The sequence below is a fragment of the Pantoea sp. Ft-CA_14 genome (genome assembly GCF_024520875.1).
GTDB lineage: Bacteria > Pseudomonadota > Gammaproteobacteria > Enterobacterales > Enterobacteriaceae > Pantoea > Pantoea agglomerans.
Genome location: NZ_JALNPM010000012.1, coordinates 1 through 172,568 on the forward strand (window position 1 = coordinate 1; position 172,568 = coordinate 172,568).

Here is a 172,568-nt window from a genome sequence, read left to right on the forward strand (position 1 = left end):
ATATCCTGCTCCGGCGTCCAGCTCCACTTGCCGTCCGCGTCCACCGCTGCGCTGCCGACGAGCTCGCCGTTGTCATAAATGTTGACGTGATCGATGTCGGCGGTTGCGTCGCCGGAAAGGGTCGGCCGCGCGTCGTCAGTGACCGAGCCGCTGGCAATCTCGCCGGTGATCGCACCGACGTCGTCCGTCAGGGTGACTGAGTCACTGACAATGCCGGAGTTGATGTTATCTGGAGGAGTTATGTCCGGTCGGGCACCGTTGGACGGCGGAGAGACATTACCCGCAGGATCGACAACCACGATAGTTACGTCGGTATCCCCTTCATGGACAGGGTTAGGCTGGATACTCCAGTCACCATTTTCATCAACTACAACCGTGGTGGTTTCACCGGTACTGCCATCGGAAATAACCACAGTTGAACCAGGTTCTGCTTTACCTGAGATTTGTTCATCATCATTGCTATTTATAACCGCCGCTTCTGGCGAAGAGGTGTCAGTAAACTCTTCAGTCAGGCTACCGCTATTGCCCGCACTATCAGTTACCGTAACAGTGACGGTGCCATTTGGTTGTGAAGTCGGTGCTTCCACATACCAGTTACCTTCACTGTCCGTCTGGGTCGTGATCTGGGTGCCATCAGGCAGTTGAATGACAACCTGTGAGTCAGGGCTATTCGATGTTCCGGAAAACTCTGGACGACCATCATTATCACTGTCCGCAACAGGATCAAGTGTCACCGATACACTCTTAGCGGAAGAGTCATGGCCACTGCTACCACGCCCGGACGCACCAATAGCAACGCCGCCTGCCGCGCCGCCCAGCAGCATAAAAGGCAACCAACCAAAATTGTTGTGACTGGCAGTCAGCGGATCGGCACTGGCATATCCTTCACCACCTAATACCTGTTCACCGCTCTGACCTTCAGTTAAAGCTGGCGGGTATTCAGCCACATCGCCGGAAGTCGGCACATATTCATAAAATTGACCGTTTTCGCCCAGCCCAATCAGATGAACGTTTTCATTATCATAATAATCTTCCAGTACAATATCAGGATGCTGAGAATCATCCTGGCTAAAGAAAAGCTGCAGATTATTGCCAACGCGCCTGGTTACAACCATTTGCGGAGCATGTCCTGTAGCGCTATCGATCAGTTCTATATTTAATGCACCCTGATGCGGAACTTTGATCGTTGTAGGATTTTCAGATTTTGTATCAACAGTGTATGAAGAGATAATACCCTTCACACCACGCAAGTTCACTTTCAACATAACAACCTTCTTAATTAACGAGGATTGATTAAATTCAATAGAAATAAGGCTTTCACAAACCCTTAATCTCTATATTCATATACTTCGAATAACCGTGATTTTATGACGAGATAATCTGCAATCCTGACATTGCTTCCAGCACAACTCTTGATTCTGGAGTCAGTGAACGGCATTATCAGAACTGATTAATAAAAAATATGGTGCCAGATTGCATCAATGCAGTGAGTATGCAGCGCCCTGAGCTTTACTGCTTTTATCAGCTATCTTCATAGCATTGCTCTGAGCATGACTACTGTCAGAATTTAATAGTGAAGAAGCCACCGGGTGATTCAATAGTTTTGACTCGCCCGCTTCAGAACAAGAACGTTCATTCAATACACGCGATAACGTACGTGATTGTGCTTTGAGACTGGTTAAAACAGATTCAGCTTCCTTTGCAGGCACCAGACGCGCCGTGATTTTCTGCTGATCATTTACCGCTAACTGATAGTAATAGCGCTCACCTGATTTCAGCTCTGGTGTGGGTACTTCAATTTTTGCTGGCTGGACAAAATCATGCTGGCTGAACATAACGTCCAGTTTTTTCTGGCCAGGACACACACTAATTTCAGTCCCTCTATCACCTGACATTACGCTAGTATAGTATTGATTATTAACAAATACGTTAACGACGCGTTTTGATGCGGCAGGATTTTTTTCATCAATACGGTAGACAATAATGTGCGCACGCGGGTCGTGTATCTGCTCCGGCGCCTTGTCATTTTTGACTTCTTTAAACAACGATGGCGCAGGAGCGTTCTGCAATGGCGCCGCCTCAACATAATTGCAGTACAGGTAGCCTGTAAGTAATAAAACCATACTCAGCATTACTCCCTGCATAAATTTAAAGGGACTATTCGATGCTTTGCATGTTAAACGTGAATTATTTTCCATATAACTCTCCTTAAGGTGCTTAATCACTATATTTAAAACACCTTATATCCGATGTTGAACAGGAGTTGACAACTCCTTAAAAAATAAAAAATGGGAAATTTAAACAGCGCAGAAGGGTGAGCCTACGCCTCTGGATAACGTTAAATCTCATTTACATTGATAACTCCTTTGTAAAGTTCAAGCAACGAGACATCATTGATAAATGCATTAAATTCTTTGTCTCCTTTCAGAGCGAACTTTCTCATCACATTATATTTATGTGCATAGATTGTTTTAACTGACAAATCTAACCTTTTTGCTGTCTGGATTACACTGTATCCTTTCTTCAAAAAACTAAGCACCTGAAGTTGCACCACGGTGATACGTGCAAATTCGCACCGTAAACAGTCTGAAGGCAGATATCCCATAACTCTTCCCTGAGTGTTTAACCAGGCCTTGGTTATTTTCTCAGTGATTAAACGTACCGAATCCCTTTTTGACACTTCAAGCAAAGATTGATAACAAAATGGTAACGGTTTTTTAATTTTCTCTCCGAAATCATCGGTAAATACCAATATGATACTGCCAGGCTTTCGCTCGCGATAAGCGGGTTGACACATATAAAGACGCCATTGCGAAACATTGATCAGGATGAAGTCAGCCTGCCGCAGGTTATGACTATCAAAACCTGATAAAAATTTTACTTCTGCATCAGATAGCAGTGCCTCCTCAATTACCTTTGATATGCCCAGTCTGAAGAAGTAATTGTCATCCGTACAAACCACATTAACATCCATTTTTTCCCTTCAGCATCACAAAATTCACGATGACAAATATTATATTCAGGTGAACTTACCGTTAATCAGTACCAATTCGCCTTTCTCTTTTAGTTCCTTGAGCACTCTGCAAATGGAACTTTTTGATAAATGAGAACTATTTTCAATAAGATATAGTGCTGAAAATCGTTTCTTTAAATGAGTCGGCAGTTTTTTCCATCTTTCAATCAAAGAAATAACTTCATCATATGAGTTACTTTTTGGTAACTGAATGTAATTCATCAGATCAGAATACTGTCCTGATAAAATAGACATTGCGTCATTAAAAAGATCTTTCTCAAAAACCAATCGCCAGAACACGTCATAGTCAATGAAACTGACTTTTCCATAATCGACTCGTTCCAGATAGACTGGCGGCTCGTCTAAAGCTGGAGTGACGCCGACAACAAACGGAGCGGATAAGATATTCAAAACCTTATTCTCGCCTTTAAGTTTAAGTAAAAAATCGCCGTCAAGAATGAACATAACGCGACGTACATGATCTTTAGTCAAATGATAACGGCGCTTGCCTCTTGAAATTTCATCTGGATTAGCAATCTGCGTAAATCCTGCTAATGCATCGATGATCCGTTCATGATTTTCAGTCACTCTATACATATTAATTAACTCAATCTAACTGACGCATTGGTCAGTGATTAGCAACAATTCGTAAAATCAGTTTTTTATAGTCTCTTTCTCTTTCGCCTGGTGTACTCGCTTACCTGAGCTCGCCTCCATAACTCGGGCAGTTAAAAATAGTCTTTATCGGTTCCACTATAATAAAACCGTCCCAACAAAATTCAAAACCGCAAATACAAATAAATAAAGACATTCAGGCTAATAAAAGAAACAATAACCAGATCTTACACCATTCAAACGCTGTTTAGTTAGCACATAAATCTACTTTGTAGCACCTTACGGGCAGTGTTATAACTTTTTTCCTAAAAAAAGAATTTCCCATTACCATTTGAAAGATGATGTTATGAGCATGCTATTTTAAAAGCACGCATTTAAACACCTCTCTCAATTTTCCAGCATGGCTGAAAAGAAACAAATCAAATTGGCATCAATGTTAATGCTCCTTACTAAAGTTACGCTGTCAGGCAGCATTGCATGGAAGGAATTAAACCACGGCACCCATCGAACAGATACTTAAATTGATTATCTTTAAATATTTAGTTTTTTATCCTGACATATATGATTTAATTAGCTTAAATCACCAGAAACTGGCAAATGGGATTTTTCCCTTTTTAATTCCACTTCTCAAATGACATCACATTCAGGCAAGTGAAATCATTAACTCATGACTTTATGCACAAGCTTATTCATAGATAAATCAGTTTCACTGAACCGCGTTCATGGCATGCGCTTCCCGGATGCCAGATAATTTTAAGCATCAGGCATAAGCAGTGCTGTTAATGGTTAAATCACGCATAAGAATAATGTACGCTCAAAAAATTCCAGAATACCAACAGCAGTTAATATTATGTAAAAATATAATAGCCATATCCTTGCTTACGATAACAAAAGAAGAATTATGGATGTTTTACTATTTCATTTTTTATGACCACCCATTCTAATAGCGCCGTTCGCTAGAAGCGGCATAAATAATAATATTGAAAAAATGATACATGGAGATATCGATGAGAGAGTTAACATCTTTTGAAATGCAAAACGTTTCAGGAGCAGGTTTTTTTGACTTTATTGGCGCTGTAGTTGTCGGTGCCGTTACGGGTATTAGTTCTTTTGGTCTTAAATGGGGAATGAGTGGCGGAAGCACCGGTGGCGTGTTAGGCGTTGGTATTGTCTCTGCCGGTGTAGGTCTGATTGTCGGCGCAGTCCTTGGTCTTGTTGATGGTGCTTTATATGGTGCTATGAATGGCTGGGATAGCACGGCAGGCTGGTTTAACGCGGTCGTTGAAAACCAGTTTGATCCTAATGCATCTGTAATTACAGCTTAAGGAAACAACATGCGTGAATTGAACAATAAAGAAATCGAAGGCGTTAGCGGTGGTTCATTAACTTCGGTGATCCTGGATTTCTTTAAGCAGCTAGGCGCAAGCTCAGAAGAGAAAACTGAATGGACGCGCCCAGACTCAATTCCAGCAGCGAACCCGGTTAGTGGGTCTGCCTTTGGCATGGGTATTGTTGGTGTCGCAGCAGCAGTCGTATTTGGATTGCTGATTTTCTAATTCTCTTGTGAGGAATGAATCCTCCAGGGAAGTGAATGATTATTAAATCGTTCATTAATTGATGTTATTAATTATTTTATACAAAGGAAAGTATATGAAAAAGTTATCTATGGTTGCTCTTGGTCTGATGCTGGCTGCTGCTCACGTTAATGCTGCTGAAGCTTCAGATGGCACCATTAACTTCACAGGAAATATTGCGTCTCAGACTTGTACTGTAAGCGTAAACGGCGGCGGCAGCACTGCAACCGTTACACTGCCTAAAGTAGCAAGTAGCATTTTAAGCACATCTGGTCAGACTGCAGGTAACACTCGCTTCACTATGGCGCTGAGCAATTGCTCAGCTACGACTGGTGACGTGTACGCTTACTTTGAACAAGGTGCCAACGTCAATGCTGATGGTCGCTTGACCAATACTGGTACTGCAACGAATGTTGACCTGCAGCTGCTTAACGGAAATGACGTGTTGAACGCGGGTAGCACTGAGCAGACCACCTCTCCAAAAACTGTCGCTCTGACTGCTGGTGCAGGTACTCTGACCTATTCTGCTCAGTACTATGCAACTGGTGCAGCTACTGCTGGTACCGTCTTATCAGCTGTGAACTATTCAATCAATTACCTGTAATTGATTATGGTGGGAGCATCTGTTCCCACCTCTCTTCCTCTATCATCATTTCTGTCAAAATCATGAAAAAAAAAAGTTTTAAATTTTTGATCTCCTGTCTGCTGGCTTTTACGGTGACTACATCGGCTTTTGCCAGCGTGACGATTATCGGCACCCGGGTAATCTACCCCTCAACAGAAAAAGAAGTCACAGTCCGCTTAGATAACCATGGCAATCAACCTGCGCTGGTACAGGCCTGGATTGATAATGGAAATCCTGATGAAGCACTGGATAAAATAAACGTACCGTTTGTCTTGCTACCGCCTGTTTTCCGTATGGAGGCTAACAAAGGACAGACATTACGTATCGTTTATACTGGTTCAAACCTGCCCAAAGATAAAGAGTCGGTATTCTGGCTTAACGTACTCGACATCCCTCCTCGCGATAAAAGCCTTGCGAATCAAAATCAGTTGCAAATGGCTATTCGTAGTCGCATCAAAATTTTCTTTCGCCCAGCCCGGTTCGATGCGATGCAAGCCACAGAAGCAGCGTCGGGTCTTATCTGGCATCAAGGGGAGAAAGCGAATCAGCTGACAGCAACCAATAACTCTTCGTTTTACGTCAACGTTTCACAGATCAATGCCGAGGATAACGCGGGGCGAAAAGTAGTCAGTGAAAAGGGAGAAATGCTTGCACCAGGCGAAACAAAAAGCTTCTCCCTAAAAGGATTGAACGCAAATCAAATAAAAACAAACTTTCATTATCAATATCTGGATGATTATGGCGCTGCACGCAATGTAGACGCCAAAATTAGTCAGTAACTTTGGTAACTCATCAGGGGTAATAATGATGGCAAGGATGATTAAAAATAATAAACCAACGGGAAAAATATTTTACCGATCTTTTCTGGCGCTTTTTTTAACTGCATCAACAGGCGCCGCATTTGCAGAAAATTCGTATGATTTTGACGAATCATTTGTGAAGAATCTACCGGGCGTTAAAGTTGATGTGGCCCGCTATGCAACCGGTAACCCTATTGATCCTGGTACTTATACGCTGGATATTTTCCTGAATGGTCGTCAGATTGGTCGGGAAAATGTTCAGGTCATTCGTGAAGGGGCGGGAACCAAAGCGTGCCTTTCCTATGATCTGGTCAAAAGCTTGTCACTTAAGGACACAGTTTTTAGCCCGGGACAAGCTGAAGATTTGCGCTCTGGTAAACAGTGTATGGCGCTGGAGGAGGTAGTTAAAGAGAGTCATGCAGCTATCAATTCTGCCGATATGCAGATGGATATCTCAATTCCGCAAATTTATCTGTTGCGATCTGCGCGCGGCTACGTTGCGCCAGAATTCTGGGATAAGGGTGAAACAGCACTCACGCTAACCTATAACACCAACTATTATCGCTCTGTAAATCACGGTCAGGCATATGACTCATTTTATGGCCGTGCGCTGGCGGGCTTTAACCTTGGCGGATGGATGTTCCGTCACGATGGTTCTCTCAGCTGGCAACGTCAAAAAAACAACGAGTATCATCATTACGATGCAATTAACACCTATGTCCAGCGTGATATTCCGCAAATAAAATCACGGCTGTTATTAGGTGAAGGCAATACCAGTGGCGAAATTTTCGATACGCTTTCTTTTCGTGGTGCGCAAATATCTACAGTTGACCAGATGTGGCCAGACTCTCAGCGAGGCTATGCACCAGAAATCCGCGGCGTAGCCCGAACCAACGCTCAGGTAACTGTATCGCAAAATGGCAACAAAATTTATGAAACGACGGTTTCACCAGGCCCTTTTAATATCACCGATCTTTATCCTACAGGCTACGGTGGTGATTTAGACGTGACCGTGAAAGAAGCTGACGGCGGTGAGACCCGTTTCTCAGTTCCTTACGCAGCGATGACGCGTCTGAAACGTCCGGGCATGACTTTTTATAGTCTGACCGGTGGTGTATCCCGAAAAGACAATATGGTTTATACACCTTCGGTCTATCAGGGCACTATTCAGCATGGTTTTAGCAATAGTCTGACCGGTTACTCAGGTATTCTGGGATCAGATAACTACACCTCTGTGCTGTTGGGAGGTGCATTTGGTTTACCTGTTGGTGCGATCTCACTGGATATTACTGGGGCTCAGACAAAATATGGTGATGAGAAAAAGCAAGGTGTAAGTTATCGGGCAACTTATAGTAAGAAGGTTTCTCAGACTAACACGAATTTTACTCTGGCGGCTTACCGCTTCTCATCATCCGGTTATTACAGTTTTGATAACGCATTACAAATCAATAACTATTATAAAAAAAATCATAAAAACAGTTCGTCAAATTATCTTTCGCGCCCCAAACAACGTTTTTCTATGACGGCAAGCCAAAATTTTGGGGAGTCATATGGGAATATCTATCTTACTGGTTTCGTTCAGAATTACTGGGATTCTGCCGGAACAAATACGCAATTTCAGCTGGGTTACAATAATACAATTGGTCGGGTCTCCTATACTTTATCAGCAAACCGATTATTATATTCAACCGGCGGGCATGACACTCAACTGTCACTCGACTTCTCGGTGCCAATTGGTAGCGATAGTCAAAGTTATGTAACCGGAAGTGCGACACATAATAAACAGGGTGTGAATGCACAAACAGCAGTTAATGGTGTTCTGGGTGAACATGACCAATATAACTATAACGTTGGAATAGCGCGCGATACTGATAATGAGAAGTCCGGTTCAGTTAGTGGGCAATACCGTTCGCCCTACAGTATGCTGACGGCGTCTTATACTAAAGGGGAAAACTATTATTCTGCCTCGGGTGGTATCAGCGGTGCGGTAGTCGCTTTACCTGATAGCATTAATTTCAGCGCTTATCAGTCTACGACTTATGCTGTTGTTACCGCAGAAGATGCAGAGGGCGCGCGTGTACTTGGCTATCCCAATATTGTGTTAAACGGCAGCGGCAAAGCTATTGTGCCAAACCTTAACCCGTACCGGATAAACGAACTGGCCATCGACCCAAAAGGAATTCCACTGGATGTTGAGCTTGAATCAACTCAGCAGCGCGTTATTCCTGTTGAGGGTGCAGTCGTCAGACTTGATTATAAAACCAGCAAAGGAAAGCCACTGTTAATTCGGGCTAATCAGCCGAACGGAAACGCCTTGCCATTTGGTGCAACGGTTAATGATGAAGACGGTAACCTTATCACCACTGTTTCACAGGGTGGTCAGATTTATGTGAGGTTAAATAAAGATGTCAGCCGCCTGCATATTTCCTGGGGTAAAGCAGCCAGTGATAAGTGTCTGGTTAACCTGGAGTCTGGTGTTGTTAATTCCAGTGAAAACAACACACTTGCAAGGCTCACAACAACATGCAGCAGCGATCAATCAAAACCTGTTCGCTACGTGTCTAACGGCGAAATGAACAAAGATAATCAGGGTTAATCGGGTGACATTATGATGTTTATTAACTTTAGAAGGACACTGACCAGAATAGTCAGCATCATGATTATGGTATCTGGTTTCGTCATGCTAGCACCAATTAATGCGAACGCGGCAGATGATGTCACACTGACGTGCAAAAAATCTCTTTCTGATGCGGTATTAGATTTCCGCTCACTGGGGATAAATATTTCGGCAGCTGTTCCGGTGGGCACGGTCGTTTATAGTGGCAATTTAACAGTCACGTTCAAATGTGCCCTGGATAATCTGCAACAGTTTTTTGATGGTTTAACGGGAGAAGTGTACTTAAAGCGTAAAACAATAGCTGAAGATGCACTCGGTTATGGCTTAACCATTTATACCGGTTACGGTGGTGAAATGTCCACCGACGCTGCCAATATTCCTACCGGCAACAAGATCGCTACTTACGCGTTAACCAGTGGCGGTACAGTCGGTGCTTATACTGATGTCACATTGAATGTGCCTTTTCAGATTGTGCGGACGTCAAACTCGATGGCTGGCCCCAATTTGCTTCCGGACTATGTCAACGTATTTGATGTAGGCTCATTGGTACCAGGGAATGACCTGAAACTTTATGTCAGATATATTAAAAGCGGCATCACTGTGAGGGATCAAACCTGCTCAGCAGCAGGTGATGTTAACCCGAAGGTGTCATTAGGGAGTTACACAGCGAATACCAGCAGTGGGTTGGGTTCCGGTATTGGACAAACCAGCCCATCTACCGCTTTTAATCTTCAGCTTAACTGTGAGGCACTTCTTTCAGGTACCTTTGACGTTATGATGCAGTTAGATGGGGATGCGGCTGATGGGCTATCGGATGTCGGCGTAGTTTCTCTGAATTCGACCTCAACTGCCAGCGGAGTGGGTGTTCAGATTCTGAATGAAAGTCAGCAACCTGTTGCACTGGCAGCACCATACAGAGTTGCAGCTTATCCACTGTCGTCTGCATTGATAACAGTGCCCTTATATGCACGTTATTACCAGACTGCAGCCACAATAACTCCTGGTAGTGCTAACGCAGTTGCTACCTATACCATTAGTTATCAGTAACCATATGGGCTCTTCGGAGCCCTTTACCAGACTTTATAAACTGAGAAAGGATTTTATCAGTGGATAGGCCATTAAAAGGAAGGAGGTTTAAAGTTGGTGTCTCTGATGAGAGTCCTTTTATTTTTTATTCAATACAAAAAATACTCTCAACCGGATTTCACAACCTGGACATTGCAGCATACCCGGTAGAAGCAGAAAATCTTTTCGTAAAACTGAATAGCGATCCTCCTGATATATTAATTACTGATTTTTGCTTTAACTTTGAACGTAATGATTTGAACGGCGTTAGAAAGCTAGAAGAAATTTACAACCATAATGCTAACCTTAAAATCATTATCTTTACGGCACAGAATAGCCCGGCCATTTTGAAAAGAATATTGCAAATTCCGGTAAATGCAATAGTAAGCAAACGTGATGATATACGGGATCTGGTAGAAGCCTTGCACTGGCTTTGCTCATCTAATTCTGAAATATTTTATTCAGAAAAGATGAAAGATCTGGCGCAATCTGCTTCAGATGAGCCCGCACAGACTCTTTTATCACCCGCAGAAGTTGAAGTAATCAGACTTTTTGCTATCGGGTACAGTTTAATGGAGATATCTAAAGCACGTAAACGTAGTATCAGTACGGTTGCAACGCAGAAATATAACGCCATGCGTAAACTTCAGCTGCAGTCTAATACTGATTTGATTAAATATGTCTTTGCCCAGCAACTCATTTAATTTCGGGCTTAATTTTTAAGAAACAGCGAGCATCATGAAATTTTATAATTTTAAAATTGCATTTATTGTACTGTCCTGCGTGCCATTTGGATCTTATGCAACCAGCTTACAGCAGGCTGCCCGAGCCGCATTAACCTATGACTCTGCATTGCAATCCAGCCAGATGACCAGTGAAGCCGATCAGCAAAAATACTGGCAGGGTATGGCCGGAATGTTGCCCACATTGACGCTCGAAGGAAACTGGGATCGTCAGGAACAGCCGGATAAAAAATATCAAAGTGGTGTAACAAATCACAGTTACGATCTCAGTGTCAGACAACCCCTGTTTGATATGAGTAAATATGCTGGCTGGCGTAAAGGCGTTGCTATTGCCAATACCGCTGAAGCCCAGTCAAAAAAAGCTGAAGAAAAGTTATTAAATGCGATCAGTAATGCCTACTTTTCGGTGCTCTATCAGCAGGAAGTTTTACAGGCTGCGAAAGCTGCCAGTCACAACTTCAAACAACAGCAGCAAAAACTGCAGGCCGGTATTCTGAATGGACAAAACACCCGTACAGAGCTGGATGAAGCTAAGGCCAATTACGCTCTTGCTCAGGCCAAAGAAATAGAGGCGAGCAATCAGTTATTGCTGGCTGGAGAAGCATTTCGTCGCTTATCAGGTGTCAGCCCGGACACTGTCGAGCCGGTAAACTTTCAGTGCCTTAACGCTTCGCCCTACGCTTCTTTAACTGATGCGATTAATGCCAGCCAGCAACGTAACACTGAAATCAAAATTGCCCTGTTTCAGAATGATCAGGCCGATGCTGATGTATTGGCTGCAGATGGCGCACATATGCCTGTCGTGTCACTTTACGCCAGATATGGCAAAAACTGGAGCCGTAACGATAACGACGATAATTTACTTTATGATGCTATTTTTGGCACTAACTCTAAAAGTAATAATCTGCAGTATGGCGTTAACGTTTCTATTCCATTATTCGCGGGTGGCAGCCAGATTTCACAATCTTATGAAGCAGCCTATCGCCGTCAGGCAGCGAAATATTCCATCATGGAAGCACAACGCAAAGCGGCTACAGATACACGTTCAGCATGGCTTAGTCTTACGAATGGAAAAGCGTTAATCAACGCGCAGAAAAATGCCGTCGAGTCTTCACGCGAAAAAGTGGTGTCTGTTCAATATGGCCGGGAAATGGGTTTCCGTACGGTAAATGATGAGCTTGATGCTCAGCAAAAATATTTTAGTGCGCTTAAAGATCAGGCTGAAGCTCGCTTCAATTACCTGAACGCCCTCATTAATCTGGCACAAAGTACCGGATCACTATCAATCGACATGCTGAATTTTTTTCAGTGCCGTTAATCCCTTACTCATGATGATTATATAAATGGAACAGTCACTATTCCGTCAGGAGGCACTTGATGCAGCCAACCGTGGAAACCTGGGCATTGTGGCACTCTATTGCCCACCTTATCGCTGGTTAGTTATTTCCGTTGTAGTGCTGGTCACTGCCGCGACAGCGCTGTTTTTTATATTTGGCAGCTATACAAAATATGAATCATCTACCGGAGAACTGCTGCCTAAAAATGGCATGCTGATCATTCCGCCCCCCGTAAGCGCTACGGTGGTCGATATTCCGGTAAAAGAGGGCCAGCATGTTGAAAAAGACGATGTGCTGATGGTGTTGTCATCAGAGGTTTCAACACAGTTAGGTCAGACTCGTCAGGTTATTGCCGAGAATCTGAAAGGCCAGCGTGAAAGGCTTCAGCAGGATCTGGTGACGCTTGAAAAGCTTCACCAGGTTGAAATGAAGGGCCTGACCGACGCTATCGCCAGTCTGAAACTGCAGCAGGAGCAGTTGAAGCTGCAACTGACACACCGTCGGAAACAGGTTTCCCTGGCGAAAATGCAGTTGGACAAGCTGGAAGCCATGCACAACGAAGGGTATGCCTCAAGCCGTCAGATGGAAGAGCAGGAGTCTAATCTGCTCGATAGCCAGGCGCGCTACCAGGAATATCAACGTCAGCTGTTGGACATCTCGCAAAAAATTGTTCAGACCGAGCAACAGCTGCATGAAAAACCGCTGGATGACGAGAAAAAGCGTAACGATATCGAGCGCCAACTGGCTGATAACCGTCAGTCGATGGCTGAAAATGAAGCGCGCCGCTCGTTTGAATTACGTGCGCCTAAAAGCGGGTATGTCGGCATGATTATGGTCAAAAATGGACAGATGCTCACCGCCGGTCAGTCAGCCATAGCAGTTTTGCCAAGCAATACTGAACTGGTCGCCCGCATCATGGTAAACACGCAGTCCATTGGTTTTATCCAACCGGGACAGCGGGTGGTGCTGCGCTATAAAGCGTTTCCTTATCAAAAGTTTGGTCAACAGTATGGAAAAGTTATCGAGGTTTCACGCACCGCTCTGTCTCCTCAGGAAGTCACTACGTTAACCGGCAAAAACAATATTCAGGAACAGCAGTACCGCGTGCTGGTCTCCCTGGACAAACAATCAATTACTGCTTATGCGCAGAATGAAAAACTCAAGCCGGGTATGGCGCTGGATGCTGATTTTATCGTCGACAAACGTCGTCTTTATGAATGGGTGCTGGAGCCAATTTTTGCGCTTGGACACAAAATCTCTCTCTGATTAAAAGGTCTGTTCTGTGTTGTTATTAGAGAAACTCAATTTTAAATGGTTTAACCGCCTGCCGATGATTCGTCAGTCACAGGCGACGGAATGTGGTCTTGCTTGTCTGGGGATGATTGCCAATTATCACGGTCATGAAATCGACATGATCACCCTGCGTCGCAGGTTCGCAACGTCGCTTAAGGGTGCAACCCTTAGTGATGTCATTGCCATGGCACAACAACTCAATATGAGTTCCCGTGCGTTACGCGTTGATATGGAAGAGCTGTCTAAATTACGCATGCCCTGCATTCTGCACTGGGAATTGAACCATTTCGTTGTGCTAAAAAAAGTGCGCGGCAATAAGATCACGCTTCACGATCCTGCACGCGGCATTCGGGAACTGACATTTAAAGAAGCATCACCGGCGTTCACCGGCGTTGCACTGGAGCTGGTTCCTTCCTCCACTTTTGAGGTCAAAAAAGAAAAAGAAAGCATCTCGATGATGAAGCTGGTGGGCAGTGTGACAGGGGTGAAATCTGCCTTTGCCCAGGTGCTTATCCTGTCCATCGCTCTGGAGCTTTTCGGCGTACTCTCCCCCTTCTTTATGCAGTGGGTGATGGATATGGTGCTGGTCTCCGCAGATTACTCACTACTCTCCTTGCTCGGGATCGGCTTTATCATGATTGCGTTGTTTCAGACCATGATTACAGCGCTGCGCTCATGGGTGATGAGCTGGTTCTCAAGCCAGCTCAGCGTGCAGTGGACGGTCAATGTCTGTCACCATATGTTAAAGCTGCCACTTGAATGGTTCGAATCCCGTCACGTTGGTGACATTCTGTCCCGCTATGGCTCGCTGAACACCATCCAAAGTACGCTGACCAGCCGCTTCATTAGTACTGTGCTGGATGGGGTAATGTCGATCGTGACAGTAGTGATGCTGTTTATCTATAACGCTAAGCTTGCCTGGCTGGTAATTGGCCTTTTTGTCGCCTATGCACTGTTACGCTTCATGGCTTATGATCCTGTTCGCCGCGCCAACGAAGAGCAAATCATCAGTTCAGCCCGCACGCAATCTTCATTACTGGAAACGCTTCGCGGTATCCAGGCGGTAAAAACCAATAACAAGCAGGTGCCTCGTCTCTCCGCCTACATGAATTTCCTGGTGGATACGACCAACAAAGGCATTGTGATTCAGAAGCTTAACATTTTGTTTGGTTCCGCCCAGGGATTGCTCACTTCTGTAGGCAGGGTCGTACTGGTCTGGCTGGCTGCGCTGCAAGTACTGGATGGCAACTTCTCTGCAGGTATGCTTACCGCCTTTATTAGCTTCTCCGATCAGTTTATGAGCCGCGGTGCAGGTCTGATCAACGCCGTAATCGACTTCAGAATGCTGCGTATGCATGGTGAACGACTGGCCGATATCGTGTTGTCAGAAACTGAAGTCAGCTCAGAAGCCAGTCCGGTACTGGTGAGTAAAGATACGCATGATGAGACAGAAACGCCGCAGGATATCAAACTAACGAATATCCGCTTCCGCTATGCACCTACCGAACCCTGGGTAGTAAATGGTGCCAGTCTGGAAATTAAGGCTGGCGAAAGCGTTGCGATTGTCGGCCCTTCAGGTCAGGGAAAGACCACCATGGCCAAAATCATTCTGGGTCTGCTGCACCCGGAAGGTGGAACAATCACCGTGGGCGGAATGGACATTACCCAGACAGGACTTGAACACCATCGTAACCGTATCGGCTGTGTTATGCAGGATGACATCCTGTTCTCAGGCTCGATCAGTGAAAATATTAGCTTCTTTGATAATAATCCTGACCACGCAAAAATTACCCGTGTAGCACGCCTGGCGCAAATTCACGGCGATATCATGAAAATGCCGATGAACTATCAAAGCCTTGTCGGTGATATGGGATCGTTTCTCTCTGGCGGGCAGCTGCAGCGTATTCTGCTAGCTCGCGCCCTCTACCGCGAACCAAAAATACTGGTACTGGACGAAGCAACCAGTCATCTGGATATCTATAACGAAGCGCAGATCAACAATGCAATAAAGCAAATGAAAATCACCCGAATCATGATTGCACATCGCCCGGAAACCATAAGAAGTGCAGATAAAATCGTCCTGTTAAATAACGGTACGCTCAGTGAAGTAACCGCAGAGCAGTTATTTGGCCAGACAGAAAAAACTAAAGAAATGGAGATTACACATGGATAAAAATATTTGTCGGTTTAGCGAAGGTATGATTACTTTACCGGAAGGCTACTGCGAGCGAACCCTGAACACGCTGGCGGATCCCCGTTCAGCGATGCCACCCGTCACTATTTCTCGTGATAAACTGGCCAATCACAACAATCCAGAAGAATATATCAGCAGTCAGCTTGCTATTCTGCAGAGACAAATGAAAGACTGGCAGCAGCAGGCAAATCAACCCGTGGTGTTGGGCGATAATCTGAGCACAGGCATCATGATTACTTATGATTTTCTGCGCCCGGATAATATCCGGCTTTATCAAAAGCAGGCGATTTTCACCTTAAACCTGGAGGATGCATTAATTTTCTCTTTGTCAAAGGCTGCCCCCCTGACCGATGAAGAAATTCAGCTGTTTAATAATATCCTGAAGAGTTTCCAGAGCTGGCCCTGATACTTTTCCTCAGCAAAGCCTGACGACATAACGTTAAAAGAAAAACCGGGCAGGATAAACCCTTCCCGGTTTCATGCATTCTGAACACCGCTAAATTAGCCGTTTACAGAGCTTAGTAACGCTGGCAGGTAAAGAGATAGGAGATCGGCCCACCGATAATATAGGTATTTTTATCAATCTTATCGACATCCAACTGCAGATGCGTTGGATCCAGCGTGATCTCTGCTAACAACTTATTAAAGATGACATCAGGGGTAGTATCAGTATTCGAAGTGACAACTTTGCTGATCTGATACCGGTAAGTATCATCGGAAATTTTAGCGCCATTGATTAATGCAACCCTTCTGTTAAGAATAGTAACACCGTCATTGCTCGTTGCCTGCCCATTCAGCAACAGATAGCCTGAATCCTTTTTATCAAAACGTAAATCCTGGGCAACAGCGAACTCAATTCGTTTATCATCATTACGACTGAGATCGTAACGGCTAAACGCTGAGCAGCGAAAAGGAAAATCTTTGGCCTGATGTGTTAAGTAATAAACCCCTGCAAAAGTCACCATTAATAGCGCAGCCAGCATGAAGATAATATTAACACCAATGCTCCGCTTCATCCCATTCTCCAGTCAAGATAATAAAAATTGTCGCATGAGATGATATGACCATCGCTATTAATTTTACACGATGAAAGAATTGTTCTTCCGAAATTCTTAGTAGTAAAAGAGGTGTTTTTATCAAAAATAATCCGGTGACCCGCATCGCAGGTTTGATTATTTTCCCTTAGAATTTGCACTATTTGCTTACCCAATGCCTGTCGTTCAACCTCATCCAGACCCTGCAATAATACTGCTTCGCAGCCACCTTCAAGTTTAATGGCACTCATTGGAATAATTTGCTCGTCAGGACGAGATACCGTGAAATACCAGAGCACCATGCCCAGCAATATCAGAGCAACAGAAGCAAACCAATATCGCCGGGTGACGTTAACGGACGTAGCTGGCAGCTGATTACCGGGCGGAGTGGCAGGCAGGACAACGTTTTCAGCAGACCCTTCAGTTATACTTCCTTCCGATATGTCATCAGTTAAAACTTCCGTCACCCCCATGACCGGGGCTGATTGACGTTCAATTTTAATATCGGTATTCAGGCGTATACCAATTTTCGGGATGGTGATAATCAGATTTTCACAGCCATAAGCCGCGAGTGCCCTGCGCACAATACTCAGATATTGATTCAGATTACTATTCGATCCACGCAGGCCATATTTATCCCAGACCTCGGTCAGCAACGTATCACGCGCCAGTATTTCTCCCCCGGAATTCAGTAACTGCTCAAAAAGCCGACCTGAAGAAATACTGAGGCTCAGCGACTCCTGAGTAGGAATGTGGCTAAGCGTGCAGTCATCAGAATTGTAAGAAACCTGATCATCGATTATGTAAATCATTAAGAAATCACTGAATTTCCGCTCATTTATCGACAGTATAATTCAGCTTATATGAAGAAGCACTACAGACGCGTTAATCAGGCGATTAAGGAAATTTTTACAGATTAGCCAGCAGAACGGGCCGGGCAGAGTGCGTCCCTGCCCGGCAGCTGGTTAATTATTTAAGAAACGACAAAGAATCATAAGGTTAGCGGCGATTTTTATGGCTGATTAGCGGCAGCAAACTCCGCATAATTACTTTGAGTAATGGTTTTATAGGGGATCCAGTTCAGTGATTCGACTTTCTGTTTATCCAGTAACGCTTTCACGACTTTCACAGCGCCCGTCGCCTGCCCTTTCGCATCCTGGAAAATAGTCAGCGTCATCTTTCCATTTTTGACGAACTGCTGACCATCAGGCGTGCCATCGATCCCGGCAACCAGAATGTGGCTGTTTTTCGCCTGATTCAGCGCCATAATCGCCCCGATAGCCATTTCATCATTATTGGCGGCGATTGCATCGATCGGTCGCTGATTAAGCAGCCAGCCCGAAACTACGTCTACCGCTTCATTACGCTGCCAGCGTGCAGTCTGTTTTTCGATTACCGCCATCTGCTTATATTTAGCGATCACCGCTTCAACGGCACGCGTCCGTTCCCGCGCTTCTTCATTTGATAATGCGCCCATTAAAATGGCGACATTGCCCCGATAGTTCATCTGTTTTGCCAGCGCTTCCATCTGCATCTCACCCCCCAGGGCAGAGTCAGAACCGACATAGGCCATACTGGACGGTAATTTCACTTCCGGTTTACGGTTAACAAACACCAGCGGAATGCCCGCCGCTTCTGCCGCTTTCACCATCGGCAGTACGCCCTGTGTATCGACCGGGTTGAGAATAATGGCATCCACGCCCTGATTGATAAAATCTTCAACCTGCTGTACCTGAAGAGCTACATCCCCTTTGGCATCGACGAACTGCCCATCCATTTTCAGCGCTTTTATCTCACCCACCATCTGCGTCCGCAGAATCGATACGAAGTTAAGATCGAAATTAGCCAGTGCGACACCGATTTTAGGTGTTTTAGCCCAGGCGGTAACGCTGATCATCAGGCTGAGCAGCAGTGCTAACATTTTGGTTTTCATCGCGTAATCCTGTAGGGTTTATTATTGATAGAACCGCCGGGCAACAGGCAAATACCCGGCGGCAGAGCTCACAACGTAAAGTGATCGCGGAACTGTGCCAGGGCTGTTTCGCTGTCGCCTTCGGCCCAGCCCTCCAGCGCAACGACGCCGCAATAGCCGACCTGCTCCAGCGCACGGGCAATGGCGCGATAGTTAATTTCCCCGGTGCCAGGCTGCATGCGCCCCGGCACATCAGCCACCTGGATTTCACCGATAGCGGGGCCGCAGCGTCGTATCAGCTCTATCAGGTTGCCCTCTCCAATCTGGGCGTGATAGAGGTCCAGATTCATCTTCAGTGCCGGGCTGTTGACCGCTTCGACCAGCGCCAGCGTATCGGCAGCCCGTGCGAACGGTGTACCCGGATGATCAACTGCCAGATTCAGGTTTTCGAGAGTAAATACCCGCCCGGCCTGCTCGCCGAGCGCAGCGACACGCCGCAGGGTGTCGGCCGCTTTAAGCCACATCTCACCGGTAACCACCTCAACCGGACGAACCGCCTGGCCGTGAGCATCCAGCCCGGTGCCATGCAGATTCAGGCTCGGGCAGTTCAGACGATCTGCAATCGCCAGTGAGGTTTCTGCGCTATGCAGCAACTCTGCAATCTCATCATCATCAGTCAGGTTACCGTTGAGGTAGCCGGTCATGGAGGTAAAACGCGCACCTGTCGCCACCAACGCGTCGATATCTTTGTTGACCCAGTTCCAGATCTCCACGCCAAATCCCAGCGCATGAACCCGCTCAACACGCGCGATAAAAGGCAGTTCGAGAAACACCATCTCCGCACAGACTGAAAGCTGATAACCGGCCATTAGCGTTCTCCCAACAGAATGGGTTTGCGTTGCTGCACCGATTCAATACAGGCCAGCGCAATTTCCAGCGCGTTACGCGCATCAGTGCCAGTAGCGCGCGGCGTGTCACCGTGCAGAATCGCGCGGGCGAATTCTGCCATTTCAGCAACATAGGCCTCACGCAGCAGATCGGTATCCATTCGAGACGTTGCGATGGCAATACCCTCGGCGTGATAGCGCACACAGTTGTCCTGATTGATGTTGCCCGCCTGCAGCATACCTTTACTGCCAAAGACCTCACCGCGAACGTCATAACCGTAAACTGCCTGGAAGTTGGCTTCCGCAGTGGCAATGGCACCGTTATCAAAGCGGATGGTCACCACCGCGGTATCAAGTAATCCCTTATCTTTAAAATCGGGACGCACCAGCGCATCAGCCAGCGCATAGACCTCAACCGGCCGGGAACCCGGATTGAAGTGCAGCAGGGTGTCGAAGTCATGGATTAAGGTTTCAAGGAAGATGGTCCACTGCGGGATCGGGGCCGGATCGCGCAGGCCAGGGTCGCGTGTCACCGAACGGCTTAGCTGGGTGGTGCCATTGGTGCCTGCTCTGACAGCTTCAATAGCTGCGGCGAAGCCTGCACTGAATCGACGATTGAAGCCGACCTGCAACACAACGCCCGCGTCCTGTGCGGCGGCAATAGCCCGATCTGCCTCATCCAGCGTTACCGCCATCGGTTTTTCGCAAAACACGTGCTTGCCAGCCCGGGCTGCAGCGATCACCAGTTCGGCGTGAGTGCGAGCCGGCGTAGCAATAGCAACGGCATCGATTTCGCTGTCATTGAGTAACGCCTGGATATCGGTATAGGCTTTCTCCACCCCAAGCCGGTCTGCCAGTTGCTGCGCTGCGCCGGGTTGCAGGTCGGCGACCGCTGTCAGCCGTGCCCCTGGCACCCGCTGCGCCAGATTCTCTGCATGAAAACTGCCCATGCGGCCAGCACCGATCAATCCCACTCGTACTGTATTAAGGTTCATAACTGCTCCTGTTTTTTGTTGTCAGCCCAGTCAGGCTGAATAGGGTGTCCGGATGTCGCCTGCGCTTTGGCGGCAAAACGACGGGATTTTGAAAGCATCAGCGGCTCGATGTGCTCCAGTGAGATGCCTCGGGTTTCAGGCAGAAAACGTTTTACAAACCAGAAGGCTACCAGGCAGCCAGCGGCGCAGAGCATCAGTGGAAAAGCACCATGGAAGTGATCCATCAGCAAACGGCTACGGTTCATCATCGGGAAAGTCTGAGTAACGATGAAATTGGCGAGATACATCGAAGAAAAGGCGTAGCCCATCGCGACGGCACGAATCTGGTTGGGAAATATTTCAGAGATCAGTAGCCAGGCACCCAGACTCCATGACATACCAAAAATCAGTACGAACGCCACCAGGCCCACAACCGGCAGCAGGCCACCGATCTGCGCTATAAAGGCCCAGGCGGTAATCACCAGGCTGACAGCGCAACCCAGCGCTCCCCAGCGCAGCAGACGCGTCCGTCCCCAGCGATCCACTGCGTTCAGACAAAACGCTACTCCAACCAGCAGCGCCAGTCCGAGGAAAATGCTGTGATAGAGGGAGGTCTGTGTATCCGGTGAGATGTTCTGCAGCAGCGACGGTGCGTAATACAGCAGGATGTTGATGCCCGAAACCTGCTGCAGAATCGCAATCGCGCAGCCGATCAGCAGGATGTAACGCATTCTGGCGTCGCGGAGCAGACGGGTTCCCTGCTGACGGGTAACAGAATCCGCGTCCGGCGCACTGATTTCTGCCAGCAAACGCCGCGCATGTTCAGGCGTCGAAAGCCGGGTCAGCACTGCCAGCGCGCGTTCACGCTTGCCGTTTAACGCCAGCCAGCGTGGTGATTCCGGCATAAAGGGCACCAGTGCCAGAAACAGCAGGCAAGGCACCACACCCGACGCCAGCATCCAGCGCCAGCCTTCACTGACTATCCAGGCATGGGGCATACCGCGTGCAATCAGGTAGTTCACCACATAGACCGTGACCTGACCGCCAACCATCAGCATCTGCTGCAGCCCAAGCATGCGCCCTCGCCAGTCCTTAGGTGAGACCTCTGCGATATAGAGCGGCGTAATTGCCGACGCCATCCCGACCGCCAGGCCACCCACCAGTCGGTAAATCACAAAACCGGTTAGGGAATCTGCCAGCGCAGAACCCACCGCAGACACGGCAAATAACAGCGCGGTGATCACCAGTGTAGGTTTACGCCCGATCCGATCTGAGATCGCGCCGACACAGCCAGCGCCGACGATACAGCCGAGGATGACATTTGAAACAGCCCATCCACTTTGCCACGGCGTTAGCGCAAGGTGTTCCGTTAATGGCTCAATAACGCCGGAAATCACTGAGGCGTCATAACCGAGGATCACCCCGCTCAAGGAGGCGATGGAACAGATGAACAGCAATAACTTCAGATTATGTTTACGCATAACACCTTAACTTTCCCATTGTTTTTGACAGGTGAGAGTTAGTGTCAGCGTTGCAAAGTGGATGCCAGTTTTAAAGCGGGCTTTTATGTGAACGCGCTCGCAGATGGCACATCAGAATTGAAAATAAAATTTACATGTCAACTTAACATGTCATTAAAATGGACATTCCATCGACCACGAGAGAGTGAAATGCAATCTTTGCATGATTTGCTGCCTAATAAAGAAGAGAGCGATGCCATATTCAGCCTGCCGGAAGGCGGTGATGCGGCACAGTGGGAAGCTCGGTTTGCCCGGGGCTGGCAGGCATTTAGCCAGGGTGAACAGCCGCGCTGGATCCGCCGCAGTATTTTGCAGTCATGGAACCGCTCGCACGAACATGGCATCAATCCGGTATCTTTTGAGTACAGTGCCTCCGATCCAACGGAGCTGGCCGCCGTTCTGCGTCATAACAGTGAGCTGATTACTGTGGCGCATAGCGTGATGGAGAACCTGCTGGCTTACAATCCCGATGGTCATATCAATCTCACAGATGCGCAAGGCATCGTACTGAGTTTTTGCGGCAGCGACCTGACTCCGGTCGGCAGCATCCTGCGTGAGGAGGTGCTCGGCACCAACTGCACCGCGCGCTGCCTGCGCGAGCAGCGGCTGGTCTATGTACTCAGCGGAGAAAACTGGAAAATCGCGCTGCGTGAACGTAACCGGCAGTGCGCTGCAGCTCCTATCCGTGATGCCAGCGGTCGTATGACCGGCGTACTGACGCTGACCGCCACGCCTGACAATTTCAGTGCCCATACGCTGGGCACCGTGCAGGCTGCCGCAGAGGCAATTGGCCAGCAACTCACCTTACGCCGTCTGCTGGCCGAGCAGCAGTCGATACTGGAGACCCTGAATGAGGGCGTTTTGGTCTGCGACCGCGACGGGCGCATCAAAACCCTGAACCGCTACGCTCGTCAGATCTTTGCCGGTATTGATACCGACAACGCCCTGATCGATCAGGTGCTGCAGCCCCAGTCCGGTTCATTGCTCACACTGCCCTGCTGTAATGACCGCGAGATGGTGTTCCGCCCCGATGGCAGACCCAGTGTTTCATGCCTGGTCTCGCTGATGCCGGCACCGGACGGCGGTCGCATCCTGTCGCTGCGGGAAAATCAGCGCATCCGTGCCATTACCCGTCGTGTGCTCGGCGTCAGCGCCAGCTATACCTTTGAGATGATTCGTGGTCAGGCACCCACGCTGCAGAAGGCTCTTCAGGATGCCCGCGCCAGCAGTCGCAGTGACAGTACCGTTCTGCTGACCGGTGAAAGCGGAACCGGTAAAGAGCTGTTTGCTCAGGCGATCCACAATGCCAGCAGCCGGGCGCATGAGTCCTTTGTCGCGGTTAACTGCGGCGCACTGCCGCGTGACCTGGTGCAGAGTGAGCTATTCGGCTACGTCGATGGCGCGTTCACCGGCTCACGGCGCGGCGGTTCGGCAGGTAAATTTGAGCTGGCCGACGGTGGCACGCTGTTTCTGGATGAGATTGGCGAGATGCCACTGGAGGCACAGACCAGCCTGCTGCGCGTGCTGCAGGAGAGTGAGGTGCTGCGCATCGGAGCGGCGCATCCGCTGAAAGTGGATGTCCGCATCGTGGCGGCAACCCATTGCGATCTGCTCAGTGCAGTGGAACAGGGTGCTTTCCGCCGTGACCTGTTCTATCGCCTCAATGTTATCTCCCTGGCCATCCCTGCCCTGCGTGAACGCCAGAGCGACATTCCTGATCTGGTGAATACCTTCATTCACGCCCTGTGTCAGCGGCTGAATAAAACGCCTCCGCAGGTGAGCATTGAAGCAATGAACGCCCTGCAGGCATGGCACTGGCCCGGCAACGTGCGCGAGCTGGAAAATCTGGTCGAGCGGATCGTTAATCTTTGCCAGAGCAGCATCATCGACCTTGCCGATTTGCCGCCAGCGATGGTGACGCGCGCAGCCGAAAACAGACCAGCGGCCAGCAGCCTGTTGCAGGATAATGAACGAGCCTGCATCCTGCAGACCCTTCGCGCGCAGGGGGGTAATCTGCGGCAGTCCGCTAAGCTGCTGGGCATTTCTCGCACGGCGCTCTATAACAAGCTCAATCAGTGGAATATCTCTATAGATACGCTGCGCCAATAACCTGCTGGTGGCACTCAGCAACACCAGCATACATTCAGCCCGTTCAAAATATGGCTTTTGATCGCAACAGGGCCTAAAATGTGACCACCCCTAACAGTGGTCACTGAATTTTTTCACCCACCTTTGATCTGCCAGGTTCTGACAATGACTCAATCCGTAACGGAAAATGGCACACGCGGCCCGGCCGGGCACAATGTGCGTGACCAGATTGTCGATGCTGCCATGCAGCACTTCGCGCATTATGGTTACGAAAAAACCACCGTCTCCGATCTCGCCCGTGCTATCGGCTTTTCCAAAGCGTATATCTACAAGTTTTTTGAATCAAAACAGGCGATTGGCGAAGTGATCTGCTCCACCCGGCTTGCGATGATTATGCAGCACGTCGAAGTCGCTATCGCCGATGCGCCTGGAGCATCGGAACAACTGCGGCGACTGTTCCGCACGCTTTCCGTCACCGGCACTGAACTCTTTTTTCACGAACGTAAACTCTATGATATTGCTGCCGTCGCGTCGCGTGACCGCTGGCCATCGGCGATGGCGCATGAAGAACGACTGCTCAGCCTGATTCAGCAGATCCTGCGACGGGGTCGTGAATCCGGTGAGTTTGAGCGTAAAACCCCGGCTGACGAAGCGGCGGAGGCAATCTATCGGGTGATCAAACCCTACGCCAGTCCGGTACTGCTGCAGTACAGCCTTGATGACGCTGAAGAAGCCTCTGCACAACTGGCAGCGCTGGTGTTACGTAGCCTTGCGCCCTGAACATTGCGCATTATGTGACTATTGACTTATTTAGTCACAAGAGCAACGATAGCACTCTGTCTGGTTATCGCTCAGGATTCTGATGCTGCTAAGCTTATCTCTCTCTGCTCTATTCCATCCCTGCGTTCGTCCATCGCACTATTCTACGCAGGGTCTCACCTTCCGCGCTCAAGGCGTGTATCCATTGTCTGCGGCAGCAATTCAATCACTGTCCGGACTCTCTACGGGAGCAAAATTATGAGTCACTTAGCCTCATCACAACGCATTGTCATTACCGGCGCGGGCATCGTCTCGCCACTGGGTTGTGGCGTTGAGACAGTCTGGCGGCGATTAACGGCAGGAGAATCAGGTATACGTACCCTTCCCGATACGCTTACTGCTGGCACCGGTATTTCAGTAGGTGGCAGCGTGCCGGGCATCGATGAAGATCCGCTGGCAGGTTACGACCCCGAGGCGTTCATTGCGCCGAAAGAGCGTAAAAAGATGTCGCGCTTTATAGAATTCGCGCTGCTGGCAGCAGAAGAAGCGCTGAATCAGGCGGCCTGGCATCCTGAGAATGAGGCAGCGCGTGAACGTACTGCGACGATTATTGCTTCAGGCGTCGGCGGCTTTGGTGCCATAGCCGACGCGGTGCGCACCACCGATGCACGCGGCCCGCGCAGGCTCTCACCCTTTACAGCACCTTCGTTTCTGGCCAACATGGCCGCGGGTCATGTCTCGATCAAACACGGCTTCACCGGCCCGCTGGGTGCGCCCGTTACCGCCTGTGCGGCGGGAGTTCAGGCAATTGGTGATGCAGCCAGGCTGATCAGAAGCGGTGAAGCGGACATTGCTATTTGTGGCGGTACAGAAGCGGCGCTGGATCGCGTCACGCTGGGCTGTTTTGCGGCTGCACGTGCGCTATGTGTGGGCTATGAAGATCAGCCGCACCATGCCTCACGTCCGTTTGATCGTGACAGAAACGGCTTTGTGATGGCCGAAGGTGCAGGCCTGCTGGTGATTGAGTCACTGGCCCATGCCGAAGCACGCGGCGCGACACCGCTGGCGGAGATTGTCGGCTATGGCACCAGCGCCGATGCATACCATTTAACCGCGGGTCCGGAGGATGGCAGCGGGGCTGCGCGGGCGATGAGAACCGCCCTGCGTCAGGCGGGCATCAGCCCGGAAGACGTCCAGCATATCAACGCACACGCAACCTCAACTCAGGTTGGCGATCACGGTGAGCTGGCGGCTATTCGTGCAGTGTTTGGCGATGATTCGCAGGTCGCGATTGCCTCAACTAAATCCGCCACCGGCCATCTGCTGGGTGCGGCAGGCGGCGTTGAGGCGATATTCACCCTGATGGCGTTGCGGCAGCAGCTTATTCCGCCGACGCTGAACCTCCATCATCCCGATGAAGCCGCAGGCAATCTGGACCTGGTGGCGCTCAATGCACGTCCCACGGCGCTGACTTATGCCATGTCGAACGGTTTTGGTTTTGGCGGCGTCAACGCCAGTCTCCTGTTGCGTAAGTGGCAATGACTGCAGTGTGACGATTAAGCCCGCGCTGCCAGACACCCTCTTAGCGCGGGTAATACATCGGACGTCCTTAAAAATCATGCACAGCTGTTCCCTGTGTGCCGGGGTTTATCAAAACACCCTCTGTACAACACTCGCTTTATAAATCTGTACCTTTCCTGACAAAATTGCCTCCGTCAGACCTCCTGCCCTTTTTCTTTCAGCACTACAATTAATCGGATGAAAACAACCTCAGAGAACGTTAATGAAGATTGCAGCTTTCGATATTGGTGGTACCTCTTTAAAAATGGGCGTGATTGATGAGCAGGGAAATATTCTGACCAGTGAGAGTGCTGATATTTCCCATAATTCACGCGACAAAATACTTGATGAGATCCTGGCCTGGCTGGAGAAAAATCCCGGCTGTGCTGGCATCGCCGTCAGCACGCCCGGTTATATTGATGCAGAAGCCGGATATATCGCCATGGGCGGCACCATTCGGGACTTCGACCAGTTTCATCTGAGCCAGTGGCTGACGGAAAAAACCTCACTGCCTGCCACGGTCGAAAATGACGCCCATTGCGCCTTACTGGCTGAACAGTGGCTGGGCAAAGCAAAAAAGCTCAGTGATTTTCTGATGTTAACTATCGGCACAGGATTAGGCGGAGCGGCCTTCTGCAACGGCGCGCTGATCCGGGGCGGTCGTAACCGCGCGGGCGAGTTTGGCTGTCTGCTGACTTCGCGCCCCACCAGCAGCAATATTGAACGCCACACAATGAGCCAGAGCTGTACCATGACGGCGCTTCGAGAGAATTACAGCCAGCTCATCGAAAAATCTTCCGACGACGTCACGGGTAAAGATGTCTTTGACGCATACGATCGCAAAGAAGAAGCCGCGCAGCAGGTGGTGAATAAATTCTACCAGGATCTTGCAGCCTGCTTATATAACCTCTTCAGCGTGTTCGATCCGCAGATGATATTTATCGGTGGTGGAATTACCGAGCGGGAACCGTTCCTCGAGGAACTGGCAGAGCAGCTGGCAAAATATGATCTTGATATCCGCATTGATACCGCGACCTACGGCAACGACTCCGGCATGTTGGGCGCAACCTGGAATTTCCTGCAGCGTCAGCCAGACAAATAATGGCTTGTAGTTCAGGACGTATGCAGGTTACACCTTTCTGATAATTATGATGATTTATCTGGTGCGGTATTCAAAACGATAACCCGGTCATGACCGGGTTTACTCTTGTTTATATTAGTGTCGTATTTGCGCCAGATCGTCTGACGTCAGGCCGGTCATTTCTATGACAGTTTTACGATCAAGGCCGTTTTGTAGCATAGTGCGCGCAATTTTCAGGGTAGCTTCACGCTGTCCTTCAGTACGACCTTTCTCAATACCACGCCGTTCACCAAGCTCGATACCTTCTGCGCGACCTTTTTCGATCCCTTTTTGTTCAAGCTGCTGTGCGATGGTCATCAGTGCGTCTCCGTGTTGTGGCACCCGCTGTGCCAGTTCGCGAACGAAAGCTTCGTAGTCAGCTGACTCACCAGCCTGCAGTAAATAGTGTATCAGCGTCATCACCTGGGGTGAAGAAAGATAATCGGCCATGAGTAGCGTGACTAGATGGTCAGTCAGGCTTGCAATGTCGCGTTGATGAATATGTTTCTGCAAAAGCGTCAGGGCGGCCATACTGCGATGAGTCATGATCTCATCATCCGGGATGACCGTAATGTCCACCAGCGGGAAGGCGCCTCTATAAAGGCTTTCCGCCACTACCGGATCATCAAATTCGTCGAACCAGCGGGTCGACCACGGATAGGGAGTGCGCTTACCGGTATAGAACAGTACAGGTATGACTAAAGGCAGCTTTTTATGGCCAGCTTCAAGGTGGCGCTGCATAGCGGCTACCGCATAACGTATCAGGCGGAATGCCATATGCCTGTCAGGGGTGGATTGGTGTTCAATCAGAACATGAATATATCCGTCACCGGTTGAGGTTCTGAGACTATACAAAACGTCACTGAAGTATTGACGCAAATCGTCTTCAACAAATGATCCGGACTCAAGCTTCAGTGTGGTGAGATCGCAGATTTTAAGCAATTTCTCCGGAAGGTGGATCTGCATAAAATCTCTGGCAACATCCGGATGCGTAAGAAACTGTCGAAAAGTAGCATCATGAGGTGTAGCACTTTTTTTATTTTTCATCAGTTCAGCCCCTGTAAATTCCATGCGCTGCTACCACAGCGAAGAGGCTATCTTAATGGATCAGATTTTAATTTATAATATTTAAACCTTGCCCAGTCTATATAGATTAACCACACCCATAGTCTTTTAAAAAATTTATTAGCAAGATGGATTACGACGCGTTCTAAATTAACCACCTTAATCAATTTATATAGCGATAATTAAAACCTCCGGATGTACCCGAAACTTCTAACGCTGACCATTAATGTCTGAACCGCTTTACGAAAAGTTAATTTTCTATTTAAGTCACGGCATAACCAGCCCGATCACGCTGTTTATACCGCTCGCTCCCTATCCCCGTCCCGGCGCATCCAACAGGCTAAGCGCCACGCCTGTCAGGGTATAGACCACTACATACAACAGAATCAGTGCCGCAAGCAAAAGACGGTGGCTGCGCATCTCACTTTTCTTCATGGTGCCATTCAGAAGGTGTAGCTCAATGCCAGGGTGGCCGATGCGCCGTTGTGCCGTGCAACGATGGGGCTATCTGAAGCATGCTTATCCAGCCAGCTGTAGTCACCGATCACACTGGCCGCCCAGGCGGGTGTGAACTGATGGCTCCAGGTCAGGCTGGTGTCGGTGCCATAAAATCCACCCGCGGCGTCATAGCGTTCAAAACCACTGCGCGCACTTTGCTTGCGGTTAACGCCATACCAGGTATTCATATAACGCCCGTCGCCAAACAGTCCCGCCACCTGCAGTGCCACGGTATCGTCACTGGTCTGCCAGGGGATCAGGGTTACGGAAGTCCGGTACTGCACACCCTGACTATCACTTAATGGCAGCGTCGCTTTGCCCTCCAGCACCAGCCACGGCGTTACCGACCATCCCAGCGCCAGCGCGGTGTTCATCGTTGCGTCGATGTTCCCCATGCCTCTGAGCCGGTCATCCCCATCTCGCCAGGATGAATTCTGGTCAGAACGGCCCAGCCCGTAGCCCAGCGTATGTTCCAGATACAGTCCATTATCTGCCTGCAGGTCATAGCCAATGCCTTTCTGTGAGTCTAAAAAGAAGGCCCCGTCGCGTGCCTGGATCACCGGCATCAGCTGCCAGTGCTGCTTATCGGCGCCGCTATAGCGTGGTGCATTGATACCTGCAATGCCCAGCGTGACGCTTGGCGGCGGCGTAGTCTCATCAGCCATGGCAGTCGCGGCACTGAATCCCAGCGAAAAACAGACCATGTGCAGCGTTATTTTTCCGGTTATCATCACGTTTCCTCATTATCACATCAGGTGCGGAGCTGAGGGGTTCAGAGCCGCGTCAATGGCCGGAGTATGCGAGGCGAGTGTCAATTAACGACCAGGGATTTATGAAGAAACAGTCAAGGTGATCCGAAAATGCAGTCAAAACGTGTACTGATTATTGAAGATGATGCTGATGCGGCGGGCGTACTTGAGGCCTACCTGAAACGTGAAAATTATGAGGTCATGATTGCCGGTGATGGGCCAGGCGGGCTGGATGCCGCCAGACGCTGGCAGCCCGATCTGATCCTGCTGGATATCATGCTGCCCGGCATGAACGGCACTGAAGTGCTGGCAGCGCTGCGACGTCGTGACGATACCCCGGTGATCATGGTAACCGCGATGGGTGATGCGCCGGACCGCATCGGCGCACTGCGCTATGGCGCGGATGACTACGTGGTCAAACCCTATCATCCGGGCGAAGTGGTGGCGCGCGTTCAGGCAGTACTGCGCCGTAGCCAGCAGAGTCAGGTACCCGCTGCAGAAACCCTGCGCTGGGCGGGTTTAGTGGTGGACCCGGTGGCGCTCACCGCAGTGGTCGATAGCGACAGTGCTTCACCGCGCCGCCTCGATCTGACACCGACCGAATTTTCCCTGTTGGTCACCCTGATGCGCGCTCCGACGCGTCCGTTTACCCGCCTGTTTCTGCTGGAGCACTGTCTGCCGGAAAGCGATGCGCTTGAGCGGGTGGTCGATACCCACGTCTATAACCTGCGTCGCAAACTGGAAGCCGCGGGCATCTCTGATGTCTTACCGGCAGTGCGCAGCGTCGGTTACCGGTTCAGACAGCCATGAAGAACGATACGCATACTTCATTGTGGCGCTGGATCTGCATCCGGGTGCTGTTTCTGGCGATTGGCAGCGTGGTGCTCATTGCCATCTGTATGTGGCTGCGCTTCGCAGTGCAAGCGTACTGGGTCTATTACCGGATGCCGCCCGCGCTGCTGGATGAGTTCACCCGGTTGCGCCACCACCCTGCCAGCGATCCTGTGCGCTTTCATCAGATTATGGACCAGTGGTGGGGCATCAACTTCTCCGATCCGTCGCTGGCCTCGTCGGACTGGCTTACCGTGATCGTGCTGGTCGTGGTAACGATTCCGTTTATGGTGCTGATGGCGCTGCGTTTCGCCCGTCCGCTGTCGGCGCAGTTCAGCCAGCTGGCTACCGCGGCGCGAGCGGTTTCAAAAGGCGAATTTGGCCGATCGGCGGTAATCGTAAAAGAAGCCCCACAGGAGCTGGTACGTTTTACTGAAGATTTTAATCAGATGACGCAGCAGCTGGCGCGTTACGAGCGTGAGCTGCGCACCTCGCATGTGGCGATGGCGCATGAACTTCGCTCGCCACTTACGGCGGCGATGGGCCGCCTGCAGGGGATTCTGGATGGCGTCTTTCCTGCCGAACCGCAACAGCTGGCAATGATCATGAAGCAACTGACGCAGCTCAGTCGCCTGACAGACGAACTGCATCTCTTGTCGCTGGCGGATGCCGGGCAGCTTACCCTGAACCGCGAGTGGTTTAATCTCAGCGAGTTACTGCGCGAGCGCTCCGGCTGGCTTCTGCCGCAGGCAGAACAGGCGGGGATTGCCATCAGCGTGACATCACCCAACGATCTGCGGCTGTATGCCGATACCTTCCGGCTGGGCCAGGTAGTGACCATCATCTGTGAGAATGCAATGCGCTACGCTGCCGACGGTGGCGCGTTGCTGATCACGGCCAGCCAGAACGATCAGGCGATCATAATGACCTTCCGCGATTATGGTCAGGGTGTGGAGCCGGACTTCCTGCCGCAATTGTTTGACCGCTTTACCCGCGCTGACTCCTCACGCGCCCGCCACTCCGGCGGCAGCGGTCTGGGACTGTCGATTGCCAAAGCGATTGTCGAGGCGCACAGCGGGTCGCTTCACGCCACACTGCCCGCCGACGGCGGTCTGCTGATCGGGATAACGCTGCCGACGAGATAAATTGTTCTGGCTTGACCATTTCTTGATGGTTCATGGAACGTTTCTGGACACATGCCGGGTTCAATGAGCACAACTCATTAAAGGAACCCGGTTATGACAGACTTCTTATCGGATGCTGCCCGCCAGGTGTGGCGTCATCTCTTCGGTATTCACATCTTTGCGCCGATCATCTTCGTGCTGCTCGGGGTATTCATCATGACCGGTTGCCGGGACAATAGTTCTGCTCCGCCTGCCGCCCCGCTCCGCCCGGTTAAATCGGTGATTGCTCCACCGCTCAGCAGTGATGCATCGCTGGTGCTGACTGGCGAAATCCGCGCTCATGAAGAGGTCGCGCTAGCCTTCAGACTGGATGGCCGGGTGGTGAGCCGTGCGGTTGAGCTGGGCGATCGCGTCAGCGCCGGGCAATCGCTGGCAGCGCTGGAAAATGATCAGTCACGCAATCAGCTAAGCAGCGCACGGGCCGATCTCGACAGCGCACGCGCCGCCGAACGGGTCGCCGCGCTTAACCTGCATCGGATGCGGCTGCTGATGCCCGGAGGGGCCATCGCCCGCAGCCAGCTGGACAGCGCCCAGGCGGACTGGCAGAGCGCACAGTCCCGCCGTCTCAGCAGCGAAGCGGCTCTGAAAAATGCCCAGGATAACCTCAGCTGGACTCAGCTGACTGCGCCTGCAGCAGGCCGGATCACCGCCATCACGGTTCAGCCAGGTCAGGTGGTCAGCGCCGGACAAAATGTGATGACGCTGGCAGCAGGGGATGCACGCGATGCGGTGTTTGACCTGACAACGCCTGCGCTGCTGCATCCTGATGATCGGACACCGCTGAAAGTGACGCTGCTCGCCGATCCCGGCGTGCAGGCCAGTGGCACAGTGCGTGACATCAGCCCGCAGGCCGATCCACAGACCCGCACATGGCGGCTGCGCATCTCACTGAATCAGCCGCCTGAGGCGATGGCACCCGGTGCCACAGTCATTGTCACCCTTCCCGATGCGCAGCCGCCGGTCATCGCCCTGCCCGCCAGCGCCCTGACCCGCTCCGCAGACAAACCCGCGCTGCTGGTCGTTGATGCGGCGTCACGCCTGCAGCTTCGTCCGGTAGTGCTGGCCCGCTTTAACGCGCAGCAAATCTTCGTCACTGCCGGGATCAAGCCAGGAGAGCGCGTCGTCACCGCCGGAGTCAGCACCCTGCAACCTGGCGAAAAAGTGGCGCTTTCGCAGGAGGCTCCATGAAAAAAACGTCTGGCTTTAACCTCTCCGGCTGGGCGCTGGCGCATCAGCAACTGGTGATCTTTTTCATGCTGCTGGTCATGGCGGCGGGTGTGCTGAGCTATGAACATCTGTCACGCAATGAAGACCCGGCGTTTACTATCAAAACCGCCGTAATATCAGCCCAATGGCCAGGCGCTGATGTGAACACCACGGTGCAACTGCTCACTGACGTACTGGAACAGAAAGTGCAGGAGATTCCGTCGCTGGATGCGGTTGAGAGCGAAACCCGCGCCGGACAAACCGTCATCTATGTCAACCTGCGCGATGACACGCCGCCCTCTCAGGTGGCCGGCATCTGGTACCAGCTGCGTAAAAAGATGCAGGATGTTGCCCCTTCACTGCCGCAGGGCGTGCAAGGTCCGGCCGTTAACGACGAATTTGATGACACCTTCGGCACCATTTATGGCTTCACGGCGGAGGGTTTTACCGCCAGAGAGCTACGCGACCGGGTCGATAACCTGCGTCGCAATCTGGCCAGTCTGCCCGACATCGGTAAAACCAGCCTGTTAGGTGTACAGGAGCAGCAGGTGGTTATCGCCTTTTCGCCGCGCAAGCTGAACGGCATGGGGCTCGATTTACAGCAGGTCAGCGACGCCATTAAAGCTCAGAACGATGTCGTCCCGGCGGGCAGCCTGCGTACCGACCGCGAGAATATTGCGCTGCGGGTCAGCGGCACCCTGACTTCGGTTGAAAATCTGCGGGCGATTACCCTGCATATCGGTGAGCGTTTTATTCCGCTGACCGATCTGGCCACCATCAGCCTGCAACCTGCCGAACCACCAGTCCCGACGTTTCGGGTTAACGGCGTTCCGGCTATCGGGCTGGCGATCTCCATGGCCGGCAGCGGCAACATGCTCGATTTCGGTCAGCAACTCAGTCAGCGCATGCAGATGCTGGCCAGTCAGTTACCGCACGGTATTACTATGACCCGCGTGGCCGACCAGTCTTCCGTGGTGAAAAACGCGGTCAGCGGCTTCGTCCGGATACTGGGCGAAGCGATCGTCATCGTGTTAGCCGTCTCCTTTGTCTCGCTGGGACTGCGTGCCGGTCTGGTCGTTGCGGCGGCGATCCCGCTGGTACTGGCAATGACCTTTACCGGCATGTTAATGGCAGGCATCGGACTCCAGCGCATCTCGCTTGGCGCGCTAATCATCGCGCTGGGGCTGCTGGTGGATGATGCCATGATCACTGTCGAGGCAATGGTGGCGCGACTGGAAGCGGGCGACAGCAAGTGGCAGGCCGCCACCTATGCGTTTAAAACCACCGCCTTTCCGATGCTGACCGGTACGCTGGTAATGATCGCCGGGTTCATTCCGGTCGGGTTCGCCGCCTCCAGTGCCGGAGAGTATTGCTACTCATTGTTTGTGGTGATTACCCTGGCGCTGCTCTGCTCGTGGGTCGTCGCGGTCATCTTCTCTCCGCTCACCGGCTGCTGGCTGCTGTCGGCCAGGCACATCAAGGCCGATAAGCCGCCGGGCGTGCTGACGCGCAGCTATCACCGGCTACTGGAGGTGATTCTGCGTCACCGGCTGGTGACGATTGGCACAGCGATGGCGGTGCTGCTGGTCAGCCTTTACGCCACCACTTTTATGCAGGGTGAATTTTTCCCTGCGTCGGATCGCCCCGAGCTGCTGGTCAGCCTGACGCTTCCCGCCAGTGCAGCCCAGGCTGAAACCACCCGCCGAACCGCACAACTGGAACAGATGCTGCGCAACGATCGGGATGTGGCGAACTACACCAGCTACGTTGGCTCGGGCGCGATACGCTTTTATCTGCCGATGGATGTGCTGCTGGATAATGAAAACATCGCGCAGCTGGTGGTGGTGGCGAAAGATCTGGCGGCACGCGATCGGCTGCGCAGCAGGCTGGAGCAGAAGCTGGCGGTGGATTTCAGTGATATCACTACCCGGGTATCGCCGCTGGAGCTGGGGCCACCGGTCGGCTGGCCGCTGAAATATCGCATCACCGGCCCGGATAATGCCAGGGTGCGTCAGGCGGCCGATCGGCTGGCGGCGCTGATCGCCCGCTCATCGCTGACACGCGAGGTCAATCTTACCGCCGGAGAGCCAGAACGGGTCATGACGCTGGCGGTGAACCAGACCGCAGCCCGCGCAGCCGGACTCTCTTCCGAAACAATAGCCACCTCGCTGAATACTCTGATGTCCGGCAGCGTGGTGACCACCCTGCGCGATCGTAACCGCCTGATCGACGTCGTGCTGCGCAGCAATGACCCGGAGCGGCAGGACACTGACACACTGGCAGGATTGATGATCACCAATGCCAGCGGACAGAAAATCCCGCTGCGACAGGTGGCAACCCTGAACTGGGGAGTGGATGACCCGGTGATATGGCGACGTCAGCGGCTGGCTTACATCACCGTACAGACCGATATTGCGCCCGGTCAGCGGGCTGAACAGGTCTCGCAGCAGCTCGCACCAGCCGTCGCCGCCCTGCGCGCCTCGCTGCCGGCCGGATACGGTATTGAAGAAGGTGGCGTGGCGGCCGAATCGGACAAAGGCAACGGTTCAGTGTTTGCTCTGCTGCCGGTAACAATCTGCGTCATGCTGGTCTTGCTGATGATTCAGCTGCAACGCTTCTCCGGTATGCTGCTGGCGCTGAGCATGGCACCGTTTGGCCTGCCCGGCATCGTATCCGCGATGCTGCCGGCTGGCACACCGCTGGGGTTCGTGGCGCTGCTGGGGATTATTGCCCTGGCGGGGATCATCATCCGCAACGCGGTGATCATGATCAGTGAAGTCGATGCGAATAGCCGGGCCGGCCTGACCGCGGGTGAGGCAATCCGGCAGGCTGCCCATCACCGTGCGCGTCCCATTCTGCTGACCGCCTGTGCGGCAATACTCGGGATGATCCCCATCGCCCATCAGGTTTTCTGGGGGCCAATGGCACTGGCGATTATTGGCGGTCTGGTCAGCGGTACGCTGGTGACGCTCACGGTGCTGCCCGCCGCGTTAAGTCTGTTGATGCAGCGCGGTTCACGTTAAAACAACATCCGGCGATCCCGTGCTGAGAACGGCGGGATCGCCGGAAAGGATCAGTTCATCACCTCGACCAGAATCAGCGGGCACTTTCTGACTTTGCAGGCCTGACTGTAGGCCAGCGAGCAGACCGAGCAGAGATCGCGCACGTCAGACTGGTACTCATACTCCATGAAATAGCGGAACTGGCCGCCCGCCGAATCTGTTCTCCAGAATCGCTGCGGCTCCAGAATTTCATCCAGTTGCCTGAATGTCAGGGCTGACGGGTTGTGAAACCCGACTCTTACGCGGTATGTAGTCATGCACCGATTATTGGCATCCCGGCCCCGTGCCGCCAGTTGATTATTGTTTTCAGTTCAATAGCTGGCGCTTATCAACCCGCTTCGCCTGGTGCCGCAGGCTGCTCTGCCAGCAGCGCCAGCAGATGCAGTACTGCTTTTGACGGATGAAGCCGACGCCAGGCAAAGGCAACGTCGGTAAATAGCGTGTTGTTTTCGATATCGCAGAAGCTGACCCCGGGGTTATCGACGCAGCGCATCGACTCCGGCACCAGCGCAATCCCGCAGCCCGCCGCCACCATGCCCAGCGACGTAGTGATCTGCGGAGCCTGCTGAAAAGTGTGGCGCGAAAAGCCCGCCCGCAGACAGGCAGTGACAATCAACTCATACAGGCTGGGCGAGACGTCGCGCGGGAAGATCACCAGGGTTTCTCCCGCCAGCGCGGATAGTGCCACGGTGGGTGTGCCGCTGAGGGGATGGCAGCGCGGCAGCGCAATCAGCATCTTTTCGGTGGAGATGACACGCAGATTAAACGCCTTGCTGCTTTCACACGGCAGCCGGATAAAAGCGGCATCCAGCAATCCTTCCTGTAAATCCTGCATCAGCAAAGACATATTCTCTTCGCGGGTCAGCAGCTCCATCGCCGGATAACGTTCTTTAAACTGGCGGATCAGGGTGAATATGCGTGGATTAAACGCCACCGAGCTGGCAAAGCCCAGCGACAGCTGACCACTGATCCCGCGCGCAATACCGCGTGCGTTCTCCAGCGCCTGATCGGCCAGTTGCACAATCTGCCGGGCATCCGCCAGAAACGCTTCGCCCGCTTCGGTGAGTTCCACTCCGCGCGTCAGGCGCTTCAGCAACGGTGTGCCAATTTCCTGCTCCAGCCGCAGTATCTGCTGACTCAGCGGCGGCTGCGATATGCCCAGTATCTCGGCGGCACGAGTGAAGTGAAGCGTCTCGGCTACGGCAACAAAATAACGCAGATGGCGAAGTTCCATATCAAAAACGTCTCAAAGTTAACAGGTTTCGCTATTGGACCCACCGACTGAATCGGTTCACCATTAGGTTAACACGGCTTAACGGTTAATCGATGAGGCATCAAATGAGCAATTGTGTAACTGATTGTTCCTGTGAGGATCAACTAAAACATACTGTCCTGACGCTTTCACAGGATGCACCAGAAAGCGTTATCTATCAGACCTCTTTAATGAGTGCGCTGCTGAGCGGCGTTTACGACGGCAATGTCCGTATTGCCGACCTGCTGCGTAAAGGGGATTTCGGCCTGGGTACCTTTAACCGGCTGGATGGCGAGATGATCGCGTTTGACAGCAAGGTCTATCAGCTGCACGCCGACGGCAGTGCGCACCCGGCCGATCCGGCGCAGAAAACTCCGTTCGCCGTGATGACCTTTTTTAAACCGCAGCATATGTATGAATTTGACCGGCCGATGTCGCGTGAGGCGATCCATCAGGTGATCGACAACGAAATCACCTCCGATAACCAGTTCTGCGCGCTGCGCATCAGCGGTCGTTTCAGTCGCGTCGAGACCCGCACCGTGCCATGCCAGTGTCGTCCCTATCGCTCAATGCCGGAAGTGCTGGGCGATCAGCCGACCTTTGCCTTCAGCCAGCGCGCGGGCGAACTGATCGGATTCCGTACACCGCAATATATGCAGGGCATTAACGTTGCGGGCTATCACGAACATTTTATTACCGACGACCGCGAAGGCGGCGGCCACATTCTCGACTATGCGCTGGAACAGGGCACCCTGACCTTTGGTGCCATCAGCAAGCTGATCGTGGATTTGCCGCAGGACAGCGATTTTCTCAATGCCGACCTGAACCCCGCCAATCTTGACGCCGCGATTCGTGCGGTAGAAAGCTAATCAGAGGAATGACGATGAAAACTCCAACCGATACCACACTCTGGACCTGTGGCGCTGACCTGGTGGTGGCGCAACTTGAGGCACAGGGCGTCCGCCACGTTTTTGGCATTCCTGGCGCAAAAATTGATAAAGTCTTCGACTCACTGCTGGATTCCTCCATCCAGACCATCCCGGTTCGCCACGAAGCTAACGCTGCATTTATGGCCGCCGCAGTGGGCCGCCTTACCGGCAATGCGGGCGTGGCGCTGGTCACCTCCGGGCCGGGCTGCTCCAACCTGATCACCGGCATGGCCACCGCCACCAGCGAAGGCGATCCGGTGGTGGCTATCGGCGGTCAGGTGAAGCGCTCCGACAGCGCCAAGCAGGTTCATCAGAGCATGGACACGGTTTCAATGTTTCGCCCAATCACTAAATATGCGGTTGAGGTCACCGACCCCGCTGCACTTTCTGAATGCCTGTCGAATGCGTTTCGCCACGCCGAACATGGCCGGGGCGGCGGTGCCTTTATCAGCCTGCCACAGGATATTGTCGATCAGCCGGTTACCGGCAAAGCGTTGAGCAGCAAAGGCCGCCCTGTACTGGGCGCCGCACCTGACTCAATGATCGACGCCGTCAGCGAGGCCATCGCCGGGGCTAAAAATCCGGTCATCCTGCTGGGATTAATGGCGAGCCAGACAGAGAACAGCGAAGCGATTCATGAGCTGCTGACACGCAGTCACATTCCGGTTACCAGCACCTATCAGGCAGCAGGAGCGGTCAGACAGGATCACTTCTCACGCTTCGCCGGGCGCGTCGGGCTGTTTAACAACCAGGCGGGCGACCGACTGCTGCAACAGGCTGACCTGATCGTCACCATCGGCTACAGCCCGGTGGAATATGAACCGGCGATGTGGAACAGCGGTAACGCTACCCTGATTCATATCGACGTGATACCCGCTGAGACCGACAACCGCTATCTGCCGGATGCAGAACTGGTGGGTGATATCGCCGCCACGGTGCGTAAACTCGCCGCGCGCATCACTGCCCCACTCCAGCTGACCCCGGAAGCCGCCACCATCCTTGAGGATCGGCAGCAGCAGCGCAAATTGCTGGCGATGCAGGGTGCCAGCCTCAATCAGTTTGCTCTGCATCCGCTGCGCATTGTGCGCGCCATGCAGGACATCATTAACAGTGACGTCAGCCTTACCGTCGATATGGGCAGCTTCCACATCTGGATCGCCCGCTATCTCTACAGCTTCCGCGCCCGTCAGATCATGATCTCCAACGGTCAGCAGACGATGGGTGTGGCCCTGCCGTGGGCGATTGGTGCCTGGCTGGTCGAGCCGCAGCGCAAAGTGGTTTCAGTTTCCGGCGATGGTGGTTTCCTGCAATCCAGCATGGAGCTGGAAACTGCTGTCCGCTTAAAAGCCAACATTCTGCACATCGTCTGGGTCGATAACGCCTACAACATGGTGGCGATGCAGGAAGAGAAAAAATATCACCGCGTTTCGGGCGTCAATTTTGGGCCGGTCGATTTCAAAGCCTATGCCGAAGCGTTTGGGGCAGCGGGCTTTGCGGTGACCAGTGCGGCAGAGCTGGAGCCGACGCTGCGTAAAGCGATGGATGTTCAGGGACCCGCCGTGGTCGCGGTGCCGGTCGATTACACCGACAACCCGCTGCTCATGGGTCAGCTGCATCTGAGCCAGCTTCTTTAATTTCTCAAAAAGGAAATCATGATGAAAAACAGAGTGGCATTTGTGACCGGCGCAGGCCAGGGCATTGGTGAAGCGATCGCCCTGCGTCTGGCGAAAGATGGACTGGCGGTTGCAGTAGCCGATTTTAATCAGGAGACCGCACGCCAGGTCGCGGAGAAGATCAACCAGCAGGGTGGCAAAGCGATTGCGCTGAAAGTCGATGTCTCGCAGCGTGATCAGGTGATGGAAGCGGTAGAAGAGGCGCGCCGCACGCTGGGCGGCTTTGACGTCATCGTCAATAATGCCGGTATTGCGCCCTCCACGCCGATTGCTGAGATCACCGAAGCGGTGGTCGACAAGGTCTACAACGTCAATGTCAAAGGGGTGATCTGGGGCATGCAGGCCGCGATTAAAGCGTTTGCTGCAGAAGGTCACGGCGGCAAAATCATCAACGCCTGTTCTCAAGCGGGTCATGTCGGTAATCCGGAGCTGGCGGTTTACAGCTCCAGTAAGTTTGCCGTGCGCGGGCTGACGCAGACCGCTGCGCGCGATCTGGCACCTGCTGGCATCACGGTTAATGCCTTCTGCCCTGGCATTGTCAGAACACCGATGTGGGAAGAGATTGACCGGCAGATCTCTGAAGCAGCCGGCAAACCCGCCGGCTACGGCACCGAGGAATTTGCGAAACGCATTACGCTGGGACGTCTTTCTGAACCGGAAGATGTGGCTGCCTGCGTCGCCTACCTGGCCAGTCCTGACTCCGATTACATGACCGGTCAGTCGCTGTTGATTGATGGCGGCATGGTGTTTAACTGATCTTCGTTCGCCTGCTGCGTCATCGCGTGGCAGGCGTTTTTCCTGACCGGGTTGAACCGTTAATTTTTTTTATCTGAAAAGCGGTTAACCATCAGCCTCTTGCCCGTCTGCCCCCGTATTTCCTGCCTTTTTGTCGCCACAGAGATTAAAGCTGCTTATCACCCTGCCGATAAAACAGAGACTCCTCTCCCTGTTCGAAGCGACCATGTTAACGATCAACCATAACGAAACTGCCGCGATTACGAACAAAACGCGGTACAGCACTGACTCTGTTCTGGGACGAACGGTTGAACGGTTATCATCAGGGATGAGAATTAACAGTGCCAAAGATGACGCGGCAGGTCAGGCGATTGCCAACCGCATGACGGCCAATATCAATGCCGATGCAGTGGTAGCGCGTGGCCTCAATGACGCCATCAGCTATTCCCAGACCGCCAGTGGCGGCCTTGGCAGCATCGTCGATCTGCTGATCCAGGCGCGCACCCTGTCGGTCCAGGCCGCTAACGGCACGCTGTCGGACGCCGATCGACAGAGCATCAACGGCCAGTATCAGCAGATTATGGCAGGCATCAATGAAGTGGCAGACCACACTGAGATTTTTGGCCGCTATCCGCTGGCGACGAATAATCCCGATCTTCCCCCTGCGAAACTGGGTAACGTTGACCCTATCAACACGAAGTTTCCGGTGCCCGGCAAGAATTACTCCTTTACCTCTGGCGTGATCCCGCTGGCCTATATCCCGGCAGGCTCGACGGCGATAAGCATCACGATTGATTCGCTGGGTATGGATGACGATCTCCAGCTCTTTACCCGCGACGGTAAGCACCTGGTCGGTACACCACTGGACGGCAGTGCGCCTGATTACACCTGGGCCAGCAAAAGCATCACTAATGCGGCTACCGCTGATAGTCGCCTGCTGACCAGCAGTAACGGATTTGCCAGCGGTGCGGCTTATGACAGCTCGCAGTTACTGGAGGGCGGCCCGAGCTGGACGCTGGCGGGCAGTAACAGCAGCACCTACAACGGCATGAACATCACTTACAGCGGTGACGGCGATCGCTATGAGGATGTCGCCAGCGGCGATTTCAACAACGGCACCATCACCAGTAACCGGCTTGAGCGCATCACGCTGGATACCGTCAGCGAGGATTTGATTGTGGTGGTGGTGGGCAATGGTTCCTTCACCGGTAATCTGACCTGGGGAAATCTGCCGGAACCCAAAAGCCTGCCTGCAACGCCGCCGAAGAAGAGCGAACCTATGGAGGTGGTCACCAGCGCCGATTACGGTCAGCCGATCCAGTCGGATACTATTCCGGCAACGCCATCGGATACCAAAACGCTGGGGCTGAACAACACAACGCTGCTTACAGAGGGCGATATCTCAACCACCATGAAGGCACTGGATAGCGCGCTCGAGAAGATCAGCGGTTATCAGTCGATCTATGGCGCAAAGATCAACCGTTACGAGTCCAACCGTAATGTGTTATCGCAGCAGGGTGTGGATACCTCAGCGGCTCGCAGCCGCATACAGGATGCGGACTATGCTGAAGAAGCAAGCCAGCTGGCACGCAGCCAGATTATTCAGCAGGGTCAGACTGCCGTCAGCAAAATGGCGAATAAAACCCCTGAAATGATTATTCAGCTGTTAGGCAGCTAATAACGTTAACCGGCTGAGCATCAAGGCTCAGCCGGTTACCCTGTTTCTCCACCACTCTACTACCCGCCTGATTCAGCCCCCAGCTGGCCCGAAACCCCGGTTACACTTCGACACCCTTTGATCTCAGTCACACAATCTCGTTTAAGAACCGTTTAAAGATGATCATGATCACCCTTCTTTGTTAAAGAAATGCTAAATACTGACAACTATTTATTATCATCTTTGAATGCAGGGTTAATTAAAACAACAGGTTAATCATTACCACGCTAAGTAATTACCTGAATTTTCCTGCCGGTATGTAACTTTTTCATTACTTTTCCGCCATTGCGAGGGCTGTTAATTTGCTGACGATACTGGGTTTTTCCATGGTTGTTTGCTTCATGTATCTGATCATGACCAAACGCATGTCAGCCTTGATTGCGCTGATCCTGATACCAACCATATTTGCGCTGATTGGCGGTTTTTACGCAGGTCTGGGTGCCATGATGCTGGACGGCGTCAAAAAGCTGGCCCCTACCGGCGTGATGCTGACCTTCTCCATTCTCTATTTCGGTCTGATGATCGATGCCGGATTGTTTGACCCACTGGTGCGCTTTATTCTTCGGATGGTGCGCGGTGACCCCCTGAAAGTGCTGGTCGGAACGGCGGTACTAACACTACTGGTTTCTCTGGATGGTGACAGCTCAACCACTTACATGATTGCCATTGCCGCATTCCTGCCACTCTATCACCGGCTGGGCATGAACGTGCTGATGATGACCTGTCTGGTGAACCTCGCCAGCGGCATCATGAACCTCTCACCCTGGGGCGGTCCGACAGCCCGTGCCGCGGCGGCACTGCGCATTGATGCCCTTGATATCTTTATTCCGATGCTGCCAGCCATGCTGCTGGCCTGTGCCAGCCTGGTGGCGATGGCGGTGCTGTTTGGCCTGCGTGAGCGTAAGCGCCTTGGCGTGATGACCATGAAAGATCATCATCTCGACAACATTGAGCTGGGGCTGGGCGATGCCGAAGAGTGCGCAGCCAATCGCCGTCCGAAAATGTTCTGGCCTAACTTCATCCTGACCACCGTGCTGCTGGTGCTGCTGGTGATTGGTTTAATGCCGATTCAGATCCTGTTTATGCTGGCGTTTGCGATTGCGGTGATGCTCAACTATCCCACGCTGGAGGAGCAGAAAGCCCGCATCAGCTCTCATGCCGGTAACGTGCTGGCGGTGACCGCATTAATTTTTGCCGCCGGTATTTTCACCGGCATCCTCTCCGGCACCGGCATGGTTGACGCCATGGCGAAGAGCCTGCTGGCTGTGATCCCGCCCAGCTTCGGACCTTACCTGGCGGTGTTCACCGCGCTGGTCAGTCTGCCGTTTACCTTCTTTATGTCGAATGATGCCTTTTACTTCGGCATTCTGCCGGTTATCGCCCAGACGGCGGCCAGCTACGGCATTACCGCAGAAGAGATTGCCCGCGCTTCTATTGTCGGCCAGCCATTCCACCTGCTGAGTCCGCTGGTGCCGTCAGTCTACCTGCTGGTGGGTCTGGCGAAAGTCGACATCGGCGACCACCAGCGCTTTGCAATTAAGTGGGGGATTCTGGTCAGTCTGGTGCTGATGGCAGGCGGTCTGCTGACCGGTGCTTTCCCGCTGTTCCACACCTGATAATCCTCTGCTTTCTGGCGGATAACCGGCAATTTTGCCCGGTTATCCGCTTCACCGCTCCGCCTACTGCGTCATCCCTCTCTACACTCTATAGCCAGGCTGATGTGCTACGCGCCGGACAGGCCGTAGCCTCTCAGAGATATCCCCATTGCCCCTATGGAGGCCCGATGAAAATTCACCACCTTAACTGTGGCTGTATGTGTCCGCTGGGCGGCGCGTTCTATGATGGATTCAGTAAAGGCCTGAAAGCACATCTGGTCTGTCACTGTCTGTTGATTGAGACGGATCGCGGCGGGCTGGTGCTGGTGGATACCGGCTTTGGTCGTCAGGATATCCATGCGCCCGGCAGCCGCCTGTCCGGCTTTTTCCGCGCATTAAACAATATTCAGCGCCGCGATAATCTCACCGCACTGTCACAGGTTACGTCGCTGGGTTTCCGGGCTGAGGATGTGCGGCATATTATTCTGACCCATCTCGACTTCGATCATGCTGGCGGACTGACCGATTTTCCGCAGGCGCGAATCCATCTGTTGCAGCAGGAGGTTGATACCGCGCATCAGCGTCATAGCTGGCTGTCACGGGAACGTTACCGGCCCGGACAATGGGGTGGGATCAGCAACTGGGATACCTATCAGCCGCAGGGAGAAAAGTGGTTTGGTTTTGAGGCGGTTAATCGCCTGCGTGACTTACCGCCGGAGATTTTGCTGGTGCCGCTGGCGGGCCATACGCCGGGTCATGCGGGTATCGCGATTCAGCAACCCGATGGCTGGCTGCTGCACGGTGGCGATGCCTGGTTTTACCGCGGCGAAATGCGGCAGCAGACGCGACACTGCACGCCGGGACTGCGCTTTTACCAGTGGATGATGGGCATGGATAACGTAGCCAGACGGCACAATCAGCAGCGACTGCGTGAGCTCTCCTGCCAGCGCGGCGGCGAAATCACCTTTTTTTGCAGTCATGATGCCCGTGAGCTGGATGCGTTACAGGTTAATGCGCCGCTGCGCTGATGAGATAAAAGGTTTGTTTTGGCGATGAGGAAAGCCGCTTCGGGGCGAGAACTATACCGTCTCGTCCCGCAATAATGATGCTACGATCCCTGGATGCAGAGGAACGCCGGAAACATCTGTAGTTTCTCGCGCCTTATGCAGATCACATGCGGCCTGCATGGATAACCAGAGCCGTGCCGCATACCCAGGCCCGCCTCCAGCCGTACAGCCATTTCCGGGCTGACGGAGGCTTTACCGCTAGCCACTTTGCTAAGCGAAGCTGCGGAAACGCCCAGCTGTTTAGCCAGACTGCGCAGGCTGATGTCGTTATCTTCGAGATATTCCGCTATCAGGCCACCAGGGTGTGGCGGATTAAACATTGCCATCAGTGATAATCCTCAAGGTTGAGATTTGACGGGCTTTGAAGCCAGCCCCTGAGCCCTCAGACTACATCACCTTTAGCGGAAGATATCTCTACCGCCCGATTACTCCGGATCGCCCGCCCTCTTTTTCAGCTGTGCGGAAAGCCAGGGCGCAGTCAGACTCTCTGCAGATGCGCTGACCTCTTCCGGTGAGCCGGAGGAGACAACCCTTCCTCCTTTAAGACCCGAGCCGGGACCCAGATCAATCACCCAGTCCGCCTCTGCCACTATGCGCATGTTGTGTTCCGCCATAATTACGGTATGACCACGCTTTACCAGTTCATCCAGCACTACCAGCAGCTTATCCATGTCAGACGGGTGCAATCCTGTTGAAGGTTCATCAAGCAGATAAAGCGTGGGCGTACGCTGGACCCGCTGCAGCTCCCAGGCAAGCTTGATACGCTGGCACTCGCCGCCAGAGAGTTCAGTGGCGGGCTGACCCAGGGTCAGATATCCCAGCCCCAGCGACGTCAGTGCCTTAAGCGAACGCTGGATCCCGTCATGTCCATGAAACACCTTAGTGGCGTCGTCCACGGTCAGATCAAGCACATCCGCTATCGTCAGGTTGTTCCATTTCACCTCCAGCGTTTCGGGGTTATAACGGCTTCCCGCGCAGACGGAACAGGTTGCGGTAGCGCTCGGCATGAAGAGCAGCTCAATCGAAATCTGTCCCTGCCCTTCACAGGCAGGACAGCGTCCGGCTGGCAGATTGAATGAAAACCGGCTGGCGCTGAAGCCTTTGGCTTTCGCCGCGTCGGTGTCTGCAAACAGCCTGCGGACGATATCGAAAAATCCGGTGTAAGTGGCCAGATTTGAGCGTGGTGTCCGGCCAATAGGACGCTGATCGATTCTGACCAATCGGCCGATGGCGTCACTTCCGCTGACAACCTGACCCTTAACGTCCGGCACCAGATCCTCTTCCTCGCCCTCCTCGATGTCAGGCGTTTTGTCAAAACGTCCGAGCATTTCCGGAAGCACGCGATTCAGCAACGTCGATTTTCCGGAGCCGGACACGCCGGTGACGGCCGTCATTCTCCCCAGAGGGATGGCGATATCCACTCCGGCAATATTGTTGCAATAGACCTGTTCAAAGCAGAGCCAGCTCTCTGCGGGCCGGCGCTGGCGCAGCCCGGTATAGCTTCGTGAGAAAAGATAGGCCGAGGTGGGTGACGCACTGACTTCTTCAAGTCCTGCTGGTTCGCCGTTATAGACGATCTCGCCGCCATGCGTTCCCGGACCGGGGCCGACCTCAATGAGCCAGTCTGCCTCGCCGATGAGGTCAATATTATGTTCGACGACCACCAGCGAATTACCGGCACGCACCAGGTTCTTCAGGGATGCGAGCAGCGATTTGACATCATCGGGATGCAGCCCGGCTGACGGCTCATCCAGCACATAAAGCACGCCAAACAGCCGCGATATCAGCTGAGTGGCCAGACGCACGCGCTGCAGCTCGCCGGATGAGAGTACGGTGGTACGGCGTCCCGGCGCCAGATGACCCAGACCCAGCGTTTCCAGCTGCTCAAGCCGCATACAGATATCCGACGCCATCCGGATGACCGCCTCACGCAGTGCCGCCTCTGCCGGCAGGTCCGGCGATGCGCCACGTGCATAAGGCTTCAGCAGTTCAGCAAGCTCTGAGACCGACAGCTCACTCAGGCTGGCAATGTCATGACCGGCAAAGGTCACGGACAGCGCATCCCGGTTTAGCCTTTTACCGTGGCATTCAGAACAGGGAGTGACCGTCACAAAGCGCGCCAGCCGTTTCTTCGTCGTCTCGCTGCCACCCGAATAACTCTGCAGCACGATTTTTGCTGCACTGGTGTACGTGCCGGTATAAGCCGGCTCTTCGCCCGCCGCCAGCGCGTTTTCGCGCTGCTCAGCATTCAGACCGACAAAAATCGGCACCGATGGCTGTTCGTCAGTCAGCAGTATCCACTGCTGGTCGCGGGCTGAAAGCGTATTCCAGGGCGCATCGACATCGTAGCCGAGCGTCTCAAGGATGCTGCGCAGATTTTTGTTATGCCAGCCTCTGGGCCAGGAAGCGATAGCCCCCTGGCGGATGCTCAGTGAGCTATCCGGCACCATCGACTCGGTTTTAACGGTGTGCACTCTTCCCAGTCCCTGGCAATGCGGACAGGCACCTTCAGGATTGTTAGGCGAGAAAAAATCGGCGGTCATAAAGGGAACGCCTTCAGGCCTTACGCCCGCACGGGAAAACAGCAGACGCAGCGTGACAGAAATTCGGGTGAGGCTGCCCACCGTTGAACGCTCCTGCGCGCCAGCCCGGCTCTGCTGAAGCGCCACCGCGGGTGGAAGTCCGTCAATATTATCCACATCCGGCGCAGCAGCCTGATCGATCAGACGACGGGCATGTGGCGACACCGACTCGATAAACCGGCGCTGGGCTTCCGCATAGAGGGTATCAAAGGCGAGGGACGATTTACCGGAGCCTGAAACCCCGGTGAACACCACCATGGCGTTGCGGGGAAATCGCAGCGAAACATCTTTGAGATTATGTGTTCTTGCACCCTGTACCGAGATATAAGGATCAATGTGCTCATCAGCGCGGTAATGATCGGCGTTGCGTTGTTCTGTCATGATTTCCCTGATTGATAATGCACGGCAGATTCACGATCGCCTGCCGTTAATGACTAAAAATTGCAGATGCTAATCCGGCGTTCAGGCTATCCGGCCCGTTTGGGGATAGAAACAACAGCAAGGGTAGTCAGGGATCGCGGTCTGCACAACGCGAGGGGGGTTCATCGCTTCGTGGCAGCACAGACTGGTAAGCAGCATGTACAGGAAGCCTTCTTATCTCTTAAGAAAACCCTGGAGCAAACTTAAATAAGGCAAAGCCGTCACTAGCAAATCGCTTATGTGACTCTAATGTAGATTCCTGTGGTATCGATAAATGCAGGTCTATGTAAGGTATGGATATAGACAATGGGAAATGTTTAATACCCCAGGAACCTTTCTATAACCTTTATCTCTCTATGGCCAGGTATGCACCCCAGAGTGCCTGATGACGCCCCGCTCCCGTTATTCAGCGCGCTGACGGCATAAAAAATCATTTAAGACATAAGGATAGCGAAACCATGCCCATTTCTGAAATGATGCCGCGAGTGCCTGTAGGGAGATGAGGTGAAATTACCGTTTTTTATTATCCTGTCCCAGACCGTCAGGTTGTCAAGCATGAACGCGCGAGGTATTGTTTAAAAAGCATCAGGATGATGAATGAAGTGAACTTGTGGGAGCTGGCAGTGGATACGACTGAAGAACTCAATAACACCTATTTCTACGCAGGTAGACCGAACCTCACCGCTGGTGAGCTCTTTTTCATGATTTTCTGTGAAGAAGTCGCTGAACAGCTGGGCATTGATGACTTCGGAGCGATCGTGGCCATCCTGTCTGGACGTAATGTCCTGACTACCCGCACCAAACCGCGCGATGCTCTCAAAGGTACCTCCTATGCCTCACGGGCAGCACGCAGAGTATTCCCTAACGCCAAGTTTCCTTTCGGCATACAGCTCCCCACCATCGTAGGGGGATACCCGCCCCGGACCGCGCGTATCCTTTTTACGCATAAGCTCAGCACCTTTGTTGGTCGGGCGATACCCGTCGTGGGCTGGGTGATTCTGGCAAGAGACGTTGCCGATATCAGTTTCAATTCGGTCAGACTGTACAATGCCATCGCTCGCGGGGAGGATAAGTTATGGTAGATGACACACAGGCACGCGTAATGGCACTCATTGAGCCGTGGAACGGCCGATCGCTGCTTACGTTCCGGAAAAAAACACTCACGCCAGAGATGTCGCTTAATCAGGACATGAAGCTTGACCCGGAGGACGCTGCGGAATGCCTTCAGAACGTCTTCGATGCGTTTGGAATGGATTCTGATCTGGTGACTTTCAGCCTCTACTATCCAAAAAACCCGCGCGAGGCCATCCCTCTTACTATCGGGATGGTAATCGAGTCAGCCCGTGCCAAGCGATGGTGCTATGACTGATATGACCTGCTCCCCGTTGATTAGTACACCCCGATGTTAGTAATGTCTTCATAAGCCACATGAGGGCATCCCCATGAAGAAGCGTTTTCCTACGAACAGATCATCAGTATCCTCCGCGAGGCCGAAGCCGGGGTTTCTGCACGGGAACTCTGCCGTAAGTATGCTATTTCAGACGCTACTTTCTACACCTGGCGCAAGAAGTTTGGCGGCATGGAAGTCCCTGAGGTAAAGCGGCTTAAGTTACTTGAAGAGGAGAACGTCCGCCTTAAGAAGCTGCTCGCCGAAGCCATGCTGGATAAGGAGGCGCTTCAGGTGGCTTTGGGTCGAAAGTTCTGACGACAGACCAGAAGCGGGAAGCCGTGGAAGTCATATGTGATGCAACGGGTCTGTCGCAACGTCGTGCCTGCAGGCTGGCAGGTCTGTCTCTTTCAACCTGCCGTTATTCAGCTCAGCGTCCGGCTGCTGACGCGCAGCTATCTCTACACATCACAGAGCTGGCACCTGAACGCCGTCGCTTTGGTTACCGGCGGATCTGGCAGTTATTGCGTCGTGAGGGCCTTCACGTCAACCACAAGCGGGTATACCGCATTTATCACCTTAACGGCCTGAGTGTGAAGCGCAGACGACGTCGTAAGGGTCTGGCGACTGAGCGGCTTCCGCTGCTTCGCCCGGATGCGCCCAATCTGACCTGGTCAATGGATTTCGTCATGGATGAACTGGCCACCGGTCGCAGGATCAAGTGCCTTAACTGCGTCGATGACTTCACAAAGGAATGCCTGACTGTCACTGTTGCCTTTGGGATTTCAGGCGTGCAGGTCACGCATATTCTGGACAGTATTGCGCTGTTTCGCGGATATCCGGCTACGATAAGAACTGACCAGGGGCCGGAGTTTAACTGTAGAGCACTTGACCAGTGGGCCTTTGAGCATTGCGTGGAGCTGCGGCTTATTCAGCCCGGTAAACCGACACAGAACGGATTTATTGAGAGTTTTAACGGACGCTTTCGCGATGAATGCCTGAATGAACACTGGTTCAGCGATATTGTTCATGCCCGGAAAATCATTAATGACTGGCGGCAGGACTATAACGAGTCCAGACCTCATTCATCGCTGAATTACCAGACGCCGTCTGAATTTGCAGCAGGCTGGAGAAATGGAAAATCAGAAGGTGAACAAACCGACATTACTAACTGATCGTTGTATCTAATACTAGGGGCAGGTCACGAATAACGTACACACACTTAAGACGAGAGCTCTATACAACTTTCAATGTGGCCATTCTCCGTCAACGGGTGTCAGGTCTAAGTGATGCCATTAAATTGCCTACAGAATTTCAGTGTGATTTATGAAAAAAACCCGTCTGCGACGGGTTTTCAGGCATAGAAGGCGACAATCACCGATCCGGCATTACGGCTTTTTAAACTTGTCTTCGACTTTCTCTTTCGCTTCCGCGATTTTATCACCGGCCTTTTCCGCGAAACCCTCTTTATGCGCTGGCTCGCTGCCTGGCGTTACCGGACGGGTGTCGTGGTCAGCGCGGGCCTGACGCGTGCTTTCAAGCAACGGATCGGCCACAGTACGATTCCCGGTCAGCCGATCTGCGCCGAGAGGATCTGTACTGGCATGGTCAATATCCACTTCCTGACGGCGTACCGAATCGTTGATAGTTTCAACCCGATCGCTTGTCTCTTTGCGTAACACCACCTCTTCAATGATCTCCGCGGTCTTATTAATTACGGGCTGCTCATGCGTCTCTTCCACTTCGACAGTTTTTTCAGACCAGTCAACATGAGTGGGTGAACCTGATTCATTCACCGGACGACGGAAGATTGCGGCGTGCTGCTCATGCAGCGAGACATTTTCTGAGACCTGATCGGTGACAGTGTAGCGACGAACGCGGGTTGAACCTTCACTGACCAGACGTTTACCCACTTCCAGTCGCTCCTCGGCCAGACGCAGTACATCCTCGTCACTTTCGTCACCGGTCAGGGCGGTACGGGCAGCGCCACGATGGGCAGGATCGTTAGAGAGCGGATCGACGGCGGCATTATCCTGAAGCGTTCCACTGGCAGGTGCAGTCAGACCATCACTGGTCGCGTAACCGGGCGCGTAATCATCGGGCAGCGCCGCACTGCGCTCGGTAAGTTCTTCATGTGCATCAAGGATGCCCAGGGCGCGAGGTAACTCATCTTCATCGGCCCGCAGCGAAAGCACTACTCCGCCGGTTCGCATCGCGTCTTCATACACTTCGGCCTGATCCTCCTCCAGCGTATTGCCGAACAGGCGTTGCCAGAAGCCAGGGTGACGGGCCTCCTGACCTTCGGTACGCAAACGATCACCGGAGATGATATCAATGTCATCATCCAGGAACCCGGCTTTGATCAGGTTACGCTTTGCACCCTCTGCCAGTGAAATATTGCTGAACATTGTTACGATTGTTTCACGCGCCATGTTGTGTTCCTCGGTGATGGATTCGGACGGCTCTGAATAGGGTGTACGGGTCAGGTGAGCGTGCTGTTTGCGCAGGGAGACGACCTGTTCTGTCGCTTCCTCACTGACAACTTTGCGGATATGCCACTCCTCTTTCAGCACCAGATGACGAACGATCTCGATTTCCTCTTCAACGACAGGAATGATCAGAACGCCATTTTCTTCACGGATCTCCGGCATCTCAGCCAGCCGTTCCGATTTAGGAATGCGTTCTATTTCCGCCGTCTGGTGCCGGAGCATCAGCGCAATCTTCTGCTGATGCTCAGTGACCTGTCGGGTAACCCTGACATGACCGTCGATGACCCGCTGTTTCGAGACCTCAACGGTTTCCTCCGCCAGGCTTAGCACCTGGTCGCTACCCTCTGACCCTGGTTTTTCAGGAGGTTGATTGTTCATGTTTAACCTGCCTGTAATACAGAGCGATCATTTGTACTTTTCTTTACCTTGAGCATAAGTCACTGCTTTTCGGTTAGTTAAAGCCTGGCACAAACAATGACAAAAGATAGGAAAAAGCAGAAAAACGCCATTATATGAAGATAACGTGGTGCTAAAATCGATTAAGCGGCGCGGCAGATAAAAAAACAGCTAACGAAGCGGCAGACAGTGAAATCTCTTTTATCGCGTGCGGAAAGAGGATCAATCAGGCGTTAACCCGACCCGAAGTGAATCAGGCATATCGGGTCAGGGGTTAAGCCATTCGCTTTCCTGCAGTTCGCCATTAGCCGAATAGCGAAACAGGGCGCGCTGATTTTCGTTTCGCTGAAGCTGATAGGCGTCCAGCACACTGGCCTGCAAAATCACCACGCCAAAGCGGGATTCCCCGGTTTCCGTTGCTGCCGCGTCAGGCGTCTCATCAGCCGTTGCCCGTGCTTCCCCCGGAGGTCCGCCGGTGTAAGTCTGCCGCGTGTGCTGCGGTAACGCACGCCAGGCTGCCCGGGCAACATCACTTCCCGCCGCATAACACGCAACCCGCCCTGCCAGCCGTAACTGCAGGCGACGCTGATGGCAATATCCCAGCACGGTGACCTGCGGATTCGCCGCCATCTCCTGCCACTTCGGGCTGCGAACATCCGTATGAAATGTCAGCATCCTGCGGTCGTCGGCACACTGGCGCAGAACCACGGTGCGCGCCTGAGGTTGTAGCAGAGCATCGACCGTACAGAGCATCAGATAACGAAATCCACCCTGTGGATCGGTTGCAGATTCCTGCAGCGCAGCCCAGGCTCCAGTTTCAAACGTTTTCAATTCCATGGGGATTACTCTCATCAGGATCAATTTTCAGCCATCTGGCTAAAAGCGTAGCAATGAAGTGGGCAGAAGGCCTGACAGCGCAGCGATAAGAGCAGATGTGGCAAGCGGGAGCTGGACAATGCACGAGAGCAGGAGCTGTTGAGATAGCGTCGGGATTGCGGGATACCTCGCAGAGCGGCAAAAGCGCGTCCCGCCAGTCAGCCACTCTGTGTTATTTTTGCGCCATCGCCACAGAGATCCGATCCGCAGGGAGTTGCACGATGACAACTGAAGAGTCTGCTAAAGTACCGGCTGAAATACCGCTGAAAGTCACCTCGCCGCGCCTGACTTATCGGCCACTTCGGCAGGAAGACTGGCCCTTCTATCTGGCAGTCAGTCAGGATAGATCGGTGATGCAGTACATCAGCGATCCGCGCAGCGCTGAAGAGATCAGAACCCACTCATTTGATGTCCGCCTGCCCGCCTGGTACAAGGGCTGCAGGCACTGGCTCTGTCTGGTTATCGGAGAAAAAACATCCGGTGCTCCGGCTGGCTTTTGCGGGTTTATCGATCGTGGAGAGGGTATTGCGGAGTTTGGCTTTATTCTGGCCGCAGATGCGCAGGGCAAAGGCTACGGCAGCGAGTCTCTGCATGCCATTATCACGTTCTGCTTTGAGCAACAGGAATACCGCAAACTGATCGCGACGGTGACAGCAGGCAATGCGGCCTCACGCCGGACCCTGATTTCAGCGGGCTTTGTGCAGGAGGGGACGTTGCGGCAGAACTTCTTCCTCAACGGCCAGTGGCAGGATGACTGGATCTTCGGCTTGCTGAAACAGGAATACCAGCCCGCACACTCACCCTGAGGCGCAGACTATCAGCGTCGGGCATCCTCCGCTACGCTCGCCACAATCAGACCGATTAGCGTGGCGTAACGTCATAACCGCTGGCGATAGCGATAGCGGGCGCACAGTGCTCCTCTCCGCACAGCATCGCCTCAAAGTCCGCCGGCGTCAGTGGCTGGCACAGGCCATTGCCCTGCATAATGTCGCATCCGGCGGCCGTAACAAAAGCGATCTGCTCTTTGTCTTCCACCCCTTCGGCGGCCACCCGGATACCCAGGCTTTTGCCGAGCGCGGTAATGGCCCGGAACATCATACGCACCCGCATGCTGGAACCCAGCTCGTGCGTCATCGACTTATCGATTTTAAAACCCGTCACAACGCTATAGCGCAGCAGGTTAATCGCCCCTAGCGTACGCCCGTAATGATCGATAACGAACGAGGCTCCCGTTCGGCGTACGGCGTCAACCTGAACCGGCATATCCTGCATCAGCACGGCCAGCAGTGGCTCATCCACTTCCAGCTCAACAAAACCGGCATCGCCTCCGGCACTCTCACGTATTACCGTCTCCAGGCTGTTCCCTGCCAGCTGGCGCGGAAACAGGTTAATGCTGACGCGAAGCTGAGGAGAGCGAACCTGCCACTGCCGGACCTGTGCCAGAGCACTGCGGATGATCCATTCACCCAGCGTGACTGAAAGCGGACTTTTAACCAGCATGCCGATAAATTCAGCCGGCAACAGCAGCCCGCGCGTCGGATGCTGCCAGCGCACCAGCGTCTCGCAGCCAATAAGCTTTCCGCTTTCAACGTCGTAGCGGGGCTGATAGTAAAGAGTGAACTGCTGCTGCCGCACCGCCGTTTCCAGTTCGCGCTCAAAACGGCGCCGCTGCTGCTCCGCTTCACGAAACGCGGGCATAAACAGCATGCTGCAGCCTTTACCCGACGCTTTGGCGCGATAGAGCGCCAGATCAGCGGCGGACATCACCGAAGAGGGATCCCTGCCGTGCTCCGGATAGGAGGCGATGCCGGTGCTGGCACCGACCACCACCGGTGAGTCGTGATAGCGGAACGGCGTCTGAACGGCCGCAATCAGTTTCTCCGCCGTGATCGCCGCCTCTGCGCTGCCGCCTGCTAACAGGATCACAAATTCATCACCACCCAGGCGCGCAGCCGTCACGGCACTGGCGCAGACCGCACGAATCTGTTCGGCAACGTGACACAACAACGCATCGCCTGCAGCATGCCCCAGCGTATCGTTAACCTCTTTAAAACCATCGAGATCGGTCATCAGTAACGTATAGGGGACGCCCGCCCTGGTCAGCTGGCCGACCTGATCCATAAACGCGCTGCGGCTGGCGAGACGTGTCAGCATATCCAGTGAGGCCAGCTCACAGAGCCGCGCCTCACTCTCATAGCGGGCCGTGACATCGCGGATGATCATGCCCACCAGCCGTTCGCCCTCTTCACGCCAGCCCGAAAAAGAGACCTCTGCCGGAAATTCACGACCTTCACGCGTGACACCCCATATCTGCAAAGAGCGTGGGTGCGAGATAGCTGCTTCGTCAGAGGTAATCCGGACCAGTTCATTACGGTAGTCAGTCTGACAGCGAGCAGGGATCAGCTCGCTGATATACTGGCCGCGCATCTCCTCTGCGCTGTAGCCGAACAGCGCGGTGGCGGCCGGGTTCCAGAAGGTTATGCCACGCCGAAGGTCAGTGCAGACAATGGCGTCAGGCGAAGTGGATGAGATCGCCTCGAGTCGCTGCTGGCTGGTGTAGCGCAATAACTCCAGACGATGCATCTCCATGCGATCCATCACCAGGGCAGCAATATCGTTCAGATGCTTTCGATCCTCTGCAGTTAACGGCTCACGAGGATGGCTGTCGGTCAGGCAGACCGTGCCAATATGATGCCCATCCGGGGTCGAGAGCGGGATTCCCGCGTAAAAGCGGATAAAGGGGTAGCCGTGAACCAGCGGACTGTCGCGGAAGCGCGGATCTTTCAGCGTATCGGGCACGCAGAGGATATCGCCCTGCGCCAGCGTATGGTGGCAGAAGGCGACGTTGCGTGCCGTACCTGAAATATTTAAACCGTACCGGGAGGCGAAGAACTGCCGCTTTTCGTCGATAAGCGAGACAAAAGCGACCGGCACCCGAAACAGCCGCGCGGCAAGCGTAGTGAGGCGATCCAGCGCATCGGTCGGCGGTGAATCCATCAGATGATACTGCTTAAGTGCGTCGAGGCGAGCCGCCTCGGCATCATGATAAACTGGACGTTTCAGCGTAACTCTCCTCTGGTGTTATCTGCTGTGGCTGGCCTGACACAGCATAAAGAGGACACGTTCAATCAGACAGAACGCGCAGAGTTCGCTGCCGATCCGTTGCCGGAAGAAAGGCCCGTCAGTAAACCCGGCAGCAACAGGTTGCCGCGCTGAGTCCGATAAAGCTGACACCGCAGACAGCGAGGCATCAGTTAACACGTTATGCCTGCCAGAGAGAGTACGGCGGACCGCCCAGGATTATCTGGCCAGAGCATATCAGACAGGCGGTAATGCGCCTCGCTTAGCTCTCTATATCGGCCCGACATGACTTTACTTAAGAGAAAACAGAGGATGAACGCCTTACTTTTTCAGCTTTGGTACCAGTTGATAGTGCGGATGCTCTCCGGCGAGCAACATCAGCAGTTCATATTCTCCCTGACTGAGCAGCGCAGGATTTTTCGATGCTTCTTTAGTCTGCCAGACACGCTGGCTAAGATCGAAACGCTCGGCTGCAATCTCCTGAGAGAGACCGGCCGCAAGGCGCAGCTCACGCACGTTGTGCTGGACGGCGACAGGCCGCTGTAAAATCTGATTTCCCATATAAACGCTCCGCATACGGTGCCCCGGCGAGATGGCCGGGCGGAAGTACACGCCTGCGGCCAAAACATAAATTTGAGTTAAGTTTTAACAGCCCGGCGTTTTACACTTATCAGGAAAGCGTAACGCACCAGTAAAAACAGAGAAAATAACCTGAATTATATTTAAATCGCTGCCCGGATAATTTTTGCACCGCTGAGAATAGTAATTGCCATTCTGAATGGTGGCGTTGATCGAATGATGATCAACGTCAATCACAGTCACAAAAAATGACCGTTTCATCCCTCTTTTAAAAAGAGTGAATATTAATCGTTATTCCGTGCCGGACAGACATTATCTACAGTTCAGAAAATATACGTTCAGGCTATGCCCGCGCAAACGTTGCCCAGCCGCCTTTTTCAGCAGGCATGACGCGTTTAGGCTCTACGGCAAGAGGGCGATGCGGCAGGGTAAAGCGCGTAATCACGCTGCCCAGCTTTTCAGTCTGTCCACTGAGACTGCCTGCCGTCGCCGAAACCTGCTGAACCAGCGTCGCATTCTGCTGCGTTACGCGGTCAAGTTCTGCAACGGCGACCGTGACCTGGGCAATCCCTTTGCTCTGTTCATCCGAAGCCAGCGCAATCTGTCCGATCAGTTCATTCACGCCGCCGACGCCGCGCAGCACGGCCTCCATGGTGGTTCCTGCGCTCTCAGCCGCCCGCCGGCCATCGTCAACGCGTGCCACGGTATCGGCAATCAGCTCTTCGATCTCTTTAGAGGCAGCAGCACTTCGCTGTGCCAGTGAGCGTACCTCACTGGCGACTACCGCGAAGCCGCGGCCCTGTTCACCCGCACGGGCGGCTTCTACAGCGGCGTTTAACGCCAGAATGTTGGTCTGAAACGCAATACCATTAATAGTGGTGGTGAACTGCCGGATTTTTTCTGATCCCTGAGCGATGCTGGTGATGGCTGCCGATACCAACTGAACCAGTTCCACGCCCTGCTGAGTCGTATCCGTGGTGCTGGCAGCCAGTTCACGTGCCTCACGGGCATTCTCTGCATTGTGACGCACGGTGACGGTAATCTCCTCCATACTGGCTGCGGTCTGCTCCAGCGCAGCAGCCTGAGTGGATGTCCGGTCGGAGAGATCGGCGTTACCCGCTGCGATGTCCCCCGCTTCACGATGAAGAATGGCTGCGTTGTCTCGGATAGCGCTGACCGTCTGCAACAGACTGTGCTGCATCTGTTTGACCAGCGGCACCAGTTGCCCGACACAGTTGCGCCCCAGATCTTCCGGCTCGCGCGTCAGATCGCCATCGGCAATAATTTTTAAATGACCGCGAATTTTACCTACCGGACGCACCAGATGGACGACCAGATAGCGGTCGCAAAACAGCAGCAACGCCACTGCCGCCAGCAGTGCTGCCAGCAAAACGCCCTCAAGCCGATGCCGGTCAGCCTTCAGGGGTGCCTGATTCCGGGCCAGCTGCTGCGTCACCTTGTCCAGCTGCGCACGGGCAACCTTTGCGTATTCTGAGGGGGTTGTCGTAAGTGCCGCGCGGACGTTATCCCAGTCAGCATCGGCCGGGGTTGAGGCGACGAGCGCGTTTTTATCGGCTGGCGTACCGCTCTGCATGACGATAGCGCTGTGCGCCAGAAAGCTCAGCTGCTGCGTCAGAACGGCTGAACGATCGGTTTGACGAAAGATATCGCGCACGACCTGGCTGCTGTAGCCACCGGCCAGCACGACGATGCCCAGTGAGACGATCATCATCCACAGCACAACGCGGCGGATAGTGAAATGCCTGAGTGAATTCATGAGGTTTCCCCGATGTTGTCATTGGTGTAGTTAAAATTAAACAAAAATAAATTATGTCATCTACTTTAGTGCATTATTATATAGTGCACTATGTTTATACTCTGTATACTGGCAGGATATTTAAGAAATTAAAAGTTTTTAACGACAAAATAATAGAATCGTGATTACTAAAATATTTCGTTAAAGAAAAGTGATTTGCTATTCTGACCAGCAATGCCGTGCAGTGTGATAAAAAATAAATGGTCATGACTCTTTCTTTTTGCAGAATTTGCCTGTAGTCATGACATCATACCCTTCAATTTTTCTGTTTAATTTCGCGCCGTAATCAGCCGGTGCGGAGGAATCCATGCTTATGAGTCTCAGCGACGGCGACGATTGCCGTACGCGAACCCTGCACGCGCTGCGCAGTAACGACGAAAGTCGTGACGATGTGTTGCGACAGTTCGTCCGACTGGCCAGCCAGGCACTCGGTATACCCGGCAGCTTTATCTCCGTACTGGATGATGAGATGCAGCATGTTAAGGCTGCGCAAAATTTCACACTCACTCAATCCTCCCGGCAGGACTCGCTCTGCCGGCATGCAGTGGACAGTGACAGCACCGTGGTAGTACCCGATACGTTGCTGGATACCCGCTTTGCTGAGCATCCGCTCATTGTTGGCGCGCCTTTTATCCGCTTTTATGCCGGCGTACCGCTTAAAAGCAGCACAGGTCTGATACTGGGTACGCTGTGCGTGACTGACACCGCGCCTCATCCCTTTAATGCGGATCAGGTCGCCATGCTGAAGATGCTGGCGGCACTGGTGATGTCATTTCTTGAGGCCTGGTACTCGGCTGGCTTTGCCGACCCGGTAACCGGTCTGCCCAACCGCCAGCGTCTGATTCGCGACCTGCAGTTTCTTGCCGCCTCCGGTGACACCACGCCACGGCGGCTGGTGCTGATTGACTGTATCGATATGCCGCGCGCCTACGAGCTTGCGCGCTCAATGGGCATGGGACCGGTTGAAAGCCTGTTGAAAGATGTGGCGACACTGCTGCCGCTGCGCCTGAGGCCTGCGCCAGGAGAGATGCTCTACACCGTAGCCACCGGGCGCTTTGCCCTGCTGACACGTCAGGAGAGCAGACTCACTGCCAACTGGGTGGCAAACAAGCTGGCCGGGATCAGCGCGGATCTCGGCGATGGGCTGTCGGTTGCACTGATGACCCACACCGGTGAGGCGAGTTTCAATACCGGGGAGATGCCTGCCCAGGAGATCCTGCGGCGTGCGGTCAGCGCGCTGCACGAGGCCATCACACGCGACGTCGCCTCGATGCCTTTCAGCGAGGCCACTGATACGCGCCATACGCAGGACTTCACCCTGATGCATGACCTGGCCATCGCGATACGCCAGGATAAGGGGTTATGGCTGGCGTATCAGCCTAAAATCTGTCTGCACAGCGGCAAGCCAATTGGCCTTGAGGCCCTGATCCGCTGGCAGCATCCGCAGCGCGGCGAACTGTCTCCTGCACAGTTTTTACCCTTTGCCGTGCAAACCGAGCTGCTCAGCGAACTGACCACCTGGGTGACAGAGCACGCCATCGCCCGGCTCTCCCGGCTGCGCAACAGCTATATTCAGCTGCCCATCACCATTAACGTCAGCAGCAGCGATTTTTCACGTGACGGTTTTGCCGACGAGCTGGAAGAGCAGATGATCAGAGCGAAGCTCCCGGTTTCGCTGCTGGGCATTGAGTGTCTGGAGACGGAACGGATTCTGGAGAGCGCGACCGCAATGCGGGGGCTTGAGATGCTGAAACTTCGTGGATTCGGTATTTCACTGGATGACTTTGGTACCGGCTACAGCAACATCAGTTATCTGCGGCGCATTCCGCTGGATGTGATCAAGCTGGACCGTTCACTGATCAGCGAAATTTCATCTGACACCGCATCGCGCGTCATCGCCCGCAGTATTATTGCGATGCTTAAAGATCTCGATTATATGGTGCTGGCTGAGGGCGTGGAGAATGCGGAAACCGTTACGGCGCTGACCGAGTTCGGCTGCGACCAGGCGCAGGGCTTTTTCTACTCCAGGCCGCTGCCGGAAGCGGCACTGGATGAGTGGCTCGGCTGGCGATTACGCAGTAAGTGCTGAGCCTGTCCCACCCACCCCGGAATCTTACCCGGCCGACCCAGACACGCTGGACCCCTCAGCTCCGGCAATGATGACGTTATTACGTCCGGCGGCTTTTGCTTCGTAAAGCGCTTCATCGGCACGCCGCAGCAGAGAGTCGCGATCGCTATCCTGATCGCTCCGTGAAGCCACCCCGGCTGATATCGTCATCGTTCCGGCAAACGGGAAGGTGGTGGCGCTGACGGTCTCACGGATGCGTTCCGCGGTGCGGACGGCATCAGCCAGCGTGGTATGCGGCAGCAGCAGAATAAACTCCTCGCCACCAAACCGGCTGACGATATCGCCGGTGCGACAGGCCTGACGCAGCAACGCTGCCAGGCTCACCAGAACCGCATCGCCCGCGTCATGCCCGTACCAGTCGTTTATCTTCTTAAAATGGTCAATATCAATGGCGATGGCACACTGTTCATGCTCACTGTCTGACTGCGCCGCCAGCGCCGAAAATCCGCGTCGGTTGCAGAGCCCGGTCAGCGGATCGGTCATCGCTTCATCGTTTAGCGCGGCAAGATGACCCGCAACGGCGTGCCGATGCGCCTGCACGGCTTCTTTGAGCCGATCAGCCTCGTAATACCAGGTTTTGACCGTGGCGAGAGATTCCGCCTGGGCTTCGCTGCCGCCATCGCGCACTCTGTCCGCCAGCTTTTCCAGTGGAGAGGCGATCCGACCGGCCATAAAGGCAATAATGGCCGCTGTTACGGCAATAATGCCCAGAACGAACCAGACGGCGCTTTCTGCCGTGCGCATCAGAATATGCCTGACCGTTTCAGAGGTGCCGGTAATAAAAACGTTCCAGCCGGTTTTATGCAGTGTGCCATAGCCGGTCAGATAGTGCTGTCCCTCACTCTCCAGCGTGAAATGCCCGCTTTCTGTCGTGGCGAGCCGTTTCTGCAGTGCCAGACTCAGCAGCATCTTTGTTCCGACGCGCGCCGCGTCATGACTGAAAATAATCAGCCCTTCATTGCTGACCACGCTGACCGTTGAACCATTGGAATAGAAATGCTGGCTCAGGATTTCGCTCAGCATGCTCTGTTTCTTGAGATAAATAGTCCCGCCAATGTAGCCCAGATAGCGGCCATCTTCGCTGAACAGAGGTTGTGATAAAAACACCACATAGTTACCGGCCGCAGAGGTAAAAGGAGCAGAGATAAAAGGCTTCTGGGTCGCTATGGCCTGCAGGCTGGCCGCCGAATGCAGCTTCACGCCAATAAGATTCAGACTATCGGGTGAGGTTGCTGCAATAATGGCATCATGATTTACCACCACCACCGAGTTGAAAAAGCCCGACTGCATTCGCAGGCGATCGCTCTCTCCTTCCAGTCGTTTAATATCACTAAGCCCCTTGATCTGCGACGCACTCCAGGCCAGTTCACGTTGCGCTGTCGCCAGGTAACGATCGGTGGTATCAGCCAGCTTGCGGGCATAGGCAATGTTCCCTTCAAGCAGACTGTCTTCGATGTTGGCCTTCTGAAAGAGCAGCAGCGCACTCAGCAGCAGACCGGAGGTCAGAATGACGCCCCCGATGGAAAGCAAAGTCAGCAGCGAGCGAAGGCGCATTTTTTCATGGGGCATTGCAGTCGGGATCCGGATTAAGTGTCATCTGAGTGTAACAGTAGACGTTTCACGTCAAGGGCCGAACAGAAGATGATTTACACAGGATCACGGCGCATTGCCGGCGCAGCACACAACCGTCCAGCCCTGCATAAAGGATTGTTTAGCGTTTCGATAGCCCTGATAAGCAACAGCAGAAAATGATTAAGCGGTAATAATGATACTGAGCAGGCCGGTATCTGTGCAGATGACGCATTATTATTACTGTTGACCGTGATAACAACGCCATATGGTCGCTGAAAATAACGGGGCAGGCTCTGCCCCGTTTATCATTACGTTAAAAATATGCGTAGAACAGTTAAATAAAACCTGCATCAATAATAAGTAATTGTGCATCAGCCTTATCTTTTAAGCGAATTTAACGCCAGAACGATTTAATATAAGAGCGGCTGCTGAGCCTTTTAATAAAATGATGCGGACAGGTATAGCGGCGCCCTTCCCACTCCAGATTAAACCACTGAAATTCATCATTTTTAATTTTTTCCAGCAGGGTCATTGCCTGCATCGGCGTCTGAAAAGCATAAGCTTTCATCACGCCCTCCTGGGTGCATAAATCAATATGAACCATGTAACCCCCGGGTGTTAAAAAGATCGGACATTTTATAATTATTGAAAAGCCTCTTTATCATAATCCATTTATCGGCTGCCGATTATCTGATTCCGTATTATTTACGTAAAAATTTCGCATCTATTTCCCATTTAAATTTTTGGGCAACCCTGCCTTATTTCATCAATTAATTTGACCATGTATACGAAATCCAGCCAGACCCGAATAGATCGTAACCCATGTTTAATGCAGCTCAGAGGGTGGCGACGATAAGCGATCACAGAAGATGACGTATACCTGCTCACATTGTCAGCATTGCACCGTCTGGCAGGTCCAGAGCCGTCATGCAGAGGGGATGTAATGGTGCTGGCTGAGAGGTTGAGATGGTCATAAACAGAGCACATCGTTTACACTCTCATCAGCCTCATCTGCAATCCGGCAAAGGTACAGATGTATCGTGGAGAGAGGCAGGAGATCACTGACGGCGGGCAATAAGGAATCTTATGCTGGATTATATGGTGTCGCTCTACCGTACTGTTCCTGTCTCATCTGAACGTCTCAGCGACTGGCTTGCCAGCTGGCTGGCGCAGCAGCAGACACGATGCCACGATCACCATTTTTCTGCCGCCTTTCCATGGCGTGAAACCGGTCTGCCCCAGCACGCCTTTTTGCAGCGAGAACTGACGATAAACGGCCAGCGTTATCTCACCGGGCCGCGCTATCTGGGTGGCGATCCTGCACAGCCCTTTATTGAGGTTGTTGCGCGTGACGGCATCATCGATTACAGGGTCGCTAGCGCCATTATGCAGGCATGGCAGCCGCTGAAACCTCTGAAGCTGCGCATCCTGTTGCCTGCGACTTATCCTGACATCGGTATAACCGATCAACTGCTTTTCCTCAGCGACCTGGCTTCACTCTCTGTTCCTGTCGACGAAGATATTTCACTGGTGACAGCCCGCCGGAAGGATTATCCCGCCTGTATCACGGCGATTAACCGCGCCTATCGTGCCAGCTGGCACACGCTGCCGCATCTGCGCGATCAGCTACTGGCAACCAGCAGGCAGGAATTACGGGAGGATATCGCCGCGGGACATGTGTTTCTGATTATCTGGCAGGGCATAGTGGCAGGGCTGATGATTTGTGTCCCCCGGCGACTGACCTTTATTGAGGGGTTTCAGATTATGGATGAGGTGATTATGCCCGCTTATCAGGGCCGTGGACTCGCCGCGCGCGCTCAGCAGCGTTTGCTGCAGCAGCTTCATCATCATTATGGTGAGAAGGCACTGCTGACCGGTACCATTCTGCCCGGTAATACCCCTTCACTGCGCAGCGCGCAAAATGCCGGGCGACGCTGCGTGCTGAAATATCAGTTTTTTACCCCTGCCGATTTACGTGCGGGCCGACGGGCAATTTAAATCACCATAAAGCCAGCTCAATCAACTTATCCTGCACACTGTAAACGCGCTGCTTAAGGCTCAGGCTCTCGTCTGCGCTGATCCATTTTGCAGCAAACGCACCATTAATTTTTTCCAGTGCGATTTTGGTGCTGCTTTTCAGACCTTCGTGCCAGTTCGCGTCTGAACGTTTTGCCGCCTGTTTTTCCAGGCTCTCAACTAACGCCGCGACACTTTTACCACCGGTAGTAGCTTCGGATACAGACATACCTACCTCGTTTTGCTGCTAAAAAACGGCCACACTCGCGGAACATATTATACCTGAACCCTGATCGGCATGGCGCTTTCCTGTGCGCACTACCCGGCATGCCTCGTAAAATCATTCTGGCATCACAGAGATGACGTAAATGGCGCAACGCCATCTGCATCAGGAGGAATCCATTCAGACGTCATATCCAATCAACCCGCCAGCATTGCAAATTAATGTGAAGTTTTAATGACCATAAAGATAAAAAATAACTTTAAAATTAATGACCTGTTCTCATTTTACTGACCCGCCTTGTGATTCACATTTTGAAAACAAAATAATCACATTTAGTTATTTTTTCATGCCTAAATTAGTGCCAGTTTTCATTTATGGGGCAGGCAAATGACTCACTTTATGGCAATTTTTTTCTCTTCAATGTTTATGTGCAGTAACGTTTTCGCAGGTACAGTCTCATCCGTCTCTCTTGGGGCGCTTTCTACCTCGCTCAACGAACGGATGCAGGTGATGAAAGCGGTGGCGGGTTATAAAGCACTGCATCATTTACCTATTGAGGATCTGCCTCGGGAGCAGGTGGTGCTGGATCATATGCTGCAAAACGCACAACAGGCCGGGCTTGAACCCCACTCCGTGGAGCCGTTTGTTCACGCTTTGATGAACGCCAGCAAGGCGATCCAGTATCGCTATCGGGCTGACTGGCTCTCATCACCAGACAGCGCTGTTCCTGTCAGGGATCTGACCGAGACCAGACAGCAGATACAACAGCTGGATACCCAGCTCCTGACGGCGATCAGCCAGCGCCTGATGACTGGCGCCTTCTCGCAGGAGGACAAAGAATTTCTGATGTCACACCTCACGGCACCTCACCTCAGTGAAAGTGATAAAAACAGCCTGTTCGCTTCCCTCTCCCGCATTCAGCGCCAGCACTAATCCTCTATCAGCGGAGAACGCTATGCAGCTTCATGAACTCATGGACCCCGACTACTCTGACAATCCCTTTCCCCTTTATCGAAAACTGCATCAGCAGGGACCGCTTATCCCTGCCGGAGATAAGATCATCATCAGCGGCAGTCACGCGGTGGTGGACGCCCTGCTGAACGACCGGCGGGTCGGTAAAAATTATATGGAAAGTGTCAGAGTAAGATTTGGTGATGATGCAGCCGGACTGCCGCTGTTTCAGGGTATCAGCAGAATGTTTCTGGTGCTGAACCCACCCGATCATAACCGGTTAAGAGGACTGGTTATGAAGGCGTTCCGCGGCCGGGAGATTAAATCCCTCCGGGAGATGGCGTTGACGATAGCCAATGAACTGGTTGATGAACTGGAAGGGCGTCGTGCCTGCGATCTGGCTCAGGCATTCGCTTTTCCGCTACCGGTGCGCATTATCTGCCGGATGCTGGATGTCTCAGAATCTGATGCACCAGAACTGGGTCGCCTTACCTCTGCGCTGGTCAGGGTTTTCGATCCTCAAATCAGTCAGCCAGATTTGCTGAAAGCCGCTGAAGCTTTTGCTGTGCTGGAAAATTACTTCAGTGCCGTGATCGTCTCCCGTCGTGACAGCACCGCCAGCGACCTGGTGTCACTTTTTCTGCGCAGCGACAGTGACGGCGACCGGCTGGATCACGATGAGATCATCGCCAATGTGATACTGCTGTTTCTTGCCGGTCATGAAACTACGTCAAACATGCTGTGCAACACCATTCTGGCCCTGCATGCTCATCCGCAGGAACTTGCGAGCCTGAAGGAGAATCATGCGCTGATACCCGATGCCATAGAGGAATGTCTGCGCTACGACAGTTCGGTCCAGATGCTTTACCGCACGACTCTGGAAGAGATTGAGCTGGCAGGAGAGCTCATCCCGCCCGGAACCCGCTTCTTCCTTAGCCTTGGTGCAGCCAATCACGACCCGCTGGTATTTACCTCTCCGGAACGGCTGAATATCCGGCGGCATGAGGGGCGCTGTCTGGCATTCGGTGGCGGTATACATCACTGTATGGGCTACCGGCTGGCACTGGCAGAAATGGAGGTGGCGCTGGAAGTATTACTGACGCGATTGCCAGAGATGCGGCCCGTGGCCGCTGGCGTTCGCCGCAACCACAGAGCTAATCTGCGCGGCGTCAGCGCCCTGCCGGTCGAATGGTAAAGCACTGCCCTGAAGCGCCCGGCAGTTAACCGCGCAGCCGCAGCGTGGCGGGCAGGATAAGCTGACTGTCAGCGGGATCCTCACCAGCGATCATCATGGTCAGCATAGAAAAGCAGGCCTGCGCCAGTGCCGGGACATTCTGCTCAACCGTGTCGATCGGAACGGAGAGTGAATCATAGAGATAGTGATCGTCGAAACTGGCAATGCGGATGTCGCTGGTCAGCAGGTTATGCTCGCTCATGTAGCGCAGTACTCCCTCCAGCAGACCGCAGGCGGCGGTGAACATCGCTTTAGGTGGGCGTCCCAGCCGGCGACAGAGCGCGGCAAACATCTCATAGCCACTGCCGGGATGATAGTTACCCTGAATTATCCACTCCGGCCGCAGCGTCACACCCGCCCGCATCAGTCCCTCTTTGAATCCCGTCAGACGATCCTGGGTCGGGGAGAGGTCAGACTGTCCGCCAAGAAAATAGATCTCCTCCGGACAGGTGCGCGCCAGCTTTTCGACCAGCTCAGCGGTGGGCGTCACAGAGTCGGTGATGACCCAGGGCAGCCTGGTATTGTTCATGTGGCGGTCAAACAGCAGCACCGGCAGCTGTTCGCTGAGGCTGACATAGTCGCTGTCGCTCAGCATACTGGAGGCGACAATCAGCCCGTCGACCTGACGCGCCACCAGGTTATTGACCACGGCCATCTCCTGACCAGCATTTTCATCGGTGCAGGAGATCAACAGTTGCAGACCGGCCGCGCGACAGAGATTTTCCAGCGCATGGGAAAAGGCCGCAAAGCCGTGGTTGGTGATTTCCGGCACCACCAGCCCCAGCGTATGACTGCGGGCGTCATGCAGCATACGGGCGTGTATGCTGGGCTGATAATGGTGTTCCCGGGCCAGTGTCAGAACCCGCTCACGCGTCTCCTTCGCCACCCGTAACTCTTCGCCACGGCCGTTGAGCACCAGGCTGGCAGTGGCTTTAGAAACCCCAGCCAGTCCGGCGATGTCACTGATGGTAACGCGTTTTGTTTTTCTCACGGCAAGGCATCGGTTAGTGAAACAAGGACTTATTCTACCATGCAGCGACGTAACGACCAGTAGCGGGCCTGCAGTTCTGCGCGACCGCGCAGGATTAGCATCGCCGGGTGGTCCGGAAAATAACGGCTGCTCATCACCCCTTCCCCGTCGTTGATAAAGATCTCAACGCTGGAGTGGTCACACAGGATCTGCAACCGGCGCGCAGCCCCTGTCCAGTAACGATAGGTCCATTGACCCGATACCAGGCTGCGACGGGCAAGCCGCAATTCATTCTGCTGCCACGTCAGGATTAGCGTATCGGCGAAATTGAGTTCTATATCGCCCAGGCTCTCCAGCTCAACCTCCAGCCGCTGCGCGGCGATCGGCGGCGCGTCATCGGCGCGGCCCTGATAATGCAGCTCCCTCTCCCGCAGCGCCTGCAGTTCTGCAATCGGCTGCTGACAGAGCCGGCCGTTGCGGGAGCTCAGCTCGCGCAGACAGGTCATCTGATGGATCCAGTGATGCGCCACGGTTGGCTGGGCCATCTCTTCACCGTCTGGCGTTCCCATCCAGCCCACCAGCAGACGCCGGCCGTCAGCGGTCAGCGTGGTTTGTGGTGCATAGAATTCAAACCCGGCATCCATTTCGTTCAGCGGGCCATGCAGGTAGGCAGCCTGCTGATAATCCAGCGAGCCATTGAGCCAGGCGCAGGCGTGACTGTTCAGGTAGCGTTTCTCTTCAGGCATAACACCCTGCGGACAGCAGATCAGATAGGTGCTGTCGCCGAGCGTGAACATATCCGGGCATTCCCACATGTAGCCAGCGGCGTCCAGCCCGCCCAGTTTGCTGCCCGCAATCTCGCCGAGGTTCTGCCACTCGCGCAGATTATCAGAACGCAAAAGCAGTACCCTGCCCTGCAGCTGGGTATTCTGGGCGGCCAGCACCATGTACCAGTGATCTTCATGACGCCACACTTTGGGATCGCGAACGTGGCCGGTGTAACCCTCCGGCACGGCGATAACCGGACCGAGTTTGTCAAAACCGCCCGCGCTGTTCTGCTGCGCCAGACACTGCCACGCGGTGCGCGAACCATCATCAAACTTCACATTACCGGTGTAGATCAGCGTCAGTACACCGTTATCCTCTACCGCACTGCCCGAGTAACAACCGCCGCGGTCATACTCCTCGTCCGGCATCAGGGCGATGGGCTGATGCTGCCAGTGCAGCAGATCGGCTGAGCGCCAGTGTCCCCAGCATTTTTGCTGATGCGCGCACTCCAGGGCGTTCCACTGATAGAAGAGATGATATTCACCGTCGAAATGGATAAAGCCATTGGGATCGTTTAGCAGGCCGGTTACCGGTGCCAGATGCCAGCCAGGGTAGTGGCTGTCGCTGAGCGCCTTTGGCATACCCTGCATCACCGCCTGCAGAATGGCGGCAAGACGTGTTGATGAGGCCATTATTCAGAATCCGTTTTGTATTTAAGCAGGTAAGAGATCACAAACGCAGTGGTAAACGCGATTGCGATGCCGATGACATAGTTGAGCAGAGAGCCCGCCTGGACAATCGCCATGCCCGGCAAACCGGTCAGCCCGACCGCAGTCATATAAACATGGACCGACACCACCCAGGCACCACCCAGCGCACCACCCACCAGACCCGCTATAAAGGGTTTCATAAAGCGCAGGTTAATACCAAAGATAGCCGCCTCGGTAATCCCCAGCAGCGCGGAAAACGCTGAAGGCAGCGAAATCGCTTTGATCTTCGCATCGCGGGTTTTAAACCATACGGCCAGACAGGCACCGCCCTGAGCCACGTTCGCCATCGCCCAGATAGGCAGCAGGAAGTTCACGCCGATGGAAGGATTGCCCAGCAGTCCGGCTTCGATAGCGTGAAAGCTGTGATGGACGCCGGTAATCACAATCACCGAATAGAGTCCACCAAACACCAGTCCTGCCAGCCAGCCGGCGTGCGCAATCAGCGTACTGAGAATAAAGGAGATGCCATCACCAAGCATACGACCCGCCGGACCGATAATCAGCAGCGCAATAAAGCCGGAGATAATTACCGTCAGGAACGGGGTCAGGATCAGATCCAGCGCATCCGGGATAACCCGGCGCAGCTGCTTTTCCAGCATGCTCATAAACCAGACCGCCAGCAGCACCGGGAACACCGTGCCCTGATAGCCAATCATCGCCACTTCAATGCCGAAGAAGTTCATGGTGTGGAAACCGGCGGCGACGCCCCAGGCGTTGGTCAGCGCCGGATGAGTGAGAATGCCGCCCAGCGTCGCACCAAGAAACGGGTTACCACCAAACTCGCGGGCAGCCGTAAAGCCAATCAGGATCGGCAGGATAATAAAGGCCGCCGAGCTGCACATATCCAGCATGATGTAGAGCGCATTTTCCGGATTGACCCAGCCGTAAGTTTTGACCATCCCCAGCAGGCCCATCAGCAGACCTGATGCCACAATCGCCGGAATGATCGGCACAAAGATGTTCGACAACAGGCGAGCGATGCGCTGGAAAGGGTTGAGCTTACGTGCGGCTATATCAGCGGCCTCAGATTTGCTCGATTCACTGATGCCCGCCTCGGCGATAAAGGCAGCGTAGACCTTGTTCACCACGCCGGTGCCGAAGATAACCTGAAGCTGGCCCGCATTGCGGAAGCAGCCTTTAACGCCCTCAATCCGGCCAATCGCGGTGGTATCCGCTTTTTCATCATCGGCCAGCACCAGCCGCAGCCGGGTGGCACAGTGAGCAGCGCTGGCGATGTTCTCTTTACCACCCAGCAGGGGCAGCAATGCCCGCGATATTTTTACATAGTCCATACACACCTCAATCTTGTTAGGTTTTTATCCATCCTGATCTCTGGCCCCGGCATCCGGGGCCGCCCGGTCAGAACCAGGTTTCCATCTGTACGCCGAAGTTCCATTCGCCACCGGCATCGAATCCTTTACTGCCGAAGGCGTCGTCACTGGCATAGTTATCCAGCCGGTGATCCCAGTTCATCCAGGTTGCAAAGAGACGAATTTCCGGACGTTTGAGGAAGTCACCGACATCACCGGCTTTCAGGGTTGGCGCAACGGTGAGTTTGGTAAAGCTGCCGCTGACCGCATTACGGTTGTTGTAGCCTTCGGGACGCAGATCCATGTACTGATAAGAGCCTTCATACTGCATCTCAAAGTTCTGGGTGATTTCCTGAATCAGCCGCAGGTTGACTGTCGCCCAGTCATAGCTGTCACCTTTGACGTAACGATCGTCACTACGCTGAGCCAGTAAAGCAGGTGCAATGTGCCAGCCACCGCCCAGCGGGGTAATACCGTAACTCGCCAGACGCCAGGTGTCCGCTTCCGGCAACAGTGCGCCATCAGAACCAATCGACTTCACCTCTGCGCCCAGTCCATGACCATAGAGCAGTGCAGTTCTCGACGTGCCTTCTCTCAGCCCATAAAAGCTGTCGTTATGCAGGCCAAGCAGCGCATGTACGCCGGTTTCTGCCGCATCGCTTTTGACTCTGAGGCCGTCGATGTCACGGCGATCGTCGTTATCCTTTGCCCGCATACCGCTGACCATCAGCTGTACCGGCCCGACAAAGTTATTCAGCGACAGGATGTAGTTCTGCGCAGTGTTTTCATTGTTTTCAATGTCGCCAAAGGTACGACCATAAAGGGAAATGTTACTGCGCGCCTGATCGCTCCATTTCATGTCGTAAATACCGGCACCGGTACCGGCAAGGAACACCACATCGGAGTCGATCCAGTGAATATCAAAGTTATCGCGATCAAAACGCTTACCGGCCCAGACCGTGGCGTTATCGAATGCGCCGCTGAAGGTGGGAAGCTGCCCGAGCTCGACAAACGCCTGACGCAGGTTGAGATCGCTGCTGGCGGCTGTCCAGTCGTTGTAGGTGCGCTGTCCATCGGCCAGCATCGCTTTGAAACGGGTGGTCGCGCCGTTGTCCAGCGTCTGTTTATGTTCAAGGTTGAGCTCAACGTAGGTATCCGGTTCATTACCAAGGCGACCAACGTGACCGCCGGTTTCCCCGGCAGGCGTAACGGTCGGGCCACCCTGAGTTTTGGCGGCCGAGCTGTTCATCAGCAATCCTGAACGGGCATAACCGTGGAACTCGAAGCCACCTTCATCGGCTGATTTTTGTTCCAGTTTCGCGGTGCGCTGCGCGACCTCAGCGGTGGAGTTTTGGGTCTGTTGTTGCACGGCAGCCAGCTGCTGTGCCTGCTTCTCAGCCATCTGTGCCTGTTTCTCCGCGACCTGTGCGCGGGTTTCCGCTGCATTCGCTCGCTGCTCGGCTGCCTGCAGTCGCTGCTCCATGGCCGCAAGGCGTGCTTCAATGCTGCTCATACTGGAGTCGGCCCAGACTGATGTGGAAAGTAATATCGTTGAGAGACTCACTGCTAACGTGCTTTTTTTCATTTTTTTATGTCCCTGAAGAGAGGCTATCATCACCGGATTTTTTGCTAAACCGGTTTAGGCGCAAATCATAGCCACGGGTAATTTCCCTGCGCAATGAAAATTGCTAAACCGGTTTAGTGATTGTGAGATAGCTCCCAAAACAGGGGCAATAAGATAATCAGCCTGGCAGGTCGTCCAGCTGGTGGAGCCGCGGAAGTGCTGTCATGGCCCCTTTAGCCGTGGTTGCCAGTGCACCGCAGCGTTGTGCACTGGTAAGGCAGATGGCCAGCTGCGATTCATCGGCAGGAAGACCCGACTTAGCCAGCCCCCAGAGTAATCCGGCCACGAAGGCATCACCTGCGCCCGTGGTGTCGATGCTGGCCACGGGCGAAGTAGCATAGTGGTATAGCTGGCCCTGATAGCAGGCGATCACACCTTCCCTGCCCCGCGTGACCAGCAATAATTTTATGCTGAATCGCACTGCCAGCTGCGGCATGGTGATAGCCGGTTCCTGATCCGGACAGAGAAAATTGAGTTCCTCGTCGGACAGTTTAACCACGTCCGCATGGCTCAGCGCCTCGTTCACCACCGCATGCAGCAGTTCCGGATCGGGCCAGAGGTCATGACGCAGATTTAAATCGAAACAGACATGCCCGCCTGCTGCCCGGATCTGCTCCATGGCAGTCAGGGTCGCCGTGCGTGAAGGTTCAGCTGATAAGGCAATCGAACAGCAGTGCAGCCACTCCCCGTGCCGGAATACGGGCAGGTCTTGCACCTCAAGAAACAGGTCAGCACTCGGCCTCACCATAAAGGTAAAGGAACGTTCGCCATGGTCATCCAATCCGACCACCACGGTTGAAGTGCGGTGCTGCGTATCAGCGATCATGTAGCGGGTATCAACCTTCTCTTCAATGAGCGTTTGCCGCATAAACTCACCAAAGGGATCATCCCCTACCCGCCCGATAAAAGCGCTGTTTCCCTGCAGACGGACAACTCCAACGGCGACATTGGCGGGCGCCCCACCCGGACACTGCATCAGGCGACCCGGCATTTCGGGAAGCAAATCAACCACGGCATCCCCGAGGCACCATACGCGTACAGACATAAAAAACTCCTCTGATTAAACCTGATAGCTAAACCGTTTTAGCTATAGCGATAAACCGTGCTGAGTTCAAGCATTACCCTGCGGAAATGATGCGTAATTAACAGAAGTCGTTATCAGGCGAAGAGATAAGATGCGGATTGCACTGTCGGGAGGCCGGTGGAGGAAAGAATTAAAAAACCGGCACAGAGGCCGGTTCTGGTATCAAAAACGTAAAGAGGATTATTTTAATGTGGAGAGTATCTGTCTGATTGACGCGTCGATCTGTTCAGCAATCTCTTTTGGCAGACGGCTGAATTCATACTGCACAGTCCGCTTCTCATCATTAGTTTTACGACGCGCATAGGTATTAGCTGTGGTAAAGGTAGCCAGCTTTTCCGTCACCGTCTTGCTGACGGGTGCAGGTTTTTTTAACTGACGACGGGCGCTTTTAAAGCCGTTAAGAATCGCGCTCTTCTTCTCATCCGCATTGGCGCTTAGCAGGGAATCATCAGCTTTAAGCGTTTGCTTAATATCGCTGACCAGCGCGGTGACATCAACCGCTTCCGCTTTCGCCTCTTCCCAGACATCGAGCAGTAGCTGGTAATCCTGAAGTGTCAGCTCTGATACGACCGGAAAGAGTTCAATAAATTCAGCGGGTACGGCTGCGGCCTGGAACGCACGTGAGACCTTTGCGTTTGAGATGCCTTCTGCTTTAGCAATCTCTGTTTTGCTCATGCCATTTTCGTTCATCAGCATAAAGCGCAGGCCTAATTCACGCAGGTTATGCTCTTTTGCTGTCTGAATGTCCGCAGCCAGCTGACGCGCATCACTAAGGCTCAGTTCATCAGCGGTGACCAGTACTTCCAGACTGGCACCGGAAAGAATGCATGCGGCGCGGCGGCGCGAACCATCCATGATTTCAATCCGGTCACCGTTGACACGACCAATAGCCGGAAAAAATTGCTGCAGCGTAATAGTACGGGTGATCTCCTGAAGCGATTCCGGCGTCAGCGTGCTCTGGTCACGTCCGTTGATTTTTGGGTCAACGCTGGTTCTGGTTTCAATATCATCATGCAGGATTAGCTGGCGCACAAAGGTGGCCTTCGCGCCCGACTTCAGCGTAAATGTGCGCGACTGGCTGCTGCTGTCGATCATGTTTGCGATAGCAGAATCACCAAACTTGCGCCCGATGCGCTGTATAGGTTTGCTCACAGGGTACTCCTGATATATTCAATGCGGTCAAACACAGCCCTTGAGAACTGCTCGGCTTCATATTTAGCTTTGCGCAGAGCGTCCGCACTGCCCGGATAAGAGGAGGGATTGGCACTGATCACCGTATCAAAGGATTCACCGCAGCGCTCAAATCCATCCAGCCGCGGCAGGCTGCAGTCCAGCATCGATTTGGTAAACACTTCCCGGGCATAGCTTTGCGAAGTCAGATGATCGTGTTTAGAGGTCATTTTGGACATAAAGCCGATATTGGCTTTAAGCCGTGGCTCAATGCCTTCGGACTCAATACGCTCCAGCATTTCCGGCAGACGCGTCAGATACTTCATGGTGGAGTGGAAATCGACCTGTGCCGGAGGTGTCGGCGTCAGCAATACATCACTGGCCGCAATTGCATTCAGCATGAATGAATCAAGGTGAGGTCCGGTATCAAGGAAGATAAAATCGTAGTCACCCGCCAGACGATCAATCACGTTGCGCCGTAATACTTCCGAAGGCGCAACGCCTGGCAGATGCTCAGCAACCAGCTCTTCCCAGTCGCTTGCAACAAAACCATCGTCGATAGAAGCTGGGATCACATCAACGCCGGGCATGACAGTAGGTTTAATGAATTGCTTACGAAGCTGGTCTGCATCCAGATCGTTCAGCATCGCCTGCGCTGCCGTCTCCAGAACTGAACCGACACTGTTGGTATGGCTCAGGAACATCGTGCTTGATGCCTGTGGATCCAGGTCGATAACCAGAATACGCAGGTCATTATGTAACATAGAAGGATGTGCACGCATACCGTGGGCCAGCGTGACTGTGCTCACTGTTTTTGAGACACCACCTTTAAGGCTGACAACGAATACGACAAAGGGGCCATCGTGCCGATCACGATATTTCGGAACTTTACGATGCTGATATATGTCGACCACATTCTGGATAGTCAGGGCATATTGTGAGGTGCTGCCGGTCTGTTTTTTTCCAAACTGATAACCTGCTGCTTCCATATCACCAATTGCGGCGACAACAGCATGCTTACTCAGCAATGGCATGTTGGCGACAGCATTCCGGGAGAAGGTCTGGTAAAAACCGGTCTGGTTAAATTCCTGACGCTGCTGCTCAATATGGTTACTCAGTCCATGTAACATGGAATTGGCACGTGTGGCCATTTCCAGCACTCCACCATAATCACGCTTCATAAGCCCCTCTGCGTTAATGTTTTTTGCATACTACACAAAAAGCACATATCTGCCAATTTTTTAGAAAAATGCCAAAAACCTGGATTTTTTCTCCGCGATGGTGAGATGCAAGCAGCATTACTTTTGTGAATCACTGGAAAGTGAATCGCTCTGCTTTTTTGTCTTACAGGCTGGTTGAGACAGATAACTTAAAATGGCGACATTAAACTAATATTTTAAGGACTAATGATTCGGAGCGGTGCATTCCGATTCTGATAAATCATCTGCCAGTCTGCAGGTTGCTCGTTAAATTGTTTTCGTGTTTTCAATGGTGTTTTCAGCATGAAAATTCAATAAAAGTTATTATAAATCATTTAATTACTTGTGAAATGCCCTGGTGAAAAATTTCCAGGATTAATGCATTTTCACTCAACATTTACTGCTGACGTAGAGTTTTACTCAGAAGCTATTACAGTGCTTTTGAACCTGAAGGAGTAGGCATAACGGTAAAGTACGCAAGTAATCGTTACCGCTATCATTGCTAAATTAAGATCACTGCTTCCAAATCTATACCTTTTATGCCTTGTCATTATGTAGCGTTCATAATCTGCGTTGCTGCCTGTCAACATAATGTCAGGCGTTTTTCCGCATAGGGTTTTTATTGCAAGGCTTAATCCAGAAAAGATAGGGATTTAATTCCCTTCATCATTATGTGATGTCACGAATCAAAATCATGGAAGAGTTAAGACTACCGATTTAAGAGCATGAGTAGGAGTAGAGAACAGGCTTAATGCGGCAAGGCTTAGAGCAATATTAATTGGGGCAAGTCACCATAATGTAGCTATGCCGGACAGTCAGAATTAACGCTCTGCTGTGCTTGATTCAGATCCGGATACTATCTCTTCATCTTCATGTCATTCTTACATTCCTGAAATTACTTCATTCATGCTAAGCCTATTTATTAGTTTAAGTTATTATGCCGAACGCATTTTTTCACACAGTTGTTCTTCCTGTTGTTCCTTCACTGGCGCCTTATTAATTTCTTCCGGGAACGTTATTTTAAGTGCTTTTTTAGTATGTCTGACAGATTCTGAGTACTGACAAAACAAAGATATTACGTTAAGTAAAAATCGCATGGTGTTTTCACCATGAAAATAAAAAACAATTCATTATTTATCAAAGAGATAGGCGATTAATGTCATGGTGAGTTTTCTGTATTTTCACTGACCGATTTTCTGAGGCCTGATTTAAACTTATAACCTTAAAGATTTAATGGTTATAGGTGTATGCAACATTCCAGTCTTACCTATGCTCAGCGTTAGATCGTTTTAGCAGTAAAAGACCTTCTCAGTCGTGCTTCTGATAAACCGCACATTCAGAACTGAAGGTGAAAATCACTTCTGACCGGGACTCTCAACTAATTCTTTGTTTTGTGTGTTTTATCCCCGTTATCCACAGGCCAGATCCAATTGGTCGATCCTCAATAGATCAAATTGAGATCCTTAACAGATCCCTGCAGCGTCTGAAGCCTTGTGACACAAGGCCTGGAAGGGGGTCAGTAACCACTGTAGCGAGAAGAATAACCACTATAACGAGTATAACAACCACTATAGCGAGAAAAGCAACCGCGCTGGCGAGAACTCAACAACCACTATAGCGAGTAATTGGCCTGAATCGGTGTGCATAACCCTGATTATGCGTAGATGACGGCTTCTTCCAGGGTGCTTGCGCTGAAAGAGTGAGATCCAGTAAAGGGGGAGGGCGGTGGCTCGACTCTTTTTCAGTTAGTTTTCTCAGGTTATCCACTGAATAGATCCAATAACAGATCCATTTAAGATCCTTATTAAGTTCCTTAAAGATCCCAGCACCGCCTCAGGCCACGGTATGACTACGTTAAAGCCGGGTCGCTAACCACTATAACGAGTAAAACAACCACTATATCGAGAGAAATAACCACTATGGTAAGTAGATTAACCGCTGTAGTGAGTGATAGTATCCACTGTATCGAGTAACAGCGGCTCTCGCCTGTTCACATCACGGATCTTCCTAATGCCAAGAAAAGAACCAGATATCCTGAACATAGCTGATGCGTTTAGCGAAACAGATAAACGTACAGGTGAAGTTGTTACTCTTACCCCCAACAGTAACAACACCGTCCAGCCGGTAGCATTGATGCGACTCGGTTTATTTGTTCCGACGTTAAAATCCACAGCGCGCAGTCAGAAAAACCAGATGAACGCCATGGATGTGACCCAGGATCTTAAACAGTTATCCCTGGTCAGGTCAGAAGGCTATGACAACATTAAGATTCTGGGTGCCCGCCTGGATATGGATAATGATTTCAAAACCTGGGTCGGGATCATTCGTGCATTCGCTACGCATGAGTGTCTGGGAGACACGGTAACGCTCTCTTTCGTTGAATTTGCCAAACTATGCGGCATACCCTCAGTGCGTCTCTCCTCGAAGCTCAGGAGCCGTCTGGATGCTTCGCTGACGCGTATTGCCTCTAACACCCTGACTTTTACCAGCAAGGGCGGAGAGAACTACACGACGCACCTGGTGCAGTCTGCGAAATACAGCATTAAGAAGGACACGGTAACGCTGCAGGCCGATCCCAAGATCTTTGAGCTGTATCAGTTCGACAGAAAGGTTCTGCTGCAGCTTAAAGCCATCAATGAGCTGGCACGCAAAGAGTCTGCTCAGGCGCTCTACACCTTCATTGAAAGCCTTCCGCCGAAGCCTGCGCCGATATCTATGGCGCGTCTGCGCGCAAGACTTAACCTGACATCGCGTGTGATTACCCAGAATGCCACCGTCAGAAAGGCCATGGAGCAGTTAAAAGAGATCGGCTATCTCGACTACACCGAAACCCGACGTGGCTCATCAGTCTACTTCTGGGTTCATTATCGTCATCCTAAGCTGCGCCCGGCCGAACTGCCGCTCAGTAAGTCAGGCCTGATCGATGATGAGATGGATGAGTTTGACGATCTTGATATCGATTCCGACGTAATTGACGTCAGCCTGCCTGAACCGGTGATTGAAGAGGATAGCAGTGAGCTGGTGATGGTCTCGCGTGAAGAAAAAGAGCTACTGAACAAAATCAGGAAGCAGAAGAAGCAATGACACGCTTTCTGCTAGCATGCTACTCCGCTTTCAATCTCTTATCGGGAACGCCGGGCTGAAAGACAATAACCACTGTAGCGAGTAACGTTACTCACTTTAGTGGTTACCAGCACGACAGCAACATACGTAACGCCTGTCTGAACAGGGCTAATCGCGCTATTCATCACTCTCCATCGGCAGGACCTGAATTGAGCCCGGTGCTGTGTTTACTCTCTATAGTGGTTAGTCTTTCCCGGAAGAGCGGTCTCAAAAAGCGTAATAGCCAGAATGAGACCCAATGTTCACTCGCTATAGTGGTTACTCACCTGATCACAGCACAGAAAGTACGCCCGTCATGAAGTATTCAAGCAGGCTGTGCAGGGGAATCTGTGTCATTACTCTACTCGCTATAGTGGTTATCTCCTCCGCTACCGCGCTTTTTCATCTCCCTTTTGTCCATCCAGGGTGGGCAAACTACTCGCTACAGTGGTTATCAGGTTGTTTTATCGCTAAAGCGTTCAGTTAATGATCAGATATTGGCGCTGATGAATGAGATATTCTCGCTACAGTGGTTGTTAATTGGGAGCAGAAATGAGGAGCTTACTCGCTATAGTGGTTGTTATTGTCACTGGCCTATGCTCGATATAGTGGTTACCTTAAATAGAGTAAGCACTCACTATCATTTATTGCACTGTCAGTAAAAGACTTCCTGTTAAATTGCCAAATTCCCACACCTAAAAATGGTTACTCGCCACAGCCGTTAAACGGTGTGCCGTGCTTCAGATTTTTGCAGTTAAAGAGCTTAGCTGCATTCATAAAAGCACCTTTGCGAGGACCCACACAGGGCGGATTCTGCAATCAAGGGTCAAAATTCATTGTTGAGAGGGAGATCGGTTTTTTACTCGCTATAGTGGTTATGACTGAATGAAACCGTACCTGGCGTACCTGAAACAAAGGGTAATGCGCCTTCGCGCTGCAATTTAGAAGGACGGATGACGATTTACTTGCTCTGCTTACTCGCTACAGTGGTTTCCGAACCCTGAATATCGTTACTTTACTCGCTACAGTGGATAGGCGATGAAGTTCGATCCTAAAAAGGATCCGCCACTGATTTGCTTACTGGAAGAGTTAAACAGGTAACTTTACTCGCTACAGTGGTTATCAAATAGAACTAAGCCAGAATGAGTACAGAGATTGAGGCATGGCCGGAACCATCAGGAAGGCGCTGCCGTTATCCCTGTCACAAGAACGGGTCCGATGGGGGCGCGGGGGAGGGGAGGTGTTTAGCGGGGCCGATGCGGCTTTGATACTGCTCTGCAGGACATCGGTGAAGAAAGCGGACTCGCGCTGACGTACCGCTTTATCACCGTTGGGACAGAGAGTGTTACATCGCCTCCCGGTATTCCGGCCAGGCAACGGATTGTGCTTCATAACGCCCTGCGGCTGCGAACAGCGTGCCCTGGAAGTTGATCACACCTGCAGCCTCCAGCCACATCCACTCTTCTGCCTGTACGATCCCTGCCGCGATGACGGTAATTTCCAGCGCGGAACAGCATTTAATAATCGCCTGAACCACCGCCTGCTTTGGCCCACTGCGATGAACATCGCGGGTGATACCGGCATCAATACGAATGCGGTCGGGCTGAATGTGAGTCAGCAAGGACAATCCCGCGGAGCCGTCACCAAAATTGTCGATCGACAGACTGATTCCGACCGCTTTTAGTGCGCGTACGGCTTCAGAGAACGCTTCCAGCTGCGAGATCACTGCGGTTTCGCTTACGCCAACTACAACCTGCTCAGGAACCAGTCCCGCCTGCTGAATAGCGGCCACAATATGATCGACGGCATTGGGTATCACCACCAGCGTCATAGGCAGCAGGCTGACGTACAGTGTCATACCGTCCGGGCAGACCAGGCCAGCATGGGCAAACGTCTTTTTCACGGTTTCCAGATCGTTAACATAAAGCTGATCGCCTGAGGTGTCGTCGGCGGGAGCAGGTCGCAGAGTGGTCGCCTCAATCGCTGTGACCTGACGAGCGAGGGGATCCACCACCGGGCGAAAGCTGACGCCTTCTGTCTCCGGACGGGAGTCCGGCACATCATTGTGCTCAGAAATAAACTCCCAGTAACCCGGCGGGAGGACCTCGTAATAGTTCTCTTTCTCACGAGACTCTACAAACGTGCGCAGGAATTGCAGTGCCCGATCATCATAGGTCAGACGATATTTTGACGTCCCTTTATCCAGCACGGCCTGCAGGAGCGATGAGCGATCGTGTTCACGCAGGTCAAAGAGTGCCATGCCCGCATTACCAAAGCGGCGGTAAGGCGCATAGTCGCGCATCAGCTCCACCACATTGTGGTGCCGTCGATCTGCACAAATCCTCTGATAGACTGCCTGAATGCCCGCTTCCGGACCCTCAAGCAATTGAAAAAAATGGGTACCGTTAAATAATAAGATGCCGGTCACGTCGTGAGCCGCATTTATTTTGCTGGCGTTGTCGACCATCGCGGGCAGGGTTCTGATGGGAAAGTCATCTGAAATATGGCTGCGGTATATTATGGTAGTCAGCATGTGCAGCTCCGTTTTATAAGATTGTTGCGCACACGCTAGCATTGTTCAAAAAATGTTTCATCTCTCCTTATTCACTGTCGCACAGACTGCACCACGGCAGGTGGCAGTAAGCGAAACGGCAAATTACGGGGCACGGTTCCAACAATCGTAATGGGATCAGAGACGCTGAACCTGAGCAGACTAACTTATGCTTACTGAATAATAAAAAAGGCCGCCGTAATGGCAGCCTCATCGTATTGAAGGGGTAAATGTTATTTGATCAGTTCAGCAGAGACATAAGCACGATTATCAACGCGTGCGCCGGTAATTTTATAGGATGCACCTGCATCTTTGGCCTGTGCGGCGACTTTCGCTTCAGCAGCATCCAGGGTAGAAGCAGTAGCGGTAATAGTCTGGGCAAAACTACCGAATGAAATCAGAGAAAGTGCAGTAACAGCAACGAAAGTTTTGATGGATTTCATGGTCAATTCCTTAGCGTATTTCAGTCAGGGAGAGGCGTTTTGCCTCGATGGAATAAATGATAGGCGCGATCTCGCCAGACTGATATAGCTAACTTTTGCTGATATTGATCAAATATTTTGAATTATTACCATGGGGGATATCAGAGCTCGATCTGATAGCTGAAAATGCAATCTGATATCAGATTGCGCCAGCTCCAGATTAATGACACTCGCCACGCAGCTTCCAGTGCAGCCAGTGATCCAATGCTTCTTCGTTCAACGGCTTCGAATAGAAATAGCCCTGAGCCTGATCGCAGCCATACTCGGTCAGGGATGTTACTGCATCCGGACACTCAACCCCTTCTGCCACCACGGTATAGTCCAGCTCTTTAAGCATGGCGATGATGCTGCGTGCAATGATGCGTGAAGCCGTGTCAGAGGAAAGCTCACTGATCAGGGAACGATCCAGTTTAATCACATCAAGCGGCATGCGACGCAGATAACTGATATTGCTGTAGCCGGAACCGAAATCATCGAGTGAAATAGTGAATCCTCGTGCTCTGAGCATCTCCAGCCCGCGCAGGGCGGTCGGGCTTTCAAGGATACGTTCGGTTTCCAGACATTCAATTCCCAGCAGAGAGGTCGGGAGCTTAGATTTGACCATCTTACTTTCCAGCGCTGAAGCGAACCCCTCGCGCGCAAAGTCACGTACGCTGACGTTTATCGTTAGCGGCAGCTGGATGCAGTTATTCCTCAGCCGGCTAAGGCGCTCAACCGCCCGATCGATAATCCAGGCTGTCAGCACAGAGAGCAGATCGGTCTGCTCAGCCAGCGGGATAAAGGCGGCAGGTGAAAGCTCGCCCCGGCTGGGATGTTGCCAGCGGATAAGCGCTTCCAGACCGACAGGTTTACCACTTTGCAGGCAAATTTTCGGCTGATAGACCATATATAGCCCGGTGTTCTCGCGTAATGCCGTTTTAAGATCGGTCATCAACAGGAAATCTTCCGAACGCTGCGTTTCAGCCTCAGCGTCAAAGCGCTGAGAGGGCAGGCCGCGGCCGACCGCTTCATGCAGCGCACTGACCGCACGGCCTAATATTTCAGATGCTGGCATGCTGCCAGCGACAAAGTCAGCCTCACCGGTATGGGGAGTCAGCGCGACTGACAGACCTTCATCCATGTCCGCACTGATACCTTCCAGACGACCGGCTACCCACGCGGCACTGAGTCGGCTATCCGCTCGGGTCAGGATAGCAAAGCGGCCGGTGGCCACCGTATAGATCATCTCCCCAACCGCCGGACGCAGGCGTAGCGGCAGCAGAGTGGCCATATCTTTCAGCAGGCTCTCAACCGGGCTCATTCCCATGGTGCGGGCCAGTTCATAAGCGCGCGACATATCGATGCAATCAATCAGAACCAGACGGCGTGGCGTGGTATCGCCGGCAACGGCAAGATATTGCAAATCACGTATCAGGCGCTGACGGTTAGGCAGCCCGGTCACCGGATCGGTAAAACCCGCCGAGTGCCAGGCTTCAAGAAAGGACATTACCAGCGTAGAGAGCAGCGTTAAGGTCGTCACCTGGTCACTGGGAAACGCATGCGGCTCGGTGTCGGTCACACATAGTGTGCCCAGAATAATGCCATCGCGTGTTTTCAGTGGCACACCGACATAAAAGCGGATAAAGGGTGAGCCAGTGATCAGGGGATGCGTGACAAAACGCGCATCGTAATAAGTATCAGGGACGATCACCGCACTGTCGCTATCAACCACGTGGCGACAAAGTGAATCCGCACGCGTTGAGCGTTGCAGTTCAAAATTGTGTGATGCCCGAACGGTCTGGAACTCGTCATCCAGCACCGATATAAAGCTGCCCGGGATACCCAGGGCCTGACTGGCTAACCGGACAAACTTCCGGAGAACTTCATCGCGGCTTTCATCAGGGTCGCGCAACGCCTGTAAGGCGCGGCTGCGGCGCTCATTGTCGCCGTTTAAATTGTTTAACATGTGTGTAGAACCCCCGCACCGGCTGATTACGGAGCGAAAAAAGAAAACTGTCCGGAGCGAAATGTGATTCGGGCGGCAGGAAATATGGCGTGATTTTTTATTTTCAACTGGATAATAAGGGACTATGCAGCGGGTGTCTCTTAATATTTTCTTTAACGCATTAAAGGGGTTGTTACGATTCGAAAATTTAATCGAAGATGCGCCTGATTATTTACATTTGTACATTTTATATAGCCAGGAGAGGGTTTTTACGGTTGTTAATGTTTATGTTCCATCAGGAGATGAATAAGCATTCAGGGTGGTTAATGTTATTTCTAAGTCAGTTTTACAATTAAACAGGTCTGCAGCCAGAGACGGATCGCTATCCGCTGGTTGATCAGGAAGATAACCTATTAAAAATACAGGTAAAAGCCTGTAAAGATGAAGACCGGCAGATATGACCTGTCAGTGTACTCCTGACTGCTATAGGTCAATCCACCGCAAGACTGCCAGTAACGCGTCGCTTCAGAAAGTAATCAATTTAACCTTTCATGCCGTGTGTGAATTGTGTCGGACGACGTGGCGGCGGGTTTTGCTCCAGCCAGTCACGAACCTGTTCGGTCCGCGGCCCTCGCTCGCGGATCGCGCGTGTCAGCCTTTCCTGTGTTGTCCTCAGTTCCTGGGTCCAGTAGGTGATTTGCCACTGTTCACGAATTTCCACCTGCGACAGATCGTCGGGCGAGCGACGCTGGATAGGATTTTTCATTCATTATCCTCCTCTTTTTCAATGATGCTGCCTGAACATGACCCTCAGGCTATACCTCTATCCTGATGAAGAAAGGGCGCTTGAGGTAGCGGATTAATCCCTGAATGGCCCTTAAGGCAAATAACAGGATAATTCCTGGCAGGAGGAATAAAGCACTCTATGGAAATAGAAAAGTCTCCGTCAGGGCGAAATATGCCGCTTCGCTTATAAAAAAGCATGCATGATTTTTAAACCTGAAATTTGACATTTATTTAAAATAGTCAATTATTCTGTGGTCTTTTCGTTATGGCCGCTCTCAGGTTGCTTCGCTTTTATTGATGGCGAAGCGCTGTGCCTTTGCGGTTTAATCATGTTGAAGGAGTCTTTGTTTGGTGAATCGTCCCCCCAGGCCGCCTGTGGTCGTCCAGAGTAATGTGCGTGAACTTCGTCTTGCCGCCGGGCTCTCACAGCAGAGCGCTGCTGAGCGTTTTGACCTTAGCCTGCGCGTCTGGCAAACCAAAGAAGCCGCAGGTAACCCGACACTATTAAGTCAGGGAGAATATGAGTTGCTGTTATTACTGGCTGGCTGTCATCCCCATTTTGCTCTTGCACCTCAGAGCAAAAAGTAACGGCTGCGTTAATACCCTGAAATTTATTTCTGTGGTAACCGGCTGTCTGATAACGGTAAAAAAATTATATTTACCAACTTGAAAACTGACTACTGATCCCTATTTATAGAGATGATCGGAAATATGATACCGATCAGATGAACTTTTGGATGAACCTGTTCAGGAGATTATCACCATGTCAGTACAACAATTTTCAGTGTTCCCTTCGCTGTCTGATTCAGTCTTTTCAGACCGCTTTAACCGCATCGATAAATTGTTCAGTCAGCTTACTGGCGACAGCCCGGTAACGTCGGTTCCCGCTTACGATCTGCAACGGGTAGAGGATAATCGCTATGCGTTGACCGTCAGTGTACCTGGCTGGAAAGAGCATGAACTGGAGATCGAGTTACGAGGCGGACGGCTTTCAGTGGCCGGTCACAGAGAGAAACCGTCACAGGAAGCGTCTGGCGAGGCCCGGGAAGAGAACACCAGCTGGATCCACCGCGGCATTTCCCGACACGATTTCCAGCTGAGCTTTTCCATTCCAGAGCACATGAAGGTCACCGGAGCCAGCCTGGCGGAGGGTCTGCTTAGCATTGATCTGATCCAGGAAATACCGGAGAGCGAGAAACCGCGCCGTATCCCGATTGCGATCGGCGGTCAGCGTACTCTTGAACATCAGTAACATGAACAGGGCGGAAACGGCACAGGCTGTTTCCGCCTTTTTATTCACTGGCAGGTAAGAAAGTCAAAAGAGTTCAGGCGCTGGCTGCCATAAGGCTGATTTGCGACGGTAAGCCGGTATTCGTTCCGGTCAGCATGATCGGTTCACCCGCCTCAAGACTGGAGTGAAATGCAGCCTTCATCGATGCACTGATACCATCACCACACCACATCAGATGATGCTCAAAGCGGCGTTGCGCCACGGCGGGGATACCTGACGCATCTGCTGCAACTTCAACCCGAAAGCCCTGTCCGTTAAGCCGTATCGCTTCCATCCAGATCTCGGTTTCATCTGTGACGCTGACTGCTTCAAGAAACAGCGGTACGGTGCTGCGTCGTTGTGAGGCCAGCGCCAGGCGCTCCCACTGACTGACTACCGCTGAATGAAAGCGCTGCTGGCGCCGCGCCGCACCTTCGCTGAGGTCAGTGCGCAGCCAGAGGTTGAGCGGCCGCAGGTAGCGATTAACATAATCATCACCACAATAGTCGGTATTCATCATCTGTAGTTCGCGATCAACATCTGCGTCCGTATTATGCGCCAGCAGATGCAACATATCCTCTTCCCGGCAGGCCCAGCCGCCAGGCAGCGCAACGCTGGGCCAGTTAAATGCAGTATGGATATCAAAGAGCGTATGGCCCCCAGAGGTCATTTCACGCACACAGAGCGCACGCGTAAGCTGATTATCTGAGTAACCAGCAGGGCCAGGCGGCGTTATCAGCCCGGCACGGCGCCAGCGGCGCAGAGTTTCAGGAAGAACACCGACGAGACCACATACGGTGTCGGTAGAGTGCTGAGGCATAATTGATATCCGGAAGGCATTGAGATCCCATGAACAGGGAAGATGACGCAGTATGCGCGTCAGGAATAAATAAAGAAACAATCATTTCCATAATCTGCCGGTGTATCGGGTGCAGAGATGGCAGTGGGTGAGGGGGGATTAAACAGGGCTACAGAGCAGGTGCCGGACGCAGAGACGCCCGGCGATTAAGAACGCATTACCAGTGGTACTTGTTGGAATCTTCCCACTCTTTCACTTCTTTTTCGGCACGATCTTTCTCGTAGCCGTAGCGTTCCTGAATTTTACCGACCAGCTGATCGCGCTTCCCTTCTACAACGGTCATATCGTCATCCGTAAGATCACCCCATTTTTCCTTAACTTTACCTTTAAACTGCTTCCAGTTACCGCCAATGCGATCTTCGTTCATGGTGACTCTCCCATTTCCGGTTGTTATCCAGTGACCTGATGAATATCTGTGTTGCCTGAAGGCTGTCAGATGAATCAAGCATGGCACAGCTTTTGCCTTTTGCAGCGAAGCGGTGTGAGCCGCATCAAATTATGGGCAAAAGGGAAGGAAAGGGGATTATCACGGCGGGGTCTATTCCGGGCGTCGTGCTGGCCAGCTTACTGCAGGCAGGGCATTGAGGGCTGGACGGGCAAACAGAAAGCCCTGGTAATAGCGTACCCCGGCACCTTCCAGCCAGAGCCACTCTTCAATTTTTTCAACCCCTTCCGCAATAACCGTAATTTCCAGCGCCTGACAGCATTTAATGATGGCCATCACTATCGCCTGACGCGGTCCACTGCGGTGGATATCGGTGATCAGCTTGCGATCGATTTTAACTTTGTCGGGTTGGAAATCGGCTAACAGCGACAGGCCGGCGAAACCGGCGCCAAAATCGTCGAGCGCCAGGCTGATCCCGGCCGCTTTCAGCTGCTGGACAGCAAATTGGAATGCGTCGAAGCGCGAGATGATCTCATCTTCGGTCACCTCAACCACCACCTGCTCTGGTCGCAATCCCTGCTGCCTGATCTGCTGGATAAGATGTTCAACAGCATCATCGATTACCACCAGCGACATGGGCAGCAGATTGACGGAGAGCGTTTGCTCGCGCAACCCCAGATGCCTGGCCAGCTGGAAAGCGTAGGTTTTAGAGTGCAGATCGCCCTGATAGCGCTCGCTTTCTGGCAATTGCGAAAAGTAATCAGCGGGCGATGCGCCGTGCTGGCCACGTATCAAGGCTTCACAAGAGACAATCCGGCGATTCGCTGTATCCACAATAGGCTGTAGCGCAAATTCACAACGCTGACCCGGTGCCGGTTGCCAGGCTGGCTGAGATTCGGAGGTGACGGGTGTTGTCAGCGTCCACTGACTGGCAGGATCAATTTTGATAAACGTCTCTTTATCCCGCCCCTCGACGAAAGAACGCAGGAACTTCACCACCCGGTCATCTCTGATCCGTTCATCACTCAGGGTAACCCGCTTAAGCAGGGCATCCACTACGGTGTGTTTCTGATAATCACGTAAATCAAATAAGGCCATACCGGCATGACCGAAGCGACGCGCAGGGGCGTAATCCCGCATCAGCTCAATCAGGTTAAAATGCCGCTCATCCTGACTGATACGCTGGAAAACCGTGTGAACGTTGTCGACGCTACCCTCCAGCACCTGAAAAAAGTGCTGTCCGTCATAGAGCAGTATCCCGGTGACTTCAGCCTCAGCATTTTTGATACTGGCGCGCTCCACCAGCGCTTTCAATCTCTCTGGCGAGACAGAACCCGCAAGCTGGCTACGGTAAATAAGGGTGGAGAGCATAATCAGACTCACGTGGCAGAAAGTTACTGATTAAACATATCACAGAAATATTGCTGGTTAAGGGCACAACTACGACCATTATGCCGTTATATTTGCAGCATTAATTTAATCGTAGATTCAGGTAGTACTAAAGGATTCGACAATCAGGACATCAGATCGCAGTGCGGCAATAACCGGGCATAGAAATGAAGGGAAAAGAAAAACCCCCATAAAATCGGGGGCGAACAGCAGATATAGCGCATTATTATAACGTTACAGCTTCCCTGGTGAGGCGCTGGTCAATCTGATATTGCCAGATTATTACGCACTTTTTATTCTCCTTACCACGTCATTCTGGCGAGGCTTTTAAGCGGGTAAAAATCCGTTTATTTGCTATTTCGGAAAATTGTTTTGAGATTCAATCCACTGTTTCAGGCTTCAGGCGATGTCAGCACAACCAATGAATTATCAGGTTACAAATCAACCACTTTTCCAGACACTCCCTTAACGTCATCAGCACAGTAGTCAGCAACGCATGAACGTTGTCGGTCTGCAGAGACAATCAGATGTTGATATCTGCCTTATCTGAAAAAAGTGCCCCCTGTAAAAGGGGGCAAGGGTAGGAGTCAGATCGCTCTGTAAAAGAAGTGGATTTCATTACAGAGCCATTCAAAGATAGGGCAAAAACGATGTTTATGCCGCTACGGTTAACTCTTTTTTTAATTAGATATCAAACAATTAATAAACTAACAATATTTAATGGCTATTTAAATCAATAGTTTAATCAGATATGAAAACGATTTCTAAGATTAGGATTAAAGTCCTGTTTCGGCTGCTGCTTCTGCTATAAATGGCCACAATTAAGCCATTGCTTAGCGATCTGAGAGTGGTACACAGAGCAGGCTTGACCGTTTAAAAGAATAATTGTACTGTTCATGCATACAGTATTTTGTCGGTTGAGAGCCGGTGTGGGGTAGAGATGTCACAGGATGATGAGGTCTGGTCAGCATTCAGAGAGGCGATGAGGCGGGATGATACCGGTCAGTGCACAGTGAGTACCCGGGATTTTGTGGCTGAACTGGAACAACGCAACTCACCTCACACGCTTCGGGCCGCGAATACGTGGATAGAGATGCATATCACGACTTTCAGTGATATCTCAATTGAGCCCGGGGAATGTCGGCTGTTCCAGGTGCCTGCGGCGCGTGATTAAAACGTGCCGCAGCGCAGACAGGATAATAAAGCGTTTCAGCCTGCCCGCTGTAACAGGTTCAGGCTGAAGCAGGCATCAGAGCCTGGATGTGTTCCGACGCATGTCAGACCGATCCTGGAATTTAGGATTCGCGGGGTAGCTCTTCTCGCACGCCATGCGCGCCAGATTCAATGCGACTTTGCGTTTTTTAAGCTTTAACTTCGGCAACCACTCTTTGAACTGTGCCGTTAGCGACGCTGCCTGCTGCTCGTTGGTGACACGACAGATAAATAGCTTGCTCTTGGTCTGACGACTGACATCAATGGCATAGATCTCTACACCTGCGCTGCACACTTCATATTCAACATCCGTAAACTGCATGTGTGGCCAAAGACCGGTTCTGGTTTCAAATGTGGCTAAATCCATGACGACTACCTTTTTTTATTTTAAGCGTTATTGCTACCCAACAGACTAAAGCCTGGTCGGGCCAGTGAGCATAGACCAGATTCAGCATTCCGCCAGCGATTTCACTGATTTAATCTGGCCCTGACACAAAAGGCTAAAATCTCCCACCGTCGCCTGTTATCTGACAGGTAGCCAGTCATCCTCTTATCAGAAAATCTGATGCCATACTGTCATGCTGGTTTTTCACCCCTTCAGCTCTTCAGCTTTACAAGCCCTGCCTTTGCTGCGTCTGCGACGGTATCCCACGAATTTAAATCGCCTTCTCCTTAACAATTATCGTCAGCATCGCTGTTGAATTAGCGGGCTAATTATCAGATCCAAATGAATGGCTGCTTCCGCTTCATTGTGACCATCCGGCAGTGGAAATCTTCTGACAGGAGATGTGGCAAATTTATCTCAGATGATGAGATGTAAAAAGGTGTGTCAAAATAAAAATGAATAAATGGCAGAGTAGTGTTCTGGCTAGTTCACTCTGTACCATTCGCAAGGAAAAATAAAAAAATATATTCGCCATGCTTAATTAAAGCCCTGCAGACAAGAGCCGATAAGAACGATCCAACTTTAAATTATGTCCAGATTATTCTTTTTTTGCCGGGGGCAAGTATGACTATTACACAACGTCTGGTATTGATTTTCTCACTGCTTGCAATGTCACTGATTGCGCTGGTGATTATCTCTTTATCAGTAATTTCGGGCTTTCAATCCCGCTTTGAATATGTACAGATGAACGCAATACCCAGCATTCGCGATCTCAATAAATCGATCAGCGTGACCAATCAGTTGGGTATTGCGCTTTATCGCCACCACAGCACCAGCGATGCGGCAAAATTCCCTGCTGCGGAAGAGCGCATTGAGAATCTGCTTACGCAGATTAAGTCGCTCAATGATTACTACATGGCTAACGACATCTCGAACGATGAAGACAAAGCGATGACGGAACAGGCCTATAAAAATCTGGATGCGGTCCGCAGCGCATTGCCGGCATTTCTTGCCGCGTCACGCGCCCATAATGATGCGGTCACGCTGCCGTTATTGCAGAGTGAGGGCGGTATTGGTGCCGCATCCCGTAAGATGGAAGCGGATTTCACTCGTCAGATTCAGCTGAATATCGATATTGGCGAACAGCTCAGGGCGGAGAACAAGCGCGTTTATAGCCAGACCCTGTGGGCGATGTCTGGCGGATCGCTGCTGCTTATTCTGATACTGGCCGGTTTCTCCACTAAGGTGATTCTCGGCATCAAAAAGAGCCTCTCAGGCATGGTCAATACCATGACGCAGGTGAGTCATACCCTCGACCTGACTCATACCGCGGAGGTCCGCAGTAAGGATGAGATCGGCAAAACGGCGATGGCATTTAATCAGCTGCTGGCACGCGTCTCCGGCACGTTGCTTTCCGTCAGTCACGCCGCGCAATCGGTGAGTACCGGATCAACGCAGATAGCGGCGGGCAACGAAGATCTCTCTGCACGCACGGAAGAACAGGCGGCTTCTCTGGAGCAAACCTCAGCCAGCATGGCGACACTGAGCGAAACGGTGCGACAGAACTCAGAAGGTGCGCAACAGGCCAGCAGCCTGGCAAATAACGCGAATCACATGTCAATCCAGAATGGGACGGCGGTGAAGCAGATGCTCAGCACCATGGATGAAATCCGCGCCAGCTCTGCCAAAATCTCTGAAATTACCGGACTGATTGAAGGCATCGCGTTTCAGACCAATATTCTGGCGCTGAATGCGGCAGTCGAGGCAGCGCGTGCAGGCGAGCATGGTCGCGGCTTCGCCGTTGTTGCCTCTGAAGTGCGCAATCTGGCGCAGCGCTCCTCTTCTGCCGCCCGTGAAATTAAGGATCTTATCTCAACATCGGTTTCACAGGTCGAGCACGGTTTAGAGCAGGCCAGCGGCGTTGGATCTAACAGTGAAAATGTCCGTCAGGCGATTCAGCAGGTGGCCGATCTGGTCAATGAGATTGCGGCGGCTACCTCTGAGCAGAGTAAAGGCATTGAACAGGTTCATCAGGCCATTGGCCAGATGGATGAAGTGACGCAACAGAACGCCTCGCTGGTGGAAGAGGCCTCATCCGCCTCTAAGTCGCTGCAGGAGCAGGCAGAAACGCTGTCGGGGCTGGTGGCGACCTTTAAGCTGGAAAGCAACCACCGTGCAGTACAGTCGCAGCAGACCGCTGCAGTACGGCGTCCGGTATTACACACAAAGCAGCCTGAGCACCAGACCATCGACCTGACTAAGGCGAACTGGGAAAGTTTTTAATAGTTGAGCAGTAACTTAAGGGCCTCCACAATGTGGGGGCTTTTTTTTATCTTAAATCAAAATAAATAAAGCGGCTTTTCCTGAAATAAATATAATATGAAATCGATTTCATTTTAAAATCGCAAATAACTCTTTAGGGTTATAAGGTTTAAATTGAAATTGGCCGGGCGTAGATATTTGTTTTGACAGTCTGGTGATAATGAGTCAGATACAGGCAGGGTGTCAGTTATCGGCTATTCATGACGCAACTTGAATTTCTTTATCTTCAAAACAATAACGCTGAAGTCAGGCTTGTGGCTTAATGATTTTTGCCAGGTGTTTTTATTTCAATTTTATGATTTTTAAGGGTATTTTTCAAGTTTGGCTTAGGTGAATATTGAAGTAAATATTGTCATTTTATTCACTGTAAAATAACGCAGCGCAATCTATACTCCCTTCCGTGTTATATGTACTTCTGATTTTTTTACGAAACTCCTTTCTTCATAGCGACATTGTGCTGCATGAGGCATCTCTGGCTATGTCAAAGAAACGGTAAAAATAATATTACGAAAGCTATTTCGTGCGCTACACACCTGCACGTCTCACACATCAGAGCGGAAAAGAATGAAAAAAATACTCGACCGGATTAATTTGCCAGCGAAATTCCTGTTACTCGGATCCTTTGCGCTGGTGCTGTTTATTTTACCCACCTTTCTGTTTATTCAGACGGGCAACCAGCTTATCGATACAAAGAAAGTTGAGCTCACCGGGATTCCGGTTGAGAAAAAAGTTCTTCAGTTACTTAACCTGCTACAGCGTCATCGGGCTGAAAGCGCAATCGCAATTGGCCAGAATAAACCAGATAACCCGCCGCGTATGGCATTAGTGACCCAGATTAATAGTCTGTCTGAGAGCATTGCTGCCGATTTGCGCCAAAGCGATGAGCAGGCGCAGCCATTAAAGCGCCTTGAGCAGGTTAATCAGGAGTGGCGTCAGTTACAGGAGGACCTCAATGGCGGCCGACTGACGCTGGCGAGCAGCCTGACGAATCATACTCATCTGATTCAGGTGCTGCTGGACACCAATCAGGATGTGCTGGATTTTTATCAACTTTCACTGGATGCCGATTTAAATACCTACCAGCTTATTGTCAGTATCTTTAGTCGCCTGCCGCTGCTCACTGAAACGCTGGGACAGATTCGCGGCAATGGTGCCTCGCTGATTGCCAGCGGTAAAGTATCTGATGCCGAGCGTAGTCGTCTGGCTTTTCAGCTTGATAATGGCAAAACGGCACTGTCGCAATTCAGCAGCAATATGGAAAAGGTGTTTATGATCGAACCTGATCTTAAAGCGACCTTTGGTGATCTGGCGCAGAATGCGAAACAGCAGGCCCTGAGTGCATTGCAACTGGCTGAAGGCGCTATCGTAACCGGACAGGTCAGCATTACGCCGGTTGAATACGTGCGGGTCTTAACTGAGGCGATTAACCGCTACGGCATGCTGGGTAATCAGAGCAGCGATCGACTGCAGGGATTACTGCTATCGCAAATTGATGAGCGTCGTCAGGGACAGTATCTGTTACTGGCAGGTCTGTTTGCTGTCGCGCTGCTGGCCATTCTGCTGGCCGTCATGATTACCCGTTCAGTGACCCGTCCGGTTAAAGAAGCGGTCGAAGTTGCCAGCCGCGTCGCGGCGGGCGATCTGACGGCACAGCTGAACGTTTCCGGCAGCAATGAGATGGCTGAGCTGCTGAATGCACTGATGCGGATGCAGCAGCGTCTTGCTCAGCTGGTGTCGGATATCAAAGGTAACGCGGCTACCATCGCCAACTCCTCAGAAGAGATTGCCCGTGGCAATGGCGATCTGTCGTCGCGCACCGAGCAACAGGCGGCTTCACTGGCTGAAACGGCTGCCAGCATGGAGCAGCTGGCGGCAATCATTCAGCAGAACGCGGATAACACGCGCTTTGCCTCTGCCCGTGCAGAATCTGCCACGCAGGCTGCACTCTCCAGTGGTGCAGCGATGGATTCGGTGATGGAGACCATGCACAAAATTCGTGGCAGCTCAGGTAAAATTGAAGAGATTACCTCGGTGATCGACAGTATCGCCTTCCAGACCAACATTCTGGCACTGAATGCGGCCGTGGAAGCAGCACGCGCCGGTGAGCAGGGTAAAGGTTTTGCGGTTGTTGCATCGGAAGTGCGGGCACTGGCACAACGTTCAGCCAGTGCAGCTAAAGAGATCAAAGGTCTGATTGAGCAGTCGGTCGGCCACGCGCAGGAAGGGATCGCCATGGCGCAGAACGCTGGCGATAAGGTGAAACAGAGCGTCAGCGCCATTGAACAGACCTCTCAGCTGATGCGCGACATCACTTCTTCATCCGAAGAGCAGAGCAGTGGCATCTCGCAGGTCAATATTGCGGTGAACCAGATGGATCAGGTGACGCAGCAGAACGCCGTGCTGGTAGAAGAGTCGGCCTCCTCAGCTGATGAACTCGCCGCGCGCGCAGGGCAGTTACGTACGATGGTTGCGGTGTTCCAGACCGCATAATGGTGTTAAACAGCCGCCTGTGGGCGGCTGTTCTCTTCTCAGCGTTTATTCCGCGCTACGCCTGATGATCCTGCAGACAGGCCAGATACTTCTCTCCCGACCGCATCACCTTCTCTTTTGCCTGCTGATGGATATCCTGCCCTTCAAACGCGCCATACAGTTGCCCGAATGTCACGCCGGAGAGCCTATGCAGTATGTCGCCTACCGTAGCGGCTGACAGCGGCAGCATATTCGGGTAGCTCCACATAAACGACACGCCATGCGCACCCGGCGTGACCTGGATAATATCACCCGCCAGAATCACCCCTTCTCCTTCGTCCCAGTGCAGCACGCTGCCGCCGGGAAAATGGCCGCCCAGCCGTAACAGCGTCACAGAGGGCATCAGCGTCAGCGACTCGCCCTGCCATAACTGGATATGCGGACTCTTCCGCACAATCCATTGGCGATCGCGGGCGTGCAGATGAATGGGCGCATTAAACGCTTCAGCCCACTCCTGCATGGTGGTGTAGTAGTGCGGATGTGAAATCGCGATAGCATCAATGCCGCCCAGCGCCGCGATCAGCGTGTAGGTAGCATCATCAAGATTGGCAATGCAGTCCCACAGTACGTTGCCATGCGGCGTGCGCAGCAGAAAAGCGCGCTGATTGATGGCAAACTCAGGCACGGTTTTAAGACTTAACAGCGCATCGCTGTGAGCCGTCCACTTATTGGCGTGGCTGGCGCGCAGTTCATCAAACGCGAGCCAGCGCTGACCGGCGGCTGGAACGTACTGGCGTTCATCATCACAGATTTTACAGTGCTGATGAGTGGAATGAGCGGGATAAGCCGTTCCGCAGGCGGTACATAACATCGTCATGGTGATCTCCTTTGTCTCACTCAATCTTATGCACACCTGCGAAAACCGCACTTTCCTGAGGCTATTTCTTCACACGATTACGGCTGGCGGCGAAGGGTAATCCGGGTGAGTTCTGAGGGACGACCCAGCCTCACCGCCATGCCTGGCCAGAGTGCCGTGCCGTTATTCACATAGAGCTGCATTCCGCCGACCTGATAAAGCCCGGAAACAAACCCGGCGTTAGGTTTAGCAAACAGCCTGTCCAGCCCGATAATCAGGCCGCCATGTGTATGTCCTGAGAGCTGCACATCCACGCCCTGCGCTGCGTTCTGGCGTGCATTGCGTGGCTGGTGATCCAGCAGGATTACCGGCGCGTTTTCAGGTGCCTGTTCCAGCGCGTGGGCCAGATCCGGGCCGACCGCGTTTCTGCCGGGTGCGGAGGCGTCCGGCAGGCCGGCAATCACCAGCTTTGCAGTTCCGCGCTGGATCACGGTATGGCTGTTGAGCAGAGGTTGCAGACCCAGTGAGGCCAGATGCGCCGTCCAGATTGCCTGATGGAAGAAATATTCGTGGTTGCCGGTAATAGCCCATACGCCGTCAGGCGCTGCCAGCCCGCGCAGCGGCGCAACGTCCTGTCGTCGATGCGCCAGGCTGCCATCGATCACATCGCCCGTGACCACAATCAGATCGGCTTTGAGAGACATTGCCCGTTCAACCATTGCGGCGGTCCAGGCCGCATTAAACAACCGGGTAATATGCAGGTCGGTCAGCTGCAGCAGCTGATAGCCATCGAACTCAGCGGGCAGGTTGGGCAGCGCAAGGGTCACCTCTTTGACTGGCGGCACCCGTATCGCCTGCTGAACGCCAAAGGCAGCCAGCCCCATCGCCAGCACTACGGCCAGATAGCGAACACCGGGAACCAGCTCCAGCGGATGACGCAACAGCAGGGCAATCAGCATGAACGCATCCATCAGCATCTGAAGCAGCGCCAGCAGCAGCACGGTGCTGTACGCCCAGTTAAACAGAATGATGATGATGCGGGGCATTTCAGCGGAGAAGATCCCGCCCGAGGTAAAACGGCTCACCAGAAGATATTGTGACGCCAGCAGCACCAGAGCGGAGAGCAGGATCTTTACAACAAGTGGCAGGGACAAAGGAATAATGACGCGCGCAATTACATACCAGCTGGGTAAGCTGAAAATCAGGTGAAACATGGCATTTTTCCGGTAGGGCGCTGAACATCTGCGCAGGCAAAAAAGAGTCGATCGTTTATAGAGCCGTTTTCAGGACTGTAGTGTATATGATGTTACCGTCAGGCTTGCTTCACGTCGGGTGCTTTACAGGCGGTAAAGCAGGCAGAGAGGATCGATAAAACTTCAGGGCGCAATAATGAAAACAGCGTGACCGGAGCACCGGCCACGCTGGCAACATTCACGTATTGAGCCGCCTGACTAGCGTAAAACGCCTGAGGTCGTCCGGGTCTCGTCAGTTACACGAGTCATGGATATCGGAATGCTTTTATAGGCGGGAATGCCGCTTTTGGTATCGTGGCTGTCAAGCGGAACCATCACATTGGCCTCCGGATAGTAAGCGCCGACCGAACCTGGGGCCATATCAATAATCACGATGGTCAGGTTTTTCATCTGGCGCGAAGTGGGATTGCCATCCGGGTCCAGCGCCATCAGATCGACACGGTCACCGACCCGTAACTGTCGCTTCTCCGCCTCTTCTGCATTGATAAACAGCACATCGCGGCGGCCTGTCACGCCACGATAGCGGTCATTCAGCCCGTAAAGCGTGGTGTTGTACTGATCGTGACTGCGCAGGGTAGTGAGCACCAGATCATGGCACTTCAGTGACCGGGGATCTTCATTGATGCCCTGCATTACTTTAAACTGCGCACGGCCAGATGGCGTCAGCCAGACGCGCTCTGATGCGGCGTTATAGAGCCGGAATCCACCCGGATGCTTAATCCTCTCATTGAAGTTTTCAAACGCTGGGAACACCGCTTCAATGGCATCGCGGATGCGGCTGTAATCGGCTGCCATGGCTGACCAGTCAACCACGCTGTCCGGCAGCGTTGCCTTCGCCAGTGAGGCGACCAGCGCCGGTTCAGACTTAAGATGGGGTGAGGCGGGATCCAGCGAACCGCGTGAGGCATGCACCATCGACATCGAATCTTCCACGGTGACGCTCTGCGCGCCGGTTGCCTGAACATCGGTCTCTGTTCGGCCCAGCACCGGCAGCAAATAATTATGTTTACCCAGTAACAGGTGCGAGCGGTTCAGTTTGGTCGCCATATGCACCACCAGATCAAGATTGCGCATCGCCGGGAATGTGACCTGGGGATCGGAAATCGCTTCCGCCAGGTTGCCGCCCAGACAAAGCAACGCTTTGGCTTTGCCGTCGCGCATCGCCTTTATTGCCTCAATGGCGCCGTGACCATGCTTCTGCGGCGGGCGGAAACCAAACACCCTCTCTATGCCATTCAGCAGCGACTGCGGCGGGATCTCTGTTATGCCCACTGTGCGATCGCCCTGCACATTTGAGTGACCGCGTAACGGACAAATACCTGCACCCGGCTTGCCGATATTGCCGCGCATCAGCAGCAGGTTAGCGATTTGCTGCACGTTCTGAGTGCCGTACTGGTGCTGGGTAATTCCCATGCCATAACAGATGATGGTACGTTCAGCGCTGGCGTACAGCCGGGCGATATGCTGGATTTCCTCACGCGCCATGCCCGAGACTTTCAGGATATGCTCCCAGTCTGTGCTTTCCAGGTCGGCTTTCAGGGCGTCAAAGCCTTCAGTGTGCTCAGTAATAAATGCTTCATCAATGACGCCGGGTTCGCCTTTGCTCAGCGCCTCCTCGTGCATAGTGAGCAGGATCTTCATCACCCCTTTCAACATCGCTGCGTCACCGCCCACCCTGACCTTGTAGTAGGTCGATGCCAGCTCAGTGGAGCTCATTGACAGCATCTCAATCGGGCTCTGCGGCGAAGTAAAGCGCTCCAGGCCACGTTCACGCAGCGGGTTGATCGCCACAATAGTGGCACCGCGTTTCGACACTTCCCGTAGCGTGCCCAGCATGCGCGGATGGTTGGTACCTGGATTGTGACCGATACAAAGCACCAGGTCGCAGTGATCAAAATCTTCCAGCTCTACCGTCCCTTTGCCGACGCCAATTGACTCCGGCAGCCCGACACTGGTCGGTTCATGGCACATGTTTGAGCAGTCAGGGAAGTTATTGGTGCCATATTCGCGTGCGAAAAGTTGCCACAGAAACGCCGCTTCATTCGAGGCGCGTCCCGAGGTATAAAACTCTACGCTGTCCGGATCGTCGTAGCTGCGCAGATGCTCTCCAATCTCCCGGAACGCCGTCTCCCATTCGATGGGCTGATAGGTATCCGTAGCGGCATCGTACTTCATCGGATGGGTCAGGCGGCCTTCGCCCTCCAGATGCAGTGCGCTGCGTTCCCACAGTTCAGTCACGGTATGAGCGGCAAAAAATTCCGGTGTAGTGCGTTTGCTGGTGGCTTCCCAGGAGACGGCTTTTGCGCCGTTTTCGCAGAACTCAAAGGATGAGGCATGTTGCGGGTCGGGCCAGGCGCAGCCCGGACAGTCAAAGCCCTGCGGCTGGTTGACTTTAAACAGGGCGATCACATCCTGTTTCACAGACATCTGGCCGCGGATAGCATCGGCAACCGCCTTCAATGCGCCCCAGCCTCCGGCGGCACCCCCATAAGGAGCGATGCCATTTGTGCGATTTTGCTCTTTCATAATGCTCCACATTGTCTCTGTTGTTATTTGTTAAGCCTGGTACAGAAATAGTTGCAACAACGTGGAAACCGGCTGTTATTCAGGGAAAATATTTCTCAAAATGTTTCGACAGTCCGAAACGTAAGCCGCAAATCAGTTCAGCACATCAGATGAAGCGCAGCGCATCCAGGCTGTTGCAGAATAAGCGGTGCGCGAGTTCCGCCGACAGGAGGATGATGCAGGGAAAGGGTGAAGGATAAATCTTTACCATCAGATAACGGCGGGTAAGTGAGCCAGTTTATTCAGGGCTGGACGGCGATCGCAGTAACGCACTCCATGTCTGAACAGATGCACCATAATCCGAAGAGCAACCTTATGAAAAGAGCCTTACTTTTTCTGGTCTTACTTTCCACCTATAGTCTGATACCCGCTAAAGCCAGTGGCCCGGTTCGGGCAGGAGAGCTGCGTCCCATGAAGATTATTATGACGATCAACCATCAGTCGTATGAGATTGCGCTGGCGGATAACGCCACCGCGAAAGCATTTGTACAGCAACTCCCGCTGACCATGACGATGGAGGAGCTGAACGGCAATGAGAAGTTTGCAGACCTGCCTGCTGCTCTTAATAGCGATCCGCATAAACCCGGCACGATCCAGCAGGGCGATGTGATGCTGTATGGCAATAAGACGCTGGTTCTTTTTTACGAGACATTCCAGAGCTCCTATAGCTACACGCCAATAGGAAAGGTACTGTCGACAGATAGCCTCAAAAAGCGTGTCGGTGAGGGGGGGATTGACGTACGGTTCTCCCGGCCATGACTGATATCAAAATCTGAAATAACCGGCTGGTAAAAGATTCATATCGCGCTGAGTCTGGCCAGGGTGGCATCTGGCACGACGGACTACACTGCGTTCTGGCCGCGGCCAGACGTTGTGATCCTCTTCGGGAAGCGAGACTGCCAGGCCGGTCGGCCAGCCTGACAGTTCAGTCATTACTTCTTCTTATTCAGCATCGACTTCAGGTCAGCAAAGGGATTGTAGGTAGCTTCACCGACATCTTTTTGTGCGTCCTCACCAGCCACTACACGGGTGCCATACTGGTCAGCCTCGGTGTACTTTGAGTGCTCGTGGTCATGACAATAGAGACACAACAACTCCCAGTTACTGCCATCTTCCGGGTTGTTGGTGTGGTCGTGATCGATATGGTGAACCGTCAGTTCGCGCAGGTTTGAATAAACAAACTCGCGTGAGCAACGTCCACACACCCACGGATAGATTTTAAGTGCTTTCTCACGGTAGCCGCTTTCCAGCCGCGTGTAGTTTTTAGGGATCAAAGCCATTGCCGGGATAACCTGTTATGCAGAGAAAATTTCACGATAGTGATGCCAATATATCCCATAACAGAACAGAAGAAGAAATCATCGTGTTCCGCGGGACGGGAGGCTTTAAAATCCAGAGGGTTAGCTGAAAATCCGCGTAGCCGCCTTATATGATTTTTCCAGCACGTCTCGCAATCCTGAATAACTGCCGGGCCTGTGAGAAGGCACAAAATCCTGTCGCTGTGATGAAAACTCAAAAATGATATATCTCTAAGCTCCCGCTCACGCTAACCCAATTAATCAGCAGGATAGCGCCCAAAACATCCCTGTTTACCGCTTTGCTTAAAAAATGACATCAAATGTAATGCATGACACCATAAACGGCCCAGAAAATGGCGTTAGCACCCAGATAAGTCCAGCATCCCCAGTAGGCTATGGGTTCACGACGGGTGCGGAGTTTAGGCAGGAAGGCCAGTAAATAGAGGGCAGAGGCGATGAGCGAAACGAAGTAGAAAAATTTCATGGTTTTCTCCTGATCAATATCCTTTATTTGAGAATAGTCAGGGCTCACCATTTTGCTTAATGCATCAGCAGATTCGTTATGGATCGGCTTTCTCTTTGATGCCCACATCGGATGTCAGCACAGTTAAATCCGCGATAAATCGAAAATGCAGCGTCACGGTACGATCAGCCAGCCTTAAGAAAAGATCACGTCAGGATGTTCAGCCTGAGGTTACACCCTATAATCAACGCTGTTTGTTAGCCTGCAGGAATGCAGGTTTTGCACCTGCCCAAAAGGAAGAGATCCCGCTGATGTTTTCTCGTTTTTTTATTTATCGTCCCGTTTTTGCATGGGTTGTTGCCATTTTAATCATGCTGCTTGGCGCGCTCTCTATTACCCTGTTGCCGGTTGAACAATATCCCGATGTTGCACCGCCTTCGGTGAATATCAGCGCAACGTACACCGGTGCTTCTGCAGAGACGCTGGAGAACAGCGTCACGCAGGTGATCGAGCAGCAGCTTACCGGGCTGGATAATCTGCTCTATTTTACCTCCAGCAGCAGTTCACAGGGGAATGTGTCGGTTACCGTCACCTTCAGTCAGGGCACCGATCCGGACACGGCTCAGGTGCAGGTGCAGAACAAGGTGCAGCAGGCGCTCTCCCGTCTGCCCAGCGAAGTGCAGCAGCTTGGTGTTACCGTGACCAAATCGCAGTCAAACTTCCTGCTGGTGATGGGGTTGTATGACACCACGGGCAAAAGTAACAGCACGGATATCGGTGACTGGCTGGTCAGTAATATGCAGGAGCCGCTGGCCAGGACCGAAGGGGTCGGTGACATCCAGGTGTTCGGCGGTCAGTACGCGATGCGCATCTGGCTCGATCCCTTCAAACTAAACTCCTTTGCGTTGCAGCCCTCCGATGTGTCGGCGGCAATACGCTCGCAGAACATTCAGGTTTCAGCCGGTAAAATCGGCGGCCTGCCATCGCCTGATAATCAGCAGCTCACCGCCACGGTCAGAGCGCAGTCGCGACTGCAGACGCCAGAGCAGTTCCGAAACATCATCGTCAAAAGCGACAAAAGCGGTGCCATCGTACGCGTGGGTGATGTGGCGCGGGTGGAGCTGGGCGGCGAATCCTATGACATGACCACCCGACTCAACGGGCATCCTGCGGCAGGGGTCGGAGTGATGCTGGCGCCGGGCGCGAATGCGCTGGCAACCGCGACGCTGGTGAAAAACAAAGTTGAAGAGTATCGCCACTCAATGCCGGAAGGTTATGAGGTGGCCTATGCGCTCGACAGCACTGACTTCATCAAAATCTCCGTTGAGGATGTGGTGATCACCCTGATCGAAGCGATCGCGCTGGTAGTGGTGGTGATGTACCTGTTCCTGCAGAATATCCGTGCGACGCTGATCCCGGCGCTGGCGGTGCCGGTGGTACTGCTCGGCACCTTTGGCGTACTGGCGCTGTGCGGCTACACCATCAATACCCTGACGCTGTTTGCTATGGTGCTGGCCATCGGGCTGCTGGTGGATGATGCCATCGTGGTCGTCGAAAACGTCGAACGCATTATGCATGACGAAGGTCTGCCGGCGCGTGAGGCAACGGAAAAGTCGATGAAAGAGATCTCCGGCGCGCTGGTGGCTATCGCGCTGGTGCTATCCGCGGTATTTCTGCCCATGGCCTTTTTCGCCGGGTCGACCGGTGTGATTTACCGGCAGTTCTCCATCACCATCATCGCCGCCATGACCTTCTCCGTGGTGGTGGCACTGACCCTGACGCCTGCACTGTGTGGCATGTTGCTGCGGCCGACCTCACCCCATCGTAAAGGCTTCTTTGGCGGTTTTAACCGCTTTTATGCCGCCACCGAGCGCCAGTATCGTCACAAAGTGGTGAGCACTCTGCGCCGTCCGCTGATCATGGTATCGCTTTATGCGGCAATGGGCGTTGTGCTGTTTGTGATGTTTACCCGCTTGCCGGGTAGCTTCCTGCCGACTGAAGATCAGGGCAGCATCATGCTTCAGGCGACATTGCCAGCGGGTGCCACGGCCAGTCGCACTGAGGCAGTCAATCAGCAGATTGTTGACTGGTTCCTGACTGAAGAGAAACAGAATATTGATGTGGTCTTCACCATCAACGGTTTTAACTTCAGCGGTGCTGCGCAGAATGCCGGTATGGCGTTTATTAAGCTTAAGAACTGGGATCAGCGACCGGGTAGTGAAAACTCTGCCGAAGCGATTGCCGGGCGCGCCACCTACGCGCTGGCGTCGATTCGGGATGCGCAGATCTTTGCGCTGACGCCGCCGTCGGTGCCGGGTCTGGGACAGAACAACGGTTTTACTTATGAGCTGCTGGCCAGTGGTGGCACCACGCGTGAGCAACTGGGCAACCTGCGCGATCAGCTGCTACAAAGCGCAGCGCAAAGCCCGGAACTGCTTGGCGTGCGGGCCAATATCCTGCCGCAAACGCCGCAGTTGCAGGTCGATATTGATACCAGCAAAGCGGTGGCACTGGGACTGCAGCTGGATGACGTGACCGATACGCTGACCAGCGCCTGGGGCGGTGCCTATATCAATGACTTCATCGACCGGGGTCGGGTAAAGCGGGTCTATGTGCAGGGCGACGGTCAGTATCGTTCATCACCTTCTGATCTGGATAAATGGTACATCCGTAACAGTGAGGGCACCATGACGCCATTCTCGGCGTTTGCCTCGACCCGATGGACCATGGGACCCGAAAGCCTTAACCGCTACAACGGCTCTGCCTCCTACGAAATACAGGGGCAGAACGCCGAAGGGTTCAGCTCCGGCGATGCTATGAACACCATTGAGCGACTGGCCAATGAACTCCCGGCAGGGACCACAGGGGCATGGAGCGGTCTTTCGCTGCAGGAGAAGCAGGCGGGCGGGCAGTCAACCACGCTGTATGCGATCTCGATTCTGGTGGTGTTCCTCTGTCTTGCTGCGCTGTATGAGAGCTGGTCGGTGCCTTTCTCCGTGCTGTTAGCGGTGCCGCTCGGCGTGCTGGGTACCGTGCTGGCGGTGGCACTGCGCGGATTAAGCAACGATATCTACTTCCAGGTGGCGTTGCTGACCACGGTCGGACTCACCTCCAAAAACGCGATACTGATCATCGAATTTGCGGAGGATGCGGTTCGTCGGGGAAGTTCGCTGAGCGCGGCTGCGTTGCAGGCAGCGCGAACCCGTCTGCGGCCGATTATGATGACGTCGCTGGCCTTTATCGCCGGGGTGATCCCGCTGGCGGTGGCGACGGGCGCCGGTGCTAACAGCCGCATCGCCATCGGCACCGGTATCATCGGCGGTACGCTGGCAGGCACGGTACTGGCGCTGTTCTTTGTTCCGCTCTTCTTTGTGCTGGTGAAGCACTACCTGACCCGCCATCGCAAAGGCCAATAACGCAGAAAGCCCGTCTGCAGGCGGCTGCAGACGGGCTGGAGTCAATGATCAGCGGAAGATTACAAATGCTGTTTAAAGAAGGCGGTCAGCTTCGCAAACGGGATCAGGTCAGTGCGGTCATAAAGGTCCACATGGCCTGCATCAGGCACGATATAGAGCTCTTTGGGCTTTGCCGCACGCTGGAACGCATCTTCGCTGAACTCGCGTGAATGCGCTTTATCACCCGTGATGAAGAGCATCGGGCGGGGTGAGATGGTCTCAATGTCATTAAACGGATAGAAGTTCATGAATTTCACGTTGCTGGTGAGCGTCGGGTGCGTGGTCAGCGCAGCTGAACTGTTTTTCGGTGTAAACTCACCGCGAGGCGTCCGGTAAAAATCATAGAACTCTTTGGCTATCGGAGGCGAATCAGCATCGATTTTATGTGGTGTACCACTGGTGTACTCAGTTTTACCCCCGGTGAACTCTACATAGCGTTGCTGTGCCGCCGCTTCAATGATTTGCTTGCGCTGCGCCAGTGTCTGGCTTTTATTCAGCGCATTACGGTTGGCTGACCCCATGTCATACATGCTGACGGTAGCAATGGCTTTCATGCGGGGATCAATCTTCGCTGCGCTGATGACAAAACTGCCACTGCCACAGATACCCAGCACACCAATCCTGTCGCGATCGACAAATTCGCGGGTACCCAGGTAATCCACGGCTGCGCTGAAGTCTTCGGCATAGATATCCGGAGAGACCGCGTTGCGTGGCTGACCTTCACTTTCGCCCCAGAATGAAAGATCAATTGCCAGGGTAACAAATCCCTGCTCAGCCATTTTCTGCGCATAGAGGCTGGCGCTCTGCTCTTTGACTGCGCCCATCGGATGACCTACCACAATCGCCGGAAGGCGCGCCGTTTTACCGGCCTCTTTTGGTCTGTACAGCGTGCCGGTCACACCCATCTGATACTGGTTTTTAAAGGTGACTTTCTCGCGGGTGACTTTCTCGCTTTGATAAAAGTTATCGGCGCCGCGTGACATATCGGCAGCGCTGGCCGCAAATGAACTGATCAACAGTCCAAACATCAGGGTTAATGCTCTCATAAGAAGATCCTTATCGGGGTTGACGACATGAGGGCAACGGGTTGCCCGGTTAAACAACACATCTGCTATCAGGCAGCGCTTTCCTTACGGGCGGTGATCATCGCCAGTCCGGCGGCAGTGACCAGTAATGTGGCGCTGATGGCAAAGGTGGTCTGCCAGCCTGCATGGTCAAAGGCCAGGCCACCCAGCGTCGACCCCAAAGCAATCGACAGCTGTACGATGGCCACCATTAATCCGCCACCGGTCTCGGCATTATCCGGAAAGGTTCTGGCGATCCAGGCCCACCATCCGGTTGGTGCCGCTGTTGCCACCAGTCCCCAGATGCCAAGCAGTGGCGCCACCAGCCACAGGTGATGACCAAACACCATGAGCAGCACCGCAACCAGCGCCATAATCAACGGGATGATCATCAGGGTCAGATAGAATCCGCGCTGCAAAACAGCACTGATAATCAGCGTGCCGATAAAGCCGGCGACGCCAATGGTCAGCAGCACCAGCGACAGCGCAGAAACGTCAACCTGTGTCACGGTTTCCAGAAACGGGCGGAGATAGGTAAACAGGGTGAACTGGCCCATAAAGAGCAGGCCGCAGGCGGTCAGACCCACCGTAACCAGCGGCGAACGCAGCAGCTGCAGAATTTTTCCGCTGCGCTGCCGGGCCGAATCGACTGGCATTGATGGCAGCGTGAGCGCCTGCCAGAGCAGGGCGATCAAGGCTACCGGCACCAGGCTGAAAAAAGCCCCGCGCCAGCCAATGACAGAACCGAGATAGCTGCCCAGCGGTGCAGCGATAACCGTCGCCAGCGCATTCCCGCCATTGAAAATGGCCAGCGCGCGCGGCACCTGCCCGGTGGGGACCAGCCGGATAGCGACCGCCGCTGACATCGACCAGAAACCGCCAATCACCACGCCAATCAATGCCCGGCCAGTCATGTAAGTCAGATAGTTGGGTGCCATCGCCACCATCAATCCGGATAGTGCCATTACCAGCGTGAGCGCCAGCAACAGAATTTTGCGGTCGAGGTTCCCTGCGATGCGGGTTGTTGAGAGGCTGGTGATCACTGCCAGTGCGCCGGAGATAGCGATGCCCTGTCCGACCAGACCTTCGCTGACCGCCAGATCTTGTGATAACGGCGATAACAGGCTGACCGGCATGAATTCAGAGGCGATGAGCGCGAATACACACAGCGTCATTGCCCATACACCACCCCAGTGCGCTTCTTTATGCCGGGGGGAACAGTCAGTTGTTTCCGTAGAAGTCATGTTGTGTCCTGTTTCATTGTTTGCGGTGCTGATGAACTCAGGAAATTTTACTGTTTCGCTTTATATTGACTAGCTAATGAATCCTTAATGGGGTTATAACCAGAACTTATAAATCTATCGGCGGGAGTGCAGTATGAAGCGCAACATGAATGACCTGCAGGCTTTTATTACCGTGGCGCGTGAGGGCAGCTTTACCCGCGCGGCAGCGCTGCTGGGCGTGACGCAGCCTGCATTGAGTCAGACCATTACCGCGCTGGAAAACCGGATGGAGATTCGGCTGCTTACCCGCACGACCCGTAACGTCTCACCGACCGCGGCGGGTGAACGGCTAATCCAGGCGATTGGCAACCGATTCGATGAAATTGAGGCGGAACTGGATATGCTGACCGCGATGCGGGACAAGCCAGCCGGCACGGTACGGATCACCTGCGGGCCGCATATTCTGAGCTCACTCCTGATGCCAAAGCTGACGCCATTGCTGGCGGCTTATCCTGATATCCGGCTTGAGTTCGATGCTAATCATGGCTTACGCAATATCGTGGCCGATCGATTTGATGCAGGGGTCAGGATGGGAGACACCATTGATAAAGACATGGTGGCGATGCCGATAAGCCCGCCATTACGGATGGCTGCGGTGGCCACGCCCGACTACTTTCGTCGTCATGCTGCGCCGCAGGTTCCGCAGGATCTGCTGCATCACAACTGCATTAATATGCGGCAGGCGACAGCGGGTGGGTTGTACGTCTGGGAGTTTGACGGTGAAGAGGGGCCGTTAAATGTGCGGGTAGATGGACAACTGACGTTCAACACTTCGGCACACATTGCAGAAGCGGCTCTCGCCGGGCTGGGGATCGCTTTCCTGCCTGAGCAGGAAGTCGCAGAAGGGCTGGAGCAGGGCACCTTGATCCGCGTGCTGGAGCGCTGGTGCGAGCCGTTTCCCGGCTATTACCTCTACTATCCCAGCCGCAAGCAACATTCACCCGCTTTTACCCTGGTCAGAGAGGCATTAAGGCTAAAAGAGGGGGCATGATGAAACTTATTGGAATAGATGCCATTCCATGGCGTAATACGTCCTAAAGCGCTTTATTCAGAATTACTTAGAAGGACGGCGACTAATTTTGCCTCCTTTCCGACCGGCTTCCCTGGCTTTTTCAGGATCGTTTTTGAAATTGCCCCCACTGGCCTTGCCTCCTGCACTGCCAGCTTCACTCGCCCGTTCTGGATCGTTGGCAAAATTGCCGGCACCACCTCTGTATTTCTGTTGTGTCATAGGAAGACCTCATATCAATGTTCCATTAGATAAAAAGGACTAGCTAGTCACATCTGCAAGCATAGTCGTCCGCTTCGTTTATGCAAATGCACAGACTTAAATTATTGATAAGACTAATTTTAATTTTTCGCAGGGGGATAGTGTCGGCAGGGCCCTAGGTGATGAACTACGCTTACAGACCTGACGAAAAAGGAGAGTGCTATGAGTAATGCGACCTTAATCGATACGCTTGAGCTGGGCTCTGACGAGCAGAAGCAGAAATATGAGATTTACGGCGATGATGCACAGACGCCCACTTTTGCTGTCATCTACCGGCAGCAGGGCGATAGCTGGCAGCAGCTGGATGAGAAAATCACGTTCGCCGCGCAGGATGAACAGCAGGAAGCGAGGGGATCAATGGGCTACGGTTCCGGCGACACGCTGCCAGACTTACGTGACCTGCCTGCCGAAGCTCGGGAGCTCTGCGAACAGCACTGGAACCAGCAGAGTGACAGGTAAACAGGAATAGCGCCGCTTTGTTTGTTAGCGGTGAAGTCGCCTGTTTAAGAGAGACGCCTGGAAGCGGCAGAATAAACCTCTGAGCGCTCTCTTTTCCCGACAGCCACCACAAAAACCACCACCCGGTCATCAATAACCTGGTATACAAGTCGATAACCGGATGACTTTAGCTTGATCTTATAGCAGTCAGGTATCCCGCTGAGTTTGTTCGCCTCAATTCTGGGTGACTCAAGACACTCAGCCAGCTTCTTTTTAAGCTGTTGACGTACTGTCGGGCCCAGCTTGCGCCACTCTTTCAGTGCCCTCTGATCGAACTCAAGTTGCCAGGTCATTAGAGGTCATCCAGTGTGACCCGGACAGGCTCAGGGTTTCGCAGGCGTTCTTTAACTATGTCTACTAACGCCGCATCTTCGTCACTGAGTAACGTTTGCTTAAAGGGAAGACGTTCATTATCTGCAATATATTCAAGCATCAGGCGCAGCGCATCAGAAGGAGTCACACCCATTTTTTCGAGCGCAGCATAGGATCGTGTCTTCAGGTCATCATCGATTCGAATGTTAATTGTGCCCATAGCGAGTTCCTTTGTATTTACACTTGACATTACAATTGTCGCACTGATGAGTCTGTATCGCAAACAGTAAACATCAGTCACCCGCACAGCCTTATATCTTCCCGGTAAAATCACGCTAAAGCTTATTTTATGCTACGAAAATATAACATCTTCATCCATTAAACCAACTGCAGCAATCGTTAAAGGTTTTCCCGCTACTGGCGATAACCAACAGGCGTTGAGCGCGCCGATCATTGATGAACCCGGCACTCCGCGACGAGTTCTGAACGCGAACGGACCTGCTTTTAGCCCTCCTTTTATACACACCAGAAAGCGCTAATTTAAGCGCAAATTACTCAAATAAAAGCGAAAATAATAATATGTCGATCATTAAGACGATCAAAAGACACCTGCCTGTTGCCCGTCTTAGGCGTAGCAGTCAGCCTGCCAATGGCACCTACGATTGTCGTGCGTTGCCAGATTCACTGGCCTCCGTGGGTTTAAGCTCGCGGGCGGGCGGCATCCTGATGACCTTCGTTCCGCCTGAAGCCGATTTTCAGCGGGTCAGTAAGGCCTGGCAGCGATTCAATTCCGCCGACCTGACGGTGTTGACGCTCTCTTCCAACGGCGCGCTGAGCAGCAGCAGATCGCAAAGCACCTACTGTGATGGCAATGGCCCGGAGGGAAGCTACCTCTGGCTGCCGGACACACTGATCGCACGCCATGAGACGCATATTGTTGATCTGCATGTCGCCGACACGCAGACGGCCAGCCAGCGCATCACCGCCATCCAGCAGGAGCTGGCGCGCTTGAAGGTGCGGATGCCGCTCTCGGCCGATCGTACTTTCGCCATGATTTACTGTGACGGATTGTCGGCATCCGAAGGCTTTCTGATGCAGGCCTGGTATAACAGCGGGCGCTTTCCCTGCCTGGCGATTGGCGGTTCTGCCGGGGGTAAAATCACCTTTGATGGCACCTGGATTGGTACAGGTGGCAGGGTGTTGCAGGGCAAGGCTGTGATTGTGTTCTGCCAGATGGCGCCAGGAAAATCATTTGCTCCTTTTAAAAGCCAGAACTTTACGCCACGCGATCAGAGCTGGCTGATTGCTGAAGCCGATCCGGTTGCGCGTACTGTAACGTCAGTATTTAACCGCCAGGGGCAGCAGCAATCGTTTGTTGCGGCGCTATGTGAACATCTTAACTGCAGCGAAGCGCAACTCAGCGAACGGCTAAAGGGACTCACTTTCGGCGTTAAAGTTGGCGGCGAGTACTTTATTCGCTCGATCGCCAAAATTGAATCGGGCGGCGTACACTTTTTCTGCGATCTTGAGTTTGGCGATCGACTGTTCCTGATGGAAGAGAAAGACTTTAAACAGACGACGCAGCAGGAGTGGCAGGCTTTTACCGCTCAGCATGGCAAACCCGCGGCGATCCTGATGAACGACTGTATTCTGCGCCGTGTCGGCAATGCCGATAAGCTGCATAATGCCCATTTCTTCAAAGGCATTGCCGCCGCCGGTTTTTCCAGCTTCGGCGAAATCCTGGGTGTGCCCATCAATCAGACGCTCTCCGCGCTGGTGTTCTTTAATCATGACGTCAAAGCGATGAGCCAGTTCCCGGTAGAGTACGCCGGCTACGCGGCACACTACGCGCAGCGAGCGTTGCGCCGCTGGGAAGCGCTGAACAGCATCCAGACGCGGGTGCTGGATCGGGTTATCACTTATCAGCAGGCGCTGACGCCGCTGATGGAGGCGCTGCCGGTGCTGGAAACAGCCACTCAGAGCCAGGGAGAAACCCTGAGCCTGGCAGAGAGCAGTATCCGTAACATCAGTAACATCGCCACCGAGAGTCAGCAGGCGCAGGGCCGGCTGGATGATGGTCTGGACGATCTGGAGAAAATTTCCAACGGCATCAATGAGATTACGCATGGCATCAGCAATATTGCTTTCCAGACCAACATCCTGGCGCTGAATGCCGCAGTAGAAGCGGCTCGTGCAGGCGAGGCTGGGCGGGGATTTGCTGTGGTCGCGGGCGAAGTTCGTCGTCTGGCGCACTCCTCAAAAGAGCAGGCTGAAGCTACGGCCAGTAACATCGGTGAGGCAGTCAGCACCATCTCACGTATCCGGCTGGTGGCCAGTGATTCGGCGCAGACCGCCGCCCAGATGGCAGAGCGCAGTATCAGTGCAGCCGATACGCTGGCGGCCATGAATCAACAGACGCGACATGAGCGCGCTGACATTGCGAAGCATCTCGGCAGCCTGCGTGAACTGACGCAGGGGATGGATGCGATGCAGGAAGCCGTCGCGCAGCTCAAGGTGTTACAAACTCTTTCCGGTGCGCAGGTTAAGGGCTGATTTATCAGCATAAAAGACAAAAAAGTGCGGTGTAAGCGTAACGACCAGGCAGGGCGGGCTTTCAGTTGTTACACTTGTCGGTGATTAACCACGCAGAGGTATGAATGAAAATTAAAAGTTATGCAGCCATGCAGGCTGGCCAGGCCCTTGAACTCTATGAGTACGATGCCGCCGAACTGGCAGCCGAAGAAGTCGAAGTCCAGGTCGAATATTGTGGCGTCTGCCACTCAGATCTGTCGATGATCGACAACGAGTGGGGCATCTCTCAGTTCCCGGTGATTGCAGGACATGAAGTGATTGGCCGGGTTTCAGCCCTGGGCGAAGCGGCTAAGAACAAAGGTCTTTCAGTCGGCCAGCGTGTAGGAATCGGCTGGACAGCAAAAAGCTGTCAGCACTGCGATGCCTGTATTAACGGCGAGCAGGTTAACTGTCAGCAGGGCAGCATCCCGACCATCATGAACAAAGGTGGTTTTGCCGAGAAGCTGCGTGCTGACTGGCAATGGGTTATTCCGCTGCCAGAAAAACTGGATGTGGCGAGCGCCGGTCCGCTGCTGTGTGGCGGTATCACCGTGTTTAAACCGCTGCTGATGAGCAACATCACGGCAACCAGCCGTGTGGGTGTGATTGGTATCGGCGGACTGGGCCATATCGCAATCAAGATCCTGCACGCGATGGGTGCCGAAGTGGTGGCATTCAGCTCAACGCCAGATAAGAAGCAGTCGATCCTGGATATGGGCGCGGATGAAGTGGTTAACAGCCGTGATCCAGAAGCTCTGAAAAAGCAGGCAGGCCGTTTTGACCTGATCCTGAGTACTGTGGCGGTCGACCTGGACTGGAAACCTTATTTCGCTGCGCTGGCACCTCAGGGTAAATTCCACACCGTGGGTGCCGTGATGAAGCCGATTGAAGTGAGTGCTTTTGATCTGATCCTGGGCGACAAAGCGGTGACCGGTTCATCAACCGGCTCACCAGGCCAGCTGCGTTCGCTGCTGCGACTCGCCTCGCGTGCGGATATTGCGCCACAGGTTGAGTTCTTCCCGATGTCTGACATCAATAAAGCGCTGGATCACGTTCGCGCCGGTAAAGCCAATTACCGTGTGGTTCTGAAAGCCGATTTCTGATGCGAATCTGAAATGACATGCCGCAGCCTGCTGCGGCATTTTTTTATCCTCAATTTGTCAGCAATCCCTTAGCCAGCCCCGCGGCAATCACCTCATCGGCTGTCACGCTGAACCATTTCTCTGTAGCGCATTCCGCGTTATCACGTCGCCATGCGGCAACCATCTGGTAGCCCAACGTATAGCCATACCATCGGCGAAAGTCACCCGTGCCGAAGAACCAGGCAGAATGATCATAATGAGGACTTTGCAGCGTGGTCAGCGGCACTGGATTAGCCTGCAACTCGCTTAGCTCTATGGCTTGCTCCCAGGGCTCTGCTGCCGTTTTAAGCAGCCAGCAGACGAACTGACCCGCCAGACCTTCGCTGACCAGCGCTTCACCCAGCGTCCAGCCATATCCCGGCCCGCGCATTCGCAAACAGTGATGGACTTCATGCACGATATGCCGCACCAGCGTGCCATTTTCCAGCATCCCGGGCAGATTCGGATTTGCCGGGTCAATGGCCAGGCCGAACAGGGTGGGCCCGTAAGCCCGGCCTGCAAAACCGGTTTCAGGTATTACTGCCTCCGGCATGCACTGAACCAGAATATCCAGACGAGGGACACGTGTCACGGAGGAGAGGTGCTCGCAGGCGAGCTCAGCGGCCCTGACTATTGACGATTTATAAGGCCCAACATCACCCGATGCCTCCAGCCAGTGCAATTTCCATAAGTCGTTCACAGACTCTCCTGTCAAAGTTTGATAATCAGAACACAGGTCCGGGACCCGCCAGAGCTACTAATACCTTAACCGGCAATGCTTTAAACAGACACCGGAAGAAAGCGTTATCGTTGTCGGTAAAGAGTTAAAAGCAACTTCCGGAACGCCTGCCATTCCTGAACATTCAGGGCTGTCTCGTCGTGACGCCAGATCCGATAGATACCCTGCTACAAGGAAATATTGCAGTTTGGCCCGATTCCATCGAACACTGTCCTTTGAGCCTGTTACGCGCAGGTAAACAGTGCCGTAAATTAACCTCATGGTAGCCAGTAAGCCTGGCTGATTTCACTGAGACTGTTCATGGAGCCAAAATGAAGCTGACCCAGATTCGTAATGCCACCCTGCTACTGGACTATGCAGGCAAAAAATTCCTGATCGACCCGATGCTGGCCGAAAAAGAGGCCTGGCCCGGGTTTGCCGGAAATGCCCGTCCGCATCTTAGAAATCCGATGGTTGAGCTGCCTGTTCCGGTCGCTGCACTGCTGGCAGTCGATGCGGTGATTATCACTCACACGCATATGGATCACTGGGATGAGGCTGCGCAGCAGCTAGTGCCGAAGACGATGATGATCTACAGCCAGAACGAAACAGATGCAGCACTGATTCGTTCGCAGGGGTTTGAAAATGTTCGCGTGCTGCAGGATGAGAATCCGTTTGTTGATGGCCTGACGATTTATAAAACCGATGGTCAGCACGGCAGCAATGCGTTATATGCCGACAAAGTGATGGGCGATATTCTGGGTGACGCCTGTGGCCTGGTCTTTACCCATCCGGCAGAAAAAACCCTCTATATAGCTGGCGATACCGTATGGGTCAAACCCTATGTCAGAGCGCTGCAACGTTTTCAGCCGCAGGTGGTGGTAATGAATATCGGCAATGCAACCAACGATCTCTATGGCCCGATTATCATGGGAAAAGAGGATACCCAGCGCACGCTGAATATCCTGCCTGAGGCAACGCTGGTTGCCTCACACATGGAGGCGATAAACCACTGTTTGCTGACGCGCGCAGAGCTACGTGCATGGACTACCGAACAGGGTATTGCTGACCAGGTGCTGATCCCGGAAGATGGTGACACAATGACGTTCTGAGCGTCGTGGCACTAAACCGGCACAATTGTGCCGTGAGTTCTCAACACTACGCTGTCACACAATAAGGGGGAGAGGATGGCTGCTCTGAAAGTCGCGGTGCTGGCAACGGCCGGTTTTAGTCCGTTTCATTTTTCAGTTCCCTGTATTCTGTTCGGCTCAGCCCTGCCGCAGCCGGATCTGTTTCATGTCGATATCTGCGCACTGAAACCAGGCCCGGTCATCTCAGAGATGGGGTTGTCAATTACGGTGGAACAGGGTCTTGACCCGCTTGATCAGGCGGACATTATTATCGTGCCCTACTGGCATAATCCGGCTGAAAAACCTGCGCAGGCGCTGCTTGATAAGCTGGTGGCAGCCTGGCAGCGCGGCGCAGAGATCGTTGGACTATGTCTGGGCACTTACGTACTGGCTTATGCAGGTTTGCTCGATAAGCATCGTGCTGCCACTCACTGGGAATTTGAGCGTGACTTCAGCGAGCGCTTTCCACAGGTTCACCTCGACAGTAATGCTCTTTATACCCGGGACACTCGTCTGATCACTTCTGCCGGCACCGCGGCGGGCATCGACTGCTGTCTGGATATCATCCGTCACCACTATGGCAGCGCCATGGCTAATCGGGTAGCCAGACGCATGGTGGTGCCGCCTTACCGTGAAGGCGGTCAGGCGCAGTTCATTGAGCGACCGGTTCCGGAAACAACGCGTGACAGTAAGATCAACGCGTTGCTGGCGTCCCTGCGACAGAATCTGGATCAGCCACAGGATCTTGACTCACTTTCGCGGACGCTTGGCATGAGCAGGCGAACGCTGACGCGTCATTTTCACAAGGCGACAGGCATGTCCCTGGGAGAGTGGCTGACAGCAGAGCGTCTGCAACGCAGCCAGCTATTACTCGAAACCACAGGCATCAGCATTGAATGTGTGGCAGAAAAGGCGGGTTTTGATTCGCCCGTGTCATTTCGTCAGCGTTTTAAATCCCGGTTTGGCGTCTCTCCCAGTGAGTGGCGCCGGACATTTCGGGGGCCGCATCCGGTGATGAGTGATGAGACATTACGACAGGACGATGAGTGACCAGGCCCGGATGAATTTCTGCGCCTGTGACTTTGCCTGCCGGAATATTCCCGCGTAATGACGGTCACTATTCCGGCAGAAATAAATGCGACTACAGCAGGAAATCATCCAGCGACTGGCCGTTTTCAATGGCCGCCTTAATTACGGAGGGCGTTCGGCCCTGACCCGTCCAGTAACGAACCTGACCATTTTCGTCATTGTAACGGTATTTCGCCGGACGCTTTGCGCGTTTCTTTTTGCCGGTTACCGAGGGGGATGCGCTATTCACCAGCTCCGCCGGGTTAATCCCTTCTTCCATTAACAGCTCCTGGTAGAACGCCAGTTTTTCTGCTTTCTCACGGGCTTCCGCTGCCCGCGCGTTTTCCTCTTCACGACGTTCATTTACCACGGTCTCTAATTTCTGGCGTAACTCTTCCAGCATATCTAAAGCCATATTGCGCGCCTCTGCACGAAGCGTGCGGATATTGTTCAGGCTGCTCAGGTTCTTACTCATAACAAATCCTCAAATACTCAACTTAATCAATGAAGTGCAAATTATTCAGCTGGCAAGGGTAACATTTACCCACGTGATATTTGAAGCGCTAGTGTAGCCTTATTCGCTATTAATGCTCTATTAAAGGTGCTGGTTGAACCAATAAAGAAGAAATTTTAAGCGAAATCTGCTGGTTAATTGCGGATTATCATTGTTGAAACAGGATTGTGGGATTTGCATTTTTGCTTTTGATTAACTGTGCTTAAATCAGTCAACAGGGTTTATTAAGGACAGGCATGAAGTTTCGCCAAAAAAATGAGGGTTCAGCGCCAAAAATCTCGCCGCTGCTAAGAAGTATTATCCTTTCAGGCGTATTGCTCAGCGTGGCGGTGATTGGCTTAAATGTGTGGACGCTGCGGGAAGACTGGAATGAAACCGTCGATAAAGCTGAAGATACGGCGGTTAATCTGTCACTGTCACAGGCGCGCCAGGCGGACGATACATTTTTGCAGACCGAGCTCTCTTTGCGCGAGGTGCAACGCGAGCTCGAAAAGCAGATTGCCACAACCGGTGTAGATGGCGAGGCGCTGAGCCAGACGATGCGCCTGTTGCAGAGCCACCTGCCACAACTACACGGTTTGTTCTACTATGATGCGCAGGGGAAATGGATAGCCACTTCTATGAGCCGGATACCGCCTGACATCAATAATTCCGATCGTGAATATTTCGATTATCACCGCACCAGCCCGCGCGATACCCTGCACGTCGGCCCGGTGCTTCGCAGCCGCACCACTCACGAGCTGGTGATCCCGGTTACGCTGCGTGTGAACGATGCCTTTAACGGCTTTCGGGGCGTCTTACTCGCCACCGTCAAAGTGGACTATTTCCGCCGTTTCTACAGCTATTATGAACTTAGCGAAGGCGATGTACTGGTACTGATGCTGGCAGACAGTACCGTGCTTTACGCCCGTCCGATGCCGGATAGCTACATCGGCAAAAACCTCTCAGTGAGTCCGCTTTTCCTCAGGATGCTGGCCCATGCGGATAAAGGCAGCGGTCAGTGGACCGCTGCGCTTGATGGTAAAAAACGCATCTTTGGCTTTGTCCGCTCACAGCGATACCCGCTGGTGGTGGCCGCGGGATATGACAAGCGCGCGCTGTTTAACCACTGGCTCAAGAGCTGGGTACATGATCTGATTCTGAGCCTGGCGCTGCTGATTGTTATTCTTTTACTGGGTGCATTTGTACTGCGTCAGGCACGGCATACGCTGCGTTATCAGCTTGAGCTGACCCGATTACGCGATGATCTGACCGCGGCTAATCGCGCACTGGAAAATCTGGCACAGAGTGACGGGCTGACGGGTGTTGCCAACCGGCGCCATTTTGATCACATGCTGACTGAATGCCTGCAGAACGCGGAGCGCAGTGGCCAGCCGGTGTCATTAATCCTGCTCGATATCGATTATTTTAAACGTTTCAACGATACCTACGGCCATGTGGCGGGTGACGACTGCCTGAAAAAAGTGGCTACTGTTCTGAAAAACGCCGCCCGCCGCAAAAACGAACTTACGGCCCGATATGGCGGCGAAGAGTTTGCCATTATTCTGCCCGGACAGCCGTTGTCAGCCGCCTTGAACTTCGCTGAATTGATCATCGACGCCGTTAACAGGCTCGATATTCCGCATCTCACCACGGAACTGCCGCAAAAGCACGTCACCCTGAGTGCAGGCTGCGCCGTCTATCTTGCTTCAGACTCACAACAGGAAAAAGAATCGCTGATAGCGCGCGCGGATGAGGCTTTGTATCACGCGAAACGGGCAGGGCGTAACCAGGCCATGTGTGAAGAACGTAGCGGCTGAGCATCCGTGATCAAATCCTGAATCCTGCCTGTGGCATGGTGACAGCTCAACTTAAACAGGGAGCGGCCATGTCAAACGATACCGGTTTCACTCATCTTGCTTTACAGGTACGGGATTTAGAGAAGAGCGTAGATTTTTATCAGCGTTATGCCGGGATGCAGGTGATACATCAGCGTAAACCTGGCATTCCTGAAGCACAGAAAGTGGCATGGCTGTCGGATTTAACCCGACCTTTTGCGCTGGTGCTGGTGCAATCTGACAACAATGAAGATACGCCGCTGGGTCCATTTGGTCATATAGGCGTGGCCTGTAGCAGTCGTGAAGAGATAGATGAAAAAGTGGCACTCGCTCGGCTCGAAGGTGTGTTGCGACGCGACGCGCAGCAATCTGGTGTGCCAGTCGGATACTGGGCATTTTTTGCCGATCCTGATGGCAATACGCTTGAGCTCTCTTATGGTCAGCAGATCGGACTGGAAATTATCACAGCCCGCAACACGCAATCGCTGAATAAATAAAGCGGTTGAGAGAACAGAATGAATCCCATTACTTGTTGCGTGACTGCGTAAAGCTTTTCAGTTATTGAGTTCAGGGTAACGCCTGAGCAGGATTATGGATGGAGAGACAATAACAAGATGAGAAAGGAAAGGGTACAGCCTGGCCGGTAATTGAGATGCCTGAGTCTGACGATTTATGGTGAAAAAACCGCCTGCCTGATGCAGGCGGTGTTTCATTATGCATACTGGATTAAATCAGGAAATCATCCAGCGATTTACCTGCATCAATGGCAGATTTAATAGCAGATGGGGTACGGCCCTGGCCAGTCCACTGCTTAACCTCACCATTTTCGTCGGTGTACTGATATTTAGCCGGACGAGGCGCGCGTTTTTTCTTCACGGCTGGTGCAGTCGGCATACCATTTAACAGTTCGTTAGGATCGATACCTTCCTGCAACAGTAATTCACGGTATTTTGCCAGTTTCTCAGCTTTTTCACGATTAGCTGCTTCAGAAGCCTGTGCTTCTTCACGTCGCTCACTCACCACAACCGACAGTTTTTCCAGCATTTCTTCCAGGGCAGCAAGGTCAAGCTCGCGAGCGTTTGCGCGAAGGGTACGGATATTATTCAAGCTGTTGAGAGTGTCACTCATCAAAGTCACCATAGTCATGTTCAGATAATAAAATACAGAGCGGGTTCACGCTGATGCTTTTCGTCAGACCTGCTTTTTTAAGATGCTTGCCTTCGAAGAATCAAAATACAGAACCGATAGTTCAACGCCAACATATTAATCGCTTTCTCAAAGAGTTTAAACTGTAATTAACGTAAGACCCTTAAACAAAAGTAAAGTTACTCTTTTTTTTACACTCTTCGCTCAAAATGTCAAAAAGGTGCCTCATCTGATGATGTTCAATAATTTAGTTACGTTATGGATAAACCGGGCTTTCACGTCGCTTTTCCAGCGGAATCGCTTCGCTAATCACGGAGCTGCTTTGTTCCGAAAGGCAGTCACCGTGCATACTTCTCCAGATAAAGCTGGATATGTCCATGATGCCACCATAATAGGGTTGTAAAGGACGCATAGCAAAATTACTAAAAAATAACCATCAGGCGGCTGATTTATTCAGACTATATGTAAGGTCATGAAATCAGATTAATTTATCACTTAATTAACGTTCTGGTTAAGGCGATCATCACCAGACGGGTTATGGCTTTGTTTTAAAAGCCTGGAGAGACAAACCCCAGTAAAGGGGGATAAAACAGTCAGAATCACGCGTGACCTGTATGACCCTGGATTGATTATTTACGGGCGTAATGACTTTTTAGCCGCCGTATGGGGCCAGAGAGGCTGTCCGCTAATCAAGGAAACCTGAGCCACATCATCCGGGTACCATATTGCCTTATGCGCCGATGAAGCGGTAAACAGTGCGATCTCAATTGCCCCCAATACTTACTCACAAGCAAGCTAAACTGTATAAGAGACGCTATTGTCAGCGTTATAAGGGGTTCTCAGGAGAGACTGGCGTGTTCAAAGGCAATAAAAAGTCATTACCGGTTCGCTACTGTAAAACGTGTAATAAACCGATGTCATGGCGAAAAAAGTGGGAACGATGCTGGGACGAGGTGTTGTATTGCTCGGAACGGTGCCGGCGGCAGCGTACTGATCGGCAAGAGGATGATACAGAAATAAAACCTGAACCTGACCTCTGACGCTGACTAGAGCTGGCCAGGGATTAACCTGGCCTCAGTCAGGGGAATGGGGCTATTGCTGTACCTCGATCTGTTGCCAGCCTCTTTTAAACATACAATCTTTAACCAGTATCTCTCGCTGGCTTTCATTGGCGTCGCTGGTGGAGTAATCGGTGTCAGTGGTTTTATATTTACTGTCTTTTGAGGTGTATTTACCGCTAACGACATTGTCAGGGGGTAAATCCCGCAGTGCCTGGGCCCGACAGGCTGTTTCCGTTATTGTTTCCTGCTGTTCAGATGCATCTGGCTTGACCCATTTATACTGCACACATCCGGTCAGACAGAGAGTAAATAACATCAGCATAAGAGGTTTCATAATCTGTTTCTCAGTGCTCCCCGCCTGAGTTGAGACGAGTGATTGAGTAAGGAAACCGATCGGCAGGGTTTCCTCACCACAAAAAAAGGGAAGAGTCATCCGACGTTAAAATGTCAGGCCGCCACCGATATAGGGACCATCGATCAGGGTATGACCCGGACGTCCATCTTTGCCATCAACACCCGCATAGCGATAGCCCACTTTTAACACCAGTGGATCCACAGGTGACCAGCTGACACCGCCATTGGCCTCAACGAAATTCTTAACGCTGTTGGTCAGCTGTTCCGGGGCGGAATAACCTTCTCCATACAACGCAAAATTAGCGGGCAGATTGATTTTCACACCGCCGCCAACAGGAAACGCAACGCCGTTATCTCCTTTTTTGCCGCCGATGTAAGCGGCTTTAACGCCAGCCGTCAGCATCACAGGTCCAATTTCAAGGTTATAACCGGTACCCGCCTGACCAATCTGAACACCATCCGCCGTATTTTTGATCCACTGACCATCAACATAAAGCCCGCCGGATGAACGGCCGATTTCTGCGTCCAGTACCGAGGTGTTTTTACTTTGTTCGGCATTCAGGCCAATGGCCATGGCTGAGGAGGATGCACACAATAATAAGCCAAAGCCAATTACAGAAATTTTCATTGCTCAGTTTTTCTACAGAATCAGATTTTCAGGATAATGATTAAGATTGCTATTAAAGCAGGATTACTTTTGCACAATCTCTTTAACATCGTGCTGTTGTAACTGATGCATGTTTCCATCCGTGTCTTTATAAGAGATCATGCCTGTTTCTTTATCTTTTGCGGGTTTGCCATGAGTCGTAATCATGTGCCCATCGTTGGTGGAGATCACATAATTGCTTGAGCAGGCGGAAAGGGACATAACAGAAGTTATCATCGCAATAGCAAAAGCGAATTTCTTGCCAGAATTAAAAGATGTCATTTTACTTTCCTGTCGTTTCTTTTTAAGAAGATGCGGCATTATTCGCTGTGATTGTTAAACGACATGCTAACAATCCGGCAGTTTGCCTCTTTATCAGGATGAGAATGATCTGGATCAATATCATGGGTTGCTCAGGAGTAAGCAACCATGGCGGGTATTGATTGTTTTGCGACCAGTACTTGCGGAAGCGAAGGCAGAAGTTTGTACTGAGAGAATCAGGAAGAAAACCAGCAAGGTAGAGGAAAAGAAACTTAAGCTCGAATCCCAAAAATGAATCTGTAAGAAGCATAGGCTGATGCTCAAAGACTGAACTAAACGCATTTATTCGGAGGCTCACGCTGGCGAATCTCCGAACTTCGGTAAATTCCGCATGATCCTTTATCTCTTGTCAGTTTGGGTGGGCATCAGGCTATCACCACTCTCCTCTTCTGTTTATGCATTTTCAGACAGTATCAGGCAACATTCTTCCCCTTTTAATGCCAGAAAGGGCTGCATTCCGAATGGAATCCGTTGTCGATACACTGCATACGCAGCGTTACTGGGTTCTGTTACTATCATCGGGAACCAGGCATAGAAAAAAACCACTCAGTTGAGTGGTTGTAAAAAGAAAAAAATAGTTAATGAGCAAAACTGCGATACATAATGTTTTAATACTGGGATATATCTATGCCAGGAAATAATATCTGTTAACAGACATGTTAGCTATGGGATTTATAAGAAATGATGCAAAGTGAAAGCGTAACAATGACCATAATACAGTGAATGTTAAAAGTTCAGCTCTCACGTAACTGTTTATCTATCAATTTATTTTTTTAACAACATGGATTAAACTTTGATTGTTTTTCTGATGCGGATTTATCGTGCGCATCATGCTCATTACATTTTTAAAACACATGGAGGTAATCACTTTTCTTAAGATCCCGTTAAGATCTGCATCGTAAATTAGCCCGACAATTTTAACGGAGATAAATATGAAAAAGTTTCTTTTAGCAGCATTGTTTGCCGGTATGAGTTTTGGAGTTTCTGCACAGGAAGGTTTTGTTAATCCAGCAGGGCAGGGGTATTCTCAGGGCGGATTTAAAGGTCCGACACCCGGCGTCTCTTCTGTCGCTCAGGTTAAGACGCTGCGTGATGACGCATGGGTCGTTCTGGAAGGTAACATCATCAGACAAGTCGGGCATGAACTTTATGAGTTCAAAGATGCTACCGGAACGATTAATGTCGATATTGATGACAAGCGCTGGATGGGACAATCGTTATCACCGAGTGATAAAGTCCGTCTTGAAGGTGAAGTTGATAAAGACTGGAATAGTGTTGAGATTGATGTAAAAACGGTTCGGGTTCTTAAGTAATCCTTATTCGCTCATCACCTGGTGGTGGCCTGAAAATCAGGGCACTGCCATTGTGAAAATGATCCTTCCAGGACGCCTTTCTTTCATTACAGCAGCCGCCAATTAGTTACAACACCCTATTTGAGCAGATTACGTTACCGGCGATATCCTGCCAGATTGGTTTTTTTGATTAAACCTGAACGGAGCCGTTCTGTGAATCCGAGTGCTCATTGACTAGCCGCCCCGCACGGCCCGAAGGGCCGTAATAGTTACTTACGGTATACTGAATGATGTAACTAAATGTAGAGTGCGGGAATGATTCAACATTCTCCACATCCGCCTTTAACTGTTGAACCCGCGCCTGGAAGAACCCCCATTTAATGCGCTGTTGACCTGCCGTTGACCCTGACGGCAGTTTTCTTCTGCCTGCCCGATGCCAGATCAAAAACCGAAACGAGTATCATTTATAGAATGAGTGCTTCTTACTTTTAGGCAGGGCGTGATATGGCAATGAATATGGGCAGCACCTACCGGATCCTTGGCTATCAGCCATCGGTAAATTCCGCCTGGCGCCAGAAATTACTGACAATGGGCATGCTTCCCGGCGCAGTTATTGAGGTCATTCGCGTGGCGCCAATGGGCGATCCGGTGCAGATCTCTACCCGCCGTGTCAGCCTGGCGGTGCGGCAGCGTGACCTGGATGACATCATCCTGGAGGAAATCGTCTGATGAAGAAGATAACCATCGGGCTGATTGGTAACCCTAATACCGGCAAAACCACGCTGTTTAACCAGCTCACCGGTGCCCGACAGCGGGTCGGGAACTGGGCTGGCGTCACAGTTGAGCGCAAAGAGGGTCAATTTTTTACCGCGCAGTCAGATGTCAGGCTTATTGATCTGCCAGGCACCCGATCGCTGACAACGCTATCTGCTGAAAGCTCGATAGATGAGAGCATCGCCTGCCAGTATCTCTATCAGGATCACGCCGATGTGGTGATTAACGTCGTCGATGCCTCCAGTCTGGAAAGTAATCTGTTCCTGACCTTTCAGCTGCTGGAACTGGGCGTACCCTGCATTGTCGCCCTGAACATGCAGGATATTGCCGCCAGCCAGAACATCACTATTGATGTCGCAGCACTGTCAGCTCATCTCGGATGTCCGGTCGTTTCACTGACCTCAACCAAAGGTGATGGCATTGCCCAGCTCAAAGCGCTGATTGACCAGCCCCATATTTACAGAGCACCGGAACGGGTACGTTATCCGGCCGCGATTGAAACGGCCATTGAGCAGCTCTGCCAACAGATGCCCGCCGCCATAGCCCCACAAAAACGCTACTGGCTGGCCTTGCAACTGCTGGAAGGGGATATCAACAGTCAGAAACTTTGTCCGACGCTGGTTCCGCATTTGCCCGAGATTATGCAGCAGGCCGGTGGAGAGACCGGCGTACAGATTGCCGATTACCGCTATCGCACCATCAATACCCTTTGCGCGGCAGTGAGTAACATTCATCAGGCTATGCCCGCCGGTCTGACCCGCAGGATCGATAAAATTGTGCTGAACCGCTGGCTGGGCATTCCGATATTCCTGGCGGTGATGTATGTAATGTTCGTGCTTTCAATTAACATCGGTGCTGCGCTACAGCCACTGTTCGACAGCAGTTCGGTGGCGATATTCATTCATGGTGCGCAATGGCTGGGCTATGTCTGCCACTTCCCTGACTGGCTGACGGTTTTCCTGGCGCAGGGTATCGGTGCCGGTATCAATACCGTGCTGCCGATCATTCCGCAGATTGGCCTGATGTTCCTGTTCCTCGCTTTCCTTGAAGACTCCGGCTACATGGCGCGCGCCGCTTTTGTGATGGATCGTCTGATGCAGTCACTGGGCCTGCCGGGAAAATCCTTTGTGCCGCTGATTGTCGGCTTTGGCTGTAATGTCCCGTCGGTCATGGGGACACGGACGCTGGATACACCGCGTGAGCGTCTGCTGACGGTGTTGATTGCGCCTTTTATGTCATGTGGCGCACGGCTGGCGATTTTTGCGGTTTTCGCGGCGGCATTCTTTAACACCCACAGTTCCAGCCTGGTTTTCTCCCTCTATCTGCTGGGCATTGTGGTGGCCATCGCGACCGGGCTGGTGCTTAAGCATACCCTGCTGGGCGGAGAAGCCTCGCCGTTTATCATGGAATTGCCGGTCTATCACCGGCCTCACCTCAAAAGCCTGCTGTTGCAGACCTGGCAACGGCTGAAAATGTTTGTGGTGCGAGCCGGACAGGTGATTATCCTGGTGAGCATGCTGATTGGCGTACTGAGCAGTTTTGCCTTTAATGGCCAGATGGTTAATGACATTAACCACTCTGCGCTGGCGGCGACCAGCAAAGCGATCACCCCCGTGCTGTTGCCGATTGGGGTCACTCAGGATAACTGGCAGGCAACAGTGGGGCTGGTGAGCGGCATCATGGCGAAAGAGGTCGTGGTCGGCACGCTCAACAGCCTTTACACCACAGAGGCAATCCAGAGCAGTCCATTTGATCCGCAGGCTTTTGACCTGCCTGGTGAGCTTAAAGAGGCGCTGACAGAGACCTGGGCGGGGTTAACGGCTGCCTTCAGAATTGATGCGCTGGCCCATCCCATCGATGCCAGTAAAGGCGATGGTGAGATGGCGACTGGTTCGATGGGCGTGATGTCAGCCAAATTTGGCAGTGGCTTTGCCGCTTACAGTTACTTAATTTTTGTCCTGCTTTATGTTCCCTGCGTCTCGGTCATGGGGGCTATTGCGCGGGAAGCCGGTAAAAAATGGATGATGTTCTCATTCTTCTGGGGACTCAACATCGCCTACACCACGGCCACGCTGTTTTACCAGACCGTCACTTTTGCCGACCATCCTGCATTCAGTGCGACCTGCCTGATAAGCGTGCTGGTGCTGAACGGAATCATCCTGCTGGCATTGCGAAAAGCGGGAAGCCGGGTGCAGTCAATACCGGTCATGCTCAGGGAGGAAAAGGGGAGTTGCAGCGGCTGCCACGGCGGCTGTGATAAGCAGAAAGGCTTTGCCCGGTAAAAATAAGTACTGATGACATTCACTCTTTCCGCTGCCGGCGATTTCTGGCCGCAGCGGACAGGTGAGGATTGTCCTGTTGATTGTTCTTACGAATTTGAAGCCAGAATGGTGGGATGATTAGCGTATGAGCAGTGACAAAGGCTGCATGACAATTAACCCGGCCAGAAGCATTATCCTTCCCTCTGAAGGCAGATGTTTACCAAAGCAGGTCTGACCATGCACTGCAGCATGCCCTTATTATGGATAGCGGCTCCTGTTTTGCAGACAGATTCGCAGCATGCGGTATGGCAGTAAGGATAAATCAATTAAATCAGCCGGATGAACGCTGTGGATGCTCGACGCAGCGTTTATCCGTACCGGCTTACACACAGGCTGTCCACTTTTTCTGTGGATAACTTCAGCCTGAAAAAGGGGCTTTATTCTCTTTTCAGGAGCCATCAGCCAGGATAATCAGGGTAACTATATTGCTCCATAAACTCCACCATGGCACCTTTGTGTGCATCCACATGGCGGATATAGCGCATCAGTGTTTCTGGTTTTTTCCACGTGCCTTCCTGCATGATCCTGGCAATCGGATAGCCTTTATCTGCCATATCCTGCGCAGCTCCTACCCTGGCGCTGTGGCCACTCCAGCCGGTGTAGCGATTTTTGTTGGCCTTTACTGCGCCCTCTTTTCCGGCAGTGCGCCATGCCCGGCTAAAAATCTGTTCCAGTGCCCTTGTGCTCATCGGCTTTTCGGCAATCAGTGGCCGGCCAGACCGATGTACTGCAGTAAACAGCCAGGCATCAGGCTGGCTGGATAGCCCGGACGCTTCAATCCACTCTTCCAGTCGCTGAGTTGAACGGGCGCTGAGCGCCTTAATCAATCCGCCGGTCTGCACAATAGTTTTTGTCCATGCCACATCCAGAATGATTCGACCATCGCCGGCACGCATCACATCCCGCACCCGCAAACGCGACAGTTCACTGATACGCAGTAGTGTTGCATAAGCCACATGTAAAAAAGCCAGATCGCGAAGCGCCTGAAGGTTATCAGAACCTGACCATTCTTCATCCAGCGCCAGCAGGTCACTCAGCCTGAAGGGCACGGCCTGGCCTGCCCGCTCACCGTTGATCACCGCCACACGATTTATCTTCTTCATCGTCCGGAAAACCAGCGGAGAGACATTGGGCACCGGCAGCCCGGCGTTACGGTGTAACATCGAAATTAACGCCGCGTGTGAAGTGACGGTTGAGGAGGCCCGGCCGCTTTCAGCCAGAAAAGAGAGATAGTCACGCAAATCGTCTGCACTCATCGGCAGGAAGCTGCGCTGGTTATCTTCCGACCAGCGATTGCAGATTCGCATTACGCTAAGCAGCTGTCGCCAGGTGTTAGGTGAGAAAGCCTCTTTATCCTGAACGAACTGCCGGAGCCGCTCGGTGATATCGCTATTCCGGTCAACCGTCAGAGGGGTTAACGGCAGTAACTCACTCATATTTGCTCACTTATCAACCAAAGACGCCGATGATCGCGCTACGTTAATTCTGAGAACTAAGCAGGGGGATAACCGGTCAGAATTTACGTAGCGTTGTCATTTTCAGGGCGAACTTTACTGCTATCCATCTTAACCCGGCACCATCCCTATGTCATGACTTCGTATAAGAACAATTATACGAAGTTAGTATATCGTAACTGATCCCGTCTGGCTTTTAACGGATTGACGCTCATCGCAGTCAGTCAGTCAGGGCAGGTACAGGTCACACGCTTTATCAATAGCTGAACGTAACTCACTGCGAGTTGTTCAAGTGAAACCACGACGCAAAAAAATGTCTCAAACTAAGGCGCGTTTAAACCAGGGTATGAACGGTTTAATCATTATTTAATTAAATCAGCACATCACGATGCTTTATTTTCCCAGCGCAATAATGAGCAGGAGCATCAAAATAGAGATGTTGAAAAATGGCAGACTACGTTAATTAGTTAGTCAGTTAAATTAATAACTCATAAAAAGGTTCCATATAACACTGCTCACAGGCAATATCCTTTTAAAATTTTTATAGAGTACATAAATTAAACACAACTTCCCGATATTACGTTCATAGTTCTGAACAGGCGACATGTCATTTACGCTACCAAAAGAGACCCAGGCATTAACCCTCAGAACAAAAAACTAAATACCAGCTTATCGCCGATTTAAATACCAGACAGCACTTCCTTTCATCTATCTTGTTCCCCTGCATATCAAAAGCGTCGATAAGTATATGCATCAGCTTTTTAATCGAATAAAGCGGCTAATGTATTTGTCGCAGCAGTCTTATTCTGGCTGATCAGCCGGATTAAAACGTATTAACGAGTTATACACATTTTATGGCGGCGTCTGGAAGAACGCACAGAACGTCGGCTTCACCCAGGGTAAATATGAGGATGTTTTCATGAAAAAAACGTTATTATCGCTGTGCCTTTTAGGTCTTTCCTGCGCCCCTGTTGTTACGCAGGCACAACAGTCTGTGACCTGTGTCAGAGCCTCAGAGCAGGATGTGGCCAACCTTTTTGACGCCTGGAATGACTCTCTGGCAACCGGTGATGCAACAAAAGTCTCTGAATTATATGTCAGCGATGCCGTTTTGCTGCCGACCATTTCAAATCAGGTACGTCTGACCGATCAGGAACGTATCGATTATTTTAAAGATTTCCTGAAAAAAGGGCCGAGCGGTAAAATTGATTCCCGGACTATCAGAATCGGTTGTAATAAAGCGATTGATACCGGCGTTTATACATTTACTTTTAAAGATAACACGCACGTCACAGCACGTTACACCTTCACTTATGTCTGGGATGGTAAGGGCTGGAAAATCTCAACCCATCACTCTTCAGCTATGCCAGAGCCTGTAAGCAAGCCTTAACAGACGCGCTGATGAAAAAAGAGCCAGCGTCATGATGTGATGCTGGCTCTTTTCCCTTTACGCAAAAATAAACGTTCGGGCTTGAAGATAATAATGCCTGACTCATACTTAATAAATGGCAATTAATATCCTTTGCATTTAGCGTGTCTGTTTCCTGTATCACGGACAGTATAAGTGTTATTAAATGGCCAGCGTCAGTTTCTCATCCGAATAAACTGAAATCTGTCGATTTGGTGCTTCCATTGCAGGCTGATCAATTCCCAAACGCAAATATCTGCCCATGAAACAGCGGTTTTATACGCCATTTCCATTGCCTATCTGCCAGATAAAGGTCGGATCGGTACCGTTCACCTCCCAGTCCCCCACGTTACGTAGCTTGTAGATCACCGGATTGTGCGACGACACCGTTCGTGCATTACGCCAGTGCCGGTCGAGTGCCTTGCTGACTCGGGTATCAGATGCACCCAGCGCATTGAAGAATTCTGTTGCCGCACGCGTCACCAGCTCAACGGCCACCACCTGTGCCTGAGCGGACTCTACTTCGGCCAGCACGTTTGCCGCATGAAGCTGTGCCTCATCTGCGCCACTCAGTTGCAGCTCAAATGCCCGCTGCAACGAGTGGGTCGCCCGGTCGACGGCGGCTTCGGCTGCCCATGCCCAGCTACTTATCTGACCAATCACCTGCAACACCTGCACATCCTGCTTCACCTGCGGCGCATTACCGTGGCTGTAAATACGCTTACGCTGCGCCACGCCCTGAGCAGCATCGCGCACCACCGCCCGCCCGATGCCCGCCAGCGTGGCCAGTAAGACATGCTGATAGAATGCCGTCTGATAGCGGAAACGCTCACTGAAATCATAGACATGGGGCAGTTCAACCCGGGCCTGATGAAAGCGCGTCGTACCACTGCCGGTCAGTCGCTGCCCGAAGCCATCCCAGTCATCATCGCGCTCCACCTCATTCTGGTGGGTGTTCACCAGGGCAATCACGTCACGACCGTTATCCGCGCGCTGAGCATAGACATCAATCCAGTCTGCATAGAGCGTGCCGGTGCTATAGAACTTCTCACCGCTGATCCGCCATCCCCCCTCATCGGGAGAAACCTGAGTATTGACTTCACCCAGCTTCACCGCGCCGATCTCGCTCCAGCCGCTGCCCACCAGCTCACCGTCCACAAAGCGGCGGAACCAGCGACGCCGATCCTCACTGGCTGGCTGGTTCAGGCGATCCTCAATAAATGCGAAGTGCGCACGCAGCGCCTGTGGCAGGTTCGAATCTGCCTCAGCCAGTTCGGTCAGCAGAGCAAATAACTGCGGCAGCGAAACCCCAAAGCCGCCTTCTTCTTTAGGGATACGCAGGGTGCCGAAGCGCGCCGCTTTCAGCCAGCTGATCGGCTCATGCAACAGTGTGCGTTCGGTTTCACGGGCACATGCCCCCTCAGCGATGCGGGCGAACAGCGGCCTGAAATGCTGAACCAGTTCGGCAAATTCGGTACGATTTAATTCAGACATGATCCTCTCCTGAGTCGGGTTGTTCATCGATGTCCTGTCGGGTCGGTTCAAAACGAATGATTAACAGGAAAATAATCGGGATAAGGGCGGCCAGCGAGACAATCCAGAACATATTGGTGCCGTAACGCGCCTGCAAAATTGGCAGAATAAACAGCGCCAGCGCGCTGCCCACACCGGAGAGCGAACGACTAAAGCCGACACCGGTGGCGCGTATGTGGGTCGGGTAGGAGAGCGCCGGATAGATCATCAACTGCGCGCCGGGTCCGAATCCCTCTGCAAAGAGCCACAAACCCAGCATCAGCACCGCAAACACCACGCCAGCTGTCGCCTGGGGATGACCAATCAATGCCAGCGAAATCAGCGCGATAAACTGCAGCGCAAATCCGGCGATTGCGACATGCCGTGAGGGAAATTTCCACGCCAGTCGCATCCCCAACAGCCCGCCGGTAAAGGCGAACAACGCATTCAGTCCCAGCGAGGCAGAGATAGTTTCAAATACGCCCGCGCCGAGAAATTGCGCCAGGATAGAGGGCAGGAAGAAAGCGATGGCGGTGTATTCAAATGAAATACAGACGTTCATCACCGCACTGACGACCGTGCGCTCCAGATAAGGCTTCTGAAACAGTACGCGGAAACGCACTTTCGGCTTCGCTTTCACCGCATCGGTTTTCGCGGGCGGCTCCTCATGCGCAACAATGCCGTAAGAGTCACGCAGAATACGCACCGCACCGCTCAGGTCGCCCTGATTCGCCGCCCACAGCGGTGACTCATTCATAAACTTACTGCGCACCGCAATAATCAGTAGCGCCGGTACGGCGCCAAACAGCAGCGAGGCGCGCCACAGCCAGTCGATATGTTCGGCGGGCAGCAGGAAATAGAGTGCAAAAATAATAAAGAAGCAGGCAGACGAAGCGGCATACCACATCGGGCACCAGGCTGCGAGGCGCGATGCTTTATTGCCCTTGCCGGAGAACTTAGAGAATTCTGCCAGATAGGCCATGGCAACCGGCAGATCGATCCCGACGCCGATGCCCATCAGAAAACGGGCACCAATCAACACCCAGACGTTGGGGGCCAGACCTGCCGCAATGGCGGAGACGACAAAAAACAGCATGTCCGCCATAAACACTGAGTAACGGCCATATTTATCGGTCAGCCAGCCGCCGACCAGATTACCCACAATGGTGCCGATCATGATTGACGACGTCACCAGGCCCGTGAGTACCGGGGTTAAACCAAACTCCTTCACCACATCATCAATGCCGTAGGAGAGGGTAGTGAGATCGTAGGCATCAAGAAACACGCCGCCCAGCGCCAGGAAAACAATCCAGCGCGCATAGCTGTTTTTTTCGGTGTTACTGTTGATCAGCCGGGCCACATCACTCACCGATCGAACCGGTTGAGAGTGAGGCGGTGGCGCAGTTAAGGTGTTGTCAATTTCTAATGTACTCATCGTATCCTCGTTATTATATTCAGCAGGTAACGAGGGTTTTATATGAATTACTGGCATAGTTAACAACCAACAAAATCAGATAACTATTATAATTAATTCAATAAGATAGATTTATATTTCGCCCACACCAGACCCCGCATGAAATATAAAATTCATCCGGTAGCGTTCAGCGAAATGTTGTTTTTATACTGCTGAAACGGATGAGGTTTCAGCAGCACATGGCAGACCGGTTCAGCAACGGTTAACAGCAATGACCGGTCCGGTAATGCCTGTCCATCTACCGGCGACAAGACGTACTCTTGTTTCTTTGCACTTTGCTATGCGCCGGTTATTCATGCCGGGCAGCCAGCCGTCTCTGTTATGAAACTTCCACCCTTGCTGCTGGCTGTTCCACATGCGCACTCCGGCGATAACCGGCACCCGGATGCGGCAACGCCAGCCGCGGCCCCTGGCCAAATAACTTTTCACGCAGCGTGCCGGGCTGATACTCCTGCTTGTAGACGCCACGCTTTTGCAGTTCCGGCACCAGCAGTTCCACCACGTCAGTAAAGGTTTCGTGCGTTACGGCGTAGGCGAGGTTAAAACCATCGACGTCTGTCTCTTCGACCCAGCTTTGCAGCTCATCGGCCACCGTTTCGGCGCTGCCCACCAGCAGCGGACCAAATCCGCCAATGCCCACCCAGTCTGCCAGGCCCTGCACCGTCCATTGGCGGTTGGGATCGGCAGTGGAGAATGTCTCAATTGCCGACTGAATCGCATTGGTGTGCAGATGTTTCAGTACCTGATCCGGCTGATACTGCCCGAAATCAATGCCGGTCCAGCCTGAGATCAGCGCCAGCGCGCCTTCGTAACTGACATAGCGTTTGTACTCCTGCCATTTGGCCTGCGCCGCCAGGTCGGTTTCACCCACAATGACTGTCTGCAGGTTGAAGATCAGTATGGAGCGGGGATCGCGTCCCGCTTCAGCGGCTCTCCGGCGAATATCCGTCACGGTTTTCTTCAGCAGAACTTTCGAAGGTGCCGCCACGAACACGCATTCGGCATGCTCCGCCGCAAACGCTTTACCGCGGCTGGAGGCGCCCGCCTGATATAGTACCGGCGTGCGCTGCGGCGAAGGTTCACACAGATGGATGCCGGGCACCTGGAAGAATTTACCCTGATGATTAATCGGATGGATTTTATTCGGGTCGCTGAAAATATGGCGTTCACGATCGCGCAGGACCGCGCCATCTTCCCAGCTTCCCTCCAGCAGCTTATAGATAACCTGCAGATATTCATCGGCATAGTCGTAGCGCGCATCGTGGTCGGTCTGGGCCTGATGTCCGATATTACGCGCACCGCTTTCCAGATAGGAGGTCACAATATTCCAGCCAATGCGGCCTTTGGTCAGATGATCCAGCGTCGAGATCCGTCGCGCAAACGGGTAGGGGTGTTCAAACGACAGTGAGGCGGTCAGGCCAAAGCCCAGATGTTCCGTCACCAGCGCCATTGGCGTGATTAACGCCAGCGGATCGTTTACCGGCACCTGCGTGGCGTGCCGAATCGCGGCCTGGTTATTACCGTTGAGCACGTCGTAGACCCCAAGCACGTCAGCAATAAACAGTCCATCAAACCTGCCACGCTCCAGCAGGCGTGCTAAGTCGGTCCAGTACTCCAGATCTTTGTACTGCCAGGAACGATCCCGGGGATGCGCCCATAAGCCGGGCGATTGATGACCGACACAGTTCATATCGAAAGCATTCAGGCGAATTTCACGTTGCGATGACATAGCGACTCCTGGGCGGATGCGGCAATCGCTTGCCGCCCACCTTTTAGTGATTGTTCCGGTAGGGTGATTCAGTAGATGAGTGAGCCGGGACATCGCTCGCTGATGGGCAGCGGCGTGGTGGAGAGTAGCTGCCGTGCTACGGACTCAGCGTGTTCTGCAACCTGCGGTAATCCCATGAGTTCGCCAAAGCGACCACGCGCGGCAGGCCCGGCCACATAGAGATGAGGATTGGCATCACCCTGCGCATTCAGCGTCTGTGACAGCGCGTTAACCTGGATGCCCAGCGCCAGCGGGTCGGGCTGAATCACGCCGTCGCCGTGGAGCTGGCGCAGCAGCGCGTTGCTTTTAAGCAGTGCGTTGTGCGCTGGCCCGGTGGTGACAATCACTTTATCCACCTCCCGGATTTCTGATTGCGCTCCACGCAGGCGCAGCGTCAGCTGAAGATTGTTTCCCATCGCTTCCGCGCCCATCAGCCGCGCCGCCAGCAGTGACAACTGACCGCTCGCCTGCTGCTGGTTGAGAATCTGGCTTACCTGCGGGGCAATCCGGTAGCGGTGAACATCCCACCAGGGGCGAAGATGGTGCAGAAAACGCTGCTGCTCATGCAGTGAAAGGCTCTGCCAGATACGCTGGCCGTTACGGCGGATATCATCCAGCACCAGCTGCCAGGGCAGATTTAACGCGGCTGCCTGTTTTACCTCCTGACGCACCCGATGTAACCAGCCACGTGCGCTGGCGGGCTGCGGCTGACTGTAATCCAGGGTGTAGCTCTCATCGCTGCCGCTCAGGTTGGCTCGCGGCAGCTGTCCACGGCGTGAGAAGGCGGTAATCTCTCCGCGATGCTGCTGGCGATGCAGCGATGCCACCACATCGGACATGGTCAGGCCTGAACCGATAATCGCTACCCGATCATCAGGTGCGATCTGTGACAACGCGCCATTCTGCCAGGGATTGGCAATCAACCCGCGATGCCCCTGTAAGGGCTTCAGCAGTGCGGGCAGGTCCGGCGGTGGATGGCTGATGGCCAGCGCCACCTGATCGGCCCGGATCTTCTGCCCTGAGGCTGTGGTCACTACACCATCCTGCAGCGCAACCGCGCTATCACGCAGATGACTAAGTTTTACCGGCGAATGCTGCTGCTGATGCACAAACTGCGCATTGACCCAGCGACCAAACTCCCCGCGTTGCGGGTAGACATTGCCGTCACGCCACAACGCGTCCGGGTCGGCCTGAAAGGCGGGCGATGCGCGATAGTCGCGGTCAAATATGCCCTCCTCATCCCCAGCGAGCTGCATTCTGGCCGCTGGCACATTGATGCGGTGGGCCGGATCGGTAGTGCCGTATGCCACACCCTGAGCAAGCTGCGCTCGTGGTTCAATCACCGTCACGTGCAACCCTGCCTGGCCAGCCCGGGCCAGATGGATCGCCAGCGCGGTGCCGGTAAAACCACCGCCGATAATGACTATCTGCTGCTGTGACATAAGCGAACCTTCTCTTCTGTTAACTGGCGCTGGCCTGTTTATCAGGACGACGGTCGCCGCCAATGGTTTCACCAAAAGGACCGGTGTTCACGCTGCGCTGTTTCTTTTCGGCGTTGGCAGCCAGCGGTAACAGCGGCATCACCAGTTCAGCGAAACGGTGCGCCTCTTCAAGGTGCGGATAGCCGGAGAAAATAAAGTTCTCGATCCCCAGCGCCTGATACTCCCGGATGCGATCGGCTACCTGCTGCGGACTCCCCACCAGCGCAGTACCCGCACCGCCGCGCACCAGGCCGACGCCTGCCCAGAGATTGGGGCCAATGCGCAGGCTGTCTCGCGAGCCCTGATGCAGCGCGCTCATCCGCGCCTGTCCGGCTGAGTCCATGCGGGCAAAGATCTTCTGCGCGGCGGCAATGGTCTCTTCATCCAGATGAGAAATCAGCCGATCGGCCGCCGCCCAGGCTTCCTCTTCGGTTTCACGGACAATGACATGCAGCCGGATGCCGTAGGAGAGGCTACGGCCACTCTCCTGCGCCCGCTGACGAACCACCGCCAGTTTTTCCGCTACCTGTTCAACCGGCTCACCCCACGTCAGATAAGTGTCGATCTGATTCGCCGCAACGTCGATAGCGGCATCAGACGAGCCACCAAAATAGAGCGGTGGGCCATTTTCCTGCACCGGCGGAAAGAGAATCTCAGCGCCTTCCACGCGGATATGCTCGCCCGAAAAATCGACCTTCTCGCCTTTCAGCAGGCGGGAGTAGACCTCAAGAAACTCTCTGGTCACCTGATAGCGCTCTTCATGACTCAGAAAGATGCCGTCACCTTTGTTCTCCACCGGATCGCCACCCGTGACCACGTTAATCAATAAACGTCCGCCAGAAAGCCGATCCAGCGTAGCCGCCATACGCGCCGCCAGGCTTGGCGGTTGCAGGCCAGGACGTACGGCTACTAAATAGCGCAGCTTTTTGGTGATCGGTGCCAGTGCAGAGGCGACCAGCCAGGAATCCTCGCAGCTCTTACCGGTCGGGATTAATACACCGTAGTAGCCCAGATTATCTGCCGCCAGCGCAACCTGCTGTAAATAGGGTAAATCGACTGCTCTGCCGCCTTCGGTGGTGCCAAGATAGCGCCCATCGCCATGGGTGGGCAGAAACCAGAAAAGGTTGAGGTTTTCCTGTGTCGCATGACTCATTAGCAGATTCCTTTATAACGATATTTGAATTTAATACATAGGCATAAATTCTTTAGTTATATAGCTTTTAGCAGGATGCGTGCCAGTCTGCTACTTAATATTTATCTCATTAATTCAACGATATATTCATAATTTCGCTTGATGCATATTGCTGCATTTGCGACAGGTAAAGTTACAGCCTGCTGCATTGGCAACAATCCGGTCCGGTTAGCCTCTCGTTTCCGCGTTAGCCACGCGGTATGGTCATGGCTTTCCAGTTAACCCGGTAAATGAGATGCAAATTACCAGCCCTGAGTTGATTGACCCCGCATCGCGCGCCTTTAAAAGCGTGCTGGATCAGCTTGCGCCTACCGACGCGACGGTGCTGATCATTGGTGAAACCGGCACCGGCAAAGAGGTGATGGCGCGCTATCTGCATCATCACAGCGCCCGCAGCAGACAGCCATTTCTGGCGGTCAACTGCGGTGCCCTCACTGAGAGTCTGGCGGAGTCGGAGCTCTTTGGTCATGAGAAAGGGGCATTTACCGGCGCACAGGATCGGCATCGCGGCTGGTTTGAGGCGGCAGAGGGCGGGACGCTGCTGCTGGATGAAGTCGGTGAACTGAGCGCGTCGCTGCAGGTAAAGCTGCTGCGCGTGCTGCAGGAACGCGAGATTACCCGTGTGGGTTCCTCCCGGGCTGTAAAGGTCAATGTGCGGGTCATTGCGGCCACCAACCGCGACCTGGCGGTGGCGATTCGTGAACGGCGCTTCCGGGAAGACCTTTACTACCGGCTGAATGTGGCCAGCGTCACGCTGCCGCCGCTGCGCCAGCGATGCGAAGATATCCCGGTGCTGGCCACTCACTTCCTGCAGCTCTATGCGCGCCGTCTGGGCCGACCTCAGTTACGTCTCAGTGAAGATGCTGTCGCCACGCTGATGGACTACAGCTGGCCGGGCAACATTCGCGAGCTGGAGAACACCCTGCATAATGCCGTCCTGCTCAGCAAAACCTCGCTGGTCACGCCGCAGCAGCTCCGGCTGAATAACCTCACGGGTAGCGAGTTACCACCGGGAGAGGAGGCGCTGGATCAGTTTTTACGGCAGCAGATGCAGCAGAGCGAAACACCGCTCTATCCCCGGGTGATTGAGGCGCTGATAAAGAATGCGCTGGAACTCACTCAGGGCAATCAACTGCAGGCCGCCGCGCTGCTTGGCATCAGTCGTCATACGCTGCGCACCCAACTGGGCCATCTGGGGGTGATTAAACCGCGCCGCACTTCACTGCGTCAGCGCGACACTTCTCTGAATCAGCAGCCCGAACGGGAGCGGGAACTACGCATCGGTTATCAGAAATTTGGCAACCTCGGCATCCTGAAAGCGCGCCAGTCACTGGAACAGCAGCTGGCCGATAGAGGCGTCAGCGTGCTGTGGAGTGAGTTTCCTGCGGGTCCGCAGCTTCTGCATGCGCTGAGCCAACAGGAGATCGATTTCGGCACGACCGGTGAAGTTCCCCCCTTGTTTGCGCAGGCCAGCAACAGCCCGATGGTTTATGTTGCCTGGGAACCCGCTGCGCCGCAGAGCGTGGCACTGCTGGTACCGAACAGCAGCCCGGTTCAGCAGATTGGCGATCTCAGAGGAAAACGCATCGCCGTAAATCGTGGTTCCAACGTTCACTATCTGCTGCTGCAGATTCTGGATGAAGCGGGTTTAGGGCTGGATGATGTGCGCATCGTCTATGCACCGCCCAAATATCCGCTGACGCCCAGCGATCTCAACGCAGTGGATGCCTGGATGATGTGGGATCCGCTGCTCAGCGATGCAGAGAACAGCGGACAGTTCAGGGTGATCGCTGATGGCACCGGCCGGGTCAATAATCATCAGTTTTACCTTGCCGAACGCGGGTTCGCCGCGCAGTCGGGCGATCTGCTGCAGGTTCTGCTCACCGCGCTGGAGCAGACTGGCCGCTACATCGATGCACACCGTGCTGAAGCCGCTGCGTTGCTCTCAACCGAACTCGGGATATCAGCGCCTTCACTGATGCATGCCTTAGCGCGGCGCAGCCACCAGACCCAGCGCATGAACTTAGCCATCATTCGGGAACAGCAGACCATCGCTGACCGCTTCTATGCACTGGGGCTATTGAGTCGCGCCATTCGGGTACGTGAGTCGGTCTGGCATCCATAGCGTTTTTTTCGCTAAGCATCGAACATTTGATCGCTAAGCGCTTCAACCTGCGTTTGTTATGTTGCGCTGACAACAACCAGACTCAGGAATGAGAGATGAAAAGAGTTTTGCTTAGCGCATTGATTATTGCCGCCCAGGCGGGATTAGCGTTCAACACCCAGGCAGCAGCAGAGAAACCCGAAACAGTTAACATTGGTTTTCAGAAAGCCAATATCTTTGCCCTGTTGAAATATCGCGGCACGCTGGATCAGGAATTTAAAAAACAGGGGATTGCGGTTCACTGGATTGAGTTCCCGGCCGGGCCGCAGATGCTGGAAGGCCTGAACATCGGCAGTATCGATCTGGCCGCAACCGGCGACGCGCCACCGACTTTTGCTCAGGCCGCACAGGCCGATCTGGTTTATCTGGCACATTCTCCCGCCAACCCCAAAACTGAGGCGATTGTGGTGCCCGCCGACTCCCCCATTAAAAGCGTGGCGGATCTCAAAGGCAAACGCGTGGCGCTGAATAAAGGCTCTGACGTTAACTATCTGCTGGTCACTGCGCTGGAACAGGCGGGGCTGAGCTATAAAGACATTACACCGGTCTATCTGCCACCCGCGGATGCGCGTGCCGCTTTCCAGCGCGGTGCAGTGGATGCCTGGGTAATCTGGGATCCTTACTACGCAGAAGTTGAAACCAACGCCCACGCGCGGCTGATTAAAAATGCCGAAGGCCTGGTGCCACACTACACCTTCTATCTTGCCAGCCGTAAGTTTGCGGAAACCTGGCCGCAAATCGCCAGCCAGGTGGTGGATGAGCTTGGGTCGCTAAGTACCTGGGCCAATCAACATCAGGAAGAGGCGGCAAAAATCATGTCCACCTCAACCGGTCTGCCGCAGCCGATCTGGCAACGGGCGCTGGCAAGGATGCCGTTCGGGGCTGAGCGGATGACACCTGAAGTCTTCACGCAGCAGCAGGCTCTGGCCGATAAGTTTACCCAGATTGGTCTGTTACCAGTGAAGGTCGATATCCGCAGTGCAACCTGGTCGCTGGATAAGAAATAGGGGGAGGCGGGCGGCGGCTGATTAGCGGAACCTTCGCCTGACGGCTGATAACGTCATCGCCTGGAGTTAATCAAGTGCAGGCGGATTAGCGTGACGTGTTATCCGCGCTTCAGCCTGGGCAGATAAGGTCCTGTCACCGACGTTCAGCTCATCCTCGCTGAAAACGGTTTAAAGTCCTGATGGTGCTGTAAGAAAGATGCCCTTCACGTTAGTAAAGGGCATCGATTAACCTGTATTAAGAACATATTTCCTGAGGCTCCGAAAAAAATCATCTATTTCAGTCTGTATTTCAGACAGATAGCTTCGTTACTTCGCTATTTTTTCTTGTATACATCAGCGGTACCTTTAATTTTGTTATTCGTATTGGCTGAGGTCAGCACGAACACATCGCCGCCTTTTTTATCGGCCATTTCTGATAGCTCCGCTTTTGCATCTGAAGGGCTGGTCTCACCTGATGTTGAGATATCGCCTATCTTTTCATACTGATCCTTCACTTTCATAAAATCATTCTTTGACATCATTTCGGCAGCAAATGAGCCAAACGATAAAGAGCAAATAACCACACCAAAAATTAATTTTTTCATATGCGTATCCTCGGAATGTTATAAAAGACGATTAGAATTCGTAACTACATTTAAAACATAGCATATTCAATGCAAACAGCTATTTCAAAAGCTTATTTACGATCCTGTTTTGTGATAACCGATCAGTAATTTAATTAACCACCCATCGTGTTTTCAGGGTGATTTCAAATCAGGGCTTATTACAAAGTCAGGCCGCTCATAACTGTTCTGATTAACTTCTTCTGAAAGGGGGCAAACGGTTAATCGATGGAAAGTTAAGGATATATTTATCATCATCAGTGATCCAGGTAGAGGTAATGCACCCAGCTGGTCATTCTCAGCAAAATTTTACGCATGACCGAAACATGCGTGAAGTGGTCAGAATAGACCGCAACCTGCGCAAATATGCCGTCTGGCAATGCATCAACGTCCTGATTTGGGTTTAATTCAATTATAGCTAATACGCCGTCAGAACCTGAAGCAAGGCTCAGTGATTGCACCGTTCCCTGTGCCTGATAAGCTCCGCCTGGAACCACTGGCAAAACTCTGAGCAGTTTTCCTGAGAATACCTGTCCCGGAAGGGCATTAAAAACGACCTCTGCTTCATCTCCCGCCGTGAGGCGAAGCAGGGAATTTTGTCTGAACTGAGCAATGATCTGACGTTTTTGTACAGGAATGAATATCATGACCGGGCGCAGCGGCAGGGCGGCTGCGTAGCTTCCGGGACGGATTAAGACCTGAGTGACATAACCATCACTGGGTGCGCGAACAACCGTCTGATCCAGGTTATACCGGGCTTCTGCTAATTGCGCGCGCAGACTGGCTATCTGGGATTGTTCTCCTCCCGATACACTGTTCAACTGGCTTCTGAGCTGCTCCTGTTCCGCCAGAGAACCTTTTACCAGGGCATCCTGCGCCAGAAATACCTGTCTGGCATTATCAATATCACGTTCGGAGAATGGATTGACTTTTGCCTTACTGCCTTTGAGATAGCGTTGATAGTCCAGAAATAATCTATCCCGCTCAGCAGATACATGGGTTGTGTAGGCAACGGCTTCGCTTAATTGTCCTTTCATCGCTTCAATATTGTTAATAGCGGTGCTCAGGTCGGCTTGTAATCTTTCGACGCGGACCTTATAACGTGTCTGATCCAGGGTGAAGAGCATTTCTCCCTTTTTAATAAGCACTTCTTTTTTATCAGTAACTTCATTTACGACGCCGGTCACTTGTGGGGTAACAGGAATCGCGACAACCGCTTTTTGTGCCAGTGACGTATAGGGATGGTTATAATTCATTAGCAGAATTAGCGCGCTGACCAGAAAAACGCCACCGAGGGCCGCTGTTGGCACTGTCCATTTATTGACGGGTATGCGAAATATTTTAAAAACAGCCCAGGCTATCGCAACGTAGCTTAAAATAATGAGCAGATCCATATCATCGCTCCGGTCGCAGCGGTTTCGAATCAGCCTGTAAACGCTCCAGTTCTGCTACGCGCTGCTGCAGTTCCAGTAATGAAGTGTATTGACTCTGCATCCCCCAGCCGCGCTCAGGACGATAAAGAGTGGCCCAGATCCACAGGAAAGGCCATATGACATGCAGTGTAAACAAACTTACCCAACCTGCGACGTGAATGGCATCGGCATGAGGATGATTACGGGACTTTGCGATTAAATAGGGAATATCATGAAGAACGATAATTCCATAAAAAATAATTATGAAAACGAAGATCAGCATACCCAAAGCAAAATAGTTAAGGAACATAGGTGCCTCTGCTAAATTGGAATGCGAAGTAAAAATTGATCGGCTGCAAGAATATTTCAATTCGTAAAAGAGTTAACCTGACACACCTTGTTGACAGACGCAATACCAGAAAATCATGCTGTGCTCAGGGATTTGAGGCACTCCAGCAATGACGGGGATAAACAATCCTGTTCATTAGTGATGATTTTAGTGGATTTATTACACTTTAAACGCAGGATCATTCCACTTTATTTTGAGTCGCTAACCTCCATGATGTTGGTAACTGATTGATTTGATTTTATTAAAATAACATGACACATTGATCACAGATTTGTATTTTTTAAGCTTTATTTAAAAAAATATCTTTATACTTATTAACCCTCCTGTTCCGAAGTTATTACATACTATCCGATCCATTATTTACTGGAAAATAATGGATCTCCGTTTGATAGTAGATTTTATGATCCTGACTTATCGAAATTTAACGCTTAATGATGAGATTAACTATCATGGCCTCAGGAAAGACGAGCGAATACATAGCTCTGGGATCGAATCCTTCTTCAACAGAACGCCCTGAAAAGTTCAGGTTACTCTGTTCTTACACGAGTCCATACTTTGTCGGATAAGCCGGATAGTGCTCATGTAAACCCCAACAAAAGATGGTCTTCTGTCTGGATCATTCCCTTTGTCACGCTGCTCATCGGTGCCTTTTTATTGTATTACCATAAAAGCCAGCAGGGACCTCTGGTGATTCTGATGACCGAAAACGCACAGGAGATTAAGGCAGGTAAAACCGTAATAAAAAACCGCAACATTGATGTGGGTGTCGTTGAAAGTACCGAGCTTACTGACGATCTTAAGCACGTCGAGATCAAGGTTCGCATGCACACTGGTATGCAAAAACTATTGAACGGCAATAGCGCTTTTTGGGTGGTCAGGCCTGAAATTGGATTCGAGGGGATAACGGGCTTAAGTACCTTGTTCTCAGGCGCCTATATAGCCTTACAGCCAGGTTCTCCGGGGCCAGCGCCGGAACGCTATCGGCTGTCAGATGCGCCTCCCCAGGCCTCACCGAATGCAAACGGGATCAGAATCACGCTTAATAGTCGTGAAGCGGGGCAACTCATGCCGGGCTACCCGGTTCTGTTTCGCGGCCTGCGTGTCGGGTCAGTCGAGAACAGCCGGTTTGATATGGAAAAAAGGATGATGCGTTATCAGGTTTTTATCGCTTCGCCCTTTGATCAGCTTGTCACCTCAAACGTTCGTTTCTGGAAGAATAGTGGGATTGCTGTAGATTTATCCTCATCCGGGATGCGCGTGGAGATGGGGTCCATCACCACATTATTAAGTGGCGGGGTCAGTTTTGACCTGCCTGAAGGCGTGGCCCTGGGCCAGCCGGTTAAGGGCGTAGCAACTTATACTCTTTATGACGATCTGCGAAGCATCGCGAATTCTCGTTATACCGAACACCTCGACTTCGTGATGTTCTTTTCCGATTCTGTTCGCGGACTTCAGGCAGGCGCGCCTGTCGAGTTTCGTGGAATACGCCTGGGGACGGTTGCTCAGGTTCCTTTTAACTCGCCAGAGATAACCCAGAATTTTCGCAGCCATTATGAGGTTCCCGTACTGATTCACATTGAACCCCAGAGATTCATGAGCGGTATGAGGGAAGACTTTGACCTGGAGAAAAAGCTACAGCTGGGTAAAAAACAGGGGTTAAGAGGCTCCCTGAAAACAGGCAGTCTGCTTTCCGGTTCGCTGTTTATCGACTTAGACTATTATGCAAATGTTGCACCCGACAAAGGACCGGATATCGTCGCGGGTTACAAAGTCATCCCCACAACGCCTGGTGGTTTAAACCAGATACAGCAAAAGATTGTGGCTATAGTGGATAAGATGAACAGCCTTCCGCTTCGGCCACTGATTTCAGTTGCGACCGGTACGCTAAAACAAAGTCAGCGCACCATGACAGAAATACAAAAATCGCTCAGGCATATTGATGGATTTATCAGCAGCCCTGCAATGAAAACACTGTCTGAGGATATGCAGCAAAGCCTGCAACAGCTCAGCCGCAGCATAAAAGGTATTCAGCCTGGATCGCCCGTATATCAAAAATTGACGGGGGATATGCAGCGTCTGGACCTTGTGCTCAGAGAATTGCAGCCGCTTCTCAAGACCTTAGATAATAAAAGCAACGCGCTAATTATTCAGGATACTGCAACTGACGATCCTGTTCCTGTCGGCGCGAAAAAGAGAAATGAAAAATAACCCCATCTTCCGGCATTTCAAATGGCTCATTCAGCCTTTGCAGTTCATCAAACATAGCCATTTGTATCTACCGAAAGAGACTGGTTATCAGGTCTTGAGGCTGCTACTATAAAGACCTGTTAAGCAGTCCTGGAGGCTCTATGCCAAACATTATTTTAAGCGATACCAGCGCCAGCGTAAGCGAACTGAAGAAAAACCCGATGGCCACGGTTAATGCAGGTGACGGTTATCCTGTCGCCATTCTTAACCGCAACCAGCCTGCATTCTATTGCGTCCCGGCTGAGCTTTATGAACAGATGCTTGATGCCCTTGACGATCAGGAACTGGTTAAGCTGGTCAGTGAACGCAGCGGCCAGCGTCTGCTTGATGTCGATTTGGATGCGCTTTTGTGAGTTATACCGTCAAATTCAGGGAAGAGGCATTTAAAGAATGGCAGAAGCTGGACAAATCTCTCCAGCAGCAGTTTGCCAAAAAACTGAAGAAATGTTGTGACAATCCCCATATTCCTTCTGCCAGACTACGTGGGATTAAAGACTGCTATAAAATCAAACTCAGAGCGTCCGGGTTTCGCCTGGTTTATCAGGTAATAGACGACCAGCTGGTGATTGCCGTTGTTGCTGTGGGTAAACGCGAGCGCAGCGATGTTTATCATCTTGCCAGTGAAAGGATGCGGTAGGGAGGGAGGGCTGTGTCCGATGAGTATTGACGTAATTCAAGCGATATTGATAATCAGACATCTTATTTAACATAATTAGTATTATGCGCACTTCTGCAGATGGCCAATTTGGTAGTGTCACTTGATAGCAGAGACGTCAAGCTATCAGCGTCAGATGGGAAGGGATGAAGACGGTCAGGTGAAAGGGTATAGCCGGTGCATCAGCACCGGGTTTATCCTGCCCCGAAGGGGCTACCGTCCTGGCAGTTCGCGCGATGCAAAAAGGCAGCTCAAGCTTCCTCTGGTTCGCTTATCTCAATACTGGTTATGTGCAGTCCGGCATGTGACATCATGCTGACCAGCTTATCAATTGAAAAGCAGTTGATCCGACCTCCTGCCAGCTCGGACACTCTGGGCTGTGAAACGCCCAGCGCAGCAGCAGCAGTGGCCTGATTCAGGCCATTACGTTTAATCCAGCTATTCAGGCGGCCTACTAACTCGGCGCGGAGTTTCATATTTTCCGCCTGCTCTGGCGTTTCGCTAAGAGCGTCCCACACATTATCAAAAGTCTGAATATTCATTTTTTACGCTCCTCAACCAATCGGCGATAACGATTTCGGGCAAGTTCTACGTCACTCTGGCTGGTCTTTTGTGTCTTTTTCTGGAAACAGTGCAGCACATACACGGCTTCTTCAAATTTGGCGACATACATGATCCGGAAAATGCCGTCATTACCCCGGATTCGGATTTCACGTGCTCCCTGACCTACCGTAGCAAAATGCTTCCAGTCGTCCGGCTCCAGTCCCTGCTGGATCAGGTCAAACTGATACCCTGATGCGGTCCGGGCCTCTTCCGGGAAAGCCCGTAGATCCTCAAGACTGCTGTCAATAAAACTGATTTTCTTACGCATCATCACCTCATTATACGAAATTTCGTATATTGTGCAATTTCTGCATTACTCATGCACCCCATACAAACCCGTAACCACTGCTTCCCTACCATGTAGTTTCCTGCTGTTTTGTCCATGGCCTACATTGCTCTGATAAAATCCAGCATCGCCTTGATCCGGCGCTGGCTTTTGAGACGTTCTTCAAAATCGTTGAGATAGTAAGCCGGTGTATAGCGCACCCGGTTAAACTCCAGCGTCAGCGTATTACCGGTGACAACCTCGGCTGCAATGCCCAGCAGGGAAAGCTGTATAAACGCCATATCCACCGTGACAGGATCAATATCAAATCAACTGACGGACATCTGAACTGATGGATTAAATCCGGCTTCAATCAGGCAATCTGCATAAGGTAGCATCGGTCATGTGGGTGTAATTAAGCAGGCGGAAGTAACGCACACCGATACAGGCATAAATGTCCGTTATCCCGCCGCAGTACATTTCTGCAAACATGAACGTTTCACAGTCCCCGTTCTCATTGCATGCCTGTTTCAGCGGATAGAGTCTCTCCAGCGCATCAGTAAGCGATGAAGGAGATGGGCAAGCCCGTCTCAGAGTGCATGATGGTGGCTGCGCATGGCTGGGATGTGGGTGGAGCAAAACGTGCAGGCATGAAAACTGCATTTGTTACCCGCAAAGGGCAGGCACTGTATCCGCTGGCGCCTGTGCCTGATCTGATCGTCAGCGATATTGGCGAGCTGGCTGCAAAGATAAAACCGCTTTGCTGACCCGCCGTTTACCGCAAATACTTTAATGCCGCGAGAGTTACTCGCTGCCCAAAAACGCTAATAAAAGGCGTAGTTGATGCGAAAACACTAACAATATTCTTAAATCAGGGCTTAACCACGATACACAGCAGGCCGATGACAATAATCACTACGCCCGCCAGGCTGTGCCAGCTGAACGCCTCATGGAATACTGGCAGACAGACAGCCACCAGCCACACCAGCACATAACTGAGGCTGAGCAGCGGATAGACCCGGTTCAGCGGAAAATAGCGCAGCGCCCGAATCCAGCAGAGCATGGAGACACCATAAGCGCCCAGCCCGGCCAATAGCAGCAAGGCGGGCAACAGGGCAACAGCAGGCAGCGACGTTATGCTGCTGACATCGGGCAGTCGCGGCATCGCCCAGCGCATCATCAGCTGTGCCGCTGAGACCAGCAGCACGCTGCATGCGACCCATCCATACCCTTTCATAGCTGGCTCGCCATCAGCGCCACACCCGTCACCACCAGTAGCGTGCCGGCGATCTGGCGCAGCGTCAGGCGCTCGCGCCATAGGATGCGTCCTGCCAGCGCAACGAAAATGAAGTTAAGGCTCAGCATCGGATAGGCCTGGCTGACAGGCACCCGCTGCAGCACCAGCAGCCAGAGAAGCATCGCGACACCCAGCAACAGCACGCTCACCCCAATCCAGCTTAAGCGGACCCGGCGCGATGCCGCGTGGGTCGCCTGTTTCTGGCACAGTTGCGCGCTGCAACTGAGCAGACTGACCAGTACAATCAGCAGCAGCATCACTTCATCTGACTGTAATAGAGGCAGACCAGCCTGCCCTGGCGATAGACGGCGTCCGGCACCGGAACATCCTCGCCGATATCACTGTGTACTGAATCAACCAGCAACAGCAGTGATACGCTTCCCGTACGGCGATGATCGGCAAGCCAGCCGCCGAAGTCCGCCTGAGAGACAAAGCGGGATTGCGCATCAGGGTAGCCCAGCCCATATTCCAGCTCGCCTTTGGTGTCATAGAAGCCGATATCGCTACGTTGCAGATGCCAGGCTGCGGCAGATGCCACGCCGGGATTGTCCGCCAGGATAAAGTGACTTGAGGCCAGACGCTGGCTAATCGTCGAGACAAAGCGCTGCGGCTGTTTGGCGTCGCGGATTTTATCCGGGATTGCCGTGCCAATAAACAGGGCGACGCCCAGCGGGCAAAGCGCGGCCGCCAGCCAGCGGCGCTGTGCAGAGCGGCAGCTATATGCGCCCACCAGCCCCCAGATGAGAAATGCCAGTGCCCCCAGCGCAAGCTTCAGCATCTCGTGCGTGGCGAACAGCGGATGATGCGTCACACTCCAGGGAGCGAGCACCAGCACGACCGTTGCCAGGGTAATGATGCCGAAAATCAGGTTGAGCCAGCCATTGACTGTTAATGCGCGCCCTGCCCGCTGTGCGGCGTTCAGGCCATAGTGCGCCATCAGCAGCGACAGCGGCACAAAACAGGGGAGGATATAGGTTGGCAGCTTGCCTTTTGCCAGGCTGAAAAACAGCAGCGGCATCACCGTCCAGCTCAGCAGATAGAACGCGCCGGGATGCTGCTGACGCTCGCGCCAGCCGGTCATCAATGCGCCCGGTAACAGCGCCAGCCACGGCAACGTTCCCAGCAGCAGAACCGGCAGGTAATACCAGAAAGGCGCTTTGTGCTGGGCATTGTCCTCGGCAAAGCGCTGAATATGCTCAACCCAGAAGAAGTAGTGCCAGAAATCCGGTGCCTGATGATAGATCGCCAGCGCCCAGGGTGCGCTGATCGCCGCGGCTGAGAGCAGCGCCAGCGGACCGAAGCAGAGCAGTTCGCGCAGTCGCTGCCGCCAGATCGTCCAAGGCAGAATCGCCAGCACAGGCACTGCCAGCGCCAGAAAGCCTTTGGTCATAAACCCCATGCCGCAGGCGAGACCCAGCAGCAGATAGCCGCCCGCCCGCCCGTCGCGTCCGCTGGCCTCCGTCGCCAGCCAGAAGCTGCACATCGCGGCCGCCAGCCAGAGCATCAGCATCGGATCGAGCACCGCATAGGTGCCAACGCCATAGACCAGCAGCGAACTGAGGAAAATAATCGTGCCGACGGCAGCCGTGCGTGCCGAACCAAACAGCCGCCTGCCGAGCCAGTAGATCAGCACGGCGGTCATCGCCGTGGAGAATATCGATCCCGCCCGCACGCCAAAGTTGTTGTGGCCAAACAGCCACTGACCCAGCGAGTTGACCCAGTAACCCGCAATCGGTTTTTCAAAATAGCGCAGACCGAAGAAGTGTGGCGTCACCCAGTTACCGGTTGCCAGCATCTCCCGGCTGATCTCCGCATAACGGGTCTCATCCGGCTGCCAGAGATCGCGGAACATCGGCGGAAGCAGGTAATAGAGAATAAAAAAGCTGAAAAAAAGTAGCCACTTCGTGTTGTTACGTATCCGCACTAGTTCGCCTCTTCAGTCAGTTTCTGGCAGCCCAGCCACCCTTCCCGTCCGGGGATTTCGCCTCTGACCACCCTGCCCACCGGCAAGGTACTTAGATCGTCGGGCAGCAGCTCGCTTAACGGACAGAACTGAATGCCGTGACGGGCCGCAGCAGCCAGCAGCTGGTCAAAGTCCGGGTAGCCGATAATCCCTTCGACTTCGGCATGCACGGTGTAGACCGCCCCATCATCAGAAGAGAGCATTTTCGCCAGAATGTAGTCGTTATAGCCTTCTGCGCTGACCTCGCGGCCAACCACTTCATCCCATGTGGGCAACGTCACCGGAATCTGTACGGTACCGATCTGTCCATCCGGCAGCATGGGCCGGAACGGGCCGCTGCCGCGACAGTCGCTGTTGTAGTGAAAGCCAAAGTCCTGTTTGGCGGCGATCACCCGGCCATCGGCTCGCCAGCCCGCGGCGGCCGAACAGCTGACAGGATGACCGAGTATCTCACTCAGCGTTTCGGTGCCGCGTGCTATCTGCTCAACCAGCTTATCCTGCGGCCAGACGCCGGCCCAGGTCTGCCAGGCAAAGTGGTCCCAGGCGTGCAGACCGACTTCGTGCTGACGAGTGGCGTCCTGCATGATGTGCCGCAATCTCCGTCCCATCTGCTTTCCCGGCCAGGCCGTTCCGGCGAGCAGGATGTCCCAGCCATAGAGCGACGCGGCACGGGAGCGCAGCATCTTCATAAGAAACGCCGGTTTCACCAGCCGCCAGAGATGGCGGCCCATGTTGTCTGGTCCCACGCTGAAGAAAAAGCTGCCCCGCACCGCATGACGCCGGAACAGCTCAAGCAGCGCCGGCACGCCCTGCTTCGTGCCGCGCCAGGTATCTACGTCAATCCGCAGACCGATCTTCTTCATCACTTATCAGCCTGTGGCTCAACGGTGCGCAGGAAGAAGTCGAGCGTGTTGTCGATAGTGACATCCATCGTCACGGTCGGTGTCCAGCCGAGCAGGCGACGCGCATTGCGGATAGCCGGTTTACGGTGTTCCACATCCTGATAGCCTTTGCCGTAGTAGCTGCTGCTTTCTACTTCGCGGAAACCGGCAAACGGCGGGAACTGACTGCGCAGCGGATGACTTTCAAAGCTGGCCAGCAGCTGCTCGGCCAGCTCTTTGATACTGGCTTCGTTGTCCGGATTACCGATATTGATGATCTGACCATCACAATTCAGCTGTTTGTTTTCGATAATGCGGAATAGCGCCTCAACGCCATCCTGAATATCGGTAAAGCAGCGCTTCTGTTTGCCGCCGTCAATCAGCTTAATGGGCGAGCCTTCTACCAGGTTAAGAATGAGCTGGGTTATCGCGCGGGAACTGCCGATGCGCGCTGCATTAAGGTTATCCAGACGCGGTCCCATCCAGTTGAACGGACGGAACAGGGTAAAACGCAGCCCCTCTTTTTCGCCGTAGGCCCAGATAACGCGGTCCAGCAGCTGTTTGGATACCGAGTAGATCCAGCGCTGTTTGTTGATCGGCCCGACGACCAGATTAGAGCAATCCTCATCGAAGCTGGCATCGGTACACATGCCGTAAACTTCTGAAGTGGATGGGAAAATGATGCGCTTCTGATACTTCACACAGTCGCGAATGATTTTCAGGTTCTCTTCGAAATCGAGTTCAAACACGCGCAGTGGATTGCGGGTGTACTCAATTGGCGTGGCGATGGCAACCAGCGGCAGGATGACGTCGCATTTTTTGATGTGATACTCAATCCATTCGGAATGGATGGCGATATCCCCTTCGACGAAATGGAAGCGCGGATGATCCAGGAAGCGGCTGATCGCGTCTGAACTGATATCCAGGCCATAGACCTCGAAATGCTCATCCTGTAACAAACGCTCAGTGAGATGATTACCGATAAAGCCGTTAACGCCAAGGATCAGCACGCGGGTACGACGTTGCAGCGCCGACTGCGGTTTTGAATAGAGCAGTGCGCCAGGGACGATGCCCAGACTCTGCGCCAGCTGGCTGCCATTCATGTAAACGCCATGCTCGGACTGGCCGGTCTGGATTTCCAGCGCGCCTTCGCCACAGGCGATCAGGAAGGGCTGCTTAGAGAGTACCGTCCCTGGCTTTGCCTGATGCTGCTGCGGATGAACCCGGCTCTTCCAGACGATAAATTTAACCGAACCGGCAAAGGCGAATGCGCCAGGCCAGGGATCGGTAACCGCTCTGACCAGATTGTGAATCGTCTGAGCAGGCTGATTCCAGTCAATGCGGCCATCCTCAGCCGTGCGGCGGTCAACCCGGGTCGCCTGACGCTCATCCTGTGGCCATTCACTCACCTCACCCTCGCGCAGACGAGGTAAAACGTCGCCGAGCAACTGCTCTGCAGCCTGGGTCAGTTTACGATGCAGCGTCAGCGCGTTGTCCTGATCCTCAATAGCGACCTTCTGCTGCGCCAGAATATTACCGGCATCCGCGCGCTTCACCATGCGATGTAGCGTAACGCCCGTTTCAGTTTCGCCGTTGACCAGCGCCCAGTTCAGCGGTGCCCGGCCGCGATATTTTGGCAGCAGCGAGCCGTGCAGGTTAAAAGCACCCTTTTGAGCGCATTGCAGGATCTCATCGCTCAGCAGATGGCGATAGTAGAAAGAGAAGATCATCTCTGGTGCCATGGTGCGGATGCGGTCAAGCCAGATCGGGTGATTCGCCTCGTCAGGTGCATAGACCGGAATGCCATGCTCTGCCGCCAGACGGGCGACTGAGCCGAAAAAGTGGTTTTCGGTCGCCACATCGTTGTGAGTAAAAATGGCGGTGATCTCATAGCCTGTACTCAGCAGCGCATTGATGCCGACACAGCCCATGTCGTGATAGGCGAAAACAACGGTCTTCATGATTGAATATCCTGTACTGAAGGCTCTTCTGGAGCGTGAACAATGCGTTGAACGAAATAGCGCGGACGCGCCCGAACGTCGTTGTAAATGCGCCCGATGTACTCCCCGAGCAGTCCCATACCCACAAACTGGGCGCCGATAAACATGAACAGCACGGCGAACAACACGAAGACGCCGTCACCCGCCCAGGCCGCACCAAAAAAGAGTCGCAACACGATCAACACCAAAGAGAAGGCGAAGCCGGAGAGCGCAATCAGGCTGCCGACAACGCTGAGCAATCGCAGCGGCGTGGTGGTCAGACAGGTCACCAGGTCATACATGAGGTTAATCAGGCGCATAAAGCTGTATTTCGAATCGCCAAAAGCGCGCTCGGCATGGATCACCGGCAGCTCAATGGTGTGTCGGGCAAAGGTGTTGGCCAGGATCGGAATAAAAGTGCTGCGTTCGTGGCAGTTGAGCATCGCCTCGACGATGTGGCGACGATAGGCGCGCAGCATGCAGCCGTAATCGCCCATCGCCTTACCGGTGACCCGCTGAATCAGCCGGTTGAGCGTGCGCGAGGCTTTACGACGGAACCAGCTGTCCTGGCGCTGCTGACGGACGGTACCCACTACGTCATAACCCTGACGTGCGGCGTCTACCAGCCGCGGGATCTCTTCCGGCGGGTTCTGCAGATCGGCATCCAGCGTAATAATCAGATCGCCACGAACCTGGCTGAATCCGGCCATGATGGCGGAATGCTGACCGTAGTTGCGGTTGAGCAGCACGCCGGTTATCCGGCTGCCGGGAACGGTGGCGGCCTGTTCAATCAGTTCGGCAGAACGATCGCTGCTGCCGTCATCCACCAGCAGAATTTCATACTCAATCTTAATTGAGTCACAGGCGGCGCAGGTGCGCTGAAGCAGCTCCGGCAGACTCTCCTGCTCGTTATAGACCGGGATGACCACGGAGAGCATGTTGATCGGTTTGATATCGCGCATCTCAGGCTCCGGCAATGTCATGTAAAGCCTGAATCACACGTTCGACATCCTGATCCGTCATTGACGGAAACAGTGGAATCGAACACATCTGCTGGCTGTTAAGTTCACTGGCGGGAAGACGTAAATCGGGATAGTGCTCGCGATAATATTTATGGGTATGCGCCGCACGGAAATGCAATCCGCTGCCGATATCCCGCGTCTTCAGTGCCTGCATAAAGGCATCGCGCGACAGACCGCAGCGCTGTTCATCAATGCGAATAATAAACAGGTGCCACGCATGCTGATGTGGCCAGTCGGGCAGTGACAGCGGCGTGAACGGCAGCGTGCGCAGCGCTTCAAGATAGCGTTCAGCAATCTCACGGCGGCGGGCAATAAAGCCCGGCAGTTTCTGTAACTGCACCAGCGCAATCGCCGCGCTGATATCGGGCAGATTGTATTTAAAGCCCGGCATCATGACTTCCGCCTGCGGCAGACGCCCCTGGGTCTGACGATCAAACGCATCTACTGCCAGGCCATGAAACTTCAGGCTGCGTATACGATCGGCGAGAGTGGCGTCATCGGTCACCACCAGGCCCCCTTCCGCGCAGGTGATATTCTTGATGGCGTGGAAAGAGAAAATCGCCGTGCCGCGATGCCCGACCGGTTTTTGGCAATAAGTGGTGCCCACCGCGTGAGCCGCATCTTCAATGATGGCGATGCCATTCTGTTGAGCCAGTTGATAGATTGGCGCGAGATCGGCAGGTGCACCAGCGTAATGCACCGGAATAATGGCGCGGGTGCGGGACGTAATCGCCTGCGCTATCCGGTCCGGCGTGACCATCAGGTTGTCGGGATCCACATCAATCATCACCGGCGTGGCACCCAGAAGCGTGATCAGGTTCAGGGTAGAGACCCAGGTCATGGACGGCGTGATCACCTCATCGCCAGGCCCGATCCCCATCGCCATCAGCGTGACATGCATTCCGGCAGTGGCAGAGCTTACTGCAATGGCGTGCTGGTTGCCGGTCATCTGAACAAAGGTCTGCTCCAGTTCGGCGCATTTTGCCCCGGTCGTTATCCAGCCAGAGTCAAATACCGCTTTAACAGCAGCCAGCTCTTCATCACCGAATGAAGGCCGGGAAAATGGCAAAAAATCCATGCTAAAACTCCTGCAGATCAAACCCATAAGCTGTCGCGCGTTGTTAATCAGGCACAACGCCGGAAAATAATTGAAATAGCGAATGACTCACAGTCGGCCAGGGTGTTATCGACACCACGCTTTCCCGTTCTGGAATTAAGGTTACCGGACTGCTAATACAAACTACCGTATGAAAGTTAACTGAACATTAAATGAAGAGTGTGAATTGAAATAAAATAAAGGGAGAGCAAGTTAAGGATTTCAGAAAAAGTTCACTATTAAATGGCTAATAATAGGCCTGGCCTCAACTCTTTTTGATTTATTGATATTTTGTTTAAAAACAGCAGGCTCTGTCAGTCACCAGAGCAGGGTTCAGCTCATCCTGATGAAGTCACTTCTGGAGAGAAAAATTAACACGCTGATATTGCTGGGCTAAATTCAGCCTGCTACTCACAGTATCACATCGAAAAAAATAGCGATCCGCTCATATCAGGAGAATCACAGATTAATAAAGCCGTCTTAATGTATTCTTAATATTTTTCGTTATTAATTTTCTGCCCTTGCAATAATCATTACACTTTGGTGATTCTCAGGTGACAGTCAGTTAATATCTGTCAGATTATCTGTGCCTGTAAGGTAAAAACAGTGCTAAAAAAAGTGAATAGGATCGCGGTTTCAGGCGTTAACGTTGGGTCTGCCTAAAAAAGAGAAAATAGTGATGATGCGTGCCGCCTGTTTATGCACTCTGTTAGCCCTGCTCAGCCCGGTGCTTTACGCCGCGCCGGTAACCTATGCCATTACCCCCGATAAAACGTCGATAGGCCTTTCATGGCGCGCCTTTGGTCACCAATTTTCGCAGGCCAGACTGCAGGGTGTGAGCGGCACGGTGACACTCAACCCTGATGAAGACCGTGACGATCGTATTGAAGTGACTATTCCGGTAGGGACGCTGGTGGCCTCGAACAGTCTGTTAACCTGGCAACTGAAAAGTAACCTGTTTTTTGATGCAGAGCGTTACCCAAATATTCACTTTGTCAGCAGTCGCGTGGCCTCACTGGGTGGCGGCAATTACCGTATTTTTGGTGTGCTGACGGTTAAAAATGTCAGCCGGCCAGTCGTGATGCTGGCCTCGCTGGACAGCGGAAAGACAATTGATCCGGCTTCAGGTTCGCTGGCGCTGCATGCCTCCACCGCCATCTCTCGCTCAGCCTTCGGGATGGATCGGCTGGTCGGGGTGGTTGATGATCGCGTCAACATTGCGCTGGCCATTGCCGCGCAGGGCAGAAAGCCGCTGTAGCGGTAACCGCTGAAGGGTCCGATTAACTGAGTGCTGTCTGCAATGTTTCCGCTGTGGCAGCCAGTTGAGCCGGTGGGTTGCGGCCAATCAGCACATATTGATAGCCGTCACGCTTCCACCAGGCCAGCTGCATGCCATGGCGCTTTTCATGGGCGATCGGATTCGCGCTGTCCGGCTCAGGCGAGATACAGAGCGCCATCGGGCCATAATCAGCATGCAGCCAGGCGATCTGCGCTATTGACGTTCTTTCATAGCGCAGGATCCGCACCATTTTCAGTTCAGCCCCTGGCAGGCTGAGTTGCTGTTGATGCAGCTGCAATCCTAAATCGAGTCGGGTACGGTCCAGCCCCCTTTGCAGCATGGCGGCGTCATCAGGCGTATCGGCCAGCGTTTCAGCACTGTAGAGCGACATATAACGCGCCTCCAGATCGCGGATATTCTGGCTTTCATCTTTCTCTTCATCTTCCGGTCTTGCCAGGAAACCGATGCCGCTGCCCACCAGCAAAAAGCTGACAGACGCAGCAATCAGAGCCCGACGGCTGTAGCCTTTGGCTGGCATTGACTCTGGTGCCGTGATGGCTGCCAGTTGCTGTGCCATTCTGGCCTGCGGTGCCTGTTCCAGCAGCGGCGCAAAAGCCTGTTCAAAATCGAGATTACTTTGCTGTAAATGCTCAACCCGTGCCGCCAGTTCGGGATCCCCTGCCATCGACTGCTCAAACTGCACGGCTTCCTGTGGCGTCATCTCACCATCCAGCCAGGCAACGATTGCCTCATCGCGCCACGGTGGCGTAAAAGTTTCCCTGTTCATCTCCGTTTCTCCTGCGGTGCGGGCGAGGTCGCCGGCTGTCTGGCAAGCGTGGCACGTGCGGCGGCCAGACGGCTCATAATAGTGCCAATCGGAACCGAGAGCGTCTCTGCCGCCTCCTGATAGGTCAGACCTTCGACATACACCAGAAACAGTGCATTACGCTGCGCCTCGGGTAAGGCGTTAACCTGTAGCATAATGCGCTGGAAATGGCGGTGGTCGTCGCTGGTGGCGTGGTTATCTGCGGCCAGCAGCGCATCGGGATCCACGAATCCCTGTCCCTGCCGGACCTTTCGCGCCCGTAAATCACTGGCCCAGATGGAGTGAAGGATCGAAAAAAGCCATCGATCAATGCGTGTGCCCGGCGTGAACTGCGCGCTGCGTTCCAGCGCGCGTACGCAGGTTGACTGTACCAGCTCTTCTGCCATGTCACGGTTGTGTGACAGCACATAGCCGTAACGCCAGAGCCGCGTCAGATGTTCCGCAAGGTGCTGACGGATGTCACTGTGAGTGATTTTTCGCTCCTCCCTTCCGCATCAGACCTCGGGGTGGCCATTGATCGCGGCCTGCAGATCGCGATATTCCTCGCAGTCTGTGCCACAAATCCCGGCAATGGTTTTTAACTGTTCGCGCGCCAGATCCGGACGCCCTTTGATCATCCAGGCTTCGCCCAGATATTCACGCACTTTAGCGTAACGGGGATCAAGTGCAATGGCGCGCTGATAATAGCCAATGCCCTCGTCCGTGCGGCCCAGTTTACGGGTAGCGTAACCACGATAGTTCCAGGCTTCGCGGGTATCCTGATTTTTCAGCGTATCCAGCAGGTTCAGCGCCGCCTGATATTCGCCCTTTTTCGCCAGATGCCAGGCATAGCGGGTTTTATCGTCGTCACTCAGCTTGCTGGTCTTCTCAGGCACACAACTTTTAGTGTGACTGTCATAGACCTGACCTTTGGGGCAGTCAGGCGTCTTTTTATCACTGTCATTGTCGCCCATCGCCATACTCAGCGGAGAGTGCAGCATCAGCAGCAGTGCCGGAACGGCAAGCAGAGAAAAACCAGAACGCGTTGTCATAATTTATCCTTATCGGGTCTGTGAGACAGGCGATAAAGCCCGCCGGATGCAGTCCGCTAGCGCGGCGCTGTACGGTAAACAGCTCAGCGCCGGTTTCTATTCGATAAAAATAAAATTATTTTTTGCCAGGGTGCCACGCTGAATCAGAACGGTAGTTTTTCCACCGCACAGAAACGCCGTTCCGCCAGGGAGATCACCGCAGCTTCCGCAATCGCCTGGGCTTTCAGTCCATCCTCAAGGCCAGGAAGATCGTCAACCTGCTCACCGTTCAGCGATCGGATAAACGCATCCAGATGAGCATAGTAAGTTGGCTGCACCCGGCTGAACCAGTCGGGAAACAAGCCTGGCTGCTGAATCTGCGCACCCTGATAGCAGCTGACGCCGCGCTGTGGCTGAGAGGCTGATTCCAGCATCCCGTGCGGTCCCATCACACTGATGCGTTCATCGTAGCCATAGCCGGTGCGGCGGACATTATCGAGCTGTGCCAGCGCCCCGCCCTGCAGCCGCAATAGCAACGTGCTGGTGTCCACGTCGTCAAATTCGCTGATCGAGGGCAGAGCCAGCGCTGCACCCATCGCTGCCACCTCGGTCACCTCCTCTTCAGTCAGCCAGCGCAAGAGGTCAAAAAAGTGGATAGCCTGATCGCGCATCTGCCCGCCGGACGCCTGAAGATAGGCCAGCGGCGGCATGGCTGAGGAGCGGCAGACCATCTGAATCAGTTCCGCCGGGCCGATCCGCCCCTGGCGGAGTTGTTGCTTCAGCTGCTGATGGCTGACATCAAAACGCCGATTAAACCCTACTGTGACCGGCACGTTGTAGGGGAGAACATTAGCCACGGCAGAGCGGGCCCGCTCAAGAGAGAGATCGACCGGTTTTTCACAGTAGATGGCTTTACCGGCGCGGGCTGCGGCTTCCAGTAAGTCAGCATGGGTCGGCGTCGCGCTGGCGATCAGCACCATATCAATCTGCTCATCATTTATCGCCTCGGTGACAGACGCGGCCCGGGCACCAAAGCGGGTCGCAAAGGCGGCGGCGCGCGCGGGTTCTGCATCCGCGACCCATACCAACTCAACTCCGGGGTGCGCCTGAAGATTCGCGGCATGAACTTCACCAATAAAGCCACACCCCAGCAGGGCAACACGTTGCTTTTTATTCATTTTTTGAACTCCATCATAGTCCGGCAGAAAGACGCATCTGCAGGATAACGCTGCGTTTTACACTGGCGGCACGGTGTTTTGAGGTGTTTACCTCAGAGGAGATCGGCATGTCGCTGAAAGAGGTCGCCCGACGGGCAGGTGTGGGACTGGCAACCGTGGATCGGGTGCTCAATGAACGTGGCGGCGTCGCGCCGGAGACGGTTCACAGGGTGCTGCAGGCAGCACGTGAAGTCGGGCTGAAGCGGATCCTGCCGGAGGAGCATCGTCATCCTTGGCAGATAGAACTGCTGCTGAGCAGCAACGATTCGTTTTTCTTTAAGCAGCTGGCACAGGATTTTACTGAGGTTGCCTCGCATCTGGGCTATCGCCGGTTAACGCTGCGCCGCACTTTTGTCCCCGAGGCTCAGCCAGAACGACTGGCAAAGCTTATCAGGCAGGGCGGTGAGACGCGGGATGGTTTGATCGTTTTTGCCCATGAACATCCGGCAATCTATGAGGCGCTGGACCATTGCCACGCGCGTGGCGTACCGGTGATCTCGCTGGTCACCGATTTACCCGGTGCCGCCCGGCTCTGTCATGTGGGGATCAATCAGTTGCAGGCCGGACGTACAGCCGCTCAGCTGATGGGCAAAATGCTGCATCAACCCGGTGAGGTGTTGATGGTCAGTGGGCACCGGGATTACAGCGCGCATCGTCAGCGTATTGAAGGGTTTCGTGACCTGATAACCAGTCGGTTTCCCCATCTTCAGTTACGTGAAGTTCTGGCCGCCCAGGAAAATCGCGACACCCTCAGTAAGTTGCTGGAGAAGCAGCTGGTTCAGAGCGGTCATCTGCAGGGCATTTATAACACCGGGCTGGGGAATACCGAGATCGGGCAGGCGCTGGCACGACATCGTCGGCTGAATCAGTGCATCTGGATCACTCATGAGCTTTACGCCACCACCCGCACGCTGATGGCGCAGCAGAGCGTTGCGCTGACACTGGATCAAAACACCCGGCAGCATGCCCAGCTCGCGCTGCAGCTGATGCTGAATTATCTGGAGCAGGGAGAGAAACCCGATATCTACATTAACGGAAAAGTGGATTTCATCATTTATACGGCAGAAAACTGTCTGTAAAGATTGCCCGTTGTGTCATATCCACCGGTAAAGAAATATGCTTTACCTGCCGTCGATCATTGCATTCAGCACTATTTCCCGCGCGAAGCAGTGCCCGGGAAAGTGGCTCACTGGCTCAGAAGTGCATAGAAAATAGCCTGCCACAGATAATCTGATCGCAGTGACAAGCTGAAACCGCCCCTTTATGTCAGATAAAAAATCTAACTATTATCTAAATATTAAAATATAAATCTATATATGCATTTTTTATGGTTTTAATATTCAGATGCAGAGTAATGACGTTAATATCGTATCCGACTGAACAAACAGCGAAGTGAATCGGGTGAATTAATGTGCGACAGATGTGCGGAAACAGAGCAGGAATAACACTCGCAGTCCTGAACGGTTAGCCATTAAAAGCGTACTTTGCAGAATTGATAAATATCAAAACTTAATGGGTTTTTATCGTCATATTCCTATTGGGTTTCACTTTCTGCCAGGTTGATGCTAAGTTCTCGTCGGTTTAAAACAGGGCAGTATGAAGAACCGTTTCACTGATATTACGGTCACCCTGAATTTTTCCTGCGCCAGTACGGTGCCTGACTAATTAATGAGCGTCTGATTTGGAAAATTGTTTATATCCGGTGCGTACCAGAACTGAGAGAGTGCTGCACGCGGTGGTATTCGAAGTTGTCGCTAATGTGCTGGTTTTCTTTATCCTGATTATTTTTACCTCCGCAGCACCATCGCAGTCGTTGTTGCTTACATTGGTCTCATCGACTCTGGCTATGGGATGGAACTACCTGTTCAACCTGATGTTTGACAGTGTTCAGCTAAGAACAGGATTTAAAAAGAACTTGCGAATGAGATGCCTCCATGCCGTTCTGTTTGAAGCGGGTCTGTTATTAGTGTTAATCCCCTTTGCAGCATGGTGGCTGGATATTACGCTATTCTCAGCGTTGAGACTTGAATCCGGACTGGTGCTATTTTTTCTGACCTATGCTTTTCTGTTCAATTTGTTATGGGATTGGGGAAGATCAGCAAAATCAATGAAGATATTAAATTAATGTATCATGCCATTAAAATTTACTTTCAGAAATTAACCTTTCGCTTAGCCGGCTAATGGAACTTCGCGTGCGAGTGATCGCGCCCGAATGTATCCGATGCGTAAGGAAACAAGTATATCTGGTGTCAGGAGCCGCTTACTCTCGCCTGGCAGCATTGATATAACGGCGCGTCTGCATAAATTAAGTTCAGACTGCGTATAAGCTCATTTCACAGGTTAAATCAGCAAGAATATTATGGACAAAGTCTACTATCTGAATAAGTTAAGGAACTGCCCGTCAACCGATATTCTGGATATCGTAACAAGCTATATGCGGAAAAAACTTCCTGGTGACGACCTCTCTTCATTTGAAGGCGCTTACGATCATCGTAAAGCCGAACTAATAATGAATGAAACCTACAGTGAAGTTCCTTCAGAAGTATGGAGACTGGTGTGCTGAGGCGAAAAAAGGAGGGCAGGATCACTCATAACCCATTATCTGCTGAGGGCTGATCACCCTGCAGATCATCAATTCCTGATAATCCTGGCGCGATGCATTTTGATCTCCGTCGGGCAGAATCGGTGAACAGATAAATCAGAGCATCACCTTTAGTGCTGTGATGCTCTGTCATTCTCAACAAACGCACGACATACAGCGATGTAAGAAATAGTAAGACAAACCTACCAGGCCACTGTAAACCGTTTTAAATATGACGCCAAAACTGGCTTCGTCTGTCATATTCAGAGAAAGCTCGTACTAATAATGCCTTCCGGACTCACACGACTACGATAATGATTATCTGTTCAGGCGATATGCTGCCAATTTAACTCATGCTCCACCAGCACCGATCCCGGAACGGCAAATCGTGTCAGGGTGATAAAAAAGCTGCTCAGTCGTTAAGCAAGGGTGTATTAAGCTGATTCAGATGATGCAATACCATTACTTTTAAATGTTGTTCGCCCGAACAGGGAGCATGCAGGCGAACAAAACGGGAATTCATTTCAGATGGTCACGATGATACAGAGCCCACTGCTCAATCCTTTCTCCAGAGGGTAGCAGGCAATAGGTTGTTATACCTGCCGAAGATTTTTCCTGGACCTGCTGACCACCGCGATTAACGCAATATTCACTGGCTGGATTACGCATTGTTAAACGCTGCGGTTCCTTGCTGTGCGGTGTGCAGGCGATAAGTAGTGAAGCCAGTAACATCAGTGAAACTCCTGCTAACCTGTTTGTGACGAACATAAAACCTCTCTTAACCTTATTTTTGTGAATTAAGCATTTACTCTCCAGTGGTGTAATTAAATCTGATAGCACAACAACGACTTTATCAGGAATCCTCCTTTCTTCGGCCACATGTTAACCTCAGGGGTGACAATCATCATGTTTCCATTCTGCACTCACCACTATGGGTATCGATGCATAATTATAGCGTGCTGCCACTAAACCCTCGCTTAACAACCTCACGCGACACATAAGCAGATAGACCTTTAATGCAGTGATTAAAAAATGAATAAAGCCAAAATTAGAATGCATGTGAAGATAATTAACAAAAACCCCATTATTACAATCGATGCATTATCTTAATTTTTAATGGAAATTCCTCGCGAATAGGGCATCGCCTTTAACGTTTACTTAAAACAGGCACACTTGCGATGCCTTTACATAAATCCTTTTCCCGCTGCATAATCCCGCAACATTTGTATGCGCACTGCCATTAATGGGATCAATAAAACCTACAACTTATTGGTATCGCTTAAATATCGCTGCTGCTTAACACCTGAATAACAACTCATGATTCAGGTGCCATTTAACGATCACACTATCAATAAATTCTTAAGGAAGAGTGACTGAGATGAATAATAAATTCCCGCGAAATAAAATCGCAAAAGCATTAATGCTGGCAAGTGGGATGGGGGTTGTGCCTCTGATTAGCTATGCTGCAGTCATCGGAAGCCAGACAGGCAATGAGATCATCTTAACTGATGGCACCACGCTGATTGCCGACCAGTCATCTGGCGACGGTTATTATGGCATCCTGGTTAATGGCGCTACCGCCGCAACGGTTACCATCGGCAGCGGCAGCACAGTTCGCGTGACAGATGCTGAACGTTATGCAAAAGGGATTTTTATTGAAGCGGCAAACAGTGAATTTACTGCAGATAAGTTAACCCTCACCGTTTCCGGTAAAACAGCGGTCGGCATTGAGTTCGGCGGAAAAAATGTAACCGCCAGTTTAGGATCAGGTTCCTCGGTCACCACGGTAGCATCAGGTGATTCTTTCGCCGAGGGCGTCGTTGTCAGCAATAGTTCCTCGCTGCAGGCAAATAACCTGCAAATAAGCACCCAGGGCACTGGCGGAACGGCTCTGCGCGTCAGTGGTTACGGAAGTCACGCCAGTCTGGGCGACGACAGTAATTTACAGACGAATGGTCTTAACAGTAATGCCGTTCAGGTTGATAACCTGACCGGTGAGTCGATTAATGGCGTGGCCACGTTGAAAGCAAATGCATTGACGATCAACACCCTTGGCAATAATTCGCAGGGTATTAATATCCAGGATAATGGTTCGATTGATCTGGGCAGCAACTCGACCATTATTACCACTGGGGATCTTTCTGCTGGCATCTGGAGCTGGGGTGAGCTGAAGGCCGATCATCTGACAATCAGTACTGCGGGTGAGACCTCTGCAGGTCTGTCAGGCCGTGACAACAGCCTCTCAAACATTGGTGCTGGTAGCGTGATCTCCTCTGATCAGACTGGCGGCATTGTGGCTATGGGCGACAATGCCATCGTTAACTTCATTGGCAGTGAAGAAGAACGCAATACGGTCTATTCAGCAGGTTTTTATGGCGTATCCGCACAGTCAACCGGCGCAACCATTAATCTGCAGAACACCGATATTATGATGAAAAATGTGGATACCATGACCCTGGGTATTTGGTCCACAAGCGGTGGCACAGTTAACGGTGATGCAGTGACCATTACCGGCCCGGAGAATGCTACAGGTGTCTACGCCATGGCTGGTGGTAAAGCGAATCTTACGGGTGATTTGACCATTGATATGGGCTCCCCGGATGGGATAGCCATGGCTACGCAATATGATGATGGTTATGCAGCAGGTGTCATTACCACCGACGGAAAAGCGCAGATCGTTGGTAGCGTTTTATCCCGGGCCGGACTCATCGACCTCAATCTGACATCGGGTTCACTCTGGTCTGGCAGCGCCAGCAGCGATAACGTCAATAATGGCCATCTGAACGTTAATCTGACCGACAGCACCTGGAATGTATCGCGAACATCCAATGTCGATAATCTGACATTGAGTAACTCGCTGGTTGACCTCTCTGCAGCCTCGGATGACGCAACCTATTCAACATTGACTATCGCCAACCTCAGCGGCAGCGGCGACTTCGCCTTGCGCACCAATCTGGCAGGCGATGGTGCTGGCGTGAATAACATTGGCGATAAAGTTGTGGTGACAGAGAGTAGTTCCGGTGATTACGGTCTGACCATACAGAACCGCGGCAGTGCCGTCACCACTGGCAACGAAGTACTGACTGTGGTTGAAACGACTGATGGCATCGCCACCTTTAAAGGCAACGCCGACGTGGAACTTGGTGGCTATGTTTACTCGGTCAATAAGCAAGGCAACAACTGGGTACTCTCCTCACCTAAAGCACCAGAAACCCCTGAAGCAGATGATCCGGCCGTTATCCCTGCGGATGAGCCTGCCGCGACTCCTGCTAATGAACCTGCCGCGACTCCTGCTAATGAGCCTGCCGCGACTCCAGCCGATAACGGTGGCACGGCGCCTGCCGGGCAAGACAACGCAACTTCCCCCATTACCAGCACGGCCAACGCAGGGGCTAACTTCCTCAACACTGGCTATCTGATGAACTATGCCGAAATGCAGACGCTGATGCAGCGTATGGGTGATGTTCGTCAGGGGAAGACAGCCGGAAATGTCTGGCTGCGCGCTATAGATGGACGGTTCAGCGGCTTTGATAATGGCAAGCTGAGCCGTTTCAGCCTGAACTACACCGGTTATCAGTTTGGGGTCGATAAACGTTTGTCCGATGAAATTCCGATCTATCTGGGCCTGTTCATGGGGGTAACTGAAGGATCGCCTCATTACCAAAATGGTAACGGCAACATCCGTTCTGAGCATTATGGCTTCTACACCACCTGGGTAAATGATGCCGGTTTCTATGTTGATGGCGTTGTGAAAGTCAACCGGCTAAGGAATCAGTTCAATGTTCACGATACACAGAATAACCAGGTATCCGGTAACGGTGTCTCTTCAGGTCTGAGCGGATCGCTTGAGGCGGGCAAAAAGTTCAGCTTCTCTGATCGGCTGGCAGGTTTTTATCTTGAACCACAACTACAGCTGACAGCAGGTCATCAGGATGGTGCTTCCGTAGGTGCGTCTAATGGTCTCAATATCACACTTTCAAGCTACAAATCACTGATGAGCCGGGCAAGCGTGCTGGCAGGGTATGAAATCAATCAGAGCAATTACAAACTCAACACCTATGTAAAAACGGGTGTAATGCGCGAGTATGCCGGGGATGCTGCTTATGCTCTGAACGGATCAAATGAACGTCTTTCCTTTAAAGGAAATGGCTGGAATAACGGCGTCGGCCTGAGTGCCCAAATCAGCAGCCATACGCTCTTCCTGGAGGCCGATATGGTAGACGGAAAACGTTTTAACCAACGTCAGGTTAATGCTGGCTACCGTTTTAGTTTTTAGAATCAACGTGCAGCAAGCGCTCGTATAACAGGAGGTGTTAATGAAAAAAACATTATGGATGCTGCTGGCCTTGATCTGCTCAGGATCCGCTTTCGCACGGCAGGAGTCCACCATCGCAGAAGCAAAAAACATGCGAGACGAACGTCATGTTACCCTTACCGGTACGATTAGTGGACGGGCTGACGATGACCACTACTGGTTACAGGACTCAACGGGTCGTATCCGTATTGATGTCGACGAGGATGACGAAGACGACAACGGCTTCCTTATTGGTAAAAAGGTACGGATAACGGGTGAGGTAGATCGCGATGACGGCCATAGCGAAATCGATGTTGATCGGCTCTTCATTCTGAAATAATTCCGGACTTCTGTGTAAAAAAGCCAGCTATAGCGCTGGCTTTTTTACATTCAGGGCAGGTTTTACTTTTCGCGAAACGCTTCCTGTACGCGCAACAGAGGACGCAACAGATATTGCAGCAGGCTCTTCTCGCCCGTACGAATATCAACGGTGGCCGTCATACCGGGAATCACCCGTAGTTCCTGACTGCCGCTTTTCGTCAGCGTATTATTTTCCGTTAATACCATCACCCGGTAATAAGTATCATCGACGCCTGGCCTGCGGGCAGCTTTACTCTCCTCATCTTTTAGCGCGCCCGAACTGATACTTTGAACATGTCCGGTCAGGCCGCCATAAATCGAATAGTCATAGGCAGAAATTTTTACCACAGCTTCCTGACCGGGCGCCAGAAAAGCCACATCAGAGGGCCGGATACGGGTTTCCACCAGCAGCTGGTCATCCAATGGTGTCACCTCCATTATTGCGGCACCAGGCTGGATCACACCGCCAAGCGTATTGATTTTAATACTGTTAACAATGCCTCGTACTGGCGTGCGGACTTCAGTACGCTCAAGCGTATCATGGCGGCCATGGGCAGTTTCCTGCAGGCTTGTCATCTCAACATCGACTTTGGACAGTTCATCGTTAGCCTCGTTACGGTAGCGGTTTTTTCGCTCGGTAATTTGCAATTCGGCATCATTCATCTGACGCTCAAGTTTCAGAACCTCAGTTTTTGACAGCAGCGATCTGGCTGAGAGCTGTCGCGCCATTTCAAGCTCTTTCTGCAGCAATGTTTTTGACTTCAGATAGCCTTCAATTGACTCATTTACCGCCCTTTTGCGTAGTTTCCAGGCATCGGTTTCACGGGTAACCAGTTCAGGTACTTTCATGACCTCTGGCGGGAACACAAGCTCGCTGCCGGTCGCTTCTGCTTCAAGACGCGCGGCCTGGGCTTTCAGTGCCAGCAGGCGGTTAGCGCTTTCGCGGAAGGAGGCTTCGGCGCGCGTGGGATCGATTTTGGCCACAACCTGACCTTTTTCAACCGTATCGCCTTCATGCACCATTAACTCCTGCAAAATACCGCCCTCAAGGCTTTGCAAAACCTGTTCGCGGGAACTGGGAACAATTTTGGCTGACCCGGTTGTCACCTCTTCGATGTTGAAATTGGCGGCCCAGACGATTACCAGCACCATTAACGCCACGCTGCCCCAGGCAATAAATAGCCAGCCTTCCCAGCGATCCTGACGGGCGGCCCTCACCATGTCACTGGCTGTATGTTCGGTCAGGCGCTTTTGATCAACGTTTTTATCAGGGGACAGGCTGCTCATACTGTTACCTCGCCAGATTGTGGCTGACGCTCTGTGCTTATCTCAACGCCAGCATGTTTCGCTGCGTTACGCAGCACCGATGCGGCCGGGATCTTCCCGCTGTTTAATAAACCGATAATCTCTTCACGCGGCCCATCAGCTACTTTGATGCCTTCATCCATCACAATCACCCGATCAACATATTTCAGCACTGCAGGACGGTGGGTCACGATAATCACGGTTCGGCCTTCCATTGCCGGGATGAGCGCCTGCAGGATAGTGCGTTCCGACCCCATATCCATCCCCGATGTAGGTTCGTCCAGTAGCAGAACATCCGGATTCGACAGAATGGCGCGAGCCAGGGCTATCGCCTGCTTTTGTCCGCCGGAAAAGTTTTCACCACGCTCACTGACAGGCATACCAAAGCCCATGGGATGGGCCGCGACAATATCACTCACCCCGGTCATTTTTGCAGCGGCCATCAGTTCTTCGTCGCTGGCATAGGGTGCTCCCATCATCAGGTTGTCACGCAGCGAACCATACATAAAACGTGGTTCCTGATTGACCAGCGCGATACGCGTCCGTAATTCCACCGGCTCGACCTGGCCTATATCTACGCCAGCAATGGTGATCGTGCCTGTTGTGGGTGGATATAGCCCAACCAGCATGCGCAGCAGCGAAGATTTACCGCTGCCCATTTTGCCCAGTATGGCAACCCGCTCGCCCTGACAGAACCGGACATCTAGCTGCTCAACGATGGCAGGTAAATCGTCTTTATAACGTAATGAAACGCCCTGACAGACAATCCCGGTCTGGCTGCCCTGGGGAAGCTGCACATAAACCTTCTCATTATCGCGTTCAGCAGGGGCCTGCATCACTTTATTGAGGATGGCCAGCGAGGTTTTTGCCTGCTGAATACGCAATCCCAGCGCGGCAAGCGTTGCTATGGGCATTATGGCGCGCCCCATCAGGGTCATAGTGGCAATGATGCCTCCCATTGAGATATCACCATCACCGACCAGATAAGCACCCCAGACCAGCAGAATAACGGTACCAAACTGCTGGGTCGTCTGAATGACGCTTGAGCCCATAGTGGCAAGGAACCGCGATTTCATATTCACTGCAGAGAGTTTTACGCTGGCAACATCGTGTTTAGAGGCGACCAGGTTTTCAGCACGCAGAACTTTGATGGTCTCAAGATTATCCAGTGATTCAATAACCAGACCGTAACGGTTACTGCCTATTTTCATTGACTCTTCAGCGTGGCGTTTCAAAGGGATCTGCATCAGCAGCACCATCGCCACGATGACCACTAATATCAGGATCACACACCAGACCAGTGGCCCGGCAACCAGATGGATTACAACCAGGAAGAGTAAAACAAAGGGTAAGTCAGCAACCGTCGTTAAAGCGGCTGACGTAGTAAGCTCGCGGACGCTGTCAAAGCTTTGCATGACATTGCCAAATGCACCGCTGGATTGGGCTCGACCCGACATTTTGCCGTTCAGCACGTGACGAAAAAGTTGTGCGCCCAACACCAGATCGATCTTTTTACCGGCGCGATCGGTAATCCAGGCCCGACCCAGCCGTGCAGCCAGTTCAAACAACAACGCCAGACTCACGCCGATAGCCATCGTCCAGAGTGTTACGTAGGTCTGGTTAGGCAGTACCCGGTTATAAACCGTCATGGTGAATACGGACATCGCCAGAACGAGCAGGTTAATAACGACTGACAATGCGGCGGCTTCAAAGATATAACGTTTGAATCCCCACAAAGTATTCCAGAACCAGTGCCCTTTACCGACATGGACAATGTCATCGGCACGATGATCAAGATAAGACTTAGGTCGCAGCAGCAGCAACTCGCCGCTATAGTGCTGAGCCAGGCGAGCGAAATCGACCTCAACAGGCTGGCTGCCCAGTGCGGGATCGATAATGGCGCACTTCTTTTCGCTACACTGTGTCAGCACGCAGTAGCCCGTTTCCAGACGCATGATGGCGGGGAGAACAAAGCTTTTCACATCCGTCAGGTCAATCTTCTGCCAGGCAGCACTCATGCCGCGGCTCAGCAGCGTGCGCAATGCCCAGTCATTCTGGGCGCTGATATCAGCGTCTGGTGGAAATGCAGGCATACCCACACGTAAAGCATTTAGCGTAAGCCGGACGTCAAACAGGCGCAGTGCGCTTTGCAGTGCAACCAGCAAAGTCTCCTGCGTATCTGATGGCGATCTGGATAACACTCTGTTTTCAGCATTCAGTTCAGAGCCAGCAGGCTCAAATTGTATATCAGTCACAATGGCGTCCCCTGGACAACTAATTCATTCTGGTCTGGCGGCAAAGCATGACAGCGGCCAGAAATACTCGTTTTTTACGTCAGCGTGATTAGTGCACCGCTTCGATGGTATTCGCTGGTAAAGCGTTAACCTTCTGCACCAGTTGGCTGGTTTTACCCAGTGCCGCAACGATGTTCCATTGCGCAGCCAGGTACTGCATCTGCTGCTCCTGATAACTTGCGAGACTGGTGTAATAGTCGGTAGCAAACGAGATTAAATCCGTTAACGGACGCTGCCCCGCGAAGAACTGTACTTCCCCCGCTTTCCAGGTTTTTAACGCGGTTTCTGACTGTCTCTGTAATGCATTGAGCTGGCGTTCACGAAGCGGTAAGGAGACCCACAGCTGATCCAGTTGCTGTTTCAATGTCCGGAGTGTTGCATCCTGATCCGCCTCTGCGGCAATGAGTCGCTGAGTTTCAGCTTTGGCATTTGCCCTGCCAGCCCCACCATCCCAAAGATTGATATCGCTGCTCACCTGTAACGTCACCGCTTTAAACGGTTCCATTTCACCGTTGCGCTTTGGACTGTCCATACTCAGTTGCACACTCCATTTCGGCCTGTTCCACTTAGAGGCCAGATCCACTGCGGCTCTCGCCTCCTCTTTACGCTCGCGTGAGACCGCCCAGTTGGGATTTTCTTTCAGTACCTGTTGTGCCTGTGCCAGTGACGCGGGCAACAGACCCGCTTTTTTCAGATCGGGCAGGCCTCTGGTGATAACAATCTCGTGGTTCAGCAGCGAGCTGAGTTGCTGCTGCGCTTGTATATAGGTGGTGTAGCTCATTTCACGACTGGCAATCACCGAATTGAGGCGAGTCGCAACCTGATTGATCTCAGAAGCTCTGCCGCTATCAATACTGGCAATATTCTTTACCCGATTAAGCAGATCCTGCAGTGCGTTAATTTCTTTATCCAGCACAGCGACAACTGTGGCATTAGTGGCTGCAGAGGTAAAAAGAGAAAGCACCTGCTCGTTGAGATTTTCGCGCGTGACATTTACCTGAGCCTGCTGCATGGAATAAGCTGCCTGCTTTCCGGCAACGCTCGCATCAGTACGTCCGTGATCGTAAAGTAATTTACTTACAGTGATATGCGGGGAGACCGGGTTATTCTCATAACCGGGTTGACCTGAATATCCTGATGCGCTGATACCCGTGCTGACCTGAAAACCATCAGCGGCTTTTGCCTGATCGATATCATACATAGCACCGGTGCTGTTTGATAAAGCAGACTTTACCGATGGATGGTCGGCTGTCATACGAATCATTTCAATAAAGTCCGTTGCATGGGCATTTAACAGGGGATTAAAAAATAGCAATCCCGCAATTAAACCATGCAGCGAACATCTGGATTTTGTAGTAAACAAGTTTTTTTTCATAGTTAACTCAAAATAACAAATAAAGTGGGATGGCTAATTTCCTCTGTCGCTAATTCAATCCTGCGACCGGAACTGTTTTAACCGCCCGACATGTCATATGGCAACGTTAATTCTGCTAAAAAGAAATATTTAGGTTTTACATGCTGCTCACATGTCTTTATTTATTTTTTTCATCTGTGCAATCAGATCTGGGGCTCACCTGATGGGCCTGCCTTAAACAGGCCCATCAGGTGAGTTTGATGTGAAAAAAAGCTGGCGATGACCGAAGTCATCGCCAGTTCTATCAGATAACGTTTAAGCCATGCTGGATTAACAGCTTGACAGTGGTGTCATCATTATTGGTATAGACGTCATAATTAACGCCATTTTCAGTTTGTGCGGCTGAAGCCGTCCATTCTGATTTTCCAATATTAACGGTATCAGTTGCATTACTATTGTTTGAACTTCCCACATCTCCCGTAATATGTAATGTGTTCGCTTCACTACCATTATCTTTAGTAATTTCGAGCACATCGCTGGCGCTGATAAATAATGTTTGCGCCGTGTTATTACCCAGATGGATAGCTTCAATTCCACTAATTTTGCCTGATACCGTTCCGAGTTCTAAATCGTTATTAGAATCCCAGACCAGCGTATCGTGACCTTCTCCTCCTTTCACACTGCTAAAATGAGTACTGTTAATGACGATAGTATCATCGCCCTCTTTTGCATCGACGGAATTCGCGCCGCGTGCATCCAGTACATCATTACCTGAAGTGCCATTAAGATCGTACTGAGCAGGTTGATACTCAATATGCGTCGATCCCGTTTCAGACGTCAGTCCCAGTGTCTCGTTCAGATCAACTAAGCGGCCTTTTATTGCTGAGCCATCGCCGTCGCCCACGCCCTGATCGGTCCAGGTCACGTAGAGCTGACCGCCCGCCAGGAAGGTCGCATCGACTTCAACCTGCTCACCATAGGTCAGCTGGTTGATCTGGATCTGCTGACCCACTTTATTACCCGCAGCATCAAAGTACTGTGCGTAGATACCGCTGGTACCTGCACCCGGCGCGATGTCGGTTGTTGACAGGAAAACGGCAATAAAGCTGCCGTCAGCCTGACTGACCACCCTCGCCATGTGCTGATCGCCAGCCGTCGTGGTGTTGATCAGGAACTCGCTGGTCAGCGCCGTACCGTCTGCCGCGTAGATGCGGCCCCAGACGCTGTAACCATTCTGATCCGGTCCGCTGGTATCGTTAGAGTCCCAGGTCACCACGTAGTTACCGTTTTGCAGCGCACTGACTGCGGATGACGCCTGATTGTTAGTCAGGGTCTGGTTCGCTACGAAGCTGCCTGTTACAGCATGCGTTGACGGATCATAAACTGACACACCAACATCATATCCGGTGGCTTTAATCGCATAAGTAATCGCAACCTGGCCATTTTCCAGCGTTGTAACAGATGGCAACGGCTCCCATTCAGGAATGATGGCATTTGCGTTCAGGGTCGTGGTTGCCAGCACGGTCTCCGCCGTGACCGGCGTGCCGTTTGCGTCATACTGACGGCCATAAACCGTCCAGTTGCCGTTCAGGCTCGCTTCCCAAACCACCAGATAACCGCCGTCTTCCAGCGAAGTGATCACCGGAACGCGCATTTTGCTGGCGGCGGTGCTGGAGTCCACATTGTACTCTGCGCCATTAGTCACGACGCCGTTCACGTTACCCGCACCGTCGTAGCTGTAGGTATAGCCCTGACCCTTGATATGCGCACCGGAATCCGTGCTCCACACCACCTGGAAAGTGCCATCTGACAGCACGGTAACCTGCGGCGTGATCTGGTCGCCCGCTGTGGTGGTGTTCACCGTGAACTCCGCCCCGACCGGCTGGCCTTTCGCATCCAGCAGCTGACCCTTGACGCAGCTGCCGGAGCCGTCTCCGCTCGCCGACTGCCACACCACGATGGCGCCGCCGTC

148 protein-coding genes and 3 pseudogenes are annotated in these 172,568 nt (G+C 52.6%); 66 read left to right on the plus strand and 85 right to left on the minus strand.

The annotated features are described in order from the left end of the window. From NR195_RS16890 to NR195_RS16905, 4 genes are all read right to left on the minus strand, one after another. Positions 1-1,265, minus strand: a 1,265-nt coding sequence (locus tag NR195_RS16890; protein ID WP_256844735.1) for an Ig-like domain-containing protein, incomplete at its 3' end; no start/stop codon positions are given. A 213-nt stretch (positions 1,266-1,478) separates the two neighbouring features. After that, complete coding sequence (locus tag NR195_RS16895) at positions 1,479-2,198, minus strand: hypothetical protein (protein ID WP_256844736.1); 720 nt, start codon at positions 2,196-2,198, stop codon at positions 1,479-1,481. Between the two features lie 140 nt (positions 2,199-2,338). Then, positions 2,339-2,974: a LuxR family transcriptional regulator gene (locus NR195_RS16900; protein WP_256844737.1), complete on the minus strand. Its 636-nt coding sequence runs from the start codon at positions 2,972-2,974 to the stop codon at positions 2,339-2,341. 45 nt (positions 2,975-3,019) lie between these two features. After that, positions 3,020-3,610, minus strand: coding sequence for a helix-turn-helix domain-containing protein (locus NR195_RS16905; protein ID WP_061703032.1), 591 nt, complete (start codon positions 3,608-3,610; stop codon positions 3,020-3,022). A 1,025-nt stretch (positions 3,611-4,635) separates the two neighbouring features. On the opposite strand from NR195_RS16905, the gene NR195_RS16910 reads away from it, so the two are divergent. The 11 genes from NR195_RS16910 (at position 4,636) to NR195_RS16960 (ending at position 16,282) form a co-directional block, all read left to right on the plus strand. Next, positions 4,636-4,953 (plus strand): hypothetical protein, encoded by a 318-nt coding sequence (locus tag NR195_RS16910; RefSeq protein WP_010256762.1) that lies wholly within the window; start codon positions 4,636-4,638, stop codon positions 4,951-4,953. 9 nt (positions 4,954-4,962) lie between these two features. Then, positions 4,963-5,184, plus strand: a complete 222-nt coding sequence (locus tag NR195_RS16915; protein WP_010256766.1) for a hypothetical protein — start codon at positions 4,963-4,965, stop codon at positions 5,182-5,184. Positions 5,185-5,278: 94 nt separating this feature from the next. Then, complete coding sequence (locus tag NR195_RS16920) at positions 5,279-5,806, plus strand: fimbrial protein (RefSeq protein ID WP_060678767.1); 528 nt, start codon at positions 5,279-5,281, stop codon at positions 5,804-5,806. Positions 5,807-5,868: 62 nt separating this feature from the next. After that, entirely contained in the window at positions 5,869-6,606 is a 738-nt protein-coding gene (locus NR195_RS16925) for a molecular chaperone (protein ID WP_187496578.1), read from the plus strand. A 25-nt stretch (positions 6,607-6,631) separates the two neighbouring features. Continuing rightward, on the plus strand, positions 6,632-9,223 hold the full coding sequence (locus NR195_RS16930) for a fimbria/pilus outer membrane usher protein (protein WP_245115372.1): 2,592 nt from the start codon (positions 6,632-6,634) through the stop codon (positions 9,221-9,223). Positions 9,224-9,235: 12 nt separating this feature from the next. Then, complete coding sequence (locus NR195_RS16935) at positions 9,236-10,291, plus strand: fimbrial protein (RefSeq protein ID WP_062759546.1); 1,056 nt, start codon at positions 9,236-9,238, stop codon at positions 10,289-10,291. A gap of 59 nt (positions 10,292-10,350) precedes the next feature. Continuing rightward, a complete protein-coding gene (locus tag NR195_RS22990) occupies positions 10,351-11,013 on the plus strand; it encodes a response regulator transcription factor (RefSeq protein WP_256844738.1) in 663 nt (220 codons plus the stop codon). 34 nt (positions 11,014-11,047) lie between these two features. Beyond that, positions 11,048-12,370: a TolC family outer membrane protein gene (locus tag NR195_RS16945; protein WP_172608081.1), complete on the plus strand. Its 1,323-nt coding sequence runs from the start codon at positions 11,048-11,050 to the stop codon at positions 12,368-12,370. 88 nt (positions 12,371-12,458) lie between these two features. Then, a complete protein-coding gene (locus NR195_RS16950) occupies positions 12,459-13,655 on the plus strand; it encodes an HlyD family efflux transporter periplasmic adaptor subunit (RefSeq protein ID WP_256844739.1) in 1,197 nt (398 codons plus the stop codon). A gap of 16 nt (positions 13,656-13,671) precedes the next feature. After that, complete coding sequence (locus tag NR195_RS16955; protein WP_256844740.1) at positions 13,672-15,855, plus strand: peptidase domain-containing ABC transporter; 2,184 nt, start codon at positions 13,672-13,674, stop codon at positions 15,853-15,855. Continuing rightward, a complete protein-coding gene (locus NR195_RS16960) occupies positions 15,848-16,282 on the plus strand; it encodes a DcrB-related protein (RefSeq protein WP_256844741.1) in 435 nt (144 codons plus the stop codon). Before NR195_RS16955 ends, NR195_RS16960 begins: the two co-directional genes overlap by 8 nt. 112 nt (positions 16,283-16,394) lie before the next feature. Here NR195_RS16960 and NR195_RS16965 read toward each other — a convergent pair whose 3' ends face one another. The 6 genes from NR195_RS16965 to NR195_RS16990 form a co-directional block, all read right to left on the minus strand. Continuing rightward, positions 16,395-16,892, minus strand: coding sequence for a FidL-like protein (locus NR195_RS16965; RefSeq protein ID WP_033774010.1), 498 nt, complete (start codon positions 16,890-16,892; stop codon positions 16,395-16,397). Further along, the gene (locus NR195_RS16970; protein ID WP_022624197.1) at positions 16,889-17,722 is read right to left on the minus strand and encodes a winged helix-turn-helix domain-containing protein; all 834 of its coding nucleotides are present in this window, start codon (positions 17,720-17,722) and stop codon (positions 16,889-16,891) included. Before NR195_RS16970 ends, NR195_RS16965 begins: the two co-directional genes overlap by 4 nt. A gap of 200 nt (positions 17,723-17,922) precedes the next feature. Then, the gene (locus NR195_RS16975; RefSeq protein WP_033759854.1) at positions 17,923-18,843 is read right to left on the minus strand and encodes a substrate-binding domain-containing protein; all 921 of its coding nucleotides are present in this window, start codon (positions 18,841-18,843) and stop codon (positions 17,923-17,925) included. Positions 18,844-18,911: 68 nt separating this feature from the next. Continuing rightward, positions 18,912-19,691, minus strand: a complete 780-nt coding sequence (locus NR195_RS16980) for a TIM barrel protein (RefSeq protein WP_256844742.1) — start codon at positions 19,689-19,691, stop codon at positions 18,912-18,914. After that, positions 19,691-20,704 (minus strand): Gfo/Idh/MocA family oxidoreductase, encoded by a 1,014-nt coding sequence (locus NR195_RS16985; RefSeq protein WP_182505135.1) that lies wholly within the window; start codon positions 20,702-20,704, stop codon positions 19,691-19,693. Before NR195_RS16985 ends, NR195_RS16980 begins: the two co-directional genes overlap by 1 nt. Further along, positions 20,701-22,164, minus strand: coding sequence for a sugar porter family MFS transporter (locus NR195_RS16990; RefSeq protein ID WP_256844743.1), 1,464 nt, complete (start codon positions 22,162-22,164; stop codon positions 20,701-20,703). Before NR195_RS16990 ends, NR195_RS16985 begins: the two co-directional genes overlap by 4 nt. Before the next feature lie 189 nt (positions 22,165-22,353). On the opposite strand from NR195_RS16990, the gene NR195_RS16995 reads away from it, so the two are divergent. The 4 genes from NR195_RS16995 (at position 22,354) to NR195_RS17010 (ending at position 27,712) form a co-directional block, all read left to right on the plus strand. Further along, positions 22,354-24,312, plus strand: coding sequence for a sigma-54-dependent Fis family transcriptional regulator (locus NR195_RS16995; RefSeq protein WP_256844744.1), 1,959 nt, complete (start codon positions 22,354-22,356; stop codon positions 24,310-24,312). 144 nt (positions 24,313-24,456) lie between these two features. Next, complete coding sequence (locus NR195_RS17000; RefSeq protein WP_010256825.1) at positions 24,457-25,071, plus strand: TetR/AcrR family transcriptional regulator; 615 nt, start codon at positions 24,457-24,459, stop codon at positions 25,069-25,071. Positions 25,072-25,308: 237 nt separating this feature from the next. Next, on the plus strand, positions 25,309-26,592 hold the full coding sequence (gene fabF / locus NR195_RS17005; protein ID WP_033786418.1) for a beta-ketoacyl-ACP synthase II: 1,284 nt from the start codon (positions 25,309-25,311) through the stop codon (positions 26,590-26,592). A 241-nt stretch (positions 26,593-26,833) separates the two neighbouring features. Further along, positions 26,834-27,712 (plus strand): ROK family protein, encoded by an 879-nt coding sequence (locus NR195_RS17010; protein ID WP_010256830.1) that lies wholly within the window; start codon positions 26,834-26,836, stop codon positions 27,710-27,712. Positions 27,713-27,826: 114 nt separating this feature from the next. Here the strand turns inward: NR195_RS17010 and NR195_RS17015 are convergent, their stop codons facing one another. The 3 genes from NR195_RS17015 to NR195_RS17025 all read right to left on the minus strand — a co-directional run bounded on the left by NR195_RS17015 (position 27,827) and on the right by NR195_RS17025 (position 30,024). Further along, entirely contained in the window at positions 27,827-28,777 is a 951-nt protein-coding gene (locus tag NR195_RS17015) for an Rpn family recombination-promoting nuclease/putative transposase (RefSeq protein WP_010671988.1), read from the minus strand. Between the two features lie 330 nt (positions 28,778-29,107). Further along, positions 29,108-29,230: a hypothetical protein gene (locus NR195_RS17020; protein ID WP_254920079.1), complete on the minus strand. Its 123-nt coding sequence runs from the start codon at positions 29,228-29,230 to the stop codon at positions 29,108-29,110. An 8-nt stretch (positions 29,231-29,238) separates the two neighbouring features. Next, positions 29,239-30,024 carry a MipA/OmpV family protein gene (locus NR195_RS17025; protein ID WP_111534836.1) on the minus strand — a complete coding sequence of 262 codons (786 nt, stop codon included), beginning with the start codon at positions 30,022-30,024 and terminating at the stop codon, positions 29,239-29,241. 129 nt (positions 30,025-30,153) lie between these two features. Between NR195_RS17025 and NR195_RS17030 the strand changes: the two genes are divergently transcribed. From NR195_RS17030 to NR195_RS17045, 4 genes are all read left to right on the plus strand, one after another. Next, positions 30,154-30,852, plus strand: coding sequence for a response regulator (locus tag NR195_RS17030; protein WP_010256840.1), 699 nt, complete (start codon positions 30,154-30,156; stop codon positions 30,850-30,852). Then, complete coding sequence (locus NR195_RS17035) at positions 30,849-32,018, plus strand: cell wall metabolism sensor histidine kinase WalK (RefSeq protein WP_256844745.1); 1,170 nt, start codon at positions 30,849-30,851, stop codon at positions 32,016-32,018. Before NR195_RS17030 ends, NR195_RS17035 begins: the two co-directional genes overlap by 4 nt. A 93-nt stretch (positions 32,019-32,111) precedes the next feature. Beyond that, on the plus strand, positions 32,112-33,245 hold the full coding sequence (locus NR195_RS17040) for an efflux RND transporter periplasmic adaptor subunit (protein ID WP_010256842.1): 1,134 nt from the start codon (positions 32,112-32,114) through the stop codon (positions 33,243-33,245). Further along, positions 33,242-36,286, plus strand: a complete 3,045-nt coding sequence (locus tag NR195_RS17045) for an efflux RND transporter permease subunit (protein ID WP_256844746.1) — start codon at positions 33,242-33,244, stop codon at positions 36,284-36,286. The genes NR195_RS17040 and NR195_RS17045 overlap by 4 nt, the downstream gene beginning before the upstream one ends. A 50-nt stretch (positions 36,287-36,336) precedes the next feature. Here the strand turns inward: NR195_RS17045 and NR195_RS17050 are convergent, their stop codons facing one another. Together NR195_RS17050 and NR195_RS17055 are read right to left on the minus strand one after the other, a co-directional pair. After that, positions 36,337-36,582 carry a hypothetical protein gene (locus NR195_RS17050; RefSeq protein WP_010256845.1) on the minus strand — a complete coding sequence of 82 codons (246 nt, stop codon included), beginning with the start codon at positions 36,580-36,582 and terminating at the stop codon, positions 36,337-36,339. 71 nt (positions 36,583-36,653) lie between these two features. After that, a complete protein-coding gene (locus tag NR195_RS17055) occupies positions 36,654-37,559 on the minus strand; it encodes a LysR family transcriptional regulator (protein WP_022624205.1) in 906 nt (301 codons plus the stop codon). Between the two features lie 104 nt (positions 37,560-37,663). Between NR195_RS17055 and budA the strand changes: the two genes are divergently transcribed. The 6 genes from budA to NR195_RS17085 all read left to right on the plus strand — a co-directional run bounded on the left by budA (position 37,664) and on the right by NR195_RS17085 (position 45,254). Beyond that, positions 37,664-38,446, plus strand: coding sequence for an acetolactate decarboxylase (budA, locus tag NR195_RS17060; protein WP_256844747.1), 783 nt, complete (start codon positions 37,664-37,666; stop codon positions 38,444-38,446). A 14-nt stretch (positions 38,447-38,460) separates the two neighbouring features. Further along, positions 38,461-40,140: an acetolactate synthase AlsS gene (gene alsS, locus NR195_RS17065; protein ID WP_010256852.1), complete on the plus strand. Its 1,680-nt coding sequence runs from the start codon at positions 38,461-38,463 to the stop codon at positions 40,138-40,140. 21 nt (positions 40,141-40,161) lie between these two features. Beyond that, positions 40,162-40,935 (plus strand): (S)-acetoin forming diacetyl reductase, encoded by a 774-nt coding sequence (locus tag NR195_RS17070; protein ID WP_010256854.1) that lies wholly within the window; start codon positions 40,162-40,164, stop codon positions 40,933-40,935. A 205-nt stretch (positions 40,936-41,140) separates the two neighbouring features. Further along, positions 41,141-42,592 (plus strand): flagellin, encoded by a 1,452-nt coding sequence (locus NR195_RS17075; protein ID WP_029519684.1) that lies wholly within the window; start codon positions 41,141-41,143, stop codon positions 42,590-42,592. A 341-nt stretch (positions 42,593-42,933) separates the two neighbouring features. After that, entirely contained in the window at positions 42,934-44,247 is a 1,314-nt protein-coding gene (locus NR195_RS17080) for a CitMHS family transporter (RefSeq protein ID WP_010256858.1), read from the plus strand. Positions 44,248-44,414: 167 nt separating this feature from the next. Next, entirely contained in the window at positions 44,415-45,254 is an 840-nt protein-coding gene (locus NR195_RS17085; RefSeq protein WP_256844748.1) for an MBL fold metallo-hydrolase, read from the plus strand. A 51-nt stretch (positions 45,255-45,305) separates the two neighbouring features. Here the strand turns inward: NR195_RS17085 and NR195_RS17090 are convergent. Together NR195_RS17090 and NR195_RS17095 are read right to left on the minus strand one after the other, a co-directional pair. Beyond that, positions 45,306-45,619 (minus strand): annotated as a pseudogene (locus NR195_RS17090) (HigA family addiction module antitoxin). Positions 45,620-45,718: 99 nt separating this feature from the next. Then, on the minus strand, positions 45,719-48,256 hold the full coding sequence (locus tag NR195_RS17095) for an excinuclease ABC subunit UvrA (protein ID WP_256844749.1): 2,538 nt from the start codon (positions 48,254-48,256) through the stop codon (positions 45,719-45,721). A 662-nt stretch (positions 48,257-48,918) separates the two neighbouring features. Here NR195_RS17095 and NR195_RS17100 point away from each other — a divergent pair. The 3 genes from NR195_RS17100 to NR195_RS17110 all read left to right on the plus strand — a co-directional run bounded on the left by NR195_RS17100 (position 48,919) and on the right by NR195_RS17110 (position 50,857). Continuing rightward, positions 48,919-49,377, plus strand: a complete 459-nt coding sequence (locus tag NR195_RS17100) for an STM2901 family protein (RefSeq protein WP_031292265.1) — start codon at positions 48,919-48,921, stop codon at positions 49,375-49,377. Then, positions 49,371-49,664, plus strand: a complete 294-nt coding sequence (locus tag NR195_RS17105; protein WP_256844750.1) for a DUF1493 family protein — start codon at positions 49,371-49,373, stop codon at positions 49,662-49,664. Before NR195_RS17100 ends, NR195_RS17105 begins: the two co-directional genes overlap by 7 nt. Positions 49,665-49,763: 99 nt before the next feature. After that, a protein-coding gene (locus tag NR195_RS17110) for an IS3 family transposase (protein WP_256844778.1) occupies positions 49,764-50,857 on the plus strand; the annotation gives its coding sequence in 2 pieces (ribosomal slippage) (positions 49,764-49,995 and positions 49,995-50,857; 1,095 coding nt in all). Positions 50,858-51,070: 213 nt separating this feature from the next. Here the strand turns inward: NR195_RS17110 and NR195_RS17115 are convergent. Continuing rightward, positions 51,071-52,549: a YsnF/AvaK domain-containing protein gene (locus NR195_RS17115; protein ID WP_061902429.1), complete on the minus strand. Its 1,479-nt coding sequence runs from the start codon at positions 52,547-52,549 to the stop codon at positions 51,071-51,073. A gap of 285 nt (positions 52,550-52,834) precedes the next feature. Next, positions 52,835-53,404, minus strand: a complete 570-nt coding sequence (locus NR195_RS17120; protein ID WP_154210805.1) for a pyridoxamine 5'-phosphate oxidase family protein — start codon at positions 53,402-53,404, stop codon at positions 52,835-52,837. Positions 53,405-53,664: 260 nt separating this feature from the next. Here NR195_RS17120 and NR195_RS17125 point away from each other — a divergent pair, with 260 nt between their 5' ends. Then, positions 53,665-54,249, plus strand: a complete 585-nt coding sequence (locus tag NR195_RS17125) for a GNAT family N-acetyltransferase (protein WP_010671972.1) — start codon at positions 53,665-53,667, stop codon at positions 54,247-54,249. 55 nt (positions 54,250-54,304) lie between these two features. On the opposite strand, the gene NR195_RS17130 is transcribed toward NR195_RS17125, so the two are convergent. The 3 genes from NR195_RS17130 to NR195_RS17140 all read right to left on the minus strand — a co-directional run bounded on the left by NR195_RS17130 (position 54,305) and on the right by NR195_RS17140 (position 58,880). Next, complete coding sequence (locus NR195_RS17130) at positions 54,305-56,440, minus strand: bifunctional diguanylate cyclase/phosphodiesterase (RefSeq protein WP_010671971.1); 2,136 nt, start codon at positions 56,438-56,440, stop codon at positions 54,305-54,307. A 405-nt stretch (positions 56,441-56,845) separates the two neighbouring features. Next, the gene (locus tag NR195_RS17135) at positions 56,846-57,085 is read right to left on the minus strand and encodes a hypothetical protein (protein ID WP_010256895.1); all 240 of its coding nucleotides are present in this window, start codon (positions 57,083-57,085) and stop codon (positions 56,846-56,848) included. Positions 57,086-57,446: 361 nt separating this feature from the next. Next, positions 57,447-58,880, minus strand: a complete 1,434-nt coding sequence (locus NR195_RS17140; protein WP_256844751.1) for a methyl-accepting chemotaxis protein — start codon at positions 58,878-58,880, stop codon at positions 57,447-57,449. A gap of 346 nt (positions 58,881-59,226) precedes the next feature. Between NR195_RS17140 and NR195_RS17145 the strand changes: the two genes are divergently transcribed. Next, a complete protein-coding gene (locus tag NR195_RS17145) occupies positions 59,227-61,008 on the plus strand; it encodes a GGDEF and EAL domain-containing protein (protein WP_029519685.1) in 1,782 nt (593 codons plus the stop codon). A gap of 24 nt (positions 61,009-61,032) precedes the next feature. Here the strand turns inward: NR195_RS17145 and NR195_RS17150 are convergent, their stop codons facing one another. Both NR195_RS17150 and NR195_RS17155 read right to left on the minus strand, forming a co-directional pair. Next, complete coding sequence (locus NR195_RS17150; protein ID WP_201500463.1) at positions 61,033-62,616, minus strand: diguanylate cyclase; 1,584 nt, start codon at positions 62,614-62,616, stop codon at positions 61,033-61,035. 397 nt (positions 62,617-63,013) lie between these two features. Then, positions 63,014-63,187 (minus strand): hypothetical protein, encoded by a 174-nt coding sequence (locus NR195_RS17155; protein WP_010256913.1) that lies wholly within the window; start codon positions 63,185-63,187, stop codon positions 63,014-63,016. 518 nt (positions 63,188-63,705) lie between these two features. Between NR195_RS17155 and NR195_RS17160 the strand changes: the two genes are divergently transcribed. Then, complete coding sequence (locus NR195_RS17160) at positions 63,706-64,617, plus strand: GNAT family N-acetyltransferase (protein WP_154210802.1); 912 nt, start codon at positions 63,706-63,708, stop codon at positions 64,615-64,617. A gap of 1 nt (position 64,618) precedes the next feature. Here the strand turns inward: NR195_RS17160 and NR195_RS17165 are convergent, their stop codons facing one another. After that, positions 64,619-64,864 carry a hypothetical protein gene (locus NR195_RS17165; RefSeq protein ID WP_010256916.1) on the minus strand — a complete coding sequence of 82 codons (246 nt, stop codon included), beginning with the start codon at positions 64,862-64,864 and terminating at the stop codon, positions 64,619-64,621. A 381-nt stretch (positions 64,865-65,245) separates the two neighbouring features. Here NR195_RS17165 and NR195_RS17170 point away from each other — a divergent pair, with 381 nt between their 5' ends. Both NR195_RS17170 and NR195_RS17175 read left to right on the plus strand, forming a co-directional pair. Then, the gene (locus tag NR195_RS17170; protein WP_033774049.1) at positions 65,246-65,791 is read left to right on the plus strand and encodes a chorismate mutase; all 546 of its coding nucleotides are present in this window, start codon (positions 65,246-65,248) and stop codon (positions 65,789-65,791) included. Positions 65,792-65,813: 22 nt separating this feature from the next. Next, positions 65,814-67,004 (plus strand): cytochrome P450, encoded by a 1,191-nt coding sequence (locus NR195_RS17175; RefSeq protein WP_256844752.1) that lies wholly within the window; start codon positions 65,814-65,816, stop codon positions 67,002-67,004. Positions 67,005-67,029: 25 nt separating this feature from the next. Here the strand turns inward: NR195_RS17175 and NR195_RS17180 are convergent, their stop codons facing one another. The 7 genes from NR195_RS17180 to NR195_RS17210 form a co-directional block, all read right to left on the minus strand. Beyond that, entirely contained in the window at positions 67,030-68,034 is a 1,005-nt protein-coding gene (locus NR195_RS17180; RefSeq protein WP_256844753.1) for a substrate-binding domain-containing protein, read from the minus strand. 29 nt (positions 68,035-68,063) lie between these two features. Then, positions 68,064-69,473 (minus strand): sucrose-6-phosphate hydrolase, encoded by a 1,410-nt coding sequence (locus tag NR195_RS17185; protein ID WP_256844754.1) that lies wholly within the window; start codon positions 69,471-69,473, stop codon positions 68,064-68,066. After that, on the minus strand, positions 69,473-70,843 hold the full coding sequence (locus NR195_RS17190; protein WP_010256928.1) for a sucrose-specific PTS transporter subunit IIBC: 1,371 nt from the start codon (positions 70,841-70,843) through the stop codon (positions 69,473-69,475). The genes NR195_RS17185 and NR195_RS17190 overlap by 1 nt, the downstream gene beginning before the upstream one ends. A 67-nt stretch (positions 70,844-70,910) precedes the next feature. Further along, the gene (locus NR195_RS17195) at positions 70,911-72,446 is read right to left on the minus strand and encodes a carbohydrate porin (protein ID WP_256844755.1); all 1,536 of its coding nucleotides are present in this window, start codon (positions 72,444-72,446) and stop codon (positions 70,911-70,913) included. 157 nt (positions 72,447-72,603) lie between these two features. Beyond that, entirely contained in the window at positions 72,604-73,530 is a 927-nt protein-coding gene (locus NR195_RS17200) for an aminoimidazole riboside kinase (protein WP_256844756.1), read from the minus strand. A 219-nt stretch (positions 73,531-73,749) separates the two neighbouring features. After that, positions 73,750-74,721, minus strand: a complete 972-nt coding sequence (locus NR195_RS17205; protein ID WP_010671957.1) for a ParB family protein — start codon at positions 74,719-74,721, stop codon at positions 73,750-73,752. Continuing rightward, positions 74,718-75,920, minus strand: coding sequence for an AAA family ATPase (locus NR195_RS17210; protein WP_010256940.1), 1,203 nt, complete (start codon positions 75,918-75,920; stop codon positions 74,718-74,720). The genes NR195_RS17205 and NR195_RS17210 overlap by 4 nt, the downstream gene beginning before the upstream one ends. A gap of 2,028 nt (positions 75,921-77,948) precedes the next feature. Here NR195_RS17210 and NR195_RS17215 point away from each other — a divergent pair. Beyond that, complete coding sequence (locus tag NR195_RS17215) at positions 77,949-79,022, plus strand: RepB family plasmid replication initiator protein (protein ID WP_010256943.1); 1,074 nt, start codon at positions 77,949-77,951, stop codon at positions 79,020-79,022. A 1,363-nt stretch (positions 79,023-80,385) separates the two neighbouring features. Here the strand turns inward: NR195_RS17215 and NR195_RS17220 are convergent. The 4 genes from NR195_RS17220 to NR195_RS17235 form a co-directional block, all read right to left on the minus strand. After that, the gene (locus tag NR195_RS17220; protein ID WP_187505994.1) at positions 80,386-81,573 is read right to left on the minus strand and encodes a diguanylate phosphodiesterase; all 1,188 of its coding nucleotides are present in this window, start codon (positions 81,571-81,573) and stop codon (positions 80,386-80,388) included. Positions 81,574-81,824: 251 nt separating this feature from the next. After that, positions 81,825-82,034 (minus strand): YdgH/BhsA/McbA-like domain containing protein, encoded by a 210-nt coding sequence (locus tag NR195_RS17225; RefSeq protein WP_010256949.1) that lies wholly within the window; start codon positions 82,032-82,034, stop codon positions 81,825-81,827. A gap of 199 nt (positions 82,035-82,233) precedes the next feature. Continuing rightward, positions 82,234-84,018 carry a GGDEF and EAL domain-containing protein gene (locus NR195_RS17230; protein ID WP_010256951.1) on the minus strand — a complete coding sequence of 595 codons (1,785 nt, stop codon included), beginning with the start codon at positions 84,016-84,018 and terminating at the stop codon, positions 82,234-82,236. A 520-nt stretch (positions 84,019-84,538) separates the two neighbouring features. After that, the gene (locus NR195_RS17235) at positions 84,539-84,763 is read right to left on the minus strand and encodes a DUF3606 domain-containing protein (protein ID WP_010256955.1); all 225 of its coding nucleotides are present in this window, start codon (positions 84,761-84,763) and stop codon (positions 84,539-84,541) included. A gap of 368 nt (positions 84,764-85,131) precedes the next feature. Between NR195_RS17235 and NR195_RS17240 the strand changes: the two genes are divergently transcribed. Next, positions 85,132-85,371 carry a hypothetical protein gene (locus NR195_RS17240; protein ID WP_022624236.1) on the plus strand — a complete coding sequence of 80 codons (240 nt, stop codon included), beginning with the start codon at positions 85,132-85,134 and terminating at the stop codon, positions 85,369-85,371. A gap of 175 nt (positions 85,372-85,546) precedes the next feature. Next, a complete protein-coding gene (locus NR195_RS17245; RefSeq protein WP_010256958.1) occupies positions 85,547-86,035 on the plus strand; it encodes an Hsp20 family protein in 489 nt (162 codons plus the stop codon). A gap of 73 nt (positions 86,036-86,108) precedes the next feature. On the opposite strand, the gene NR195_RS17250 is transcribed toward NR195_RS17245, so the two are convergent. From NR195_RS17250 to NR195_RS17260, 3 genes are all read right to left on the minus strand, one after another. Further along, positions 86,109-86,873 carry a MerR family transcriptional regulator gene (locus NR195_RS17250; RefSeq protein ID WP_010256962.1) on the minus strand — a complete coding sequence of 255 codons (765 nt, stop codon included), beginning with the start codon at positions 86,871-86,873 and terminating at the stop codon, positions 86,109-86,111. 196 nt (positions 86,874-87,069) lie between these two features. Next, positions 87,070-87,279, minus strand: a complete 210-nt coding sequence (locus tag NR195_RS17255) for a CsbD family protein (RefSeq protein ID WP_010256969.1) — start codon at positions 87,277-87,279, stop codon at positions 87,070-87,072. A 171-nt stretch (positions 87,280-87,450) separates the two neighbouring features. Continuing rightward, on the minus strand, positions 87,451-88,668 hold the full coding sequence (locus NR195_RS17260; RefSeq protein ID WP_010256973.1) for a diguanylate phosphodiesterase: 1,218 nt from the start codon (positions 88,666-88,668) through the stop codon (positions 87,451-87,453). 958 nt (positions 88,669-89,626) lie between these two features. On the opposite strand from NR195_RS17260, the gene NR195_RS17265 reads away from it, so the two are divergent. Further along, positions 89,627-89,860: a hypothetical protein gene (locus tag NR195_RS17265; RefSeq protein ID WP_060678836.1), complete on the plus strand. Its 234-nt coding sequence runs from the start codon at positions 89,627-89,629 to the stop codon at positions 89,858-89,860. Between the two features lie 75 nt (positions 89,861-89,935). On the opposite strand, the gene NR195_RS17270 is transcribed toward NR195_RS17265, so the two are convergent. Beyond that, positions 89,936-90,265, minus strand: a complete 330-nt coding sequence (locus tag NR195_RS17270; RefSeq protein ID WP_031593089.1) for a hypothetical protein — start codon at positions 90,263-90,265, stop codon at positions 89,936-89,938. A gap of 642 nt (positions 90,266-90,907) precedes the next feature. On the opposite strand from NR195_RS17270, the gene NR195_RS17275 reads away from it, so the two are divergent. Further along, the gene (locus NR195_RS17275; RefSeq protein WP_191924821.1) at positions 90,908-92,566 is read left to right on the plus strand and encodes a methyl-accepting chemotaxis protein; all 1,659 of its coding nucleotides are present in this window, start codon (positions 90,908-90,910) and stop codon (positions 92,564-92,566) included. Between the two features lie 603 nt (positions 92,567-93,169). Continuing rightward, a complete protein-coding gene (locus NR195_RS17280) occupies positions 93,170-95,095 on the plus strand; it encodes a methyl-accepting chemotaxis protein (RefSeq protein ID WP_256844757.1) in 1,926 nt (641 codons plus the stop codon). Positions 95,096-95,150: 55 nt separating this feature from the next. Here the strand turns inward: NR195_RS17280 and NR195_RS17285 are convergent, their stop codons facing one another. The 3 genes from NR195_RS17285 to NR195_RS17295 all read right to left on the minus strand — a co-directional run bounded on the left by NR195_RS17285 (position 95,151) and on the right by NR195_RS17295 (position 99,709). Further along, on the minus strand, positions 95,151-95,951 hold the full coding sequence (locus tag NR195_RS17285) for an MBL fold metallo-hydrolase (protein ID WP_256844758.1): 801 nt from the start codon (positions 95,949-95,951) through the stop codon (positions 95,151-95,153). Positions 95,952-96,028: 77 nt separating this feature from the next. Beyond that, positions 96,029-97,144, minus strand: coding sequence for a metallophosphoesterase (locus NR195_RS17290; RefSeq protein WP_154210793.1), 1,116 nt, complete (start codon positions 97,142-97,144; stop codon positions 96,029-96,031). A 237-nt stretch (positions 97,145-97,381) separates the two neighbouring features. Further along, the gene (locus NR195_RS17295) at positions 97,382-99,709 is read right to left on the minus strand and encodes an FdhF/YdeP family oxidoreductase (RefSeq protein WP_256844759.1); all 2,328 of its coding nucleotides are present in this window, start codon (positions 99,707-99,709) and stop codon (positions 97,382-97,384) included. 267 nt (positions 99,710-99,976) lie between these two features. Between NR195_RS17295 and NR195_RS17300 the strand changes: the two genes are divergently transcribed. After that, positions 99,977-100,507, plus strand: coding sequence for a cyclophilin-like fold protein (locus NR195_RS17300; RefSeq protein WP_254920081.1), 531 nt, complete (start codon positions 99,977-99,979; stop codon positions 100,505-100,507). A gap of 173 nt (positions 100,508-100,680) precedes the next feature. Here NR195_RS17300 and yajD read toward each other — a convergent pair whose 3' ends face one another. Then, the gene (gene yajD / locus NR195_RS17305; protein WP_003850685.1) at positions 100,681-101,028 is read right to left on the minus strand and encodes an HNH nuclease YajD; all 348 of its coding nucleotides are present in this window, start codon (positions 101,026-101,028) and stop codon (positions 100,681-100,683) included. Positions 101,029-101,362: 334 nt separating this feature from the next. Beyond that, the gene (locus tag NR195_RS17310; protein ID WP_009093121.1) at positions 101,363-101,530 is read right to left on the minus strand and encodes a hypothetical protein; all 168 of its coding nucleotides are present in this window, start codon (positions 101,528-101,530) and stop codon (positions 101,363-101,365) included. 290 nt (positions 101,531-101,820) lie between these two features. Here NR195_RS17310 and NR195_RS17315 point away from each other — a divergent pair, with 290 nt between their 5' ends. Beyond that, the gene (locus NR195_RS17315; RefSeq protein ID WP_045139847.1) at positions 101,821-104,925 is read left to right on the plus strand and encodes an efflux RND transporter permease subunit; all 3,105 of its coding nucleotides are present in this window, start codon (positions 101,821-101,823) and stop codon (positions 104,923-104,925) included. A gap of 59 nt (positions 104,926-104,984) precedes the next feature. Here NR195_RS17315 and NR195_RS17320 read toward each other — a convergent pair whose 3' ends face one another. Continuing rightward, positions 104,985-106,010: an alpha/beta hydrolase gene (locus NR195_RS17320; protein ID WP_256844760.1), complete on the minus strand. Its 1,026-nt coding sequence runs from the start codon at positions 106,008-106,010 to the stop codon at positions 104,985-104,987. Positions 106,011-106,078: 68 nt separating this feature from the next. After that, positions 106,079-107,203, minus strand: a complete 1,125-nt coding sequence (locus tag NR195_RS17325; protein WP_256844779.1) for an MFS transporter — start codon at positions 107,201-107,203, stop codon at positions 106,079-106,081. Positions 107,204-107,405: 202 nt separating this feature from the next. On the opposite strand from NR195_RS17325, the gene NR195_RS17330 reads away from it, so the two are divergent. After that, positions 107,406-108,302: a LysR family transcriptional regulator gene (locus NR195_RS17330; protein WP_010257019.1), complete on the plus strand. Its 897-nt coding sequence runs from the start codon at positions 107,406-107,408 to the stop codon at positions 108,300-108,302. Between the two features lie 63 nt (positions 108,303-108,365). Here the strand turns inward: NR195_RS17330 and NR195_RS17335 are convergent, their stop codons facing one another. Continuing rightward, positions 108,366-108,542: a general stress protein gene (locus tag NR195_RS17335; protein ID WP_010257023.1), complete on the minus strand. Its 177-nt coding sequence runs from the start codon at positions 108,540-108,542 to the stop codon at positions 108,366-108,368. A 201-nt stretch (positions 108,543-108,743) separates the two neighbouring features. Here NR195_RS17335 and NR195_RS17340 point away from each other — a divergent pair, with 201 nt between their 5' ends. After that, positions 108,744-109,040 carry a hypothetical protein gene (locus NR195_RS17340; RefSeq protein WP_256844761.1) on the plus strand — a complete coding sequence of 99 codons (297 nt, stop codon included), beginning with the start codon at positions 108,744-108,746 and terminating at the stop codon, positions 109,038-109,040. A 44-nt stretch (positions 109,041-109,084) separates the two neighbouring features. On the opposite strand, the gene NR195_RS17345 is transcribed toward NR195_RS17340, so the two are convergent. Then, a complete protein-coding gene (locus NR195_RS17345; RefSeq protein WP_256844762.1) occupies positions 109,085-109,372 on the minus strand; it encodes a type II toxin-antitoxin system RelE/ParE family toxin in 288 nt (95 codons plus the stop codon). Continuing rightward, positions 109,372-109,611, minus strand: coding sequence for a type II toxin-antitoxin system RelB/DinJ family antitoxin (locus NR195_RS17350; RefSeq protein WP_010257033.1), 240 nt, complete (start codon positions 109,609-109,611; stop codon positions 109,372-109,374). The genes NR195_RS17345 and NR195_RS17350 overlap by 1 nt, the downstream gene beginning before the upstream one ends. Before the next feature lie 359 nt (positions 109,612-109,970). Here NR195_RS17350 and NR195_RS17355 point away from each other — a divergent pair, with 359 nt between their 5' ends. Beyond that, positions 109,971-111,944, plus strand: coding sequence for a methyl-accepting chemotaxis protein (locus tag NR195_RS17355; protein ID WP_256844763.1), 1,974 nt, complete (start codon positions 109,971-109,973; stop codon positions 111,942-111,944). 104 nt (positions 111,945-112,048) lie between these two features. Then, entirely contained in the window at positions 112,049-113,065 is a 1,017-nt protein-coding gene (locus NR195_RS17360) for an NAD(P)-dependent alcohol dehydrogenase (RefSeq protein WP_010257039.1), read from the plus strand. A gap of 49 nt (positions 113,066-113,114) precedes the next feature. On the opposite strand, the gene NR195_RS17365 is transcribed toward NR195_RS17360, so the two are convergent. Next, the gene (locus tag NR195_RS17365) at positions 113,115-113,783 is read right to left on the minus strand and encodes a DUF2268 domain-containing putative Zn-dependent protease (protein ID WP_031292291.1); all 669 of its coding nucleotides are present in this window, start codon (positions 113,781-113,783) and stop codon (positions 113,115-113,117) included. Between the two features lie 350 nt (positions 113,784-114,133). On the opposite strand from NR195_RS17365, the gene NR195_RS17370 reads away from it, so the two are divergent. Both NR195_RS17370 and NR195_RS17375 read left to right on the plus strand, forming a co-directional pair. Continuing rightward, entirely contained in the window at positions 114,134-114,913 is a 780-nt protein-coding gene (locus NR195_RS17370) for an MBL fold metallo-hydrolase (protein ID WP_256844764.1), read from the plus strand. Positions 114,914-114,988: 75 nt separating this feature from the next. Beyond that, complete coding sequence (locus NR195_RS17375; protein WP_256844765.1) at positions 114,989-115,981, plus strand: GlxA family transcriptional regulator; 993 nt, start codon at positions 114,989-114,991, stop codon at positions 115,979-115,981. Between the two features lie 91 nt (positions 115,982-116,072). Here NR195_RS17375 and NR195_RS17380 read toward each other — a convergent pair whose 3' ends face one another. Next, entirely contained in the window at positions 116,073-116,474 is a 402-nt protein-coding gene (locus NR195_RS17380) for an H-NS family nucleoid-associated regulatory protein (protein ID WP_010257048.1), read from the minus strand. Positions 116,475-116,749: 275 nt separating this feature from the next. Here NR195_RS17380 and NR195_RS17385 point away from each other — a divergent pair, with 275 nt between their 5' ends. Continuing rightward, complete coding sequence (locus tag NR195_RS17385) at positions 116,750-118,312, plus strand: sensor domain-containing diguanylate cyclase (RefSeq protein ID WP_158132458.1); 1,563 nt, start codon at positions 116,750-116,752, stop codon at positions 118,310-118,312. A gap of 68 nt (positions 118,313-118,380) precedes the next feature. After that, positions 118,381-118,827 carry a VOC family protein gene (locus NR195_RS17390; protein WP_010671933.1) on the plus strand — a complete coding sequence of 149 codons (447 nt, stop codon included), beginning with the start codon at positions 118,381-118,383 and terminating at the stop codon, positions 118,825-118,827. Positions 118,828-119,056: 229 nt separating this feature from the next. Here the strand turns inward: NR195_RS17390 and NR195_RS17395 are convergent, their stop codons facing one another. Further along, positions 119,057-119,458: an H-NS family nucleoid-associated regulatory protein gene (locus NR195_RS17395; RefSeq protein WP_010257055.1), complete on the minus strand. Its 402-nt coding sequence runs from the start codon at positions 119,456-119,458 to the stop codon at positions 119,057-119,059. A gap of 872 nt (positions 119,459-120,330) precedes the next feature. On the opposite strand from NR195_RS17395, the gene NR195_RS17400 reads away from it, so the two are divergent. Further along, the gene (locus NR195_RS17400; protein ID WP_010671932.1) at positions 120,331-120,516 is read left to right on the plus strand and encodes a DUF2256 domain-containing protein; all 186 of its coding nucleotides are present in this window, start codon (positions 120,331-120,333) and stop codon (positions 120,514-120,516) included. A gap of 52 nt (positions 120,517-120,568) precedes the next feature. Here the strand turns inward: NR195_RS17400 and NR195_RS17405 are convergent, their stop codons facing one another. From NR195_RS17405 to NR195_RS17415, 3 genes are all read right to left on the minus strand, one after another. Continuing rightward, positions 120,569-120,871 (minus strand): hypothetical protein, encoded by a 303-nt coding sequence (locus tag NR195_RS17405; protein ID WP_029519489.1) that lies wholly within the window; start codon positions 120,869-120,871, stop codon positions 120,569-120,571. A 105-nt stretch (positions 120,872-120,976) separates the two neighbouring features. Further along, positions 120,977-121,519 (minus strand): YfaZ family outer membrane protein, encoded by a 543-nt coding sequence (locus tag NR195_RS17410; protein WP_033770122.1) that lies wholly within the window; start codon positions 121,517-121,519, stop codon positions 120,977-120,979. A 63-nt stretch (positions 121,520-121,582) separates the two neighbouring features. Continuing rightward, complete coding sequence (locus NR195_RS17415; protein WP_010257065.1) at positions 121,583-121,819, minus strand: YgdI/YgdR family lipoprotein; 237 nt, start codon at positions 121,817-121,819, stop codon at positions 121,583-121,585. Positions 121,820-122,790: 971 nt separating this feature from the next. On the opposite strand from NR195_RS17415, the gene NR195_RS17420 reads away from it, so the two are divergent. The 3 genes from NR195_RS17420 to feoB all read left to right on the plus strand — a co-directional run bounded on the left by NR195_RS17420 (position 122,791) and on the right by feoB (position 126,206). Further along, positions 122,791-123,171, plus strand: coding sequence for a YgiW/YdeI family stress tolerance OB fold protein (locus NR195_RS17420; protein WP_187495438.1), 381 nt, complete (start codon positions 122,791-122,793; stop codon positions 123,169-123,171). Between the two features lie 483 nt (positions 123,172-123,654). Beyond that, positions 123,655-123,879, plus strand: a complete 225-nt coding sequence (locus NR195_RS17425) for a FeoA domain-containing protein (RefSeq protein WP_022624265.1) — start codon at positions 123,655-123,657, stop codon at positions 123,877-123,879. Beyond that, positions 123,879-126,206: a Fe(2+) transporter permease subunit FeoB gene (gene feoB / locus NR195_RS17430; RefSeq protein ID WP_256844766.1), complete on the plus strand. Its 2,328-nt coding sequence runs from the start codon at positions 123,879-123,881 to the stop codon at positions 126,204-126,206. The genes NR195_RS17425 and feoB overlap by 1 nt, the downstream gene beginning before the upstream one ends. Before the next feature lie 437 nt (positions 126,207-126,643). Here feoB and NR195_RS17435 read toward each other — a convergent pair whose 3' ends face one another. Next, on the minus strand, positions 126,644-127,681 hold the full coding sequence (locus NR195_RS17435; RefSeq protein ID WP_256844767.1) for a tyrosine-type recombinase/integrase: 1,038 nt from the start codon (positions 127,679-127,681) through the stop codon (positions 126,644-126,646). 937 nt (positions 127,682-128,618) lie between these two features. On the opposite strand from NR195_RS17435, the gene NR195_RS17440 reads away from it, so the two are divergent. After that, a complete protein-coding gene (locus NR195_RS17440; RefSeq protein ID WP_033770116.1) occupies positions 128,619-129,089 on the plus strand; it encodes an SgcJ/EcaC family oxidoreductase in 471 nt (156 codons plus the stop codon). Between the two features lie 294 nt (positions 129,090-129,383). Here NR195_RS17440 and NR195_RS17445 read toward each other — a convergent pair whose 3' ends face one another. The 6 genes from NR195_RS17445 to ssuD form a co-directional block, all read right to left on the minus strand. Beyond that, on the minus strand, positions 129,384-130,601 hold the full coding sequence (locus NR195_RS17445) for a monooxygenase (RefSeq protein ID WP_256844768.1): 1,218 nt from the start codon (positions 130,599-130,601) through the stop codon (positions 129,384-129,386). After that, on the minus strand, positions 130,594-132,054 hold the full coding sequence (locus NR195_RS17450) for an MFS transporter (RefSeq protein ID WP_033781082.1): 1,461 nt from the start codon (positions 132,052-132,054) through the stop codon (positions 130,594-130,596). The genes NR195_RS17445 and NR195_RS17450 overlap by 8 nt, the downstream gene beginning before the upstream one ends. Before the next feature lie 152 nt (positions 132,055-132,206). After that, on the minus strand, positions 132,207-132,344 hold the full coding sequence (locus tag NR195_RS17455) for a hypothetical protein (protein WP_163641609.1): 138 nt from the start codon (positions 132,342-132,344) through the stop codon (positions 132,207-132,209). Between the two features lie 68 nt (positions 132,345-132,412). Beyond that, on the minus strand, positions 132,413-133,822 hold the full coding sequence (locus NR195_RS17460) for an LLM class flavin-dependent oxidoreductase (RefSeq protein WP_256844769.1): 1,410 nt from the start codon (positions 133,820-133,822) through the stop codon (positions 132,413-132,415). Positions 133,823-133,890: 68 nt separating this feature from the next. After that, on the minus strand, positions 133,891-135,303 hold the full coding sequence (locus NR195_RS17465; protein ID WP_256844770.1) for an FAD/NAD(P)-binding protein: 1,413 nt from the start codon (positions 135,301-135,303) through the stop codon (positions 133,891-133,893). 19 nt (positions 135,304-135,322) lie between these two features. Further along, positions 135,323-136,495, minus strand: a complete 1,173-nt coding sequence (gene ssuD / locus NR195_RS17470) for an FMNH2-dependent alkanesulfonate monooxygenase (protein ID WP_158132463.1) — start codon at positions 136,493-136,495, stop codon at positions 135,323-135,325. 274 nt (positions 136,496-136,769) lie between these two features. On the opposite strand from ssuD, the gene NR195_RS17475 reads away from it, so the two are divergent. After that, positions 136,770-138,659 carry a sigma-54-dependent Fis family transcriptional regulator gene (locus NR195_RS17475; protein WP_050680244.1) on the plus strand — a complete coding sequence of 630 codons (1,890 nt, stop codon included), beginning with the start codon at positions 136,770-136,772 and terminating at the stop codon, positions 138,657-138,659. A 95-nt stretch (positions 138,660-138,754) separates the two neighbouring features. After that, positions 138,755-139,705, plus strand: coding sequence for a sulfonate ABC transporter substrate-binding protein (locus NR195_RS17480; RefSeq protein WP_033786327.1), 951 nt, complete (start codon positions 138,755-138,757; stop codon positions 139,703-139,705). A gap of 314 nt (positions 139,706-140,019) precedes the next feature. Here the strand turns inward: NR195_RS17480 and yahO are convergent, their stop codons facing one another. The 3 genes from yahO to NR195_RS17495 form a co-directional block, all read right to left on the minus strand. Continuing rightward, positions 140,020-140,289, minus strand: a complete 270-nt coding sequence (gene yahO, locus NR195_RS17485; protein WP_010257103.1) for a DUF1471 family periplasmic protein YahO — start codon at positions 140,287-140,289, stop codon at positions 140,020-140,022. A gap of 275 nt (positions 140,290-140,564) precedes the next feature. Then, positions 140,565-141,701: an HlyD family secretion protein gene (locus tag NR195_RS17490; RefSeq protein ID WP_122459968.1), complete on the minus strand. Its 1,137-nt coding sequence runs from the start codon at positions 141,699-141,701 to the stop codon at positions 140,565-140,567. Position 141,702: 1 nt separating this feature from the next. Continuing rightward, a complete protein-coding gene (locus tag NR195_RS17495) occupies positions 141,703-142,029 on the minus strand; it encodes a DUF3302 domain-containing protein (RefSeq protein WP_010257107.1) in 327 nt (108 codons plus the stop codon). Positions 142,030-142,623: 594 nt separating this feature from the next. On the opposite strand from NR195_RS17495, the gene pqiB reads away from it, so the two are divergent. From pqiB to NR195_RS17510, 3 genes are all read left to right on the plus strand, one after another. Next, complete coding sequence (gene pqiB, locus NR195_RS17500; RefSeq protein ID WP_256844771.1) at positions 142,624-144,276, plus strand: intermembrane transport protein PqiB; 1,653 nt, start codon at positions 142,624-142,626, stop codon at positions 144,274-144,276. Between the two features lie 140 nt (positions 144,277-144,416). Beyond that, positions 144,417-144,668, plus strand: coding sequence for a type II toxin-antitoxin system Phd/YefM family antitoxin (locus NR195_RS17505; protein WP_039387444.1), 252 nt, complete (start codon positions 144,417-144,419; stop codon positions 144,666-144,668). Next, complete coding sequence (locus tag NR195_RS17510) at positions 144,665-144,952, plus strand: type II toxin-antitoxin system RelE/ParE family toxin (protein ID WP_010257115.1); 288 nt, start codon at positions 144,665-144,667, stop codon at positions 144,950-144,952. The genes NR195_RS17505 and NR195_RS17510 overlap by 4 nt, the downstream gene beginning before the upstream one ends. A gap of 269 nt (positions 144,953-145,221) precedes the next feature. Here the strand turns inward: NR195_RS17510 and NR195_RS17515 are convergent, their stop codons facing one another. The 3 genes and pseudogenes from NR195_RS17515 to NR195_RS17525 form a co-directional block, all read right to left on the minus strand. Next, the gene (locus NR195_RS17515; RefSeq protein ID WP_022624282.1) at positions 145,222-145,512 is read right to left on the minus strand and encodes a helix-turn-helix domain-containing protein; all 291 of its coding nucleotides are present in this window, start codon (positions 145,510-145,512) and stop codon (positions 145,222-145,224) included. Further along, entirely contained in the window at positions 145,509-145,841 is a 333-nt protein-coding gene (locus NR195_RS17520; protein WP_256844780.1) for a type II toxin-antitoxin system RelE/ParE family toxin, read from the minus strand. Before NR195_RS17520 ends, NR195_RS17515 begins: the two co-directional genes overlap by 4 nt. A 119-nt stretch (positions 145,842-145,960) precedes the next feature. Further along, positions 145,961-146,236, minus strand: a pseudogene (locus NR195_RS17525) (SAM-dependent DNA methyltransferase); the annotation flags it as partial. A 177-nt stretch (positions 146,237-146,413) separates the two neighbouring features. Here NR195_RS17525 and NR195_RS17530 point away from each other — a divergent pair. Further along, positions 146,414-146,605: a hypothetical protein gene (locus NR195_RS17530; protein WP_233267992.1), complete on the plus strand. Its 192-nt coding sequence runs from the start codon at positions 146,414-146,416 to the stop codon at positions 146,603-146,605. 104 nt (positions 146,606-146,709) lie between these two features. On the opposite strand, the gene arnF is transcribed toward NR195_RS17530, so the two are convergent. From arnF to arnB, 7 genes are read right to left on the minus strand one after another with little or no spacing between them, the layout of a single operon-like run. Beyond that, a complete protein-coding gene (arnF, locus tag NR195_RS17535) occupies positions 146,710-147,075 on the minus strand; it encodes a 4-amino-4-deoxy-L-arabinose-phosphoundecaprenol flippase subunit ArnF (protein ID WP_010257128.1) in 366 nt (121 codons plus the stop codon). Further along, complete coding sequence (arnE, locus tag NR195_RS17540) at positions 147,072-147,392, minus strand: 4-amino-4-deoxy-L-arabinose-phosphoundecaprenol flippase subunit ArnE (protein ID WP_022624286.1); 321 nt, start codon at positions 147,390-147,392, stop codon at positions 147,072-147,074. The genes arnF and arnE overlap by 4 nt, the downstream gene beginning before the upstream one ends. After that, complete coding sequence (gene arnT, locus NR195_RS17545) at positions 147,392-149,059, minus strand: lipid IV(A) 4-amino-4-deoxy-L-arabinosyltransferase (protein WP_256844772.1); 1,668 nt, start codon at positions 149,057-149,059, stop codon at positions 147,392-147,394. Before arnT ends, arnE begins: the two co-directional genes overlap by 1 nt. Beyond that, entirely contained in the window at positions 149,059-149,961 is a 903-nt protein-coding gene (gene arnD / locus NR195_RS17550) for a 4-deoxy-4-formamido-L-arabinose-phosphoundecaprenol deformylase (protein ID WP_163790196.1), read from the minus strand. Before arnD ends, arnT begins: the two co-directional genes overlap by 1 nt. After that, complete coding sequence (arnA, locus tag NR195_RS17555; RefSeq protein ID WP_256844773.1) at positions 149,961-151,940, minus strand: bifunctional UDP-4-amino-4-deoxy-L-arabinose formyltransferase/UDP-glucuronic acid oxidase ArnA; 1,980 nt, start codon at positions 151,938-151,940, stop codon at positions 149,961-149,963. The genes arnD and arnA overlap by 1 nt, the downstream gene beginning before the upstream one ends. Next, positions 151,937-152,920 carry an undecaprenyl-phosphate 4-deoxy-4-formamido-L-arabinose transferase gene (arnC, locus tag NR195_RS17560; RefSeq protein ID WP_010257142.1) on the minus strand — a complete coding sequence of 328 codons (984 nt, stop codon included), beginning with the start codon at positions 152,918-152,920 and terminating at the stop codon, positions 151,937-151,939. Before arnC ends, arnA begins: the two co-directional genes overlap by 4 nt. Before the next feature lies 1 nt (position 152,921). Then, complete coding sequence (gene arnB, locus NR195_RS17565; protein WP_256844774.1) at positions 152,922-154,058, minus strand: UDP-4-amino-4-deoxy-L-arabinose aminotransferase; 1,137 nt, start codon at positions 154,056-154,058, stop codon at positions 152,922-152,924. A 697-nt stretch (positions 154,059-154,755) separates the two neighbouring features. Between arnB and NR195_RS17570 the strand changes: the two genes are divergently transcribed. Next, a complete protein-coding gene (locus tag NR195_RS17570; protein ID WP_033786444.1) occupies positions 154,756-155,334 on the plus strand; it encodes a YceI family protein in 579 nt (192 codons plus the stop codon). 22 nt (positions 155,335-155,356) lie between these two features. On the opposite strand, the gene NR195_RS17575 is transcribed toward NR195_RS17570, so the two are convergent. The 4 genes from NR195_RS17575 to NR195_RS17590 all read right to left on the minus strand — a co-directional run bounded on the left by NR195_RS17575 (position 155,357) and on the right by NR195_RS17590 (position 158,369). Next, positions 155,357-156,142 carry an anti-sigma factor gene (locus NR195_RS17575; RefSeq protein WP_033770060.1) on the minus strand — a complete coding sequence of 262 codons (786 nt, stop codon included), beginning with the start codon at positions 156,140-156,142 and terminating at the stop codon, positions 155,357-155,359. Continuing rightward, positions 156,139-156,588, minus strand: coding sequence for a sigma-70 family RNA polymerase sigma factor (locus NR195_RS17580; protein WP_010671904.1), 450 nt, complete (start codon positions 156,586-156,588; stop codon positions 156,139-156,141). Before NR195_RS17580 ends, NR195_RS17575 begins: the two co-directional genes overlap by 4 nt. An 87-nt stretch (positions 156,589-156,675) precedes the next feature. Next, positions 156,676-157,212, minus strand: a complete 537-nt coding sequence (locus NR195_RS17585; RefSeq protein ID WP_010257155.1) for a tetratricopeptide repeat protein — start codon at positions 157,210-157,212, stop codon at positions 156,676-156,678. Between the two features lie 143 nt (positions 157,213-157,355). Beyond that, on the minus strand, positions 157,356-158,369 hold the full coding sequence (locus NR195_RS17590; RefSeq protein WP_256844775.1) for a Gfo/Idh/MocA family oxidoreductase: 1,014 nt from the start codon (positions 158,367-158,369) through the stop codon (positions 157,356-157,358). 107 nt (positions 158,370-158,476) lie between these two features. Here NR195_RS17590 and NR195_RS17595 point away from each other — a divergent pair, with 107 nt between their 5' ends. The 3 genes from NR195_RS17595 (at position 158,477) to NR195_RS17605 (ending at position 160,971) form a co-directional block, all read left to right on the plus strand. After that, entirely contained in the window at positions 158,477-159,487 is a 1,011-nt protein-coding gene (locus NR195_RS17595; protein ID WP_033759995.1) for a LacI family DNA-binding transcriptional regulator, read from the plus strand. Between the two features lie 602 nt (positions 159,488-160,089). Next, entirely contained in the window at positions 160,090-160,533 is a 444-nt protein-coding gene (locus NR195_RS17600; protein ID WP_122459986.1) for a PACE efflux transporter, read from the plus strand. A 234-nt stretch (positions 160,534-160,767) separates the two neighbouring features. Next, on the plus strand, positions 160,768-160,971 hold the full coding sequence (locus NR195_RS17605; RefSeq protein WP_010257166.1) for an Hha/YmoA family nucleoid-associated regulatory protein: 204 nt from the start codon (positions 160,768-160,770) through the stop codon (positions 160,969-160,971). Positions 160,972-161,508: 537 nt separating this feature from the next. On the opposite strand, the gene NR195_RS17610 is transcribed toward NR195_RS17605, so the two are convergent. Further along, positions 161,509-161,868, minus strand: coding sequence for a DUF333 domain-containing protein (locus NR195_RS17610; protein WP_256844776.1), 360 nt, complete (start codon positions 161,866-161,868; stop codon positions 161,509-161,511). A 499-nt stretch (positions 161,869-162,367) separates the two neighbouring features. Here NR195_RS17610 and NR195_RS17615 point away from each other — a divergent pair, with 499 nt between their 5' ends. Further along, the gene (locus NR195_RS17615; RefSeq protein ID WP_256844777.1) at positions 162,368-165,265 is read left to right on the plus strand and encodes an autotransporter outer membrane beta-barrel domain-containing protein; all 2,898 of its coding nucleotides are present in this window, start codon (positions 162,368-162,370) and stop codon (positions 165,263-165,265) included. Positions 165,266-165,305: 40 nt separating this feature from the next. Then, complete coding sequence (locus NR195_RS17620; RefSeq protein WP_010257173.1) at positions 165,306-165,623, plus strand: NirD/YgiW/YdeI family stress tolerance protein; 318 nt, start codon at positions 165,306-165,308, stop codon at positions 165,621-165,623. Positions 165,624-165,685: 62 nt separating this feature from the next. Here the strand turns inward: NR195_RS17620 and NR195_RS17625 are convergent, their stop codons facing one another. The 4 genes and pseudogenes from NR195_RS17625 to NR195_RS17640 all read right to left on the minus strand — a co-directional run. After that, positions 165,686-166,930 (minus strand): HlyD family type I secretion periplasmic adaptor subunit, encoded by a 1,245-nt coding sequence (locus NR195_RS17625; RefSeq protein WP_010257175.1) that lies wholly within the window; start codon positions 166,928-166,930, stop codon positions 165,686-165,688. Further along, entirely contained in the window at positions 166,927-169,203 is a 2,277-nt protein-coding gene (locus NR195_RS17630; RefSeq protein WP_256849123.1) for a type I secretion system permease/ATPase, read from the minus strand. Before NR195_RS17630 ends, NR195_RS17625 begins: the two co-directional genes overlap by 4 nt. A gap of 88 nt (positions 169,204-169,291) precedes the next feature. Continuing rightward, the gene (locus tag NR195_RS17635) at positions 169,292-170,506 is read right to left on the minus strand and encodes a TolC family protein (protein ID WP_071778629.1); all 1,215 of its coding nucleotides are present in this window, start codon (positions 170,504-170,506) and stop codon (positions 169,292-169,294) included. Positions 170,507-170,900: 394 nt separating this feature from the next. Then, positions 170,901-172,568: pseudogene (locus NR195_RS17640) on the minus strand (hypothetical protein); the annotation flags it as partial.

Bases quoted from the DNA above. Each gene is read 5' to 3' on its own strand.
- NR195_RS16895 (WP_256844736.1), bottom strand. From the start codon at position 2,198: ATGGAAAATAATTCACGTTTAACATGCAAAGCATCGAATAGTCCCTTT.
- NR195_RS16900 (WP_256844737.1), bottom strand. From the start codon at position 2,974: ATGGATGTTAATGTGGTTTGTACGGATGACAATTACTTCTTCAGACTG.
- NR195_RS16905 (WP_061703032.1), bottom strand. From the start codon at position 3,610: ATGTATAGAGTGACTGAAAATCATGAACGGATCATCGATGCATTAGCA.
- NR195_RS16910 (WP_010256762.1), top strand. From the start codon at position 4,636: ATGAGAGAGTTAACATCTTTTGAAATGCAAAACGTTTCAGGAGCAGGT.
- NR195_RS16915 (WP_010256766.1), top strand. From the start codon at position 4,963: ATGCGTGAATTGAACAATAAAGAAATCGAAGGCGTTAGCGGTGGTTCA.
- NR195_RS16920 (WP_060678767.1), top strand. From the start codon at position 5,279: ATGAAAAAGTTATCTATGGTTGCTCTTGGTCTGATGCTGGCTGCTGCT.
- NR195_RS16925 (WP_187496578.1), top strand. From the start codon at position 5,869: ATGAAAAAAAAAAGTTTTAAATTTTTGATCTCCTGTCTGCTGGCTTTT.
- NR195_RS16930 (WP_245115372.1), top strand. From the start codon at position 6,632: ATGATGGCAAGGATGATTAAAAATAATAAACCAACGGGAAAAATATTT.
- NR195_RS16935 (WP_062759546.1), top strand. From the start codon at position 9,236: ATGATGTTTATTAACTTTAGAAGGACACTGACCAGAATAGTCAGCATC.
- NR195_RS16945 (WP_172608081.1), top strand. From the start codon at position 11,048: ATGAAATTTTATAATTTTAAAATTGCATTTATTGTACTGTCCTGCGTG.
- NR195_RS16960 (WP_256844741.1), top strand. From the start codon at position 15,848: ATGGATAAAAATATTTGTCGGTTTAGCGAAGGTATGATTACTTTACCG.
- NR195_RS16965 (WP_033774010.1), bottom strand. From the start codon at position 16,892: ATGAAGCGGAGCATTGGTGTTAATATTATCTTCATGCTGGCTGCGCTA.
- NR195_RS16970 (WP_022624197.1), bottom strand. From the start codon at position 17,722: ATGATTTACATAATCGATGATCAGGTTTCTTACAATTCTGATGACTGC.
- NR195_RS16975 (WP_033759854.1), bottom strand. From the start codon at position 18,843: ATGAAAACCAAAATGTTAGCACTGCTGCTCAGCCTGATGATCAGCGTT.
- NR195_RS16980 (WP_256844742.1), bottom strand. From the start codon at position 19,691: ATGGCCGGTTATCAGCTTTCAGTCTGTGCGGAGATGGTGTTTCTCGAA.
- NR195_RS16985 (WP_182505135.1), bottom strand. From the start codon at position 20,704: ATGAACCTTAATACAGTACGAGTGGGATTGATCGGTGCTGGCCGCATG.
- NR195_RS16990 (WP_256844743.1), bottom strand. From the start codon at position 22,164: ATGCGTAAACATAATCTGAAGTTATTGCTGTTCATCTGTTCCATCGCC.
- NR195_RS16995 (WP_256844744.1), top strand. From the start codon at position 22,354: ATGCAATCTTTGCATGATTTGCTGCCTAATAAAGAAGAGAGCGATGCC.
- NR195_RS17000 (WP_010256825.1), top strand. From the start codon at position 24,457: ATGACTCAATCCGTAACGGAAAATGGCACACGCGGCCCGGCCGGGCAC.
- fabF (WP_033786418.1), top strand. From the start codon at position 25,309: ATGAGTCACTTAGCCTCATCACAACGCATTGTCATTACCGGCGCGGGC.
- NR195_RS17010 (WP_010256830.1), top strand. From the start codon at position 26,834: ATGAAGATTGCAGCTTTCGATATTGGTGGTACCTCTTTAAAAATGGGC.
- NR195_RS17015 (WP_010671988.1), bottom strand. From the start codon at position 28,777: ATGAAAAATAAAAAAAGTGCTACACCTCATGATGCTACTTTTCGACAG.
- NR195_RS17020 (WP_254920079.1), bottom strand. From the start codon at position 29,230: ATGAAGAAAAGTGAGATGCGCAGCCACCGTCTTTTGCTTGCGGCACTG.
- NR195_RS17025 (WP_111534836.1), bottom strand. From the start codon at position 30,024: ATGATAACCGGAAAAATAACGCTGCACATGGTCTGTTTTTCGCTGGGA.
- NR195_RS17030 (WP_010256840.1), top strand. From the start codon at position 30,154: ATGCAGTCAAAACGTGTACTGATTATTGAAGATGATGCTGATGCGGCG.
- NR195_RS17035 (WP_256844745.1), top strand. From the start codon at position 30,849: ATGAAGAACGATACGCATACTTCATTGTGGCGCTGGATCTGCATCCGG.
- NR195_RS17040 (WP_010256842.1), top strand. From the start codon at position 32,112: ATGACAGACTTCTTATCGGATGCTGCCCGCCAGGTGTGGCGTCATCTC.
- NR195_RS17045 (WP_256844746.1), top strand. From the start codon at position 33,242: ATGAAAAAAACGTCTGGCTTTAACCTCTCCGGCTGGGCGCTGGCGCAT.
- NR195_RS17050 (WP_010256845.1), bottom strand. From the start codon at position 36,582: ATGACTACATACCGCGTAAGAGTCGGGTTTCACAACCCGTCAGCCCTG.
- NR195_RS17055 (WP_022624205.1), bottom strand. From the start codon at position 37,559: ATGGAACTTCGCCATCTGCGTTATTTTGTTGCCGTAGCCGAGACGCTT.
- budA (WP_256844747.1), top strand. From the start codon at position 37,664: ATGAGCAATTGTGTAACTGATTGTTCCTGTGAGGATCAACTAAAACAT.
- alsS (WP_010256852.1), top strand. From the start codon at position 38,461: ATGAAAACTCCAACCGATACCACACTCTGGACCTGTGGCGCTGACCTG.
- NR195_RS17070 (WP_010256854.1), top strand. From the start codon at position 40,162: ATGAAAAACAGAGTGGCATTTGTGACCGGCGCAGGCCAGGGCATTGGT.
- NR195_RS17075 (WP_029519684.1), top strand. From the start codon at position 41,141: ATGTTAACGATCAACCATAACGAAACTGCCGCGATTACGAACAAAACG.
- NR195_RS17085 (WP_256844748.1), top strand. From the start codon at position 44,415: ATGAAAATTCACCACCTTAACTGTGGCTGTATGTGTCCGCTGGGCGGC.
- NR195_RS17095 (WP_256844749.1), bottom strand. From the start codon at position 48,256: ATGACAGAACAACGCAACGCCGATCATTACCGCGCTGATGAGCACATT.
- NR195_RS17105 (WP_256844750.1), top strand. From the start codon at position 49,371: ATGGTAGATGACACACAGGCACGCGTAATGGCACTCATTGAGCCGTGG.
- NR195_RS17115 (WP_061902429.1), bottom strand. From the start codon at position 52,549: ATGAACAATCAACCTCCTGAAAAACCAGGGTCAGAGGGTAGCGACCAG.
- NR195_RS17120 (WP_154210805.1), bottom strand. From the start codon at position 53,404: ATGGAATTGAAAACGTTTGAAACTGGAGCCTGGGCTGCGCTGCAGGAA.
- NR195_RS17125 (WP_010671972.1), top strand. From the start codon at position 53,665: ATGACAACTGAAGAGTCTGCTAAAGTACCGGCTGAAATACCGCTGAAA.
- NR195_RS17130 (WP_010671971.1), bottom strand. From the start codon at position 56,440: ATGGATTCACCGCCGACCGATGCGCTGGATCGCCTCACTACGCTTGCC.
- NR195_RS17135 (WP_010256895.1), bottom strand. From the start codon at position 57,085: ATGGGAAATCAGATTTTACAGCGGCCTGTCGCCGTCCAGCACAACGTG.
- NR195_RS17140 (WP_256844751.1), bottom strand. From the start codon at position 58,880: ATGAATTCACTCAGGCATTTCACTATCCGCCGCGTTGTGCTGTGGATG.
- NR195_RS17145 (WP_029519685.1), top strand. From the start codon at position 59,227: ATGCTTATGAGTCTCAGCGACGGCGACGATTGCCGTACGCGAACCCTG.
- NR195_RS17150 (WP_201500463.1), bottom strand. From the start codon at position 62,616: ATGCCCCATGAAAAAATGCGCCTTCGCTCGCTGCTGACTTTGCTTTCC.
- NR195_RS17155 (WP_010256913.1), bottom strand. From the start codon at position 63,187: ATGAAAGCTTATGCTTTTCAGACGCCGATGCAGGCAATGACCCTGCTG.
- NR195_RS17160 (WP_154210802.1), top strand. From the start codon at position 63,706: ATGCTGGATTATATGGTGTCGCTCTACCGTACTGTTCCTGTCTCATCT.
- NR195_RS17165 (WP_010256916.1), bottom strand. From the start codon at position 64,864: ATGTCTGTATCCGAAGCTACTACCGGTGGTAAAAGTGTCGCGGCGTTA.
- NR195_RS17170 (WP_033774049.1), top strand. From the start codon at position 65,246: ATGACTCACTTTATGGCAATTTTTTTCTCTTCAATGTTTATGTGCAGT.
- NR195_RS17175 (WP_256844752.1), top strand. From the start codon at position 65,814: ATGCAGCTTCATGAACTCATGGACCCCGACTACTCTGACAATCCCTTT.
- NR195_RS17185 (WP_256844754.1), bottom strand. From the start codon at position 69,473: ATGGCCTCATCAACACGTCTTGCCGCCATTCTGCAGGCGGTGATGCAG.
- NR195_RS17190 (WP_010256928.1), bottom strand. From the start codon at position 70,843: ATGGACTATGTAAAAATATCGCGGGCATTGCTGCCCCTGCTGGGTGGT.
- NR195_RS17195 (WP_256844755.1), bottom strand. From the start codon at position 72,446: ATGAAAAAAAGCACGTTAGCAGTGAGTCTCTCAACGATATTACTTTCC.
- NR195_RS17200 (WP_256844756.1), bottom strand. From the start codon at position 73,530: ATGTCTGTACGCGTATGGTGCCTCGGGGATGCCGTGGTTGATTTGCTT.
- NR195_RS17210 (WP_010256940.1), bottom strand. From the start codon at position 75,920: ATGAAGCGTGATTATGGTGGAGTGCTGGAAATGGCCACACGTGCCAAT.
- NR195_RS17215 (WP_010256943.1), top strand. From the start codon at position 77,949: ATGCCAAGAAAAGAACCAGATATCCTGAACATAGCTGATGCGTTTAGC.
- NR195_RS17220 (WP_187505994.1), bottom strand. From the start codon at position 81,573: ATGCTGACTACCATAATATACCGCAGCCATATTTCAGATGACTTTCCC.
- NR195_RS17225 (WP_010256949.1), bottom strand. From the start codon at position 82,034: ATGAAATCCATCAAAACTTTCGTTGCTGTTACTGCACTTTCTCTGATT.
- NR195_RS17230 (WP_010256951.1), bottom strand. From the start codon at position 84,018: ATGTTAAACAATTTAAACGGCGACAATGAGCGCCGCAGCCGCGCCTTA.
- NR195_RS17235 (WP_010256955.1), bottom strand. From the start codon at position 84,763: ATGAAAAATCCTATCCAGCGTCGCTCGCCCGACGATCTGTCGCAGGTG.
- NR195_RS17245 (WP_010256958.1), top strand. From the start codon at position 85,547: ATGTCAGTACAACAATTTTCAGTGTTCCCTTCGCTGTCTGATTCAGTC.
- NR195_RS17250 (WP_010256962.1), bottom strand. From the start codon at position 86,873: ATGCCTCAGCACTCTACCGACACCGTATGTGGTCTCGTCGGTGTTCTT.
- NR195_RS17255 (WP_010256969.1), bottom strand. From the start codon at position 87,279: ATGAACGAAGATCGCATTGGCGGTAACTGGAAGCAGTTTAAAGGTAAA.
- NR195_RS17260 (WP_010256973.1), bottom strand. From the start codon at position 88,668: ATGCTCTCCACCCTTATTTACCGTAGCCAGCTTGCGGGTTCTGTCTCG.
- NR195_RS17265 (WP_060678836.1), top strand. From the start codon at position 89,627: ATGTCACAGGATGATGAGGTCTGGTCAGCATTCAGAGAGGCGATGAGG.
- NR195_RS17270 (WP_031593089.1), bottom strand. From the start codon at position 90,265: ATGGATTTAGCCACATTTGAAACCAGAACCGGTCTTTGGCCACACATG.
- NR195_RS17275 (WP_191924821.1), top strand. From the start codon at position 90,908: ATGACTATTACACAACGTCTGGTATTGATTTTCTCACTGCTTGCAATG.
- NR195_RS17280 (WP_256844757.1), top strand. From the start codon at position 93,170: ATGAAAAAAATACTCGACCGGATTAATTTGCCAGCGAAATTCCTGTTA.
- NR195_RS17285 (WP_256844758.1), bottom strand. From the start codon at position 95,951: ATGACGATGTTATGTACCGCCTGCGGAACGGCTTATCCCGCTCATTCC.
- NR195_RS17290 (WP_154210793.1), bottom strand. From the start codon at position 97,144: ATGTTTCACCTGATTTTCAGCTTACCCAGCTGGTATGTAATTGCGCGC.
- NR195_RS17295 (WP_256844759.1), bottom strand. From the start codon at position 99,709: ATGAAAGAGCAAAATCGCACAAATGGCATCGCTCCTTATGGGGGTGCC.
- yajD (WP_003850685.1), bottom strand. From the start codon at position 101,028: ATGGCTTTGATCCCTAAAAACTACACGCGGCTGGAAAGCGGCTACCGT.
- NR195_RS17310 (WP_009093121.1), bottom strand. From the start codon at position 101,530: ATGAAATTTTTCTACTTCGTTTCGCTCATCGCCTCTGCCCTCTATTTA.
- NR195_RS17315 (WP_045139847.1), top strand. From the start codon at position 101,821: ATGTTTTCTCGTTTTTTTATTTATCGTCCCGTTTTTGCATGGGTTGTT.
- NR195_RS17320 (WP_256844760.1), bottom strand. From the start codon at position 106,010: ATGAGAGCATTAACCCTGATGTTTGGACTGTTGATCAGTTCATTTGCG.
- NR195_RS17325 (WP_256844779.1), bottom strand. From the start codon at position 107,203: ATGACGCTGTGTGTATTCGCGCTCATCGCCTCTGAATTCATGCCGGTC.
- NR195_RS17330 (WP_010257019.1), top strand. From the start codon at position 107,406: ATGAAGCGCAACATGAATGACCTGCAGGCTTTTATTACCGTGGCGCGT.
- NR195_RS17335 (WP_010257023.1), bottom strand. From the start codon at position 108,542: ATGACACAACAGAAATACAGAGGTGGTGCCGGCAATTTTGCCAACGAT.
- NR195_RS17340 (WP_256844761.1), top strand. From the start codon at position 108,744: ATGAGTAATGCGACCTTAATCGATACGCTTGAGCTGGGCTCTGACGAG.
- NR195_RS17345 (WP_256844762.1), bottom strand. From the start codon at position 109,372: ATGACCTGGCAACTTGAGTTCGATCAGAGGGCACTGAAAGAGTGGCGC.
- NR195_RS17350 (WP_010257033.1), bottom strand. From the start codon at position 109,611: ATGGGCACAATTAACATTCGAATCGATGATGACCTGAAGACACGATCC.
- NR195_RS17355 (WP_256844763.1), top strand. From the start codon at position 109,971: ATGTCGATCATTAAGACGATCAAAAGACACCTGCCTGTTGCCCGTCTT.
- NR195_RS17360 (WP_010257039.1), top strand. From the start codon at position 112,049: ATGAAAATTAAAAGTTATGCAGCCATGCAGGCTGGCCAGGCCCTTGAA.
- NR195_RS17370 (WP_256844764.1), top strand. From the start codon at position 114,134: ATGAAGCTGACCCAGATTCGTAATGCCACCCTGCTACTGGACTATGCA.
- NR195_RS17375 (WP_256844765.1), top strand. From the start codon at position 114,989: ATGGCTGCTCTGAAAGTCGCGGTGCTGGCAACGGCCGGTTTTAGTCCG.
- NR195_RS17380 (WP_010257048.1), bottom strand. From the start codon at position 116,474: ATGAGTAAGAACCTGAGCAGCCTGAACAATATCCGCACGCTTCGTGCA.
- NR195_RS17385 (WP_158132458.1), top strand. From the start codon at position 116,750: ATGAAGTTTCGCCAAAAAAATGAGGGTTCAGCGCCAAAAATCTCGCCG.
- NR195_RS17390 (WP_010671933.1), top strand. From the start codon at position 118,381: ATGTCAAACGATACCGGTTTCACTCATCTTGCTTTACAGGTACGGGAT.
- NR195_RS17395 (WP_010257055.1), bottom strand. From the start codon at position 119,458: ATGAGTGACACTCTCAACAGCTTGAATAATATCCGTACCCTTCGCGCA.
- NR195_RS17405 (WP_029519489.1), bottom strand. From the start codon at position 120,871: ATGAAACCTCTTATGCTGATGTTATTTACTCTCTGTCTGACCGGATGT.
- NR195_RS17410 (WP_033770122.1), bottom strand. From the start codon at position 121,519: ATGAAAATTTCTGTAATTGGCTTTGGCTTATTATTGTGTGCATCCTCC.
- NR195_RS17415 (WP_010257065.1), bottom strand. From the start codon at position 121,819: ATGACATCTTTTAATTCTGGCAAGAAATTCGCTTTTGCTATTGCGATG.
- NR195_RS17420 (WP_187495438.1), top strand. From the start codon at position 122,791: ATGAAAAAGTTTCTTTTAGCAGCATTGTTTGCCGGTATGAGTTTTGGA.
- NR195_RS17425 (WP_022624265.1), top strand. From the start codon at position 123,655: ATGGCAATGAATATGGGCAGCACCTACCGGATCCTTGGCTATCAGCCA.
- feoB (WP_256844766.1), top strand. From the start codon at position 123,879: ATGAAGAAGATAACCATCGGGCTGATTGGTAACCCTAATACCGGCAAA.
- NR195_RS17435 (WP_256844767.1), bottom strand. From the start codon at position 127,681: ATGAGTGAGTTACTGCCGTTAACCCCTCTGACGGTTGACCGGAATAGC.
- NR195_RS17440 (WP_033770116.1), top strand. From the start codon at position 128,619: ATGAAAAAAACGTTATTATCGCTGTGCCTTTTAGGTCTTTCCTGCGCC.
- NR195_RS17445 (WP_256844768.1), bottom strand. From the start codon at position 130,601: ATGTCTGAATTAAATCGTACCGAATTTGCCGAACTGGTTCAGCATTTC.
- NR195_RS17450 (WP_033781082.1), bottom strand. From the start codon at position 132,054: ATGAGTACATTAGAAATTGACAACACCTTAACTGCGCCACCGCCTCAC.
- NR195_RS17460 (WP_256844769.1), bottom strand. From the start codon at position 133,822: ATGTCATCGCAACGTGAAATTCGCCTGAATGCTTTCGATATGAACTGT.
- NR195_RS17465 (WP_256844770.1), bottom strand. From the start codon at position 135,303: ATGTCACAGCAGCAGATAGTCATTATCGGCGGTGGTTTTACCGGCACC.
- ssuD (WP_158132463.1), bottom strand. From the start codon at position 136,495: ATGAGTCATGCGACACAGGAAAACCTCAACCTTTTCTGGTTTCTGCCC.
- NR195_RS17475 (WP_050680244.1), top strand. From the start codon at position 136,770: ATGCAAATTACCAGCCCTGAGTTGATTGACCCCGCATCGCGCGCCTTT.
- NR195_RS17480 (WP_033786327.1), top strand. From the start codon at position 138,755: ATGAAAAGAGTTTTGCTTAGCGCATTGATTATTGCCGCCCAGGCGGGA.
- yahO (WP_010257103.1), bottom strand. From the start codon at position 140,289: ATGAAAAAATTAATTTTTGGTGTGGTTATTTGCTCTTTATCGTTTGGC.
- NR195_RS17490 (WP_122459968.1), bottom strand. From the start codon at position 141,701: ATGGATCTGCTCATTATTTTAAGCTACGTTGCGATAGCCTGGGCTGTT.
- NR195_RS17495 (WP_010257107.1), bottom strand. From the start codon at position 142,029: ATGTTCCTTAACTATTTTGCTTTGGGTATGCTGATCTTCGTTTTCATA.
- NR195_RS17505 (WP_039387444.1), top strand. From the start codon at position 144,417: ATGCCAAACATTATTTTAAGCGATACCAGCGCCAGCGTAAGCGAACTG.
- NR195_RS17515 (WP_022624282.1), bottom strand. From the start codon at position 145,512: ATGAATATTCAGACTTTTGATAATGTGTGGGACGCTCTTAGCGAAACG.
- NR195_RS17520 (WP_256844780.1), bottom strand. From the start codon at position 145,841: ATGCGTAAGAAAATCAGTTTTATTGACAGCAGTCTTGAGGATCTACGG.
- NR195_RS17530 (WP_233267992.1), top strand. From the start codon at position 146,414: ATGGGCAAGCCCGTCTCAGAGTGCATGATGGTGGCTGCGCATGGCTGG.
- arnF (WP_010257128.1), bottom strand. From the start codon at position 147,075: ATGAAAGGGTATGGATGGGTCGCATGCAGCGTGCTGCTGGTCTCAGCG.
- arnE (WP_022624286.1), bottom strand. From the start codon at position 147,392: ATGCTGCTGCTGATTGTACTGGTCAGTCTGCTCAGTTGCAGCGCGCAA.
- arnD (WP_163790196.1), bottom strand. From the start codon at position 149,961: ATGAAGAAGATCGGTCTGCGGATTGACGTAGATACCTGGCGCGGCACG.
- arnA (WP_256844773.1), bottom strand. From the start codon at position 151,940: ATGAAGACCGTTGTTTTCGCCTATCACGACATGGGCTGTGTCGGCATC.
- arnC (WP_010257142.1), bottom strand. From the start codon at position 152,920: ATGCGCGATATCAAACCGATCAACATGCTCTCCGTGGTCATCCCGGTC.
- arnB (WP_256844774.1), bottom strand. From the start codon at position 154,058: ATGGATTTTTTGCCATTTTCCCGGCCTTCATTCGGTGATGAAGAGCTG.
- NR195_RS17570 (WP_033786444.1), top strand. From the start codon at position 154,756: ATGATGCGTGCCGCCTGTTTATGCACTCTGTTAGCCCTGCTCAGCCCG.
- NR195_RS17575 (WP_033770060.1), bottom strand. From the start codon at position 156,142: ATGAACAGGGAAACTTTTACGCCACCGTGGCGCGATGAGGCAATCGTT.
- NR195_RS17585 (WP_010257155.1), bottom strand. From the start codon at position 157,212: ATGACAACGCGTTCTGGTTTTTCTCTGCTTGCCGTTCCGGCACTGCTG.
- NR195_RS17590 (WP_256844775.1), bottom strand. From the start codon at position 158,369: ATGAATAAAAAGCAACGTGTTGCCCTGCTGGGGTGTGGCTTTATTGGT.
- NR195_RS17595 (WP_033759995.1), top strand. From the start codon at position 158,477: ATGTCGCTGAAAGAGGTCGCCCGACGGGCAGGTGTGGGACTGGCAACC.
- NR195_RS17605 (WP_010257166.1), top strand. From the start codon at position 160,768: ATGGACAAAGTCTACTATCTGAATAAGTTAAGGAACTGCCCGTCAACC.
- NR195_RS17615 (WP_256844777.1), top strand. From the start codon at position 162,368: ATGAATAATAAATTCCCGCGAAATAAAATCGCAAAAGCATTAATGCTG.
- NR195_RS17620 (WP_010257173.1), top strand. From the start codon at position 165,306: ATGAAAAAAACATTATGGATGCTGCTGGCCTTGATCTGCTCAGGATCC.
- NR195_RS17625 (WP_010257175.1), bottom strand. From the start codon at position 166,930: ATGAGCAGCCTGTCCCCTGATAAAAACGTTGATCAAAAGCGCCTGACC.
- NR195_RS17635 (WP_071778629.1), bottom strand. From the start codon at position 170,506: ATGATTCGTATGACAGCCGACCATCCATCGGTAAAGTCTGCTTTATCA.